Source organism: Brevibacterium yomogidense, assembly GCF_900163715.1.
GTDB lineage: Bacteria > Actinomycetota > Actinomycetes > Actinomycetales > Brevibacteriaceae > Brevibacterium > Brevibacterium yomogidense_A.
Genome location: NZ_FWFF01000017.1, coordinates 57672 through 288357, shown reverse-complemented (window position 1 = coordinate 288357; position 230686 = coordinate 57672). Strand labels below are relative to the sequence as shown.

Below are 230686 nucleotides of genomic sequence, written 5' to 3'. Positions count from 1 at the left end.
TGATCGCGGAGCCCTTACTCGCAGCGCACTGAACTCGCGTGAGCGCGAAGCCGCCCCGGTGGGTCCAGCATTCGCTGGATTCACCGGGGCGGTTCTGTGTCCGAGGGTCAGCTGCCGCGGTCGTGGGCGCGCGTCAGCTCGGGCGGCCCCAGAGCCCTCACCTCTCCTGGGGAGGAAACAGCTGTTGACAGCAAGGCTCGGTCGGGGCATGCTCGATGACAGAATCTGACATTGACGTCAAATTCAGTCAGGTGTGGGCTGACCCACTGCTCGTGACCTGACCTCGCATCTAGAACAGAGGCGGCTCTTCCGTGACCAGTGCAACCTCTCGACTCGAGAACTCCGCACAGCTTTCCACCCGTCCTGAGCTTTCATCGAAGGGGCAGCGGACACGCTCCCAGCTGGTGACCGCCGCACGCGAGGTATTCGCTGAACACGGCTACTTCAACAGCCGACTCACCGACATCACAGACCGGGTCGGCTGTTCGAGCGGCACCCTGTACACGTATTTCCGCAATCGCGAAGACATTCTCGCCGCCGTCATCGAACACGCCCAGCAGACCGTCCTCCGCACCTCACATTCGAGCGATACGGGCATCGATCCCGTCGAACGGATCCTCCACGCCAACAAGGAGTACATCGACTCCTACTGCGAGAACGCGGACCTCATGGCGGTCATGGAGCAAGTGGCCCACGTGGACCCGAGCATCAAGAAGGTCCGAAGGGAACGGTCCAACGCCTTCATCGCACGCAACACGCGGTCGATCGCCAAGCTCCAGGCCCGAGGGTTCGTCAACTCCACCCTGGACCCCCAGCTGGTGTCGAAGGCGCTGTCGTCGATGGTGAGCCGACTCTGCTTCAACATCTATGTCGACGAGAAGGACCCCACGTACGCGACCGAGGAAGGACGAGCGGAGCTCATCCGCACCGTCTCCGTCCTCTGGACCGAGGCACTGGGCCTCTCCGCACAGCACGACGCACAAGCATCTGTCTCCGACGACGAGGACATCCGTGAACAGCACTGACAGCCCCGACCTCAACGTCATCGACCCACTCCTCACACTCGCCGCAGAGGACCCTGACGCACCCGCTCTCCGCGGCCCCCGCAACGAGGAGCGGATCGAGCTCTCACGCAGAGACCTCATCGCCGGTGCGACAGCGGCCACCGCACGGTTCTCGGAGGCAGGACTGGTCCACGGCGACCGAATCGTGCTCGTCAGCCCCACATGCCCCGAGTTCCTCCTCGAGTTCTTCGGTGCACAGGCACACGGACTCACCGTGGTCGCGGCCAATCCTCTGTCGACCGCTCGTGAACTCGAGTACTTCATCAACGATTCCGGCGCCCGCCTCATCCTCAGCCACCCCGGCTGTGCAGACGCATCGGAGGCGGCAGCCGCCAGCACCGGCATCACATCCCGCACCATCGAGACGCTCACCCCCGGATCCGCAGCGGCTCTGCCGGACGGCGAACTGTCCCCCGTGCGACGGGCCGGTGACGAGACAGCGGCACTGCTGTACACCTCGGGCACCACCGGCACGCCCAAGGGAGCGATGCTCACCGTCGACAACCTGCTCACAGTCGGCCGGGTAGGCGGCCAGATCTCCGGCGCCACCAGCAGCGACCGCTTCGGCACTGCCCTGCCACTCTTCCACGTCTTCGGGTTGGCGTCCGTGTCGATCCTGGCGCTGTCCGCCGGCGCCAGCATCACGCTGCTCCCCCGCTTCCACGCGGAGACACTGTTCGACACCCTCATCGAGGACGAACTCACGGTTGTCGCCGGCGTCCCGACGATGTGGAACGCGCTGCTCCAGGTGGAATCCGACCGGAAGCCCACCTCCCTGCGCCTGGCGCTGTCCGGCGGGGCATCGATCGCGGTGCCGATCATGCGGAAGTTCAAGGAGCGCTTCGACGCCACCATCGCGGAAGGGTACGGGCTCACGGAAACCACCGCGTTCGGCACGTTCAACCCGTGGAACGGTCGGATCGTCCCCGGGTCCGTGGGGCTCGAAGTCCCGTCCCTGGACGTTCGGGTCAAATCGCTGGAAGGCGAGCCCGTCCCCGACAACGAGGTCGGCGAGATCTGCATCCGCGGGGATCTGGTGATGAAGGGGTACTGGAACAACACCTCGGCGACGGAGGCCGCATTCGATGCCGAAGGGTTCTTCCGCACCGGCGACCTCGGGTACCGCGACGACGACGGCTACGTGTACATCGTCGACCGGATGAAGGAGATGATCATCCACGGCGGCTACAACGTCTATCCCCGCGAGGTCGAAGAGGTCCTCTACGAGCACCCCGACGTCCTCGAAGCTGCCGTCATCGGCGCCCCCGACGATTACTACGGCCAGAACGTCACTGCCATCATCACGCCCATGCCGGGCACCACCCCCACCGCCGAGGCCGTCGAGGCCTTCTGCCGAGAATCCCTGGCCGCTTACAAGATCCCCCGCATCATCCGCTTCGTCGACGCCCTGCCCAAGGGACCGACCGGGAAGATCCGGAAGCTGGACATCGAGGTCCCAGCTGCTTCCGGGTCGTCGGACGGGTCGCCGACGAAGCGGACGCGAACTCATCCATGAAGAGGAGAGCAGAATGACAACGCCCCGCCGCAGGATCCCGATCGCGTTCACTGCAATCGGCGTCCTCGCCCTCACTGCTGGCTGCGCTGGAAGCATCGGTGCTTCCGCATCCGGCCCCGCGGGAGAAGGCTTCGCTTACGGTGCAGACCAGGACGAGGTCAACGAGGCCATCGCAGAGCTCGAGCCAGTGAAGCTCACGTACCAGCCTGCGTCGAGTTCACCGGATGACACTGGTGCGCCTTCTGCGCTCGCATATAAGGAAGCAATCGAAGAGCGTTCCAACGGTCAGATCGAGATCGAGATCGTTTACGGCCAGGCCATCGCGTCATATACCGAAGTTGTCGATGCGTTGGCGGACGGGCGGGTCGACATCGCCCACACCGTGCCGGCTTACCTCCCGTCGGAGTTCCCGGCCTACAACGACCTCATGAGCTTTTCGCAGCTGGCCCCTACGTCACCGCTCGTCGGAGAGATGGCCACGAATGCCATGCTCAACCAGCTGGCGTGGGAGAACGAAGCCGTGCTCCAGGAGTTCGAGGACAAGGGCCTTGTGCCCCTCACTCCGCAGGTGAACAGCGGTGAGTTCTTCTTCGTCTGCAACTCGCAGAACGCGGAGAACTCCACGGCGAGCGCCTGGGAAAGCCGGCAGATCCGGATCGGCACACAGGACAGCGAAGGTGCGGTGCGCGACATCGGTGCCAACCCGGTCTCGCTCGAATATGCCGAAGCCTTCGAAGCGTTGCAGCGGAACACAATCGATTGCACCATGACGCAGCTTGGCTCCGCCGCAATCTTCGGTGTCACCGCGGTGGCGCCAAACATCAGCTACCTCACGGAGGGATCGTTCGCGGGTCGCGGTGCCGCCTCCCACCTGGGAGGAACCGGGTTCTCCAACCTTCCGTTGGCCTACCAGCAGATCGTCTTCGACGCGCAGCCCGACTACTTCGCGCTGTGGAACCAGCACCTGGCGGATTCCAATGTAGACGCTGTGCAGCAGGCGACGGAGAACGGCGGGACCATCTCCGCGTTGCCGGACGAGGTGCAGGAAACGATCCGCGACTCACAGGCGGCAGCAATCGTTGACGACGGAGAGTCAGAGGCCACATCCCAGGCGATCGCGAGCGACCCTGCTGCGATCGGGGAATCGTGGGTGTCGGTCGCCGAGGAGCTGGGCTACTCCGACGGCGGGAACCTGCAGGAGATCGGCGACTGGTACTCGGCCGACGACTACGACTTCCTTCCGTACGCGACCCAGCTGTACGAAGACGTCTTCCTGCCGCACCGCCCTGAGTGAGCAGTCTCCCGGTGTGAGCAGTCACCCGTCTGACGCGTATCGTGTGGTCATCCACCCGGTGCGCGTCAGTCGTGTGCCATGCAAGGAGCACACCCCGTGATCGAGTTCTTCGTCATCGGATTCGTGGTGCTCTGCGCTTCCTGTCTGCAGGGGTCGATCGGGTTCGGCCTGGGAATGATCGCCGCTCCCCTGCTGGTCATACTGAAGCCAGACCTCATCCCGTCGACGATCATCCTGCTGGCGATCAACATCTCCATCTTCGCGTTCCTCAGGGAGCGCCGCAATGTCGACTGGTCAATCGTGCTCTGGGGATCGATCGGGCGGATCCCCGGGATCGTCGCGGGCACCTTCGCGGTCGCCACGTTCTCCCGCACAGGGCTGTCGCTGACACTGGCCGCCATCGTCCTCATCGGTGTGGCGTTCAGCCTCATCGGATGGAAGCCTGCGCCGCATCGCAGGAACGTGCTGGTAGCGGGCGGGCTCTCCGGCATGTTCGGTACCTCGACGGGGATCGGCGGCCCACCGATCGCGCTCATCATGCGATCAGTCGACACCTCCACGGCACGTGCCACGATCAGCGCCTACTTCGTCATCGGCAGCCTCATGTCGCTGACCGGCCTGGCGATCGGCCGCCAGCTGACCCTCACCCACCTCGCGTATGCCGCGGCATGGGCGCCGTTCATGATCGTAGGATTCGCGCTGTCGTCCGTCGTCATCAAGAAGGCGAACACCCGTATCCTGCACGCGATCGCCGCCGGGGTGGCAGTCCTGGGGTCCCTATTCGTCGTCGGTCAGGCGCTCTTGAGCTGAAGAGCCGGCGACAGGCCAGGCTGAGTGTCGATCAGGACGGTTGCGCTTCGGTCAGGCCAGATCGCTACGTCAGGCGGTGCCTCAATCGTTTCTACGCATCTCCACGACGAGCTCAGGAGTAGAAAAAGGCTTCTGACTGGGTGGCAGGACGTCGATGACCTGATCAACCATCGGCTGCAGGAAAAGCGTGCCCAGCTGCCGCACCATCGCGGCCACCACCTGATCGGTGCGGTCACGGCTCGACGATGCGAAGCCACGGGCCCGCATGTCATCCACACTGTCGGCGATGAGTTCGGTCAGCTGCTTCAGCAGGGTTCCGCCCGGATGGGGGTGGAGGAACTCCCTGCGCATGTAGTCCTTGATGAAAGGGTTCTGCTCCAGCATGGCGTTCACGTGTGCCTGACGCTCCTGCGCGTTCGCGCCCTGCTCCCCCGCTGCCGCATTGGCTTGCGCCAGCGCATCGGCGAACTGTGCGACGATCCAGCGCTCCAAGCCGTCTCGCAACCCGTTCTTGGACCCGAAGTGGTGAGGGATGAGGCCGACGGTGACTCGGGCCTCGGCGGCGATGGCCCGCAGGGGCGTCGACGAGACGCCCTGAGTCGCGAACAGGCGAAGTGCGGCCTGGCGGATCCTGGCCACGCTGGCCAGATCACCCTCGTGCGGCGCGTCCTCGTGCGAGTTCTCGACCACTGTGCGTCCCTTCGTCTGTCGCCCAATGCTCCGAGCGATTCTGCCACGAGCACCGGGGCTGACCGTCGAGTATTGCACGCGCGTTCAGTGATTGTGGTGAAGAACGCGGAATCGGGTAACGCACGACGTCGTGCTGAGGCGCCTCCCGCCGTATGCCTGAGGTACACGGCGGAAGGAGCCTCTGCGCATCACGTCAGCATGACGATGATCGCGACGATGATGATCAGTCCGACGATGCCGCCGGGGATCCAGATCTTCATATCGACCTCCTTCAGAAGTCCTGCGCGTCCACGAGAGTGGCCGCCTGCGGCCACGTTACCGAAAATCAAGCCGACTTGCGCAAACTCGCCGACGGCGGGCGCTCGGGGAGCAGCTCAGCGGTCGGAGGGCGATTCGTCGGTGGCGACCAGTTCTATGTTCGCCTTCTCGACAGTGCTGACCGGTTCGAGCAGGCGGATGACGAGGTGCACGACGAAGCCCACGCAGAGAGCCGCTGCGACGGTGCCCTCACGCACTCCTGCGAGGCCGCCGGTGAAGATCAGTGCGATGACGACGGACAGCAGGACGAGGGAGGTGTCGAACTGGATCTTCACCGAGCTGAAGAGGAACGGCCGCTTCACTCCGAACTTTCGGATCAGCTCGTTGCTGAGCGCGAGGATGAGCCCCTCGCCGGCAAGCGGGGTCGTCTGCGCCTTCACCTGGAACGCGACGCCGATCCCCACGAGCACGATGCCGATAGCGACGAGGATCCACTGCTGCCAGTAGGCGGAGTGGGAGACATCGCGCACCAGCCACAGCGCCACATCGTTGAGGAGACCGAACACCACGACGACGGGGATCTGCAGCAGCTGCACCGGCTTGAAGCGCTTGCGCAGGATGAGCGCCTGGAGCGCGACGAACACCAGGTTCATGAGGATCATGAGCGCGCCGAGCGTCAGTGGCATGAGTTCGCTGAGAACGTAGGGCAGGCTCGAGATCGGCGTCGTGCCCAGATCGCTGCGGATCGAGAAGGCGATGCCCAGTGACATGAGGCTGAGGCCGAACACCAGCATCACGTAGCGCAGAGCGATGTCGACCACTCGATTCCTGCAGAACAATGAACCCCCGAAGATCTTCAGACGTGCCAGCATGCAGCGGCAAAGAAAAATCGCCGACCGGAGTCGGCGAACACAAGAGTGAGGTTCAAACCTCAACTACGTCAGAATATCAGGAGGCTCCACGCGCGTATCGAGCGGGGCCCTTCGTACTCAGCCCCCTTCCGCCGCATGCCTGAGGCACGCGGCGGAAGGAGCCCGTGACTCACACCAGGATGGCGATGAGCGCCACGATGATGATCAGACCGACGACCCCGCCGGGAATCCAGAGCTTCATAGCTGTCTCCTTCGAAGGTCTTGCGCGCCCACGGGAGTGGCCGCCTCCGAACACTCTACGGAACATCAGGGCGGCTTGCTTGAAATCGGCGACGGTGGAATGTTGCGGATACCATCACACCACTTTCGAGCGGCCCTTCGACAGCCACACCAGCACCATGCACGCCAGTGCCGCGATAGCACCGAACGCGAAGGTGGTGAGGAAGCCTGCGAGGACCGGGACCTCGGCGCCGTCGACCGTGACGACCTGGGAGGCGAGCACCATCCCGGTGACCGTCGCACCGGAACTGGTGCCGACACTGCGCATGAGCGCGTTCACCCCCACGGCGGAACCGGTCGCGGTCCGTGGGACCTCCGCCATGATGAGCGTGGGGATCGCCGCGTACGCGATGGCCACACCGATGCTGGAGATCGTGCTGGCGAGGATGAAGTGCCAGACCTCGTCGTACCAGAGGAGGGTCACTCCGTAGCCCGCCGCGCCGATTAACGCGCCCAGGCAGGCGGAGATGCGCGCTCCGTACCGGTTGGTGATGCGTGCGCCCACGGGCGCGGCGGCCATCATCGCGAGCGACGCCGGCACCAGCGCCATGCTCGCATCGATCATGGAGAGCCCAAGACCCGCCTCCGTGTGCGCGGGCAGCTCGAGGATCTGGAGGTAGGCGACCTCCATGACGAAGAAGGAGAAGCCCAGTGCTGTGGCGCCCAGGTTCGTCAGCAGCACGGGACGCAGGGTGAACTGCCGCAGATCGACGATTGGCTCATCGACGCGCAGCTCGAAGAGTACCCACACCCCGAGGACGAGGACTCCTCCCAGCACCACGAGGAGTGTGGTCGGGGAGACCCACCCCCAGACGGGGCCCTGGGAGATCGCGATGAGGATGCCGGACAGACCGACGCCGAGGCCCAGGGCGCCGATGACGTCGACGTGCCTGCCTGTGCCCGGGGAGTGCGGGACGGTCACCCACACGACGACAAGGTTCACCACGCCGAGTGCCATAGTCGACCAGAACAGCGTCTTCCAGTCCCCCACCTGGACGATCCACGCCGCCAGCGGCAGCCCCAGCGCGCCGCCGAATCCCAGGCTGGCGCTGACGAACGCGATGCCGGTGACGCTGAGCTTCCGATCCGGCAGATCGCCGAGGATCGAGATCCCCACCGCGATCACACCCATGCTCACGCCCTGGAGTGCACGTCCGAGGAGCAGCCACCAGAGCCCTTGGGAGAGCGCGGCGATGAGCGAACCGAGGATGAGGAGGGTGACGAGAACGAGGAGGACTCGGCGCTTGCCCCAGAGGTCGGCGAGCCGGCCGGAGATCGGCGTGGTGACGGCGGCGGCGACGAGGGAGACGGTGAGCACCCAGGCGGTGGCGCTGCGGGTGGAGTCCAGCAGCTCCGGCAGGTGGTTCTGGATGGGGACGACCAGGGTCTGCATGAACGAGACACTGGTCGCGGCGACGCTGAGCGCGACGACGATGGCCCAGGGGCTGGGTGACCTGGGAGCGTCGGGGGCGGTTCGGGGTTCACGCACGAGGCATCGTCACCTGCACGTATATGACTCCCATACGAGGAGCCTATCGGGATTGCTCGCGGCTCCCGGACACAGGAGACCCTCCGCGCCGGTATGACACGGAGGGTTGGAGCTCTCGCGACCCATCGCGAGCGAGCAGCTGTCTCTTCTCAGCCCATGTACTTGCTGAGGTCGGGGTAGCCGGTGATCTCCCAGCCGCCGTCGACCACCAGCGAGGTGCCAGTGATGTACGAGGCGTCGTCGCTGGCCAGGAACAGCATCGGCTTGGCGATCTCCTCAGGAGCTGCCGGACGCGACAGGACGATCGACTCCTCGAACTCCTTCGACAGTGCCTCGTTCTCGCTGAAGGCACTGGTCAACGGGGTCGAGACGAGTCCCGGGAGGATCGCGTTGACGCGGATTCCCTTGCCGCCCAGCTCGAGGGCCGCATTCTTGGTGAAGCCCTCGGCGCCCGCCTTGCCGGCCACATAGGCCGCACCGAACCACATAGGCACGTGCGCGTTCAGGCTCGCGACGTTCACGATGGCACCGCCGCCGGTCATAGCACGCGCCTCGTGCTTGACGGACAGGAAGATCCCCTTGAGCACGAGGTCGACGGTGAAGTCCCAGTCTCCCTCGGACATCTCCTCGATGGGGGCTGACTTGGACGCGCCAGCGACATTGAAAGCCAGATCCAGTGATCCGAACCGGTCGACGGCAGTCTGCACCGCAGCCTGGACCTGATCTTCCTGGGTGACGTCTGTGATGACGGGGACGTAGTTCTCGGTGGCGTCGCCGGGGTTGAGGTCGGCGCCGATGACCTTCGCGCCCTCGGCGATGAGCTGGTCGACAGTCGCCTTGCCGATCCCGGATCCCGAACCGGTGACCAGGGCGATCTTGTCCGTAAAGCGTGGCATGTGAGCATCTCCGTTCTGTGGTGGAGGTGTTCACTCAGCACAACGGTTGAAGTTTGGACTAAATTCCGAGAGAGGCGGCACGGCAGGCTTCATGTGCTCAATCACCCAGGAAGATCGACTTGAGGCTGAAGTAGGCCTCCAGCCCTTCCGGTCCCAGCTCTCTACCCAGACCGCTGCTCTTCACACCGCCGAACGGCGCGCCCCAGTCGAGGTCGTAGCGGTTGACGCCGAACGATCCGGAGACCACTCGGCGTGCGACGCCCAGTCCACGGTCCTTATCGGCCGTCCACACCGTGCCGCCCAGTCCGTATTCGGAGTCGTTTGCCAATGCGACGGCCTCGTCTTCGTCGGAATAGGGGATCACCGACAGGACCGGGCCGAAGATCTCCTCCCGCGCGATCACGGAGTTGTTGTCGACATCGCTGAAGACGGTCGGTTCGACGTACCAGCCTTTGTCGATGCCCTTGGGCTTTCCGCCTCCGGTCGTCAGCGTCGCACCTTCAGCCTTGCCCATCTCGATATAGCCGAGCACCCGCTCCTGCTGCGTCTTGCTCACCACCGGGCCGACGAACGTGTTCGGATCGAGCGGATCGCCCACGGGCAGGGACGACGCCATTGCGGTAATCGCTTCGACGAACTCCGCGTACCGCGACTTCGGAGCAAGGATCCGGGTCGACATGTAGCAGGTCTGTCCGGTGTTGAGCAGCGAGGCGGTCGCCAGGCCCGCCACGGTCTCCTCCACAGAGGCGTCTTCGAGGATGATCCCCGCCGACTTCCCTCCGAGCTCCAGCGTCACCGGCCTCAGCAGCTCACCGCAGACCTTGCCGATCTGCCGTCCCGCCCGCGTCGAACCGGTGAACGCGACCTTGTCGACACCCGGGTGCGCGACGAGATATTTCCCCGTCTCGGCTCCACCTGGAACCACGTTGATGACGCCGGCAGGAATCCCCGCTTCCTGTGCCGCCTCAGCCAGCATGAACGAATCGAGCGTGGTCTCCGGTGACGGCTTGAAGACGACGGTCGACCCGGAGGCGAGGACCGGCGCGAGCTTGAACATCGACAGCACAGCGGGGAAGTTCCACGGCGCGATTGCGCCGACCACTCCGACCGGCGTCCGCTGGACGACGGTCGTGCCTGTTCCGTCCAAGCGTGGGCGCACTTCCTCGAGCTCCACCGTCTTCGCCAAGTCGGCGTAGTAGCGCAGCAGTGCGACGACGCCGTCACCTTCCGCGAAGTTCGCCACGGAGATCGGCATGCCGTTCTGCATGCTCACCGTGCGAGCGCGATCCGTCTTGTGGGAGTCGAGCACATCGGCGAAGCGGTGCATGAGTGCAGACCGCTCCGCCTGGCTGATCTCCGCCCATTCTGGTGAGGTGAGAGCCGCACGTGCGGCGTGCACGGCACTGTCGATATCCGCCGGTGAGGCTTCGGGGAAGGATCCGATCTGCTCCTCGGTCGCGGCGGAGTATGCGTTGATGGTTTCGGTCCCCTGCGGGGCGACCCAGTCGCCACCGATGAAGAGTTCAGAACGGCTATTCACGATCAGGCTCCTTTGCCATTGCTGCGAATCACTGCGATCGTCTGGCCTGCAGCGCTCGCGCGCTGCGTCACTGTCAGGGTTGGCCGACGAACGTGACGGCCTCGTCGACACTCGCACGTGTGGTGCGGAAGTCGTTCGCCGGATGCCCGGCATCGGCGTAGCCGAAGGACACCGCGCAGACGATCTGCCGGTCGTCCGGAATGTCGAAGTACGCGCGCACCGGATCCGGGTGCATGGCGATCGCCGCCTGCGGGATCGTCGCGACGCCCAGTGAGGTCGCCGCATTCAGCAGGTTCGTCACGTAGCCACCGCAGTCGATCGCACCGTAAGCCCCCTGCAGACGATCCGTCGTGATGATCGCGACGTGCGGTGCATTGAAGAACTCGAAGTTCTTCAGCATCTGCTGCGCTCGCCCCTCACGGTCCTCGCGTTCGATGCCGAGGCTCCGGTACAGAGCGAAGCCGGCCTCCCGACGCCGCTCGCGGTACACGCCCACGTATTTCTCCGGCGGTGCGATGTCGGGGTTTCCCGTGGAGGTCTGGGCACTGTCGACCAGCCGCGATGCGAGGTCCCGCACCGGACCGCCGGTGGCGACATAGACATGCCATGGCTGGGTGTTGCACCACGACGCCGTGCGCTGCGCCATGTCGAACATGCGACGGAGCACGTCTGTGGGGACGGGCTCCGGCAGGAACGCACGGCAGCTCCACCTATCAGCGAGCACCTCAGTGAACGCGTCAGCGCGCTCCTCAGACGCCACATCGTCAGTCCCCACAACCGCTGCAGTCATAACCGTCGGTCTCCCCTCACCACGTCACTGTGTGTCAGCTCACGACACAACATACCCCAAGGTATGGTCTACGGGAACGGATCCGGAGCCTCAAGGCCGGCGACGTGTCCCGAAACCCCACCGAGAGGAGGTCACGTGGCGTCGTTGAAGACGGATCAGTTCCTCAAGCAGGGTCTCCAGGTCTTGGCCGAGTCAGGCAGCGGCGACCTTTCCATCACCTCACTGTGCAGGGACCTCGGCGTGACGAAGGGGTCGTTCTACCACCACTTCCGCAGCCTCGCCGACTACACGGATGCTCTCCTCACCTACTGGGAGGAGGAGTGCAACTATCGACCGATCGAGCTGTCGCGGAAGGCTCCGAACGAATTCGACCGCGTCGAAGCGCTGTCGGACTGGGCAGCCTCACTGCCCCACGAGACCGAGGCGGCTCTGCGGGCATGGGGCTCCAGCAATGGACAGGTCGCCGCCGTGCAGGCGCGCGTCGATGCTGCCCGCGAATCGCGGATCCACGAGCTCGTGCGGTCACTCGGAGTGGAGGATGCGAGGGCCCGCGTCCTCGCACAGATGGGAGTGACCCTGCTGATCGGCTTCCAGCATCGCGAACGACCGCTGGAGCCGCGTCAGCTGCGCCGCATGTTCGCTGAGGTGAACACCATCATCTTCCGCGAATCTCAGAAGCCATCGGCCTGAACACCTACACGGAGGTATCGACATGTCTGAACCCACCGAAGAGGCGACCCTGGACCACCGGATCGTGGTTGAGCGGCACGACCACGTGCTCGTCATCCGCCTGGACCGCGAGGACAAGCGCAACGCCATCGACTCGCACATGACCAGTGCCCTGGACGAGGCACTCAATGAGGCAGACGACGACCCCGAGGTCCGGTGCATCGTCCTCGCAGGCGGCGAGCGCGCGTTCTCCGCCGGCACGGATCTGGCCGACGGCGCAGGAACCCCGACAGAACGGGGCGGCCCGTACGGTGTCATCCGTCGCACCCGCCGCACGCCTCTCATCGCCGCCGTCGAGGGCATCGCATACGGAGGCGGGTTCGAGATCGTACTGGCCTGCGACATGGTCGTCGCACACAAGGCGGCGCGCTTCGGTCTGCCCGAGGTCGCCCGCGGAGTGATCCCGACCTGCGGCGGCCTGTTCCGCGGATGGCACAGTCTCCCCGTCACCGTCGCGAAGCAGATGGTCCTGACCGGCAGGCCGCTCACCGCGCAGCGCGCGTACGAACTGGGCATCGTGAACGAACTCGCCGATGACGGCCAAGTGCTCGCCACCGCCCTGGACCTGGCCGCGCAGGTCAGCGAGAACTCGCCCCTGTCCGTGGCGGAGAGCCTCACCGTCATGAACGACGTGCTCGATATCCCTGAAGAACTCGGCTGGACACGCACGGACGAGGCGACCGCCACGGTGAAGTCCTCCGAGGACTACCGGGAAGGGGTCAGCGCGTTCCTGGAGAAGCGTTCCCCGCAGTGGCGAGGACGCTGATCCCACGGACCTGATCGCCACCGACCTGATCGCCCCCCACCCCAGGAGCACACCCACATGCGAAGAATCGTCTGCACGGAGTACGGCGCACCGGAGACGCTGCGAGTCGTCGAGGAGGCGACGCCGCACCCATCCGCTGGAGAAGTACTCATCGAGAATCACGCGGCGGGCGTGAGCTTCGTCGACAGCCTGATCGTCCAGGGCGGCTACCAGGTCAAGCCGCCGCTGCCGTTCACACCGGGGAACTGCTTCGTCGGCACGGTGAGCGCCGTGGGTGAAGGTGTGGACGACGCACTTGTGGGACAGCGGGTCGCCGGAGTGGTCGCCGGCATCGGCGGTGCCTACTCGACGCACGTCATCACGACAGCCGACGGCATCACACTCGTACCTGCGGCGGTCTCCTCTGAGCTCGCAGCGGCGAGCATCGAAAGCTACCTCACCGTCGTGTTCGGAGTGACCCACCGCGTCTCGATCGCAGAAGGAGACGACGTGGTCGTCCTCGGTGCGGGCGGCGGAATCGGCCTCGCCGTCGTCGATATGGCGCGCAGCCTGGGCGCGCGAGTCGTCGCAGTCGCCTCGACGGAGGAGAAGCGGGCCCTTGCTGTGCAGACCGGTGCCGCAGTCGCGATCGGCTATGAGGACCTCAAGGATCGGATCCGCGAGGAGACGGGCGATGGCGCAGACATCGTGTTCGACCCCGTCGGCGGGCCAGCGGCGGAGAGTGCCCTGCGCGCGCTGGCGACCGGCGGCCGCCACTGCGTCATCGGATTCGCATCCGGCGACATCCCCCGACTCCCGGCCAACATCGTCCTTCTGAGGAACAGATCCGTCATCGGCATCGACTGGGGCGACTGGTCACGCGAGGAAGGCGGACCGGCAGGGAACGCGGCACTGCTGAAGGACCTCTTCGCACGCATCGCCGCGGGAGACCTGCGCCCACCGGAGCCCACTGTCGCCGACCTCGACGATGCAGGCCGGATCCTCACGCAGATCTCTGAGCGACGAGCTGTGGGGAAGTACGTGCTCACGACCTCGTAGGCCGCCGCTGCGTCAGAGGTTCGTCCTGCGCCGCTTTCCCAGCCGCAGGACGAACCTCACCAACAGACCCGCCAGCAGTGCCCAGAATGCAGCGCTCACTCCCCCGATCGCGATGCCGGACGCCACCACCGCGAACGTGACGACCGCAGGGATGATGTCATCGACATCCTCCAGCGACGCCTTGAGTGACGACGCGAATGTCCCGAAGAGCGCCAGCCCCGCAACCGCCGCGATCACACCTTCTGGCGCGAGCGTCACCAGCGTGCCGAACGCTGCGGCCCCGATGCCGATGACGATCGCGACGAATCCGGACGTCACGCTCGCGATCCAGCGACGGTCCCGGTCGGGTCCTGCCTCCGGTCCGGCGGTGAGTGCGGCGCTGATCGCCGCAAGGTTGATTCCGTGGCCACCCGCAGGCGCGGCGATCACAGAGCCGACGCCGGTGACGACGATGGCTCGCCGCCACGGCACGTCGTAGCCGAGGCCCTTCATGACGGCCATGCCCGGCACGTTCTGCGAGGCCATCGTCACGAGGTAGAGGGGCAGTGAGATCCCGATGATCGCCTGCACGGTGAACTCGGGTGCGACGAACTCCAGACGCGGCACGATCGTCGCCGCGTCGACTTCCACGCCGGACGACACCACGTGCACGACCACGACGAGCGCGGCGACGAGGAATGCCGCCGGCACCGCCCAGCGCGGGAAGAACCGCATGCCCACCAGCCACACGAGCACGACGGGGATGACTCCGGCCGGGTTCGCGACCGCTCCCGTGATGGGCCCCAAACACAGCTGCAGCAGCACCCCGGCGAGCATCGCCTGCGCCACTGACGTCGGGATCCGCGCGATGAGGTCGCCCAACGGCGGCACCAAGCCGGTGACGACGATGAGCAGACCCGTCACGAAGAACGCACCCACCGCAGCGGGCCAACCACCCTCCACCGCACCCGTCGTCACGAGCAGAGCGGCGCCGGGCGTCGACCACGCGACCGTGATCGGCAGGCGCGACCACCACGCGAGCACCACAGTCCCCACTCCCATGAGGATCGTGACGGCCATGAGGCCGCTGGACGCCTGCGCAGGACTCGCGCCCACAGCAGACAGGCCCGCCAGGACGACGACGAATGAACTGGTGAACGCGACGAGTGCGGAGACGAATCCCGCGGAGATCGGCTGCGCAAGGGGCTGAGGTCCCGGAGACGACGAGGGCTCTGACGCATGCTGGCTCGACACGTGCTGAGTCTCCCACAGCGCAGGGTTCCCTTGAGAGTATGGACGCATTCGACGACCTGGAGGCCTCTCCCGTGAACACTGAACCATCCACGACCTCTGAAACTCAGTCCCGCCGCCACGTCGCCGTGATCGGCGGCGGCGTCATCGGCCTGTCCAGCGCCTACCGTCTGGCCCAGTCCGGCCTGGACGTGACGGTGCTGGAACGCGATGAGATCGGCCAGGGCGCCTCGTGGGGCAACGCCGGATGGATCGTGCCGACACTCATCCAGCCCTTCAACTCCCCCGGCGCGGCCACCGATGCGTTCAAGACGTTCGTCACCCGCGGCGGCTATGCCGCGCTGCGCCAGTTCCCCACCCCGCGCCTCGCAGCCTGGGGTCTGTCGTTCCTGCGCCACAGCGGTTCGAGCCGCAGCGCCGCGTCGATGCGCACCCTGGCGGCGATGGCCCACGACACCGCCGAGGCCACAGGACAGTTGGCAGACGAGCTCGACTTCGAGGTCCACCGGACGGGCCTGCTCATCCCGTTCCGGTCTGACGAGGCGCTCGAGGGATACACCCACACGCAAGCGCAGGTGCAGGAGCTGGGCTACGAGGGCCGCGTCGAGTGGCTGGACTCCCAGCAAGTCGCGCAGCGCGAACCCTCCCTGAGCGATGACCTTGCCGGCGGCGTCCACCTGCTCGATGAACTCACCGTCCGCCCGGACTCCATGACCAGCGCGCTGGCCCGCGGCTTCCGCGAGGCAGGCGGCGAGCTGCGCGAGCACACGTTCGTGACCGGGCTCGACGAAGAACCGGGCGGCCGCTGGACGGTGGCGACGACCTCGGGCGCGGATCTGCTGGTCGATGCCGTCGTGGTCGCCGCGGGCGAGCACTCCGCGAGCCTGCTGCGGAAGGGACGGGCACGCATCCTGCTGCAGTCCGGCCGCGGATGCAGCGTGACCCTGCCCCCGGTCCTCACGCTGAACCAGGCAGTGAAGATCGCGGAGGTCCAGGTCGCCTGCTCGCCGTTCGACAACGGCCAGGTGCGAGTCTCGGGCACGTTCGACCTGGTGGGTAAGGACGCGCCGACGAATCGCAGCCGCATGCAGCACGTGCTCGACGCGGCGACGCCGTACCTGCCCGGCCTCGCTGAGGTCGACTTGGACGAGCACGAGGTGTGGAGCGGCGCACGCCCCACCACGCCGGACAGCGTGCCGGTCGTGGGTCCGGTCGGACCGGCACCGGGACTCTACGCGGCGACCGGCCACGGCACCCTGGGCATGACGCTGGCCGCGGGCACCGCGAACACCATCCACACGCACGTCACACGACTCATGAGAAGCAGAGGGGTGGCCACAGCATGACACCCGTTCCAACGACTGCATCGCCAACTGGTTCGAGCTGTTCTCAGCGCACGGCTTCGCCGACGTGTCGGTCGACGATGTTGCGCGAGCGGCGGGAGTGACCCGCGGCGCCGTCTATCACCACTACCGCAACAAAGCGGGCCTGTTCGGCGCAGTCGCCAGCACCCTGCAGAGGCAGGTCGCCGGTGCAGTCGTCGCCACGGCAGAGTCAGCGGGAGAGAACCCCGGCGAGCAGCTGAAGGCCGGTTGCCACGCATTCATCGACGCGATCACCGCAGGTCCGGCGACGCGTATCCTGCTGATCGATGGGCCGACGGTTGTCGGGTGGGAGAAGTGGCGACAGCTCGACGCCGAGAATTCGGTGGTGCATCTTCGCGAAGCGCTGACCGCAGTCGGTGTCGAAGACGAGCTGCGTGATGCGATGACTGCGCAGCTGTCGGGAGCGATGGACGAAGCCGCCATATGGATCACGCAGCAGCCTGACGCATCGCACGCGCGAGACCTCGCGCACCGCTCCCTCGAGCGCCTGATCGCCGCACTGATCAGCTGGATACCCGCACCAGCAGCCGCCCACCTCAGATCTCCGCGAGCATCTTCCCGGGGTTGAGGATGTTCTTCGGATCCAGCGCGTCCTTCACCGCTCGCTGCGCCCAGCGGGACCCCTCATCGAGCTCCTTCGCAAGCCACCCCTTCTTCAGGTAGCCGACTCCGTGCTCGCCGGTGATCGTGCCGCCCAGGTCCAGACCGATCTGCATGATCTGCTCGAACGCAGCCTCTGCGGTCGCCGTCTGCTGCGCGTCGGCCGCATCGAAGAAGACGGACGGATGGGTATTGCCGTCGCCCGCGTGCGCGACCAGGGCGATCGTGAGCCCCGTCGACTCGCGCAGCTCGCCGAGCCGGTCACAGAATGCCGGCATCGCCGCCCGGGGGATGCACACGTCGTCCAGCAGCTGTCCCCCACCGTGAGCGTGCGCGAAGTGCTCGTACGCCGGCTGGATCGACCTGCGGGTGGCGACCAGCGCAGCGGAGTCCGCCGGATCGTCGGAGACGGCGACGTCCAAGGCGCCCGCGGCCTCGGCGACGGCACCGAAGGCCCCCAGCATGTCCGCAGCCTCCGCAGGCGACTGGTCGAACTGGACCAGCAGCATCGACCCGGCCTCCTCGTTCAGGCCGAAGTCGCCGTAGGAGTTGAGCATCGTGAGGCTCGCACGGTCGAGGAACTCGAACAGGCTGGGCTGGCCGCCTGCGGCCATGAAGTCCGCGACCGCCTGCAGGCCGGAGCGCTCGTCCGGGAACACGGCCACAGCTGTGACCGGGTCGGGCATGAGCGGGATGAGGCGCAGGGTGGCCTCGACGACGATGCCCAGCGTGCCTTCGGAGCCGATGAAGAGCCCGCGCATGTCCAGACCGGCAACACCCTTCGCCGTCTGGGGACCGAACGTGGTGAGCGTGCCGTCGGCCAGCACGACGTCGATGCTGCGGACGAAGTCACGGGTCACCCCGTACTTCACGCAGCACAGGCCGCCCGCGTTGGTCGCGATGTTCCCGCCGATCGAGGAGATCCCCACGGATCCCGGGTCCGGCGGGTAGGACAGGTTGAACGGACGCAGGTGGTCCTTGAGGTCCTGGTTGATGAGCCCCGGCTGGACGCGGACCGTGCGCTCCGAGGTGTTGACCTCCAGCACGTCCTGCATCGCCGCGACGCTCAGCAGGATGGAGCCCTCCGTCGCGTTCGCCCCGCCGGAGATGCCGCTGCGCGCCCCCTGCGGCACGACCGGGATGGTGTGCGCGTGGGCGAAGCGGACGGTGGCCTGCACGTCTTCGACGCTCTTCGCGCGGACCAGGGCGATCGCCCCGTCGTGCGGGCAGAAGAGCGCCTCGTCCTTCGAATGCGCGGCGACGACATCCGGGTCTGTCGTGAGCGCGCCGTCGGTCAGCTGGGCTGCGAGCGTCTGCAGGTCCATGGGTCTCCTTCGCGTGGGGCTCCCCCATTGTCCACTGTGTGCGGTGGCGGTGTGGCGCGGGAGGTGCCGGCTCGGTGGTGAGGTCGCTTCTACCTTGCGCTTTGTTCGCGTTGTGAGTGCGAGCATTCCCGTACATCGCGAGAATCGCTGCGGAGCCCACACGCGGCAGGCTCACTGGTGGTGGACGGACTCCCGGATCCACTGGAGGTAGTCCTCGCTGCCGTTGATGATGGGCTGGACGATGTACTCCGGCTCGTCGTACGGGTGGTGCTGGGAGATGTGGTCGCGCAGAGTACCGGCGGCGGCCTCGGCGGAGGTCTTGAAGGTGAGCAACCACTCCGGGTCGTCGTGCACCTCGCCCTTCCAGCGGTAGAAGCTGCGGATCTCAGAGACCTGCACGCACGCGGCCAGGCCCCGGTCGATCACGGCGGAGGCGAGCGCCTCTGCCGCCTCCACCGAGTCCACGGTCGTCTGAGCCGTCACGCAGTCGGGTGAGGGGGTCGTCATCGTCGCTCCGTTCGGTCATGGACGGGCATCAGTCGTCATGATGGATGATCTGCCGTGGCGCATCAACCAACGATGAGTTTCAGCCCTCGTCCTTCGGGAAGATGAGGCGCTCCGAGCCGTCCTCGTCGCCCCACTCGACCACCCGCGTCACCTGACCACCACGCACTTCCACGCCCGACCACGTGGGAAGCATGAGGGTCGGAATCACCGAGGGGTGCGTCTGGGTCACCTTCCACGCCGGCACGTACTCGACATCCTCCCGCGGGACCGTCTCCCCGAACTCCCAGTCGACCGGGACGATCATCCAGCCCGAGGCCTGCTCCGCGCTGATGTTCAGCCTCTGGAGCCGGTAGTCCTCGAAGTCCTCCCAGCCCGGCGCCGCCAGGATGTCCTGCCAGAACTCCACCGCCTCCGGCCGTTCCTCACAGATCCCGGCGAGCTGCATCTGCTGCGCGTACGTGTAGAGGGCGATGGTGAGGTCCTGCGTGCGCTCGTTCGCCGCATCCCCCTGGTAGTCGGGAGTGCGGAGTGTGAAGACGCCGTCGTTCTCCTCGCCCGGCAGGTCTTCGACGAAGATCGGCCCCCACCCGTACCGCATGGTGAAGCCGTCGAACAGGCGATCACTCTCCCTCTCGAGCTCGCGGAGGATCGATTCGAGCTGCCAGGCGAACACCTCCGCAGCACTCGCCCGCAGTCGGAACTCGCCCGCCTGCCTCTCAGTCCCGACGTACTCACCGAACTCCATGCGCCACCCTCCTCCGTCTGCTGATACCCGCCGCACACCAGACTACGGAGAGACCGGACCCCTGCGGGCAACAGCACGTGTCGATTCGGAAACATCACGGCGACGCTCCCTCACGGTCTCAGCCCCTCACGGCGTCAGCGTGAGCGTGTCCTCCGCCGCGGCATCGACCGCCTCCGGGCTGAAGCCCCACGCATTCTGCGTCCCGCTCGCCCAGTCCTCTGCCTGATCCCGGTAGTGCTCATGGAAGGCGTGGCCGCTCTGGCCGGTCAGGTTCTGCCACGTCGAGGCGTCCCAGTCCCCCACGTCGAGAACCATGCGGAACGACGGGACGGTCGTCGTCGCGAACCCGTCGTCCAGGTCCCAGCCGGTCGCGTTCACGACGCCCGATCCTCCACCGGTCTCATAGGGTCCGCGGTTGAAGAGTGCCTCGACGGGGGCGATCCCGCTGGTCCCGAACGACTGATGCGTCAGCGGCAGCGCGTGCAGCTCGCCCCAGTTCCAGTCATCCGGGTCGGATCCCTGCAGATCGACGAGCTCGGTGTGCGCATCGACCGCCGCCTGCTGCAGCAGCTCATCGCGACCACCGCCCCACCACGGACTGTCCGCATCCGCGGCCTGCTCCGCGAGGAACACCGCGAAGCGCGACTGGTCGTCTCGCGGGATCGTGGTCCGCGCCGGCGATTCGTCCGCCCCGGCGGGCGGTTCACCTGACTCGGCATCGGTATCGGCCGTCGCACCGTGCGTATTGACCATGCCCGCCGTCACGTGGTCCCACAGCACGTTCGCGTATGCGGCAGCCGCCGAATCCGCGGTGCTCTGCCCGTCCCAGTTCGCCAGCAGTCCGAGCGCCTCCCGCACGTCCTCGTCCTCGACGGAGACCTCCGCGTACAGATCCTGCAGCGTGTCCGCCGCCGGGAACTCGTTGTCCATCTGGATGTCGGCCATGTCCGCCGCCGTCACAGGCCCCGCCTCGATCGCGTTCTCCAGCAGCTCGACGATGCGTGCGCCGCGGTACCCGTAGTCCCAGTCGCGGCTGAGGAAGTATTCGTAGTCGTCATCCACGATCGCGTTGTTCGCCGTGACGATGTAGCCGGAGTCCGGGTTGTAGACGACCGGCTGCTCCTCGAAGGGGATGAAGCCCTGCCAGTCGAATGCACTGTCCCAGCCCGGCTGAGGCAGCCACCCGTCGCCCTCACCGCGGATCGGCAGCCGGCCCGGTGCCTGGTAGCCGATGTTCCCGTCCGTGTCCGCATAGATGAGGTTCTGCGCCGGCACGTCGAACTGCGAGGCCGCGTGCCGGAAGTCGGAGAAGTCCTCGGCCAGGTTGAGCGAGAAGATCGCCTGCGCGGTGGTGCCCGCGTCCAGCGCGGTCCACCGCAGGCTCAGGGCGTAGTCGTCGCCCGACAGCGAAGGATCGTCCGCCGGCTCGCCGTTCGGGATCGGGTCCGTTCCCGAGGCCGGATCCAGCGGCCGCTCCTCCGCACCTCGCGTGGCCCCCACCCGCGGGAAATCGGCGACCGCGGTGAACTCCGGGGTGAGGCCGGAGACGACCGGGCCGTGCGCCGTCGAGCGCACCTCGAGGGCGACGTCCTCTCCCCCGGCGACTTCGATGGTCTCCTGGCGGGTCTCGAATGGGATGGTCTCACCGTCGCGCAGGTGGCCCTCTCCGATGACGCGTTCGACGTAGAGATCCGCGACATCCGTCGTGAGGTTCGTGAAGCCCCACGCCACCTGCTGGTTGTGGCCGATCACGATGCCGGGCAGACCGGAGAAGCTGTACCCGGCCACGTCGAACGGGCATTCGTCCGTCACCTCGGCGCACCGCAGCTGCATCTGCGACCACACGGACGGCAGGGCGGCGCCCAGGTGGGGATCGTTCGCCAGCAGTGGATCGCCGGTGTCCGTGTGCTCACCGCTGACCACCCAGGAATTGGATCCGATCCCCTCGGTCTTCCCGCCGACCAGCGTGTCGACGCGCTCCAGCAAGTCGCTCAGCGCTGAGGTGTCGAAGTTCAGTGAGCCGAGCGCGCCCGCGCTGCCCGGCGCGGCCTCGGCCGCGTCAGGGGTGGCTTCGGCATCCGCGTCCGGCTCATCAGTGGACGCGGCTGCGGGACCGCCGGCAGCCTCGGCGTCGTCCGCAGTCGCAGGTGCGGGGATGCCCGCGTCGACGACGTCCGAACCGTCCGGGTCCTCCGCCATGATGACCGGGTGCTCGTCGAACGGGTAGTCCGGGTACAGGTCGTCCAGGCGCTCGGGTGCGAGGCCCTGACCCAGGATCGCGCGGTTCGTCTCGTCCTCGATGTTGGTGCGCAGGTCCCAGGCCATGGCCTTGAGCCAGGCGACGGAATCGGTGGGCGTCCAGGGTTCCGGCTCGTAGTCGCTGTTCTGCAGCCCGAGCACCGTGTACTCGAGCGCGAGCGCACCGCCCTGCCGCTCCTCGAGGTAGGCGTTCACCCCGTCGGCATAGGCCTCGTAGTAGCTGAGCGCATCCGGAGGCAGCGCCGCGACCTCCTCTTCCGCGATGCGGTGCCATCCCAGGGTGCGCAGGAACGAGTCCGTGCCCACCTGTGCCTCCCCGAACAGCTCGGAGAGGCGACCGCCGGTCATGTGGCGGCGGAAGTCCATCTCCCAGAAGCGGTCCTGGGCGTGGACGAAGCCCTGTGCGCGGAAGAGGTCGTCAGTGGTCTCCGCCGTCAGTGTGGGGATGCCGTGGCCGTCGCGCTGCACGGTCACCTCGCTCTGCAGGCCGGCGACCTCGATCTCGCCGTCAGTCTGCGGGAAGGCGCGCATGACCGACCACGTGAGGAAGGCTGTCACGAGCAGGACGAGGACCAGGAGCCCGGCGAGGATGCTCAGGAGGATCGTACGGAGGCGTGAGCGCGTGGGCTTCGCAGTGTCGCGTGTGGCCTGAGAGTCTGTGATCGACTCGTCCTGCGACGTGCCGCGCTGCGCCATTGACCGGTCCTTCACTCAGAGACGAAGCGCACGGGGAAACCCCGTGCGCTGGGAGGCGATGCCTGTGATCGACCGGCTGCGGCACCGTCACCGAGCGGTCCGAGTCATGGCACCCCACAGTCTCCCACCGTTCTCACAGGTAAGCGACGGATCAGCACAGCTTGTTACCGAGGCGTGACGGTCCGTCAGCCTGGTGACTGTCCGTCAGTCGTGGGTCACGCTCTCAGCGATCCACGCGAGGTAGGAGTCGCTGCCGCCGATGATCGGCAGGATGATGAGCTCCGGTTCGTCGTAGGGGTGCTCGCGATCGAGGAAGTCCTTCAGCGGGCCGTCCGCGGCCGCCGCGGTCGTCTTGAACGTCAGCAGGAACTCGGGGTCGTTCTGCACCTCGCCCTCCCACCGGTAGTAGCTGCGGATCGCGGAGATCTGCACACAGGCGGCGATTCCCCGTTCAACCGCGGCCGACGCAAGGTGCTCCGCGACCTCGCGGGAATCCGTCGTCGTCTCCGCTGTGAGGAGCGCGGGCTGGGTGCCCGGCTGGGAACCGGACTCCGTCGCGCGCTCCGCCTCGGACTCCGTGTCGGACTCAGCCTCGGACTCATTGTCGGGCTGCTGTGGGGTGCCGGTCATGACTCAGTCCTCTCCTCGACGGTCGTGTTCCCGACCTGCGTGCTCCACGTGCGGGTGCGGGGCTCCTGGCGGAAGACCTCGACCCCGCGGTGCAGGGACAGGAGGACGTCCGGATGCTCGCGGACGACCTCGCGATCGGTCTGCGCGTCCAGGACGAGCAGGTCCGCGTGCGCGCCTTCGCGGATCCCGTAGTCCTCGAGCCCGAGGTTGCGGGCCGGGCTCACGGTGATGAAGTCCAGTGCCGCATCGAGGTGGTCCGTCGTGAGCAGGTGGGCCACGTGGAGGCCCGCGTCGAGGTTGCGCACCGGGTCGCCCGCGCCCATCGGGTACCAGGGGTCCTCCATCGAGTCCTGGCAGAAGGCGACGGGCAGCCCCCATTCGACGAGGTCGCGCACGGGGGCGACCCCGCGCGGAGTCGGCGGGCCGAACCCCCGGCCCTGCAGCTGCAGGTTCTCATTCGGCGCGATCGCGAACCCCAGGTCCGCTTCGACGAGCTTGGGCAGCAGCCGGGCCAGGTAGCCCGGGGCGTAGTAGGCCATCGCGACGGCGTGGCTGACGGTCACCCGACCGTGGAGACCACGGGCCCGGGCCTCGGCGGCCATCACATCGACGAACCGCGACTGCGGATCGTCGATCTCATCGCAGTGGATGTCGACCAGCGCCTCGTGCTTCTCCGCGAGATCGAAGAGGAAGGCGACGGAGCGCTCCCCGTCGGACCAGCTGGGTTCCAGATGCGGGATGCCGCCCACGACGTCCGCGCCTTCGGACAGCGCGCGGTCCACCAGTGCGTCACCGCCGTCGAACGCATAGATCCCGTTCTGCGGGAACGCGACGATCTGGAGGCTGCACCACGCGGCGATCTCCTCCTTGAGCTCCCGCAGCGCGTAGAAGGCAGTCAGATCGGGATCCGTCACGTCGACGTGCGTCCGGACGTAACCGACGCCGTGGGAGGCGGCGCTCAGAGCCGCGGCCCGGGCGTTGTCCTTGATCCGGTCGTGGTGCTGGAGCCCCTGCGCCTTGCGGTCGCGCCAGATGTCGATCGCCTCGAAGAGGGTGCCGGACGCGTTGTCGCGTGGCACGCCCGCGGTCTTCGCGTAGTCGAGGTGGATGTGGTTCTCGACGAACTGAGGGCTGACCAGCCGGCCGGCAGCGTCGAAGTCCGCCGAGGCGGTGGTCCGGTCGGACTGGCCCCCGTCGGCAGGTGCGACCGCGGCTGGGCGGATCGACGTGATGCGCCCGTCCCCCACTGCGATGTCGACGAGGCCCTCCCTGCCGCGGAGGCGCGCGTTCCGGATCTGCACTGCGGTCCCCTTCCCTCGTGCGCCCGGGGATCGATCTGCCTGCACCAGGCTGCTCGTCCTCGGGCACCTCCAGTCTGTCAGGATCCGGCCAGGAACTCATCAGATGCAGCGCGATCCGACTTCGCTTGTCGCTCCGGACTCGGTAAGGTGGAGGTGCGGTTCTCGAGCCTCACGTCGCTCTGCGGCGGGCGGCATCCACACGTGTCTGGAAGGAGCGGCTCCATGGGCGACGCCGACATCAACACCATCATCTCCGTGCTCGGTCTTGCGGCACTGATGTTCTCCCCGCTGATCGCGCTCCTGGTGCTGCCGACCGCAGACAGGTCGCACCGCAAGAACCGCCTGACGCAGGCCACACGGGACTGACAGCAGCTCTCAGTCCGTACGGAGAGCGGCGAGCTCAGACGTACAGCTCGTCGATCTCCGGCGCATAGAGGTCCTCGATCACGCGCCGACGCAACTTCATCGTCGGCGTGAGCTCATGTCCGGGCCGCCACGCGTCCGGCAGCAGCGTGAACTTCTTGATCTGCTCGACCCGGGCGAGCGTGGCGTTCGCCTGATCGATCTGCTCCTGGATCCGACCCCGCAGATGCGGATCGTCAAGACCCTTCTCGCCCGCCTGCGCGGGATCCGCGACGACCAGCGCCACGTTGTAGGGGCGTCGGTCCCCGACCACGGCGACCTGCTCCACGAGGTTCCCGGCAGAGCGGATCGCCATCTCGATCGCGGTGGGCGACATGTTCTTGCCGGCCGCGTTGATGATCAGCTCCTTCTTCCGGTCGATGATCCAGAGGAATCCGTCCTCGTCGATCCGGCCGATGTCCCCCGTGCGCAGCCAGCCCGACGCGTCGACGGCGTCCGCGGTCTTCTCCGGAGCTCCGTGGTAGCCCTTCATCACCTGCGGCCCGCCCACCAGGACCTCACCGTCGTCGGCGAGCGCGACCTCCACGGTGTCCAGCGGCCGGCCGACGCTGCCGGCACGCAGCGCATCCGGTGCGTTGACGGCGACGCAGCACGACACCTCGGACATGCCCAGCACCTCGCACAACGGCAGGCCCAGCGCACCGAAGAACTCGACGACCGCGATCGGCGTGGGCGCAGCACCGGTGACCACCCAGGCGGCTTCGTCCAGGCCGAGCTTCACGCGCAGCGCCTCCCCGATCGCCGGGTCCTGGCGCGCATCGCCCAGCAGGTCGCCGGAGTACCCCGCTTCGAACGCGGCCTTGAACTTCTCCCACACCCGCGGAACAGCACCGAACAGGGTGGGCCTGGTGCGCGCCACGGCAGCGGGTACCGCGCTCATGTCCTCGACGCACATCAGCGTGTTCGCATAGGTCATGAAGGCGGAGTAGTGCGACGTCCAGCGGTCCGCGACGTGCGCGGCCGGGAGGAACGAGACCTGCCGCCCCTGCCCCGGCAGCGGAACCGCTGAGTGGACCCCCTGCAGCTGGACCAGCATGCCGCGATGGGTGAGCTCGACTCCCTTGGGCGCCCCGGTGGTGCCGGACGTGTAGATCAGCGTCAGCAGGTCGTCGGGTGCGATATCGGCGGCTGTGGAGAAGTCGAAGTCCGTCGAGGCGGCGGACAGCTCTGCCACCAGGTCGCCGTGGACGGAGGACTCCTGATCGATCAGCAGGATCCGGTCGATGGACGGCACCGCCGCCGTGGCGGCCTCCAGCGAGGCGAGGAAGCCCGATTCCGCGAGGACGACCTCGGCTCCGGAATCCTCGAGCACGAAGGCGATCTGCTCCGGGGAGGATGTGTTGTAGATGCTGAAGGGTACGGCGCCCAGCACCATGATCGCGGCATCGACGACGTGGAACTCCGGGCGGTTGCGCAGCATGAGGGCGACCGGCTGACCACGACGGATACCCTGCGCGCGCAGAGTCTGCGCGACGGCGCCGATCCGATTCAGCGTCTCCTCATACGTCCATTCCAGACCCGTCTCGTAGGAGCGGAGAGCGATCTGGTCAGGGCTGGCCTGCGCCGTCGTGACCAGCAGATCGGCCATGCTGGTCGCGGTGCGGAGTCGATCGGCGATCGCGTCGGCGGTGAAGACGCTCGAGTGCGGCACGTCGATGTGGGTCACTGGGGGAACTCGCTTCCTCGAGAGTGGTGTCTGCCTCCCATCCTGGGCCGCGGGAACGCTGTCGGACACCCCTGGACGTCGTCGGCGAGCACCCGAACGGGTGGTTCGATGCGATTCCCGACTAGATTGATGAGTGTGACCACCTCTGATCGTTCAGCGCTCGACTTCGAGGACCTGCTGGCCCGCTTGGCCGACGTCGTCTACGCCGTCGACGTCGACGGTCGCTTCACCTACGTGAACCCTGCGGGCACGCGTGTGTTCGGCCGTGCTGCGGACGAAGTCGTGGGGCACCACTTCTCACTCGTCATCGAACCGGGCGCGCTCGCTGACACGGCGGAGCACTTCCGCCGCGGGATCGAGGGACCGGAGACGAATCCCTTCTTCGAGACGCGGATCCTCCGCCCGAACGGGGAGGTGCGGGAGCTCGAGATCCACGCCGGCAGCCTGTATCGGCGCGGCCGTCTGGTCGGACGGCAGGGAGTGGGCCGCGACATCACGGAACTGCGCCGACTCCAGGAGGAGCTCGCAGAGAAGACCAGCCGTCTAGCGCTCCTCGAGGACCAGCAGCGTGCGGCCATGGACGTGTACCGCCGGCTCAACCTCGTGGCCGGGCAGGTCGTCAGCGACCCGGCCCGCGCCGGACGTGCGCTGGACGCGGTCGAGGACTCGTTCCAGCTGGAGACCGCGCGCTCACTGGGTCTGCAGGACGATCTGGGGATCATCCGACTGGTGTCCGATGGCTACTCGAACCAGGAGATCGCCGAACGCGTGCATCTGAGCGTGCACACGGTGAAGGACCGGGTGAGCCGCATCGTCACCGCACTGGGCGCGCGCAGCCGGGCCGGCGTCGCCTCCCGGGCGGCCGGCGCCGGCGTGCTCCGCTCGCATTCCCCGGAAACGTAACCCTGGCGGCCCGAGGGGCTAGCCGGGCGCGCTGCGCGAGGGGCACACTGAGGACATGGATTCACGAGAACTCCTCACCGACCTCGCCCGCCGCCCTCTGCAGGAACTCGACCACTTCTGGGACTCCGTCGACGCGGAGCAGCTCAACGGGCACCCGGCCGGTCACCCCAACTCGATCGCGTGGCTCGTGTGGCACACCGGCCGGGAGATCGACGTCCAGGTGGCCGACGCCTCGGGCCGCGAGCAGATCTGGGCGCAGGGCTGGTCCGCGCGGTTCGACCTCGACGTGGAGGACGACGACCTGGGCCTCGGACACACGGAGGACGAGGCGCGCGCGATCGTCGTCGAGAACAAGGACCTGCTGCGCGGGTACCTGTCCGCGGTGACCGACGAATCGCTCGACTACATCAGCACGCTACGCCCCGATGATCTCTCCGCAGTGATCGACGAGAGCTGGGATCCACCCGTCACGCGCGGTGTGCGACTGGTGAGCGTCTACGCGGACGCCCTGCAGCACGTGGGCCAGGCGGCCTACGCGGCGGGGACCCAGCGAACCTGACTCAGGCGCCCACCTCGTCAGGCCTCCACCTCGTTAGGCCTCCACCTCGTCGGGATCGTCCCAGCGCTCCCGCGCGAAGTCGTGGTGACGACGGCGGATCTTGAGCAGCAGCCGCGAATCCCTGGGCTTCGTGAAGAGGCTCACGGCCACGAACACGATGATGTTGAGCAGCAGCGCCAGCAGCTCGACGCCGCCCTCCGCGAACGGACCCGGTGCCCACTGCGGGATCGCGGTGAACACCACCAGGGTCGCGAGGCCGACGATCAGACCGGCGGTCGATCCCGCGACACTGGCGCGCTTCCAGAACAGCGCACCCACGGTGGGGACGATGATCTGGGCGAGCCCACCGAAAGCCACCAGACCGATGGTGACGAGCAGCCCCGGGATGTAGAGGGCCGCGATGTAGGCGAGCGCGGAGAACACCAGGATCGCCCAGCGGCCCACCCAGACCTTCTTCCGCTCTGGCAGGTCCTTCTGGAAGTAGCGGTCGTGGAAGTCGATCGTGTAGCTGGCGCCCATCGCATGGACCTGCGAGTTCGCCGTCGACATCGCCGCACCTGCGCCCGCCGCGACGACGACGAGTGCCAGCAGCATCGGCGCGTACTCGAGCAGCACGAGCGGCAGGACCTGATCGGGATTCTCGATGTCGGGCATGAGGAGCGTGCCGGCATTGCCCACCAGCATCGATCCCAGGTAGGCGATCGCCATGAGCCCCACGAGGAACGGCATCATGTCGAACAGCCGGGGGCTCTTCGTCGCGTACATGCGCGTCCACATCTGCGGCCCCATGAGCGCACCCAGCGGGGTGATGAGGAACATCGTGATCCACGTCATCCAGACGCCGTCTCCCAACAGCAGATGGTCCGGGTTCACCTGTTGGATCTCATCGAACATCGTGCCCATGCCACCGACGTGGCCCACGACGAAGACGCCGGAGAAGATCAGGCCCAGGAAGATCGCGACGCCGTAGAAGATGTCCGTCCACGCGATGGCGCGGACACCGCCGGCCCACACATAGATGATGATGACGACGTAGAAGAGCAGGCCGCCCAGCCAGAACGGGACCGTTCCGCCGGAGGCCACCTCCATGAGGTAGGCGCCGCCGGTCAGCTGGATCTGGAGGTGCGGGACGGTGAAGACCAGCAGGACGATCGCGATGAAGGTCGCGAGCTTGGACGAGCCGAAGAGGTCGGCGAAGAAGTCCCGCGCGGTGAGGTAGTCACCGCGCTTGCCGTGGAACCAGACGCGCTTGCCGATCCAGTAGTACATGACGCCGAAGAAGATGTTCCAGACCAGCGCGGTCCAGAAGAGGGGGCCGTCGAGGTAGAAGCTCGCGTTCGACCCGAGGAACGCGAACGCGCTCCACCACGTGGCGGTGACAGTGAAGAACACCGCCACGGATCCCATCGCCCGCCCTTGGACGAAGTAGTCGGCCGTCGTGGACTTCGAGAACCTCGACGCGATCGTTCCGAGGACGAGCGGGATGAGGAGGAAGAAGCAGATGACCGCGATCCCCAGGATCTCGTCAGTGCTCATGATGCGGCCTCCTCATCGAACTCATCGGCGAGTTCTTCAGGCCGCGGCCGGCCCCACCTCGTTCTGTAGGCGATGAACAGCACCACGCAGAGGATGAGCCAGATCAGTGCGTTGAAGCCGTAGATGAACGGCATCCCGAAGATCCGCGGCTCCGCCACATCGTGGTAGAAGAGGATTCCGGGGAACTGCAGTGCGGCAAGACCGGCGATGATGATCGTCCAGTACGTGATGGTCAGAGGCGTCGGCGTCTTTCTGGCCATGGCAGGAGGTCCTTCGCTGGCAGACAACGCAGTGACGCCTCTGAGAGCCGCAGCCGGATGAGCGCGGACCCGAAGAGCGGACACTGCGCTGTGTTCGTTGACGGGCTACTGCCAGCGTAGATGCTCCGTCAACGAGGGCCCGCGCCACCAGCGGCCCCGGCTCACCAGCGGCCGCGGGCCTCGTACTCATCGACAGCCTGCTTGGCCTCGATCAGTCCGGCTCCCGTGACCGTGCGGTACTCCTTGATCGCCTTGATCTTCTGGCCCTCTCCGACCAGTCGGCGGACCTCCGCTGTGAGCCCGTGATCCGACGCGTCGCGCAGCTCCTCGAGCTCTGAAGCGGGCAGGCCGGACGCTCCCGCGAGTCGCTCGACCAGCGCTTCGAGCGTCGCCACTCTGCGGGTGAGCGCGTCGATGCGTGCGTGGGCTTTCCAATCTCCGAACATGAGCGCGAGTCTACGCACGCATCGACGCTGGCCAGGAGCGTGTCTCAGCCCCGGCCTCGGTCTCGAGCGTCGGTCCCGAGGTCCCCTGGCCCGAGGTGCCGACCGGCGCCTCGGGCCTCGCCGTCAGCCCACCGCCATCGTCCGCAGCTCGTGCTTGAGCAGCTTGCCGGACGGGTTCCGCGGCAGCGCCTCTTCGATGACGACCTCCCGCGGCAGCTTGTAGCGCGCCAGCTTCGATTCGAGGAACTCGCGCAGGCCCTCCGTCGTGAGGCCTGCTCCCGCCTCACCCTCCGCCGGGGTCACGAACGCGACGACCTGCTGGCCCCACTCGGGATCCGGCTTCCCGACCACGGCTACGTCCGCCACGCCTGGATGCAGCGCGATCGCCTCCTCGACCTCGAGGGAGAACACGTTCTCACCGCCCACGATGATGACGTCCTTGAGCCGGTCGACGACGTAGTAGTAGCCGTCCTCATCCACACGCGCGATGTCGCCGGTCTTGTACCAGCGGCCTTCGAACGCGGCCTCGGTCGCGTCGGGGCTCCCCAGGTATCCCTTCATGACGGTGTCCGACAGGAACCAGATCTCTCCCGACTCCCCCGGCCCCGCGTCCGTCCCGTCCGCTGTGACGACGCGCATCTGCACACCGATCATCCCGGATCTCCCGATGCTTCCCGGCTTCTCCAGCTGCTCGTGCGGCCGCAGCACGCTGCCGCTGGGGCCCGTCTCCGACATCCCGAACAGCTGGTAGTGCGCTCCCGGCTGGTAGGCCTCGAGGATCTTGCCGGTCCCCGCGGCGTCGATCGGTGCACCGCCGAACGTCCAGCGCCGCACCGACGAGAAGTCGAAGTCCGCGAAGTCCTTCCCGGAGGCCGCGGCTGCACGAAGGGGCGCCAGGTACGCGACCGTCGGTCCGAAGAACGTCGTGATCCGCTCCGCTCCGATCAGTTCGAGCGTCTCGATCGGGTGGTACTCCCTCTGCAGCACGACCGTGCCGCCCATCAGCAGCACCGGCAGCATGCAGACGTTCAGCGGCGCGGAGTGCCAGATGGGCATCGCGATGAGGATCCGCTCGTCCGATTCGTACCCCAGGTTCAGGGAGAGCTGCGTCGCCAGCCGCACCAGGGAGTCGTGCGTGTGCACGCAGCCCTTGGGCGCGCTCGTCGTCCCGGATGTGTAGAGCACCTCCGCGGGCGCTCGGTCGTCGTCGTGGGTCTCCGTCCAGGGCTCGGCCTCTGCGTGGAGCTCCTCGAACGTTCCGCCCGCTCCGGTCGTCAGCCAGTCGACGTCCGGCGCACCGGCCCGAGCGGTCTCCGCGAGCTCCCCGCTCACCACGCCCACGGTCGCGCCGCTGTGGCCCACCGTGTAGGCGACCTCCGGGACCTGCAGCTTGTGGTTCACCGGCACGAACGTCGCGCCCAGCATCCATGCGCCGAAGGCCGTGAAGACGAAGGCGGGTTCGTTGAATGTCATCGCCGCGACGGTGTCGCCGGACCTCACGCCGCGGTCGGCCAGCAGCCCGGCGGCCTTCTCGGATTCGGCCACGAGCTCCGTGTACGTCCATGTCGTCTCGCCGCTGACCAGTGCCTGCGCCTGGGGAGCCCGCATAGCGGACCCGCGGAGCATCGTGCTGAGCTTCATTGCCCACTCCCTGTGATCGGTGTCATACTCGGCTCATTGAACCACGATTCAAACCTTGGCGGAAATCACGGGCCGACCTAACCGGAACAGGCAGTCAGAGGAGACCACGCAGACGATGTACCGGCAGACAGAGGCCACCCGGCGCAATGCCGCCCAGCGCGAACGCACCATCGCCGAGGCCGCCCGCGCCCTCGTGACCGCCTCCGGATTCGCTGCGGCCACCGTGAAGTCCGTCGCCGCCAGCGCGGGCTGCTCCCCCGGCCTCATCTACTCGTACTTCCCCCACCGGGACGCGCTGCTGTGCGGCACCTTCGCCCACGCCTCGGGCCACGAGCTCGCCGCCGTCACCCGCGCGCTCACGACCGCCCCCACCACCGCCGAGGCCGTCGCCGCCCTCGTCGACACCTTCCTGACCCGCGCGCTGGCCGGTGCGCGGCTGGCCGACGCCCTGCTCTTCGAAGCGCTCCCGCCTGCCGTCGAGGCGGAACGCCTGCGCTTCCGCGCGGACTACGCCGCCGCGATCGCGCAGCGTCTGGATGAGGGGATCGCCGCAGGCGAGGTCCCAGTACAGGACACCTCCGTCACCGCCCGCGCGCTCGTGGGGGCTCTGTCCGGCTGCCTCCAGCAGCCCATCCACGATGAGGGCCGCACGCACTTCACCGGCGCCGAGGCCGCCCGCCTCATCACATCCATGACCACCTTCTGCCTCGCCGCAGTCGGCGCACCCCCGCGAAAGGATCCGCCATGACCCACACCGTCCTCAATCAGTCCGCACCCCGCGTCGAGGTCGACGAGTACTCGTCGCACACCGCACTCGTCGAGGCCGTCGCCGCACTGGCACCGCAGGCGGACACCGATGAGCTGAGCCGCATCGGCCGCCTGGTGGGCAGCGAGTCCTTCCAGCGCGACGCTGCCGTCGCCCACCGGATCACACCGCAGCTGTCCACCCACGACCGGTGGGGCAACCGGGTCGACGACGTCGAGTTCCACCCCGGCTACCACCGCATCATCGACGACGCGCTGACTGCAGGCGCCCATTCCCATGCGTGGGCGCACCCCGGTGCGGGGGCGAACGTCGAGCGCGCCGCACGGTTCATCCTCTTCGGCCAGATCGAGCCCGGCCACGCATGCCCCGTCTCCATGACGCACTCCGCGGCCGCCGCACTCAAGGACACCCCGCACGCCGAGTTCTGGCTGCCGCGCCTGCTCGAGACCTCCTACGACCCGCGCCTCATCGACGCGCATGACAAGCGCGCGGTGACGTTCGGCATGGCGATGACGGAGAAGCAGGGCGGCTCCGACGTCCGCGCGAACACGACCCGGGCGGTGCCGGCGAGCGGTGGCTCCGATACCGAGGCGACGGGTGCCGAGCCGACCGGCACCTCGGCGACGAGAACTCCCCTGGGCTTCGGCGGGGTGACCGACGGCCACCACCTGCTGACGGGCCACAAGTGGTTCTGCTCCGCGCCGCAGTCCGACGCCTTCCTGGTGCTGGCGCAGCGGGAGGAAGGCGTGAGCTGCTTCCTGGTCCCGCGCATCCTGCCCGGCGGCGAGCGCAATCCGTTCCGCATCCAGCGGCTCAAGGACAAGCTGGGCAACAGGTCGAACGCCTCCAGCGAGATCGAGCTGGAGGACACGCACGGGTGGCTGGTCGGCGAACCGGGCCGCGGCGTGCGCACGATCATCGAGATGGTGAATCGGACGCGGCTGGACTGCATCCTCGGCTCTGCTGCCGGCATGCGGCAGGGCGTCGCCGAGGCCGTCTGGCACGCCCAGCACCGGTCCGCCTTCGGCGCCCGCCTGATCGACCAGCCGCTCATGCGTTCTGTGCTCGCGGACCTGCAGCTGGAAGTCGAGGCCGCCGTCTGGACCGCGATGCACCTGGCCCGTGCGCATGACGACGAGAGTGAGGACGACGCGGACTTCCGCCGGATCGCCACCGCGGTCGCGAAGTACTGGATCTGCAAGCGGGGACCGGAGCACGCCTACGAATCACTCGAGTGCCTGGGCGGCAACGGCTACACGGAGGACTTCCCGCTGGCCATGCGGTACCGCGAGCAGCCGGTCATGGCAGTGTGGGAGGGGTCCGGCAACGTCATCGTGCTCGACGTCCTCCGCGCGATGGCGAAGGACCCGGCCAGCGCGAAGGCGTTCCTCGCGTATCTGGAATCCGGGCGCGGGCGGATCGGTGCATACGACAGTGCGTTCGAGCGGCTGGCGGCCGAGCTGACCGAGGCGGAACAGGTGATGGCCACCGGTGAGGCCGGTGCGATGGCCCGCCTGCAGGCGAGTGGGCGTGTGCTCGTCGAGCGGATGGCGCTGCTGCTGCAGGCGGCGGTGCTGCTGGACCATGCGCCGGCCGACGTCGCGGAGTCGTTCGTGCTCGCACGCATCAGCGACGATCGCGGACGCGAGTACGGGGCGCTTCCGGACGGAGTGGCAGTGGATCTGCTGGTGGGACGGGCTGTCGGAGAGTCGGAGTGAGAATCCGGTCCGGTGGCAGGGGACCCTGCTAATGTGCTGACAACGGCGTGTGTGGCGTCACCAGTCGCTTCGAGTCCCCACATGATGGACGCAGGACTCAACGACCTCAAGGGAGGCTGACATGAACGGAACAATGATCGGGATCATCGTCGCGATCGTCGTGATCCTCATCATCGTCGTGGTGCTGTCCTTCGTCCTCCGGAACCGGAAGAAGAAGGCTGACCGCATCAAGGCCGAGGAGAAGCGGGTCGCCGCTCGGGAGCGCGAGCAGCAGCTGGCGCGCGAGGAGGCGCAGGCAGCGGAGAAGGAAGCGTCCGCACGGAAGGCACGCGCCGAGGCCGAGGAGAAGTCGGCCCGCGCCGAGCGACTCGAGATGGATGCCCAAGCCAGCGGCTCGACTGCCGAGCACCTGCGTCACGAGCACCAGGAGGAGCTGCGGGAAGCAGACCGGATCGACCCTGACGTCAAGACCGATCGCCACGGCGAGCGCGTCGCAGGGGCAGCGACACCGGGCGACGGCCACATCGACGATGATCGGCACGTCGCGGGCGACCGCCACGTCGCGGATGACCGTCGTGTCGCCGACGATCGTCACGTGCCGGGCGCTGGCCACACGGTGGACGGGCACCGTTCACCGGAAGGCCGACCGGAGCCTCGGGCGCAGGCGGCTCAGCCGGACCCGCGCACTGTTCCCCCGGCACAGCCCGTCCCGCACGAGCAGCCTGTCGGCCACCAGCCGGCGACGCATGACCCGTCGGTTCAGGGACAGCCCGCACCGTATGACCAGCCCGTCCAGGGACAGCAGCCGGTCCCCGGTCAGTCTGCTCAGGCTCAGCCCGGCGCATACGACCAGCCGGTCCAGGGTCAGCCGGTCCAGGGTCAGCCGGTCCAGGGCCAGCCGGTCCAGGCTCAGCCGGCCCAGCAGGCGCCGTACGGTGAGCCGGTGCCGCAGGATCAGAACGCCGCTCCGCAGGCCCTGCCTCCGGAGGACGTGGATCCCAACGTGCCGCCCTACGACGACACCCGACCGCCCCAGCACTGATTGAGGCGCTCTCCTGAGAAGGCCGGTGCCGCTGCTTCCGACGAAGCAGCGGCACCGGCCTTCTCGTCTGTCTCCACTGGTGACACCGCCGCACACCACCGTGTGAGCCGTGATAGGAAGAAAATGCCGCGCGTGGCGTCACAGGAGAGGCCACGGCTTCCCGGCCCCTCCGACTCACAAGTGAGCTGACCGTGGACCCCCACCACCTGACCAGGCTACGCCTCGGCACCCTGGCATTCGCCCTGTTCGTCGTCGGCACGAACGCCTTCGTCGTCGCGGGCGTCCTGCCGGCGATCGGCGAATCTCTCAGCGTGACGCCCACCCTCGTGGGCTATGCGATCAGCGCATACGCCATCCTCGTCGCGGTCCTCGCCCCCGTCTTCTCGACGCTGCTCGCCCATGTGCCGCCGGAGCGCGTCATGGCCGCCGGCATGATCGTATTCGCGGTGGGAACAGGCGCATCGGCCGTCGCACCGAACTACCCCGTCTTCTTCATCGCGCGAGCGGTCGCCGGCATCGGTGCCGCCGGCCTCGTCCCACTCGCCACGGCCATCGCGCCCCGCCTGGCCGAACCGGGCAAGCAGGGACGCGCGATGGCGGTCGTCGCGCTGGGCTTCACGATGGCGGTGGCTCTCGGATCACCCGTGGGCACCGGCCTTGCGGAGATCACGAGCTGGCGAGTCGCGATCGGCGGTCTGGCGGGCCTCGGCGCCGTTCTGGGTCTCGCGATCGCACCGCTCCTGCGGGACGTGCCGCGCAATCCGAAGGTCGCCCTCGCCGAGCGCATGAGGGTTCTCACCGATCCCCGCGTCATCATGGGCGTCATCGCGATCATGATGATGATCATGTCGTTCAACCTCATCTACGTCTTCAGCAGTGAGGTCACGCTCGGAGTGACGGGCGGCGACGGTGCGATCCTGGCAGTCCTGCTGCTGGTGTTCGGCCTCTCCGGTGCCGTGGGCAACCAGCTCGGCGGCTGGCTGATCGACACGTGGGGCGATGTCCTGACGATGCGGATCGCGCTCGTCATCGAGATCGGCGCGTTCCTTCTCATGCTCATCACCCTCGACTCGCTGGCGGGCACGGCGATGGTCTTCGCGCTCTGGGGCGCGTCCGGATTCTCCTCCGTCGTCGCCCTGCAGCACCGGCTCGCCTCGCTGAAGCCCCAGCATTCCGGGATCATCCTGTCCTGGTATTCGACCGGCATGTACGTCGGCATCTCGCTGGCACCCGTGATCGGTGCGGCGGTCCTGCTGGGACAGGGGCCGGCAGGACTGGCTGTGGCCGCCGCGATCGCCGCGGGCATCGCACTGCTCATGACGGTTCCGGTGCGCGGACGGGCGTAGGCCGGGAACACCGGCTTGACGTTCACTTAACGAACGTTCACACTCTTTTCTGGAAGTGATATCTGCAGGAACACTATTACCGTCACGACATAGATGTAGTGACGGGTTCCACGACCGCCAGGATCAGAGACGCGATGAAGCCCTCACGAATCTCACCTCGCACGACTCGCACGATCGCAGCAGCCGCGGTTCTCGCGGTCACGATGTCCGGATGCGCCGGCGGCGCAGGAGGCGGCACGGGCGGCGGCGACGGAGGCGGCGGTGGCACGGGCTACGAGTACGGGGCGTCGCCGGACGAGATCAAGGCCGCCTTCGCAGACGTCGATCCCCTCACGATCACGTACCAGCCCTCCGCTCAGTCCTCCGAGGGCATCGACGCATACCGCGCAGCGGCCTTCATCGAGAATCTCGAGACGCTGTCCGACGGGAAGATCACCGTCGACACGACGTACGGTCAGGGCATCGCAGGCTATGACGAGCTGCCAGATGCACTGGTCGACGGACGCGTCGACATCGCATACATGCTGCCCATCTACCAGCCGGACCAGTTCCCGGTCTTCCACGCGTGGGTCGGCGGGACGACTCTGACGGGGACCTCTCCCCTGGTTGACGAACTGGCCGCCAGTGCCGCGATCGGTCAGCTGACGTGGGAGGACGAGAACCTTCTGAGCGAGTTCCGGGACCAGGGCATCGAACCGCTCACCCCCTTCAACTCCGCCGGCGCCATCATGGGCTTCTGCGGTGAGCAGCACGTCGACGCGAGTGACTGGGCCGGCGGACAGGTGCGAGCCTCGTCGCAGGCCCAGATCACCCAGCTGAATGCACTGGACGCCTCTCCCGTCTCGCTCGAGTACACGGAGACGTTCGAAGCACTGCAGCGCGGCACGATCGACTGCACGATGTCGGCAGCGCTCGCGGCAGAGACCGCCGGGGTCCTCGAAGTGGCGCCGCACGCAACGTACACGACGGACGTGACGTTCGCCCGCGGCCCGGGCGGCGTCTACGCCGGCAGCGCGTGGGAATCCTGGCCGCTCGCCGTCCAGCAGCTGGTGTTCGACTCCATGGAGGACGAGTTCACGCAGGCACGCCGCGGTGACCTCGACGCGAACTACGTCGCGGCGGAGCAGATCCGCGAGCAGGGCGGGTCCTTCTCGGAGATGGATCCCGATGCGCAGTCGGCGCTGCTCGATGCATCACAGGGGATCGTGCAGGACGCGGCCGCTGAGGGCCACCTGCCCGAAGGCACTGTAGACGCGATCCCCGCAGCGGTCGAGGAATGGCGCGGGACCGTCGAGGAGCTCGGCTACGAGGACCAGGGCACCTTCGCGGACTACGACGAGTGGTACCCGATGGACGACGAGGAGTACCTGGCGCCCGTGGGTTCGACCTACTTCGAAGAGGTCATGCTCCCCCACCGCCCCAGCTGATCGACCTGCCTTCGAGCACCTCGGAGGGCGAGCACCTCAGTCTGCGGGTACCTGAGCACGGGGTGCGTGGGTAGCATCGGAGCATGCACTCACTGTGGAGCCTCCAGCACCCCACAGATCCGGCGATGACGTGCAATATCCATCGCCGGGTCACGGGCGGCGACCTCAACGAGGCCGCCGCCCTGCTGGCTCAGCTTGCGAGCGGTGACGACACCCTCTGGCCCACGTGGCGGTGGCCCGCGCTGATCCTGGACAACGGCCTCGAGGTCGACAGCCTGGGCGGCCACGGATCCGTCCGCTATCGGGTGGCCGACGTGGAATCCCACCGCGTGCGGTTCGTCTTCACCAGCGCGGGCCCCTTCGAGGGCGAGCACACCTTCCTCATCGCGCAGGCGGAGCCCGGGTACGTGGAGTGGATGCACCACCTGGACATCACGTCGTCGCTGCCCCCGCGCGTGATGGACCTGGTCGTCCGTCTGCATGACGGGCTGCTGGAGGATCTCTTCGACAACGCGCAGGCGCGCATGGCCGGGCGGGATGTCCGCCCGCGCCCCTTCACTCCCGGATACTCCGTGCTCCAGCGGGCCTACCGCCTGCTCGAGCGGGAGAGGTGAGTCGGCTCCTGTGTCCGGCGTCACTGCTAGCATCGGGAGCACGCGCTGTTCTGGCAGAGGCAACCATCTGATGTCGTCGAGAGGGCACTGTGGACACTGACGTCGCATATCTGGAGATTTCCGCACTCGCAGAGCTGATCCGCTCGCGTCAGGTCACGTCGACGGAGGTGACGACGGCACTCCTGGAGCGGATCGAGACGCTCGATCCCCGCCTGCAGTCGTATGCGACCGTGACATCCGAGCGCGCTCTGTCCGACGCCGCCGCCGCTGATGCGGAGATCGCCCGCGGTCACTACCGCGGCCCCCTCCACGGCGTGCCGATCGCGCTGAAGGACCTCGTCCACACAGAGGGCATCACCACGACGGCTGGCATGACGATCCACGGTGACTTCGTGCCGGACCAGGACGGCACGATCGCGACCCGGCTGCGCGCCGCCGGTTCGGTCCTGCTGGGCAAGGTCCGCATGACAGAGGGGGCGTTCTCCGCTCACCACCCGGATCTGCCCACTCCGGTGAACCCGTGGGAAGAGGGCACCTGGTCCGGGGTGTCCTCGAGCGGGTCCGGCGTCTCCGTCGCCGCAGGTATGGCCTTCGGCGCCATCGGTTCAGACACCGGCGGTTCCATCCGGCTGCCGTCCGGCGCGAACGGCGTGACCGGAATGAAGCCCACCTGGGGACGGGTGAGCCGCGCGGGGATCTTCGACCTCGCGCCCAGCCTGGACCACCTCGGGCCCATGACGCGCAGCGCGCGGGACGCGGCCATCATGCTGTCCGCCATCGCCGGGTGGGACCCGGCGGACCCCACCACCTCGCCGCAGCCCGTCCCGGACTATGCGGATCAGCTGCGCCTCGACCGGCCACCCGTCATCGGCGTCGACCGCGAGCTGAACTCGCGGTTCGACCCGGAGACGCAGTCGATGCTCGTGTCCGTCGAGTACGTGCTGCGCGACCTGGGCTGGCGGATCGTCGACGTCGACGCCCCGGACTTCCTCACCGTCGCCGCCGACTGGTCCGCGATGTGCGGTGCGGAGACCGCTCTCGTCCACGACGCGACGTACCCGTCGCGCAAGGACGAGTACGGCCCCGTCCTGGGCGGTCTCATCGAGCTGGGTCGCTCACTCAGCGCCGTCGATCTGGAGCGCATGTCGCAGCGCCGTCGGCACTTCACCGGCGCGATGAACCGTCTGATGGAGGACATCGACATCTTCCTGCTGCCGTCCATCGGCAAGGCGGCTCCGACCATCGCAGAGCTGGAGGGCCTATCCGCCGGAACGGAACTGTTCGAGCAGGTCACGGGCCCCACTGCGCCCATCGACATGTGCGGGCTGCCAGCACTGACTCTGCCCTCCGGCTTCACGGTCCGGGACACTCCGCTGGGCGTGCAGTTCGTGGGCCCCGCATTCGCCGAGGCCGCCCTCTTCGCCGCAGGAGACGCCTATCAGCGGGCCACCGACTTCCACCTCCGCCGCCCACCTGTGTGAGGGTCCGGCCTCCCTGTACGGCTCACTGCCGCCCGATGAAGTAGTCGAAGTCGGCTGATTCGACTTCCCCGGAGGCGAACCGCGAGGGTCGGAAATCGGCAAGCAGCTCCGACTCTGTGCCCTCCAGCTCCTCAGCGGTGAGCCTGCCGAACAGCGGGCCCAGCGTCATGCCGGAGTGCGTGACGACCGCATACACCTTCCGCGCGTCGTCCAGGAACCCGACGATCGAGTGCCCGTCCTCGGGGAAGCTGCGGCCGGAGTAGATGACGCGCTCCATCGGCACCTTCTGCCCGAACAGCCTCTCCAGCTCCTCCTCCATCACGGCGGAGACCTCCGCGAGCATCTGCGGGTCCTCCCCCTCGTCGACCCGCTGCTCGACGCGGGCGACCTGCACCCACATCCGGCCGTCGTGACGCGGGCGGACGTTCACCCGGTCGGAGATGATGATCCGCTGGAGCGGCACGTCGACCGGCTCGGTGAGGCCCAGCAGGCTGTGCGTGCGGGTGGACTGCTCGGCCAGGTCGGCGACGGGCACGAACATGCCCGAGGCCGCGGCCAGTTCCCGCGACCACGCACCGGTGGCGACGACCACGGAGTCGGCTACGACCTCGGCGCCGTCTGCCAGGACCACACGAGCACCGGAGTCATCGGAATCAATGCGGACGACCTCGGCGATCTGCGGCTCCACTCCGCGCTCCGCGAGCGCACGCAGCAGCTCCTGGCCCAGCACATCGTTGTCGAGCCAGGCCTCCTCCGGGTACAGCAGTGCCGACTCCAGCTCGTCCGGCCACTGCACAGCAGGCTCGATCTGCCGCAGCCGCGCCAGATCGACGGTCTCGACCGGGTACCCCATGCCGTCCGCGTCAGCGACGCGCTTGGCGTACGTCTCCGGCCGCGTCTCTCCGAAGTCGACCAGCAGATTGCCCGACGGATGGAACCAGGTCCGATCCGACGGCAGATCCGCCTGCAGGCGCTTGTGCTCCTCGATGCCCTCCCGGTTGATCCGGTAGTAGGACTCCGGGAATTTGTTGTTCGCGTTCAGCCACGCGAACGACCGGTGGCTGGCTCCGGCGAAGGGTGCCTCCTTCTCCAGCAGCACCACCTCATGGCCGCGCAGCGACAGGGAGTGCGCAGCGGTCAGCCCCAGGATGCCCGCTCCGATGACGATGGTCTTCATGCCTGCTCACCTTCCGGAGCGCCGACGCGCTCAGTAGATTCCTCTGCCGTGCCGTCGGGTTCCAGCCCGCCGGGGACACGGACCGGCTTCCAGATCGCCATCGCGATGACGTAGGCGACGGCGCTGGCCACGATGCCGAACACGGCGTACGGGATCGTCGTGCCCATGAGGTGGGCGACGCCGCAGCCCACGAGCCCCACGCCCATCGCGGCGAACGCGACCTGGACGGGGATGCGGAAGCGCTTCGCCATGATGATGCCCACCAGCATCGGCACCGCGAGGATCGAGGCGGAGTATGCATATGTAGCCACGAGCCACTCCAGTGCCTTGGGGTAGACGATCGCGAGGACGGCGGCGACTGCTGTGACTCCCACCGTGCACCAGCGCGACAGCGTGATGGTCTGCTTCCCGCTCGTCTTCTCCTTGATGAATGCACCGCGGAGGTCGTTGATGAGGTTCGCGACGACCGACTGCAGCGCCGAGCCCGTGGTGGACACGATCGTCGCCATGAGGAACGCGCCGTACAGCGCCAGCAGCCAGGTGGGCACCTGCGTGAGGAACCAGCCGGCGGCCAGCTCGCGGCCGTCCTCGCCCATCGTCGGGTTCATCGCGCGGATGGAGACGCCGATGAAGAACGCGTACACACCGGCGATCATGACCATGACGGCGCCGAGGTACAGGGAGGTGCGCGCGTCCTTCCCGGAGCGCGACGCGAACACGCGCTGGTAGTACAGCTGATTGGTCAGCGTGCCGGGGACGATCGCGAAGAACCACAGGACGATCGTGCCCGCTCCCGCGAGGGTGAGTCCCTGCGGCATCGTGAAGAAGTCATCAGGGACGCGCTCGACGACCTCACCCCAGCCACCGGCGCTCATGACCGCGTAGATCGCGATCACGATGGAGATGCCGACCATGAAGACGCCGAAGAAGAAGTCCGACCACGCCACGGATGTGAGGCCGCCGGGCAGGACGAACAGCAGGCTGATGATCGCCATCGCGACGATGAGCGGGGTGAACGGGATGCCGGTGACTTCGCTGAAGAGGCTGGCGAAGGCGACGAACTGGGTGGCGAGCCAGCCGAAGGGCACCAGGATGACGGCGATCGCGACGACGGAGAGCAGCGTCTTGTTCCGACCGTAGAGGCGCACGAAGATGTCCGGGATCGTGGAGAAGCGCCCCTTCCGCAGCCAGTTCGCGAACACGGCGATGATGAGCATGCCGGCCACGACGAACAGTTCGTACCAGAAGACGGAGAGTCCCCACGCGTAGCCGATGCCCACGTGGGCGACGAGGACACCGCCGCCTACGGCAGTGGCGTACTGCGTGAAGGCGACGACGTACATGGGCAGGCTGCGGCCGCCCACCAGCCAGTCCTCTTCCGTGTTGTTCTTCTTGCCGACGTAGAAGGAGATCCAGGCGCCGATGCCCAGGACGATGAATGCGGTGGCTGAGATGAGTGCGATGGTGCCTGGGTTCATGAGGAGGCTCCTGAGGTGAAGCGGGCCGGATCCATGATGTCGAGTGCATCGGAGGAGGAGCCCGTGGTGACGAGGTCGGCGACCACGGAGCCGACCATCGGTGAGAACTTGAAGCCCTGACCGGACATGCCGACGGCCAGCACGATGCGGTCGTCGACCGGGCTGGCACCCACGATGGGGGCGCCGTCAGGCGTGAAGCCCTCCGTCCAGGTCGAGACGCGGACGGCTGTCGGGTCGAGGTGGGGCATGAGGCGCTCGACTGCTGCCTCGGTCGAACGGACGAAGGCCGGATCGACGAAGCGGGCGAGGTCTCGCACACCGTCGATCGGCGGCCAGTCCAGGTGGTGGGTCAGGACCTTCACGCCCACCCCGTCCAGACACGGGAACGCGGAGAACGCGCCCTCCGGATGGCGGCGGATCGAGATCGGCATGCGGGCAGGCTCGTGGACTGCGAGGTCCCTGACCGGGAACCAGCTGCCCACCAGCTGCTTGTTGCGGATGACGCCGTCGCCGAGGCCGGACAGGGCGCCGGCCCATGGTCCCGTCGCGAGGACGACGGAGTCGAAGGCGTCCGAGCCCTCTGCCGTGTGCACCATGATGCGGTCGGGGAACGGCCGGATGTGGAGGACCTCGGTGTAGGGGCGGTACGTCGCGCCCTGGCGGATGCTCTCGTCACGGGCCGCGAGGACGGCGAGTTCCGGGCGGAAGACGCCGGCGTTCGGGTCGAGGACACCGATCTCGTCGTCATCGACGCCGTAGGCGGGGAACTCCTCGCGCATCGCGGACGCGTCGAGCACGCGGTGGTCGAGGTTCAGCTCATCGGCGCATTCGAGGACGGCGGTGACGTCGGGGTGGTCGGGTCGGCCGATCGTGAGTCCGCCGCACCATTCGAGCACCTGCGTGTCCTGGGCGGCCTCCAGCTCCTTCCACTTCTGCCCGGAGCGCTGGATGAACGCGACGTACTCCGGGCCCTCCTTGTAGAGGGTGCGGAAGATGCGGGACTCTCCGGCGGATGCGCCGCGGTCGTTGGGGGTGTTCCACTGGTCGAAGACGGTGACGGTGTGGCCGCGCTGCGCGAGCTGCCAGGCGGCCATCGTTCCGACGATGCCGCCGCCGACGACGGCGACGCGCTTCTGCGCGGCAGCCGTTGGTGAAGTCCCGGCTGCTGAGTCGGTTGATGTGCTGGTTGATGAGTGAGTGGCTGTGTCAGTGCTCAATCTGGGTGACCTCCAGGGTGAGTTTGGTGGGGTGGAAGAGCAGTTCGAGACGCTCGATCGGCAGGCCGTTGCCGGTGTGGAGCGTTCGCAGCTGACGCACGACGGGTGTCGTCGTGTCGAGCTCGAGCTGCTTCGCGTCGTCTGCCGCGAGGTGTGCGGCGGAGAGGACGCTTGAGGCATGGAGCTGATCGATCCCGTGGGATGAGTAGTAGGCGGCGGTGGTGAGCACCGCAAGGTCCTGGTTGAGGATGTCGGGAACGAGCGTGAGGTCCACGACGCACCGTTCGACGACGATTGCCGCACCGGTGCGGTCGAGCTTGATCCGCACCATTTCCGCTACGGGTGTGCCGGTGACGAACAGGTCGGCGGCGAGGGGGTGGGAGTCCGCCGCGACGACGCGGGTGCTGACGACGCGGTGGATGCCCTCGACCTCGGGACCGTCCGTGGACGCGTGGAGCAGTCGCAGCAGACTGCTGCGCAGGCCGGTCGAGGCGACGATGGTGCCGGAACCGCGGCGGCGCTGGACGAGACCGGCCTCGACGAGCTTGGACATCGCTGTCTGCACCGGATTCCGGCTCACGGCGAACCGCTCCATGAGTTCGCGCTCCGACGGCAGGCGGTCGCCGATCGAGAGCCGTCCGCTCTGGATCTGATGCTCGATCCATTCGCGGATCTCGACGTGCTTCGCCCGTGCCATGAGTGTGAGCGTAGACACACCTCGACCTCATGGCAACTGGAAAGTTGTCATGTCATTTGAGTGCAACAGTCGCCGGACTCGGCCCGCAGCGCCGATGACACGTTGTGACGTTCGATAACGGAAGATGACGTCGAGCTCTGGTGCCCTCAGCCGGCGCTCCTACCGTCGACGTCATGACTGCCACCGCGAACATCCAGTCCACCGTCCCTACGATCACCGGCGACGAGCGCGCCGCCCGCCTTACGGAAGCAGGAAGCGCGTGGGCCGAGCGCATCGAAGCCGATCGTTCGAACGCCCATCTGACCTACACAGTCGACGGCGCCGGCGCTGGTTCAGTGGCCACGACCGTGCGCGCCGGCAAGCACTCCTTCATCGTCGACGAGCCCGCGGCGCTTGCCGGCGATGACACCGGGACGAGCCCGGTCGAGTACGCGCTCGGCGCGCTGGCCGGATGCCAGGTCGTCGTCTACCGCCTCTACGCGCAGCAGCTCGGCATTCCCTTCGACGAGATCGTCATCAGGGCCGAGGCCGATCTGGATGCAGCGCGACTGTTCGGCGCCGACGAGTCCGTGCGCGCCGGCTTCTCCGAGGTGCGGCTCGACATCGAGCTCTCGGGAACGGAAACCGACGAGCGCTACGACGAGCTGCGCGAGGCCGTCGATGCCCATTGCCCGGTGCTCGACATCTTCCAGAATCCGACTCCGGTCACGACCACCGTCACCCGCGCCTGATCAGTCTCCTCTGTCACCATGGCCGCATGGACACGCCGTCAACCGATCAGCCATCGTCCGACGCAGCGCCGCGACGGCCGGTGAGGAGTGGGCTGTTCGGCCCTCCTCGCCGGAGCAGAGCGGCGCAGTTCAGCGTCGTCGGCTTCGGCCTGCTGCTGGTGGTCAGTCTTGTCATCACTGCGCTGTCGGACGCTGAGGTATCGCCCGGGCTTGCCCTGACGTTCACTGGGCTCATGTTCCTGTGCGGTGTCGCAGAGCTGCTCGATTCTGAGCAGGTCCGATTCGCGATTGTTCTGCGTCTCACCGGGGCAGCGATCGCCGCACTCGGGCTTGTTCTTCAGCTGATCTGACGATCACGACCGATCAGGGCATCACCTGGTAGATCTCGCGCAGGTACTGCTCGCTCCGTGCCGATCCGACGACCCCCGGCCCCATCTTGTTCATCATGTAGGAGATGGTCATCCGACGGTCGAGGTCCATGATGATGACCGACCCGCCCCAGCCGCCCCAGTAGCAGATGCGGCCTTCCGGCAAGGAGGGCATCGCCTCGGCATCGGCCAGCGCGAAGCCCATTCCACGACGGATCGGAACCCCGAGGACGAGGTCCGGGCCGGTGGCCTGCACGTCGAAGACCTGCTCAATCGTGTCCGGAGACAGCAGACGCACACCGTCGACCTCGCCACCCAGAGAGATCGCTGAGAGCATGCGGGCGACCGAGCGGGCATTGCCGTGGCCGTTGACTGCGCCCATGTCGGCTCGCCGCCACGCGGCGGTGTTCGCGGCGGAAGCATCTGCCACCGGCTGCGTGAACGTTCTGATCATCGGGTGGTCGGCAGGCATCGATTCGTCCATCGTCAGCCGAGGCGGGGGAATCACGTCGGATATCCGGCCCCAGTCCTCCTCGCGGGCCCCGATCTGGAAGTCCGCGCCCAGCTGTCCGGCGATCTCCTCATCGACGAACTGCTTGAGCCGCAGGCCAGTCGCTCGCCGTACGACCTCGCCGATGAGGTGCCCCTGGTTCTGGGCGTGGTACCCACCGGCACTGCCGGGCTTCCACCACGGTGCCTGCGCAGCCAGCGCCGCTGTCGACTTCTCCCAGTCGTACATGTCCTCCAGGGTGACGGGTGCGTCCCAGCCGGAGACTCCTGATGTGTGAGCCAGCAGGTGGCGCACCTCGATGTCAGCCTTCCCGTTGGTGGCGAACTCCGGCCAGTAGGTGGCGACTGGCGCGTGGAGATCGATGTCCCCCGAATCGGCGAGCATGAGTGCGGCGAGATAGGTGACGGTCTTCGTCGTCGACCACACATTGACGATGGTGTCGCTCGTCCACGGAGTCGTCTGGTCCTCGTCCCGATACCCGCCCCACAGATCGACGACGTTCTCGCCGTCCAGATTGACCACAAGAGAACCGCCGAGGTCCTCCCCTGTCTCGAGGTTCGCCTCGAACGCGGAGCGGAGCCCGTCGAACTGGTCCGTGCTCGTGCCGTGGAGTGTTGACTGCATGTCTGGGCCTCCTCTGCGCGAGGCCCCGTTGCCTCACATGAACGAGAGTCTAATCGGGTGGCCGGAAACGCGGACGCCATCAGATACCGACGAACACGATGACACTGCGGCGAGAGCTGCGAGCCATCCCGATCACAGCGACACGACTACGGTTGAGACGGACCGTCAGCGCTGTCGGACGAAGTTCCCGAACGAGCCCGGCCTTGAGCAGAGGAGCATGAATGGGACGAACGATGCAGGTGAGCGACCACGTGGACATCGCTCTCGACGGCGAATCGATCTGGAGGCAGGTCGCCGATCCGGCGCAGATGCCGCGGTGGAGTCCGGAGAACACCGGCGCGACCGTTCCAGAGGAGCACCGCCCGATGCGGGCTGGCGAGACCTTCGAGGGCACCAACCTCCGCGGTCGTGCCCGGTGGGTGACGGAATCCGTCGTCACATCGTCTGTCCCCGGGTGCCGCTTCGCCTTTCACGTGCGCAGGATCGGCGCGCGGAGGCCGCAGGTGGGCAGCAGCATCGCGACCTGGATCTACGACTTCGACGAGATCCCCGGCGGCACCCGTGTCACAGAGACGTGGATCGATGGTCGCGTCGCGTGGCCGAACTGGGTGGCAGCCCTCTTCGATCGTGTCGCCACCGGCGGGACGACCTTCGCGGACTTCCAGCGGGGGAACATCAGGCGCACGCTCAGCACGATGCAGTCGGAGCTGGAGGAGAACGGGAAGCCGTAGTCGCCACACCTCTCCCCCTCGCACAAGGTAGCTTGGTCTTCAGACACCCGTTGCAGAGTGGCACGGAGGAGTGGCATGGACACCATGCCCACCAGTCGCACGAAAGCGCGGCTTCACCGCCCGGATGCTCGACGTCATCGAGCGGGCGGGCAATCGCATCCCGCACCCGTTCTGGCTGTTCCTGATCCTCGGCCTGGTCGTCCTGGTGCTGAGTCTCGTGCTGTCGGCACTCGGGGTCAGCGTTCGCTCGCCCACCAGCGAGGGGACGATCGAGGTCGTCAATCTGCTGTCGGTGGAGGGCATCCGGCAGATCGTGTCCGAGGCGATCACCAACTTCACCGCGTTCCCACCGCTGGGCATCGTACTCGTGGTCATGATGGGCGTCGCCGTGGCCGAAGGCAGCGGGCTGATCTCCGCGGCGGTGCGCAGGGTCGTCTCCTCGGTCTCCGGCCGGTGGCTCACCTTCGCCGTCGCCCTCACCGGGATCGCCGGCTCCGTCGCCTCCGACGCCGTCATCATCGTCCTCCCGCCGCTGGCCGCGATGGCCTTCCTCGCCATCGGCCGCAGCCCGCTGCTCGGCATCGTCCTGGCCTTCGCGAGCGTCGACGCGGGCTTCAATGCGTCCCTCGTCATCACTGCGGCAGAACCCCTCTACGCCGGCATCAGCACGAGCGCCGCCCAGCTGGTGGATCCCGAGTACGTGGTCTCGCCGCTGTCGAACATCTACTTCACGGTGCCGTCGTCGATCTTCCTGGCCGCGCTCATCACGTGGGTCATGGAGAAGTGGGTGGCGCCGCGGGTCGAGGGGCTGGAGCTGGACGGGCCTCGGGCACCGGGGAACCGCAGGAAGTCCTCGGTCGGAACCGCCGGCCGCACGGCTGCCGCCGGTTCGGCAGAGCGCACGGACGACGCTGCAGACTCCGCCGAACGAGCGGACGAGGAATCCATGGACCTGAGCTCCGCAGAGAAGCGCGGAGTCCGCAATGCGCTCATCGCGCTGCTCGCCTTCCTGTCGCTGGTGGCCGGGGCGGTCGCCATCCCGGGCTCGCCCCTGCGCGGCGAGGACGGCGGGATCCTCACGGGCCCCGCACTCATGCACGTCTCCATACTCATCGCGATCATGTTCGTCGTGCTCGGCGTGGCATACGGGGCGACCGTCGGCACCGTCACGTGGGCGAAGCTGCCGGAGTTCATGGTGAACGGGATGAAGGACGTCGCCCCCGTCCTGGTCCTGTTCTTCGTCGCCGCCCAGTTCATCGCCTGGTTCGAATGGTCCAACATCGGTGCCGTCCTGGCCGTCACCGGAGCGGACCTCGTCGAAGCGCTGGGAGTCGCCACGCCGCTGCTCTTCATCGGCGTCATCCTCATGACGTTCCTGCTGAACCTGTTCATCACCAGCGGTTCAGCGCAGTGGACGCTCATGGCGCCGGTCATAGTGCCGGCGATGATGCTGCTGAATGTGAACCCAGAGGTGAGCCAGGTGCTCTTCCGCATCGGCGACTCGGGCTCGCACCTCATCACGCCGCTCAACGTGTACTTCGCTCTCATGCTGACCTACCTCCAGCGGTATCGCAGAGACGCCGGCATCGGCACGCTCGTGTCGATGACACTGCCGGTCTGCATCGCCGTGCTCATAGGGTGGACCGCGTTCTTCCTGCTCTGGTACGCGATCGGCATCCCACTGGGCCCCGGAGCCCCCGTCCGGTGACGGAAGCATGATCCGGTGACGGACGCATGCTCCGGTGACAGACGCAAACGGGTCACAGATCAGGTGCGGGAGGTGGCGACGGCTGCCCCGGTGAGCAGAACGGCCATGACGGCGGCCATCATCGGGTAGCCATCCAGCGCACCGGCGACTGCGGGTCCCGCCACGGGGGCGAAGGCTCCGACGAACGTCATCGGTGCAGTGAAGACGCCGTTGATCGTTCCGAAGTCCTGGGTACCCCACCGATCCGACACCGCTGTCGCCTGGAGCAGAGTGTGACATCCGCGCACTGCACCGGCCATCACGGCGACGGCGATCAGCAGCCAGGCGGGTCCGGGCAGCAGTGCCAGCGCCCAGAGCCCGGCCGCACCCGCGGCGAAGATCACGACCGTTCGCGCCCTTGCACTGGTCACCCGCGCGAACTGCGGGTATCCCACGCGTCCGACGACCTGGCCGGCACCGATCAGTCCCAGCGCCAGGGCGGCGGTGCTGTACGACATGCCGCGCTCCAGGAACATCGGGATGATGTTGATGGTGACGGCGAAGAGGGTGAAGGTCGCGATCGCCATCGTGATCTGCAGGGTGATGAACTGCCGCGACCTGGTCACCGTGCGGATGGTCGCAGTCGGATTCTCCTCCGAGCGCGATGTGGGGGTATCGGTCCACCGGCTGTTGAGGAAGAGCGCGTGCAGGGGCACCGTGGTGACAGCCAGGATGCCGGCGATCACGAGGTAGCTCGTCCGCCAGCCGAACTGGTCGACCAGATAGGCGACCAGTGGCGCGAACACCGTCGAAGCCAGTCCTCCGACCAGCGTCACCGTCGTCAGCGGGCCGACCCTGCGCGGCCCGTACCAGCGGGTGATGACCGCGAAGGCCGGCGGATAGAGCACCGCGGACTGGGCGAAGCCGGCCACGACCCACGCGACGAAGAACATCACCAGATTCGGTGACCACGCGACCAGCAGCATCGCGCCGACCCCCACGAGGGAGCCGGTCGTCATGACGGCGCGCGGGCTCTGGCTGTCCAGGAGCCGACCCACCCGGATCCCTGCCAGCGCGGACACGATCAGTCCTGCGGACAGCGCCGCGGTGATGACGGTGTGGCTCCAACCGGTCTCCTCCGAGATCGGAGCGACCGCGACCGGTAGGGAGTAGTAGAGCAGCCCCCAGCTGACGACCTGTGCGGCGCACAGCGCGGGGAGCCCACCGCGAGGACGATCAGTCATGACAGTGATCGCGCGCCGGGCCTGAAGGTGGTCTCATCGCTCCAGTATCTCTGTGCCGAATGTCTGTGCCGATCGCGCGCGGGCGGAAGGCCGAAGGATGGAGGGCCGAATGCTCAGCAGCACATGGACGATGACGGCCCAGGTCCGCCGACCGTCACCAGCTGGGGCACGTCAGACGCGTCACAGGAAGCTCCGAGGTCGGCGCTGCACACGCCGGTCTCCGGAAGGTCCAGGTGCACAGCGTCTGCAGCCGCGCGGTCGCCTGCCAGTGCCGCTGCGATGGAGCGGACCTGCTCGTACCCGGTGGCCAGGAGGAAGGTCGGCGCCCTGCCGTAGCTCTTCATCCCCACGATGTAGAAGCCCGGTTCGGGGTGGGACAGGACCTGCTCGCCGTGGGGTTCGACGCTGCCGCAGGAATGGAACTCCGGATCGATGAGCGGTCCGAGCTGTCGCGGGGCCTCGACTGCAGGATCCATCTCGAGGCGAAGCTCGCTCAGGATCGACAGGTCAGGGCGGAAGCCGGTGGCGGGCACGAGCACGTCCACGGTCAGGTCTTCGAGTCCGGCGGCTCCTGTCGCCAGGACACGGAGCCGGTCACCGGTGGCTTCGAAACCTGAGATCACGAAGGAGGTGTGGACGTCGACAGCGCCGGATTCGACGAGCGTTCGGAGGCGGGACCCGATCGCACCGCGTGCTGCGAGCTCGTCGTCGGCCTCGCCGCCGTACGTGCTGGAGACGTCAGCAGAGCGCACTGCCCAGCTGATCCGTGTCTCGGGATCGTCTTCAGCAAGCTCAGCCAGGTCGAGCAGTGTGTTCGCCGCCGAATGCCCGGCGCCGACCACCAGAACGTGACGGCCCGCGAACCGTTCGCGCTCGGTGCCGTTGATCGCGGGCAGGGGCTGAGTGATGAGTCCCTGCGCCGCGGCGCGGTCCTCTCCGAGGGCTGGCAGGCCCGACCGTCCCAGTGGGTTCGGCTGTGACCAGGTGCCGGACGCATCGATCACGCTGCGAGCGTGCACGTCCTCGTGCGAGCCATCGGGACGGGCGATGCGCACGAGGAACGGGGTGGCATCGCGGTTCGCGCTGCGAGTCTTGTCGATGCCGTCCCGGGAGACTGCAACGACGCGCGAGTCGGTGCGGATGACGTCGTGCAGTGCCGCTGCCAGCGGGACCAGGTAGCCATCGACCAGTTCGTGGCCGGTGGGCAGGACGTTCAGGTCTGGTTCCTGCCAGCCGCCCGCCTCCAGCAGGCGCCTGGCGGCCTCGTCGATGTTGTAGCGCCACGGCGAGAACAGCCGCGTGTGTCCCCACGTGCGGATCGCAGCCGCCGCGGATTCTCCGGCTTCGAGCACCATCGGGGTGAGCCCGCGTTCACGGACGTGGGCGGCCGCGGCGAGCCCGACGGGGCCGGCACCGATGATGACGACGGGCAGATCGTGGGTGTCGGCGGCGCTGTCCTGCATGTTTTGTCTCCTGGAGTCAGTCGTGTGGTGAAGTCGGTGGTGGAGGAATCAGCGGCTCGTCGGATGGGTGAGCCGGTCAGCTGGTCGCTGTCGGCTCCAACTCGCCGACAAGCTGTTGGATACGGGCCTTGATGTCGTCGCGGACCCGCCGGACGTCGTCGAGCCCCTTGCCTGCAGGATCGGCCAGTTCCCAGTCCTCGTAGCGCTTACCGGGGAAGATCGGGCAGGCGTCCCCGCAGCCCATCGTGATGACGACGTCGGAATCCTGCACCGCCTCGGTGGTGAGGACCTTCGGCGAGCTCGCCGTGATGTCGATGCCCTCCTCGGCCATCGCCTCGACCGCCACCGGATTGATCTGGTCGGCCGGTTCGGATCCCGCGGAGCGAACCTCGATCCGTCCTTCGGACAGGTGGCGCAGGTAGCCGGCTGCCATCTGCGAACGCCCCGCATTGTGGACACAGACGAAGAGGACGCTGGGCTTGGGTGCAGAAGTCATGGGGGTCTTCCAATCAGGGGTAGGTTCAACTGGTGCGGAGCTCCGCCTGCAGGGCACGGACGCGGGCGTCGATGTCGTCACGGACCAAGCGCATCCGTTCGAGTCCTTCGACACCGCGCTGGGATGGCTCATCAGTCGTCCAGGTCTCGACCGCGGCCGTCATTCCCGCGACCGGTTCAACGCGTGCGTCCTGCCCGATCACGATGACCCGGTCAACGCGACGCAAGAGCTCCGGGTCGATCGGTTTGGGCTGCTCACCCGCCATGTCGGCACCTGACTCTGCGACCGCTTCCGCGGAGAGACTGTTGAGAGAGCCGCCCGGCGCGGTGCCTGCCGAGTGGACCTCGATCGCACCCCCGGCGCGGTGGCGCAGCAGGGCAGCGGCCATCTGGGACTTGCCGCCGTTCTTGACGCAGACGAACAGCACACTCGGCCTGCCGGTCATGATCGCACCCCCGCGCCTGAACGGGTCGGGACAGTCGGGTCATCGCGGAAGAGCCTGGGCCCGAGCCAGAGGGCGACATAGACGAGGCCGACGAGCACGGGGACTTCGATCAACGGGCCGACGACTCCCGCCAGCGCCTGGCCCGAGGTGATTCCGAAGGTCCCGATCGACACCGCGATGGCCAGTTCGAAGTTGTTGCCCGAGGCGGTGAAGGCCACGCTGGTCGACTTCGCGTAGTTCAGCCCCACAGCTTTCGAGGCGAACAGGCTGATTGCGAACATGAGCACGAAGTACAGCAGCAGCGGCACCGCCATGCGGGCCACGTCCCAGGGCTGCGAGGTGATCGCCTCCCCCTGCATGGCGAACAGCAGAACGATCGTGAACAGCAGTCCGTACATCGCCCACGGGCCGATCGTCGGCAGGAACGACTCTTCGTACCACTGGCGGCCCTTGGCCTTCTCCCCCAGCGTTCGCGTGAGGAAGCCCGCCAGGAGGGGGATGCCGAGGAAGACGAGCACCGATGCCACGATCGCCCACACGGAGAACTGCGCCGAGGTCGTCTCCAGTCCCAGCCAGGACGGCAGCACCTGGAGATAGAACCAACCGAGCGCACCGAAGGCCACGACCTGGAAGACGGAATTGATGGCCACCAGCACCGCAGCGGCCTCACGGTCACCGCAGGCCAGGTCGTTCCAGATGAACACCATCGCGATGCAGCGGGCCAGGCCGACGATGATCAGTCCGGTGCGGAACTCCGGCAGATCGGGCAGGAACACCCAGGCCAGCGTGAACATGAAGGCCGGGCCGACGATCCAGTTGAGGAACAGCGACAGGACCAGCAGCTTCCGATTGCCCGTCACCCGGTGCATCTCGTCGTAGCGCACCTTCGCCAGCACGGGATACATCATGACCAGCAGGCCAACGGCGATCGGTACGGAGATTCCGCCGATCTTCACTGCGTCCAACGCCGTGTCGAGACCGGGCACGAACCGTCCCAGCAGCAGACCCACTGCCATTGCCGCCAGAATCCACACTGCCAGCCAACGGTCGAGGAACGACATCTCCTGCCCGACCGGGCGCGACGCTGTCTGCGCGACAGCCGATGCCGTAGTGCTCATCAGCACTCCACTCTCTAGATCGATGGACGTCTATGGGTGAGAGTATGCGCATGCATCGACGAACGTCAATGTATGGTGGAGCCATGAGTACTTCGGTGGAGAGCACAGAGCCGGGTGTCGACGTCGCATCCGAGTGCTGCACGCTGGACGCGGCGCCGCTCGGGGCGGACGATGCCGGTCGGGTCGCGCAGAAGCTCAAGGCCCTCGCGGATCCGACGCGCCTGCGGCTCCTGTCGCATGTCGCGGCCCAGGGGTGCGAAGCGGTGTGCGCCTGCGACCTGGTCGATGTGCTCGATATCAGTCAGCCCACGATCAGCCACCACATGAAGAAGCTGGTCGAGGCTGGACTGCTGACGCGAGAGCAGCGCGGCAAGTGGGCGCACTACACCGTGATCCGCGACGCCTTCGACGAGCTGCGCCGGTTCCTCGACCTGCGCTGAGGATCACCGCTCAGTCTCCGGCTATCGACCCAGTGATGACCCAGCACGATGCGGACCAGCTCAGTGGTCACCCCACGAAGAGGCGCTCGATGGCCGCTCTCGCCTACGGCCTGGGCTGGTTCGACCAGTCGCACTTCGTCCGCGACTTCCGCACCTTCACGGGCGAGACGCCCTGCGGTTACGCGAAGAGGGACCGTGACGGCAATGGCTGAGGGATCACCCCATGAGGATGCCCGCGACCACGTTCGCGACAATGTGGACCAGTGCGCCCGGCAGGAACGACCCCGTCACGTGGCGCAGGTGCCCCAGCACCCAGCCCACCGCGAACTGCACGGGCAGGATCGGCCACAGTCGGATGTCGATCGCCAGCAGCGCCGCGTGCGGCACGAGGAACGCGAGCGCCTGCATCAGGTTGCCCCAGGCGAATCCCAGCCGGCGGATGAGCACTCCGGCCAGGAGGCCGCGGAAGAAGACCTCCTCCCCCAGTGCCCGCAGGACGACGCCCACCACCGCGCCCACGGACGCGACCGAGGCGATGGACACTCCGGGCGCCTCACGCACATCCGCGGGGATCACCCAGGCGGCGATGATCGCTGCGATCAGCAGGGGGATGAAGAGGATGACACCGCGCCAGTGGTCGCGCCCGGTCCCGGTCGTCGCGCCCACACGGCCCAGGGCGTCGGCTGCCGTGCAGTCGCGCCTACCCGTCTGGACGAGGACGTAGATCGCGACAGGCAGGCTGAACAGCACGAGCTCGAGCATGGCCTCAGGCTACTCGGCGATCGGGCGAGCGCTGACCGCCCTCACACGTGTGGAGCCGCGTCCACATCTCCGTCTGCGCCGTCCTCCGCCGCACGCATGACGCGCAGGACGTTGCGGGTCGCGAGGGCCTCCAGGTCGGCTCGCGACCAGCCCCGGTCAGCGAGAGCGCGCAGCAGGTCCTGGTAGCGGGAGACGTCCTCGAGCCCGGTGGGAAGGATCGCTGTCCCGTCGTAGTCGCCGCCCACCGCGATCCGGGTGATGCCCACGGCCTCGCGCGCGGCCTCGAGGTGGGCGATGACGTCCTGCATCGTCGCCTGCGGCTCCGGGTGCGCGGCTTCCCACGCGGCCAGGCGAGCAGCGGCGGCTGGCGAGACCTCGACGTCGGTGTCGCCGTAGTCGAAGCCGGCGTGGTGTGCGGCATTGTGCGCCAGGACATCCTCGCAGCTCTGGCCCGGACGGGGTGCGGCGGCCATGCTGTACGGCCGGGTGAGGCTGTTCGCCCGGTGCGGATCGTCGATGCCGAGGTCGATCCGCGCCTGCGCCCGGTCCAGGATCCACTGCCGCACGTCGGAGGAGACGAATGCGGGGACGAAGGTGAGGCCGAGAACGGAATCGGTCGCAGCGATCCGCTCGAGGACACGGTCGGTGACGTTCCGCGGGTGCGGATTCACGGACTGGACCGATGAGTGGGTGAACAGAGTCGGCACGGTCGAGGCACCCAGCGCATCCAGCTGGGTGCGCTCGTTGGTGTGCGACAGGTCGATGATCATGCCCAATCGGTTCATCTCCCCGACCACCGCCAGACCCTCGACGGTGAGTCCGCGGGTCGAGCGGGCGCCAGGAGAACCGGGGGTGCCGTCGGCCTCGGCCTGCGCCTCCGCGGCTCCGGTCGCCGCCGTCGCCCAGGCGAGGTCGTCGTTGTGGGTGAGCGTCATATACCGGGCGCCCAGGTGGAACATCTGCCGCAGGACCGCGAGGGAATCCGCGATCGACTGGCCGCCCTCCAGACCGATGAGGCTGGCGATGCGACCAGCGGCGAGCGCGGAGTCGACGTCATCCGCCGTGCGTGCCGGCTGCAGGATCTCCGGGTACGCAGCGGTGAGGCGGTGGACCGCATCGATCTGCTGCAGCGTAGCGACGACCGCGTCCTCCTGGGGGATGGAGGACGGCACCCAGGCGGACCAGAACTGGGCGCCCACTCCGCCTCGGCGCATGCGCACCAGGTCGGTGTGCAGCTCCTCCCGGACCTGATCCAACCGCTGCACGTCGTAGCCGGCCTTCTCCCGCAGGGCGAAGGGCAGATCGTTGTGGCAGTCGAGGATGGGTATCTGCGGAGTCGGTTCAGCCATTCATCGAGTGTAGGACGGCACCGGCCGGAACGCGTGCGGCCTCGCTGCGCCCCGCGCCGCGCACCGGCGTGAGGAAGCCGATTCCCTCCCGGCGCGACACCCACGCCCAGAGCCCGAGCGTCGTGAGCACCGTGATGGGGATCGAGATGAGCAGCATGCGCGGATCCACTGCGCCCTGTGCGACGGTCGCCGGCGCGAACGGGGACATGAGGAACAGCGTGAGATTGTTCGCCGTGTGCACGACGATCGGCAGCTCGATCCCACCGGTCTTCCACGCGAGGAGGCCCATCGCCACCGCGAAGACGGCGATGTCGACCTGTCCCCAGACGTCGTACTCGTGGCCCAGGACGAACAGCGGCACCGGCAGGAGGATCCCCCACAGGGGCGAGCGCAGCCAGATGCCGCACACCTGCATCGGCAGGGCCCGGAAGACGTACTCCTCGGCCGCGCACTGCAGCGGCACGGCCACCACGACGATGAGCAGGATCGCGACGACCGCGCCGCGCTGCTGAGGCACGTCGAATGAGGCTCCGGAGAACACGACCGACGCGCCGTTCACCACAGCGAAGACCGGGATCACCACAGCGGCCGCCCGCAGCGCGAGCGACCACCGGAACCTGCCCGCCACAGAATGCAGCGAGCCTGCGGCAGCGCCTCGACGGCCACCCACGAACCGGTAGGCCCACAGCACCGCCGGCGTCATCACCGCGAGGGTCGCCAATCCCAGCGCCGTGTCCATCGGATTGCGGGGATCATCGAGCTCAGGGCTCGGGTCGGGCACCCCGGGGACCAGCGAGACGAGGAGTCCTCCTACCAGCACGATGGCGAACAGGACCAGAGCGATCACGGCTGCAACGATCACGACCAGGAGAGGGCGCCACCAGCGTGCGGCCTCGGGCCGGAGTCGTGCGAGTCGGTGGTACGGCAGGAACAGTGGTGATGCGGTTGATGTCATACCCCCAGGCTTCCGTTCGCGGCGGGCCAGAGGATCGTGCGGAAGACTGAACCTGAGCCCTCATACGAAAGCACGATCCTGCCTGCCCGGCGCTATCCCTAGACTGATCGCGTGCCCACCGGTCCTGCCTCTCCTCCCACTGCGTCCCACCGCCGAGGCCGCGCGCTGCTCACCTCGCTCGCCTGCCTGCTGCTGGGTGCCGGCTGCTGGTTCATCAGTGCGGGGATCGCACTCGACGAGGCCGGAACTCCGGTCCCGCAGCACGTCTCCGCGGTCCTCGTCCTCGATGCACTCACAGGTATCGCGGCGGCGGTGTCGATCGGCCCTCTGCGACGCGCGGGGGCGTGGAACCTCGTCCTCATCCCGCTGAGTGTGCCCAGCAGCTGGGCACTGCCGGCCTTCATCGTCGCCGCTGTCCGGATCGGCCGGCTCCGCGACCTGCGCACCGACACCGCCGCCGTCGCACTCACCCTTGCAGCCTGGCTGATCTATTCGCTCGTGATGGTGCAGTTCGACGGATCGTTCGCGGACACGCTCGGTGTCGAAGCGCCGATCCTCGTCGTGATCACCGTCTCGCTCCTGCTGTGGGGCCGTGTCCGGTCGACACGGGCGGCTCTCATCGACTCCCTGCGCGCGCAGGCAGATGCGTCCCACCGCGAGCAGGCGGCGGAGGTCCAGCGCGTCCTGGCAGAGGAGCGCGTCGCGCTCGCCCGGGACATGCACGACGGGCTCTCCCATCACCTGTCCCTCATCTCGATGCACGCGGGGGCGCTCGCATACCGCGACGACCTGCCGCCGGACCGGGTCCGGGAGGTCGGACAGACTCTGCGCGATTCCGCCGCGTCCGCTCACGCCGATCTGCGTCAGCTGCTCCTCTCACTCCGCGAGCAGCCGGACGATGCCGACCCGACTCCCGGCCTGGATGCCGCGCCTCTGGCAGACGCGGCCTCGCTCGACGCCCTCATCGCACGCGAACGGGATCGTGGGGCAGACGTCTGCATCGTCTGGGAGCGGATCACCCTGACCGAACTCGAGCAGGCCCCGCGACCCCTCACCGTCGCACTCGAGCGCATCCTCGCGGAGTCGCTGGTCAATGCGCGGAAGCACGCACCGGGCGCGCCCGTCACCGTGACTCTTGCCCGCGACACGGGCAGGCGGAAGGACACCGCCGCCGAGGTCGTCCTCCGCGTGACGAACCCGCTCACCGCCCGCAGTGGCGGGCACACCGCCCTCAGTGCCCCGCTCCCCTCCCACAGCGGCGACCGCGGCGTCCTCAGGGACCAGCGCACCGCCTCGGCCGCGGTGGCCGCATCGGTCCCGTTAGCCGCATCAGGCCCGGCCACTGCGCCGACCGGCACGCACCTCGGCCTCACCGGAGTCGAGGAGCGCGCCCGTCTACTGGGTGGATCCGCGCGGTGGGCGCACACCGCGGACGACTTCACGCTGGAGGTGAGACTCCCATGGCACCGCTGAACACAGCGCCTCCGACGGAATCGGTCCGCGTCCTCATCGTCGACGACGAGAGCCTCATGCGCTCGGGGCTGCGACTCATGGTCGACGGCACCGCCGGGATCACCGTCATCGGCGAGGCCGCCGACGGGCCCACGGCGCTCTCCCAGATCCGGGTGCTGGATCCCGATGTCGTCCTCATGGACATCCGCATGCCGGGGATGAGCGGCATCGAGGCGACCGTGGAACTCACCCGAGCGGGAGCGCGGGCGCGGGTGGTCGTGCTCACCGCCTTCGACGCCGACGGCTTCCTCGTCGAGGCTCTGCGCGCCGGAGCGGTGTCGTTCCTGCTCAAGGATTCGTCGCCGGAAGCCGTCGTCGACGCGATCCACGGTGCGGTGCAGGGCCACGCCCAGTTCTCTCCTGCTGTCCTGGACCGGCTGGTCCGCATCGCCTCGAGGGAGGAGGCCGGATCCTTCCCCGGCGGTTCACATCGGTCCGGGCCGGATGAGGCGGGCCGTGCTCATGACGGGACTACGACCCCTGCACGGGAATCAGAGGGGCCGTCCACCCTCACTCCGCGCGAATGGGACGTCGGCCGGCTCGTCGCGCAGGGACTGACGAATGCGGAGATCAGCGACGCCCTCGTCCTCAGCCTCCCGACGGTGAAGACCCACGTGAGCCATCTGTTCGACAAGCTGCTGGTGACGAACCGGGTGCAGCTCGCGATCAGGATCCTGGAGCACGACGGCTGACAGTGCGCCTCAGGCGTCGTCGGAGTGCTGCCTGCGCACGTCGACGCGCGTCGTCTCCCGCTCACCGTCGAGGAACGCGTCGATCCGGGTCGCCGGATCGGCCTCTGCCGGGAGCGCGGCAGGCTGGTCCTCGCCCCGGTCGCCGTTGACCCGCGCACCACCGGTCTGCGCAGCCTTCGCGATCTGCGAGTCCAGGTCGTCGAAGTCGTCTGCCGTCTCGTCCAGCTCCTCGAGGAGCTTCGCGATGGATTCCGCGTGGGACTCCGCTTCCATGTTGAGATCCCGGAACTGCGCACCGATCGACTCGTCGCCCGCCGTGCGCGACACGATATCGAGCACCCGCTCGCCGACCTCACGCGTGCGCTCCGAATGGTCGAGCGCGATGAGCTGGGCGTCGAGCGCACGCAGGTGCTCGAGGTACTCGTGCATCGAGAGGACCCGGTCCGCGATCGATTCGAACGCCTCCGCCAGCCGGCCCAGATACGCCGTGACCCGTACGGCCTCCGCGCCGTCGCTCATCGCGTCGAGCTCCGTGCGGACGGTGACCAGCTCGACGAGGCGCACACCCACGTTCGCGACCATCTCGTCCAGGTCCACCCGCGCCACATGGTCCGCGAGGATCGGGTGGGTCCACGCGCGGGTCGCCGCGATGCGGGTCGCAAGGGTGACCGCGAGGTGGAACAGCCGCTGCTCATCCGTGTCCTGCGCGTTCTTCACACCGGGGACGAAGCCCAGCGCGGTCGGGGTGATCCACCGAGCACTGCGGGCGACCTCGCGATCCTTGCGCGAGAGCCGCTTGGGATCGCGCAGGTACTTCGTGCCGGTCACCGCACCCGTGGCGCCGGTTCCCGCCGCGAGCAGGCCTGTGGCCGCGATCCCTCCGGCGAACGGATCACCGGCCAGCCACGAGATGCCGAAGGTGCCGAGGCCCACCACGCCGGTCGTCGCAGCGCCCGCCCCTGTCAGAGCACGGAAGAGGACGTTCGAGCGGATGAGGTTGCGGGTCTCCCCCGGAGTGCCGAGCACACGAGCGGGGTTCGTCTGCCGCGACGCCGGCAGCGCGTATCCACGCGCTTCCCACGCGCGGAGGACCGAATCCGTGACGGAATCAGGCACCAGGATGCGGTAGGCGGGCATGCGACCGGCGCACTGCTCTCGCCACAGCTTCTTCCACGGGTGACGTGCCATCGGTCCCTCCCTCGAACGCGGTGTCACCATGGTAATGAATCAGTCTGGATGATCGGTCGGAAGAGCCCCCGGTGGGTGCGCTCAACCTGAGCGACGACCCTGCCGGCTGGTCGGCTCAGCCGCTCAGTTGTTCAGTCGCTCAGGCCCGCGAGCGTGAGGGTGACCGCGACGCCCACGCGATTGGGCGAGTCGAGCTTCGCCATGACCCGGTTGAGGTGGGTCTTCACCGTCGCTTGGCTGGAATACGTCGCCTCTGCGATCTCACGGTTGCCCATGCCGCGGGTGACGAGCTCTGCGACCTCCCGCTCCTTCGCCGTGAGCCCGGCCAGGAGCTGACGGGCCTCGAAGCGGCGGGTGCTCTCCTGGCTGCTCTGGTGCATCGCCATGAGCCGAGTGGTCGCGCGGGGTGACGCGAAGCCTTCGCCGTCGTGCACCGTGCGGATTGCGTCGGGGAGGTCGCGCGGCGCGATGTCCTTGTGGATGAAGCCGGCGGCCCCCGCCTCCAGTGAGCGGAACAGGTTGTCGTCCGTGTCGAAGCTGGTGAGGGTGATGACCTTGGGAGCCCGCGGCATGTTCCGCATCCGTCCCGCCGCTTCGATCCCGTCCATCACCGGCATCTGGATGTCCATGAGGACGACATCCGGGAAGTGGCGCGTCACCTGGTCGAGCGCCTCCGCGCCCGTCCCCGCTTGAGCGACGACGTCGATGTCGTCCACGTAGGACAGGATGTGCTCGAGACCCGTGCGGACCATCTGGTCGTCATCGACGAGGAGGACACGGATCGGCTGCGCAGTCGACATGCCACAACAGTAGAACAGGGGGCGGACACGGCTCGGGCGGAGTCACCTCATGGACAGGTGCCGGACCCTGGCAGGGCGACGCCGGGGCAGCTCAGGTGACGCCGGGACCGATCAGGTCCCTGCAGACTGTGCCGCGCCTCGGTCCGCGAACGGTGGCATCTGGACATCGACGACGAAGGCGTCCCCGCGGGGACCCACCGCGGCCTGTCCCCCGAGCATCCGCGCCCGCTCCTCGATGCCCGGCACGCCCATTCCGCCTCCGGTCCCGGACAGGTCGACGCCGTCGTGCAGGGTTCGTGCGTCACCGCCGGACGGCTGCACTGAGAGCGGGTTCGACACGACGATCCGTGCCCCCTCCCGAGCGCTCACCCGCACATCGACGGAGACGGGCACCCCGGGCGCATGCTTCATCGCGTTCGTCAGCGCCTCCTGCACGATGCGATAGACCGCACGATCCAGCACCGTCGGCACACTTTCGAGGTCCTGCAGCAGGAGCACCGGGCGGAGGTCGACACCGGCAGCCGTGACCGAATCGACGAGGTCCGGCACGGTGCGCACGGAGGCGACCACCGGTGCGCTCGAGTCACCGGCAGCGGGCCGCTGCGCCCCCGGTGTTCCCTCACGCACACCGCTCACGAGGTCCCTCAGGTCATCGAGGGATGCCTTCGCCTCACGTCGCAGGGCGGCAGCCGCATCCACCGACCGCTGATCGTCACCGGCCACTTCGAGCGCCCCGCTGTGCAGCGAGATGACGGACAATCGGTGCGAGAGCGTATCGTGCAGCTCCTGTGCGAGCAGCTGGCGCTCCTTCTGCCGGGCGAGCTCATCGGACAGTGACTCGCTGCGCTCCGTCTGCCGGACCGCGACCGCCTCCACCGTCCGCATCCTCCGTGTTCGCCGGACGAGGAACCCGACGCCCACGGCGACCGCGAGCGCGACGACCCCCACTCCGATCGTCAGGAGATCGATCCCCAGCGCCGTGCCGGGCAGCGGCTCCGGCGTATCGACACCCATGAGGGACTGCGGCTCCGGCACGAAGAAGAAGGCGAACGGGTTGAGGGCGGGATGGCGCAGGCACGCCCAGACGATCGACCAGACCACCACGGCTGCGCCCACGGCGGTCGTGATGATCGCCGTACGACGGGGCAGGCGGATGACGCTGTGGAACATCCCGATGAGCAGGAGGAGGACGTCGCCACCTGCGAGTCCCGACAGAGCCCCGGCAGCCAGGGGTATCCACGGCCACCGCGTCCGGACGAAGACGGTCGCCCAGAGGATCCAGACGACCAGCACGATGAGCACGCCGATCGACGAGAGCTCGCCGTTCGCATCGAACGCACCGGGGACGCCGACGGTCGACAGCGAGCTCACGACGATGCCGACGACGAACAGCAGCAGCCCGACCGCGACGTATCCGGCTGTGCGCAGCACGCGCCGGCGGCGTTCGCCGCGCATCCGATGGGCGACGTCCATGGCCGGCGTCGCTGAAGTCTCCGTGTTCACACCCTCACGGTATCCGGGGGCACGGACGCGGGCGTCAGCCATTCGGAGCCGAACGGCTGGCCGAATCCAGCCGTTCGGCTGGTCCGATCCACCCGATCAGTCGACGCGCCGTCAGTCCTCTCCGACCGAAGCTTGTGGTGTCGCGGCGAGACCGCCGCAGCCACCACCGTCACACCTCAGGAGAATCATGACGAACCCCCAGCACCCCGCCCCTCAGCCCGGCTTCCCGTCGGGCCCCGGCCAGCCTGCCGGGCAGCATACGACCGGCCAGCAGCCGGCACCGCAGCCCGGCCAGTACCCGGGCCAGTACTCGGCCCAGCACCCCGGTCAGCAGTATGACCCCCAGCAAGCGCCGTTCGGCTACACCCAGCAGCCCGGCCCGCACGGCTACGCGCAGCAGCCGGGCGGACAGCCTCCCCACCCGGGGCCGCCGGCGCAGGCGAAGCGGAAGAAGCCGCTGTGGAAGCGCTGGTGGTTCTGGCTGCTCGCCGTCATCGTGCTGATCGTGATCATCTCCTCCGTCGGCGGGGGCGGCGACTCCGCCGAGGACGCGGAAGCCTCCGCAGACAGCGGGTCCTCGGACGAATCCGGCACCGGCACCTCGGGCGAGGAAGAGGCAGGAGGCGAAGCCGACGGCGAGGCACCCGCCGAGGCCGCATCCGAATACAGCATCGGCGACGCGGTCGCGACCGGTGACTGGGAGGTCACGGTGAACGACGTGGAATCCGGCGTCTCCGAACTGGGCGACGAGTACCTCGGCACGACCGCGCAGGGACAGTTCATCCTCGTGGAGATGTCCGTGGCCAACACGGGCAGCGAGCCGTCCTTCTTCTTCGAGAGCGACGTGAGCCTGCTGGACGCGGACGGCAACACGTACTCGCCGGACTCCGAGGCGGGGATCTACGCGGCCACCGACAACGACGTCATGCTGCTGGAGGAGATCAACCCCGGCAACACGGCCACCGGTGTGATCGTCTACGACGTGCCGGCAGACGTGAGCCCGAACGTGCTGGAGTTCCAGGGCGGGATCTTCGACGAAGCGGCCACCGTCGCGCTGGACTGAGCGGACGGCAGGGGCGCGGACAGGGGGCAAACGACCGTCCCCACGTCGAGAGCGCAACATCCGCACTTTTTCGGTACTCCGTTGGTGCGGATGTTGCGCTCTCGCGCCGCCGCAGAGCCTCCAGCCGCCTACCGTTCAGGCGAGTGAGAAAACGAGTGAGTGCAATGTGGTCCAGTTCCATATGGAACTGGACCACATTGCACTCACTCTGCGGCGGTAGAGGCGCCGGCGGCGGTGATGCGACAGCCTCAGCTGTTGATGCGCTCCAGGATCATCTCGCGCGCTGTGCCCGCGTCGGCCTGGCCGCGGGTGGCCTTCATGATCGGCCCCATGAGCGCGCCGATCGCCTGCATCTTCCCGCCCTTGATCTTCTCGACTACGTCCGGGTTCGCGGCGATCGCCTCGTCCACGGCGGCCTCGAGCGCACCGGTGTCCTCGACGATCTGCAGGCCGTCGGCCTCCATCACCTGCGCGGGTGTGCCCCGTCCCTCGACGACTCCCGCGAGCACCTTCCGGGCCAGCTTGTCGTTGAGCTTCCCATCGTCGATGAGCTTCTGGAGCTCCGCGACGTGCTCCGGTGTCGCGAGCTCCGTGGCCTCGACGTCCTTCTGCTTGGCGACGCGCGCGATCTCGCCCATCCACCACTTGCGCGCCGCATCCGGCTTCGCGCCTGCGACGACGGTCGCCTCGACCGGGTCCAGGAGGTCCGCGTTGATGATGTCGCGCATCTCCAGCTCGCTGATGCCCCACTCGTCAAGCAGACGACGACGGCGTGCGGCCGGCAGCTCCGGCAGACCCGCGCGGATCTCCTCGACCCAGTCGCGCGACGGCGCGACGGGCACCAGGTCCGGCTCCGGGAAGTAGCGGTAGTCGTCCGCATCGGACTTCGGGCGGCCCGACGACGTCGATCCGTCCGTCTCGTGGAAGTGGCGCGTCTCCTGCAGGATGGATCCCCCCGCATCGAGGATCTCCGCCTGACGGGCGATCTCGTAGCGCACCGTCCGGTCGATCGAGCGGAACGAGTTCACGTTCTTCGTCTCCGTGCGCGTGCCCAGCGGCGCATCCGCGTCCGCACGCAGCGACACGTTGATGTCCGCGCGGACGTTGCCCTGCTCCATCCGCGCCTCGGAGACCCCGATGGCCCGGAAGATGTCCCGCAGTGTGCGCACGTAGGCGGCCGCCACCTCGGGAGCGCGGTCCCCGACCCCGGTGATCGGGTGCGTGACGATCTCGACCAGCGGCACACCGGCGCGGTTGTAGTCGACCAGCGAGTGATCCGCGCCGTGGATGCGGCCGGACGCCCCGCCCACGTGCGTGTTCTTGCCGGCGTCCTCCTCCATGTGCGCCCGCTCGATGGCGACGGGCACGATCGTGCCGTCCTCCAGCTCGACGTCGATGCTGCCGTCGTAGGCGATCGGCTCATCCGCCTGCGAGGTCTGGAAGTTCTTCGCCAGGTCCGGGTAGAAGTAGTTCTTCCGTGCGAACCGGCACGATTCCGCGATCTCGCAGCCCAGTGCCAGGCCGATGCGGATGGCGTACTCGATCGCCGTCCGGTTCACGACCGGCAGCGCGCCGGGCAGACCCAGCGAGGTGGGTGTCGTGTTCTCGTTCGCACCCCCGCCGAACGTGTTGGGGGCGTCATCGAACATCTTCGTCGCGGTGCCCAGCTCCACGTGCACCTCGATGCCCAGAGCCGGATCGTACTTCGCGACTGCGTCCTCATACTTCATGTGCGTGTCCTCCCGGCCTCAGGCGCTCGTCGTTGCGGATTCGGCCGCATAGTCCGTCGGCACTCCGGCCCACACAGGTGCGCCTGCGGCGTCGGTGACCAGGGCCTCGATCGCGGAGCCCACCTCGTAGAGGCGCGCGTCCTCGCGAGCCGGTGCCAGCAGCTGGAAGCCCACGGGCATGCCGTTCGCCAGGCCCGCCGGCAGGCTCATGCCGGGGATGCCGGCCAGGTTCGCCGGGATCGTCGCCGCATCGCCCAGGTAGAGGGCCATCGGGTCGTCGTCGCTCTCCATCCCGAACGGCAGCGCCGTCGTGGGCGCGGTCGGCGACACGAGCACGTCCGCCTTCTCGAAGGCCGCGGCCAGGTCGCGCTGCACCAGGGTGCGCACCTTCTGCGCGGAGCCGTAGTAGGCGTCGTAGTAGCCGGCCGACAGGGCGTAGGTGCCCAGCAGGATGCGGCGCTTGACCTCGGCGCCGAATCCGGCCGCGCGGGTCGCACTCATGACGGTCTCCGCGGTGACGGGACCGGATTCCGGCTCCACCCGCAGGCCGAACCGCATCCCGTCGTAGCGGGCGAGGTTCGAGGACGCCTCCGACGGCATGATCAGGTAGTACGCGTCCAGGGCGTAGCGCAGGGACGGCATGTCGACCTCGACGATCTCCGCACCGGCCTGCTGGGCCAGCTCGAGCGCCTGCGTGAACGCCGCGCGCACGCCGTCGTCGTAGTCGTCAGCGGACAGCTGCCGGATCGTGCCCAGGCGCTTGCCCTTGAGCGATCCGTCGCGGGCCCCGGCCTGGACGGCGGCGAGGAAGTCCGGCACGGCGTCGCTCAGCGACGTGGAGTCGCGCGGATCATGACCGGCCAGCAGCTGGTGGAGGGCGGCGGCATCGGCCACGGTGCGACCCAGCGGGCCCACCTGGTCGAGGCTCGAGGCCATGGCCACGATGCCGTAGCGGGACACGGAGCCGTACGTGGGCTTCACACCCACCGTGCCCGTGAACGCGGCGGGCTGGCGGACAGAGCCGCCCGTGTCCGTGCCGACTGCCAGCGGTGCCTGGTAGGCCGCGGCCGAGGTCGCAGCACCTCCCGAGGACCCGCCCGGGACCGTGGTCGTGTCCCACGGGTTGCGCGTGGGCCCGAACGCGGAGTGCTCCGTCGTCGATCCCATCGCGAACTCGTCCATGTTGGTCTTGCCCAGGACGGGCAGTCCCGCATCCTTGATCTTCGCGTAGACGGTCGAGTCGTAGGGCGGCACCCAGTCCTCGAGCATCTTCGAGCCCGCGGTCGTGCGGATGCCGGCGGTGACGACGACGTCCTTGAGGCTCACGGGCACACCCGCGAACGGGTGGAGGTCTTCACCTGCTGCGCGCCGGCGGTCGACGTCCGCGGCGGTGGCGAGCGCGGCGTCCGGGGTGACGGAGATGAACGAGCCGATGACGTCGTCGGTCGCCTCGATGCGATCCAGGTGCGCACGGGTCACGTCGGTCGACGTGTACTCCCCTGCGCGCATGCCATCCGCCAGCTGTGCGGCGGTGAGTCGAGTGAGGTCCTGGCTCATGTCAGTCCTCCCCGAGGATCTGGGGGACGAGGAACTTGCCGTCCTCCGACGCAGGGGCGCCGGACAGCGCCTGCTCCGCGGTGAGGGGGCTTCCCACGACGTCGTCGCGGAGGACGTTCGTCAGCGGGATGGGGTGACTGGTCGCGGGGACGTCGTCCGTCGCCACCTCCGCCACGCGGGCGACGTTGGCGAGGATCTGGTCCAGGTCCCCTGCTGTCTTCTCAAGCTCTTCGCTGGACATGGCGATCCTGGCGAGTTCCGCCAGGTGCTCGACCTGTCCAGCGGTGATCGCGGCTGCGTCAGCCATCCCCACCCTCTCTCAAACGATGTTCTATCGCAGGCCAGTCTACGACGCGGGCGCAGGCGCGACGACAAGCGCAGGTGACGTGACGAGCGGCGGAGTTTAGTGCACGACAGCGATCTATGCACGAGAGCGAAAAACTATTCTGCAAAGACGCATGAATGCGAGGTGGATCACTTACGATGGGCCGAGCCGATGCACAGACGCATCGGGCCCGGGGCGTCCCGCAGCCCGGCCACCTGCAGGTATGCACACGGCACCGCACGGACGCGGAGTCGCTGCGGCAGGGGGCTCCGGGTGCATCCACCGACCTCACGGAGGCGACATGTCGTACGACGGCTCCGCGCAGAACAGCGCGCCGCATGAAGACGGTCCACCGGAATCGCAGGAACCCCACGATCAGCAGCAGTCGCAGGAAGCGCGGGAAGCGCGGGAAGCGCAGGAAGCGCACGATCAGCACGATCCGCACGTGCAGACGATGGATTACATCGCGGCCCAGGAGTCAGAGGAGTTCGTTGCTCTGAAGCGGTCGCATCGGAGCTTCGTCTTTCCCATGGCCGCGTTCTTCATCATCTGGTACGCGGTCTATGTCCTCCTGGGCGCCTACGCCCACGACTTCATGGCCCAGCCGGTGTTCGGCTCCGTCAACCTGGGCATCGTCCTGGGTCTGGGACAGTTCGTCACGACCTTCCTCATCACCAGCATCTACGTCATGTACGCGAACCGGAAGCTGGATCCGAAGGCCCAGGCGCTGCGCACCGAGTTCGAAGCACAGGAGGCCTCCTCATGAGCACTGCCCTCACGACCGTTCCCCTGCTCCTGGCCGCGGATTCGGCCTCCACACCGGAGAACAATCCGGTGCTCAACATCTCGATCTTCCTGGCGTTCGTCGCGGTGACGCTCGTCATCGTGTTCCGCGCCAGCAGGAACAACAAGTCCGCTGCGGACTACTACGCGGCCGGCCGGTCATTCACCGGCTCGCAGAACGGGTTCGCCATCTCCGGCGACTACCTCTCCGCCGCATCGTTCCTGGGCATCGTCGGCGCGATCGCCGTCACCGGCTATGACGGGTTCCTCTATTCGGTGGGATTCCTCGTCGCGTGGCTGGTCGCGCTGCTGCTCGTCGCGGAGCTCATGCGCAACACCGCGAAGTTCACGATGGCCGACGTGCTGGCGTTCCGCCTCAAGCAGCGCCCGGTCCGCATGGCGGCCGCACTCACGACGCTGGCCGTGTGCTTCTTCTACCTGCTCGCCCAGATGGCGGGCGCGGGCGGACTGGTGTCCCTGCTGCTGGGCGTCGATTCACGGGTGGGCCAGTCGCTCGTCATCGCGGTCGTCGGCGTCATCATGATCATCTACGTCCTGGTGGGCGGCATGAAGGGCACCACCTGGGTCCAGATCATCAAGGCGTTCCTGCTGATCGGCGGCGTCTTCATCATGACGGTGTGGGTGCTCTGGCTCAACGACTTCAACTTCTCGTCGCTGCTGGACGACGCGGTGGCGAACTCGATCTCCGATCCGAAGGGGGCCCTGCTCGCACCGGGCCTGAAGTACGGCGCGCTGCCGATCGACTTCGTCTCCCTCGCACTCGCCCTGGTCCTGGGCACAGCGGGTCTGCCCCACGTGCTCATGCGCTTCTACACGGTGCCCACTGCGAAGGAGGCCCGCCGATCCGTCGTGTGGGCGATCTGGCTGATCGGTGTCTTCTACATCTTCACCCTCGTGCTGGGCTTCGGCGCTGCCGCGATGGTCGGGCCGGAGAACATCGTGAACGCGCCGGGAGGCGTGAACTCCGCTGCTCCGCTGCTCGCCAACGCGCTGGGCGGCCCGGTGCTGCTGGGCATCATCTCCGCCGTGGCGTTCGCGACGATCCTTGCGGTCGTCGCCGGTCTGACGATAACGGCGGCCGCATCCTTCGCGCATGACATCTACTCGAACGTCATCCGCAAAGGCAAGACGGATTCGCAGGCAGAGGTCAAGGTCGCCCGTCGCACCGTGCTGGTCATCGGTGCGGTGTCGATCATCGGCGGCATCGGCGTGCAGGGGCAGAACATCGCATTCCTCGTCGCGCTGGCCTTCGCGGTCGCGGCGAGCGCGAATCTGCCGACCATCCTCTACTCGCTCTACTGGAGCCGATTCACCACGCGCGGAGCGGTGTGGAGCATGTACGGCGGGCTCATCTCCTGCATCCTGCTCATCGCCTTCTCCCCCGTCGTGTCCGGTTCGGAGGACGCGATGCTCGGCGCGAACATCGACTTCGCGATCTTCCCGCTGTCCAACCCGGGCATCGTCTCGATCCCGCTGGGCTTCCTGCTGGGCTGGATCGGCTCGCTCACCGACAAGGGAGTGGAGAGCAAGAAGCTCGCGGCGGAGATGGAGGTCCGCTCACTCACCGGTCACGGTGCGGAGAAGGAGGTCGAGCACTGATCCCCTGATCCGGGGCTGACCGGCCCGGCATCACACACGACGTCCTCGCACACGCGACGTCCCGACACGAACTTTCGTCGGTGGCCCTCACTCACACGTTGGGGCCACCGACGAAAGTTCGTGTGGATGAGGGAGGCGAGTGGGCCGCTCAGGCGATGTCGGAGACGCTGACGTCGCCGCGGATATAGCCGCCCAGTTCGTCGCTCACACGTTCGGCGGCATCCCAGGAGATCTCACCGGCAGCCGCGGCGGCTGTGAGCTCCGCGCGCACCCCGGCCACGCGGTCTTCGCGCTCGTCCGCCTCTGCATCCGCCTCGCCATCCGTTCCGGCGCCCTCCGTGGCGATCGACTGCGGTGCGGCCGCGCCGACCTCTGCTTGGGTGTCCCGGACGACGGTCTGACCCAGAGCGGCGGCACCGACGGTCGAGCCGACCGCGAGTGCCGCAGACAGGAGAAGACGGGTCCCGATGTTCATGACCCAAGCTTCCCACGCGAATCTGAAGCCCCGGCAGAATCCGGCTGTGCGACAGCTGAGGATGTGACGCGGAAAGTCACTCGGACGCTGTGGGACCGTCCTTCAGCAGCGCGACGAACTGCTCCTCGTCCAGCACTGCGACGCCCAGCGACTCGGCCTTCGTGAGCTTCGACCCGGCGTTCGCACCGGCCACCAGGTAGTCGGTCTTCTTCGACACGGACCCGGGTGACGTGCCGCCGGCCGCACGGATGGCCTCGGCGATCCCGTCGCGGGTGAAGAGCTCCAGCGATCCGGTCGCGACGATCGTGAGCCCGGCGAGGGTCTGCGCCTGCGCAGCCTCGCTGACCTCGTCCGCGACCTCGGGTTCGATTCCCTCCGCCGAGGCCCCCGCAGCTCCCGCTGCCGCCCCACCGGACGCAGCACCGGACGCCCCACCGGCCGCCGCACCCGTCACCGCGTCATCCATGACGACGCCCGCGGCCAGCCACCGATCGACGATCTCCACATGCCAGTCGACGTCGAACCACTCGTGCAGGCTCTGTGCGATCACCTCGCCCACGCCTTCGATCGCGGCGAGCTCGTCCACCGGTGCGGACCGGACCGCCTCCATCGATCCGAATGCCGCTGCGATCTCCCGCGCCGCCGCAGGACCCACGTGCCGGATCGACAGGGCGACGAGGATCCGCCACAGGGGTGACTGCTTCGCCCGCTCCAACTCCGCGAACAGCGTCTCCGTGTTCTTGCGCAGGCGTGAGGGGAACCTCACCTCACCCTTCTTCGCCTTCGTCTTGTACAGCTCCGGTCGAGTCCAGAAGTAGGGCACGAGCTCGATCCGCTTGTCCCCGTCCGCCCGCACCGTCTGCCACGTCTTCAGTCCCTCGAGGTCCTCCGGCGTCAGGTCGAAGAGGAACGCTTCGGAGGTGAGCGGTGCACGCATCTCGTCGCCCGTCCTCTGCGCGAGACCCGTGTCGGTGTCCCAGTCGAAGTTCCGCACGCCGTCGTACTCGCCGGGAGCCGTCAGGGCGTAGGCCGCCTTCTCCCCCAGCGCCTCGATGTCGAGTGCGGACCGCGACGCGAGGTAGATCACGCGGTTGACCAGCTGGTCGGGGCACGACCGCGCGTTGGGGCAGCGCCTGTCCTTGTCGCCGGCCTTCTGCTCATACAGCGTGGCGCCGCACGCCGGGCACTCCGTGGGCATGACGAAGGCGCGCTCGCTCCCGTCACGCTGGTCGACGACCGGCCCCAGCACCTCGGGGATCACATCTCCGGCCTTCCGGATGACGACCAGGTCTCCGATCAGCACGCCCTTGCGCTCGACCTCGTACCCGTTGTGGAGGGTAGCGCGCTCGACGGTGGAGCCCGCGACCAGCACCGGTTCCATCACCGCGAACGGGGTGACCCGCCCGGTGCGTCCCACCTGCACCTGGATGTCGAGCAGACGGGTTGTGACCTCTTCCGGCGGGTACTTGTATGCGATCGCCCAGCGCGGCGCCCGCGACGTGTACCCCAGCTGCTCCTGTGCGGCGATGTCGTCGACCTTGATGACGACGCCGTCGATCTCGTGCGAGACGGAGTGGCGGTTCTCCCCGTAGTACTCGATGAACTCCTCGACTTCTGCAGCGGACTCGCAGACCCGGTAGTACTCGCTGATCGGCAGGCCCCAGTCGCGCAGCGTCTCGTAGACCTCCGACTGGGCGGCCGGCTCCGGATGCGAATCGTCTGCGGGCGTCCACGCCGCGATGCCGTGGACCAGCATCCGCAGCGGTCTGCGCGCCGTCACGCGCGAGTCCTTCTGCCGCAGGGAGCCCGCCGCCGCGTTCCGCGGATTCGCGAACGGCTTCTGGCCGGATTCGACGAGTCCGGCGTTCAATTCCGCGAACCGCTCGATCGGGAAGAACACCTCGCCGCGGATCTCGACCTCCTGCGGCGGATGCTCCGTCGCGAGCTGCTGCGGCACATCCTCCAGGGTGCGCACGTTCGGGGTGATGTCCTCACCCGTCGTCCCGTCGCCGCGGGTCGCAGCGCGCACCAGGTGCCCATCGCGGTAGAGGAGGTTGACCGCCAGCCCGTCGATCTTGAGCTCCGTGAGCCAGCGCGTGCCTTCCGGCACAGCGTGCCTCTCCCGTGAGAACCACGTGCGCAGCTCGTCGATCGAGAACACGTTGTCCAGCGAGTACATCCGCACCAGGTGCTCGACCGCGTCAAATGTCGTCGTATCGACGGCCCCGCCCACGTGCTGCGTGGGCGAGTCCTCCTTCGCGAGCTCCGGATGGGCCTGCTCGATCTCCTCGAGCTCCGCCACCATCGCGTCGTAGTCCGCGTCCGGGACGGGAGAGGCGTTCTGCTGGTAGTACTGCTCCCGCAGCTCCTCGATGCGCGCAGTGAGCTCGTGGACGCGCTTCGCGAGGCCCGCGGTCTCCGTCACATCAGTCTCGGTGACCTGGTCCGCCACAGGGCCGGCCATCGCCGGCTCAGCCGCCGTGGCATCGGTGTTCGTCGACTCCGTGGTCATCGGTTCGTCTCCTCGCGCTGGGTCACTCCACCTGGTCCGCGAACGCCCGGGCGAGCGCTGCGGCCATCTGCACGTGCGTGCGGCTGCGCGCGGGACCGGCGATCTCCGGCAGCAGCGGGTAGGCGCCGATGGGCAGCTCCTCCCCCGTGAGGATACCGAAGCCGGCGAGCCCTGATCGGCCCATGCCGACCGCCGTCCACGGACGGGCGACAGTCTCGACCCAGCTGCTGACGGCCTCCGGCGCCGAGGCCGCAGTCTCCGGCACCCGCAGCCAGAGTCCCCTGCCCGCCTCGGTCCACTCGGCCAGCCGCTCCCAGCGATTCAGCTGTGCGGCTGCGGCCTCCGTCGCACGGGGCGACGGGATCGCGAGGTGGTCGATGCCGGCATCGACGGCGAGCTGCGTGTGCGCCACGTCCTTGCCGCTGATCGTCACGGTGTCGGCATCCGGCAGCGACAGGATGGTGCCGGGGCCGGTGCGGGCGACCACGGAGCGCAGAGCGGCGAGGACGTGGGTGTCCGGCACGGCCGGCAGGGTGCGGAACCCGGACACCGTCGGGACGGTGCCGGTGAGGATCGCGTCAAGGTCGTCCTCGACCAGCCGGATCCGGATCCGGTCGAGCGGAGCAGCGCCCGCGGCCTCGGTCTCAGCCGGGACCTCGGGTGCGGCTGCTCCTCCGACGATGCGGTGGATGCGCTCGCGCAGGTCCAGCAGGCCCTGCGCGTACGACTGCACGACGTCCCTGCGGGCGCCCGCATCGCGCAGGACCGGGGACTCGTCGGGCAGGCCCAGGCGGCGCACCAGCGTCCAGGGACCCGGCACGGACACGAGCACGGGCAGGGCGGAGGCCTCCGCGTACTCGCCCAGGGCGTCGAGCGCACGACCGATCCGCGACTGCTCCCGACGAGCGTCCAGGGTGCTGGCCGCGGTGGCCGCGCGACCACCCAGCAGCCGCCATCCCGCCGGTCCGATGTCGACCGGGAGCTCCGGCAGCAGCTGCGCGGCCAGTCCCAGCGCGTCGGCGGCCCAGCGGGTGCCGCCCGCCGCCGGAGCGCTCATGAGAGGGAACGGCAGCAGGCCGGGAGCCTCCGCCGCGAGCGTCGCTCCGCGCGAGACCGCCTCCCGCGGATCCACGTCCGCCCAGACCCCCGTCGTCGCTGCGCGGGGGATCGATGCGCCATCAGTCATGTCGTCCTCTTCATCGTCACTGGAACGTCGTCGGGCGGGTGCGTCAACGGCCGCGCCCCTGCAGACGTGTCGACGGCAGTCCGTGGGGCGTGAAGCCCATGATCTTCGCATAGAAGCCGAACTCCGTGACGAGGGTGTCCGCGATGACCTCGTGCGTCGTGAACCCGTGTCCCTCGTCCTCGTAGAACCGTGCCGCGTAGGGTGTGCCGTTCTCTTCGAGCGCGTCGATGACCCGCTGGGTCTGGGAGGGGAGGACGACCGTGTCGCACTGACCTTGGAAGAGGGCCAGCGGCACGGTCAGCCGGTCCGCTCGGCTGAGCGGCGAGCGCTGATGGTGGAGGTCCTCCGACCCGGGCAGCGGCCCGATGAGGCTCTGGCTGTAGTGCGCCTCGAACCGTGCGGTCCCGCGTGCGAAGTCCAGGGCGTCTGCCACGCCGTAGCGGCTCACGCCGCATGCGAACACGTCCGAGGCCGTCACCGCACCCAGCACGGTCCAGCCTCCCGCAGAGCTACCGCTCACCGCGATCCGGTCACGGTCGGCGAGGCCGGCAGCAGCGAGACCGCGGGCGACCGTCACGACATCGTCGACGTCGTCGATGCCCCACCGGCCGCGGAGCGCGGACCTGTGGTGGCGGCCGAAGCCGGTCGATCCGGTGTGGTTGACGAGTGCGACGCCGATCCCGCGGGAGGTGAAGAACGCCCCGAACGACTGGGCCGACGGCATCGCCTGATCCGTGGGCCCGCCGTGGACGAAGACGACGTACGGCGGACGCTCGTCGTCCGGACCTTCCGTCTGCGGGTTGAACGGCGGATAGACGACCGTGTGGACGGCGTCGAACGACCACAGCTGCGGAGTGGAGAACCAGGGGCTGGTGTCCGTGACGTCGGCCTCGAGTGCGACGGGATGCAGCTCACCGGACGCCACATGGAACGTGTAGAGGCCGGTGACGCGGTCACCGGCGCCTCCGACCAGCAGGGCCGTCGCCGAGTCGTCATCGAAGTCCTGGATGCGCAGCCAGTCCAGGGGGCAACCGAGCTCGTGCTCGGCACCGGTGCGCGGGTCGGCCCACAGCAGCGTCGTACCCGCCGAGCGGCTCTCCGCCAGGATCCGCGTGCCGCGGGAGACGGGCAGGTACCACTGCGACCCCAGCTTCCACAGCGGTCCGCCGATCTCCCCTGTCAGCGTCACGGACTCTCCCATGACCGATGCCGGCGGATCGCTCACGAACTGCTTCTCGCGGAACTCGCGGACGGCGGGCCGCACGCGCACGGTGGACTCTGCAGGTGGGACGCCGGGCTCACCGCACGCGCGCCGATAGGCGGACGGCGCATCGACCGTCACGACGGTCCAGTGCCCTGACGAGTCCTCGCTGAAGGCCAGGTCTTTCCCGGACAGCCATTCGGGCTGCAGCACGGAGACCTCCGGGCTGTGCCAGATCCGGTGGGCGTCGCCGACCGGCTCGAGGGTCCCCGGGTCCAGGGCGGTTGCGAAGAGGCCGGTCTCGCCCCAGGGCATGTGGGGGCTGTCCCAGCCCACCCAGGCGAGCAGGGTCCGATCCGGCGAGAGCCTCGGCCATGCGAGGAAGTCGGCCGGAGCCTCGGCGAGGATCTGTGGTGCTGGGAGCGTGTCTGAGAGCGGGGCGTCGTCTGCCGCACCGGATTCGTCGTCCTCATCGCGGGCGAGGACGACGAGCGCCTGGGTCACGCGATCGTGCTGGGTCACGCGATCGCCCGGGGTCTCTGGAGAGTGGGGCTCCGGCTTGTGGGGCTCCGTCGTCTGGGGCTCTTGAGTCTGGGGCACCGGAGTGTGGGTCTCCTGCACCGCGAGGACGACGCCCTGGGACACCGTGAGGTCTCCGTATCTGACAGCACCGTCGGTGTCGGGTGTCAGGTGGATGCGGTCGAAGATCGGCCCGCGGGCGCCGGCCGATCGCACAGCGTCGAGCCCTCGGCCGCCGGCGCGGACGATCTGTGCGATCTGGTCCGCCGACAGGGTGCAGATGCGCTGGCTGTCGTTCTCGACGAAGACGAGCCTGCCCGACGTCGGCAGGATCGCCCACGCCCCACCGCCGTATTCGTTCACCCGCGAGGTGACGCTGATATCCAGGCCGGTGATCTGCACGCGTGCAGCGGTGTCGTCCCGCGGAGCCCAGAAGAGCGCCGGTGCACCGCACTGTTCGGGCACGGCCTGGGTGAACCACACGCCGGGCCTGCCGTCGACGGCGCCGAACCGGCCCCGGCCGATCGGCCGCTCGTCCACCGCAGCGGCGACGTCGATCGGTGAGTCCCAGGTGCCGTAGGGGGCCAAGCGCTTCATGTCCCAGTCATACTCGCGATCCGACGTCCTCGTGGAGGTCCGCTCACGCCCGTGCCCGGCTGCGGGCGCGATCGATCGTCGCCTGCCCCAGCACTCGCGACCCTCGGTAGACCACCATCGTCTGGCCAGGAGCGACCCCTTGCAGCGGCTCCTTCACCAGCACCCGCAGCACCTGGCCGGCCGGACGCGGTCGGGGTACGACCGGACCCAGCGGGTCGGCTTCCGCGGCGGGAGCATCCGTGCGCAGCTCGCCCAGCCAGACGCGTGCGGGCACAGGGTCCGCGTGCGCGCGGATCTGCACCTCGCAGTCGATGCCCGAGTCCTCTGTAGCGCCCATGTCCGATGGAGCAGGCCCCGCCCAGGAGGTGCGGATGCCCTCCATCTCGTCGACGGCGAGTGCCTCCCGGGGTCCCACGGTCACGGTGTTGCGTGCGGCGTCGACGCCCAGGACGTAGCGCGGCTGGCCGTCCGCAGCGGGCCGTTCGATGCCCAGCCCCTTGCGCTGGCCGACCGTGTAGGTCGTCGCGCCGTCGTGGTCGCCCAGCACATCGCCGGATTCGTCCTCGATGAGCCCCGGGCGCATCGGGATCTTGTCCGTGAGCCACGCCTTCGTGTCCCCGTCGGGGATGAAGCAGATGTCGTAGGAGTCCGGCTTGTTCGCGACGGGGAACCCGCGCTGCTCGGCCTCCGCCCGCACATCGGCCTTGGACGCGGAGGCGCCGATCGGGAACAGGCAGTGCTCCAGCTGTTCGGGGGTCAGGACACCCAGGACGTAGCTCTGGTCCTTGTTGAGGTCCACGCCGCGGTGCAGCTCCGTGGTGCCGTCGTCTGCCCGGCGGATCTCCGCATAGTGTCCGGTGGCGACTGCGTCGAAGCCCAGGGCGAGCGCGCGGTCCAGCAGTGCGGCGAACTTGATCCGCTCGTTGCAGCGCATGCAGGGGTTCGGTGTGCGGCCGTTCGCGTACTCGGCGATGAAGTCGTCGACGACGTCTTCCTTGAAGCGCTCGGAGAAGTCCCACACGTAGTACGGGATGTCGAGCATGCCCGCGACGATGTGGGCGTCGCGGGAGTCCTCGATGGTGCAGCAGCCCCGCGAACCGGTCCTCAGCGTGCCCGGCATCCGCGACAGCGCGAGGTGGACGCCCACCACGTCGTGGCCGGCGTCGACGGCACGTGCGGCGGCGACCGCAGAGTCCACTCCTCCGGACATGGCAGCCAGAACCTTCACTGTGCACCTCCCGAATCAGCCCAGCGCGGCGATGCGGACACCATACCCGCCCGGCGTGAACGGTCCACAATCTCGGGCAGTGCGCGCAGGAGTGCGTCGACCTGTTCGCGGGTGGTGTCCGGTCCCAGCGAGAAGCGCTGGGTGGAGCGTGCCTGGTCCTCGTCGAAACCGCACGCCATGAGGACGTGGGACGGGCGTGAGACTCCCGCCTGGCAGGCGGACCCCGTCGAGGTCGCGAAGCCGGCGACGTCGAGCAGGAAGAGGAGCGAGTCTCCCTCGCACCCGGGGAAGACGACATGGAGGTTCGCCGGCAGGCGGCTGGGGCGGGGGTCCTCGTCGCCGGACCGGTCATCGTCGCCGGGGCGGTCATCGTCGCCGGGGCGGGAGTCGTCTCCCTCGAGTCCTGCGCCTGTGAGGATCGCATCGGGGATCTGCTCGCGGATGCCGTCGGCCAGTCTGTCCCTCAGGTCAGCGGTGCGGGAGACCGTGCCGTCCGTGACATGGGAGGCGGCGATCTCTGCGGCGGTCGCGAACGCCGTCGCACCGGCGACGTCGAGCGTGCCGGAGCGGACGCTGCGCTCCTGTCCGCCGCCGTGCAGGATCGGCACGGGCGAGATGCCGCGGGAGAGCACGAGCGCGCCCACCCCCACCGGACCCGCCACCTTGTGCGCGGAGAGGCTCATCGCGTCGACGCCCAATGCGGCGAAGTCCAGGGGGATCTGACCCAATGCCTGCACCGCGTCGGTGTGGACGGGTACCCCGTGCGGATGCGCGAGCGCGACGATCTCCTCGATCGGCTGCACCGTCCCGATCTCGTTGTTCGCGAGCATGACGGAGATCAGGCTCACCGATTCCGGGTCCTCGTCGATCGCCGCCCTCAGTGCCTCGAGATCCACGCGCCCCTGGCGGTCGACCGGCAGCCAGACCACGTCGACGCCGTGGGACTCGAGGTGCTCAGCGGGTTCGAGGATCGCGTGGTGCTCGATCGTGGAGACCAGCAGTCGAGGCCGGTGGGCCCCACCCGCGTTCCGTGCGGCGTGGATGCCCTTGAGCGCGAGGTTGTCCGCCTCCGTCCCCCCGGAGGTGAGGACCACCTCTGCGGGTTCTGCACCGACGGCTGCGGCGATGCGCGCCCGGGCGGACTCCATCCGCATGCGCGCAGACTGACCCTCCGCGTGCAGTGAGGACGGGTTTCCCACGGCACGCAGCTCCCGTGTGTATGCCGCGAGGACCTCCTCATCCAGTGGGGAGGTCGCGGCGAAATCGAAATAGGCTCGCACTGCACAGGAGTGTAACGAAAACGCCTGTGTGCCGGACCCAGTGCCGCCGGGCGGTGGTCGGGACCGGTGGCCGAGGGGCGAGGGCCGCGACCCCGGGCGGCCGCCGTAGAATGTTCGCGTGATTCCGGAACTCACGTACTTCCTCATCGGCTACTCGCTGCTGCTCGCAGTCGTGTCGCTGATCCTCGCCCTGCGCAATCGCGCCGCCGGGCGGTGGACCCTCGTCGGCACAGCACTGCTCCTGGCGATGCTCCTCATCCAGACCGTCGTATCGGTGCTGATGTGGGGACAGTCGCCCGGCACGGACGGGATCCTGTTCTTCGGCTATCTGCTCACGGCGCTGCTGCTCGTCCCACTCGCGGGGGCATGGGCGTACGCGGAGCTCACCCGCTGGGGCCCTGCGGTGCTCGCCGCTGCCGGAGGTACGGTCGCGGTCATGATCGAGCGGATGAACCAGATCTGGATGTGAGCCTCGGCGCACATCCGCACGAGGAAGGCCCACGCCATTCGGGCCGGGACACAGAGCGCACGACACAGAGTGCAGCGCCACGACACAGAGTGCAGGGCACAGGACGCGGAGGACTGACAGGATGCACATGACGGACGGGCGGGACGCGGAGCACGAGGCCCCGCGCTCAGCACGAGAGGCACGAGCCGCCGAACGTGCCGAGCGCCGTGCCGCCCGCGCCGCGCGATCGCCGTACTCCGCGATCCACACCGGCCCCGGCCGATTCCTCACCGCGGTCTACGGGATACTCGCCTTCGCCGCGATCGGCCGCGTCTCCTACCAGCTGCTGCTGAAGTTCGACGAGGCACCGTTCGCGTACACGCTGTCCGCGCTGTCCGCCGCCGTCTACATCCTCGCCACCGTCTGCCTGGTCATCGGCAGCCGCGCGTCGCACCACATCGCCGTCGCCGCCTGCGTCTTCGAGGGCATCGGCGTCCTGGTCATCGGAACGCTGAGCTTCACGCACCCCGAATACTTCGCACACGACAGCGTGTGGTCCGCATTCGGCGTGGGCTACGGGTTCGTTCCGCTCGTCCTGCCCTTCATCGGCCTGTGGTGGCTGCGACGGGTCCAGCGCAGCGTCGAGGCCCAGAGGGGCTGACGACGGGGCTGCTCACTCCGATGATTGCGCTGAGGTCGTTCCCATCCGTGAGTCACAGTCGATCCCGACCGTGAGCCACGGCCTGCCACGTCCAAGAGCCGCGCTCACTCCGCGGCGTCGTCCCCGCCTTCGTCGCTTCCTGCCTCGTCGTCTCCGCCACCGCCGGAAGTCTCCGACGAGAGCATGTACCAGCCGGGTGAGTAGACCGATGCGGTGTCGCCCTCAGTGGTGATGAGCATCGGCTGGGCGACATCGATCGTGATGACGTCGCCTTCCGAATCACTCGTCATGACGGCTTCGATCTCATCGCCCAGGTCGACGAAGTAGGACTCCGGAACGTTCACCGTGATCGTGCAGCGGGACTCCGCGAAGCTCACTCCGCCGCCCTCCGTCGCGAGTGCGTAGTCCTCCAGCGGCAGGTCCTCGTACGGCGCGCACTCGACGCCCACATCGGAGAAGCCGGTGTCCTCAGCGCCCAGCTCCCCCACGTAGTCGCGGAAGTCCTTGAAGCCGGCTTCCTCGAAGTTCGGTGCCCCCTCAGGGACATCGCCCGTCGTCAGGTACTCGCTCGCCTGGGTGACGACTGCCTCCGCCGCCTCCGTGTGCGCATCCGGTGCGAGCTCGACTGCTCCCTGCTGATCGGCGAGGATCGTCGGCTGCGCCTCTGCGGGGACGAACACCGACTCCGCGACCTTCCAGTCCGCGTCGGCCGAATCCCGCGTCGCGAGCATCGCCTCGACGTCATCGGACTCCTCGCCCTCAGGAGTCGCGAACGCCATGAACCACATGGGGTACTCACCGAACATGGGCCCACCCGCGACCACGTCCGTGTAGCTCGATGCGCCGAGCGTCGTGCCGGTCTGCTCGGCGATGAGCATCTCCGCCCGCGTCCTCTCGAGCAGCGGTCCTGTCTGCAGCGGCTCCAGCGCGCCCGGCTCCTCGCCCAGCGCCTGGTCCAGGCTCTCCGCATAGTTCGTGAGGAAGCTGCCGGCGTCGCCGGAGCGCACGGCGGGGCGCTCGTACGGGGTCAGCTCCGGACGTGAGGGCTGAGGGATGTCCGCGCAGGCGCTCAGTGCCAGACCGGTCACCAGGCCACCGGCGACGACGGTCGCCATCCGCCTCACTCCGCGCCGACGCAGGAATCGGCCCACGGAACGTGATCCGGCCATGTCGCGCTCAGTCACACCGCACCTCCAGTCGTACCGCGAGCCGCAGAGCCCGTACCGGGACCGGCGCTCGGAACCGCGGCAGTACCCGCGCGCTCGGCCTTCGTCCCAGCACGGCCCGGACGCTGTCCGGATCGTGCACCGGAACGCGGCCTGGGTCGCGGCCGGAAGCCGCCGAACCACCAGCGCAGCAGGTAGAACGCGCCGACTCCCAGGAGGGCGACCGCGCCGGCGAAGCCTGCGATCGAGAGTCCGAGTACCTCGTGCACATCCATCGACAATGTCACCTGGGCGTCCGCGAGGCTCCCGTCCTCTGCAGCGGGAGTGACGACGATCACCTGCGGTGCGGCCTCGAGATCGAAGGTGTGGCTCACGGTCGTGCCGGTGTCCGTGTGCGTCCACCAATCGCGGGAGTCCGGTGGATTGACGGGTGCCGGATCCCCGGCGACGGTCCGGTGGATCGCGGTCTCAGGGAATTCGACGTCCGTGATCTCCTCATGGGCGACGCCCGTGAGGTAGTCATCGGCGTCCACACCGTTCGCAGTGCCGATGAACAGCTCCTGGTCCGATTCGACCGTGAGCGTCGCGTCGGTCTTGTCGAACGGCACGATCGCCTGGTCGAGCACGAGTGCATACGCCTCGTCCCCCACTGCGAAGGGTTCCGTCTCAGTCACTTCGCCTGTGCCGACGACGGACAGCGCGGATGCGGACAGCGCCCCGAGGACGAGTCCGCCCGCAGTGCAGAGCAGGCCGATGGCCACACGGATCATCGCAGACGCCTCAGAACAGTGCCCGCATCAGCCGGCCACGGGCCTTGACGACCCGGGAGTCCTCAGCGCCCACCACCTCGAACAGATCGAGCAGGCGCAGGCGCAGGCGCTCCTTGTCATCGGGAGCGGCTGTCGGCAGCAGGCCCAGCAGACGGGAGAACGCCGCCTCCGGGTCACCCTGGGCCACTTCGACGTCGGCCGCCTGCAGCGCGGCATCGATGTCCTTGGGAGCGTCGGACGCCGCCGCGAGGACAGTGGCGGGGTCCAGGTCCTTCGTCCGCTTGAGCATCGCCACGCGCACCAGGCCGAGCTTGGCCTCCGCGTCCGCCGGTGCCTCTGCGAGCGCAGCGCGGTAGATCGCCTCCGCACCGTCGAAGTCGCCGGATTCGAGCGCGGAGAGTGCTTCGGGGTGTGCAGGGCCCGGTTCCGGCGCTTCAGCACCGTCGAGCGGGACAGCCGTCTTCGTCATGCCCTGCTGGCCCGCGACCTCGATGACCTGGTCGAACACCTGGCGGATCTGCTGCTCCGGCTGGGCGCCCTGGAACAGCGGCGCGGGCTGGCCCTTGAGGAGCGCGACGACCGTGGGGATCGACTGCACCTGGAAGGCCTGCTGGATGCGCGGGTTCTCATCGACGTCGATCTTCGCGAGCACCACCTGGCCGCCGTACGATTCGACGACGCGTTCGAGGATGGGGCTCAGCTGCTTGCACGGTTCGCACCATTCGGCCCAGAGGTCGATGATGACCGGCACCTCGTTCGACAGTGCGACGAGATCCTCGAACTGCGCTTCGTCGATGTCGAAGACGAGCCCCGGCACTCCCACTGCGTTCGGTGGAAGCGACCCGCCTGCAGGCGCTGCGCCTGCTCCGGCGGCGGGATCCCCGGAAGGTGCGTTCCGCGACCGGACAGCGGAGAGGTCGAGGCCCTGCTGGCCCGGCTGACTCTGCTGGCCCGAGTGTTCCGGGTGTCCTGCGTGTGCAGTGTTGTCGTGCGGTGACTGTGTCACGTGTGTCTCTCCTCTGAGCTGGTCGTGAGGTGGACGTGTCGTCGTGCGGCTGCTGGTCGTGCGGCTGCTGGTCTGGGGCGTTCCCGCCGTCAGTCGCTGCCCACCGTCGCACCGGTGAAGACCTCGTTCACGCCCACCAGTCGGATCGGATCCTCTTCGCCGGCGGGGACCACCCATGTCGCGACGACCATACTGGTCTGCGTGAGGTCCTCGGTCGTCTCCGTCGCACCGATCACGTCCGCGGCGGGCGAGGGGATGGTGAGCGTGCCGGTGGTCGATTCGGTGCTGTCCGGCGAGATCGTGGATTCGGCTTCGACCACTCCGGTGACCACGGCGCTGCCATCCGCCGCCTCCATCGCGGTGAGCTGCGAATCGTCACCGGCATAGGAGAAGGAGACGTCCGCGCCTCCGGACTCCAGCTCCTCCCTCTGCGACGCCTGATTCGAGCGCACCTGGCTTGAGAATGCGTCTTCCTCGAACGCCTCAGCGTTCTCCGCGTCCTCGCCCTGCGACAGGAGGTCGGCGTAGGCCGCCGGCACTTCGTTCGGGGGCAGTCGGTGGCCGCCCGCCTCCGGGTCGAGGAGTGCGGAGCCTTCACGGGGGTCCGCGATCTCCGGGATCTCCGCACCCGGCTGGAGCACCGTCTGCGACCACACCGTGTAATCGGCGCGGGCATCGGACTGGGTCAGGACCAGAAGCTGCGTCTGCTCGATCTCCGTGTCCTGGACGATCGCGGACGTGGCGCGGGGCCACGCATCGGTCGCCGCTGTGAAGTTGACGACCACTTCGCCATCCGCGATGCCCGGGGGCAGTTCGAAGTCCTCTGAGGCGTCCTTGACGTCGTACGCGGCGGTCCGCTGCTCGAGGAACGGCCCTGATGCGCGCTCTTCGAGTGCCTCCGCATCCAGCTCCTCATCCGCTCCGGACACTGTGGTCCGCGCATCGTCGAGGATGGAGGCGATCTGGTCGTCCGTCACCGCGGGTCCCGCTTCGGTGGGTGCCGGTTCCGGGTCCGGCTGCGGCAGTTCCGCGGGACCGCAGCCTGCCAGTGCGATGACGGGGACGATCGCGAAGGCGGAGCCCGTCTCCGCGAGCTTGCGGCGACGCTGCTGTCGCGCAGTCCGACGCTCCTTGTCGCGCTTGGCGCTGCGGAGTGACATGAAGCCCACCCCCAGGCCGATCAGCACGATCACGCCGCCGCCGATCATGAGGGGGACGGCCCACGGGGTCGCCGTGTCGTTCGGCCACGTGATCGAGACCTCTGCGGCAGCGGGCTGCTCTCCGTCCGTGCCGATGACGAATGCCGTGCGGCCGGCGTCCTCGTCGAAGTCCCAGGACACAGTGCCCTCGCCTGATTCCGTGGCCTCCCACAGGTCCGCACCGCCCGGGGCGGGGACCGTGGCGAGCTCTTCGGGGTCCGGTTCTGTGGCCTCGTCAGCGGCGGCCTCGTCAGCGGGAGCATCGGTCGGGCCGGCCTCGGGAGCGCCTTCGCCGCCGGTCAGGGTGCGCGCCTCGAGCGAGTTCTCCTCCGCCAGCCCCACGATCCGCGTGACGTCCGATGCGCCCACCCAGAAGTCCGCGTTCTCCTTCGTGGTCCGGGAGATCGTGATCTCCTGGTCCGGTTCGGTCGCGGTCGCGGTGAGCGTCGCGGGGGTGTCATAGAGGTTGAGCACGCCGGGTTCGACTACGGCGACGGGACCGGGCCCGTCGAGCTGCACGGAGGCAGTCCTCGTGTCGTCGGGTGCCCACACCGTCTTCTGCAGGACTCCGAATGTCCCCGTGATCAGCCCGATCACGATGATCACGGCAGGCAGCACGTAGCGCACGCTGGTCCCTTCGTCGGCGGCGGAAGCTCGGTCAGAGTCTTCCCTGAAACATACCGAGTCTAGCGAACCGCATGGACGCGGGATTCGAACCGTGCGGTCAGGAACCTTTCGCGGTCCGATCAGGACGTGGCGTCGACCACGGTCTCGCGCTGAGCACCTGCAGCAACGGCTTAGGATCAGAGCATGGCTGCAGAGAGAATCGTCTGGATCGACTGCGAGATGACCGGTCTGGACCTGGACGTCGACGAACTCGTCGAAGTCGCCGTGATCATCACGGACTTCGACCTCAACCCACTGGACGACGGCATCGACATCGTCATCCGCCCCTCCGAGCGGGCGCTTGAGAACATGGGCGACTTCGTCACGAAGATGCACACGACCTCGGGGCTCATCACGGAGCTGGACGGCGGCACGACGGTGGAGGACGCGCAGGCGCAGGTGCTCGCCTACATCCGCACGCACGTCCCGACTGCCGGGAAGGCGCCGCTGGGCGGCAACTCCGTCGGCACAGACAAGGCGTTCCTGGTCAAGCAGATGCCGGAGGTCGTCGACCACCTGCACTACCGGATCCTCGACGTCTCCTCCATCAAGGAGCTGGCCCGCCGGTGGCACCCCCGCGCGTACTTCCAGTCGCCGGAGAAGACGGGCGGCCACCGCGCGCTGGGCGACATCCAGGACTCGATCCGGGAGCTCGCCTACTACAGGCGAGCGGTCTTCCGGGAGAAGGAGCCGACGTCCGCCGAGGCCCGGGCCATCGCCGCCGAGGTCGTTGCCGCCTATGCGCCCGACACGGGTGACGCTGGCAATCCGGGCGACACCGGTGACGCGGCAGAGAAGGACTGACCCGCTCACGGAGGGCTGAGCCGCTCGAGCCGTCAGCTCTTCGCGTCGCTCCCGTGGCCGAACAGCTTGGACGGGAGGACGCCGGAGCCCAGCACGAGCTTCGCGACGACCTTCGCGTCATCCGCGAGCGCGGACAGCGCGTCGTCGGTGAGCACATCCCAGGCAGAGGCGACAGCAGCGTCCGTGCGCGTCTCGGCGTCCTCCTTGAGGGCTGCGCCGGCGTCCGTCAGGTGAGCATCGTCACCGGAGGAGGTGAGCAGTCCGCGCGTCTGCAGGGCTTCCGCCGTCTCGCGCCATTCCTCCTCCGACCACCCTCGGGTCTTCCGCATGGACCAGGGGTAGAAGGAGCGGCCTGTCGCGCTGTCGAGCACGATCGCCTCGAGGCCGCTGAGACCGACCGTCACGAGTGCCGCGATGTGCGCATCGCCCCGGTGCTCCCGCAGGAGGGTGATCGCCGCCCACAGGTCGACTGCGGACTGCAGGGTCGGATCCGCGGCACGGGCGCCTGTGAGTGCAGGGACGTGAGCCGCGAAGAGTGGCCGTCCGCTCAGCGACTGCGCGTCCAGGACGGGCCGCAGGCGCTCGAGGATCTTCGTCGCCAGCGAGTCGAAGCCCGCGCGGTCCATGCCAGAGGCGGTGGCGGCGTCGGATGCGAGGATCTGGGCGCTCATCGCCTCGACGCCGGCGATCCGAGCTGCGGTGATGTCCGCGGGCCGGAGGGATTCCCACACGGCGGGGACGTGGGTGCTGACGTAGGCCGGGGCGTAGTTGAAGAACGTCGCGACGACCAGTTCCGCTGAAGGAGTGCCGAGAGATGCGGATCTCTGTGCGAGGTAGTGTGCCTCGGCGGGGACGCCCGCACTCGTGAGCGCCTCCGTCATGGTGGGTGCGAAGTACGAGGCGGAGTGGAGCGTGTCCAGGCGCTTCGTGGCTGAACGGATGAGTGAGGTGCGTGTCATGATTCGACCCTAGCGGCACCGTGTGACCCACGTCATGCGCTGACCGCTTGCTGGACAGGTGCATCACCCGCCGGCCGCGCAGCAGGACAGCGGCCACGCAGCAGATCAGCAGGACAGAATCCACCCGACCCGGCGCGGACCACCCGCCCGAGCAGGAGCACCACAGCATGCAGAGAGCCACGATCTCCGTCTCCGAGGGACGCTTCCCCGAAGCTCGTTTCGGCAGCCGCCGCATCATGGAGCCGTCCATCGGTTACGCGATCGCCCGTCTCAGGGCACAGGCACGGGAGCTCGGCACCGGGATCCTCGTCGAGGTCGACGACAGGGGCACGCGCCTCTCCCTCACGATCGACGCGGAGGGGCGACTGCACACACCGTCCGAAGAGTGGGCGCAGGCAGGCGCACCGGCGGAGGAGCGGTCGGATGCGTCTGCCTCGATGCAGACCCTCCCTATCGTGCCGGACGGGCACGCCGCAGGCCGGCGGCCAGGTCCCTCGTCACGTCCCGTGTCAGGGCCCGCGTCACGTTCCGCGTCAGGGCCCGCGTCGGGCGTCGCATCAGATGTCGCGTCGGGGCCGGCCTCGGGTGTCGCGCGCGAAAGGATCGGCCACGGGGATGCACCCCAGGATCAGCGCCGGACGTTCACCCAGGACTGGCGCCCCGCACCGGCGATGACAGCCACGGAAGACCGAGGGCGCCCCGGCACCCGGGACCCGCACAGCGGCTCGCACGGAGCCGGCCGGCTCGAAAGCGCAACATCTGAACAGGATCCGCATGGATTCCGTTCGACTCTTGAGCACTCGAACCACGCACTCGCTCTCGCACCGCACCCCGCGCCGAATCCCACACAGACCACGAATCCCACACAGACCACGAATCCCACTCAGACACGGTCCGGCTCGGAGGCGCCCACACGGTCAAGCTCAGCGACATCGATGCAGCCCAACTCCGAGACCGTCGCTCAGCCCAGCTCGGAGACGCCGGCACAGCCCGGTGCGCAGACACCGGTGGAGCCCGGTGCGCAGCCGCGGCTCGCCCGCACAGGAATCATCGCGACGCTCGTCGTGGCGGCACTCGCACTCTGCGGCGCGGGCCTCTTCCTCTTCTGATCGCGTTCACCCGGCCTGCGCAGTCGCGAAGTCGGCCCCCTGCCCAGCTGCAGACCCAGCTCAACCGCAGGTCCAGCCCCGTCGCCGCCGCAGCATCGGCCCCTCCACTACTGCAGGGCCAGCCCAACCGCAGGTCCAGCTCCGCATCCCCCGCTGCATCAACCCCGTCAACGATGCAAAGCAGGCCACCCGCCCTTGCGCCTCACTCAGAGCGCCGAATGAGTGCAAACCGGCCCACGAAGTGCTCAGATTGGGCCGGTTTGCACTCATTCGAGGGGCGTGCGGACATGCGGGAGCGGGAAGAGGATGAAAAGCGGACATGCGGGAGCGGGGAGGGAGGGAAATGAAAGTACGGTCACGCGACCCCCAATAACCCGACACACGACCCTCCAGACAACAAAAATGTCGGGACATCGAATGAACGATGTCCCGACACTTCACAATGGGGTGGCTAACGGGACTTGAACCCGCGGCCCCCGCGACCACAACGCGGTGCTCTACCAACTGAGCTATAGCCACCATCACTGCCTGCACGCAGGCAACAGAGAAGAGTTTAGACCCTCTCCCGGCCGTTCGCCAATCGAGGATCGCCCGATCCCGCAGCACTTCGAGTTTCACCGCACACGGTCCACACAGCGGACCTGACGCGTGATCCGGGACACCAGCGGTCCGCACAGCGGTGCACCAGACGCCCGGATCATCTGCGCCTGTAACTATTCGGACTCAGTGCGCCCGCGAGTGCTGTGCCGAGTGATACACACTCCTAGACTGGACTGCGCTGCCGACGCGGGCGCTCAGAAGCATCCAGCGTTCTCAGTCCGCGTCACCGGAGAACGCACCACTACTGTTTTGGAGTCAGAGGGTCCCGACTGTCATGCATCATGCGAGCATCACCGTGGCGCCGGACCGCAGCGCCCAGGTGACGATCGCCGGCCAGAGCACGGAGCATCCGGATCTGGGGTCGGCGATGACGCAGCTGACCCTCTGGGCCCGTGAGACGTCTGCTGACGTCGCAGTGGCAATCTCCGACGGCACGACGCTTCGCTCGCTCACGATCGCCTCCACCGGGCAGGTGCTGGCAGGACCGCCAGGCTCCTCCTCCCCCACGGCCTCTCCCGACGATCGATCGGCACAGTCCGCAGAGTCCGCACAGCCGGCCAAACCGCAGACTGAACCCGCCGCCAAGCCCCGCAGCCACCCCCACATCCTGGAGGAGCCGGAGGCCGATGTCCCGACGCAGCCGCTCGCGGCACCGCAGTCGCCACCGGACACCGCACCTGCGGATGCGGGCGCGCCGGCTCCCGACTCGCAGGCGGATCCGGCACACCCGCCGGACGATGAAGGGCCTGCCTATCCCATCGGCACGCCGTTCTCGGGCCCTGCCGCTCCCCCGCCCACGTCAACGCCCCGACGCATCGATCGGGTCCCGTCAGGCGATTCCGCTCGCGCCCCCTCCCCGGCAGAGGCGGACAGGACTCCGGCTCGCAGCACGAACGGCACGGCCTCGGGCCCGACTAGCTCAGAGCGAGGTTCCGACCCTCACCGCGCCATGACGCGCCGGGCCGCCGCTCACCGCAGCGCATCGGCTCGCCGGAAGCGGAGCAGCGCCCGACTCACCGTCCCGAGCATCGTGCTGATCGCGCTCCTCGTCCTCGCCGCTGTCCTCTTCTTCCTGCCGAACTTCATCGGGACCCCCACGCCCGAGGATTCGGCTCCGGCGCAGAATTCGCAGGCCCCGACGCGCGCCCCCCTGACACAGGCGGAGGCGACCACGCCGGTGCCCGGGTTCACCTCCGACGCAGCGTGGGAGACCACCGTGCCGCAGAACGCGTCTGTGACTGCGACATCCCGCGGCGTCCTCGTGGTCGACGGCGACGAGGTCACGATCATCGACCCGTCCGACGGCTCAGAGCGATTCCAGGAGTCATACGACGGGGCCGTGACCTTCGCCGCAGACACCACCGTGGACGGTCAGCCGGCCCTCGTCTGGCAGCACGACAGCACGGTGCAGGCCCTCCTCGACGGAGAATCCCGCCCCATCGAATACGAGCTGACCCCTGAGGCCCGTCTTTCCTCAGCAGGCACCGCCGTGCTGATCCGCGACGGGAACGCACTCAGCACTCTGGGGGAAGACGGCCTCGTCACTGTTCCGACACCCGCACCGGGCTCCACCCCGATGGCGCTGGACGGGGAGGAGCTGATCAGCTCACCGTTCAACGGCCCCCTGTCCCGAACGGACATCGACACCGGTGAGGAGACGGAGGTCGAGCTGGAGCAGCCCGGCGAAGGGCTGGAGATCAAGGAGTGGAAGTCCGCCGGTCACGGCCTCGCCATCAGCGTGTGGGGTGACCCCGGCGCCAGCACGAACAGCGGTCATCGACTCCAGCTCGTCGTCCACAGCCTGGACGACGGAGCTGTCGCATCGATCAACGAAGTCTCCAGCGCTGACATCGGCGACGCGGCGTGGACTCGCGGACAGGGATACTCACTCGCGTCGATCGGCCCCTACCTCTACGACCTCGACACCGGCCTGCTCGTGCTCGACGGCACGGATTCCGGCATGCAGTTCGGAGAGCCCCGCGGAGACCTGGTGCCGGGAACGATGGAGGGTCAGCCGGTCATCGCGGCCGGGCTGCTGTCCGACGCGCCGACCGCGTACTCGACCAACGCCGACCTCCTCGCCGTGACGGACGACGCGCGGTTCGCCATCACCCGCACGGGTGCCGACCGGATCACCGCATATCCTGCAGGATGACGTGGAACCCGGGATGATGTGCAACCGATCACTGCGATCCGCGACACGATCTCTGCGATTTGTACGAATTGTCCACGTGCTGATCGCGCCGACGCGCGACCCCTGGATAGGATGACAGGGTCGCTCAGGCTCAGCCGCCACAGAAGGTATTCCCCTTGGTCACACCCATGTTCGCACGCACGGCACTCTCCGCCGCCGTGACGGTCGCGCTCGTCAGCGCGCCCGCGACCCTTGGTGCGCCCGCCTTCGGACAGGTGACGGCCAGCGGGTTCACTGCGCCGGTTGGGTCGGACTCGTCGCCGGCACCCACAGCGACTGAGACGCAGAGCCCATCGCCGCGGCCGACTACCGACCCGGACGCCAGTCCCTCGCCGACCGACCAGCCGGACGACGACGAGACGCACGAGGCCGATGACGACGACGGTGACGGTGACGACCCGACGCTTCCGGACGGCGCGTACACGGTCCAGAAGGCGGAGCGCATCGACACCTTCGCGCTCTACCAGGACGGAGTGGACGAGCCCTTCGTACTCGATGATTCTGACGACCGGCCCTTCGAAGCCGTGAGCAGAGATTCGGCCGACCAGAGTGACGATCGCATCATCATCCGCCTGCCAGACCCGGACAGGGATTTCGTCCTGCAGGAGGATACGGGCGCGCTCAACCTCGCCACCGAGGACGGTGACACCCCCTACAGGCCGGGCGAGAACGGCGAGGGCGATCGGACGTTCGAGTTCGACGTCGACGGCGGCACTGTCGGCGAGGTCACCGAAACGACGCCGGACGACGGCGAAGATGGCGGAGACGACGGAGGGGAAGGCTCACCGGAGCCGGAGGAAACCGAGGACCCCGAGCCCACACCGGACCCCACGGAGGACCCGACTCCCCCGCCGACCGAGGACCCCGAGCCCTCCCCGGCGCCGACTGAGCCCGATGACGGAGACGATTCCGGCGACCAGGGGAACGACGACGATTCCGGCGATGACGGCGGTACGGGCGACGACGGCTCGGATGAGAACGGCTCGGACGAGGACGGATCGGGGTCCGGCGAGCGTGACGACAGGGGCCTCACAGAGGACCCCTCGACAGGCAACGGCTCGGACAACGGCGATCGCCACGGTCCTCGTGAGTCCGCACCCGACGGGAACGCCGACTGGGTGCCGACCGGTCCGCAGCGCCCCGACTATTCCGATCCCGTCCCCCAGCCGCCCGGCACGGGCGAGGACGACGCGATCACCCCGGACGGCGAGGAGCCGACCCAGCCCGGTGACGGAGACAACGGCGATGACGGATCCTCGGACGACGTCGCATCCGAATCCGCTTCCGAAGACGGCGACGGCGCAGGCATGCCGTGGCAGATCGGCGTCGTCGTCGCGATCGGCGCGGCCGCGATCGCCTTCATCCTCTTCGTGGCAGGTCGACGCCGCAGGGACTGATGCCCGGATGTCCCGTACCGTGTGAGGTGTGGGAACCGGATCCGTGTTCCTGTCCACTCAGGCGCCGCACGCCCGGCGCCGCCGTCCGGAAGGGGACACTATGACCGCAAAGGGCACGTTCGTCTACGGCCTCGACAAGGAGAATTCGCTCGCACTGAGCTTTCCCGCACACGAGGCCAGGACACTCGAAGTCGCACTGTTCGACGAGTTCGATCACGGCCGTGGTGTGCGTGTGACGTTCCACGTGATCATCGGGGGCGCGTCGGGCTACCGGACCTTCTACCTCACGGCGTCGTCCCCGCTCCACTTCGCCTACGTCGACCAGGACGAGGTGGCACCTGACGCGCAGCTGCTCGAGCGCTTCCGCACTGCGATCGCGGAGAAGCGCGCGCTGCACTTCCCCGTCGAGCGGATGCCGGAAGAGGTCGAGGCGTGACGACGGGCGCAGCACTGCTCGTGGTCGACGTGCAGAACGACTTCACGGAGGGCGGTGCGCTCGGCGTGGACGGCGGCGATGCAGTCGCCGCCGGCGTCACCCGCCTGCTGCGGGACAGCGGATCCGACTACGACCTGATCATCGGCTCCCGTGACTGGCACGACGCCGATGGCGACAACGACGGCCACTTCGCCACCGGAGAACCGGACTTCGTCTCGACCTGGCCGGTGCACTGCGTCGCAGGGACCTCGGGAGCGGAGTACGACCCGGAACTCGACACCGCACCGCTCACCCACCACGTGAAGAAGGGGCAGGGCGCACACGGCTACTCCGCGTTCGACGGGGTGACCGACGACGGAACCCGGCTGGCCGACCTGCTGGCCGGCACGCAGCGGCTGGACATCGTCGGCATCGCGACCGACCACTGCGTCCGCGCCTCGGGCCTGGACGCACTCGACCACCTCGCAGAGGTGCGCATCCTCACGGACCTCGTCGCCGGGGTGGGCGAGGACTCCTCCCGCGCAGCACTGGACGAGCTCGCGGCGAAGGGCGCCACCCTCGTCTGATCTGCGCCGGATCTCCAGCCTCCGTAGCACATCCCACCACAGGAGGGCGGGGCGCCACAGATCTCTGCGGCGCCCCGCCCTCCTGTGCGGTCAGCCCGGGTCAGACGAGGTCGATCCCCTCGTCCCGCGCTTCCTTCCACTCCTGGACGAAGGCGCGGCCGATGACGATCATCACGATCGCCACCAGGACCGGCCACACGAGGGTGTACGCGGTGAGTGCGATGATTCCTGCGCTCATGTCAGTTGTCCTCCTTCTTCGGACCGGTCGCCGATCCTCCACGGCTCTGCGGGGCGTCGTCGATCGCCACTGCGGTGCGGCCTGCTGCTCCACGAGGTGCGACTGAGGCCTCTGCCACAGCCGTCTCCTCATCCTCGGCCTCGTCGAAGTCACCCGTGCGCTTGCGGATGAGCGAGAAGTCGAAGTCGTCCTTCTGGCGGAAGGACATGAAGTAGCAGACGAGCGTGCTCACCGCGTAGGCGACGAGCGATGCGCTCAGCGTCGCGTAGTCATGCAGGAACCCGATGACGAACGGGGCCGACAGCAGGAACGCCGCGGCCGCGACGATCTTCGCCACGCGCAGTCCGAAGAACCCGAACGACATGAGGCCCAGGATGACGGCGATGCCGACGGCCGACAGGATGTCGACGAGGATTCCGACGGGCCCGACGAGCGGGATCAGCTCGAACCGCACCGGGATGAAGATCACGAGCGCTGCGATCACAGCGGTGGTGAACGCCTTATTGGTGACCTTGCCCCAGTAGAAGCTGGCTAGCACGGGGAACACGAGTGCTCCCCAGAGCGCGCCGACGAACACGAGCAGGTCGAGGATGTTCAGCTGCAGGCTGGCGAATGCGACTGCGACCGCGGATGCCAGGACCATCGTCAGACGACCGATGAACAGCATCGTCTTGGGGTTCGCCTTCTCCTTGCCTGCGACGTTCTGGCCGTAGATGTCGGCCATCATGATCGAGGACAGGGCCGCGAGGTCCGAGTCCGCCGTCGACGACAGAGCGCCGATGATCATGACGAAGAACAGCGCGAGCAGGATGCCCGGGAGGTAGCTCGCGGCCATCTCCGGGATGATGTTGTTGACGTCGCCGTTGGTGGGTTCGAAGCCCAGGTAGAGCGCGAGCACACCGATCATGCCGACGCCGATCACCATGGCGCCGTACCCGACGGTCGCTGTGATGAACGTGGGCTTGATGAGGTCCTCGCGCACGGCGAAGAGGCGCTGCGCGATCGTCTGATTGCCGATCGCGTAGGCCAGCACGGCGGCGATGTAGGGAGCGCCCTGACCCAGGAAGGCCTCACTGGAGAAGAAGTTGCCCTGCGCGGGTGTGAGGTTCGCAGATCCCGTCTCGAACGCGGCGGGGAAGCCCGCGGCGAAGAAGATGAACGGCACGATGATCGCGACCGCCCCCAGCATCGCCATGACCTGGATGAAGTCCGTGAGCACGGAGGCGCGGAACCCCGACCACAGCGTGTAGAGCAGGACGCCCGCGGCGACCGCGAGGACACCCTGGATGAAGTTGAACGGCGACAGCATCGAGATGAGCACGCCGCCCGCGATGAAGTTCGACATGAGGCTGATGACGCTGCCCACCACGTTGGATCCCGCGAGCATGAGCTGGCTCGAGCGGCCGTGGCGCGCGTGCATGACCTCCGCGATGCTGTGCGCCTTGGGGGCGACACTGCGGATGCGCTTGCCGAAGGGGTAGATGAAGAGGATCATCAGGGCACCCCAGAGCCCGTAGTGGATGGGACCGGAGATCCCGTACTCGTAGCCGGATGCCGCGGATGCGTACATCGACGAGGCCCAGATCCAGGTCGCGGTCATACTCGCGGCAGAGATGCCGAAGCCGATCTTGTTGCCGGCGGTCATGTACTCGTCGGCGTTCTCGTTCTTCTTCCGGATGCCCCGCGAGATCGCGTAGGTGCCTCCGTAGAAGAGGACGAGCAGCAGTACGACGGTCACGGCGCCGAACTGCACAGCAGAGGAGTCATTCATGCGCCACCTCCCTTTCGACGTTGGGTGAGAAACTTGCGCACCCGGGGGTTCCCGGCTGCGGTCAGGTCCTGCACGTCCCGTCCCGCGGGGGCGTAGATCCGCGGAAGGTCATCTAGCGACGCGCAAATGCCCCTCGCTCGATCAATCACATCCCTTCGCATTCGTGTCGACCCACTCGTGTGGACGGCTTCCGGTTCGGACATGCCCGACGGCGCCAGGGCAGGGTGGAGCCACTGTGTGAAGACACACGACCGCCCTGGTCTCTGAGGTGCGGGGCCGGCGCCAAGGGCGTGGCTCTACAGCGCGTCACCGCCTGGAGCTCTCCGACTCAAGCTGTCGCGGGCGTATCCGCCGCGACGCAACCATCATCCGAACTGTGAACCGCCTGAGAGTCGGCTCACAAACGGATACAGTACCACGCTCCCGAACAGGCCCCGACAGGTGTCTGCAAGCTCCCTCCTCGTGACGCCCACCACTCTTCCGTGACAAGGCGGGATCCGAGTTGGAAGTGGCCCACCGGATATGTATAGTTATCTCTCGTTGCGCACCTCTAGCTCAATTGGTAGAGCAACTGACTCTTAATCAGTGGGTTCCGGGTTCGAGTCCCGGGGGGTGCACAGAAGAAGGCCCGTCACCAGGTTCCATACCTGGTGACGGGCCTTCGCCATGTGCGGGTGCGCAGCGCCATTGGTCTGCGCGACGACCACTGCCTAGAGATACATGCCGGTCGACTCGTCGTCGTCAGGCTCTGCGATCGCATGGACGTCGCGCTCACGCAGCAGCAGGTACGCGGTGGCGTCGATCTCCACCTCAGCGAGCTCCTCCGGGTCGAACAGGATCGAATCGCCGACCTCGACCTGTCGCACCAGCGGGCCCGCAGCTGCGACGACACCCCACGCCAGCCTCCGGCCGACGGCAGCCGTCGCAGGGATCACGATGCCCGCGGACGACTTCCGCTCCCCCGAATCCTTGTCCGGCTGGACCAGCAGACGGTCGTGGAGCATCCGTATCCGCACGACCGGTGCCGCGTCCGCCACCGGGGTGCTGCCCGGCGCAGCGTCCGTCGGATCAGCCACGCTTGCTGCGGGTGGCGAAGAATCCGATCGTCGCGACGGTGACGAGCAGGACTCCTCCGGCCAGTGCCAGACGGTCCACCTTGGGCTGGCCCTCTTCGTCGATGACCACGGACTTCGCGGAATCCGCGGCGCGTGCGGTCAGCGCCTTCGGGTGCAGTCGCCCGACGAGCTCGTCGATGCCGGCGGCAAGGCGCTGTTCGCGCAGCCGGATCGATTCGGAGAGCTGGTCGCGCGAGGCATTGTCGACGGTCACTTCAGAGGTGTACACGTTGCTGGACATGCGCTCACTTCCTCACAGGCGATGGTGTTCGCGGCGCGGCATGCGCCTTCGAGATCCGAGCCTACCGCGTCCGCGGCCCGCAGTAGGGTGGGAGGCACATCGACACACCCACTCTTCAGAGGAGAGCACACCCATGACGCGCTTCGAGCCCGGCGACACCGCACCTGATTTCACACTGCCGGACGCACAGGGGAACGACGTCAGCCTGTCCGACTTCCGCGGATCCCGCGTCGTCGTGTACTTCTACCCCGCCGCGATGACACCCGGCTGCACCACGCAGGCATGCGACTTCCGCGATTCCCTGGATGCGCTCACGGCGCAGGGCATCACAGTGCTGGGGATCTCCCCCGACAAGCCGGAGAAGCTCGCGCAGTTCGCCGAGCGCGACGGGCTCACCTTCCCCCTGCTGTCCGACGCGGACAAGTCCGTCATGACCGCGTGGGGCGCGTTCGGCGAGAAGAAGAACTACGGCAAGGTGGTCCAGGGCGTCATCCGCTCGACGGTCGTCGTCGACGGTGAGGGCACAGTCGAACTCGCGCAGTACAACGTCCGCGCGAAGGGCCACGTGGCCCGTCTCCGCACGCAGCTGGGCATCGACGACGACTGACCGTCCGCTCCGCTGTAGAATCACCGGAGCGCGCGTGTGGCGGAATAGGTAGACGCGCTGGATTTAGGTTCCAGTGTCTCAGGACGTGGGAGTTCGAGTCTCCCCACGCGCACTTCCGGGCTTCGTCCCGGATACGACGGTGAAGCGACGGTCCCGCGCCCACTGCTCCACATCGCTGAAGCGGTGCTGGAGGTGGGACCGGTACCGCAGGTGCGAGTTGTAGACCACGATCAGTCGTCCGCCGGGCCTCAGCAGAGCGGCCGCGGCATCGATCAGATCGTGTGCGATGTCCGTCGTCATGCTCGTCCCATCGTGGAACGGTGGGTTCAGCGTCACGAGATCGAATGAGCCCTCGGCGAAGGCCGCGGGATCCTCCGAATCCTCGCCGTCTGCGCTGGCCGTGCGGTCCCCGTCGTCGTCCGCCTGCCATGGCAGCCGGCCCGTGGCGTCCGCATGCAGGACCACCGCAGGCTCCTCTCCCGCCCGTACAGACGCGGCGGTGAGCACGGTGGACTCCACCGCCGCCCTCGAATCATCGACACCGAAGAGCGACGCGTGCGGCAGGAGCGAGCCGACCGCTGCGAGCAGCCAGCCGTTCCCGCTCCCGAGGTCCAGGACCCGCACGCGGGCAGACGGACCTGTCCGTCCGTCCCCGCTGGCGGGGGCCAGCCCGGGCAGTCGCCGTGCGAGGGCATCGACGAGGATCCGGGAACCGGGATCTGCGCTCGCACCTCCGAAGGCACCGGGGAAGGCGCTCACCAGGATCTCCGGCACGCCCGGCGCGGGCGATGGCGCCGCATTCTGGACCGGGACCCGTGGACGGCTGATCGCCGCCGGATGCGCGGCTGTCGACGCACTGGCGACGGACTGGGACTTCTTCGGACCGGTGGCGATGAGCAGTCGTGACTTCGCCCGACCCGGTGACACGTCGACGCGTTCGTACGATTCGGCGAGGAGCCGGTTCAGCGACGGGCTCATGTGCTTCTCCCGGCCGACGACCACGACCTCGGCCGCGAGGGTCTCCACCAGCCGCAGCTGCTCCCTCAGGACGGCGATGTGCTTGGAGGCATGCACCACGACGCGCAGCCGCGTCGGCTCATGTGCGAGCGCCGCTACGGCCTCGGCAGCGGTGTCATGGAAGCCGACCGTCGACCGCACAGCGTCCGGCAGGGCCTCCACGGCCCGGCGGCAGGCGTGCACGGCGGATGCGGAGTCCGTCGCGACGGCCGTGGCGTGCGAGCCTGCCGTGGCGTGCGCGCCCGTGAGTGCAGCGACGAGGGTGAGGCTCCCATCGGGATCGTCCAGGACCGCGGTGGACACGGCGGCATCGGTCGCCTGTGCGGTCCGGTCGTGGGCGACCTCGCGATCGAGGGCGGCGACCTCGCCTGCAGCGGCGCCGGCATCGCCCACCGGACGACCGGAGACGTCGAGGTCACCGGCGGCACGACCGACCAGGTACTCCTCGAGGATGCGGGCATCCGAATGGCCCTGCGGCCAGTCGGCCGACCAGCGGGCCAGCACCGCGTCGGCATCGGCCAGACGTCGGTGGGAGGCAGAATCGTCGTCCGACAGCAGAGACCGGGGCATGACCGAGAGTCTACGTGCTTATAGGCTGAACCCAGATCGACCGAAGAACGTACTCATAGGAGAGCAGCATGACTATCCTCGTCGGTTTCACCCCCACCCCGGCGGGCCGCGCAGCCGTCGACTTCGCCATCGAAGAGGCGCAGGTCCGCGCGACGAAGCTGCTGGTCGTCAACGCGGGGATCGGGGAGCAGCGCGAAGAGGCCGGAGTCGCAGCCGGGAAGCAGATGGACCAGGTGCGCTTCACCCTGGAGAACTCCGGCGTGGACTTCGAGCTCGTGCAGCATCTGCGCGGCAACGACGCGGCAGAGGAGCTGCTTGCGCTGGAGGACGAGCACCCGGAGATCAGCATGATCGTCATCGGCTCGCGGAAGCGCTCCCCCGTGGGCAAGCTCTTCATGGGATCGACCGGGCAGCGGGTCATCCTCGGCTCGTCGGTCCCCGTCGTCGCGGTCAAGGCCCCCTGAGGCCGACCGCGCACACGGCGAAGGCCGCGGAGCACCCTGGGGTGTTCCGCGGCCTTCGCCGTGTGCTGGGGCGGCACCGCTCACGCGGTGTTTCCCCAGCGGGAGGTCACGCTCCGATCAGCTCGCGGAGCAGCTGAGCGGTCTCCGTGGGGGTCTTGCCCACCTTGACGCCCGCGGCCTCGAGGGCCTCCTTCTTCGCTTCCGCGGTGCCGGACGAACCGGACACGATCGCGCCGGCGTGCCCCATCGTCTTGCCTTCCGGAGCGGTGAAGCCCGCGACGTAGCCCGCGACGGGCTTCGTGACGTTCGCCTTGATGAAATCGGCTGCGCGCTCCTCCGCGTCGCCGCCGATCTCACCGATCATGACGATCGCCTCGGTGTCCGGATCCGCCTCGAACGCCTCGAGTGCGTCGATGTGGGTGGTGCCGATGACCGGGTCCCCGCCGATGCCGATCGCGGTGGAGAAGCCGAGGTCCCGCAGCTCGTACATCATCTGGTACGTCAGCGTGCCCGACTTCGACACGAGGCCGATCTTGCCGGCCTTCGTGATGTTCGCCGGGATGATGCCCGCGAGCGCTTCGCCGGGGGTGATGACGCCGGGGCAGTTGGGGCCGATGATCCGGGTCTTGTTGCCCAGCTCGGTCGCATGCGCCCACAGCGCGGCGGAGTCCTGGACCGGGATGCCCTCGGTGATGATGACGAGCATGCCGATGCCCGCGTCGATCGCCTCGAACGCCGCATCCTTGGAGAATGCCGGCGGCACGAATGCGACGGACACGTCTGCGCCGGTCTTCTCCATCGCTTCTCCGACGGAGCCGAACACGGGGAGCTCGATGTCCGCGCCGTTCGCATCCTTGTGCGTGACGGTCGTGCCGGCCTTGCGCGCGTTCACACCGCCGACGACATCGGATCCGGCCGCGAGCATGCGGGCCGTGTGCTTCGTGCCCTCACCGCCCGTGATGCCCTGGACGATGATCTTGGATTCCTTCGTGAGGAAAATCGCCATAGTTCTGTTCAGTCCTTTCGAGGGCTCAGCGGCTCGCCGCGAGCTCGGCTGCCTTGTCGGCTCCGCCGTCCATGGTGTCGATCTGGGTGACGAGAGGGTTGTTCGCCTCGTCCAGGATGCGGCGTCCCTCCTCGACGTTGTTGCCGTCGAGGCGGACGACCAGCGGCTTCGTCGCGGAATCGCCCAGGATCTCGAGCGCCTTCACGATGCCGTCTGCCACTGCGTCGCACGCGGTGATGCCGCCGAACACGTTCACGAAGACGCTCTTGACCTGGTCATCGCCCAGGATGACGTCGAGGCCGTTGGCCATGACCTCTGCCGATGCGCCGCCGCCGATGTCCAGGAAGTTCGCCGGCTTCACGCCGCCGTGGTCCTCACCGGCGTACGCGACGACGTCGAGCGTCGACATGACGAGGCCCGCGCCGTTGCCGATGATGCCGACCTCGCCGTCGAGCTTCACGTAGTTGAGGTCGAGCTTCTTCGCCTTGAGCTCCAGCGGGTCCTCTGCGTCGAGATCGCGCAGCTCCGCGTGGTTCTCGTGGCGGAACTCAGCGTTCTCGTCGATCGAGACCTTGCCGTCGAGCGCGATGATGTCGCCGGCGCCGGTCTGGACGAGCGGGTTCACCTCGACGAGCGAGGCGTCCTCACCCTGGAAGACGTCCCAGAGCTTCTGGAAGACGGGGACGAGCTTGTCCGTCGTCTCCGCGTCGAAGCCCGCCGCCTGAGCGATCTCGCGGGCCTTCGCCTCGTCGATGCCGGTCAGCGGATTCACCGGAACCCGCGCCAGGTCGTCCGGGCGCTCGACGGCGAGCTGCTCGATGTCCATGCCGCCCTCCTTGGAGCACATGGCCAGGTACGTGCGGTTGGCACGGTCGAGCAGGATGGAGAAGTAGTACTCATCCGCGATGTCCGCGCCTTCGGCGATCATGACCCGCTTGGTGACGTGTCCCTTGATGTCGAGGCCCAGGATCTCCTCCGCACGCTGTGCGGCCTCATCCGGGTTGTGCGCGAGCTTGACTCCGCCTGCCTTGCCGCGACCGCCGATCTTCACCTGCGATTTGACGACGACGGTGCCGCCGCCCAGTGCCTCCGCACCCTTCTTCGCGTCCTCCGGGGTGTCTGCGACCTTCGCCTGGAGCACGGGGACTCCGTGCTCCTCGAAGAGGTCACGCGCCTGATACTCGAAAAGATCCACGTGTCATTCCTTCGTGTGTTGTGACACCGACGGGCACCGCATGCATGCGACCGCGCCGGGTTCCATCTGTGTGTCGACGTCAGAGGGTCTAACCCGGAACTCAGTCTAGACCTCTTGAGGGTCGCACGAGTGTGGGAATGGCTACAGCCGCGTGAGCGCTGCGGGGAGTCGGCGTCGCGGCAGGCGGAGCGGAAGCGCCCGACGGCGATCACTCTCGCACAAAGAATCTTGACCTCAAGGTATCCTTGCCGCATGCATGAGGAAATGGACGAGGTCGACCGGATCGTCGCCGCCTGGCGCGATGTGCGTCCGGACATCGACGTCGCGCCCATGGAGGTGCTCTCCCGCGTCACACGCCTCTCCCGTCAGCTGGACCGCAGGAGGAAGGCGGTCTTCGCCTCCCACGGGCTGGAGACGTGGGCGTTCGACGTCCTCTCCTCACTGCGACGAGCAGGCGATCCCTACCAGCTGTCGCCCTCCGCACTCACAGTCGAGCTCCTCGTCACCTCCGGCACGATGACCAACCGCATCGATCGGCTGGCGAGCGCCGGCTGGGTGTCGCGCCAGCGCGATCCTGCAGATCGCCGCGGAGTCCTCGTGAGGCTCACGGCCGCCGGTCGGCAGAAGGTCGACGACGCGCTCTCCGACTTCCTCGATCTCGAAGCGCAGATGCTCAAGGCGCTCGATGAGGACGAATGCTCATCCCTCGCCGACTCGCTGCGCCACCTCGTCGTGAGCGTCGAAGCGGTCGTGCCCGGCGCCGATTCCGCGGAACCGGAAGAATTCTCCGCGTAGACTGGCGGGGATCGTCCTCCTCTTCCCCGACCCGAGGATCCTTCTCATGTCACGTGCCATGCCGTTCCGCAGTCGCGCCGGGTCCCGTACAGCCCTTTCCATCGCCGGCATCAGTACCGCCGTCCTGGTCACCGGCTGCCAGGTGGTCGACGCCGAGCGCCCCGTCGAAACGCCCTCCGTGTCTGCCGAGGACGTGACATCGGTGCCCACGCCCTCCGACCTCGACGTCACGCCGGTCATCGATGTGAGCCCGGGCGGTCCGCAGGAGACGGACCCCGTCTGGCAGGGCCTCGCGCAGGCCGTCGAATCCGGTACTGACGCGTACGTGCACGCCTGGGTCCACACGTACCAGGAGGTGCCGGAGGACGGCGAGGCCACGCTCACCCCCGACACGCCGGACAGCGTGAGCATCACCGTCGACGACGCATCCGCCATCACGGAGGGCCAGTCGGGCTTCTACCTGCTCGATGCGACCGTGGAGGTCGAGCAGCTGGGAGGCTCCGCCTTCTCCCTCACCGTGGTGGATACGGAGACGCGGTCGGATCTGCTCCCCCAGGGCCCGGATGACGAGGCCCGCTGCACTGCAGACGACGCGAACGATCGGATCCAGGCCGCATCGCAGGTCCTCGCCGATGTCATCCGCGAGGACGACGCCGAGCAGCGCGAGCAGCTGCGCCTCCAGTGGGGCGCCTCGCCCGCAGTCTGGTGGGGCATCCAGCGCACGGGCTCCGCGCTGGCAGACACGGACGGCGAGTCAGCGGGCGACTTCCTGCTCGAGGCCTGCGAGCCGTACCTGAGCGACGAGGGCTGAGCGCCCCCGGTCAGCCACCGATGCGGCGCCTCCGAGCCGACCGGACGGGCGAACCAGCAGTCCGCCCCCGGTCACCAGCGCTTGGGCGGCGGTGCCGGCGCTGACGGATGCGCCATGTAGTACGCGATCGAGACGTCGAACGCGCGGATGACGGACGGCGTGAACAGCGCGATGACGCAGGCGACCGCGGGCACGATCGCCGCGGCGGCCAGCAGCGGGCCGCCGCCGAACGTCGAGATCCCGAAGAGCGCCTGCAGAAGCTGCCACGCGATGGTCGCCGGACGGGACCAGCGGTGCATGGACCACAGGGATCTGACGACCACGAGCAGCCCGATGCCCAGGATCGCGAACATCACGCACAGGGCGATCAGCGACGTGCCCAGTTCACCGCCGGTCCCCGACATGACGAGGAACGCGACGGCGGATCCCAGCAGGACCAGCGCCTCGAGCAGCACGACGCCCATCGCCACATAGAGCGGGCCGGGCCTGCGCGGGAGGGCGTCCGGCGCTCCCGCCGCCTGCGAGGACGAAGCGGATCCCGTCACAGGTGCGCCCGGGAGAAGCCGGGGACCAGCTGCTCGTCGATGATCGCCTCGCGGACTCCGTACGGCAGGAACGCGGACCCCAGCGCGGTGACCGTGACCCATTCCAGATCGTCGATGGTCCACCCCGCCTCATCGACGAGCAGCCGCATCTCACGGGTCACGCTCGTCGCCGACATGAGGCGGTTGTCCGGATTGACCGTGACGGCGAAGCCCAACTCCTTCAGCCGGGTGACCGGGTGGTCCGCGATCGAGGTCGCCGCGGCCGTCTGCAGGTTCGACGAAGGGCACAGCTCCAGCGGCACCTGCTGGTCGAGCAGCCACGCTGCGACGCGCCCCATCTCCGGGGCCGTCTCCACTCCGTCGCCGTCCACATCGCCCATGACGCCGTCGACGGCCGCGGCCGCCGCCCACTGCGCGAAGTCGTCTGTGATCCGCACGCCATGGCCGATCCGCTGTGCGTGGCACACGTGGATCGCCCCATGGATCGACTCGACTCCGTCGGCTTCGCCGGCGTGGATCGTCACGGGGAAGCCCGCACGGTGCAGCATGTCGAACGCTTCGAGATGGGCGGCCGGGGGGAAGCCCGCCTCCGGTCCGGCGATGTCGAAGCCCACCACCCCCGCGTCGCGGTGGCGCAGCGCCAGCTGGGCGATCTCCTGCGACCGGTCGGCCTGGCGCATGGCGGTCACGATCTGACCGGCGCGGATCGACTTGCCCGCCTGTGCCGCGAGGGCGGTGCCCTCGTCGATGCCGGCCTGCACGGCCTCGACCGCGCCGTCGAGCGTCAGCCCGCCGCGCAGGTGCTGCTCCGGGGCCCACCGCGCTTCCGCGACGACGACGCCGTCGGCCACCTGGTCGAGCACCCATTCGCGCGCGACCCGCGTGAGCGCCGGAGCCGTCTGCATGACGGCGAGCGTCTGGTCGAAGGTCTCGAGGTAGCGGGGCAGGTCGCCCGAATCAGCGGACTCGGAGAACCACGCACGCAGCGCCTCCGGGTCCGTCGTGGGCGGCTCATGGCCCGCCTCCGCCGCCAGCTCGACGATCGTCGCGGGTCTCAGACCGCCGTCCAGGTGGTCATGGAGTGACACCTTCGGCAGGTTCAGGATGGGGTCATCGGCGTCGACTCCTGCAGGAGTCGGAAAGAGTTCAGGATCCACGCCCTCAGACTACCGGAGGCGCGCATCTGCTCCATCCGTCTGCGTCACCCGTCTCCACCCGTCGGCGTCACCTTTCGGCCTCACTCCTCGTCGGCCTCGTCCTGCTCCTCGTCGAGCCGCTCCCTCTCATCCGCGAGCGCGCGTCCCAGACCCGTGATGGATCCGAGCATCCCATCGCTCGCGACGACGGCGACTCCGCCGTTGTCCAGGTCGCCGACCGCACGGCGGGCGCGCACCTCGAGCCCGCCCACGAGCTCCGGGACCGCCTCCCGGACGTCCTCGTCCGAATCGTCCGCCGGGCCCCCCGCTGTTCCCGCAGCGGAGTCCGCGCCGGGCTCCGCGCTGCGCACGAGGCCCTCCGGCTCCTCCCCCTCACCCGGCCAGCCGGTGAGCACGGCCCTCATCCCGAGTCCGACGTCCGGGATGATCGAGGCGACGACCTGGTTGCGCACGGGACGAGGGAGGGTCTTCGACCCGTCCGATCCGTACCAGATGAGGACGGGCAGATCTTCGTCCTCCGCCGAGGTCCCCACGGGATCCTCTCCGGACTCCCGGTCGCCCGTGCTCTGGTCGTCGGCATCCGCGGCGTCGTCTCCTGCTGCGGCGTCGGCCTCGTCGTCTTCGTCGTCCTGCGACTCGTCGGCTTCCGCCGCCTCCTCTGCGAGCTCGTCGATGTGCTCCGCGACGCCCTGGGGCGAGGCCGATCCGAAGGGCACGAGCACGTCCGCACCGTCCGCCGTCGCGGACTCGGCCCATTCGACTCCCGCGGAGGTCGTGTCGTCCAGGGTACGCACATCGATAGCGCCCTCATCCACGACCGTCACGTCGCCGTCGGCCTCGTCGGCGCGGGCGTCCACGCCTTCGTCGAACGCGGCGAGCAGCTCCGCGCCCTGGAACTGCCCCTTGGCCGTGGAGACGGCGACGGTGCCCGTGCGCGTGGCGCTCGCAGCCGCGTACCCGGCCAGGTACGCCGACTCACGCAGGTCGAAGTCGACGGTGAGGACGTTGTCGGGCTGGCCGGCATCCGTGCCGGGCCCCACCGCGAGGAACGCGCGGTCCGGATTGTCAGCGGCGACCTGCGACAGGGCTCCCGCACCACCGGGGCCCACGAGCACGCTGAGTGTGCAGCCGTCGGCCGCGAAGCGCTCGAGCGCCGCCTGCGTCTGCGCCGCCGTGCTCACGCGCTGCGAGCTGGTGGTGTCCACGACGCCCTCGTTCGCCGCGGTCCGCACCTCGTCCAGGACGGCCGCGCCCATGCCCGCATCGGCGAAGCCGGCAGGCGCTGACACCGCGCACGCGGATGTGCGCACGATCCCGGTGGGCTCGTCGACTGCGCCACCGCAGCCGGAGACCCCGAACCCCATGGCCAGGAGGCCGGCAGTCGCCCCGAGCCTCAGGCGCACGCTCCGCGGCATCGGTTCACACCCGTCCCGAGCTCGACGGGTCGGCGAACGGTTCCGCTGCTCCCGCATCGTCCGCGATCGCACGCAGCGCGATCGCGCACAGGACACGGGCACCGGCGGCGATCGCGCGTTCGTCGATCACCAGGTCGCCCTGATGGAGGTCGTAGGTCCGCCCGCCCGGAGTGCGGGTGCCCAGGCGGATGAGCGCGCCGGGAGTGTGCGCCAGGTACCACGCGAAGTCCTCGCCGCCCATCGACTGCGGGGTGAGCTGGACGGATTCCGGACCCAGGACCTCGCGCACGGCGGCCTCCGCGAGCGACACCTCGGGCTCCGTATTCACGACGGGAGGCACCCCGCGGCGGTGGTCCAGATCGACCTCGACCCCGTACGGCCCGGCGATCCGGTCGACCAGGTCGGGCAGGACCTCGGCGACCTGGTTCCAGCCGTCCACGTCCAGGCAGCGCAGCGTCCCGGTCAGCAGGCCCGTGCTGGGGATCGCGTTCGGGGCGTGCCCGGACTCGATGTGCCCCCAGACCAGCGAGATCGCATGCCGGGGATCGATGAGGCGCGACAGGGTCGCCGGCAGATCGGTGGCCAGCCGGCTCAGGGCGTAGACGAGGTCCTCCGTCAGGTGCGGGCGGGACGTGTGCCCTCCGTGCCCGTTCAGACGGATGATGACGGTGTCTCCCGCCGCGGTGATCGGGCCGATCCGGGAACCCACGCTCCCCACGTCGACGTTCGGATCGCAGTGCAGTGCATACGATCTCCGCACGCCCTCCAGGACGCCCTCTCCGATCATCGTGAGGGCACCGCCGGGCGTGACCTCCTCGGCCGGCTGGAACACCAGGCGGATCGTCGCACCCAGCCCGCCGGGCGTCTCCCGGTGCAGGCGGTCCAGCGCCAGCCCCGCGCCCAGCAGGGCCGCGAGGTGGACGTCGTGACCGCAGGCGTGTGCGACCTCGGGCACGGTCGATGCCCAGTCGAGGCCCGTGAGGTCGTCCAGGGGCAGCGCATCGATGTCCGCACGCAGCACCGCGGACACGGGCCCCTCCCCCACATCGCAGATCAGACCCGTGGGGGTGACGAACTCCGGAACGAGGCCCGCCGCACGGAGTCGGTCGGCGATCACACGGGTCGTGCGGTGCTCCTCGAACGACAGCTCCGGGTGCGCGTGGATGTCCCGACGGAAGGCGATCAGCTCGTCATCGAACTCCGCGAGGATGCTCTCCGCACTGTGTGCCTCCGACTTCTCGATCGTCACGTACGCCCTCTTCCCGCTCATTCCAGTCCCTTGCGCAGCGCGTGCACGGCGGGGCAGCCGCGATTCGCGCGGCTGGGCCCCGAGTCTACTTCCGCCGCTGCCCGCACCTGTCCGGGCCCGTTCCCCTTCGAGGAGCTCGTCTCAGAGGAACTCGTCTCAGAGGACTTCTCCTCAAAGGACTTCCCCTCAGAGGAGTTCGTCGCGGCCCGCCTCCCTGACGCGGGCGACGACCTCCTTCACCTGCTGCGCGTATGCGCGCGACGTCACGAGCACCGCATCGTCGGTGTCGACGACCACGAGGTCCTCGACGCCCACCAGCGCCACGAGCCGCCCGGTCTCGGAGATCACGACCCCGCGTGATTCGACATCGACCACATCCACGCCCTCCCCGATCGCGGAGACCCCGTGGACCTCGCCCGGGACCGGCTGGCGCAGCTTCGCGACGGAGTCGAAGTCGCCCACGTCGTCCCAGCCGAAGTCCCCGGGGACGACGATGACGCGGCCCGCAGCGGCGGCGGGCTCCGCGACCACGTAGTCGATCGCCTTCTTCCCCAGGGTCGGCCAGACCTCGGACTGGACCGCATCGCGGTCGGGCGTGTGCCAGGCGTCGACGATCCGCGTGAGCCCCGCATGGAGAGCGGGCGCCTGCTCCTCGAGCAGCTCCAGGAGCACCGCAGCGCGCATGATGAACATGCCAGCGTTCCACCGGTAGCCGCCCGAATAGGCGTACGTGCGCGCGGTGGCCGCATCGGGCTTCTCGACGAAAGCGGCCGCGCGCCGGGCCGTGGGTGCATCGGGGATCCGCAGCAGATCGCCGGTCTCGATGTATCCGTACGACGTCGCCGGATAGGTGGGAGTGATCCCGATCGTCACGATGTCCCCCGTTGCGGCCGCGGCAGCCGCCGCCTGCTCGACGACGGACAGGAACTCCCCCGTGTTCGTGATCGAGTGATCCGCGGAGAACGATCCGATGACCGCGTCGGGGTCCTCACGGTGGATGAGCATCGTCGCGAGCCCGATCGCGGCCGCGGAGTCCTTGGGGGACGGTTCCGCGACGACGCGGTCGCTGAGCAGATCGGGCAGCTGCTCCCTCACCGCATCCACATGTCCGCGCCCCGTGACGACCCAGGTGCGCTGAGGGGCGGCCAGCCCGACCGTCCGCTCCCACGTCGACTGGAGCAGCGTGCTGCCCGTGCCCAGGATGTCGTGGAGGAACTTGGGACGGGCAGTGCGCGACACCGGCCAGAGCCGCGTGCCGGATCCTCCCGCGGGGATCACGGCGTGGAAGTTCTCGATCATCCCGCCCATTCTTCTCCACGCGCCACTCCTCGCGCACCCCAACACACCGGGGTCGGGCGACTGGCCGCGATGGCCCCAGACGCGCAGAAGCGGTCAGAGACGACGCGATGCGACACGTATTGCGACATGGGAGTGTTCGCTAATAGTCAGCTGAAACGAATCCTCTCGAGGTGCGGGACGCGCGTACCACTCATTCACAGGAAAAATGAAGACTGTGAGAAGCTCGTGGGACCGGCGATTGGCGCAGTCCGTCGTCGCGGCGTACTTTTCAACGAGTACACAACCGTCCGCAATCCACACTGGAGGATGCCCCGTGGCCAAGGCCTCAACAGGCACTCTGTATCGCGGAAGAGAAGGCATGTGGTCATGGGTCCTGCACCGTGTGACCGGCGTCGGCATCTTCTTCTTCCTGCTGGTGCATGTGCTCGATACAGCACTCGTTCGCGTGTCCCCCGGGGCCTACAACGCAGTCATCGACACGTACAAGTCCCCGCTCATGGCGTTCGGTGAGGTCGTTCTCGTCGGAGCGATCGCCTTCCACGCATTCAACGGACTCCGCGTCGTCGCCGTCGACTTCTTCAAGGGCGGCACCAAGCACCACAAGACACTCTTCTGGGTCGCGATGGGCCTCTGGCTCGTCGTCATGGTCGGCTTCCTGTGGCGTCACATCCCGAACTCGCTGGGAGGAATCCTCTGATGAGTGCCCCCACCATCCCCGCACCGCGCGCCGGATACCAGCGGTCCAAGGCCAAGGGCTCCGGCTTCGAGCTGGGCGCCTGGCTGTTCATGCGCCTGTCCGGCGTCATCCTGGTCGTCCTGATCTTCGGCCACCTCATCGTCAATCTCTGGATGGGCGACGGCGTGCACCAGCTCGACTTCGGCTTCGTCGCCGGCAAGTGGGCCAGCCCGTTCTGGCAGATCTGGGACCTCACCATGCTGTGGCTCGCGATGGTCCACGGCACGAACGGCGTCCGCACGATCATCCTCGACTACGCGGAGCGCCCCGGCACGCGCCTGACGCTGCAGTTCGTCCTCTACGTGGCATCCGCCGTCGTCATCGTGCTCGGCACGCTGGTCATCTTCACGTTCGAGCCGTGCCCTGCCGGGGCGGACCCGAGCCTCCTCCCCAAGTTCTGCGAAGCCCTCTGAGGCTTCCAAAGGAGTTCTGACACCTATGCAGGTACATGAGTACGACGTCGTCATCGTCGGTGCCGGCGGCGCCGGCATGCGCGCGGCCATCGAATCGGGTCAGCGCGCGCGCACTGCGGTGCTGACGAAGATCTACCCGACCCGGTCCCACACCGGCGCAGCGCAGGGCGGCATGTGCGCGGCGCTCGCGAACGTCGAGGAGGACAACTGGGAGTGGCACACCTTCGACACCGTCAAGGGCGGCGACTACCTCGTCGACCAGGACGCTGCGGAGGTCATGGCGAAGGAAGCCATCGACGCGGTCCTCGACCTCGAGAAGATGGGTCTCCCCTTCAACCGCACGCCCGAGGGGAAGATCGACCAGCGTCGCTTCGGCGGCCACACCCGTGACCACGGCAAGGCACCGGTCCGCCGCGCCTGCTACGCCGCTGACCGCACGGGCCACATGATCCTCCAGACGCTCTACCAGAACTGCGTCAAGCACGGCGTCGAGTTCTACAACGAGTTCTACGTGCTCGACGTCCTCATGACCGAGGTCGACGGGGTCAAGAAGGCCGCCGGCGTCGTCTCCTACGAGCTCGCGACCGGTGAGATCCACGTCTTCCGCGCGAAGTCCGTCGTGTTCGCCACCGGCGGGTTCGGCAAGATCTTCAAGACGACGTCGAACGCACACACCCTCACGGGCGACGGAGTGGGTGTGGCCTACCGCCGCGGCATCCCGCTCGAGGACATGGAGTTCTTCCAGTTCCACCCCACGGGCCTCGCCGGCCTGGGCATCCTCCTGTCGGAGGCGGCCCGCGGTGAGGGCGGCGTGCTGCGCAACGTGGACGGCGAGCGCTTCATGGAGCGCTACGCCCCCACGATCAAGGACCTGGCTCCGCGTGACATCGTCGCCCGCTCGATGGCGAACGAGGTCCGCGAGGGCCGCGGCTGCGGACCCAACAAGGACTACGTCCTCCTGGACCTCACGCACCTCGAACCGGCGCACATCGACGAGAAGCTCCCGGACATCACGGAGTTCGCCCGCACGTACCTGGGCGTCGAGCCCTACACGGAGCCCGTCCCCGTGTTCCCCACCGCGCACTACGGCATGGGCGGCATCCCGACCAACATCGAGGCGGAGGTGCTCTCGAACAACACGAACGTCGTCCCCGGCCTCTACGCGGCGGGCGAGACGGCGTGCGTGTCCGTGCACGGGTCCAATCGACTGGGCACCAACTCGCTGCTGGACATCAACGTGTTCGGCAAGCGCGCCGGGATCGGTGCGGCGAAGTTCGCGGAGACCGCAGTGCTGCCGGAGCTGCCGGAGGATCCGGCGGCGTACGTCGTCGACATGATCGAGACGCTGCGCACGTCCGACGGACCGGAGCGCATCGCGGACATCCGTCGCGACCTGCAGGAGACGATGGACGCGAACGCCCAGGTGTTCCGCACGGACGAGACGCTCCGCAAGGCGCTGGACGACATCGGCGCCCTGCGCGAGCGCTACAAGAACATCGGCATCCAGGACCGTGGGAAGCGCTTCAACCTCGACCTCCTCGAAGCGGTCGAGCTGGGCTTCCTGCTCGAGATCGCCGAAGTCGTCGCGGTCGCCGCGATCCACCGCAAGGAATCCCGCGGCGGTCACTTCCGTGAGGACTTCCCGGACCGCGACGACGAGAACTTCATGCAGCACACGATGACCTACAAGGATCCGGAGACCGAGTCCGAGGGAATCCCCGGCATGCGGCTCGAATGGAAGCCCGTGGTCATCACCCGTTACCAGCCGATGGAGCGTAAGTACTGATGGCAGACACCACGCAGACCGCAGAGCCCGCATCCAAGGTCGACCTCCCCGCCCACCTGGGCGGCGGGGGCGGCGGCGAGATCCCGTCCTTCGACGTGACGTTCCGGATCGCGCGCTTCGACCCTGAGCAGGACCAGGCAGAGCACTGGGAGGACTACACCGTCACGATGTACGGCACGGATCGCGTGCTCGACGGCCTCCACAAGATCAAGTGGGACATCGACGGCTCGCTGTCCTTCCGCCGTTCGTGCGCGCACGGCGTGTGCGGCTCCGATGCCATGCGCATCAACGGCCGCAACCGCCTGGCCTGCAAGACGCTGCTGAAGGATCTCAACACGGACAAGCCGGTCACCGTCGAGGCGATCAAGGGACTTCCGCTGGAGAAGGACCTCATCGTCGACATGGAGCCGTTCTTCCAGTCGTACCGCGAGGTCATGCCGTTCCTCATCACGTCCGGCAACGAGCCCACGCGTGAGCGCCTCCAGTCGCAGCACGACCGGGCGATCTTCGACGACACGACCAAGTGCATCCTGTGCGCATCGTGCACCACGTCCTGCCCGGTCTACTGGACCGACGGCCAGTACTTCGGTCCCGCGTCGATCGTGAACGCCCACCGCTTCATCTTCGACAGCCGCGACGACGGCGGAGACATGCGCCTCGAGGTCCTCAACGACCGCGAGGGCGTGTGGCGCTGCCGCACGACGTTCAACTGCACCGACGCATGCCCCCGCGGCATCCAGGTGACGCAGGCGATCGCAGAGGTGAAGCAGGCGCTGCTCACACGCAGCCTCGCGTGAGCTGAGCTGTGAGCTGATCCGTGCTGATCCGAGGCACGGTGGTCGCAGACGCACAGAGCTGACCACAGCCACACAGCGCGGCGGGGGAGTCTCCACGGATTCGTGGAGACTCCCCCGCCGCGTTCGCGTTAGGCTGTCGCCGTGCTTCCTCTCCCCACCCGCTCCCCTGCGGCCGCTCTCGCCGCAGTCGTCGCGCTGGTTCCCGCCCTGGTCGTCGGCCCCTCGGTGCTCACCGCGCCGGCGATCGCCCAGCCGGCGCCGACCCCGACCGCCGTCTACGACCCCGGTCCGCTGACAGACGGATCGCCGGCGCCCAAACCGTCAGCGGAGGCATGGATCGTCGCGGACATCGACACGGGAGAGGTCTTCGCCTCGCACGAACCGGATCTGCAGCACGCGCCCGCCTCGACCATCAAGCTGCTGTCCGGGCTGGCGCTCGTCGACGAGCTCGACGACCCGGAGCACATGCACGAGGCGACGTACGAGGACATGCTGGTCGACGGGACCAAGGTCGGGCTCGTGCAGAAGAACGAGTACTCGATCGACGACCTCTTCCACGCGATGCTGATGTCGAGCGCCAACGACGCCGCGCACGCCCTCGCCGACGCCGCGGGAGGGCAGGACGAGGCCGTCGACCTCATGAACGCCAAGGCGGAGGAGCTCCAGCTCACCGGCACGCAGGCGTGGAACACGTCGGGGCTCGACGAGGACGACCAGGTCACGACCGTGGAGGATCTGCTGCGCATCGGCCGGGCGGTGCTCGAGGACGACTACCTCATGGACGTCATCTCGGAGACCGAGTACGACTTCCCCGGTGCCACGAACCCGGACACGGGCGAAGAGCTGTCCGGCTACCCGATCCAGAACCACACGCGGATCGTCGGTGAGGTGGAGGGCGGCCTCGGTCTCAAGAACGGCTACACGAGTGCTGCCGGCGGGTCGTTCGTCGCCGTGGTCGAGCGCGACGACCGTCGACTCGCATCCGCTGTGCTGGGCGGCGAGACGATGACGCGCGACGCGGCGATCGACCTCATCGACTGGACCTTCGCCCAGTCGTCACCGGAACCGGTCGGCACGATGTCGTTCGAGACCGCCGCCGAGGCCGCTGAGACGGCCGCTGCGCAGGCACCCGCCGCAGCGGAGTCGACCGACGACGCAGCCGTCGCTGCGGACGCGGCCGGTGCCGCGGAGGCCGAGGGCGGAGCACCCGGTCTGCCGCTCATCCTGCTGGCATGCGGGATCGGGCTGGGAGCCGTCACCGCCCTCGCGCTCGTGGTGCGCGTGCGCAGGGATCGCAGGCAGCGGGACTGACGCCTCAGAGGCCGCTGATGATCCCGCGCTCGGTCAGTTCCGATGCGAGGCCCGCGCCGTCCGAGGCGTAGATCCACGGCACTCCCTGACCCCGGCCGGTGCGGCGCGAGCGACCACCTGCCCACACGGCCTCGCCGGAGGTCAGCTGGCGGATCGCCACAGCGGCGGCGTTCTCCGGATGGTTGTCCACGAACTCCCCGTAGATGTCCTCGTCATGCTGGCCGTCGTCGCCGATCAGCAGCCACTTCATGTGCGGGAACTCCCGCGCCAATCGCTCGAGGGAGTTCCGCTTGTGCTCGACGCCGCTGCGGAACGCGCGGGTGGTCGTCGGCCCCCAGTCCGTGAGCAGCAGCGGGCCGTCCGGGTACATGTTCCGCGACAGGAAGCGCTTGAGAGTGGGAGCGACGTTCCACGCACCGGTCGACAGGTAGATGATCGGCTCGTTCGGCCGCAGGTATGTGAGCCGGTCGTAGAGGACGGCCATCCCGGACACGGGGCTGCGGGCGTGCTCGTCCAGCACGAAGGTGTTCCAGGCGGCGAGGAAGGGACGCGGCAGCGCCGTGACCATGACGGTGTCATCGATGTCGGAGATGATGCCGAACCGCTGGTCCTCACCGATGATCGTCACAGTCGCGCGGTCGACCAGCGAATCCGATGTCCACAGCTCGATCTCGACGGGGCCCGGCTCGTAGTCCCCCGGGATCACCATGTCGATGATGCCGCCGCGGTCGCATTCGACCATGTGCTCCTGGCCGCCGATCCGCACCCACGCCGTCTCGTTCGCCAGCGGCACCGCACCGAATGAGCGGAATCCGCGGATGCTCGCGTGCATGTCCGCCGCGAGCTTCCCCGTGCGCGTGAGGATCATCCGTCCCAGCACGCGCACGCTCTTCTCCGTGCCGTAGGAGTCGTAGCAGACGACGGTGCGGCGCCAGTCGCGCTTCGTCACCCGCTTCCTCGCCCACTCATGGACGCGGTCCTCCACCCGTGCGGCGGTGTGCTGCACCTCGGGAGAGAGATTGAACGGCTTCGGCCTGCGGTTCCTGGGAGAGAGGATCACCCGGGCACCACCTTCCTCCGGCGTGGCTCGAACCGCGGTTCGACGCTGTGCCGGTGATCAGCGAGTGAGGAATCCCACTCGGTCGTAGACGTCCGCGATCGTGCGCTCGGCGATCGCGCCGGCCGTGTCCGCACCGGCGTCGAGTACGCGCGTGAGCTCCGCCGGGTCGTCCAGGAGCTCGAGGGTGCGCTCGCGCAGCGGGCGCAGGGTCTCGACGACGACCTCGGCGAGGGCGACCTTGAGATGGCCGTACATCCTGCCCTCGAACTCCGCGACGATGTCCTCGATCGACCGTCCCGACAGGGCGGAGTGGATCGTGAGCAGGTTGGAGACTCCCGGCTTGCCCTCAGGATCGAAGGTGACCTCCGTGCCGGCGTCCGTGACGGCCGACTTGATCTTCTTCGTGATCGACTTCTCGTCGTCGAGGATCTCGATGAGGCCTGCCGGCGTCTGCGCGGACTTCGACATCTTCGCCGTGGGGTCCTGCAGGTCGTAGACCTTCGCCGTCGACTTGAGGATGTGCGGTTCCGGGACGGTGAAGGTGTCCCCGTACCGGTGGTTGAAGCGTTCGGCGAGGTTCCGCGTCAGCTCCAGGTGCTGGCGCTGATCCTCCCCGACCGGCACGACGTCCGCCTGGTAGAGCAGGATGTCCGCGGCCATCAGCGCAGGGTACGTGAGGAGGCCCAGCGAGACGTGCTCGTTCCTGGTCGACTTGTCCTTGAACTGGGTCATGCGCTGCGCTTCGCCCAGACCCGTCGTGCATTCGAGGATCCACCCCAACTGGGTGTGCGCCGGGATGTGCGACTGGACGAACAGGGTCGAGCGCTGCGGATCCAGGCCCGCGCCGATGAACTGGGCCGCGGTGCGCAGCGTCCGCTCGCGCAGCTGGGCCGGGTCCTGATCGACGGTGATGGCGTGGAGGTTCGCGATGAAGAAGAACGCGTCATGCGTCTCCTGCTGCTCGACGAACTGCTGCAGCGCTCCGATGTAGTTGCCCAGGTGGAGGGAATCCGATGTCGCCTGGATTCCGGACAGGGAGCGCGGACGGCCTGACGGGAGGCCAGAGGAATCGGTCATGTCCCTCATTCTGCCACCGGCCGGCCGGCTCCGTGCACTCGGAACCGCCTGCTCAGGCCTCCCGCAGTCCCGGGAGGTCGTAGTCGATGACAAGCGGGGCATGGTCGGACCAGCGCTCCCCCCAGCTCGCAGCGCGATCCACTCGTGCGGCGGTCGCCGTCTCCGCGAGGCCCGGAGTGGCGGCCTGGTAGTCGATCCGCCATCCCGCGTCGTTGTCGAAGGCCTTCCCGCGCATCGACCACCAGGTGTACGGGCCGGGGACCTCACCGGACAGCTGCCGGTGGACGTCGACGTAGCCGATGTCGGAGAAGAACCTGTCGAAGTAGGCCCGCTCCTCGGGCAGGAATCCCGCCTTCTTCCGGTTCGCCTTCCAGTTCTTCAGGTCGAGCTCCGTGTGGCACACGTTCAGATCGCCCGTGAGGACCGCGTGGTCCGCGTGCTCCGCGAGCTCAGGGAGGCGGACGAGCATCGCCTCGAGGAAGCGGTACTTGTCGTCCTGCTTGGGGGTGTCGACCTCGCCCGAATGGACGTAGGCGCTCACCACCGTCAGCAGGGAGCCGTCCTCCAGCCGGAAGTCCGATTCGATCCAGCGACCGGCTCTGTCGAAGTAGTCGTCGCCGTTGCCCGTCCGGGTGGCCTCCGGCTCCGTGCGGGACAGGATGGCCACGCCGGCGCGGCCCTTCGCCTCCGCATCGGCGCTCTGGATCCGGTACCCGGAATCAGCGAGGACGTCGAAGACGATGTCGTTCGCGGCACGCACCTCCTGCAGAGTGATGATCGGGGAATCGGCAGCGGCCATCCACTCCCCCATGCCCTTCCGCAGGGCGGCACGGATTCCGTTGACGTTGACTGTCGTGATGCGCAGCATGGCACCCATCCTGCCACGGTCGCGGCCGCCGCCCGCAGGGTTCCTCGCGACCGGCCGAGCGCGCGGGCTCCATGTCCCGTAACCTAGGGGTCCACGCCCGTAACCAGCCGGTTCACGTCGAACTGTGATCCGGCTGCGACAGACTCGACCGCGAGCTCCGCGTATGCTGGTTGCTCAGTCACACGTGAGGAGAGGCCATGACCGAGAACACGAACTTCGATCCGGACAAACTGATCATCAGTCCTCTCGACGAACTCGATCCCCTGGAGCTTCGCGTTGAGATCGTGAACGCACAGGAGCGCTTCTGGGGTGATCGTGACCTGAGCGGCGACCACGAACCGCACTGGTTCCGTCAGTTCGCCGCCGGCGGACTCGTGGCCCGCTACCAGAATGAGATCGTCGGATACCTGCTGGGCGCCTTCCCGAAGGAGGGCCCGTCCTACATCCACCTCGTCGCCGCGCGGCAGGACTTCCGCCACCTGGGCATCGGACGTCGCCTCTACGAGGCGTTCATCGCCCGGGCCAAGGCGAACCTCGAGGATGAGGTGCAGGCCACCGCGATCGCGGAGAACGCCAATGCCATCGCGTTCCACTCATCGCTGGGCTTCGAGGGCACCCGCATCGAGGACTATGCGGGACCCGGCGAGGACCGGGTGTTCTTCTCCCTCCGCCTCACCGAAGGCTGAGGAGTCTGACGTCCGGGCATCGGGCTGTGCGGCTCCCCTCTCCGGCCCCGCACGGCCCGGTGCCGCGTCGCGTCACGACGGCTGACGGCCGTGACGGCTGAAGCCGTCCGCGGTGAGGACCTCCTGCGCGAGGCCGCCGAAGTACTCGAGGCGCTCCGCCACCCGGGTCAGTGGACCTGCGATGGTGATCCCGGCCGTGAGCCGGTCGTCCTCATACACCCCGACTGCGACGGCACCCAGGTCTGACACGGTCTCGCCGCGGTTGAAGGCCATGCCGGACGCGCGGATCGAATCGATCTCCGTAAGGAACCGCCGCCGGTGATCTTCATCGGCGCGGGCGAGCACGCTGTCTCTGTCGTCGTCGTGTGCGAGGAAGAGCTTGCCCGCACTGGTCGGCAGGATCGGCCGTCTCTCGCGCAGACGCGGGCGATAGCAGACTTCGAATGCCGACGGCTCCGAGTGCACGTAGACGACCGATCGATCACCGACCCGGGTCGCCAGCGTCACCGTCTCTCCCGTGCGCACGGCGATCTCTGCGCAGGACTCTCCCAGCAGCAGCGGCAAGGACGAGCCCGCGGGTGCGAGCAGAGCATGCGCCCCCGCACCGAGCCTGTATCCGCCGTCGATCTCGCTCAGGTATCCGCGGTGCAGGAGTCCCCCCACGAGCCCGTGCAGGCTGCTCTTCGGCGCGTCCAGCTGCGCCGCGAGCACAGAGAGGGGAACGGGCCTGCGCGCACGCGCCACGACCTCGAGGATCCCCACGACGCGGGACACGGTCCTGTGCTCAGCCACCGGGTCCACCCGCTAGTCCGATGCACCGGGCTGCACCGGGCTGCCGTGTCATGGTGCCGGTTCCTCGGCATCGACTCCGATCAGGGACAGCACTGCTTCCCGGTCGCCGTCGAGGACTGCGCTGTCTTCCGGGAGCGGCCGCTCGTGACCGTGGAAGACCGCCGGCCCCGACACGTGGACGTAGTCTCCCTCCCGTGCGTGAGCGGTCCGGGACAGCACCGGCCTGGCAGCGAGGTACGGGTCGTCGGGGAGGTCATCGACTCGAGCCACCCGACTGACGGGGATCCCCGCGGCCGCGCATTCCTCCTCGATCTGTGCGCACGTGCGCTGCGACGCGTAGTCGGCGAGGATCTGCTCGTAGAGCGTCGGGTCGGCGCTGCGATCGCGATTCGTCGCGACCTGGGGATGGGTCAGGTAGTCGGGCCTCTCGATCAGAGTGCAGAAGCTGTGCCAGTTCGCGTCCGTGTACGGCATGACGCAGACCCACCCGTCGAGCGCCGGATGCGGCCGGTGCTGCGGTGCGAGCACCCTGGACCAGCCCACGTCACCCCGGGCAGGCGAGAACGTCGCCCCGCCCATGTGCTCCACGAGTGTGAACGCCGCCATCGTGTCGACCATCGGCACGTCGACCCAGCACCCCTCCCCGTCCACGGAGCGGCGGTGGAGCGCGGCGAGCGCGGACTGCGCCATCGTCATGCCGCACACCTTGTCAGCGACGACGTACGGCGAATAGCGGGGCTCGCCATCGCGCAGCCGGTAGGTGTCCGCCACACCTGACGCCGCCTGCACGATATCGTCGTACGCTGGCGAGTCCCGCCGTGCGGAATCGCTCGCGAAGCCCTGGCCGGTCACGAGGATCGCGCGCGGGTTCACCGCGCGGACGTGGTCCCACGAGAGGCCGAACTCCTCACGACGTGCGGGAAGGGTGTTCGTGAGGACGATGTCTGCCCAGGCGATCAGGCCGTCCATCACCCGCCGTCCCGTCCCCGTGCGCGCATCGACGACGATGCTGCGCTTGCCCGCATTGAGGTTCATCGCCAGGACACTCGTTCCGTTCGGCCCGAGCAGTCCTATCCGACGCCCGATGTCGCCTCCCGGCGGTTCCGCCTTGATGACCTCGGCGCCGAGGTCCTTGAGCACCTTGCCCGCATACGGCGCCATGATCACGGTGCCGACCTCGAGCACCCGGACGCCGTCGAGCGGAGCCGCTCCCAGCATGGAACCTCCTCCTTCCGTCATCCGTTCATCATCTCAGGAACGAACAGCGCGAGCTGGGGGAAGGAGAAGATCAGTGCGACGACGACGAGCATGCCGATGATGAAGGGCACTGCGCCCAGGAACACCGTCTCCAGCGGGATGCGGCTCGCACGGGCGGTCACGAACGCATTGAGGCCGAGCGGCGGGGTGACGAGTCCGACCTCTGCGACGAGGATGACGACGATGCCGAACCAGATCGGGTCGTAGCCCAGCGCTTCGACGAGTGGCAGGGTGACGGGGACGGTGAGTGCGATGATCGCCATCTGATCCATGAAGAATCCGAGGATCAGGTAGACGAAGACGACTCCCAGCATGATGAGGACGGAGGGGACCTGCCACTCGCCCACCGCCTCGACGACGGCGGGGGTCACGCGGCTCTCCGCGAGGAAGTGGCCGAACACGTGCGCCCCGACGATGATCACCATGATCATCGCGCTGCTCGTGACGGTGCCGACGAGGGACTCGCGGATGTTCTTCCACGTCGCCTTCCGGTACACGACCATGAGTCCCAGGGCTCCGAGCGCGCCCACGGCCGCGGCCTCGGTCGCAGTCGTGATGCCGAAGAACACCGCACCGACCACGAGGACGAACAGGACACCCACCGGCAGGAGCCCGGCGAGCGCGCGGGCCTTCTCCCGCATCGTGCTGCCGTCGGCCGCCGGTGCCTGGCCGCGCAGAGCCAGGATGTAGACGACGGCGCACAGTGTCGCCGCCATGAGCAGACCCGGCACCAGTCCGGCCAGCAGTGTCTGGCCGACACTCGTCTCCGCCGTGATCGCGTAGAAGATCAGGAGGATGGAGGGCGGGATCATCGCTGCCAGCGTCCCCGCGCTCGCGACCGCGCCGGTCGCCAGGCGGGGCGAGTAGCCCTGCCTGATCATCTCCCCCGTCGACGTGTGGGCGAGCGTCGCCGCTGACGCGGTCGACGACCCTGACACCGATGCGAAGCCGGCGCCCGCGAGCACCGCTGCGATCCCGGTGCCTCCCCGGACGCGGCCCACGAGCACCCGTGCGCTCTCGAACAGGGAGGTCAGCGCACCGCTCGCGAGCACGAAGTGCGCCATGAGGATGAAGAGCGGGATGGCGGAGAGCGAGAACTTGCCGGAGGCGCTCATCGGGATGACCTGCAGGACCGCGAACGCGGCAGAGAATCCGTCGATGGCGACCATGCCGACGAGCCCGGCGACGAGGATCGCGAACGCGACCGGCACACGCAGGAGGATCAGTGCGAGCAGAAGCAGCGTGATGACGAGCACGATCATGATTCGTGTCCTTCCGACTCGTCCTCGATCTCGCCGTCGCGCAGGAAGCGACGCGCATCGACGAGCGCAACGATGAGGAGACCCAGTGCACCGACGGGCTGGATGGCGAGCCAGGTCCAGGTCGGTATGGGGACCTCAGAGGAGGCGGGCGGTGGAGCGTCGCCCAGCGCCATCGACTGGAGCACTCCGTTGAGTCCCGACGCGAAGAGGAGCGCCGCGACGACGACGATGCACACGAACGCGACGACGCGCGCGGCCGACTGCAGTGCCGGGGACATCCGCGAGTACACCATCCCAGCGCTCACGTGACCGGCGCAGACGTACATCCACGGCAGCGCGAGGAAGACCATGCCGGGCATCATGACCCGCTCGACAGCACTCACGTTCCATCCCAGAGGTGCCGACAGCAGGTAGCGCGCGCCCGCCTCGACGAGCATGACCACGAACAGGCAGAAGACGGACAGGCCCGCCGCCGCAGCACTCGCTCGGCCCACCCCCCGCACCACCGGGTGCATGCTGACGGCGGCTGCGGGCATCGACGTGGCGCCCTCGTCCGCGATCGCACCCGGACCGTCGTCTCCGGGCGCCGGTGCAGGTGCCGGTACGGGCGCCGATTCGGGAGTCGGTTCGGGAGTCGGTTCGAGGCCCGGGTTCTTCGCTGATCCGTTCACCATGGTCTCAGCCCTCCTCTGCGGCGGCCGAATGACGGGCCACCGCCTCTTCGTACGCGTCAAGGACCTCGGTCCCGGGTCGGCCGACGGCATCGAACTCGTCGGCCCACTGCCGGCGCAGCGGCTCGAGGTACTCCGCGAACTCCTCCACCTGCGGATCCGTCAGCTCTGTGAACGTGATCCCCGCTTCACGCATGAGCTCCTCGGAGGCAGGGTTCTCCTCGGCGATGCCGTCGCACAGCCTCTGGCTGGCATCGTCCGCGGCCGTGGTGATCTGCTCCCGCTGCTTCGCGCTCAGGTCCTGCCACGCGTCTTCGGCGATGACGTACGGAATCGCGAAGGATCCGAGGTTGAGGCCCTTCGTGGAGTAGTTGAGCACCTCTTCCAGCTTGTACGGCGTGACGCTGGCATACGGGAACGAGATGCCGTCGACGGTGTTGCGGGACAGCGCCTCATAGGCGTCCGCCGCGGTCATGCTCACCGGCGCACCGCCCAAGGAGCCGATGTTCGTATCCATCGCGCCTCCGGACGAACGGATCGTGAGCCCCACCATGTCCTCCGGCGTCTCCACCTTCCGGGAGGCCGTCATGATCTCGTAGGAGGGGATCACCGCGACCCACAGCGGCCTGAGTCCGCGCGGCGCGTACTCCTCCTCATAGAGGACTCCGCCTTCATCGAGCAGGTCGCTGAAGGCGGCGGAGGCCACACACGAATCGTCAGCGAGGCCCGGCAGGTCCGTCACGCTCGACAGCGGCAGCTGGTCGGACAGGTATGCGGGTGCCGCAGGCGTGATCTCCAGGGATCCGGCCTGCGCGAGATTGACGATGTCCCGCGCGCTCCCCAGCTGCCCGGCCGGGTAGTACTCGATGCCCACCTCGCCCGGACCCTGTTCGGTGACGTCTTCGATGAAGCCCTCGACCCCGTACCGGGCGAACATGTGGGTCGTCGCGTAGCTGTCCGCGAGCTTGAGCACTGCGGTGTCATCGGTGTCTCCGGCACAGGAGCTCAGCAGCCCCACAGCAGAGACGAGCGCAGCCGCCGCGCACGCACGGACACCGCGGACGGCACGCCGTGGTCGCGGTGCTCTGCGGCGTGCGCGGTGGACGTCATCATCGACCATCGAGTCATACCTCCATTGGTATTTGCGAACTTCCGTTCGTAAGCGCGAACAACGCTATAGAGCTGACTCGGCACCGTCAGGCCGTCGACCTGCTCAACGACCGGCGGACAGAACGATCGCCCTACGCACCGCCGACCACGTCCGCATGCGCACTCAGGTGAGCCCGCATCGCAGCCTCCGCGGCGTCGGAGTCACCGTCGGACAACGCGGCGATGATGAGTTCGTGCACGCGGACCGTCGAGGCCATCTCCTGCTCACGGATGCGCACCGGGTCATCGGTCACGTCGCGGATCGGGACGACGAGGCCGCTGATGACCGCGGAGAGGACGGCGTTGCCGCTCGCCTCCGCGATGAGCACGTGGAAGCGCGCATTCGCCGCGAAGAACTCCGCCCTATCGCGCGTGCGCGCCATGATCGCCTGCAGATCTCGCAGGTCAGCGAGCTGCGCTGCGGAGATCCGCGCTGCCGCGAAGGCGGCGCACCGCGGCTCGATCTCTCGTCGCGCCTCCGCGAGGTCCACGGCGGGGAATCCCGACATCCCCACGGTCCGCTGGAGCGCAGAGGTCACCGCACGCGTCCCCGGCTCGGACACGAACGTCCCCCCGCCGCGCCCCACGCGCCTGACGACGAGCCCCTCGGCCTCCAGCAGCGTCAGCGCCGCGCGCACAGTCGTCCGACTCACGCCCTGCTCGTCCGCGAGCTCTCGCTCCGGCGGCAGCGCGCGACCCACCGGCAGCTCGCCGGACAGGATCCGCGCACGCACATCAGCGGCCACCGACTCCGATCCACTCATGATCCCCCTTCACGTCTACCGCTTTATGGTAGTACCTTTAAGGGAAAGCATGGCGAAGACACCAGGAGGACCCCATGGAGTTCGGACTGACCGACGAGCAGATCGACATCCGCGAAGCCGCTCGGGAGATCGTGGCCCCGTTCGATGACGAGTACTGGGCGCAGAAGGACGCGGATCGCGAATTCCCCCAGGAGTTCTACGACCACCTCGCATCCCACGGCTGGCTTGGGATCACCACCCCGGAGAAGTACGGCGGCGGAGGCATGGGGATCACGGAGGCCACCCTCCTGCTCGAGGCGATCGCCGCGGGCGGCGGTGCGATGAACGCCGCGAGCGCGGTGCACATGACCCTCTTCGGAATGCACCCCGTGATCGTCCACGGCTCCGACGCACTCAAGGATGAGAACCTCCCGCGCGTCGCCTCGGGAGACCTCCACGTGTGCTTCGGCGTGACCGAACCGGATGCCGGCCTGGACACCACCCGCATCACGACGACCGCGGCGCGCCGCGGTTCCGACTACGTCATCAACGGCCGCAAGGTCTGGATCTCCAAGGCCCTCGAGTCGGAGAAGATCCTCCTGCTGACCAGGACGACTCCGCGAAGCGAGGTCGAGAAGCCGACCGACGGACTCACCCTCTTCTTCACCGACCTCGACCGGGACCGCGTATCGATCCGGCCCATCCGCAAGATCGGCCGCAACGCCGTGTCGTCGAACGAACTGGTCATCGACGACCTCGTCGTACCCGAGGCCCACCGCGTCGGCGAAGAGGGCAAGGGCTTCACCTACATCCTCGACGGCCTCAACCCCGAGCGCATGCTCATCGCGTCAGAGGCTCTGGGGATCGGACGCGCCGCACTGGCGAAGGCCACGGAGTACGCGAAGGAGCGCGTCGTCTTCGACCGCCCGATCGGCATGAACCAGGGGCTCCAGTTCCCGCTCGCGGACTCGCTCGCGAAGCTCGATGCAGCGGAGCTGTCCCTCCGTCGCGCCACCTGGACCTACGACCGCGGCCTGCCCAGCGGCCGCGAGGCGAACACCGCGAAGTATCTCTGCGCAGAGGCGGGGCACGAAGCCGCCGACCGCGCGCTGCAGGTCCACGGCGGCATGGGGTACTCGGAGGAGTACCACGTGGGTCGCTACCTCAGGGAGGTCCGCCTCATGCGCATCGCCCCGGTCAGCCAGGAGATGGTGCTGAACTACCTCGGCACGAAGGTCCTGGGGCTCCCCCGCTCGTACTGAGCCCTCGTGAGGGCCAGTCCTCACGGGGCGTGCCCGCACGGAGCCTGTGCCCTTACGAAGCCAGAGCCCTCACGGGGTCTGTGCCAGACTCCGCTCCCGCTTCGCCCCGGCGGACATCCCGACGGCGACGCCGGCGAACGTGGCGCCTCCTGACACCAGGCAGAGCGTCACCACCCACTGCATGGTCTCCTGGATCCCCGATCCGAAGATCATGAAGCAGACGAAGCCGATGATCGCGGTGATGCCGACGGCTATGCCTGCCGAGATCGCTGACTGATAGAAGTTGTCCTGGATTCCGATGCCGGATGCCTGTGCCATGATTCCTCCTCCATCGACCGCTTTGCTGTGATGCTCCTCACGGTAGAGTCGGTTCTACACGACCGACCACTTCGTCCCGAAACGGAGTCACACCGTGGCAGAGCTGCCCCGCTACCGCTTGACCCGCGGATCCTTCGACATCGTGTCCGTCTTCGGCTCCCTGCGAGCGGCGTCGCTCCCCGGGCCCGTCATCACCGCAGTGCTGGGCATGCGCGGCATCAAGCCCTCCGCGGTCCGCAACCAGGTGACGCGCCTGACCCAGCGAGGGCTCATGCACCGGGAGAAGGCCGGCACCGCATCGGTGTACACATTGGACGAGTCCTTGCAGCGCGGGTTCTCCACCCTGTCGGGCGACGCAGACGCACCGGCCTTCACCGGCGCGTTCCACGGACTCATCGTGGCGGTGCCGGAGAGCAGACGGTCGCTGCGGGACCGGATCGTGTACGCCGCGCAGTTCTCGGGCTACCGACAGCTGCGGCCCGGCGTCCTCATCGGCTTCGAGGACGCTGCGGGGACTCTCGCAGCCACTCTGGTGACAGAGTTCGAGGAAGCGGGCGGCATCCGTGACGCCCACGGCGCCGAGGGCGTCCTCTGGGAGCGGTGCACCCTCGTCCCCGCTGACCGGGAGCAGGCGCGCAGATGGACTGAGATCGCCTTCGACGTGCGCGGCCTCCACGAGGAGGTGCGCGCACTCGAGCAGATCGCCGCACGCTCGACCGAGCAGTCAGTCGATCTGGCGACGTACTACGACGGCTTCTACGAGACGTCAAAGCGCGCGATGTTCCTGCCGTCGCTCCCCGACGAGCTGACTCCCGGACTCGACGCGGGCAGGCGGGTCGCCGCGGTGATGACCTCCCTGGTGGACCTCTACGCTCAGAAGTTCGCCGCCGAGGTCGTCGGCACCGCCCTGAGCCAGCCCACCTCCCGGCTCATCAGGTTCCTTCCCGATGCGCCGTGGGTCGAGGGCACCGCTGGAACCACGACTGCGGGCTCCCCACCCTGAGGTGGAGAGCCCGCAGTCGACGAAAGTCTCAGTTCGGTCGACCCTGTCAGCCCGGTCCGACCTGTCAGCTCAGCTGAACCCGTCAGCCCGTCAGGCCTCGGCCGCGTGCCGTTCCGCGATGCCGACGACGTTGACCAGCAGCATCGCCCGCGTCATCGGTCCGACCCCGCCGGGGTTCGGGGTGAAGGCGGACGCCCGCGCCCGGGCCTCCTTCGCGATGTCGCCGACGACCTTCGACTTCCCGGTCTCCGGATCCTCCTCGCGGGACACGCCCACGTCGATGAGGATGACGCCGTCCTTCACCATGTCGGCGCTCACCATCCCGGCCTGTCCCGCGGCCGCCACGATGACATCCGCCTGGGCGACCAGCGACGCGAGGTCCTGCGTGCCCGTATGGGTGAGCGTGACCGTCGCGTTCACATCCCTGCGCGTCAGGAGGAGCCCGATCGGGCGCCCCACCGTCACGCCGCGCCCCAGGACGACCACGTGCTTGCCGTTCAGGTCGATGTCGTGGCGCGTGAGGAGCTCGACGATGCCCGCGGGGGTGCAGGGCAGTGGCGTCTCGATCTCCTCCTTGACCCGCAGGACGAGGCTGCCGAGGTTCTGCGGGTGCAGTCCATCGGCGTCCTTCTCCGGATCGATGAGGCCGATCACCCGGTTCTCGTCGATGCCCTTGGGCAACGGCAGCTGCACGATGTAGCCGGTGCACTCAGGATTCTCGTTGAGGCGGCGGACCGCGTCCTCGATCTCCTGCTGCGTGGCGGTCTCCGGCAGATCCTCGCGGATCGACGCGATCCCGATCTCCTCGCAGTCGCGGTGCTTGCCCGCGACGTACCACTGCGAACCCGGGTCGTCGCCGACCAGCAGCGTGCCGAGCCCCGGTGTCGCCCCGCGCTCGTGCAGCGCGGAGACGCGCGCGGCCAGCTCCTGCTTGATCGTCGCCGCAGTCGCCTTGCCATCGAGCTTCAGCGGTTCGGCCGCGGCATCCGCAGCCGTGCCCGTGTCTGTCGTCATCAGTACTGCTCCAGCCCTTCGTAGAGGGGGAAGTCGTCGCCCAGCTTCTGCACGCGGGCGCGGAGCGCGTCAGCGTCAGCGCCCTGCTTGAGCGCCTGCGCGATGATGTCCGACACCTCTGTGAACTCCGCGTCGCCGAACCCGCGGGCCGCGAGCGCCGGGGTGCCGATGCGCAGACCCGACGTCACCATCGGCGGGCGGGGGTCGAACGGCACCGCGTTGCGGTTGACCGTGATGCCGACCTCGTGGAGGAGGTCCTCCGCCTGCTTGCCGTCCAGCTGGGAGTTGCGCAGGTCGACGAGCACCAGGTGCACGTCGGTGCCGCCGGTGAGCACCTGGACGCCGGTGTCTGCGACGTCGGCCTCCTGCAGGCGGTCGGCGAGGATCCGCGCTCCGCGCAGCGTCCGCTCCTGCTTCTCCTTGAACTCCGCCTGTGCCGCCAGCTTGAAGGCGACGGCCTTGGCCGCGATCACGTGCATGAGCGGACCGCCCTGCTGTCCCGGGAAGACGGCGGAGTTGAGCTTCTTCGCGTGCGCCTCGTCCTTCGACAGGATGAACCCGGAGCGGGGGCCGCCGATCGTCTTGTGGACCGTCGAGGACACGACGTCCGCGATCGGGACGGGGTTGGGGTGCAGACCCGCGGCCGCCAGACCCGCGAAGTGCGCCATGTCGACCCAGAGAGTCGCGCCCACTTCGTCCGCGATGGACCGGAAGGCCTCGAAGTCGAGCTGACGCGGGTACGCGGACCAGCCGGCGACGATGACCTTCGGACGGTGCTCGAGCGCGCGCTCACGGACGTTGTCCATGTCGACGCGGTAGGTGTCCGGGTCCACCTCGTAGGAGGCGATGTCGTAGAGACGACCGGAGAAGTTGATCTTCATCCCGTGAGTGAGGTGTCCGCCGTGGGCCAGGTCCATGCCCAGCAGCTTGTCGCCCGCACGCGCGAACGCGTGCATGACGGCTGCGTTCGCCTGCGCGCCCGAGTGCGGCTGCACGTTCGCGTACGCCGCGCCGAACAGTGACTTCGCCCGGTCGATCGCGAGCTCCTCCGCGACGTCCACGTACTCGCAGCCGCCGTAGTAGCGGCGACCCGGGTAGCCCTCCGCGTACTTGTTCGTCAGGACGGAGCCCTGCGCCTGCAGGACTGCGCGCGGGACGAAGTTCTCCGATGCGATCATCTCCAGCGTGCCGCGCTGACGCGACAGCTCCTGGTCCAGCACCTGTGCGATCTCCGGATCGACGTCGGCGAGGCCGGCGTTCAACGAGGACGGGACTTCAGTCATCTGGGGGGTACTCCTCACGGGACGGTAGGACAGCCGCGGGCGCGGTCCTCGATCAGCGTAACAGCGGGCATCGAGAGCCGAACCGCCGTCCCAGCATCCCACGCTCCCGGTGCTCCGGGAAACGAATCACCGCCGGATCCCGCGGTGCGCGCCCCCTCCTCCGTCCCCCTGCACCGGAGCGATCGCCATGGATGCGCTGAGGAACAGGGCTGCGCTGATCCCGGTCACCGTCCACACCCCTGCCGCATCGAGCGCCGGAGCATCGGTCGCGAGTGTCAGCGCGGAGAACGGGACGGCGTGGGCGATGACGGCCGGCCACACGTTCCCCCAGCGAGCCGCCGCCGCGCTGAGGAACAGGCTGAGCGGCAGCAGGCCGAGTGTCAGCGCGGTCGCGTGCGAGGCGGGCATATCGCCCTGGAGCACGTACGTGAGGTGCAGCGGCACGTGGAATGCCGTCCACGCCGCAGCGATCAGGCAGGCCGACGGCCAGAACCCGCCGTCCACCAGACGCGGCAGATGCGACCGCCACACCACCTCCTCCCCCAGGGTGGACACCGCGAAGACCAGGGTGAGCGGAAGCATCGCCAGCACCCCCATCACGAGCACCCCTGTGGCCTGGAGCTCGATCGCACCGACGGTGGCGGCGAGCGCAGCGGTGACGACCGCGATGACGATCACGCCCGCGGCCGCTCCCGCGCTCGCGACGACCGTCCCGATGAACCGCGGACGGTCCTCCGCACCCCGCCTCCGCCGCAGTCCCCACCAGGATGCGAGCGTCCCCCATCCCGTCCCGTGGAGCACCGGCATGCGCAGCAGGACCACGAGTGCGACGAACGCGGGGATCCACCGGCCGATGACGAGCGCCCAGGAAGGCACGGAGACGTCGAGGATCAGGAAGACCCCGCAGACGGCGGTCAGCACCGCGATCGACGCGCCCACGATGAGGGCGAACGCGCGGCCGGGCGTCGCCGCGGGCTGGGGCGGGACCGGTGGAACCGGCAGCACCGGTGGGACCTGTGGGACCTGTGGGACCTGTGGGACCTGTGGGACGACGGTCGGCTGCGGGTGTGATTCGACGGCGGAGGGGGCCGGACGGGATGCGGGGGCTGCGGTCATGCCCTCACACTAGGAACGGCCCCACAGGCTCCTCACTGGTGACGACCAGACGGCTCACGGGGGTTTTCCCCACCGGGCGCAGAGATCGAATGCTCACAATCCATGCGAATACCGTTGCCGGATCACACGGATTGTGAGCATTCGATATGGAGAAGCGGCTGGAAGCTCAGTCCCACGACCGCTCGTCGACGATGACCTCGTCGCCCTCGATCGCTGCGACGGCGCGGACCTCCGCGCGGAACCGCAGCTCCGAGCGGATCAGATCCGCGGCCTCGGCCTGCGCGACCTCAGCGTCAGCACCCGCGGCGACGACGACCTCGGCGACGATCGTGTCCTTGTGGTCCTCACGGCCGACCAGGAACCGCAGCGCCTCGGTGCCCGCGAGCTTCGCCGCGACCGCCTTCACCTGGGTGGGGTGCAGGAACATGCCGCGGACCTTGGTCGCCTGACCCGTCCGCCCCAGCACCCCGACCAGCCTGCGCCGCCCGTCGGTCAGGACGGGCTCCCCGCCGTCGATCACCCAGGCCGACAGGTCACCCGTGCCGAACCGGACCAGCGGCGCCGATTCCCGCAGGATCGAGACGACGACCTCGCCCGGGGCGTCCGTCGTCACCGGCGTGCCGTCGGCGATGTCGCAGACGTCCACGACGATGTCCGCCGCGGTGACCATGCCGGCGCCGCGTCCGTCCTCGTAGGAGATGAGGCCGGCCTCGGCGGATCCGTAGGCCATCCGCACGGCGGGGACCCAGGCCTCCAGCTCCGCCCGCAGACTGTCCGGGAGGGGCTCCGCGGTGACCACGGCGTACTGCAGCGGCATGTCCGCAGGCGTCCCGCCCTCTGCCGCGAAGAGGTCGATGAGCGCCTTGAGGTAGCTGGGCAGACCCACATACCCGCGGATGCCGAGGTCACGGATCGCCTGCACCTGCAGCTGTTGGTTCCCGATGCCGCCGGGCAGCACCGTGGCACCCGCCGCCACGACCGCCTCATCGAACATCGCTCCAGCCGGCGAGAGGTGGTAGCCGAAGCAGTTGAGGACGATGTCGCCCGGCACCAGTCCCGCGGATGCGAGGGCCTCGCGCCACCGCCACGGATCGTCGCCGTCCGGCTGGGCCTCGTAGATCGGGCCCGGTGACTGGAAGATCCGCCGGGGCACACCGCCGCCGAGGACGTGGTCCCGGCCAGCGACCCTCGCATCCTTGCTCTGGACCGGAACGGCCGCGAGGTCGTCGGGTCCGGAGACGGTCGCCGGATCGATGCCCGCCTCGGCGAGCCTCGTCGCCAGAGTCGGATCCGCCGCTGCGGCGGACTGGAGGAGCCGCGCCGCGTCGGCGCTGTTCGTCGTTGTCATGGTGGTCCTCCCTCACAACCAGCGCTTGCGGCGCCGGTAGTGCTTGACGTCCCGGTAGCTGCGCTTGCCCGCGTCCCCTCCGACGCCCAGGTAGAACTCCTTGACGTCGGGGTTGTCGGCGAGCGCATCCGCCTCGTCCTCGAGCATGATCCGGCCCTGCTCCATGATGTAGCCGTGGTGGGCCACGGAGAGCGCCGTCCGCGCATTCTGCTCGATGACGAGCACGGTGAGCCCGGTGTCCGCGTTGAGCTTCGCGATCGTTGCGAAGATCTCCTCCACCAGGAGCGGAGCGAGTCCCAGCGACGGCTCGTCGAGCATGAGCAGGGTCGGCTGACTCATGAGCGCCCGCCCGATCGCGAGCATCTGCTGCTCGCCGCCGGACAGGAAGCCCGCGGTCCGTGCCCGCATGTCCGCGAGCTTCGGGAAGAACTCGTAGACGAAGTCGAGCGTCTCGCCGGCTTCCTTCGCCTTCGTGTAGCCGCCCGCCAGCAGGTTGTCCGACACGGTGAGGTGGGGGAAGACGTGGCGTCCCTCCATGCAGAGGCTCAGGCCCCGCTTCACCCTCTCCGGTGCGTCCATCTTCGTGATGTCCTCACCAGCGAAGGAGATGGATCCGCTCGTCACCTCCCCCTGCTCGCTGGGCAGCAGCCCCGACGCCGCCTTGAGCGTGGTCGACTTGCCGGCGCCGTTGGATCCCAGCAGAGCGACGATCTGCCCCTTCGGAACCTCGAGCGACAGCCCGCGGAGGACGAGGATCACCTCGTCGTAGATGACTTCGATGTTGTTGATCGAGAGCAGCGAGGGCGCGGCGGCCGGGGGGCCCGCCCCCGGCGCCGCTTCCGGAGCGGCGGTCACGGCGACACCGCCTCCTCGATGACGGCCAGCTCGCCGTCCTTGACCTCGTAGAGTCCCGTGGTGGTGGAGCCGCGGTGCGAGTCCGCGCTGAACTCGACGGTTCCCTCACCGATCACTCCGCCGGTGTCGATCGGGCCCATCGTCTCGAGCGATTCGCGGATCGCCGGGCCGGTGAGGTCCTCGCCGGCGTCGAGCGTGTGGCGGATGCCCTCGGCCATGATGTGCATCGCGTACCAGCCCTGCACGAAGCTGACCTGGATGTCGGCCGGATCCATGCCGTTCTCGTCGGCGTACGCGAGGATGGCTTCGTGTCCGGGCCGCTCGGTGGTGATCGGCGCGATGGGCTGCACCATGACGTGGCCCTCCGCCGCATCACCGGCACCGGTCGCGAACAGCTCGTTGCCGCACCAGTTGAGGCAGACGATCGTCTGGTCGCCGCCCTGCGCCTTGAGGTCGCGGGCCAGCTGGGCCGCGGGGCTCGCCACGTTCTGGATGATGATGTACTCCGCACCCGCGGAATCCACCTGGCTCAGGATGCCTGCGAAGTTCGTCGTGCCCGCGGGCATCGCGTGGGAGGTGAAGTCGATGTCGAGGCCCTGCTCGTCGATCCACGCCTCACCGTCGCCCACGGGCGACGTGCCGAACGGGGAGTCGTGGTGCAGTGCTGCGACGCCCGCCTCTCCGCCGGACTCCTCCGCGATCCAGTTCAGCGCGGCGCGCATCTGGTCGGAGTACGTCGCGGCGACGAGGAAGTTGTACGGCGACTCCTCCACGTCCGTGAGCTCCTCGGAGAACGAACCGGACATGAACGGGAGCTCGTCGTTGGCCACGCGGGTGCGCAGTGCCTCCGTGTCGCCGGTGCCCCACCCCTGGATGGCGACGGCCTCGTCGCTCAGGTAGCGGCGGTAGAGCTCCTCCGCCTGGGGGACTTCGTAGGCGTAGTCATTGGACATCGCATCGATCTCGCGACCGTTGATGCCTCCGTCCGCGTTGAGCTGCTCCACGTACGCGAGCATCCCCTCGTTGTAGGGCGTCCCCACATCGCCGGTCGCACCGGAGAGGTCCGCGATGACACCGATCGGGATCGGCTCGTCGGAATCCGCGCTGGCGGCGCCTCCGCCGCCGCAGGCGCTGAGGGTCATCGCGGTGACAGCCGCGAAGGCTGCTGCTGAGAGGAAACGAGAGTGCTTCATTGCTTTCTCCTTGTGTGGGTCGCCGTGGGCCTTCGGCCCGCTGCTGAGGGGTGTGGTGCGTCTAGTAGCGGAACGGCCAGTAGCCGAACCAGTCCTTGATCCGTTCCCAGATCCGGTTGAGGCCGCGCGGCTCGAAGATGAGGAAGACGATGATCGTGAGGCCGAAGACCCCGTGCTCGACCGCGGGCAGCTGGTCCCTGATGATCGGCACCGCGCCGCCCACCACGTCCGCCACCTCGCGGACGAGGACCGGCAGGAGCGTGATGAACACGGCCCCGTACACGGCACCGGCGACCGATCCCATGCCCCCGACGATGATCATCGCGAGGTAGAGGATCGACACGTCGAGCGTGAACTTCTCCCACGACAGGATCTCCGTGTAGTGCGCCATGAGCGCTCCGGCGAGCCCCACGTAGCCGTTCGACACGGCGAACGCCGTGAGCTTGGCGCGGGTGAGGTTCACGCCCATCGCCGATGCGGCGATGTCCTGGTCGCGGACCGCCATGAAGGACCGGCCCACCCCCGTGCGGAACAGGTTCGTCGCCGTGAGCGCCGCGAGGATCGCGAGCACGAGGAGGATCATGTACCACTGCTGCTCGAAGTTCGCGCGGTCCAGGCGGAACCCGAACACCTCCAGCCGCGCGACGTCGAGGAAGCCCTGGCCCTCCGTGAGGAACTCCCACCGGCGGACGATGAAGAGGATGACCATCTGGGACGCGAGGGTGGCGATCGCGAGGTAGAGCCCCTTGAGCCTGAGCGCGGGCAGGCCCACGATCACGCCGATCGCGGCGGTGAGCATCACGGCCCCGATGATCGAGACCGGTGCGGGCATCCCGAGCCGGTCCGTGAGGATCGCGGAGGTGAACGCGCCGACTGCCAAGAAGCCGCCCTGGCCCAGGGAGATCTGTCCCGTGTAGCCCACGAGGATGTTGAGGCCGATCGCTCCGATCGCCGCGATCAGCGCGGTGTTCGCCAGTGCCAGCCAGTAGTCGTCCAGGATGAACGGGAGGATGATGACGATGACGGCGAGGACCGCCATCCGCACGATCTGCGGGCGGGTGTGCCACAGACGGAGCTCTGACCGGTAACTCGTATGATGCCGTCCGGTTTCGACTGCTGCCATGGTTCAGACCCTTTCGATGCGCTTCTCGCCGAACACGCCGTACGGGCGGACCAGCAGCACGAGGACGAGGACGAGGTAGGGGACGATCTCTGCGAGGCCCGGATCCATGTAGCCGGAGACGAACTGCGTGACGAGGCCGATCGTGAGGCCGCCGACGATGGTGCCGGGCACGGAGTCGAGACCGCCCATGATGACCACGGGGAACACGAGGAGCCCGAAGTTCACGATGTTCATCTCCACCGTCGTGATGTCCGCCAGCGTCACGCCGGCGATGAGTGCGGAGATCGCGGCGAGCGCCCACGACATGGCGAACACGCGGCGCACGGAGATGCCCACGGTCATCGCCGCCTGCTGGTCGTCCGCGACGGCCCGCATTGCGACGCCGTGGCGGGACTTCTGGAAGAACCAGGTCAGCAGGCCCAGCACGACGGCGCAGATGACGATCGCCCACAGGCGGTTGACCGGCACGGTGCCGCCCAGGATGGAGACGGAGCCGCGCGGCAGGATGGGCGGCATGGACCGCGGCTGCGTCCCGTAGAACATCTGGACGAGCGCACTCAGCACACTCGCCAGTCCGATCGTCACCATGATGATCGATATGTGGCTCTGTCCCACCATGGGTCTGAGGATGAACCGCTCGACGACCACGCCGACCACCACCGCGACCAGCACTCCGACGAGAAGCGCGAGCACGATCGGAAGCTGCATGACGACGAATGCCGTGTAGAAGGAGTAGGCGCCGATGAGCAGGAACTCGCCCTGCGCGAAGTTGATGACTCCGGTCGCCTTGTAGATGAGGACGAAGCCCAGGGCGGCGAGCGCGAGGATCGCACCCTCGGACAGTCCGATGACGAGAAGCGTGACGAAGGTGCTCACTTGCGACCACTCCAGACCTTGCGACGCACGCGGCCGGCGGGCAGCGAATATCCGGTGAGGTCGAAGATCCGCAGCGGCAGGGAGCGCTGTGCGACCGTGCCGTCCTGGTAGGTGACCGTCGATTCCATCGTGAGCTCTTCCTGTCCCTCCGCGAGTGCGGTGATGATCGGGGCGTAGCGCTCACCGATGACGTTGCGCCGCACCTTCCGCGTCCGAGTGATCTCGTCGTCGTCCGGGTCGAACTGCTTGTGGAGCAGCACGAACCGGTTGACGCGGATGCGCTCCATGAGCCCTTCGTTGGCGGTCGCGATCTCCTCTGCGACGAGGTCGTACACCTCGGGCTTCGAGGCGAGATCCGTGTAGGTGGTGAAGGAGATCCGGTTGTGCTCGGCCCATGCGCCCACAGTCGCGGGGTCGACCGTGATGATCGCGCACATGGCGGCGTCGGCATCCGCGGCCTCCGGCACGTCGAGTCCGGTGCCGGAGAACACGACCGCCTCCTCCACGTACGGGGAGAACTTCAGCTTGTTCTCGATGAACGCGTGGGAGTACATCGTGCCGTCGTCCGCGAAGACGACGTCCTTGAGCCGGTCGACGACGATCAGCTGTCCGTTGTCATCGAGGTAGCCCGCGTCACCGGTGTGCAGCCAGCCCTGACGGGTCACGGCCTCTCCGGTGGCGTCGTCGTTGCGGTGGTACCCGCGGAAGACCGCGGAGGACCGGAGCATGATCTCCTGCTTGTCACCGAACTGGATCTCCGTGCCGGGCAGCGGCTCACCCACCGATGCGAACGACACCGCATCGTCGCGGTGGAGCACCGCGATGCCGCAGATCTCCGTCTGACCGTAGATCTGCTTGAGGTTCACGCCGATCGAATGGAAGAACTGGAACACGTCGGGCCCCAGCGGGGCACCGCCGGTGTAGCAGCGCTTGATGCGCGTGAGGCCCAGCTGTTCACGGATGGGGCGGGTGGCGACGAGGTCCGCGATGCCGGCTGCGAGCTTCAGGCCCGCCCCCGGCTTCTTCCCCTCGGCCCGCACGGTGGCCGCCCTGTCCATGACGTCGTAGCCCCAGCCGAAGATCGCGCGCTTCAGCGGTCCCGACTCATCGATGCGCACCTGGACCTCGGAGAGGAGCGACTCCCAGATGCGGGGTGGGGCGAACATGACGTCCGGCCCGATCTCCCTGAGGTCCGCGCGCTGCGTCGAGGAGTCCTCCGGGAACGACACGGTGAACCCGGTGTGGAGGCTGCACGCCACGGCGAGCATCTGCTCACCGATCCAGGCGAACGGCAGCGTCGACACGTAGCGGAACGACGCGTCGATGGGATCCACCTCGGTGAGCCGGTCCGCCATCGACAGGAGGTTCGCGTGGGACAGCTCTGCGAGCTTGGGCTTCGAGGTCGTGCCGGACGTCGTGCAGATGACGGCGAGTGATTCTGGCTCGCTGCGCGCGATCTCGTCGTCGAGCCACCCGTCACGACCCTTCGCGTACTCCCGCCCTGCGTCCTCCACCGCGGTGAACTCGCGGAGCATCGGATGGTCGTACTGCTCCAGGCCGTGCGGGTCGTAGAAGACGATGTGCTCGACGAGCACCCCGTCCGCGGACTCCGCGTCCATCGCCAGCAGCTTGTCGACCTGCTCCTGGTCCTCTGCGACGACGACGCGCGCACGCGACACGGCGAGGACGTGCGTGAGCTCGGTGCCGATCGAGGTCGGGTAGATGCCCACGACCGCGGCGCCCAGTGACTGCGCCGCCAGCTCCGCGATGAGCCATTCGGGACGGTTGTCGCCCAGGACCGCGACGACGTCGCCCCGCTGGACGCCCAGTCCGGCCAGACCGTGGGCGAAGTCCCGCACGCGCTCGCGGTAGACCTTCCACGTCATGGGCATCCAGATGCCGTACCGCTTCTCCTGGAGGGCGATCTGGTCCGGACGCTGCGCGGCCAGCCGCTCGAGCAGCTGCGGCATCGTGTGCGTGATCCCGTGGGCCGGCCGGTCAGCGACGAAGCCGCCTGCCGACGGGGCCGTCTCGTTCGCCGCGCTCATGACGCCGCCCCCGCTCCCAGGTACGCCTCGATGACTCGGGGGTTGTCCATGACCTCCTGGGGCGTGCCGTCCCCGATCACCTTCCCGAAGTCCAGCACCGTGACGCGGTTGGAGATGTCCATGACCACGTTCATGTCGTGCTCGATGAGAACGATCGAGACGCCGGCGAGCTCGTGGACGTCCAGGATGTAGCGGGCCATGTCCTCCTTCTCCTCTGCGTTCATGCCGGCCATCGGCTCATCGAGCAGCAGCAGCGACGGCTGGAGGGCGAGTGCACGTCCCAGCTCGACCCGCTTCTGGATGCCGTAGGCCAGGGTCCCCACGGGCTTCTGGCGGTACGCCTGCAGCTTGAGCAGGTCGACGACCTCCTCGACGATCTCGCGGTGGGCGATCTCCTGCCGTCGGGCAGGACCGAACCACAGCATCGAGGTCAGGACGTTCTGCTTCATGTGGATGTGGCGGCCGAGCATCATGTTCTCGAGCACCGTGAGGTGATCGAACAGTTCGATGTTCTGGAAGCTGCGCGCGACCCCCAGGCGTGCCACCCTGTGGGGCGGCAGGCTGGTGAGCGCGCGTTCGCGGATGTCGAGGGAGTCGATGTCCGCCTCCGGCGACGCCGCAGGCTGATCGCGGCGTCCCCGGCCCACGTCATCTGCGACGTACCGCAGCGCGACGGAGCCTGAGGTGGGCCGGTAGAGACCGGACATGCAGTTCAGCAGGGATGACTTGCCCGCCCCGTTCGGCCCGATGATCGCGTGGATCGTGCCCGACTCCACGGACATGTCCACGTCTGCGAGCGCCGTGACGCCGCCGAACTTCAGGGTCAGGTCGGACACCCGCAGCAGAGGCTGCCCCGGGGGCATCGAGCTCCCGTTGAGTGAGTGTCTGTACGCGCGTGTTCGCAAAAGGATGCTCCTCGCAGATCCCAGCGAGGGGTCGTCCTTGGTGCGCCCTCGCTTCCGGAAGTGACTGGCGTCACCCGGTGGAATCACAATACGTTTCCACTATGCTGAATGCAATACCTGATTGAACGAATGCATATTTCATTGCGAGAGCAGATGCCGCGTCGTACAGTGACATCTGTGCTCCACGCCGGAGTACGGACGAGGAATGGACGGACACGCATGGTGGTCGACAACGGTGCACCCAAGGGCGGGCTGGGCACGATCCGCAATGCGACGCTGCTGATGGACCTGCTGGCCCGCAGCCCGTACTTCCACCAGCTCACGGATCTGGCCCAGCAGTCGGGGATGACCGTCCCCACGGTGCACAGGCTCCTCCGCTCGCTCGTGTACGCGGAGTATGCGGTGCAGGATCCCGCGACCTCGCGATACGGACTGGGACAGGCCGTGACCCGACTCGCGGTCCATCAGATGTCCAACAACCCGATCCTCACGGCGCTGAGCCCGTTCATGATCGGCCTGCGCGATCAGCTGGACGCGACGATCGCCGTGCACGTCCTCATCGGGGGCGAGGCCGTGTGCATCGACCAGGCCGAGGCCCGGGACCGCGGGCCGTTCCGCCGCCCGCTCCGGTCGGTGCCGGCGCTCGAATCCGCGGCCGGCCGCATCCTGGCCGCACACGCGGGCGATGAGGTGTGGGAGTCGATCCGCACCGGCCGCACCGCAGAGCCGGGCACCGGAGCCGAGGATGCCCCGGGAGGCCCAGCTGGCCCGGCCGGCCCGGTCGGTCCGGTCGGCCCGGGAGCCCCGGGCACCCCGGAAGCCTCGAGCACCTCGGGCACCTCCACCTCGGGCACCTCGGACGCCCCGCATGCTCCGACTCCTTCCGCCTCCACTGAGGCAGCGGACTCCGCTGCTGACATGGCATCCAGGCGGAGCGCCTGGCGCTCTGCGGAGCACGTGGTCTTCGAATCGGCGGACCCGACGGCCTCGAACGAGGTGGCAGTGCCCGTGCGCGCTGCCGACGGAGTCGTGGTCGCCGCGCTGTCGGCAGACCTCCAGCCGACGGCCGACCCCCACGCCGTCGCCGCATCGCTCCTGCGGACTGCGGCGTCGTGCGGAAGGAGCATCTCCCATGGCTGAGCACATCCCCCCGTGGCTGCGCACCCTGCAGTCCGACGTCCACGACGAATGGGCGGAATCCCTGGGACACCTCGAATGGTCGACCTCGCCCCGCGAGGTCTGGGAACCTCCGACGGCGCCCGGTACCGCAGGCGCCTGGTTCCCCGGCGGCAGGATCGACGTCGTCTGGAATCTCGTCCACCGCCATGCGGCGGAGCACGGCGACCGGATCGCCCTCCACTGGGAGGGAGAACCGGGCGACCGCCGCTCACTGACCTACGGACAGCTGTCGCAGCAGGTCGAGCAGGCTGCGCGCGCGCTGCGCGGGCTGGGGGTCGACGCCGATGCCGTCGTGGCGCTGCACACCGGATGGCTGCCGGAGACGGTCGTCACGATGCTGGCGTGCATGAGCATCGGCGCATCATGGTCGATGCTCCCCGTCTCCCTCCCGCCCGAGGCCCTGGGCACCCGCATCGACGAGCTCTCACCGACCGTCCTGCTCACCCAGGACGGCGCGTGGCGCCGCGGAGCGGTGCTGCCGCTGAAGAACCGGGCCGACGAGGCCCTCGCGAGCACCGCCGGGGTCGAGGCCACGATCGTCGTCCGCCGCACCGGCATGGACGTCCCCTGGTTCCACGGCGACCACTGGTTCAGCGACCTCATCGGCTCCGGCCCCTCCACGAGCGCGGCTGCGCCGGATCCTGCCGGCGACGGAGCACAGCTGCCCGCGGAGGGCATGCGGGCCGCGGGCCCCGTCCCGGGCATGTCCGCGGGCGTCCCGGCGGACCACGTGCTCTGCACCCGGCAGCAGGCCTCCGGAGCACCGACCACACGGCTGACCCAGCACTCCGCAGCAGGGGTGCTCATGACCGCGGCGGCCTTCCACGCGGCCGTTCGCACCGGTCCGGTCTTCTGGTGCGCAGCAGACGTGTCATGGGCGGTCTCCACCTGGCACGGCTTCATCGGTCCGCTGCTGTTCGGCGACACGGTCGTGGTCTACGAGGGCACGCTCGACGTCCCGGACCAGCTGCGCACGCTCGACGTGGTCGAGCGCTACGGAGTCTCGACGCTGGTCTCGTCCCCGTCCGTGATGCGCACCCTGCGCTCGTGGAACATCGACGCCGAACTCAGCGCCCGCGGCTCCACCCTGCGCCGACTCGTGACGGCGGGCGAACCCGTCGAACCCGGGCTGCGGGGCTGGATGGAGCAGACGTTCTCAGGGACCGGATGCGAGGTCGCGGACGGCTGGGGACAGGTGGAGCTCAATGGGATCGTCCATGTGAACGGACAGTCCACGCTGCTCGACACAGCGCACGTGGCCGCACTCGGGGAGGACGGGAAGCCGATCCGACCCGGCGAGTCCGGTCAGCTGGTCCTGCGCCTGCCCACCCCGGGGTCCCTGGTCCTCGCTGACGCTCTGGCGGACGGGTGGGAGCACCAGACGGCGGATGCCCTGGGCTTCACGGAGGACCTCGTCACGGCCGCGTCTGACGGCAGCCTGCACTTCCGCGGCCGGATGGATGCCGTGGTGTCCGTGTCCGGCCAGCTGATCTCGCTCGAGGCCGTCGCCCGCTCCCTGCTGGAGCATCCCTTCGTCAGTGCGGCCACGGCGCTGCGCGCGCACAGGGAGAACTCCGGCAGCACGATCATCGCGTGCGTGGTCGCCGACGGAGAGCCGGGTGCGGGAACGGCGCGCGAACTCATCGCCACCGTCAACGCGGAGCTCGGCGGACTGGCGCGACCGCGGATGATCGTCTTCGTCGATCGGATGACAGGCGCGATCGATCGCGGGGAGCTCGCGGACGCACTCGTCGCGCTCGTGCCCTCGCGCACCGCGTGGGCCGTCCGAACGTGGGACGAGGTGCTCGAGGCCGTCTGCACCACCGCCATCGGCCGCGAAGACGCCGCCCCGTCAGAGGACGACGAGTGAGACGCCCAGCACCACGAGGATCGCGCCCGCGACGCCGTCGACGATGAGGGGCCCGGAACCTCCGGTGAGGTACCGGCCCACACGACCTGCGATGACGGAGAGACCCGCCCCGTAGACGAGCATGCACCCGACGACGGTCGCCACGAGCAGGACATGGTCGACCGCGCTGGGCGACGCCGGCAGGAACGGCGGGAGCAGGGCCAGGAAGAACAGCCCCGTCTTGGGATTCGTGAGCGAACTGATCAGCCCGGTGCGGAACACCATCGGCAGCGAGCGGGCGGGCAGGCGCGGTTCGCCTGCGGGAGCATGCGCAGCGGAGCCCCGCCGAGCCCTGTTGACCTGGAAGAGCGCAGTCACGCCGAGGAAGACGAGGTAGCTCCCACCCACCCAGGTCAGCCCCGTGCGGACATCCGGGAACCGCTCCAGGAGCGCGGCGACTCCGGTGAGAGCGAGCACGGCCCACACCAGGACACCCAGGCCCGCCGCGGCGGTGTACACCAGCCCTGCACGCACACTGCGCGCCGCGAAGCGCAGGGTCAGGAACGTATCGGGGCCCGGCGTCACCGCCAGGATCACGCTCGCACCCAGGAACGCGATGAACTCCGCCCCGGTCACCCGGCGACCTCCCGCAGCGCCATCCGGCACCTCTTCCCTCTGACGATCACACGCCCCGCCGGACGGCGAGACCCCTCCAAGGATGAGCCATCCGACCGTCATGGAAAAGCAGATATCTCCGTACAACCATCAGTCTCTTCCTTACGATGGGGGCATGTGGGATCTCAACAGGCTGAGGATGTGGCGCGCGGTCGTGAGCACCGGATCGGTGACGGAGGCTGCGCGGAACCTCCAGTACTCCCCCGCGAGCGTCAGCCAGCAGATCATCGCACTGCAGCAGGCGGTCGGATTCCCCCTGTACCGGCGGGTGGGGCGCGGGATCGAGATCACCGAGGCGGGCCGCAGGTTCGCGGCGGAGACGAACGACCTGTTCGAGGAGTCCGCGCGGCTCACGGACGTCGTCGATGCACTGCGCTCCGGACCGCGCGGGCATGTCTCGATCGGGTGCTCGTCGTCCGTCGCACGGGAGTGGATCCCCGGCGTGCTGCGTGAGGCTGTGGCTCGATTCCCCCACCTCCGCTACGACGTGATGACGAACGAGCCCTTCACCGGCACCGACCGGCAGCGGGCGGACGTCGACGTCGTGAGCGAGCCGGGACACGCAGAGCCGGTGACCAGGGGCGGGCTGCGCAGCGACCACCTCGTGGACGACACCTACCTGCTCGTGCTGCCCGCCGATCACCCGCTCAGCGAGCACTCCGTCGTGTCCGTCGGTCAGCTCGCCGATGAGCCGCTGCTGGACCCCGACGTGCAGGGCAGCGCGACCGGCGATGTCATCGACCATGCCGCACGGGCCGCAGGCATCTCTCCCCGCTACGCTGCGCGGGCAGACGACCACTACGGCATCCTCGCCATGGTGTCCGCCGGCATCGGCCTGGCGGCACTCCCCCGCCTCGCGGTGGCGCAGCTGCCCGCCGACCTCACGTCACGACCGCTGACCGACCCGACGCCCTACCGGCGCATCATGCTCCACGTGGACCGCCGGGTCGCGCATCTGCCGCATGTCGAGTTCCTCCGTGAGGCGTTCATCCGGACCGCCACCGCATGACTGAGGGCACGTCCGCATGACCGAAGGTGCGGCCCCACGACCGAGGGCTCTGTCGCATGACCGAGGTCGCCGGTGAATGACGAAGGCCGCCGGCCTCCCGAAGGAGGACGGCGGCCTGCGTGCGAACACTCTCGCGGCGCGTGCCGCGACGGCTCGTGGAGCTCAGTCCCCGCAGAGCGTGCCTACGGGGACAGCGGGCTCACTTGGAGTCGTCTGCCGGTGCCTCAGCAGCGTCGTCGGCGGGTGCCGAGTCGGCGTCTGCTTCTGCTGCGGCCTGTGCCTCGTCGTCCTGTGCACCCGAGGTGACGTCCGGCTCAGCGGCCGGCGTCTCCTCGGTCTCGACGACCTCGGCGTCCGACGCAGCGGCTTCGGCAGCGGTGGCCTGCTCGGCCTCCTTCACCGTCGCCTGCTTGGGCGAGTAGGGCTCGAGGACGAGCTCGATGACGGCCATCGGGGCGTTGTCGCCCTTCCGGGGGCCGATCTTCGTGATGCGGGTGTAGCCGCCCGGGCGCTCAGCGACCGCAGGTGCGATCGAGGTGAACAGCTCGTGGACGATCCCCTTGTCGGAGATCGAGCCCAGCACGCGACGACGCGACGCGAGGTCGCCCTTCTTCGCGAACGTGACGAGGCGCTCCGCAACCGGACGCAGGCGCTTGGCCTTGTTCACGGTGGTGGTGATGGACTTGTGCTCGAAGAGCTGCGCAGCCAGGTTGTTGAGCATGATGCGCTCGTGCGCCGGCGAGCCTCCGAGGCGGTTTCCCTTGGTGGGAGTGGGCATTGTTCTGTCTCCTTGGAATTCTTACGTACCGCGGGCAACCGCTCAGTACTGCTCGTCCTCGACGTACGCGTCGTCGTCGGTCTCGCCGGCTTCGCCGAAGCCGACCGCGCTGTCCTTCAGGTTCAGGCCGAGCTCGCCGAGCTTCTGACGGACCTCATCGATGGACTTCTGACCGAAGTTCCGGATGTCCATCAGATCTGCCTCGCTGCGAGCGACGAGCTCACCCACGGTGTGGATGCCCTCGCGCTTGAGGCAGTTGTACGAGCGGACCGTCAGCTCCAGGTCCTCGATCGCCAGGGCGAGATCAGCGGCCATCGCGGCGTCCACCGGCGACGGACCGATCTCGATGCCCTCGGCCTCGACGTTCAGCTCACGGGCCAGGCCGAAGAGCTCGACGAGGGTCTTGCCCGCCGACGCCAGCGCATCGCGCGGGACGATCGAGGGCTTCGTCTCGACGTCGACGATGAGGCGGTCGAAGTCCGTGCGCTGCTCGACACGGGTGGCCTCCACCTTGTAGGACACCTTGAGCACGGGCGAGTAGATCGAGTCGACCGGGATCCGGCCGATCTCCGCGTCCGCGTTCTTGTTCTGCGCTGCGGACACGTAGCCGCGTCCACGCTCGACGGTCAGCTCGATGTCGAGTCGACCGGTGTCGTTGAGGGTGGCGATGTAGAGCTCTGGGTTGTGGATCTCGACGCCTGCAGGCGCGGAGATGTCCTCAGCGGTGACGGCTCCGGGGCCCTGCTTGCGCAGGTAGGCCACGACGGGCTCGTCGAACTCCGAGGACACGACCAGCGACTTCAGGTTGAGGAGGAACTCTGTGACGTCCTCCTTCACCCCCGGCACCGTCGAGAACTCGTGCAGGACTCCGTCGATCCGGACGCTCGTGACCGAGGCCCCGGGAATGGACGACAGGAGGGTGCGACGCAGCGAGTTGCCGAGGGTGTAGCCGAATCCGGGCTCGAGCGGTTCAATGGTGAACCGCGATCGACGATCGGAGACGACCTCTTCCGTGAGCGTGGGGCGCTGTGCAATGAGCACGTGGGCTTCCTTTCAGCGAACATCCGCTATATGACGTTCGCGGGCATTCAAGAGCACGCGGCGGGGACGTGCTCGAAACGCTGGCGGTTGAAGGTCCGGCTGCGACCCGCGGCACCCTGCTGCGATGTCCCGAAGGAGCATCGCCGGGGTGTCGGGCCGCGGCCGGTGCGGATCAGCCGCGCCGACGCTTGGGCGGACGGCAGCCGTTGTGCGGGGTGGGGGTGACGTCCTGGATCGTGCCCAGCTCGAGGCCGGCGGCCTGCAGCGAGCGGATCGCGGTCTCACGTCCCGAGCCCGGGCCCTTCACGAAGACGTCGACCTTCTTGAGGCCGTGCTCCTGTGCGCGACGGGCAGCGGACTCCGCGGCCATCTGAGCGGCGTAGGGCGTCGACTTGCGCGAGCCCTTGAAGCCGACCTCACCGGAGGACGCCCACGAGATGACGGCTCCCGACGGGTCCGTGATGGACACGATCGTGTTGTTGAACGTGGACTTGATGTGCGCCTGACCGGCGACGATGTTCTTCTTCAGGCTGCGGCGCGTCTTGCGCGCAGCTGTGCGTGTCTTGGGAGGCATATTCGTCGAAACTCCTGATCGATCCTGGAAGGATTACTTCTTCTTACCGGCCACGGTGCGCTTGGGACCCTTGCGGGTGCGCGCATTGGTCTTCGTGCGCTGTCCACGCACGGGCAGACCGCGGCGGTGGCGGAGGCCTTCGTAGGAGCCGATCTCGACCTTGCGGCGGATGTCGGCGGAGACCTCGCGGCGGAGGTCGCCCTCCACCTTGAAGGTGCCTTCGATGTAGTCGCGCAGCTGGATCAGCTCCGCATCGGTCAGGTCTTTCACACGGGTCGACGGGCTGACGCCGGTCTCCGTCAGGGTCTGGCGCGCACGCGTGCGGCCCACACCATAGATGTATGTCAGGGCGACCTCCACCCGCTTCTCACGGGGGATGTCGACTCCGGCAAGACGTGCCATCTGTTCTTCCTTCTCATTGATTCGGAGGTGCTGCTGCAGTCCTTCTCCCCCGGGATGTCCCGTGGGTCCCCGGCCTCCGACCGAGGGTGTCGTCCCGCCTGCAGCGGATCACTGGGATCCCTGCGGTGCGGGGGGCGAGGTCTGCGTGGGTGTGCGGCTCGCTCCCGATCAGTCGAGAGCGACGCCAGATCTGCCCGAAGTGGGTACGATCAGCCCTGACGCTGCTTATGGCGCGGGTTCTCGCAGATCACCATGACGCGGCTGTGGCGACGGATGACCTTGCACTTCTCACAGATCGGCTTGACGCTGGGCTTCACCTTCATAGCTGTTCCTTCTTCCACCGCGAATGCCCCGAGTACCCCCGGGGCAGCGCCTGCGAAATCGTCGAAGCGATCGTGTTTGCTTACTTGTACCGGTAGACGATGCGGCCGCGCGACAGGTCGTAGGGAGAAAGCTCCACGACGACCCGGTCCTCAGGCAGGATGCGGATGTAGTGCTGACGCATCTTGCCGGAGATGTGAGCGAGAACCTTGTGGCCATTGGTCAGCTCGACCTTGAACGAGGCGTTCGGAAGCGCTTCCAGCACGGTTCCCTCGATCTCGATGACCCCTTCTTTTTTGGCCATGTGTGTTCTCACCCTCAATTTCCCGCGGTATCACCGCGTGTCGTTCGTCTTGTCAGGGCTTCGCCCCTCGTCGACCGGCAGCCTGAGCGTCCGGGAGCCTGCTGCACCTCACTGGTGGACCATCGTGGATAGACTCTCCACACATCGATCACCCTGCAGCGTGCACAGACGTCCCGTGGTCACAGGCCAAGAGAACACTCTACAGCACCGCGGACTCATACGCCACATGGCCTGACCCGCGCAAGGTGGACACGCCGGAGGAGCGTCCCATGCCCCAGGCCACCGACCCGCCGGACAGGTCGCTCGCGCTCGACGGCCCCACGCGCAGGCTCGCGCACCGCGTGCTGCCGACTCTCCTGCACCCGGCCGCCGCGCCGGCGGATCGGATGGCCGCGGCACGGATCCTCGATCGCGCTCAGACCACGTCCCTCACGGCCGTCCCCGCTCCCGAGGCCCTCCTCCGGATGCTCATGCGCGGACTCCGCCCGTCTCCCGGTGCGCGCCTGTGGGAGCGGCTCTGGCCGACCCTGTCCAGTCGTCGGGCCCTCGAGGTCCTGCGCTGGGCGCCGGGTCTCGAGCCGGTCCCCCGCGGGCCCCAGCGCTTCGTGTCCGTGCCGAGGAGTGCGCTGACATCGCGCCGCCCCCGCGTGCGGCAGGGTCGGTTGGGCGACTGCTGGCTGGTGGCCGTGATGTCCGCCTGCGAGCAGGTCCGACCGGGCTTCCTGCAGGGGCTGATCTCCTCCGAAGGTTCGGCCACCCCCGCTGCTGGGCCCACCCGGGGCGAATCCGGGACCGCGGATCCATCGGTGCGGCTCACAGCGATCGATCTCCTCGAACCGGCCCTCGCCGTGCCCATCCTCCGGCGGATCCCGTTCCTCCCGGTGCGGCGTCGCCGGGTCGTCGTGAGCACGCGGGTCCCTGTCGCACATCGCGCCGGCGACCGCAGGCGGCGGCCGAACGCCGCGTCGCTCATCGAGAAGGCCGCCGCGGCGGTCTGGGCGAACGGGTCCTATCGTCGCCTCCAGAATGACTTCGCGGGGATCGGCCTCCTGCTGCTCACCGGACGGTGGTGTCCCGCGCGCCCCGTCCCGCGCACCGTCGAGCACATCGCGGAGTGGCTGGACGCGGGGCGGCCCGTAGTGCTGTCGACGCTCGCCCGCCCCCGGGGCTCCTTCACAGTCGCGCGCGAGGACGGCACCGGCCGCATCGCCTTCATGGATGCCCACGTGTACACCGCAGTGCGGGCACTCCGCTGCACAGAAGACGGCCGACCCGACTCCGGTGCGCCGGTGAGACTGCATGTCCGCAACCCGGTGGGCGGCGGCGAGAGCCCGGCCCTGCGCCGAACGGACCTCTACCTGTCCGAGCGACAGCTGCGGCGCGCGTTCATCAGCGTGAACGTGGGGCCGTCGCTGCGCTGATCCGGGTGTCTGATCAGGGTCCCCGATCAGGACTCCGCTCACGTCTCCGCGCGCGTCAGCACGCCGATCTCTTCGCCGGTCCCGTCGTAGACGTGGAGAACAGTTCCGTCTGCGCGCACAGAGGAGGCCTTCGACAGCCATGTGTCCACCCCGGGACATGCCTTGAGTGTGCTCAGGCCGCGCCGGATGGTCGCCGTCTCGCCGTCCGGTGCGTACCAGCCGCCGACGCCGTTGCATCCGTCTGAGCCGGACAGCACGCCTTCGCCCGGCTTCCCGCCGAGCAGGCCGCCGACGGGTGCGGGTCCGCGGAACTCGAGGAACGCTGTGGTGGGGACCTCCGCCTCCCACCGGCCCTGCAGGATGCTGCTGGTCTGCTCATCAGAGGCCATCGGTCGAACTCCTTCCGGTCGGTGCAGTGCGCCTGGAGGGGCACCGCACCGTACACGCTACCGGGCCGCGCGGGTGCTGCGGGCATGACGAAGGGGCGCAGGGTCTCCCCTGCGCCCCTTCGTGCGGATCAGCGGGTCACGCCCGCGTCACCGCCACATGAGTGCTGTGACTCAGGCCTGACGACGACGTGCGACGTAGACCAGAGCGCCACCGAGTGCGACCAGTCCGGCTGCGCCTGCAGCCAGCGGTGCGACGGTCGAACCCGTGCGGGGCAGGTCCTCGCCGCCCTCGCCCTCGTCGCCGCCTTCGCCCTGGTCGCCGTCACCGGCGACGACGGAGAAGGAGCCCTCGAGGGTCTCTTCCTCAGTCTGAGCGACCACGTCGTACTCACCGATGTAGGCCTCGGCCTCGGCAGTCGTCATGCCCCAGATGCGGGACTGCGCGACGCCGTCCTCATTGGCCGTGACGGTGATCGACTTGGCCGGCTCCTGGTCGGTCTCCTCAGCAGGAGCCTCTTCGGAACCTGCGTTGGCCGAAGCCGCGTCCGAACCGGTGAAGGTCTCGAAGAGGACCTCGGAGCCCGGCTCCACGCCCTCGACCGTGTACTTCACACCGCGGTCGTCGGACTCGGCCTGCTCCTCGTCCTCTGCGAGGAAGCGCTCAGCGGCGATCTCCTGCGGGTCGACGGACAGTTCCGCGTCCACATCCGCGTCATCCGTCTCCGTGGGAGTCGGCGCCGGTGTGGTCGGATCCTCGGTGGGCTCCTCCGTGGGGTCCTCGGACGGCGTCTCCGAGGGATCCTCGGTCGATTCGCCGGACGTCTTGATCTCGTAGTCGCCGGGGAGGTGCGTGAGGCCCTCGGCCAGCTCTGCGGTCCACAGCATGGCGGGCATGTCAGCGCTCGCCTCGATGCCGCCGGACACGACGCCCACAGCCTTGTCGCCCATCATGACGGCGCCGCCGGAGTCGCCGCCGGCGACGTTGGTCTCCGAGGCGAAGCCGTAGACCATGTATTCGTTGCCCGCGTCGTCTGTGACGGGCGCGTAGCCGTCGACGATGCCGATCGACACCTTGCCGTTGGACTCGTCCCAGCCGATGTCGCCTGCCGTCTTGCCGGTGGTCCGTCCGGAGTGGAAGACCTCCGAGCCGATGTCCTCGCTCGTCACGTCGTGCACACCGGTGATGTCGGTGGTGTCGGACGCGAGGTCGTCGGCCTGGCCGGACTCCTCGCTCCACGTCGCCGCCTCGCCGATGAGGTTGAAGCCGGCCGACTCGTCGACCGTGATGACGGCGAAGTCCTGCATCTGCTCAGGATCGAGGTCTGCGTCCGTCTCGACGTCGCCGAGCACCTTCGGGCCGTACTGCGAGTGCGTGAACTCACCGAGCTTGCGGGACTGGTCCCACTCCGCGGTGTCGTAGCTGTCGGTGAAGACGTTCGACGTCGAGGGGCGCTCGACGTACACGTCGCCCGTGGCCTCACCGCCGGAGCAGTGGCCCGCGGTGATGATCGCGTCCTCGCCCTCGGGACCGGTCGCCGGGAAGCCGACGGAGCACAGCCCCGCCCCGGCAGAGGTCTCCACGACGTAGCCGGCACCGGCGACGACATCGTCGGATGCCTCGTAGGCAGCGCCGTCGGTCGCCGTGCTCGACGGCTCCGGGCTCTGGGTGGAGTAGGTCGATGCGACTTCCTGGACGACGAGGTCCTCACCGGTCTGGTCCTGCGCGACCGCGTTGGCGGGCTCGAGGGCCTTCTCGACCTCGGCCTCATCGGAGCCCGCGACGACCTGCGCGACGAGCGAGCCGTCCTCGCCGTGGCCGATGGCCGCGATGCTCTCGCTGCTGGTGAATGCCTCTGCCGCAGCAGTCTTGAGGTCCGTGCTCGGAGCCGCGGACGCAGGGCCCGCGATCATCGCGCCGCCGAAGCCCAGCGCGACAGCCGCGCTCAGAGCGACGAAGCGCTTACCCGTGGTGGGGTGTGCCATTCGTTCATCCTTCGTTTCGATGTCTGTCCGCATCTGCACACGACATCGCGCGTGCATCGCTACGCCGACTCTGCCAGCCGACCCGCCATGACGGAACTTGTGTTCATTGTGGTCACGAAATGATCACGGCGGTCCGGATCTCGTGACTGTCGACCTCACCGTGGGCTGACCGGGTACCCGCAGCAGTGCCGGTTCAGTCCAGCGGTACCGGTTCAGTCCAGCGGCACGGGGGCGACGCCGTAGGGCCTGAGCCGCTCCGCTCCCCCGTCCGGGGAGGTGAGCACCCAGATGCCTCCGGCGTGCCGGGCCACGGAATGCTCCCAGTGGCTGGCACGGGCCCCGTCGACGGTCACGACCGTCCAGTCGTCAGCGAGGGTCTTCGTGTCGATGCCGCCGCCCACCAGCATCGGCTCGACGGCCAGGCACATCCCCGGCTTCAGCTTGGGGCCCATGCGCTTCGCGCGGTAGTTCAGGACCTCGGGCTCCATGTGCATCTGCGACCCGATCCCGTGCCCGGTGAAGTCCTCGATGAGGCCCAGGTCCGGAGCGAGCTGCTGCGCACGCTCCTCGATGGCCGCACCGATCTCACCGACCTTCCGGCCCGTCGCCATCGCGGCGATGCCCGCCCACATGATCTCCTCGGTGGTCCGAGAGATCCGCACATGGGCTGGATCGGCCGCTTCCTCACCGCCGACGAACACCGTGATCGCCGAATCGCCGTGCAGACCGTCGACGATCGCACCGCCGTCGATCGACACCATGTCGCCCTGCTCCAGGACGCGGTCGCCCGGGATCCCATGGACGACGACCTCGTTGACCGACACGCACAGCGTGCCGGGGAAACCGTGGTAGCCCTTGAAGTTCGACGTGGCGCCCATGTCCGCGATGACCTTCGCACCGGCCGCATCGATGTCCGACGTCGTAGCACCCGGCACACACGCCGCACGGGCGGCCTCCAGGGCCGCCCGTGTGACGAGTCCCGCACGACGCATCGTGCGGATCTGCTGGTCGCTCTTCAGCTCGACCGAATCAAACATCAGCGGCCGATCGCCTCGAGGATCCGGCCCGTGATCGCCTCGACCTCACCGAGGCCGTCGACCTGCTTGAGGAGTCCGCGCTGCGCATAGATCTCCGTGAGAGGCTGCGTCTGCTCCGCGTACACGTCGAGGCGGTGCCTGATGACGTCCTCGGTGTCGTCCGAACGACCCTGGAGGGACGCGCGGGCCAGCAGACGACCGACGACCTCGTCGACATCGGCGGTGAGTTCGACGACGTGGTCCAGCGAGTGCCCGGCAGCCTCGAGCATCCCGTCGAGCTCTTCCACCTGGGCCTGCGTGCGCGGGTAGCCGTCGAGCAGGAAGCCGCCCTTCGCGTCCTCCTGGGACAGTCGGTCCGCCACCATCGAGTTGGTCACCTCGTCGGGGACGTACTCCCCCGCGTCCATGTACCGCTTGGCGGTCTTGCCCAGCTCCGTCTCGCCTTTGACGTTGGCCCGGAAGATGTCGCCCGTGGAGATCGCGGGGACGTCCAGTGCCTCGCTGAGTCGGGCAGCCTGCGTGCCCTTCCCCGCCCCGGGGGGTCCGATCAGGATGATGCGAGTGCTCATGAGATTCCTTTTCTCTATGTGGCAGGGCCGAGGTCGCCGTCCGACACCGGCCGCGGCGCGGAGCATCCCGGGCTCTGGGCCCTGGATGCTCCGGTCACCGGGTGCCGGTTCGGATCAGCGCAGCAGGCCCTCGTAGTGGCGCTGCTGCATCTGGGAGTTGATCTGCTTGACCGTCTCCAGGCCGACGCCGACGATGATCAGCAGCGAGGTGCCGCCGAACGGGAAGTCCTGGTTCGCATTGATGAGGACCAGTGCGACGAGCGGGATGAGCGCGACGCAGCCCAGGTAGAGCGAGCCGGGAAGCGTGATGCGCGTCAGCACGTAGCTGAGGTACTGCTCCGTGGGCCGGCCCGCACGGATCCCGGGGATGAAGCCGCCGTAGCGCTTCATGTTGTCCGCGACCTCTTCGGGGTTGAACGTGATCGCCACGTAGAAGAACGTGAAGAAGATCGTGAGGATGAAGTAGGTGACCATGTAGATCGGGTGGTCGCCCTGCGTGAAGTAGGTGCCGATCCACTGGACCCACTGGTCCTCGGGGTCGCCGAACTGCGAGATCAGGCTGGGCAGGTACAGGACCGACGAGGAGAAGATGACCGGGATGACGCCGGCCTGGTTCACCTTGATCGGGATGTACGTGGATGTGCCGCCGAACATGCGACGGCCCACCATGCGCTTCGCGTACTGGACCGGGATGCGCCGCTGCGACTGCTCGACGAACACGACCAGGCACACGATCACGAGGCCCACGAGGATCACCAGCAGGAAGATGTCGATGCCCTGCGAGTTGAGGATGTTGCCGAACGAGGACGGGAAGCCCGCGGCGATCGAGGTGAAGATGAGCAGCGACATGCCGTTGCCGACGCCGCGCTCGGTGATCTGCTCACCCAGCCACATGATGAGGCCGGTGCCGGCGGTCATCGTCATGATGATGATGCCGATGCCCCACCAGGTGTCATTGATGATGAGGTCCTGGCAGCCCTCGACGTTCCCGAACAGGGCTCCGGTGCGCACCGTCGACACGAGCGTCGTCGCGTTGAGGACGGCGAGGCCCAGCGTCATGTAGCGGGTGTACTGCGTGAGCTTCGCCTGCCCGGAGGCACCCTCCTTGTGGAGCGCCTCGAACCGGGGGATGACGACGCGCAGCAGCTGGGTGATGATGCTCGCCGTGATGTACGGCATGATCCCCAGCGCGAAGATCGACAGCTGGAGCAGAGCTCCACCCGAGAAGAGGTTGATCATGCCGAACGCACCCTGCGTGAGCTGGGGCGAAGCGACGCATTCCTGCACCTGCGCATAATCGATCCCCGGCGACGGGATGAAAGAACCGAGCCGGAAGAGCACGATGATCCCGAGGGTGAAGAGCAGCTTGTTGCGAAGGTCAGGCGTCCTGAAAGCGCGCCCTACAGCTCCGAGCACTCGTCCTCCTGATGAGCGTGCGCCGGTCCGGGAGGAGGTCCGGCGGACGCACGGCGAGCACGGTCCGCGTTGAGGGGGACTCGGCAACTCGCGCTTGCGACCGGCAGGTCCAAGACAAGGATCGACGACGAAACGACAATATTCCTCGAGAAACTCTATCAGTGCGCTGGAACCCCACCGAATCGTCGGCGGCACCGCAGACGACTGTGGGGCACAGCCGAATCGGCTGTGCCCCACAGGGTGATGCGTCTTGCGAGCGTCAGGCGGTCGTGACCGACCCTCCGGCCGCAACGATCTTCTGCTCCGCGGAACCGGAGACCTTGTCCGCCGTGATGTTGATCGCAACGGTGATCTCGCCGGTCCCCAGCACCTTGACGGGCTGGTTGGCGCGGACGGCGCCCTTCTCGACGAGATCGGCGACAGTCACGTCGCCGCCCTTCGGGAAGAGCACGGACAGCTTGTCGAGGTTGACGACCTGGAAGGTCACCTTGCTCGGGTTCTTGAACCCGCGCAGCTTGGGCAGCCGCATGTGCAGCGGCGTCTGCCCACCCTCGAAGCCGTGCGGCACCTGGTAGCGGGCCTGTGTGCCCTTGGTGCCGCGGCCCGCGGTCTTTCCGCCCTTGCCGGCCTCACCGCGACCCACACGGGTCTTCGCGGTATTGGAGCCGGGAGCGGGACGCAGGTGATGCAGCTTGAGTGCGTTCTCTTCTGCCATATCAGTCCACCTCTTCCCAGGTGACGAGGTGGCTCACGACGTTCACCATGCCGCGGATCTCAGGACGGTCATCCTTCACCACGACATCGTCGATCCGCTTGAGACCGAGCGTGCGCAGGGTCTCGCGCTGGTTCTTCTTGCCACCGATATCAGACTTCAGCTGGGTGATCTTGAGCTTGGCCATCAGGACGTCGCCCCGCTTTCAGCTGCACGGAGGAGTGCTTCAGGAGCAACCTCGTCGACGGACAGGCCACGACGTGCTGCGACCTCTTCGGGACGCTCGAGGCCCTTGAGCGCGGCGATCGTGGCGTGCACGATGTTGATCGCGTTCGAGGAGCCCAGCGACTTCGAGAGGATGTCGTGGACACCCGCGGCATCCAGCACGGCGCGGACGGGTCCGCCCGCGATGACGCCGGTGCCCGGAGCCGCGGGACGCAGCAGGACGACGCCGGCTGCCTTCTCCGCGGTGATCGGGTGCGGGATCGTCTTCCGGATGCGGGGGACGCGGAAGAAGTTCTTCTTCGCCTCCTCGACACCCTTGGCGATGGCCGAGGGAACTTCCTTGGCCTTGCCGTAGCCCATGCCGACCATGCCGTCACCGTCACCCACCACGACGAGAGCGGTGAAGGCGAAGCGACGTCCGCCCTTCACCACCTTCGAGACGCGGTTGATGGTGATGACGTGCTCGATGAACTGGTTCTTGTCTTCGCGGTCCGAGCGGTTCCCGCGGCGGTTGCCGCCGTCCCCACGACCCCGGCCACGACCGCGACCGCGGTCACCGGCGTCGGAGGCCGGCGCCTGCTGCTGCGCATCGGGCTGGGCCTCAGCGGGCTGCGCCGCCTTGTTCTCTTCAGTGCTCACAGTGCGAGTCCTCCTTCACGTGCTCCGTCGGCGACTGCGGCCACACGGCCGTGGTAGGCGTTGCCACCACGGTCGAAGACCACTGTCTCGACTCCAGCTGCCTTGGCACGTTCAGCAACGAGCTCGCCGACGCGGTGCGCCTTGGCGGTCTTCTCGTCGCTCGCACCGCGGAGGTCCGCCTCCATCGAGGATGCCGAAGCCAGCGTGAGGCCGGCTGCATCGTCGATGACCTGGACGAACACGTGGCGCGATGAGCGAGTGACCGCGAGGCGCGGACGCTCGGCGGTGCCACTGATGTGCTTGCGGAGTCGGGCGTGGCGCCGGATACGTGCGGCGGTCTTGCCCTTGCCGTAGCTCTGCTTCTTTCCGAAGGCCATGGTCACTTACCAGCCTTTCCGACTTTGCGACGGACATTCTCGCCGGCGTAACGAACACCCTTGCCCTTGTAGGGCTCGGGCTTCCGGAGCTTCCGGATATTAGCGGCGACCTCTCCGACCTGCTGCTTGTCGGTGCCGGACACCGTCACCTTGTTCTGACCCTCGACTGCGAAGGAGATGCCCTCCGGAGCCTCGACCGTGATCGAGTGGCTGTAGCCCAGGGCGAACTCGAGGTTCGTTCCCTTGGCCTGCACGCGATAGCCGGTGCCGACGATCTCGAGGGACTTCGAATAGCCCTCCGAGACGCCGACGATCATGTTGTTGATCAGCGTGCGCGTCAGACCGTGGAGCGAACGTGATTCGCGCTCCTCGTCCGGACGCGACACGGTGATCGTGCCGTCCTCGAGGGACGCGGAGATCGGGGCCGGCACGGTGAACGAGTGCTCACCCTTGGGGCCCTTCACGCGAACGTCCTGGCCATCGACGGTGACGTCGACGCCGGAGGGAACGGAGATGGGATGCTTGCCAATGCGTGACATAAGTTTCTCCTCCTTCCCGTTACCAGACGTACGCGAGGACTTCGCCGCCCACGCCCTGCTTGCCTGCTTGCTTGTCCGTGAGGAGTCCCGACGAGGTCGAGAGGATCGCGATGCCGAGTCCGCCGAGCACCCTCGGAAGGCCGTTCGACTTGGCGTACACGCGGAGACCCGGCTTCGACACGCGGCGGATGCCGGCGATCGAACGCTCACGGTTGGGTCCGAACTTCAGATCGAGCTCCAGGGTCTTCCCCACTTCGGCGTCGGAGACGCGCCAGTCGGAGATGTAGCCCTCGCTCTTGAGGATCTCGGCGATACGAGACTTGAGCTTGCTGTAAGGCATGCTCACGTCCTCGTGGTACGCCGAGTTCGCGTTGCGCAGACGTGTCAGCATGTCTGCGACGGGATCGGTCATAGTCATGTGGGCTCGTGCCCTTCCTCGTCACGGTTTCCCCGCCGTGAGGCGGGGACCTTCAACGTAGAGGTTCAGTTTTTCTTGAACGGGAAGCCGAGGTGGCGCAGAAGAGCGCGTCCCTCGTCGTCCGTCTTGGCAGTCGTCACGATCGTGATGTCCATACCGCGGACCCGATCGATCTTGTCCTGATCGATCTCGTGGAACATCGACTGCTCCGTGAGGCCGAACGTGTAGTTGCCGTTTCCGTCGAACTGGCGGTCGGACAGACCGCGGAAGTCGCGGATACGGGGCAGCGCCAATGACACGACGCGGTCCACGAACTCCCACATGCGAGCGCCGCGCATCGTCACGTGAGCGCCGATGGGCTGCTCCTCGCGCAGCTTGAACTGCGCGATGGACTTCCGAGCTCGCGTGACGACGGGCTTCTGGCCCGTGATGAGGGTCAGATCCTGGATCGCACCCTCGATGAGCTTCGAATCGCGCGCGGCGTCACCGACACCCATGTTCACGACGGCCTTGACGAGGCCGGGCACCTGCATGGGGTTCGAGTAGCCGAACTCCTCCTGCAGCTTGCCGACGACATCGTCGCGGTAGACCTGCTTGAGGCGCGGGGCCGGGCGGGCGTGAGTTGTCTCAGTCATCAGATGTCCTCCCCGGTACGACGCGACACGCGCACGCGGACGGTCCGAGAGCGGCCGTCGCGCTCGACGGTCTCCTCGCGGTAGCCCACACGCGTCGGCTTGTTGTCCTTGGGATCCACCAGCATCACGTTCGAGATGTGAACGGGGGCTTCGTGGATCTCAATGCCGCCGGCAGTGGAGCCGGATGCGGTCTGCGTCGGCTTGCGGTGCTTCGAGACGCGGTTGACGCCTTCGACGAGCACGCGATTGCGCTCGGGGTAGACCTCGAGGACCTTGCCCTGCTTGCCGCGGTCGCCGCCGCGCTCCTGACGTGCGCCGGCGATCACCTGTACGAGATCGCCCTTCTTGATCTTGAACTTCGCCATGATCACAGCACCTCCGGAGCCAGCGAGATGATCTTCATGAACTTCTTGTCGCGCAGCTCACGGCCCACAGGGCCGAAGATGCGGGTGCCACGGGGTTCGCCGTCGGTCTTGAGGATGACGGCGGCGTTCTCGTCGAAGCGGATGTACGAGCCATCCGGACGACGACGCTCCTTGGCGGTGCGGACGACGACCGCTTTCACGATGTCGCCCTTCTTGACGTTTCCGCCGGGGATAGCATCCTTGACGGTGGCGACGATCGTGTCGCCGATGCCGGCATAGCGCCGGCCGGAGCCGCCGAGCACACGGATGGTGTGGATCACCTTCGCACCCGTGTTGTCGGCGACCTTGAGTCGCGACTCCTGCTGAATCACTTGTTCTCTCCTGTCGTCTCGCCGGTTCTCACGTGTTCGCGAGCCTGGCGGAACGGATATGGGGCAGCCGTCCGCTCACCCCCGGTTCCCGGTAGCCGCCGCGGAAGAGGCGGGACCGGGAGGGACGGGGGCAGCGTCTGGGTCACTTGGCGCGTTCGACGATTTCGACGAGTCGCCAGTGCTTGGACGCCGACAGCGGACGGGTCTCGGCCACGACGACGAGGTCGCCGATGCCGGCGCTGTTCTCCTCGTCATGGACACTGATCTTGCTGGTACTGCGCAGCACCTTGCCGTAGAGGCGGTGCATCTTGCGGTCCTCGACCTCGACGACGATGGTCTTGGCCATCTTGTCGGAGACGACGTACCCGCGGGCGGTCTTGCGCGAGCCGCGCTCGACCGGAGTCTGAGTCTGCTCGGCCATCACTTATCCTCTTCCTTCGCAGCGGACGGATCGGTCCGGATTGCAAGCTTGCGCTCGTTGAGCACCGTGTAGATCCGTGCGATGTCGCGACGGACGGCCTTGAGGCGGCCATGGCTCTCCAGCTGGCCGGTGGCCGTCTGGAAGCGGAGGTTGAAGAGTTCGGCCTTGGCCTTCTTCAGCTCCTCGGCGAGACGCTCGTTGTCGAAACCATCGAGCGCGTCCATGGAGAGATCCTTGGAACCGATAGCCATTCTCATTCACCACCTTCGCGCCGCACGATGCGGGCCTTGAGCGGAAGCTTGTGGATCGCGAGGCGCAGTGCCTCACGAGCGACTTCCTCGGACACACCGGCGAGCTCGAACATCACTCGACCCGGCTTCACATTCGCGACCCACCACTCAGGCGAGCCCTTGCCTGAACCCATGCGGGTCTCAGCAGGCTTCTTCGTCAGCGGACGGTCCGGGTAGATCGTGATCCAGACCTTTCCGCCGCGCTTGATGTGGCGCGTCATGGCGATACGAGCCGCTTCGATCTGACGGTTCGTCACGTACGCCGGTTCGATGGCCTGGATTCCCCAGTCACCGAACGTGACGGTGTTGCCGCCCTTGGACATTCCGCGGCGGCCCGGGTGGTGCTGCTTGCGGTACTTGACACGGCGTGGGATGAGCATGGTCAGCCCTCCGATCCGGCTTCGGCCGCAGGAGCGGCCTCAGCAGTGTTCTCTGTCGTCTTCTGCTGGGCGTCACCGCTGCGTCCGCGTCCGCGTCCGCCGCGCTGGCGTCCACGTGCCGCAGGTCCGCCGGCGCCACCGCCGCGGGGTCCACCGCGACCCGAAGGCTGCGAAGCCTCCTGCGCAGCGAGCTCCTTGTCGGTGAAGTCGCCCTTGTAGATCCAGACCTTCACGCCGATGCGGCCGAAGGTCGTCTGCGCCTCGTAGAAGCCGTAGTCGATGTTCGCGCGCAGGGTGTGCAGCGGCACACGACCTTCGCGGTAGAACTCCGACCGGCTCATCTCAGCACCGCCCAGTCGGCCCGAGCACTGCACGCGGATGCCCTTGGCACCAGCGCGCTGAGCGCTCTGGATGGCCTTGCGCATCGCGCGGCGGAATGCCACGCGGCTGGCGAGCTGCTCACCGACGCCCTGCGCAACGAGCTGCGCGTCGACCTCGGCGTTCTTCACCTCGAGGATGTTGAGCTGGATCTGCTTGCCCGTGAGCTTCTCGAGGTCTCCACGGATGCGATCGGCTTCCGCACCGCGGCGGCCGATCACGATGCCGGGACGAGCCGTGCGGATATCCACACGGACGCGATCACGGGTGCGCTCGATGTTGACGCGCGAGATGCCCGCGCGCTCAAGTCCGGTGCTCAGCAGCGTGCGGATCTTGATGTCCTCGCCGAGGTAGTCGGCGTAGCGCTGACCAGCCTTCGACGAGTCCGCGAACCACTTCGAGCGGTGGTCCGTGGTGATTCCGAGTCGGAATCCGTTGGGATTGATCTTCTGACCCATCAGCGGTTCCCCTTCCGGTCAGCCGGGATGTCGTCGCCGGATGCGAGAACCACTGTGATGTGGCTCGTGCGCTTGTTGATGCGGCCGGCCCGACCCTGCGCGCGGGGACGGAATCGACGCATGGTCGGTCCTTCGTCCACGAACGCCTGGGTGATGACGAGCTCGTCCTCATCGAACGCTTCGCCCAGCTTGTCGGCCGTCTGGCGTGCGTTGGCGACGCCCGAAGCGACCAGCTTGTACAGCGGATCGGACACAGACTGCTCTGCGAACTTGAGCACCGCGAGGGCTTCCGACGCCTGCTGACCACGAATGAGGTCGACGACGCGGCGAGCCTTCTGGGGCGTGACGCGCAGGTAGCGCACCTTCGCCTTGGCTTCCATCGTTTCCTACTTCCTTCAGTCTCAGAGACCGTGGGCGCACCGCGTCAGCGGCGACGGCCCTTCCGGTCGTCCTTGTCGTGGCCGCGGAACATCCGCGTCGGTGCGAACTCGCCGAGCTTGTGCCCGACCATCGCTTCGGTGACAAACACGGGAACGTGCTTGCGGCCGTCGTGCACGGCGATCGTGTGTCCCAGGAAATCCGGGATGATCATCGAGCGGCGGGACCAGGTCTTGATGACATTCTTCGTGCCCTTTTCGTTCTGAGCAGCAACCTTCTTGTAGAGGTGCTCGTCGACGAAGGGGCCCTTCTTCAGACTGCGAGGCATGTGTGAGGCTCCCTATCAGCGCTTCTTGCCGGTGCGACGGCGACGCACGATGTACTTGTCGCTTTCCTTGTTCGGACGACGGGTCCGGCCTTCGGCCTGACCCCACGGGCTGACCGGGTGGCGTCCACCCGAAGTCTTGCCCTCGCCACCACCGTGCGGGTGATCGATCGGGTTCATCACGACACCGCGGACGGAGGGGCGGTGGCCCTTCCAGCGCATGCGTCCTGCCTTGCCCCAACTGATGTTCGACTGCTCGGAGTTGCCCACCTCGCCGATCGTCGCGCGGCAGCGCGCATCGACGTTGCGGATCTCACCGGACGGCATGCGCAGCTGCGCATACGGGCCGTCCTTCGCCACGAGCTGCACCGACGATCCCGCGGAGCGCGCGATCTTCGCGCCGCCGCCGGGACGGAGCTCCACCGCGTGCACGACGGTGCCCACGGGCACGTTGCGCAGCTGCAGGCTGTTGCCGGGCTTGATGTCTGCGTCAGCACCAGCTTCGATGACGTCGCCCTGCTTGAGCTTGGTCGGAGCGATGATGTAGCGCTTGGTGCCATCCACGTAGTGCAGCAGCGCGATGCGCGCTGTGCGGTTCGGGTCGTATTCGATGTGCGCGACGCGCGCTTCGACGCCGTCCTTGTCATGGCGACGGAAGTCGATGACGCGGTACTGGCGCTTGTGACCGCCGCCCTGGTGGCGCGTGGTCACACGACCGTTGCTGTTGCGTCCGCCTTTTTTCGGGAGGGGACGAAGAAGCGACTTCTCCGGTGTCGACCGGGTCACTTCGACGAAGTCGGCGACGGAGCTGCCACGGCGGCCCGGGGTCGTCGGCTTGTGCTTACGGATTCCCATTGTCTTCTAATCCTTACCTGTCAGCCGGCGCTCAGAGCGCGCCGCCGAAGATGTCGATGTCGCCCTGCTTGAGGCTGACGATCGCACGCTTCGTGTCGTTGCGCTTGCCCGTGCCGGTACGCGTCCGGCGGACCTTGCCCTGGCGGTTGAGGGTGTTGACCCGGTCGACCTTGACGCCGAAGATCGCCTCGATGGCGTACTTGATCTCCGACTTGTTCGACCGCGGGTCGACGAGGAAGGTGTACTTCCCCTCGTCCATGAGCGCGTAGGTCTTCTCGGAAACGACGGGCGCGATGATGATGTCGCGCGGGTCCTTGATGGTCACGGAGCTCACTGTGCGTCCTCCTCTGTGCTCGCCGCTGCGGCCGTGCCGGCCGTGCGTGCGAGGAAGGCGTCGAGTGCGGCCTGGGTGAACACGACATCGTCGGACATCAGCACGTCGTACGTGTTGAGCTGATCGACGGGAAGCACGTGGACACGCGTCAGGTTGCGCACGCTCAGGTGGGTGAGATCGTCGCCGCGCTCGATGACGACGAGCTTGTTCCTGCGGTCGGAGATCTTCGCGAGCGCTGCCCGCGCGATCTTGGTCGACGGCACATCGCCGGTCACCAGTGAGGTGACGACGTGCACGCGATCGAGGCGCGCCCGGTCGGAGAGCGCACCGCGCAGTGCGGCCGCCTTCATCTTCTTGGGCGTCCGCTGCGAGTAGTCACGCGGAACCGGACCGTGCACGATACCGCCGCCCGCGTACTGCGGAGCGCGGATCGAGCCCTGACGGGCGTTGCCGGTGCCCTTCTGGCGGTACGGCTTGCGGCCGCCGCCACGGACCTCGGCGCGGGTCTTCGCCTTGTGCGTGCCCTGACGCGCAGCGGCGAGCTGAGCGATCACGACCTGGTGGATCAGCGGAACGTTCGTCGGAACGGCGAACACAGCGCTGGGGAGCTCAGCGGTGCCGGCCTTCGCGCCGTCCGCATCGATGACATCGATGGTCTTCGTGTCAGTCATCTCTTATGCCTCCTTCGCAGAGGTACGAACGAGAACGACTCCGCCCTTGGGGCCGGGGACGGCACCCTTGATGAGCAGCAGTCCGGCGTCCGCGTCGACCGAGTGGACGGTGAGGTTCTGAGTCGTGTGACGGACGGCGCCCATGCGACCGGCCATGCGCATGCCCTTGAATACGCGCCCGGGGGTCGCCGCGCCGCCGATCGAACCGGCCTTGCGGTGGTTGCGGTGCTGACCGTGCGACGCGCCCACACCGGCGAACCCGTGGCGCTTCATGACGCCTGCGGTGCCCTTGCCCTTGGTGGTCGCGGTGACGTCGATCTTCGCGCCGGACTCGAACACCTCAGCCGTGATCTCCTGACCGAGCTCGTAGTCGGCGGAGTCGGCCGTGCGCAGCTCGACGAGGTGACGACGCGGTGCGACGCCGGCCTTCTCGAAGTGGCCAGCGTCAGGCTTGTTGACCTTGCGCGGGTCCATGTCTCCGAAGCCGATCTGCACGGCGGAGTAGCCGTCGACCTCTTCGCTGCGGATCTGGGTCACGACGTTCGGCGACGCCTGCACGACGGTCACCGGCACGAAGTTGTTGTCCTCGTCCCACACCTGGGTCATGCCGAGCTTGGTGCCCAGGATGCCCTTGACGCTGCGGGTGGTGGGGAGAGCTTTGGAACGTGTGTTGGCCATGTCCTCCCCCTCAGAGCTTGATCTCGATGTTGACGTCATCGGCGAGGTCGAGGCGCATGAGCGAATCGACCGCCTTAGGCGTCGGGTCCACGATGTCGATGAGGCGCTTGTGCGTGCGCATCTCGAAGTGCTCGCGGCTGTCCTTGTACTTGTGCGGCGAACGGATGACGCAGTACACGTTCTTCTCCGTAGGCAGCGGCACCGGGCCGACGACCGTTGCGCCTGCGCGAGTGACTGTGTCCACGATCTTGCGTGCGGCACTGTCGATCACAGCGTGGTCGTACGACTTGAGCCGGATGCGGATCTTCTGTCCCGCCATGGCGAAAGTCTCTTCCTTTCGAACTTCCCGGCCATCAACGCCCTCCTTGCGGATGAGCGTCTGCGCCGGCTTGACGTGACCGACCCCCGAGGTCGGGCGTGTCGCATCTGCCTCGCGGCAGAGTGTCGACACTCGTTCAATGGCTGCCCGGCTCGAACCCGCACGAGTGCAGATTCAACAGCCGGATCCTCCAGGACCGTTCGCGACTCATCGTCGCAGTGCAGGGGTCAGTGGTCCCGGATCACAACCACACTATCTTGGCACGCCGGGCGTGTCCTCGCAAATCCACACCGGTCCCGGGGTACCGGCCGGCGTGCATGACGAAGGGCCCCGGGATTGCCCCCGAGGCCCTTCGCGGATTCCGCCGCAGGTCACAGACCTGCGAGAGAGTCGTTCAGATCACTTGGTGATAGACACGACACGACCGGCGCCCACCGTGCGTCCACCCTCACGGATGGCGAAGCGGAGGCCCTCCTCCATAGCGATCGGCTGGATCAGCTCGACCGACATGTCGGTGTTGTCGCCGGGCATGACCATCTCGGTGCCCTCGGGCAGCGTGATGACGCCGGTGACGTCCGTCGTACGGAAGTAGAACTGCGGACGGTAGTTCGAGTAGAACGGGTTGTGACGCCCGCCCTCATCCTTCGAGAGGATGTAGACCTGCGCCTCGAAGTTCGTGTGAGGCGTGATCGAGTTCGGCTTCACGATGACCTGGCCGCGCTCGACGTCCTCGCGCTTCGTGCCGCGGAGCAGGAGTCCCACGTTCTCGCCCGCACGGGCGTCCGGCAGGGTCTTGCGGAACATCTCGATCGCGGTGACCGTCGTCTTGGAGGAGTGCTCCTTGATGCCGACGATCTCGATCTCCTCGTTGGGGAGGAGCACGCCGCGCTCCACACGACCGGTGACGACCGTGCCGCGACCGGTGATCGTGAAGACATCCTCGACAGGCATGAGGAAGGGCTTGTCGACGTCGCGCTCCGGCTCCGGGACGTTCGCGTCCACGGCATCCATGAGGTCTTCGACGGACTTGACCCACTTCTCGTCGCCCTCGAGCGCCTTAAGAGCGGACACCGGCACGACCGGTGCGTTGTCTCCGTCGAAGTCCTGCGAGGAGAGGAGGTCGCGGACCTCGAACTCGACGAGCTCGATGAGCTCCTCGTCGTCGACCATGTCCGACTTGTTCAGCGCGGCGACGATGTACGGAACGCCGACCTGGCGTGCGAGCAGCACGTGCTCACGCGTCTGCGGCATCGGGCCGTCGGTCGCTGCGACCACGAGGATCGCGCCGTCCATCTGCGCTGCACCCGTGATCATGTTCTTCACGTAGTCAGCGTGGCCCGGAGCGTCGACGTGCGCGTAGTGGCGCGTCTCCGTCTGGTACTCGACGTGCGACACGTTGATCGTGATGCCGCGCTGCTTCTCTTCCGGCGCGTTGTCGACCTGGTCGAATGCCCGCGACTCGTTGAGGTCCGGGTACTTGTCTGCAAGGACCTTTGTGATCGCTGCGGTAAGAGTCGTCTTACCGTGGTCGACGTGCCCGATCGTCCCGATGTTGACGTGGGGCTTGGTCCTTTCGAATGAGGCCTTTGCCACTGGGTTCCTCCTGGTGTTTGGTGCAGGATATGCGGTTCATATCCTAGAACCGGATTGTGGGTAGATGAGTGAGACTATGCTGACAGCCGATCGGCTCCCGCACAATGTCACGGGTGGGTGAGGATCACTCCCCGCCGCGGACCTTCTGGATGATCTCGTCGGCGACGTTCTTCGGAACCTCTCCGTAGCTGTGGAAGAGCATCGTGTACACAGCACGACCCTGCGTCTTCGAACGCAGGTCGCCGATGTATCCGAACATCTCCGACAGCGGGACCAGAGCCTTGACGACCTTGACGCCGGTGGCGTCCTCCATCGACTGGATCTGACCACGACGCGAGTTCAGGTCACCGATGACGTCGCCCATGTACTCCTCGGGAGTACGGACCTCGACATCCATGACCGGCTCGAGCAGCACGGGATCGGCACGCGGAACGGCTTCCTTGAGCACCATCGAACCGGCGATCTTGAACGCCATCTCCGAGGAGTCGACGTCGTGGTACGCACCGTCGAGCAGCGTCGCCTTGATGCCGACGAGCGGGTAGCCCGCCAGCACGCCGAGCTGCATCGCGGACTCGATGCCCTGGCCCACGCTGGGGATGTACTCGCGGGGCACGCGGCCACCGGTGATCGCATCCACGAACTCGAAGACATTGTCGCCCTCGACCTCCATCGGCTCGATGGAGACCTGGACCTTGGCGAACTGTCCCGAACCGCCGGTCTGCTTCTTGTGCGTGTAGTCGATCTTCGGCACGGCGCGACGGATCGTCTCGCGGTAGGCGACCTGGGGCTTGCCGATGTTCGCCTCGACCTTGAACTCGCGCTTCATGCGGTCCACGAACACGTCGAGGTGCAGCTCGCCCATGCCGCCGATCTCCGTCTGGCCGGTCTCCTCGTTGAGGTTGACCGTGAAGGTGGGATCCTCCTTCACCAGCTTCTGGATCGCCGTGCCGAGCTTCTCCTGATCGCCCTTCGTCTTCGGCTCGATGGAGACGAAGATGACGGGATCCGGGAAGGACATCGACTCGAGCACGATCGGGTTGGCCGGCTCGCAGAGCGTGTCGCCGGTCGTCGTCTCCTTGAGGCCGATGAACGCGTAGATGTGGCCCGCGAAGGCCTGCTCCACCGGGTTCTCCTTGTTGGAGTGCATCTGGAAGAGCTTGCCGACGCGCTCCTTCTTCCCGTTGGTCGTGTTGACGACCTGGTCACCGGTCTTCACCGTGCCGGAATACACGCGCACGTAGGTGAGCGATCCGAAGAAGGGGTGAGTGGCGACCTTGAAGGCCAGCGCCGCGAACGGTCCGCCCTTCTCCGGCTCGCGCGTGATGACCTCGTCCTCGTTGTCGACCGGGTGGCCCTCGATGGCGGGCACGTCGAGCGGGGACGGCAGGTAGTCGGTCACTGCGTTGAGCACCAGCTGGATGCCCTTGTTCTTGAACGCCGAACCGCACATGACGGGGTACGCCTGCGAAGCGATGGTCAGCTGGCGGATGCCGGCCTTCATCTCCTCGATCGTCAGCTCGCCCTCTTCGAGGTACTTCTCCATGAGGTCGTCGTTCGCCTCAGCGGCATCCTCGACGAGCTGCGCGCGGTACTCCTCAGCACGCTCCTGGAGGTCGTCCGGAATGGCGACCTCCGTCATGTCCTGGCCCTTCTTCGACTCGTCCGGCCACTCGTAGGCCTTCATCTCGAGGAGATCGACGACACCGCGGAAGTCGGACTCAGCGCCGATCGGGAGCTGGATGACGAGCGGCTTGGCTCCCAGGCGATCCTTGATGGTGCTGATGGTGTAGTAGAAGTCCGCGCCGAGCTTGTCCATCTTGTTGACGAAGCAGACACGCGGCACGTTGTACTTGTCAGCCTGGCGCCACACGGTCTCCGACTGGGGCTCGACGCCTTCCTTGCCGTCGAACACGGCGACGGCACCATCGAGCACGCGGAGCGAGCGCTCCACCTCGACCGTGAAGTCGACGTGGCCGGGGGTGTCGATGATGTTGAACTGGTTGTCTTCCCAGTAGCAGGTCGTCGCAGCGGACGTGATGGTGATGCCGCGCTCCTGCTCCTGCTCCATCCAGTCCATCGTCGAGGCGCCGTCGTGCGTCTCGCCGATCTTGTAGTTCACGCCGGTGTAGTAGAGGATGCGTTCCGTCGTCGTCGTCTTGCCGGCATCGATGTGGGCCATGATGCCGATGTTGCGGACCTTGCTGAGGTCGCTGAGCACGTCAAGTGCCACGGTTTCTCTCTCTCGTGTCGATGACTCCCCCAGTCCGGGCCGGTGGGCCCGGACTGGGGATCGTCGCCTCTGTTACCAGCGGTAGTGGGCGAACGCCTTGTTGGACTCCGCCATCTTGTGCGTGTCCTCGCGGCGCTTCACAGCGGCGCCCAGACCGTTGGCCGCGTCCATGATCTCGTTCTGGAGGCGGTCGGTCATGCTCTTCTCGCGGCGCTGGCGGGAGTAGCCGACGAGCCAGCGCAGCGCCAGCGTCGTCGAGCGGCTCGCGCGGACCTCGACGGGGACCTGGTAGGTCGCACCGCCGACGCGGCGGGAACGGACTTCGAGTGAGGGACGGATGTTGTCGAGCGCCTTCTTGAGCGTCGTCACCGGATCCTGTCCGTTGAGCTTGTCACGGGTGCCCTCGAGGGCTCCGTAGACGATGCGCTCAGCAGTGGAGCGCTTTCCGTCGAGCAGCACCTTGTTGATGAGCTGGGTGACGACGGGTGAGCTGAAGACCGGATCGATGACGACCGGTCGCTTGGGTGCGGGGCCCTTGCGCGGCATTACTTCTTCTCCCTCTTGGCTCCGTAGCGGCTGCGGGCCTGCTGGCGACCCTTGACTCCCTGTGTGTCGAGAGCGCCGCGGACGATCTTGTAGCGAACACCCGGGAGGTCCTTCACACGGCCACCGCGGACGAGCACGATCGAGTGCTCCTGCAGGTTGTGGCCCTCACCGGGGATGTACGCGGAGATCTCGATCTGGCTCGAGAGCTTCACACGCGCAACCTTGCGGAGTGCGGAGTTCGGCTTCTTGGGAGTGGTCGTGTACACGCGGGTGCACACGCCGCGCCGCTGCGGACCGCCTTTGAGGCCAGGCGTGGCGTTCTTCACGGCCTTGTCCTGTCGCCCCTTGCGGACGAGCTGCTGAATAGTGGGCACTGAGTTGTTCTCCGATGCTTCTCGATGTTCCTAATCCCGGGTCCTCCACGGATGAAGGCCTGCGTCAACCCGAGCGTGTCCGACTGGCGACCAGGTGAAGCTGCCTGCCTGATCCCAGTATCCGCACGGGTCCTGTGCACCCGCAGTCGGGTGTGTCGGACCGGCGGACCAGTGCGATCCCGCTTCTCAGCGGACTGCACTGCCGTGAGCGGCGCGTCCTGGTGTCCACGTCCCTGCAGGTGGGTCGTGGCAGGCTCGCACAGCGCGCGGGCGTGACTGTCCTCAAGACAGCCACGTACCAGATTATCGCGGACGATCGCCAGCGGTCAAAGTCGAGGCGGAGAAGGAAGCAGGATCACATGCGCGAGTGGGCGGTGGAGCTCACTCGGTACTCTAGGACGCATGACGCCTCCGCACTCCTCCGAGCCCGATCGGCACGACGGCGACGACCCCGCGCCGCGGACGCCTCGCCTGCGCGCCGGCGACGAGGAGCGCGACGCAGTCCTCGACGTGCTCGCGCGTGCGCACGGCGCCGGCCGCCTCGACCCCTCCGAGGTCGACGAGCGACAGCGCGATACGCTCCGCGCCCGCTACGTCGACGAGCTCCCCGACCTCATCGACGACCTGCCCGAAGGCCGTGAGCTCGCCGCCCGCTTCTCATCGCACACCGGCCGCGCGGAGCACCCGCGCCCCTCCCCCGGCACCCTCGCGCACACCTCGGGCGGCGACATCGTGCCCGTCACCGCTGGGAGCGGCCCGCCGGAGACGACCGTCGCCGTCCTGAGCGGCAGGGAGCACGTCGTGGAGCCGGGGACGGACCTCGTCCGCAGCTATGCACTCATGGGCGGCGACGAGATCTACCTGGGCGACGTGATGGGGCCGGGGGTCGAAGTGACCCTCGAGTGCTACGCCATGTGGGCGGGCAATGACGTCTACGTCCCCGCCGGAGTCAAGGTGATCGACCGGACAGCCAACCTGATGGCCGGCAACACGATCGCGAAGAACGCACGGGGCGACGGGTCGAACGGCACGGTCATCCTCACCGGCTTCAGCCTCATGGCGGGCCACGACGTGAAGCTCGACCCCAACTGGACGCCGCGCCGGAGCCTCGAGGGCTGAGCGCCCCGGTCCGCGGTCGGCGTCCGGCCGATACCCTGACGGCATGCGCATCGGGATCATGACATCAGGCGGAGACGGACCGGGACTCAACGCTGTCATCCGCGGAGCAGTGCGGAAGGGCGCCCGCGCCCACCGGGTCGAGTTCGCAGGCATCCGCGACGGCTGGCGGGGACTGCTCGAGGACGACATCTCACCGCTCACCACCTATGACGTCCGCGGCCTGTCCGGTCGCGGCGGCACGATCCTCGGCACGTCGCGGACGCACCCGTACTCCGGCGGCGGACCGGACCGGATGCGCGAGGTGCTGGCCGCTCGCGGAATCGACGCGGTCATCGCGATCGGCGGTGAGGGCACGCTCGCAGGCGCCGCACGCCTGGCGGACGACGAGGGACTGCCCGTGGTCGGTGTGCCGAAGACGATCGACAACGACCTCGACGGCACCGATTACACTTTCGGGTTCGATACGGCATCGGCGATCGCGACCGAATCCATCGACCGCCTGCGCACCACTGCCGAATCCCACCACCGCTGCATGGTCGTCGAGGTGATGGGACGCCATGTCGGGTGGATCGCACTGCACGCCGGCATGGCCGCCGGTGCTCACGCAGTCCTCATCCCGGAGTTCCCCGTGCCGTACGACCGGATCTACCGGTGGGTGCGCTCCGCGCAGGACCGCGGTCGCGCCCCGATCGTCGTCGTGGCCGAGGGCTTCGTCCCGGAGGACCGGGGAGAGGCCGTCGCCGCCAAGGGAGACGCGCGCGACGGACGGCCGCGACTGGGCGGGATCGCCGAAGAGCTCGCCCCTCTCATCGAGGAGGCGACGGGCATCGAGACCCGCTCGACGGTCCTGGGGCACCTGCAGCGGGGCGGCTCCCCCACCGCGTACGACCGCGTCCTCTCCACCCGACTGGGCATGGCCGCCGCAGACATGGCCGTCGAGCGGGCGTGGGGTCAGATGGCGTCGCTCGATTCGACGGAGATCGTCCGCGTCCGCATGGCCGACGCGGTCGACAGGCTCAAGAGGGTCCCCCGGAGCCGGTGGGATGAGATGCAGATCCTCCTGGGATAGGCATCCGGTCTCCGGACCGCGGTGAAGGTCAGCTTCACGAACATCCAACTGACCTTCATCAACACGCGGTCCGTCAGAGCTGAATGGCGGAGGGCCCGCACACGCCGTAGCGTGTGCGGGCCCTCTCAATCGCGGAGGAACGACTCAGGCGAAGGAGCCGAAGTCGTAGTCCTCGAGCGGGATCGCTGCACCGGAGTCGCTGCCGAGCGGCGGGTAGAAGTCGCTGTAGGAGTTGGTGAACAGCTCCTGCTTCGCCTCTTCCGTCGGCTCGACGATCATGTCCCGGTACTTGTGCATACCCGTGCCGGCCGGGATGAGCTTACCGAGGATGACGTTCTCCTTGAGACCCAGCAGCGGGTCGGAGCGACCTTCCAGTGCCGCCTCGGTCAGGACGCGCGTCGTCTCCTGGAAGGAGGCTGCGGACAGCCACGATTCGGTCGCGAGCGACGCCTTCGTGATGCCCATCAGCTCGTCGCGCGCAGAGGCCGGCTGACCGCCCTCTGCCACGACGGCCTTGTTCGCCTCCTGGTAGCGACCACGGTCCACCAGCTCACCGGGCAGCAGCTTCGTGTCACCGGACTCGATGACCGTCACGCGACGGAGCATCTGCCGGACGATGACCTCGATGTGCTTGTCGTGGATGCCCACGCCCTGGGAGCGGTACACCTTCTGCACCTCGTCGACGAGGAACCTCTCCGCCTCGCGACGACCGCGGATGCGCAGGACCTGCTTGGGATCGATCGCGCCCTCGACGAGCTGTGCGCCCGCGTCGACGCGCTGACCGTCCTCCACCAGCAGGCGGCTGCGGCGACCGACAGCGTGCTCGATCTCCTCGCCTCCGTCGTCCGGGGTGACGATGACGAAGCGCGTCTTGCGCGAATCGTCGACCTTCACACGACCGGCGGCCTCCGCGATCGGCGCGAAGCCCTTGGGCGTCCGCGCTTCGAAGAGCTCGGTCACACGGGGCAGGCCCTGCGTGATGTCGCCACCGCCGGCGGCGACGCCACCGGTGTGGAACGTACGCATCGTCAGCTGCGTGCCGGGCTCACCGATCGACTGCGCCGCAACGGTGCCGATCGCCTCGCCGATGTCCACGAGCTGACCGGTCGCCATCGAGCGTCCGTAGTGCATCGCGGAGATCTGGACGTCGGAATCGGCCGTGAGGACGGAGTGGACCTTGAGATCCTCCACGCCGTTCGCCACGAGGAGGTCGATGACGTCCCCGTTCACGTCGGTCTTCGCCGGAACGATGACCTCGCCGTCGGAGTTCTTCACGTCCGACACCGTGAGGCGACCGTAGACGCTCGTCTCCGCGTACTCGTGCGGTTCGAGCGCTCCGTCGAGGCCCCGCTGGGCGATGGGCAGTGTGATGCCCTTCGCCGAATCGGTGTCCGCCGCCCGGACGATGACGTCCTGCGACACGTCGACGAGTCGACGGGTCAGGTAACCGGAGTCGGCCGTCCTCAGCGCGGTGTCCGCAAGGCCCTTGCGTGCACCGTGCGACGCGATGAAGTACTCGAGGACGGACAGGCCCTCGCGGTAGTTCGACTTGATGGGGCGCGGGATGATCTCACCCTTGGGGTTCGTCACCAGTCCGCGCATGCCCGCCAGCTGGCGGACCTGCATCCAGTTGCCCGACGCTCCGGAGTTCACGAGCCGCAGCACGGGGTTCTCCTCCGGGAAGTTCTGCTCCATGGAGGCGGACACCTTGTCCGTCGCCTCGGTCCAGATCTTCACGAGCTCGCCGCGGCGCTCCTCGTAGGTGAGCGCACCGATGCTGTACTGCTCCTCGACGCGATCGACGAGCTCCTCAGCACCGTCCAGCAGCTCCTTCTTGGCCTCCGGCGCGACGATGTCGGACATCGCCACGGTGATTCCGGAACGGGTGGCCCAGTAGAAGCCGTCCGACTTGAAGTTGTCGAGCGTCTGCGCGACCTCGACCTTCGGGTACTCGTCGGCCAGACGGTTGACGATCGTCGACAGCAGCTTCTTGTCCACCGTGCGGTTCACGTACTCGTAGGAATCCGGCAGCACGTCATTGAACAGTGCGCGGCCCAGCGTGGTCGAGAGGACGACCTGCTGTCCGGGCTCCCATCCTTCAGGCGCCGGGATGTCCTTGCCGGGCACCAGGGTGTCGACCCGGACCCGGATCGGAGCACCCAGGTCGAGCTCACCCAGGTCGAAGGCCATGATGGCCTCCGCGATGTCCTTGAACTCGCGGCCCTCACCCGCCGCGCCGGAGCGTTCGCTGGTGAGGTGGTAGATGCCGATGATCATGTCCTGCGAGGGCATGGTCACGGGCTTGCCGTCGGACGGCTTCAGGATGTTGTTCGCGGACAGCATCAGGACGCGTGCCTCTGCCTGGGCCTCCGTGGAGAGCGGCAGGTGCACGGCCATCTGGTCACCGTCGAAGTCCGCGTTGAACGCGGAGCAGACGAGCGGGTGGATCTGGATGGCCTTGCCCTCGACCAGCTGCGGTTCGAACGCCTGGATGCCCAGACGGTGCAGCGTGGGTGCGCGGTTCAGCAGCACCGGGTGCTCCGTGATGACCTCTTCCAGCACATCCCAGACCTGGCCGTGCTGACGCTCGACCATCCGCTTAGCGGACTTGATGTTCTGAGCGTGGTTGAGGTCGACCAGGCGCTTCATGACGAACGGCTTGAACAGCTCGAGCGCCATGGTCTTCGGCAGACCGCACTGGTGCAGCTGCAGGGTCGGGCCCACGACGATGACCGAACGGCCGGAGTAGTCGACGCGCTTGCCCAGCAGGTTCTGGCGGAACCGGCCCTGCTTGCCCTTCAGCATGTCCGACAGCGACTTCAACGGACGGTTGCCCGGTCCGGTGACCGGACGACCGCGCCGGCCGTTGTCGAACAGGGAGTCGACGGACTCCTGCAGCATCCGCTTCTCGTTGTTCACGATGATCTCGGGTGCACCGAGGTCGAGCAGGCGCTTCAGACGGTTGTTGCGGTTGATCACGCGACGGTACAGGTCATTGAGGTCGGAGGTCGCGAAGCGGCCGCCGTCCAGCTGCACCATCGGACGCAGGTCCGGCGGGATGACCGGGACGGCGTCCAGGACCATGCCGACGGGCGAGTTGTCCGTCGTGAGGAACGCGTTGACCACCTTGAGGCGCTTGAGCGCACGGGTCTTCCGCTGTCCCTTGCCCGTCTTGATCAGCTCGCGCAGCATGTCTGCTTCGGCTTCGAGGTCGAAGTCCTTGAGGCGCTGCTGGATGGCAGCGGCACCCATGGAACCCGAGAAGTAGAGGCCGAACCGTGCGACCATGTCGCGGTACAGCGATTCGTCGCCCTCGAGGTCGGAGACCTTGAGGCTCTTGAACCGGTCCCAGACCTTCTCGATCCGGTCGATCTCACGATCGGCGGACTTCCGGAGATTGGACATCTCCTTCTCCGCCTGCGTCTCGATCTTCCGCTTCGCGGCAGCGGTCGCGCCGTCCGCCTCGAGGGCCTTGAGGTCCTCTTCCATCTTCTTGGCACGGCGGTCGACGTCCGAATCGCGACGGTTCTCGACGCGCTTCTTCTCGATGTCGATCTGGTTCTGCAGAGTCGGCAGATCGCGGTGGCGCGACTCCTCGTCCACGGAAGTGATCATGTAGGCCGCGAAGTAGATGATCTTCTCGAGATCCTTCGGGGCCAGATCGAGCAGGTAGCCCAGGCGGGACGGGACACCCTTGAAGTACCAGATGTGGGTGACGGGTGCTGCGAGCTCGATGTGGCCCATCCGCTCACGGCGGACCTTCGCTCGCGTCACCTCGACGCCGCAGCGCTCGCAGATGATGCCCTTGAAGCGGACGCGCTTGTACTTCCCGCATGCGCACTCCCAGTCCCGGGTGGGACCGAAGATCCGCTCGCAGAAGAGTCCGTCCTTCTCAGGCTTCAGGGTGCGGTAGTTGATGGTCTCTGGCTTCTTGACCTCACCGTGCGACCATCGGCGGATGTCGTCGGCCGTGGCGAGGCCGATGCGCAGTTCATCAAAGAAATTGACGTCAGGCACGTGAATCCTTCTCTGTTGGCGGGACGACCGATCGGGCCGTCCCCAGTTCGTTCGGTGGGGTCAGACTTCTTCGACGGTGTTCGCCTCAGGGCGAGACAGGTTGATGCCGAGTTCCTCCGCGGCGCGGAAGACCTCCTCGTCGGAGTCGCGCATCTCCACCTCCATGCCGTCGGACGAGAGCACCTCGATGTCCAGGCAGAGTGACTGCATCTCCTTGATGAGGACCTTGAAGGACTCCGGGATGCCCGGGTCCGGCAGGTTCTCACCCTTGACGATCGCCTCGTACACCTTGACGCGACCGGGGATGTCATCCGACTTGATCGTGAGGAGCTCCTGGAGCGTGTAGGCCGCGCCGTACGCTTCGAGCGCCCACACCTCCATCTCACCGAAGCGCTGACCGCCGAACTGCGCCTTACCGCCCAGCGGCTGCTGGGTGATCATCGAGTACGGGCCGGTCGACCGTGCGTGGATCTTGTCGTCCACCAGGTGGTGCAGCTTGAGCATGTACATGTAGCCCACCGACACGGGGTACGGGAAGGGCTCGCCGGAGCGGCCGTCGAAGAGGCGCGCCTTGCCGGATGCGTCGACGAGTCGCTCGCCGTCCTGGTTGGGCTTGGTGGACTCGAGCAGTCCCCGCAGCTCCTCCCAGTGGGCACCGTCGAACACGGGGGTCGCGACATTCGTGCCCGGCTCCACGTCGTCCACGAAGCCGTGCATCTTCTCTGCCCACTCAGGCGTGCCTTCGAGCTTCCAGCCCTGCTTGGAGATCCAGCCCATGTGGATCTCCATGACCTGGCCGATGTTCATGCGGCGCGGCACACCGTGCGGGTTGAGGATGATGTCCACGGGGGTGCCGTCCTCCAGGAACGGCATGTCCTCGACGGGCAGGATCCGGGAGATGACGCCCTTGTTGCCGTGGCGGCCGGCCATCTTGTCGCCGATCGTGATCTTGCGGCGCATGGCCACGTAGACGCGGACCAGCTGGTTGACGCCGGGGGCCAGCTCGTCATCCTCGTCGCGGTCGAAGACCTTGACGGCGATGACGGTGCCGGACTCGCCGTGCGGGACCTTGAGCGAGGTGTCGCGGACTTCGCGCGACTTCTCACCGAAGATCGCGCGGAGCAGGCGCTCCTCCGGTGTCAGTTCGGTCTCGCCCTTGGGCGTGACCTTGCCGACGAGGATGTCTCCATCGGTGACTTCAGCACCGATGCGGATGATGCCGCGCTCGTCCAGGTCCGCGAGTGCGTCCGGGGCGATGTTCGGGATATCGCGGGTGATCTCCTCAGCGCCCAGCTTGGTGTCGCGGGCATCGACTTCGTGCTCCTCGATGTGGATCGAGGACAGCACGTCGTCCTGCACCATGCGCTGCGACAGGATGATCGCGTCCTCGAAGTTGTAGCCCTCCCAGGACATGAAGGCGACGAGCAGGTTCTTGCCCAGCGCCATCTCGCCGTTCTCCGTCGACGGGCCGTCACCCAGCACACTGCCGACCTCGACGCGATCGCCCTCGTCGACCAGGATGCGCTGGTTGTAGGACGTGCCGTGGTTCGACCGGCGGAACTTCTCCGCCCTGTAGATCTGCTGCGTGCCGTCGTCGTTCATGACGGTGACGTACTCGGCCGACACCTCGGTCACGACGCCGGGGTTCTCAGCGGTGATGACGTCACCCGCATCGACGGCTGCACGGTACTCCATACCGGTGCCCACGTAGGGCGCTTCGGAGCGGACCAGCGGGACGGCCTGGCGCTGCATGTTCGCACCCATGAGGGCGCGGTTCGCATCGTCGTGCTCGAGGAACGGGATCAGCGCGGTCGCGACGGAGACCATCTGGCGTGCGGACACGTCCATGAAGTCGATCTCTGCGACCGGGATGAGCTCTGCTTCGCCGGACCCGCCCTTCGGACGGGCCAGGACGAGGTCCTCGACGAACTTCGAGCTGTCATCGAGCGGGGCGTTGGCCTGCGCGATCGTGAACTCGAGCTCGTCATCGGCGGTGAGGTACACCGTCTCGTCGGAGACGTTGCCGTCCACGACCTTGCGGTACGGGGTCTCGATGAAGCCGAACGGGTTGATGCGTGCGTACGACGCGAGCGAACCGATCAGGCCGATGTTCGGGCCCTCCGGAGTCTCGATCGGGCACATGCGGCCGTAGTGCGACGGGTGGACGTCACGGACGTCCATGCCCGCGCGGTCGCGTGACAGTCCGCCGGGTCCCAGCGCGGACAGGCGACGCTTGTGCGTGAGGCCCGCGAGGGGGTTGTTCTGGTCCATGAACTGCGAGAGCTGGCTGGTGCCGAAGAACTCCTTGATCGCAGCGACGACCGGGCGGATGTTGATGAGCGACTGCGGGGTGATCGCTTCGACGTCCTGCGTGGTCATGCGCTCGCGGACGACGCGCTCCATGCGGGACAGGCCCGTGCGGACCTGGTTCTCGATCAGCTCGCCGACCGCACGGATGCGGCGGTTGCCGAAGTGGTCGATGTCGTCATCGGCGACACGGAGCTGCACCGGCTGCCCGTCGCGCATGCCCGACATGTGCTCGTCGCCCGCGTGCAGCGCGACGATGTAGCGGATCGTCGCGACGACGTCGTCGGTGCTGAGGACGGAGTCGGTCAGCGGCGCGTCGGTCCCGAGCTTGCGGTTGATCTTGTAGCGACCGACCTTGTCGAGGTTGTACCGCTTGGGGTTGAAGTAGAGGTTGTTGAGCAGCGTGCGCGCCGCTTCCGTCGTCGCGGGCTCCGCGGGACGGAGCTTGCGGTAGATGTCGAGCAGCGCCTCGTCCTGGGTCTGGACGGTGTCCTTCGCCAGGGTCTCGCGCATCGACTCGTACTGGCCGAACTCCTCGAGGATCTTCGACTCGCTCCAGCCCAGCGCCTTCAGCAGCACAGTCACGGACTGCTTGCGCTTGCGGTCGAGGCGGACACCCACCTGATCGCGCTTGTCGACCTCGAACTCCAGCCACGCACCGCGCGACGGGATGATCTTGGCGGTGAAGATGTCCTTGTCGGACGTGCGGTCGGGCGACGTCTCGAAGTACACGCCGGGCGAACGGACCAGCTGGGAGACGACGACGCGCTCCGTGCCGTTGATCACGAACGTGCCCTGCGGCGTCATGAGGGGGAAATCGCCCATGAACACCGTCTGCGACTTGATCTCGCCGGTGTTGTTGTTCATGAACTCCGAGGTGACGAACAGAGGAGCGGAGTACGTCATGTCCCGCTCCTTGCACTCGTCGACGGAGTACTTGGATGGCTCGAAGCGGTGCTCCCGGAACGAGAGCGACATCGCGCCGGCGAAGTCCTCGATCGGGGAGATCTCCTCGAAGATGTCTTCGAGGCCGGAGGTGGTGGCGACGGAGTCGTCACCGATCTCCGTCGCCTCGATGACGCGGTCCTGCCAGCGCTCGTTGCCGATCAGCCAGTCGAAGCTGTCGGTCTGGAGGCTGAGGAGGTCCGGCACTTCGAGGGGTTCGCGAATCTTCGCGAAGGAGATGCGCTGCGGGTGGGTAGCGGGCCTGGTGTGTTCGTCGGCAGCAGCCAATGGGATCCTTCCGGGTGAAACCTGATGTCTCCGGCTAGGCCTGCCCGCTCGTACGGGACGTCGCGATGCACCCATGGGGATGCAGGGAGACGCAGATACGAGCTCGATCGGGCCCACCGCTATATGAAGGCACCTCGAAGGCAGAGCAATGCAAAGAATCAGTCTACGCGCGTGTCGCGCTGTACGCAAACGGCCTGTGGTACGCTCACTGGTTTCCCAGATCCGCGGACCGTCCGCTCACGCCTCGTCCCCTCACGCCTCGAACCCTCACGCCGTGAGCCCTCACCCCTTCGAGCCCTCACCCCTCGAGACGCAGCTCCCACAGGACGGAGAAGGCCCGCGGACGGAATCCGGCCGCCGTGTTCACCGCGATCATCGCGGTATTCTCCACGGCGTTCCACGTGCAGACGGTCTCAGCATCGGGAGAGACGGCGCGCAGGTGCGCCGCGTTGGCCCTCTTCACCGCGACTGCGAGCCCCCGCCCCCTGGCCTCCGGGCGCACGACCGTGTGCTCCTGGAAGACGACCGGACTGCCGGGGGTCTGCTCGAACAGGGTGAAGGCGAGGAGTCGTCGCCCCTCTGCGATCGCACTGACGACCCGCACGACGTCGGAGGCACGGGCGGTCGCCTCCGCTTCCCGGAGCCTGGCCACGTCCCACGTCTCCGGCTCGAAGGACGCGCCCCCGGTGGGAACGGTCGCCTCGAAGACGGAGTAGAGGTCCGCAAGCTGCGCGGCCCACTCCTTCGGCGCACCGTCCACCCAGCTGACCACTCGCGAGCCCGGAGGGGCGGCACCGCCGCCTCCGGGCGACATGAGCGCGAGGACGGAGAACCTCTCGATCTGCACGGGGGCGAAGCCCGCGGCCGTCATCCGTCGCACACTGCGGTCCGACTGCGACACCGTTCCGCTGCGCGACCGCACTGGAATGGTCGACCCCGCCGGCGGATGGTCGACCACGGTGAAGTGCGCGCCCTCGTCGAGAGTCCGATCGCCGTCCTGACCCAGGACCAGCGGTGAGAGAGGATCTCCGACGACCTCCGTCAGGACTTCATGCGTGAACACCACGTGCCGACCGTGCCGTCGCACTGCCGCGAGCGCGTCCGCGAGCAGGGCCGCATGCAGGGCATCCGCCTCGGCGACTGCGACCAGCGGCGGATCGAGGACCTGCACGTAGGCGGTGTCGGTGTTTTCCCGGACCGGGACCTCGACCACCCACGCGCCCACAGCACGCCCGGTCGCATCCAGTGCGATCGCCGCCTCGCAGACACGGGTCGCGTCGTGCGTCCATTCGCTGCGCCGGCGCTCTGCGGTCGTCGCGAGCTCGGGGATCCCCAGACGATCGCTCATCGCAGCCAGCCCCACGGCTGCGAGCCGCTCGTGGAAGTCCACGTGTGCGGCTTCGTCGGCCGGGAGATCGATCGAGCGGATCATGGAGACGCTGTGGATCACACGCCCAGTCTACGGATCTGTGAGAATGGCGGGCATGTCCGCCACCGTGCACGTCCTCGTCTCCGATCCCGCCCGACTCACCTGCGTGCTGATCACCGGCTCCGACCGCGCGCTGCTGGTCGACACCGGTTCCGGCCCGGACCAGGCCGGGAGGATCCTCTCAGCGGTCCGCGACCTGACCGATCTGCCCCTCATCGTCGCGAACACCCACGACCACTGGGACCACTTCTTCGGCAACCCGACATTCGCCGAGGCCGGGGTCGCCGAATTCCTCGCGTCGCCCGCCTTCGTGCGCGACTCCCCCGGGTCCGCATGGCTGCAGCACGCGGAGGCGAGCGAGCACGTCCTCGATCTCCCCTCCCCCGACGCGCTGGTCGTCCCGACCCGCGCCGTCGCGGACGGCGAGATCCTCGACCTGGGCGCACGACGCGCCGATGAGGCATCCGGAGCGGAGTCGGCGCCTGGAGGCGGTACTGCCCACCGGGTCGAGGCTCACCGCATCGAGGCCCACCGAGTCGAGTTCCTGCACATGACCGGGCACACGGACACGGACCTCGTGGTCCGCGCCGGACCGATCGTCGTCTGCGGCGACCTCGTCGAGGAGGGGGCGCCGCCGCAGGTGGGCCTCGATGCGACCCCGCTCGCGTGGGCGCGCTCGCTCGAATCGCTCCTCGCGCTGCCCGACGTCGACGTGTTCGTGCCCGGCCACGGCAGCCCGGTCGGTCGCGCCTTCGTCGAGACCCAGCGCGATGACCTGTTGCACGCCGCCGAGGCCGACGACGCCTCGACGCTGCCGACCCGCGTCGTGGGAGCCCTCGCGGGCGATGCCGCCCCGGCACCGACCGCACGCGTCGACCCATCATCCGGAGTCGGCGTCACACGGATCCTCTGACGCGTCGTGCCTCGGACCGCATCGGGCCATCGGACCGCATCAAGGCACCACCGTCCCACCGCCTCGACGGATGCAGAACGGCCCCCGTCCCACTGAGTGGGTCGGGGGCCGTTCGATGCGAAGCTCCGTGTGAGCCGCCGCGCGCGGTGGCTCACACGGGCGACATCACTTGACGGTGACGGTCGCGCCTGCAGCCTCGAGTGTCTCCTTGGCCTTCTCGGCAGCGTCCTTGTCGACGCCCTCGAGGACAGCCTTCGGAGCGGAGTCGACGAGGTCCTTGGCTTCCTTCAGTCCGAGCGACGTGAGTCCACGGACCTCCTTGATGACCGGGACCTTCTTCTCGCCTGCGGCTTCGAGCACGACGTCGAATTCGGTCTGCTCTTCAGCAGCCTCGCCGCCGCCGGCGCCGCCGGCTGCCGGAGCTGCAGCAGCTGCGACCGGAGCCGCTGCCTCGACCTCGAAGGTCTCCTCGAACTGCTTGACGAAGTCCGACAGCTCGATGAGGGAGAGCTCCTTGAAGCCCTCGATGAGCTCTGCGGGTGTGAGCTTAGCCATGGTGGCTGTTCCTTCCATTCGCGACCGGGAGTGGTGCTCCGGCCAGTGGGGGTGTTCGGGGTGTCTGGCTCAGGCGTCTGCGGCCGGTGCCTCTTCGGCACCGCCGTTCTTCTCGCGCAGAGCGTCGACTGTTCGCACGGTCTTGACCAGCGGGGCGGTGAACAGGTAGGCGGCCTGGTACAGACCTGCCTTCATGGCACCGGCTGCCTTCGCAAGCAGCACCTCGCGGGATTCCAGATCGGCGAGCGTGGTGATGTCCTCAGCGGTCAGCGCGGAGCCCTCGAGGACTCCCGCCTTGATGACGAGCTGGGGATTCGCCTTGGCGAAGTCACGCAGCGCCTTCGCGGCCTCAGAGGGCTCGCCCTTGACGAACGCGATTGCCGTGGGTCCGGCAAGCTGTCCTTCGAAGGCGTCGATCCCTGCTTCTTTGGCAGCGATGGCGGTGAGAGTGTTCTTCACCACGGCGTAGGTGGCGTGCTCACCAAGCGACCTGCGCAGATCCTTCATCTGCGCAACGGTGAGCCCGCGGTACTCGGTCAGCAATGCGGCGTTCGAGGACTCAAGCTCCTGCTTGATCTCCGCGACCGCGGCTGCCTTGTCGGGCCTCGCCATGGCATTCCTTTCGTTGATGTCGGTGCATCCCGACCCACAGAAAAAGCGTCCCATGCGCAGGCATGAGACGCTCGGATTCCAGCGTGCACGCATGCTCGCTGTCGAAGTTCTCACCTGCGCGGGTCACTCACTGAAGAGTCTTCGTCCGCTGGCGCTCTCCCCGTGATGAGGACAGGCACCGCAGAGACCGACGGTCTTGGGCAATCGGTAACACTACAGACTTCCGGTGGTGACGTCAAAGCGTCGTCTGCGCCGGGGCCCTCATCCTACCGGCCCGCAGCGAACTCTGCTCTCCTACCGGCGCGCGGCGAGCTCGTCCTTCACGAGCTCCACGAGGTCGCCGCCTCCGGTGCCGAACCGGGTGCGGGCCCAGACCGTGTCCCGCTCCGAATAGGGCTTCCCCCGGTCGAGGAGCCAGCGGGGCCGCCGACCGGCGGCCAAGTCATCGTCGCAGCGAGCACACACCGGCGACCCTCGACCGGCGCTCCCGACAGCGCCCGCTCCAGTCCCAGACTCAGTCCCAGCCCCAGCGCCAATCACAATTCCAGCCTCGGACTCAGCCCCCGCGGCACCGTGCGCATCCCCCCGCTCGTGCACCCGCCTCGCACGTGCCTGACCATGCGTGGGGTCGACGGAGCACAGCGAGTCACGCTCCTGCGGATCCGCGCCCTGCACCTGCGCGAGGTCGTCCGCGACGATCGTCAGCAGGACCAGGACCCCTGCGAGGTCCGCCCGCGTCGCATCCTCCGCATCGACCAGCCGTCCGGCGTAGGTGTACGCGTCCATGCCGTGGCGCACGAGGCCGGCCTGCTCCTCGGTGAGGTCATCGGTGTCCAACGCGACCAGGTCGGCCGACAGGTGGAGGGTGTCCTCCGCGAGCGTGCGGCGGATGCTCTGCCGCTGCATGCGCGCCGCGCTCAGCAGCAGATCCGCCGGGATCCGGGAGAAGCGCTGCCGTCGCGCGAGCGTCCGCTTCCGCAGACCCGCGTTCAGCAGTCGTGTCCCGATGAATGCCGCCGCGATCCCGACGATCAGGAGCAGCAGGATCAGCACGTCCGGGCTCAGCCCTCCCAGCGGAGCCCCGCCCGCGCCGGGCTCCTCCTGGATCGAGGTGCCGGTGGAACCGGTCTCCCCCGGCGAGTCCGCGCCTGCGTCGGCTCCGGCTCCGAGGTCCGCATCTGTGTCAGCATCCGGCACCGCGCCCTCCGCACCCAGCTCATCGAGCGTCTCGACGAGCAGTCGCACCCCCTCGTAGCCCGTTCCCGGGCCCTGGTGGGCACTTATGACCTCGCGGACCCCGTCGAGTGCTTCCGATCCGTCATGCGCGATGTGCGCGTCGAGGGTTCCGCGAGGGGATGCGACCAGGTAGAGCCCGTCCTGCCCGGTGCGCTCGTGCACGAGCTCGCCCAGATCGCTGCGGTCGACGTCATCGCCCACGATGAGGACGTAGGTGTCATACGGCAGCGCCTCTGCCTTCGCGGTCACCTGCTCGAGCGTGACATCGGGGATCCGCGACGCGGCCGCGGGGTCGACGTAGACGGACGACTCTGAGAGGTGCTCAGCGATCGTCTCGGCGAGGACCCCTGCGCTCGCGCTCACTGCGTGCCGTCCCGCAGACGCAGGATGTTCTGCTGGACTGCGGGGTTCTTGAGTTCGCTGGGTCGATTCGGGTCGAATCCGCTGCTCCCGGCCGAACCCGTTCCGTCCGCGTCCGACCCGGTGCCGCTGCCGTCCCCGCTCGAACGGAACGCTGTGACGATGGCGGCTGCCAACCCGGCGAATAACAGGGCTCCGACGGCACCGATCCCTGCACCGCGTAGCGCGTTGAGGATCGGATAGCCCAGCACAGTGGGGCCGGCCTCCGCTGCCCGCTGGGCCAGCTCGGCCTCGGTGAAGAAGCGCTCCGGCTCCCATCCGGCCAGCAGTATCGACACGCTCGCGCCGATGATCGCGGCGAGCAGGAGGATGAGCACCGGCATGACGAGCAGCGACAGACAGCCGCGGACGACATCGCCCCTCCCGTCCCGTCTGCCGACCGGCTGGGAGTCGGGGAGTCCGGTCACGATCGGGCCCAGCGGCCGCACGGCTCCGAACATGCTCGTCGCATAGTCGTCGTGCACGTCGGTGTACCCGCGGACCCGTCCGTCGGACAGCACCCTGAGCGCATCGGGCGCCTCATCGCGCCCCAGAGCGTCGCGGCAGGCTGTGCATGCGGGCACGTCGACCGACGCCGAGGCCCCCTGCACGGAGGCGGTGAGCGTCGTCTGCCCGTGGAACGGGTTGAAGGCGCAGAAGCGCGGCAGGCGTGCGGGGTCGGGTTCCAGACCGTCCTGGAGGTGCCGCTCCCACATCCGCTCGCGCGACTCGACCTCTGCGCGGAGGACGACGAGCGCCGCGGCCTCGACCGGGGGCACCGCGTCATCGACCATCCGCGACGTCACGGTCCGCGTCTTCACTGAGCCGTCAGGCAGCCGGGCACGGATCCGCTCCGCGAGGATCGCGCAGTCGTCCCCCGCGTCGCGCAGCGCGAGCGCCCAGTCCAGTCCTGCCGATGACGTCGCGCGCTGCGGGTCCACTGCAGGGGTCGGCGCCTCCAGCAGCTCCGGAAGCCGCTCGACGATGCTCAGGGGAACACGCGTCGGGGCCATCTCTGCGCCGCGCTGAGCCTCCTGCTCGATGAGTCGTGTGCGGCGGGAGAGATACCAGTACACGCCGATGCCGCCGAAGCCCAGCACGCTGGCGGCGACGATCGCATCCGCACCCCCGGGCTCGTGAGTCTCCAGGTACTTCGTGATGTCACCGTTCTCGAAGCCTGATGCCTCGTAGTCCTGCGGGTTCGGACGAGCCCCTCGGCCCAGCCAGTCCGCACCCCAGCGAGACGCCAGATCGACCGCTGGCTCAGGGTTCACGCGGAAGTCGTCCCCGAAGTCCTCCGGCCAGCCGGAGCCGCCGCCGGGCCCCACACGGTTCCCCGGGAGCGTGTCGCTCACGCCGGACTCGCCCACTGCGTAGACGGACGGGGTCGGTGAGGAACCGTAGACGTCGAAGAACGAGATCACCAGCGGGAACATGTCGTCGCTGAGCCGCACGGCGATCTCCTGCTCGGCCTCGCGCACCGTCTGCGAGTAGAAGTACGGGTCCTCGTCGTCCTCAGGCACGACGGGCGGGCTGAAGACCGCCAGGCAGCGGACCCCGTCCGACTCCTCCCCCACCCGTTCCAGCGCCGCGACAGCGCGATCGATGAACCCGGCGGCGACGAGGTCCTGCGCCCCCGGGACAGACAGCACAGCACCCGTCTCCCGCAGCGCGTCGCCGTGCACCCGCACGAAGAGATCTGCGATCTCCGATGCCGACAGCGTGGGATCGCGCCAATCGCGGGCGCCGCCTGAACTCGTGGTCATGCCATGATCCTAGAAGACCGTCCACGCGCCCGGGCCCCGCTCGCGTGCCGATCCTGGCACGGGGAGTCTAGGCTGGGGCAGTGCAGGATATGCAGGACTACGTCATCGGCCTGGTCGGCTCCCCGTGGCTCTACCCGGTCTTCGGGTTCTTCATCGCGGTGTCCGCCGCCGTGCCGCCCATCCCCTCCAGCGCGCTCATCGTCGCTCTGGGCGCGGTGAACGCGCATTCCGGGGCACCCGACCTCGCACTGCTGCTCCTGGCCGGGTCGCTCGGGTCCATCGTGGGAGACCACGTCATGTACCTGCTGGGGATGCGCAGCGGATTCACCCAGTGGCCCCTGCTCCGGTCCCCGTCGAATCAGGATCGCATCGACCGCCTGTCGTCCAGGCTCGCAGAGCGGGGGCTCCTCTTCGCGGTGATCGCCCGGTTCATCCCGCTGGGGCGCACCCTCATCGCGCTGATCTCCGGTGGGGAACGCGTCGACGTCCGCCAGTGGCTGGGGCTCACGGCCGCGGCGGGGGCGATCTGGACCGCCTACTCGCTCGCCTTCGGGTGGCTCACATCCCGGTGGATTCCCCTGCCGATGTGGGCATCGGTCGCCATCGCAGTCGGAGGATCGCTCGTCATCGGTGCGATCATCTCGCGCATCGCCGACCGACTGGCGCTCGGCACAGCGGACTGACGCCAGCACCCAGCAGAAGAGACGGCGGCCCGCAATGAGCAGAAGAGACTGCGGCCAGCACCCAGCAGAGAAGGTGGAGACGACGAAGGGCGGAAGCCCCCGCAGGGGAGCTTCCGCCCTTCGTCAGGTCCGGTGATGCACCGGGACCGGCATCACATCAGACGCGCAGCGTGCCGGCATCGACGGGGACGCCGGGGCCGTTCGTCGTCGACACGGTCGCCTTCGAGATGTAGCGACCCTTCGAGGACGAGGGCTTGATGCGGTTGATCTCATCGACTGCAGCCTTGAAGTTCTCCTCCAGCTGCTCCTGCGAGAACGACGCCTTGCCGATGATGAAATGCAGGTTCGAGTGCTTGTCCACTCGGAACTCGATCTTTCCGCCCTTGATGTCCGTGACGGCCTTCGCGACATCCATCGTCACGGTGCCCGTCTTCGGGTTGGGCATGAGGCCACGGGGGCCCAGGACCTTGCCCAGACGTCCGACCTTGCCCATCATGTCCGGCGTCGCGACCGCCGCGTCGAAGTCGGTGAAGCCGTCGGCCACCTTCTCCAGCAGGTCATCGGAACCGACGAAGTCGGCACCTGCAGCGCGGGCTGCCTCAGCACGGTCACCCGCGGCGAAGACGAGGACCTTGGCCGTCTTGCCGGTGCCGTGGGGCAGGTTGACGGTGCCGCGCACCATCTGGTCGGCCTTGCGGGGATCGACGCTCAGGCGCAGGGCGACTTCGACGGTGCCGTCGAACTTCGACACCGAGGTCTCCTTGGCCAGGGCGATCGCCTGTGCCGGTTCGTACTGTGTATCCGCAGCGATCTTCTCTGCGGCGGCCACGTAGGCCTTTGAGCGCTTTGCCATCTGCTCTTCTTCTCCTAGCAGTCGTGGTGCGGACCGCGCGGGCCCTGCCACTGGGGTGGTGTGAGATCCGGAGATCTCAGGCGTCGGTGGTGATGCCCATCGACCGTGCCGTGCCGGCCACGATCTTCGCGGCGGCCTCAGCATCATTCGCGTTGAGGTCGGTCATCTTCAGCTCAGCGATCTCGCGCACCTGGTCGGCGGAGATGTGTCCCACCTTCTCCGTGTGCGGCGTCGCGGAGCCGGACTTCACGCCCGCGGCCTTCTTGATGAGCTCTGCGGCCGGCGGCGTCTTCGTGATGAACGTGAACGAACGGTCCTCGTAGACGGTGATCTCCACGGGGATGACGTTGCCACGCTGGGATTCCGTCGCGGCGTTGTACGCCTTGCAGAACTCCATGATGTTGACGCCGTGCTGACCAAGCGCGGGGCCGATCGGGGGTGCCGGGTTAGCGGCGCCCGCCTGAATCTGCAGCTTGATCAGACCGGCGACCTTCTTCTTGGGAGGCATGTTCGGTCCTTACTCTTCTCTTCCGTCACCCGCGCGACGCTCGCGCGGGTCGGGTTCCGGCGCGCCCCTCCGATGTGGGGACGGCCAAACTCCACTAGTATTCCACGACTGAACGCCCGGACGCGAATCCTTGTGGGGAATCGCGCACCGGACGCCGAGTCATGCTCTGTGTGCGGCGCATCGCCGCAGGTCTCGCGGCAGTCGCCGCGAAGCTTCTTGCCCCGTGGGGCTCTTCCCGTGCGGGAAGCTCAGATCTTCGACACCTGGTCGAAGCCCAGCTCCACCGGGACGTCGCGCTCGAAGATCGACAGGAGGACCGTGAGCTTCTGGTTCTCCGGACGGATCTCCTGGATAGTAGCGGGGTGGCCCTCGAAGGACCCCTCCTTGACGAGCACGGATTCGCCGACCTCGAACTCGACGACGTACTCGGAGTCGTCGCCGCGGTTGCCCGCAGGCGCCCGGCCGGTCTCCGCGGCCTCCTTCGCCTGCTGCTCGTCGAAGATCGGACGCAGCATCTCGAAGACCTCGTCCACCGTCAGCGGAACCGGGTCGTAGGCATTGCCCACGAAGCCGGTGACGCCGGGAGTGTGGCGCACTGCGCCCCAGCTCTCGTCGGTGAGCTCCATCCGGACCAGCACGTAGCCGGGGACGCGCACGCGGCGCACCTGCTTGCGCTGGCCGTTCTTGATCTCGACCACGTCCTCCATCGGGACCTGGACCTCGAAGATGAACTCCTCCATGTTGAGGCTCACCGTGCGCGACTCGATGTTCACCTTCACGCGGTTCTCGTAGCCCGCGTAGGAGTGGATGACGTACCAGTCGCCGTCCTGCATGCGCAGATCGGACTTGAAGTCCTCGATCGCGTCGTCCTCGGTGAGCTCCGCGGGCTCATCCTGGCCCGCAGCCTCGGAAGAGTCATCGTCGGAGACGTCCGCGGACTCGCCGGCGGCGGGTTCCGCCGGGGTCGAGCCCTCGTCGGTCGACTCCGCCTCTGTCGGGGTCGCGTCGACCTCACCGGCGGATGCGGCGTCTGCCGCGGGCTCAGTGGAGGCATCCGCCCCATCGAGCTCGGGGTTCAGCTCTTCCGGTGTTGTCTCCGACACGTGGTGTCTCCTCATTCGATGCGTAGTGAGAGTTCAGGGTGAAGCACTGGGCCGCGGGGCCTGCGACCGACCGGATCGGACCGGATCAGATGGGTGTCGTACCGGCGAAGACCCAGCCGGCGAGCTGCCCGAAGACGAAGTCGAGACCCGTGACGAGCAGCATCATGATCACGACGAACGCGAGCACGACCAGCGTGTAGTTGATGAGCTCTTTGCGGGTCGGCGTGACGACCTTCTTCAGCTCCGCGATGATCTCGCGGATGAAACGGAGGATCCGCCCGAAGAGTCCGGGCTTCTTCCCCTCTACGGCGCTGGGAGTATCAGCCACGCGACCTCACTCATTCCTCGGCTTCCGTCACCGGCCCCGTTGGGGTCGGCCTGACTGAGCAGGGGTGACAGGACTCGAACCTGCAACCTACGGTTTTGGAGACCGTTGCGCTACCGATTGCGCCACACCCCTTCGGCGATGAGTGACTCACCGCCGAGGATCGAGCATACATGGTCCCGAGTATCCGCGTCGAACCGCGCGGGGATCACGCGGCGTCGCCCTCGTCGACCGGTGCATCGTCGGCGTCCTCGTCCGTAGGGTCGACGACGATCGCCGGCGCCGGTCCGGGGAACGGCACCCAGTCGGAGAACTCCACGCTCGCGTCCATGCCGACGCTCACGTACTGCACGTCGACGGGCGCGCCCGTCGTCCGGTCGATTCGCATGATGCTCATCTCAGCGCCCATCTTGAGCGGACCCGGCGTCAGCGCATCCGCCAGGGCACCGCCGGTCGTCGAGCCCACCGTGCGCACGCCCTCCCCGTACCGCTCCGGTGGCACCCGGCGGTGCCAGTGCCCGTGCAGGCCGTAGTCGGCACAGCCGGACGCCAGTGCGGGCTCCGCGTGGCGGGGGTCGTGGATGAGGAGGAGTCCCGCGTCCGCACGGCAGGCATCGGCGGCCATCCGCGCGGTGAACTCCTCCGTCGTCTCGCCGGTCTCCAGGACGTCGCCGGAGGGGAAGACCGTGCGTCGAGGATCCCCCGCGCCGAACAGGGTGAGCCCCGCGACCTCCACGGGTTCGCCCTCCATGACGGTCCACCCCAGTTCGCGGGCTCGCCCCGCGGTGTCGAGGGAGTCGTGGTTGCCCGTGACGAACACACTGGGCACGTCGTTCGGCAGCGCCTGGTCGAGGGAGTCGACGCAGATGTTCTCCGCGTCCGTCCCCGTCATCGTGATGTCCCCGCCGTCGATGTGGAGGTCCGCGTCCGACCAGCGCACGACATCGCCGATGACCCGCGACATGCCCGTCTGGCAGTGGATGTCGCTGGTCCAGACGACGGTGGCGAGATCCGTGTCCCCCGCCGTGCCCAGTCCGCCCATGGGCCCGGGCCCCAGGCGCGTGCTGGCCGGGCGCAGCGGCCAGGCGCCGGCCAGATTCGTGCGGACGCCCGCATAGAACTCATCGTTCTCACGCAGCATGTCCGTGGCCGCCTGCACCGCTTCGTCCACCACCCCGGACAGTCGACCCGTCACCTCCGCCCCTGCCAGGGGCGTCCCGATGAAGACGGGGTCGGACTCGATGGCCCGGGGCGGCCCCAGCGGCACCGCCAGTGCTCCCGCGAGGACGGCGAGGCCCGTCGTCGCTGCTCCCGCCTGCAGCGCCTGGCGACGGCCCCGCACGCGGAGGGTCCTGCGCTGCGCCCCCGGCACTGCGCCCAGCAGCGCACGGACTCCGACGATGAGGGCGAACAGCGCGAGGGCGCCGACCGCCGCACGGACCGCGCTGTCCTGTGCGAGCGCGACGACGACGGTCCGCGCGTGGGCGGAGGGATCGGAGAAGAGAGCCGCATAGGCGGTGACGTCGCCGCCGAGCGCGTCGATGGTCGAGCCGCCCACGCCTGATTCGACGGGGATCTCCCCCACCGCGATGTGGACGCCCAGGCCGAAGGGGATGAGTCCGTCTGCGGGGACGACGACGCTCCCCAGGGGACCCAGGTCCGCATCGATCGCGGAGTCGCCGGTGACGGAGTACACCGCTTCGTGCGGTCCGAAGGTCGATTCGGCCTGCGCCCCGAGCACCGCCCAGGGGGCGACGATGACCAGGCAGCACAGGAGCACGACCGCCCCGCGCAGCGCCCCTGCCCATCGAGGACGCCGCGTGAGCACTCCACGCAGCCGTCGTCTCACAGGGTGAAGCCGACCAGGTTCGGTTCGGGGACCAGGGTGATGCCGAACCGCTCCGCCACTCCGGCGCGGATGCGGCGGGCGAGCGCCGCGACATCCGCAGCGGTGGCCTCACCCCGGTTCGTGAGAGCGAGGGTGTGCTTCGTCGACAGGGACGCGCGGCCCTCCCCCACGGAGAAACCGCGGCCGAACCCGGCGTGCTCGATGAGCCACGCGGCGGATGTCTTGACGACGTCCGGGTCCGCTGCGCCGGTCACGGGATCGGTCACGGGATATGCCGGAGCGTCCGCGGGGAGGACAGCCGTCGCGTCCACGCGGCCGGCGGGGCCGTCGACCAGCGACAGGATGGGATTCGTGAAGAAGCTGCCCGCTGACCACGTGTCGTGGTCGTCGGCGTCCAGCACCATGCCCTTCGACGCCCGGAGGTCGAGCACCGCGGCCCGCACTTCGTCGATCGGCACGCGGTCGCCCAGGTCCACGCCCAGCGCCCGGGCGAGCTGCGTGTAGCGCACCGGTGCGGTGGGGGCCTCGGCGCCGTCCGCCGCGGCGAGCGCGAACGTCACCGCCAGGACGACGTAGCGGACTGCACCCAGCTCGCCCGCGCTGCGCTTCAGCAGCGAGGTGCGGTAGCCGAAGCCCATGTCCGCGGGGAGCAGGACCGTCTCCTCGCCGGTGGCCCGGTCGAGCGCGCGGACCTCGACGAGACTGTCCGCGACCTCCGCGCCGTACGCTCCGACGTTCTGGACGGGTGTGGCGCCGACAGACCCGGGGATGCCGGACAGCGCCTCGAGACCGGACAGCCCACGGGCCACGGTCGCCGCGACGAAGCCGTCCCAGTCCTCCCCCGCCTCAGCGGTCACGCGGATGCGTCCCTCTGCGTCCGGTCCGCCCCATTCGATCCCCCGCGTGCGGATCAGGCACACCGGTCCGGCGAAGCCCTCGTCCGCGATCAGCAGGTTCGACCCGCCGGCGACGAACAGGACGTCCGGCGAGACCGGCGCCTCCCCCTCGTCCGGCACGTCGGCCGTGAGCGGGTGCTCGCGCACGAAGTCCGCGAGGTCCGCGCGCGAGCGGACCTCGCGGAGATCCGCGACCGGACCGCCCACGCGCAGCGTCGTGAGGTCGGAGAGCCTCACGCCAGGCGGACCTTCACCTGGGTCCGGCCCAGGACGGCCTCGTCCGCGGCATGCACCGTGAGGTCGAGGCGGACGATGCCCGACTCCGCATCGATCGCGCCGACGGTCGCGGTGAGCGCGAGCTCGGCTGTGGGTGTGCTGGGCACACCGGACTCCGCGTCGGGGACTGCGACCATCGAGGTGAAGCGCGTGCGGGCGTCGACGACCGCCCCGGGGTCGCCGGCCCAGTCCGTGACCCGCGCGACGACGGAGCCCATGGTGAGCATGCCGTGCGCGATGACGTTCGGCAGGCCCACCTCCCGGGCGTACCGCTCGTTCCAGTGGATGTGGTTGTGATCGCCGGACGCCGCCGCGTACGCGATGAGGTCCGCGCGGGACACGGGGATCGTCGTGTCGATGACGGTCTGGCCGGCCTCGAGCGAGGCGAGGGCGGGCCTGGTGGTGTTCGTCATGTCTGGTCTCCTCACTTCTCGCCGCGGACGACGATGGTCGACGTGACGGTGACGACGGCGTCGCCGGTGTCCGCATCCGTGAGCTCGGTGCGCGTGGTGATCATCGCGTTGCCGCCGGATTCGCGCAGACCGTCGACGTGCGTGGTCGCGGCGAGGCGGTCACCGGCGACGATCGGACGCGTGTAGGTGAACTGCTCCTGGCCGTGGACCACGCGGGAGTAGTCGATGCCCGCGTCCGGGCTGGAGATGAAGAGGGCCTCGCAGCGCTGCGAGGGGATGACCGCGAACGTGGTGGGGGCGATGACGTCCGCGTATCCCAGCTCCTTCGCCGCGGCCGGATCGACGTGCGCGGGATTCGTCGCGCCCACGGAGCGGGCGAACTCGGCGATCGCCTCGCGTCCCACTTCGAACGGAGCCTCGAGGGAGTACTGGGCTCCCTGCAGGTCTGTGTTGACTGACACGTGTGCCTCCTCGCTTCCGGCGCTGCGGCCTGGATCGACGCGCCTGGATGGTCAGGTCGGAGGCCAGTCTAGCGAGGGCTTCCGGTGTTCGGTCGCCAGCAGGTCGGGGCGGTGGCGGATGCGGTGCGCAGCCTCCTGCCGTCGCCAGTCCTCCCACCATGAGTCGTCGCCGTCGCGCGCGAGGATCCGGGCGCGGCGCACGGGTTCGGGGCCGTCCAGCCAGAGCACGCGGTCGGCCAGGCGCGCCGTCACCGCGGTGACGCTGCCGCAGCCCTCCACGACGAGCGCCGAGGTCCACGCCGTCGAGTCCTCCGCACCCCAGTCGGAGGTGTGCCAGTCCCAGCGCCGCCACCGCGGGCTGACGCCCCGCGCACGTTCCGTGAGGATCCGCTCGAGGGTCGCCGTCGCGTGGGCGAGTCCGTCCCAGCCCGCGTAGAGGTCGTCCATGTGGACGAGTCGCGCACCGTCCGTCTGCGCGAGAGACTCCGCCAGCGTCGTCTTCCCCGCGCCCGAGGTGCCGTCCACCAGGATCAGTCGGCCCACCGGAGCCTCCCGGGACGACGGCCCGTCCGCATCCGTCGGATGCTCCGGTCGCGCATCCGGTTCCGGTCGCGGCTCCGCCCCTGGACCCGCCCGCGTCATGCGCCCCCGCCGGAGCCGACGAGTCTGAACGTCCCGGTCGCCAGGGCGAGGCCCACCGCGGCCAGCGCGACGCCCAGCGCGGCCGCGACGACGACCGCGTCACGCCGGGTGAGCCGGGATTCCCTGGCCCACGTGCGCTCGCCGCTGCCGAAGGCGCGTGCCTCCATCGCGGTCGCGAGCATAGTCCCGCGCCGCATCGCCGTGACGAGCAGTGCGAAGGCCAGGGCGAGACCGCCTGCCGGCGAGCGGGTGTCCGACAGGCCTCGGGCGCGGCGTGCCTGTGCCAGCGACCGGTGGTCGGCGGCCAGCACCCCGGCCAGGCGGACGGCGGCGAGCGCGCCCAGGACGAACCGGGCCGGCAGGCGGGCGATCTGGGCGAGCGCATCTGCGAGGCGGGTGGGGTCGATGCCGACGAGCGCGACGAGAGTGGGCACCCCGATCGCCAGCACGCGCACGGTGATGGCGAGCGCGAGCTCGATCGAGTTGTCGCTCACCGTCACCAGCCACCACGTGAGGTGCACCGTCCCGCCCGGTTCCGCGTAGAGGAGCATGCTCAGCCCGCTGAGCGGTGCGGCCAGAAGCAGGGGCCACGTGCGCTTCACGATCGTCGCCGGGGTGATGCCCAGTGCGGTGAAGAGCACCAGCCAGATTCCCAGCGCGGCGCCTGCGCTCACGATGTCGACGCTGGTGAGCAGGGGCAGCGAGTACAGCACGGCGGCGACGCAGAGTGCCAGCGGGTTCACTCCCGTCATACTCGCACCTCCTGTGCGGCAGACTGCGACTCCAGCGGGGCCGCCTCCAGATGGAATCGCCGGTCGCCCAGGACGCGGACGTAGTCCTCGTCGTGGGTGACGGACACCGCTGCACCGCCCGCGTCGACATGGGCCGCGACGAGCCCCGCCAGCTCCGTCCAGGTCGTGCGGTCCTGCCCGAAGGTCGGCTCGTCGAGGACGAGGACGCGCGGCGCGGTGGCGAGCACGGTCGCGACCGACAGGCGACGCTGCTCGCCGCCGGAGAGCGTGTAGGGGTGGGCCTGTGCCAGGTGCGTGAGGCGCAGGCGCTCGAGGAGCTCATCGACGAGCGCGCTCTGCTCCCGGGCGCGGACCAGTCGGGGTCCGACGGCGAGTTCCTCGCGCACGCTGCGGGTGACGAACTGGTGCTCGGGTCGCTGGAAGACGGTGCCGATCCGCGTGAGGAGCTGCCTGGCCCTCCACCGGTGGGGGTGCGGAGAGCGGGTCCCGCGGGCGAGCTGCGCAGACGCTCTGACCTCTCCTGCCAGCGGTGCGGTGAGACCGGCGAGCGCGAAGGCGAAGGTCGTCTTCCCGACCCCGTTCGGGCCGGTGACGACGAGCGACTCCCCTGCCCGCACCTCGAGGTCGAGGTCCTCCCGCACAGCGCTGCCTCCGTGGCCCACGGCGACACCGGCCGCCGTGAGGAGCGGGGGATCCGCCGGGCTCGGCGAGGCGGGCGACAGCGGACCCGGCCCGACCGGAGACCGCGGGGGCGGCTGGTCGGGTGACGAGGGCCTCGGCAGCGGTGGCGTCCGCGGCACGTGCGGACGGGAGCCGGGCACCCACACGCCTGCGGCCTCGAGCGCGGAGCCTGCGCGGGCGAAGACCGCGTCCGGCGGACCGTCCGCGATGAGCCCGCCGGCCGGTTCGAGGACGACGACGCGGTCGACGAGGCCCAGCCATTCATCGACGCGGTGGTCGACGACGACGAGCGTCGTGGAGGTCTGCGCGACCGCCCGGCGGACCTCGGCCGCACCGTCGTGGTCGAGGTTCGCGGTCGGCTCGTCCAGCAGGAGGAGGCCCGGGCTCATCGCGAGCACGCCGGCGATCGCGAGTCGCTGGCGCTCTCCCCCGGACAGGTGCGCGGTCGGCCGGTCGAGGGGATGGCGGAGGCCCACGGCGTCCAGTGACCGGGTGACGCGTCGCCAGATCTCGTCCCGCGGCACGGCGAGGTTCTCGCAGCCGAAGGCGACGTCATCGCCCAGCACGGGGAGGATCGTGTTCGCCTCCGGGTCCTGGAGGACCAGTCCCGCGCGCCCCCGCTGGTGGGCGGCGGGGACTCCGTCGAGGGTGAGCGCGCCGGTCTCCACCCCGTCCTCGGTGTCGCCCAGGATCCCTGCGAGCCCCGCCAGCAGCGTGGACTTGCCGGCCCCGGACGGGCCCAGCAGCAGAACGCGCTCGCCCGGTTCGATGACCAGGTCCAGTCCGGCGACGGCGGGGTGACGACGGGATGCGTGCCGCCAGCCCCACCCGGAGGCGACGATGCGTGCGGGACGGGAGGTGCCGGGCGCGCTCACGCGAGCCCCCTCACCTCTCGTCCGGCGGCGAATCGATCCAGGGCGCCGGTGCGGGCGAGCGCCCGCGTGAGCGCCCACCCGGTCAGGCCCGCGAGCACCGCGCCGGACACGACGAGGCTCACCAGGTAGATGACGAGGAACTGGGTGCTCATCTCGATGTTGCCGGAGAGGAACAGCTCCAGCGTCCACGCGAAGAGTGCTGCGCCGATCCCGGCGAGGACGGCTGTGCCCACGCCGAACCGGCGGTAGCGGCCCAGGAGGAGGATCAGCTCAGCGCCCAGGCCCTGTGCGATGCCGGAGTACACGGTCTCCACGGCCCACTGGCTGCCCAGGAGCATCGAGACGACGGCGGCGAGCAGCTCGACGAAGAGTGCCGCTCCCGGCTTGCGGATGATCAGGCCGCCCAGGACGCCGCCCAGCAGCCAGACGCCGGCGACGAGGCCGCCGAAGCCCGGTGTGAGTGCGTCGAGCGCCATGAAACCGGCGTAGCCCGCGAAGTTCCAGAAGGTGAAGAGCAGTCCGATGACCACGCCCAGGACGGCCGCGATCACGATGTCGAGGGTCCTCCACCGGAAGCGGGTGGGTGCGTGGGCCGCCGCGCGGGCAGGGGCGGGCTCGGTCGAATGGGTGTGCGTCTGTGAATGCGTCATCGCGCAGTGCCTTTCGTACGACGAACGGCACGGGTGAAGAGTCTCCCTTGCGCCGGCATTATCCGGTTCAGGTTCGACGGTCGAGGGCTCGACGCCCTCCTCTCAGCCTGGATCCGCCAAGCTCCCGTGTGCGGCTCATCGTAGCCCAGATGTCATCGCACACCCGCACTGCGACGCACGGCGCCCCACATCCAGTGAGTGCGAACTGGACCAACGGCAGCCCGAACGGGGCCGGGTCGTACTCAGTCGAGCTTCGCGGCCTCGCGCTCCAGCAGGAGAAGCGCGGCCTTCTCGGTCTGGGCGAGCACGTCGATCGGGTCGCCTGAGAAGCGGTGGAGCTCCGTGTGGACCTCTCCGCGCACGGACACGGCGATCCACGTGGTGCCGGGCGCCTGTCCCTCCAGCGAGTCGGGTCCGCCGGCACCGGAGGCGGCGATGCTCGCGGACGTGCCGAGCAACGCGGCGACGTTGCGGGCCATCACCGTCACGGCGTCTTCGGAGACGACCGGGCCGGGAGCGACGTCGAGCACCAGATGCTTGACCTCTGACCAATAGCAGACGATCGCTCCCGCGAACCACTCCGAGGAGTTCGGTGCGGCCGCAAGCTGGTTCGCGATCTTCCCGCCGGTCAGCGATTCCGCGACCGCGACGGTGAGACCGCGCTCCGTGAGCTCGCGCGACAGCCGTGCTGCGATCTCCGCGGCTTCGTCTTCGCGCTCCTCGTAGTCCGCCATGGTCTCCCTTCTCCGCGCCTCGCTCGGATTGTCACGCGTCGCGCTGTCAGCCGCTGCGCTCTCGGCCCCCGCACATCCATTGAGTGCGAACTGGTCCACAACTGCGCCGAACGAGGCCGGATTGCACTCATTCGAAGCGGGCGTGCCCACAGTGCCCCGCAGACGAGAAGAACCCCTCACCGGATCCTGTCCGGTGAGGGGTTCTTCTGCTGTAGCGGGAGGGGGGCTCGATCCCCCGACCTCACGATTATGAGTCGTGCGCTCTAACCACCTGAGCTACCCCGCCACACGCAGACTGCGCGGAGCCCACGAGAGCCCCAAAAGGGAATCGAACCCTTGACCTTTTCCTTACCATGGAAACGCTCTGCCGACTGAGCTATTGGGGCAACGAGTGGTAACTCTACACAGGCGCCAGACCGTTTGCAAAGCCGGAATCCGCCAGTGTGACAGACCCCGCATTCACCCTTTCATCCGCGCTTCCACGACCGCGTCGACCAGGTCCTCCTGCGTCCCGCCGTACAGGGTGCTGGCCCACACGGTGTCCCTCAGGACATAGGGCTTCCCGGCGACGGAGAGCCACTGCAGCGGGTTGTCGTTCCCCGCATCGTGGACGCATTTCGCACACGCGGGAAGGGTGATCGTGCCCTCCCGCCCTGCGACGTCCGCATCGATCGTCTTCTTCGCCTGACCGTGCCGGGGGTCGATGCTGCACAGCTCCTGCGACGGGGCCCCGCCACCGGTCTTCCGCGCACCCAGGCGGAACCGCCCCCGGTCGCCCTTCCGGCCGGAGCCGATGGAGGCCTCCGCACGCGACACCGCGGACTCCGCGATCCCCATGAGCACCATCGCGCCGGCGAGGTCGTCCTCCTGCGAATCTGCGTCGTCTGCGATCCTGCGCGCCTGTCCGTAGGCGTCGAGGCCGTGCTCCACGAGATCGGCGGTCTCCCTGTCGATGCCGTCGGTCTGGAGCTTCTCCAGCCGCTCGACGACATCGAGCGCATCGTCGCCCAGCGCCCTGCGCATGGCTCCGCGATCCGCCGCGGCGGCTGCGCGCGCGACCGCCTTGGGGATCCGGTAGCGCTTCCTCTTCGCCCCACGCGGGATGAAGAACCACAGCGCGGCCGCCACGACGGCGATCAGCCCGACTGCGATCACGAAGGACCGCATCGGGTACACGGTGATCTGGTACTGGATCCAGCGCCACGTGCTGTTGTCGCCGGAGGACACATTCGTCACGGGCTCCGGGTCCTGCAGCCGCTCCAGTCCGGTCCGCAGCTGCACCAGCACCGAATCGGACCGCGCCCCTGACATCGACGTCGAATAGAACTGCGACTCCAGCAGGCGGGTGCGGTCCTCGTCAGGCGCGACCACCTCGACCGCCGGCATGTATCCGCCCTCGCCCACCACCATGACGACGAACTCCTCACCCGGCAGCACGTCCGCGAGCAGCTGCGCCACAGTCGTGTCCTGCTGGAAGTCCAGTGCCGAGTCGAAGACGATGTAGGTGGGCACCTCGGCCTCGTCCTGGAGCTCCCGCAGCTCCTCGAACCCACCGCCGTAGAGATCCACCGACCCCTCGTCCGCGATCAGCGACTCCTCCTCGAGCTGCGTCGCATACGTCTGGACCGTGCCCAGCAGGGATCCGGAGTCGTCCGTGCCACCGGCGGCGGAGAGGACGACCGCGGCCGAGGTCCCCAACACTGAGGTCGCCGTCACCGAAGCTCCCGTCACCGGCGTCGCCGAGGCGGCACCGGCGGCCAGACCGCCGCCGGCCACTCCGAGCACCACTGCCGTCCCCGCCACCCTCATCGCCAGCCGTGTCATCGTCTGCTCCTCTTCTGCTTCCCGGACGTCCGGCCGCTCCCGCCTGCGGCACGCTTCCGCGTGCCGGAGCCCGATCTCTTCTTCGCCTTCGCGGTCGGGTCCGTCCGGTCGACGACCAGGCCACGGCAGAGCACGCCGACGACGATCACCGCGAGCGCGGCGCCGATCGCGCCCATCAGTGTGCGCACCCAGGTGCGGTTCTCCCACTCTGCGGTGTCCGGAGCCGGCATGAACTCCGCCTCGTCCTCGTCGTCCGAGTCACTGAGCCCTCCGCTGACTCCATCGTCGGGGATCCACGAGACCTGGGACGCCCACCTCAGCTGTCCCAGCGCCTCGTCGGTCACCGTGGCATCCGCGTCGAACTGCGGACGCTCCGGCGAGCCTCCCCGATAGTCGTCCCGGATCCCCGCCGCCACGAGCTCCGCACTGCGGTAGTCGAGGACCACCGCCAGCGCGCCGTCCGGCAGGGCGTCCGCGATGAGATCCTCGGTGTCGACGGAATCGACCACGCCGGTCGTCGCGGAGTCCAGACCGATGACCCGGACCTCACGGCCCAGCTCGTCGGCCACGGAGTCCGCGGCGTCGCCGATGTCAGCGAGTCCCACCCCGACGAGGCCTGCGCGGGACAGCGGCGTGACCGCGGGACCGTCGGCAGAGTCCGCCACGAGCTCCGCGATCACCTGCTCCTGCGCCGCGGCCGGATCGGCGACCAGCGACCCGGGTGCGCCGAGCTCCGCCGTATACACCTTCTCCATCTGGTCTGCGTCGTGCAGCCCGCCCACGATGCCCGCGACGAGCGCGGCGATGGCCGCGATCCCCAGCAGTGCCGTCCGTGCCCACGGCGAGGCGCCCGCGCGCGACGACGGCGAGGCGGTGCGCGCGGACTCCACCGCGCGCTCCACACGGGCCGCACCTCGCGCCGGCTCCCAGTCCGCCGGCATCGCTGCGATGGCCTCGCTCAGTGAGCCGAAGGCGCCGTAGCCGCTCGCCGCCCACGGCGACGAGGCGCGCGTCCAGTACGGCTTCCCCCGATCGATGCCGGAGCGGCTCAGGTACGACGGAGCGCGGCCCTTCTCGATCCGCTCTGCGGAGAGGCCGGACACGGGGACGACGGTGAGGGCTCCGAGGATCTCCGTGCTCTCCTCGTCGTCCGCCGGGAGATCCGGGCGGAAGAAGCAGTGTCCCCTGCCGTCGCCCTCCAGTTCGTCCGCGAGTGCGTTCCAGCCTGCCCACACGAGCGGCGAGTACGTCTCGTCCGGGGCGGGGAGCCTGCCGAGAGCGGTCTCCTGCGACGAGGAGAGGCGCTTCGCCCGGGTCAGCTTCCGGCGGGAGTGCGTCGCCCGCTCCCGCAGCGACACGAGTGCCGAGGTCTCGTGCACCAGGTCGATCCGCGTGCCGAAGATCCGGGCGAGCGGTCCTGACCGGCGCGGCAGGAGGACGAGCAGGGCGAGGACCAGGAGCACCAGCCCCACCACGCCTCCAGCGAAGAAGGCCGCCGTCATGATGAGCGAACCGGTGTCGCCCTGCTCCATCGACAGCGCCCGATACCGGACCCCCGTCCAGCCGACGGCGGACGTCTCCTCCTCGAGCAGCTCCGGCTCGTGGGGGTCCGCGGCCACCGCACGCAGAGTGTAGGAGACCCCCGCAGCGGTGACCTCCGAGTTCACATACGGCGGACCCGTGGCGTGCGTCTGCGTGAGCTCGGACTCCAGCCGTCCGTCCGCGTAGACGCTGAAGTGCGCCGTCGAGCCCTGGGCCAGCACATAGACGGTCTGCGGGTGCGGGTCCTCTTCTGCGATCCGGCCGAGTCCCCGCTGGAGGCCCGCCATGGTCTCCCCCGTTCCGCTGTCCATCGCGTAGGGGAACATGATGGCCGGCAGAACGGCGATGCGCACGGTCCAGCCATCGTCCTCGAGCGCCGCGATCCGCGGATCGATCATGTCGCGCTGCCGGGCGTCCCACAGCTGGACCGCCTCCGGGGCGACGGCGACGGCGTCGTCCTGCCACGCCCCTGCGACTGTCTCGTGGAGGTAGTCCGCCACCGCCGCGCGGTACTCATCGCGGATCTCCGGGGACGGGGCAGCGGTGTCTTCGTCCGCGGCCGGCGCCGCGGCCTCGGGTGAGGTGACGGCGGCAGGTGCGACAGCCTCGGCAGCGGCTTCGGCGGAGGCTTCGGCGGAGGCTGCAGTGCCCGTGTCCGGCACGGCGGCGGCGGGGACGGCCACCGGTCCGAGCCCGAGGCCGCAGATGGCGACGAAAGCACCCGCCGCGACCAGCGAGGTCGGGCGGGTGCGTCGGAGAGTGCGCCGTCGGCCGCTCACACCGGTTCGTACTTCGCCGCGAGATAGCCCTGGAGCGTCGCCGGCAGGTTGGTGATGATGCCGTGGACGCCCGCGCCGAAGAGCTTCTCCCAGGAGCTGGGATCGTCGACGGTCCAGACGAACATCCCGAACCCGGCGTCCAGGAACTGGTCGGCGACCCCCCGCCGCATGAAGAAGCCGCGGACGGACGGGTTGTACGCGAGCGCCTGCAGGTCGTCGACAACGGCCAGGTCGTCCTCGCGCGGCACGGTGCGCAGGAGGCAGCGCTCCACGAGCGGGGCGATGTCGCGCAGGAACGCGAGCGTGGCCACGGAGAAGCTCTGGACCACGGTGCGGTCCGCCATGCCCTCGTCGATGATCGAGCCCGCAACGGATGCCACCGCGCCCGGCGACCACTCCCCCTTGAGCTCCAGCAGCAGCCGGCCGCCCTTCGTGGACACGTCCTTGAGGAGCGTGTCGAGCTTCGGCAGCCGCTGGCCGGCGAAGCCCGGACCCGCCCACGAACCCGCATCCAGCCGGGAGAGCGCGTCGTCGTCCAGCTTGCCGACGGCACCGGAGCCGTCCGTCGTCCGATCGACCGACTGGTCATGGATCACGGTCGGGGTGCCGTCGCCACTGACGTGCAGGTCGACCTCGATCCAGTCGGCGCCCACCATGCGCGCCGCGTCCACCGCGGCGAGCGTGTTCTCCGGCGCCGCGCCCGAATACCCCCGGTGGGCGATGACCCACGGTCTGTCCGTCACGAGGGGCACGCCGGATACGTCCTCGTGGGCGAACGCCGCGTTGCGCACGCGTTCGGCCCACGAGCTGAGGTGGGGCTCGGATCGGACCCTGTCGTTCGTCACTGCGTCTGCGCCTCTCCTCGGACTGCCTGAGCCAGTCGCGTGTACCCGTTGACGGTGATGCTGCGCCACAGGGCCGCTGCCGCTGCCGGATCCTCGATGCCGATCCGGTCGATCGCGTCTGCGGGCAGGAAGTCGAGGGTGGTCGCGCTCGTCGCGATCATATCGAACGGCTGGCCCCCGTCCGGGTTCAGCGCGAACTCGCCGAAGGTGGTGCCTGCCCGCAGCACAGCCAGCAGGTCACCGTCGGCACTGTACGTGCAGACCTCGCCGGCCCGCATGAAGCGGATCCCGTCGAAGTCGGCGCCGATGGCCCTGATCACCTCTCCCTTGCGATGCCTCTGCTTCACCAGGTGGTCGAGGATGACCGCCCGGTGCTGCGCCTCGAGGGAGTCCAGCATGGGCGCGTGGGTGTATTCGGGGTCGTAGAAGCAGGATTCGTCGCCGTACCGGCGCAGGACGATGTCCTCCGCCCAGGACAGCGCGGCATACCGGTACGCGAAGGACCTGATCCCCATCGCCTCGACGTGCTCCGCGAGCAGACCGTCGGCGTCGACGACGGCCAGGGCGATGCCCGCCTCGGACATCGCCCTGGCCAGCCGGTGGAGGCTGGCGATCGTGACGCGGGAGAGGTCGTCGACCTTCGTGAAGTCCAGGACGACGCACAGCGGGTCCTCGAGATCGCCGATCAGTCGTGCGACCGCCTCGAAGCCGCTGAACTGGAGGTCACCCACCAGCTCGATGAGGTGGGCATGGTCCCCGTGCTCCGCGAGCACGGCGTCCGCCCCTGCCGGGCGGCGCACGGTGGAGTTCGAGTAGTCGACGGTCACGTGGGAGCGGATGGAGGAGCGTCCGACGGTCGCCGCGCGCACGAAGTGGAGTCCCAGGTCCTCCGACATCTCCTCGTGCACGATGATGCCCTTCGCGCTGTTGCCGTGCTGGTCGAGCGGCGGGGAGAACGTCGCGATGCCCAGCTGACCGGGCAGGACGGAGATGATGCCGCCGCCCACTCCGCTCTTCGCGGGCAGTCCGACGGTGGCCACCCAGTCGCCGGAGTCGTCGTACATCCCGCACGTCGTCATGACGGACAGGACTCGCTCGACGACCTCCTCCGTGAAGACGCGCTCATCGGTGAGCGGGTTGACGCCCAGGTTGGCGAAGGTCGCGGCCATGACGGACAGGTCCACAGCGGTGACGGTCACGGCGCACTGCCGTGTGTAGTCCTCGAACGCCGTCGTCGGGTCACCGTCGATGATGCCCCAGGACGACAGGAACCAGGACAGGCCCCGATTGTGGGCGCCGTCGCGCAGATCGGCCGCGAGCACGTCCTCATCCAGGCGGAGCTCGCGGCCGGCGCAGGCCGACATCGTCGCGAGGACCCGGGAGAAGACCGTCTCCCCCGGTGCGGGCCGCACGAGCGATGCGGCTGCGATCGCACCGATGTTGATGAGCGGATTCTTGGGGCGGCCGCTGCCGGACTCCGACGAGATGTCGTTGTAGGCGCTGCCCGACGGCTCCACGTCGATCTTCGAATCGACGACGTCGAATCCGGAGTCCATGAGTGCGAGGGCGTAGACGAAGACCTTCGAGATCGACTGGATGGAGAACTCGACCTCCGAGTCGCCCACCCCATAGGTGTGGCCGTCCGCAGTCGTCATCGCTATCCCGATACGGGTGGGATCCGCGCCGTAGAGGACGTTGGGATCGGATTCGGGTTCCGGTGCGGCCGCCGTCCGCAGGCGGGAGAGGCGGTGGTCGGCGAAGGGATCGGCGCCGCTGACTGACTCGTGCAGACTGAGCAGGTAGGAGCGTACGGGAGAGCGCATGCGATCAGGCTACTGTCCGCACGCCCTGTCGGACGGACAGACATGTGTCCGTCCCGTCACGCTGTGCATGCCGATGGGAGATGCTCTGCCGTCCGGGGGAGGTGTTCTGCCGTCGGGGGTTCTGCCACAGGGAGTTCTGCCCCAGGTAGTTCTGCCCCAGGTAGTTCTGCCCCGAGCCAACCGGAGCCAACCGGCATCTCGTCGAGTGAGTGCAAAGCGGCCCCCTCACACGGGTGATGGGGCCGCTTTGCACTCACTCGATAGCTGGATCGAGACCTATAACCTCGACAGCTGGACCGTGGCATATAACCTCGCAAACTGGGTCGAGACCTCTAACCCTGGATCGCCGAGGGCCCGCAGACGAACGAAGACGGCCCGTCGTCAGCGTTTCCGCTGGTGACGGGCCGTCTTCGGTGGCAGATGAAGGATTCGAACCTTCGAAGGCTGTGCCGGCTGATTTACAGTCAGCTCCCTTTGGCCGCTCGGGCAATCTGCCGTCGCGCTCTCTCGAGCACCTGATAGAGAATACACATTCGGCCGCACCGGCGCTAATCGGGCGGGTGAGGTCCGCAGCACACTCGGGAGGCGCCTCTGCGCGGGCATCCGCGCGCAGGCAGAGGCATCCCCGGAGGCCCTCGACTAGCATGGGCGCCATACGCGGGGGCGCTCGTGCGCACCGTCGCGACGACAGACCACCCACCCCGACGGGAGATCGGCCAGGACGCCGGCCGCCCGTCGTCCAGCAGGAGGCACATCATGGCAGCGGATTCCAGTTTCGACATCGTCAGCAAGATCGACCGCCAGGAGGCGGACAACGCCCTGAACCAGGCGGCGAAGGAGATCGGGTCCCGCTACGACTTCAAGGGGTCGGGCGCCGCGATCGAATGGAAGGGCGAGGGCATCCAGCTGCGCGCCGACGGCGCCGACCGCGTCGCCGCGGTCCTCGATGTCTTCCAGTCGAAGCTCGTCCGTCGGGGCATCTCGCTCAAGTCGATCGACGCGGGAGAGCCGTACCCGTCCGGCAAGGAGCACCGAATCGACGCCACCCTCAAGGAGGGCATCGACAAGGAGAACGCCAAGGAGGTCTCCAAGATCATCCGCGAAGAGGGTCCCAAGGGCGTCAAGGCTCAGATCCAGGGCGACGAGCTGCGCGTGACCTCGAAGAAGCGCGACGACCTCCAGTCGGTCATCAGCCTACTCAAGGGCAAGGACCTCGACGTCGACCTCCAGTTCGTCAACTACCGCTGACCGCCGGTCGGACCACTCCGCATGCACGAGGCGGGTGCGGCACCTCCACGGAGAAGTCGCACCCGGAGGAGCCGCACCCGCCTCGTCGTGACGCAGCTCACACGAGAATCCCGCATGATGGTTTCTGGGTAACGAACCGGTAACGGTCCCGCAACGATGGGACTCCAGTTCCACAGCCGTCCGGATCCGGTCCGAGCGACCCCCCGCCAGCCCCCGGAACCACTGACGATGCGGGGGTCTCACCTGGGAACCCTCAGACCCCCTGAAGCCGCTCATCGCGGGCCCGCAGCACACTTTCCGGCGGTTGAGATCCTCCCTCAGATCGCTATGTTGGAACACGTGACTCCCGCAGACACAGAGACCACTTCCGCTTCTACCCCCGCTGAGGACTCCGGTTCCGAGCGGGTCGAGCTCCGCTCCCCCTCCATCGCGGACGGCAAGCACATGTGGACGCTGGCCCGTGATTCGAAGGTTCTGGATCTCAACACCTCGTACGCCTACCTCCTGTGGGCGCGCGACTTCTCCCGCACCTCCGTCCTGGCGGCGCTCGACGGAGAACCGGCCGGCTTCATCACCGGCTACATGCGTCCGGACGCTCCGGACACGCTCATGATCTGGCAGGTCGCCGTCGATGCCGCCAGCCGCGGACACGGGCTGGCAGGCCGGATGCTGGACGAGCTGGCTGATCGCACCGGGGCAGCCCGCCTCGAGACGACGATCACCGCGGACAACGAAGCGTCCCAGCGACTCTTCACGTCCTTCGCAGCCCGCCACGGCGCGGAATGCACCCACAGCCCCCTGTTCGTGCCGGAGGACTACCCGGACGGCCACGACACGGAGCACCTCTATGAGATCGCACCGCTCGGCTCACGCTGAGCATGGACGGCCGCGGCCATCGCGCCGCGACCCGGCACTGTCCTCACAGTGACACCGTCCCCACCCACGTCGGGCGCTTCGGACTGAACCTCCGCACGCGTCCGGACCGTTCGGTCCAGCAGCCGAGAAGCGGCTCCCGTCCGGTCGAATCCCAAGGGTCGAAGACCCCAGGAAGGTGAGAACCACCATGACCGACATCTTCTACTCCCTCGAATCCGAGGTCCGCAGCTACTCCCGCAGCTGGCCGGTGGAGTTCGTGCAGGCGTCCGGCGCGACGCAGACGGACGCATCCGGCACGGAGTACCTGGACTTCTTCTCCGGAGCCGGCGCTCTGAACTACGGCCACAACAATCCCGTGGTCATGGAGCCGCTCATCGAATACCTGCAGTCCGGCGCCGTCCTGCACTCGATGGACATGATGACGCCCGCCAAGCGCGAGTTCCTGCAGACGTTCAAGGACGTCATCCTGGAGCCCCGCGAGCTGCCCTACAAGGTCATGTTCCCCGGCCCCACGGGCACGAACACGGTCGAGGCGGCGCTCAAGCTGGCCCGCAAGTACACCGGGCGCCAGCACATCCTGTCGTTCACGAACGCGTTCCACGGCATGACGCTCGGCTCGCTGTCCGTGACCGGCAACTCGATGAAGCGCCAGGGTGCGGGCATCCCGCTCACCAACTCGTCGAAGATCCCCTACGACGACTACTTCGATGGCGAGACGGCGGACTTCCTCTGGCTCGAGCGCGTCCTCGAGGACTCGGGCTCCGGCGTCGACAAGCCGGCCGCCATCATCGTCGAGACGGTCCAGGGCGAGGGCGGCCTCCGCGCCGCGCGCTTCGACTGGCTGCGCCGCCTCTCCGACCTGTGCGCGGAGCACGAGATCCTGCTGATCGTCGACGACGTCCAGGCCGGCTGCGGCCGCACGGGCACGTTCTTCAGCTTCGAGGACGCAGGGATCGTCCCGGACATCGTCTGCCTGTCGAAGTCCATCGCGGGCTCCGGCCTGCCGATGGCGCTGACGCTGTTCCGTCCGGAACTCGACATCTGGTCGCCGGGCGAGCACAACGGCACGTTCCGCGGCAACAACGCAGCGTTCGTCACCGCCACCGCAGCGCTCAAGGAGTACTGGGCGGATCCCTCCTTCCAGAAGGAACTCGCGACCACCATCGACGCGATGCACGCACGCCTCGAGTCGATCGCTGTCACGACGAGCGGCGCCGGAGTCCGCGGACGCGGCCTGCTGTCCGGCCTGTTCTTCGAGGATCCCGAGGCCGCCGGCAAGATCGCGGCCGAGGCCTTCCGCAACGGGATGCTCCTCGAGACGTCCGGACCGAAGGACGAGGTCGTGAAGATCATGCCTCCGCTGACGGTGACCGCTGACGAGCTGGAGCGAGGACTCGACATCATCGAGGCCGCGGTCCGGACCGTCACCGGTCCCGCCGTCGAGCGCCCCTCCGCCGAGGCCACGTCTGCCTGATACGCACACTCGCCACCCCGGTCCGACGAACGGAGACCACCGCCCGTCAGTCCGGGGTGGCACACTGCCGGAACGGCTGCTCGTTCCCCGAGCACCGCTCACACCACGATCTTCAGGAGTGATCCCATGTACGTTGTGAACATCGATGACCTCAACGGCACCGAGCGCGACATCGTCAGCGACAACTGGCGCAGCCGCCGCATGGTGCTGGCGCGCGAGGGCGTCGGCTTCTCGTTCCACGAGACGACCCTCTACGCAGGAACCACCTCGACGTTCCACTACCAGAACCACATCGAGGCCGTGTACTGCGTCGGCGGCTCCGGGACCATCACGGATGAGGAGACCGGAGAGGTCCACGAGCTGCGCGACGGCACGCTGTACCTCCTCGACAAGCACGACAAGCACACGGTGCGGACCGAGCACGAGATGCGGATGATCTGCACCTTCAACCCGCCCGTCACGGGCCGTGAGGTCCACGACGAGAACGGTGTCTACCCCGCTCTCAACGAGGACGGCACGCCGATCTCCTGACGCCTCGCGTCACACGCACAGAAGCGGCGGTCGCACCCGATGGGTGCGGCCGCCGCTTCTGTGCTGTGCAGTGCTCCTGTGCTGTGCTCCAGTGCAGTGCTCCTACGGAGTGCTTCTACGCGGTGCTCCTGCGCGCTGGAGGGGAGGCTCAGGCCTGCCGGCGCGAGTGCTCGAGCATCCCGACACGCGTGGGGATCTTGACGCGCTCACGGCCCTGCGGCTCGCCCAGCGCCTTCTCAGCGGTCTCCAGGCGATGGAACCCGTCCCAGTCCGCATAGTCGACTCCGCGCGCGTCCAGGAGCGCTGTGATGGCGTCCTCCGACGGTTCCTCAGGCTGCGGCAGCCGGCCGGCCTCGCGATCCTCGATGAGGTGGGTGATCGTCTGGAGCGCATCGCCCTTCGTGTGGCCGATGAGTCCGACGGGCCCGCGCTTGATCCATCCGGTCGCGTAGAGGCCGTCGATCACGGGAGTCTCTGCTGCGGTCGCCTGCGAGGTGCCCTCGTGGACTCGCCCCTCGACGTTCGTGATGACGCCCTTGTCGGCGTCGAACGGGATGTCCGTCAGCGGCGAGCCGAAGTAGCCCACAGCACGGTAGACGGCATCGAGGTCCCAGTCGTGCAGCGTGCCGGTGCCGACGACCCCGCCGTTCCCGTCCAGCTGCTGGCGCTCCGTCCGCAGGCCCGTCACGCCTGTCTCCTCGTCGCCCAGGACCTCGACGGGCGCATGGAGGAAGTGGAGGTGCAGACGCCGAGGCGCGCCCGTCGGCTCGCGCAGGGTGAAGTCCGTGAGCGTCTTCGTGACCTGCTTCGTCTGGTTGTTGCTGTGGATCGCGGCCATCGAGGCCTCGTCGAACTCGTAGTCCTCCGGGTACACGACGATGTCCACGTCCTTGACGAGGCCCAGCTCCCGCAGCTCCAGCGGGGTGAACTTCGTCTGCGCGGGCCCGCGGCGACCGAACACATGCACGTCCGTGACCCTGGAGTCCTTCAGGCCCTGATAGACGTGATCCGGGATCTCAGTGCTCAGCATGTCGTCGGCCTGCTTCGCGAGCACGCGGGCGACGTCCAGGGCGACGTTCCCATTGCCGATGACTCCGACGCGCTCCGCGTCGAGCGGCCACTCCTGAGACACGTCCGGATGCGCGTCGTACCAGTTGACGAAGTCCGCGGCGCCGTACGAGCGCGGCAGATCCACACCGGGGAGGTCCAGCCGGGCGTCGTCGAACGAGCCGGTCGAGAAGATCACCGCGTCGTAGTGCCGGCGCAGGTCCTCGAGCGTGAGGTCGGTCCCGAAGTCGACGTTGCCGATGAGCCGCACGTCGCCGCGGTCCAGCACCTTGATGAGGGCCTTCTGGATGCCCTTGATCCGCGGGTGGTCCGGAGCCACGCCGTAGCGGACGAGGCCGAACGGGACGGGCAGCCGCTCGAAGAGATCGATGCTGAGCTCGAAGTCGCGTTCGGCCTTGGTGAGCAGGTCCGCCGCATAGATTCCGGCCGGTCCCGCTCCTACGATCGCAACACGAAGAGCTCGACTCACTGTTCACACACCTTTCGCGGGTGGAGGCGTCTGCGACCACCACGACTGACGAGTACCGACCGTCCATCTTAGTGCTACCTCACCTGCCCCCACCGCGACCCTGCTCACACATACGGCACTTGTTCGGGAACTCACAGGCATCACTAGAGTGGGGACGTGACGCAGACCCCCGAACCCTCCGGCCTGCCCGCAGATGAGACGGCCAGGCGCCGTGCAGGACTGGTCAACGGAACGACCGCCTACCTCCTCTGGGGCTTCCTCCCCCTCTACTTCGACTCGCTGGCCCCCGCGGGCAGCCTCGAGATCCTCTCCCACAGGATCGTCTGGTGCCTGCTCTTCTGCGCGCTCCTCCTCGCACTGACCCGGGGGTATCCGCTCGTGTGGCGGATCCTCCGGAGCCCGCGGACCACTGTCACGCTCCTCGCCGCGAGCGTGCTCATCGCGATCAACTGGCTGGGGTTCCTGCTGGGGGTGGAGCTGGGACGCGTCGTCGAGGTCTCGCTGGGCTACTACATCAACCCGCTCATCACGATCCTGCTGGGCGTCGTCTTCCTGCGGGAGAGGCTGCGTCCCCTGCAGTGGACGGCGGTCGGGGTCGCGGCCGTCGCGGTCCTGGTCATCTCGATCGGATACGGCTCCGTCCCCTGGCTGGGCCTGCTGGTCGCCTTCACCTTCGCGGGCTACGGGCTGCTGAAGAACAGGGTCGGCGCCACCGTCGGCGCGCTGGGCGGGCTGACGGTCGAGACGCTGATCCTGACGGTCCCGGCCGCAGCCTTCATCGGCTGGACCCTGGCGGCGGACACGGACACCTTCACGACCCAGGGCTCCTGGCACTTCGTCTTCATGCTGCTGCTGGGTCCGGCGACCGCCCTGCCCCTGCTGCTGTTCAGCGCCGCGGCGCGACGGATCCCGCTGAGCTGGGTGGGCATGCTGCAGTTCATCACCCCGTCGATGCAGTTCGTGACGGGCGTCTGGCTGCTGGGCGAAGAGATGTCACCGGCCCGCTGGGCGGGCTTCGCGATCATCTGGGTCGCGTGCGCACTCTTCATCACCGACATGGTGCGCACCTCACGCAGGCGCTGATCGACTCGACAGTGCTGGCGACAGTCCTGACGCCGGCCCGTCGTCAGGAGGTGCGTTCGACGACCTGCCGGGCGAACGCCTCGAAGCCATCGCGCACGTCGCCGGCAGGCAGCACCGCGAGCGCGGTGATCGCGTCCTCCGACCAGCGGCGGGCCTCGGCCCTCGCCTGGTCCGTGACCGGGTGTGCCGCGAGCGCGGAGCGCGCGGCCTCCAGAGCCTCGTCAGAGGTGAGATCCGCGTCCAGCAGGGCGACGACCTCGGCGGCGGATGCATCTCCAGCGGCAGCCGCACGGCGCGCATACAGGACGGGCAGGGTCGGAACGCCCTCGCGCAGGTCCGTCCCCGGAGTCTTGCCGGACGTCTCCGCATCGGAGGTGAGGTCGATGATGTCGTCGGCCAGCTGGAAGGCGACGCCGACCTTCTCGCCGTAGGCCCGGATCGGGTCGACGAGAGCGTCCGATGCGCCGGAGAAGCGGATGCCGAACTCACCGGCCGCCGCGATGAGCGAGCCGGTCTTGTCCGACAGCACGCGGATGTAGTGGTCGATGGGGTCGTCCTCCGGTCGCGGACCGGTGAACTCCGAGAGCTGTCCCAGGACCAGCCGCTCGAACGTCGTCGCCTGCAGGCGGACCGCGTCGGGACCCAGGCCGGCCGACAGCAGCGAGGCGCGGGCGAAGAGGAGGTCGCCGGTGAGGATGGCGACGGAGTTGCCCCACACCTCGTGGGCGCTGGGCGCTCCGCGGCGCACGGGGGCGTCGTCCATGACGTCGTCGTGGTAGAGCGTCGCCAAGTGGATGAGTTCGACGGCGGCGGCCGCATCGAGCACGTCGGACCGCGTCCCGTCGCCCAGTTCGGCGGCGAGGAGGACGAGCAGGGGGCGCACGCGCTTGCCGCCCGCGCGCATCAGATGGTGGGAGGCTTCGTGCGGCAGCCGGTCGGACTGCGCGGCGGCCTCCGTGAGCCGCGCCTCGACACGCTCGAGGCGGGTCGCCAGGTCCATCGCCAGCGCGGAATCGGCCGCGGCGAACGGCCCAGCCGGCGGACGGGACAGGGTGCCCGCAGTATCGGGAGTCATCGGCTCGTTCATCTTCCTCATGGTCTCAGACGTCGCAGTCAGTATCGCACTCACCGGGCTCGGTCGTCCTTCCCCTCAGCTGTTCGTCGTCGCGGGGACGGAGCGGGTGAGTGCGGTGATGACACGATCCATGGAGTCCGCGTCACTCCCCTCGCTGTGGATGTTGCCCATCAGCCTCACCGCGAAGGCCATGAGCGCGTCGACTCCCATACCGTACTTGATCCCGAGGCTCATGAGCCCGGGCCGGCCGATGAGGTCCGCGAAGACCCGTCCCAGGGTGAAGTACCCGCCGAACCGATCGCGGACGATCTCAGGGTACTCCTGCATCGCGACGCGCCTGCGGTGCTGAGGCATCCGGTGGTGGGTGACGATCACGTCCGCGGCGATCCGCGCGCTCTCCAGCGCGTAGTCGATCCCCTCCCCGTTGAAGGGGCTCACCATGCCGGCGGAGTCCCCCACGAGCATGAGGCCGTCGCGGAAGTGCGGCGTGCGGTTGAACGCCATGGGCAGCGCTGCGGAGCGGACCCGCTCCAGCTGCGTGGATTCGTCGATCGACCATTCGTGGCCCATCGCCGCGAGCCACTCATCGAGCACGGTGCGGTAGTTGACGGTGCCGAAGTGCGGGGAGGTGTCGAGGATCCCGAGTCCCACGTTCACGGTGCCGTCGCCCAGCGGGAACAGCCACCCGTACCCGGGCATGGGGTCGCCGCCGGATTCGCGCAGCTCCAACCAGCTCTCGAGGTAGCCGTCATCGTGGCGCGGCGAGGAGTGGTACGTGCGGACGGCCACCCCCATCGGGCGGTCATCGCGCTTCTCGACGCCGTGGGCGACGGAGACGCGTGAGGAGACGCCGTCGCAGGCGACGACGAGCGGTGCGCGGAAGTACGCCTCCGGACCGACCTTCCGACCGCGCTGATCCGTGCCGGTCGCGCGGACCCCGGTGAGCCAGCCGTCGGACCCGATGACCGGCTCCGTCGCCGCCACCTGCTCGTAGAGCCGTGCGCCCTGACGCTGCGCGTGGCGCGCCAGGGTCTCGTCGAGGCCCATGCGCGTCTTCGTGAGGCCGTAGTCGGGGAAGCCCCCGCCGCCGGGCCAGTCGATCTCCATGCGGTGCCCGCCGCCGATCAGCCGCAGACCGCGGTTGCGATGCCATCCGTCCTCCGGGCGCGTGTCCACGCCCAGGTGCCCCAGTTCACGGACGGCCCGCGGGGTGAGCGCGTCACCGCAGATCTTGTCGCGCGGGAACGACGACTTCTCGAGCACCGCGACGTCGAGGCCCGCGCGGGCGAGGTGCGCGGCGGTCGCCGCACCTGCGGGACCGGCGCCCACGACGACGACGTCCGCGTCGATCACCCGGGCATCGAGGGGATGGGAGTCGAGGGGATCGGGGTCCTGCGGCTGGGAGTCCTGCGGCTGGGGGTCCTGAGGCTGGGAGTCCTGAGGCTGGGAGTCGACGGGCCGAGTGTCCTGCATCGTCGTGCGGGGGTCCTGCGCTGCGCTCACGCGTCCGCCGGGCGGATGGCGCGATGGATGGCGACGATCCCCCCGGAGAGGTTGCGGTACTGGACGCGGTCGAACCCGGCATCCGCGATGACGCGGGCGAGACCGTCCTGGCCCGGCCACGCCCGGATCGATTCCGCGAGGTATTCGTACGATGCGGGGTTCGAGCTGATGAGCCGCGCGACCGGCGGGAACGCACGCATGAGGTATTCGCGGTAGACGGTGTCGAAGGGACCGAACACCGGCCGCGAGAACTCACAGATGACGAGGCGGCCGCCGGGCTTCAGCACGCGCTGCATCTGGGCGAGCGCACGCGTGGGATCGTTCACGTTCCGGAACCCGAAGCTGATGGTGACGACGTCGAACTCCCCGTCGGCGAAGGGCAGGTCCAGCGCATCCGCGTACATGAAGCGGATCCCGGGGTTCCGTGCGCGCCCCACGTCGAGCATCCCCTCGGAGATGTCGCCGGCGATGACGTCCGCGCCCGCCTGGGCGAAGGGGACGGAGCTCGTCCCGGTCCCGGCGGCCAGGTCGAGCACCTTCTCACCGGGCTGCGCATCGACGGCCTCGGCGACGATGCGGCGCCAGCGGCGGGTCTGCCCCAGCGAGAGCACGTCGTTCATGAGGTCGTACCGATCTGCAACGTCGTCGAACATCGACGCGACGTCGCCGGGATCCTTGTCGAGCTGGGCGCGATTCATGCACACCAGTCTCCCCCACCCGTGAGCCGGGTGCGAATCCGTCGAGCGCCCTGTCCCTGTGGAGCGCTGCTTCAGCCTCGTGCGGCTTCAGCCTCGCGACTCCGGTCCCTCGCAGCTCCGGTCCCTCCCAGCTCCGGTCCCTCCCAGCTCCGATCTCCCGCGGCTTCAGTATCGTGGGACCGTGCCCCATACCTCCGCTCCGTCCGCTTCCACGCCCCGGCTGACCGTCCGGTCATGGTTCGTCGACGGCCTCACGCCCGATGCGCCCCCGCCGTTCGCCGGGAACATCCCCACCAGCTCCCTGGACTTCCTGACGCAGCTGCCGACCTCCGGGTTCGCGTGCTGGGTGCGCGGACGATCCGGGCTCGTGGGGATCGGACGACGGCTGCGTCTGCGCGCCCGCGGGGAGGACCGGTTCCACGACCTCGCACGGCAGTGGGATGAGCTGGTCGCAGCCGCGGAGGTCGACGATCGCGTGGCCCTCATGGGATCCGGCCTCGTGGGCTTCTCCGCGATCGCGTTCGCCGCGGATTCCGGCGTGGACTCCGTGATCGACGTGCCGGAGTACATCCTCGGCAGACGCGACGGACGCGTCTGGCTCACGCACGTGGGCGGCGACGAGGACCCCACGCAGCCGGCCGCGCAGTCCGATGAGCTCATCGCCGGACTCCAGCTCACGCCCACTCCACTGCGCGACCAGCGGATCGTCTCGCGGGCGCCGGGGCATGTGAGCCCCGAACGCTTCGAGGAGATCGTCGCGCTGGCGGCATCGCGCCTGCGCAGCCCGGAGGCCGGCGAGCGCAAGATCGTCCTCGCCCGGGACGAAGTCATCACCGCCGAGGACGACATCGACGTCCGGACGGTCCTGGGTCGGCTCAACGCCGAGTTCCCGAGCACCTGGACGTTCCTCGTCGCGGGGCTGGTGGGCGCGACCCCGGAGCTGCTCATCGGAGTCGAGGACGGCGCGGTCCACTCGCGGGTGCTCGCCGGGACGTACCGGGTCCAGGACGATCCGGAGAAGGAGGTCGCCCGTGCGCGTGCGCACCTGGGAGGCCGCAAGGACTCCGTCGAGCACTCGTACGCGATCGATTCTCTCGCGAGCACGCTTGGGCCGGTGACGGAGGAGCTCCATGTGGATCCGGAGCCGCATCTCCTGCAGCTCGCGAACGTGATCCACCTGGCCTCCGACGCGCACGGCCGGCTGTCGACCCGCGCGGACGGATCACGGATCAGCCCGTTCGAGGTCGCCCACGCCGTGCACCCCACAGCCGCGGTGGGCGGCACCCCCCGTGCACGCGCGATGGACCTCATCAGCCAGTTCGAGGAGATGGACCGGGGCCGCTACGCCGGACCCGTCGGCTGGGTCGACGGCTACGGGAACGGGCAGTTCGGCATCGCTCTGCGGTGCGGTCAGCTCGAGGAGCGCAATCGGATCCGTCTGTTCGCCGGCGCCGGCATCATGCCGGATTCCGAGCCCGAATCCGAGCGCCGCGAGACGGACGCGAAGTTCGCACCCATGCGGAGCGCGCTGGGCGTCGACTGGAGCCCGGACACCTCGCACTGAGCTCCCCCGCAGTCCTGTGCCCGAGGCAGCTGTCCGGGGGCCGCGCTGTCCGTCCCGGGCCCGAGGTCGCTGTCCTGACTCGAGGGCACTGCCCCGAGCCCGAGGTCGCCGTCCCCCGTCCGAGGTCGGCCACCTTGAAACCGTTGGGGTACGAACGTTATGCTCGCCGAGACCACCACCACCCCGTCGTGATCCGCACCGCGGATCGTGATCCGCCCCGGAGCACACCGGCGGGAGAACGCAGGACCGAAGAAGCTCCGATGCAGTACTACCGCGATGGCTACCACTCCGGTGACCCCGCAGTCGCCCCCGCGGTGCAGGACCCCGACGACACGGTCGCCGGAGCGTCCGAGGACGTCGACGTCCTCATCGTGGGCACCGGCCCCGCCGGACTGGTCCTCGCGGCGCAGCTGGCGCGGCACCCCGGCATCCGCACGCGCGTCGTCGAACGGCGGGAAGGACCGCTCACCCTGGGCCAGGCCGACGGCGTGGCATGCCGCTCCGTCGAGATGTTCCAGGCCTTCGGGTTCGCCCATTCCCTCCTCGAGGAGGCCTACTGGGTCAACGAGACGACGTTCTGGCGCCCGGATGCCGAACGGCCCGGCACCATCATGCACACCAGCCGGACCCGCGATGTCGAGGACGGGCTGAGCGAGATGCCCCACCTCATCATGAATCAGGCGCGCATCCACGACCACCTCCTCACCGCCGCGCACAACGCACCCGCACGCCTCGAGCCGGACTACGGCACGGCCTTCACGGGCCTGGAGCACACGGATCATCCGACCCACCCGGTCAGCGTCACCCTCGAGGACATGGAGACCGGCGCGGAATCGATGGTGCGCGCACGGTTCGTCGTCGGCTGCGACGGCGCACGGTCCGGCGTGCGCGCAGCGATCGGCAGGACGCTCGCGGGTGATCGGGCGAACCACGCATGGGGCGTCATGGACATCCTCCTCGACACCGACTTCCCCGACATCCGCTTCAAGAGCGCCATCCAGTCGGAGACCGGCAGCATCCTCCTCATCCCCCGCGAGGGCGGCTACCTGGCCCGCCTCTACGTGGACCTCGGCACGGTGACCGACGAGAACCGCCCGGCGCTGCGCTCCATGAGCGCCGACGAGGTCGTCGAGGTCGCCCGCACGGTCCTCGCGCCCTACACCCTCGAGGTCAAGGAGACGGTGTGGTTCTCCGTCTACGAGGTCGCGCAGCGGATCGCGGACGGCTTCGACGACGTGGCCGACCGCGACGTGCGTGCCGGCGACGATGACGCGTCGCTGCCCCGCGTCTTCATCGCCGGGGATGCGTGCCACACGCACTCCGCGAAGGCGGGCCAGGGCATGAACGTGTCGATGCAGGACGCCTTCAACCTGGGGTGGAAGCTCGCGGCGGTGCTGGAGGGCCGGTCCGACCACGCGCTCCTGCACACGTACGACGCGGAGCGGCGCCCGGTCGCCCAGGAGCTCATCGACTTCGACAAGGAGTGGTCCGCGATGATGGCGGCGGCTCCTGCGGACCCGGATCATCCGGAGCGCGGGGGCGTCACGGCGGCGGAGCTCAGCGACTACTTCGTCCAGCACGGCCGGTACACCGCCGGCGTCGCGACCTCCTACCCCGCACGGTCCACGCATCTCACGGGCGGAGAGGAGCACCAGCACGTCGCCGCGGGCTTCCCGGTGGGCTTCCGGTTCCATTCCGCGCCCGTGCACCGGGCCGCAGATGCCAAGGAGATGCAGCTCGGCCATGCGGCGACCGCAGACGGACGCTGGCGCGTCTACGCGTTCGCCGACGCCGGCGAGCAGCGGTTCGACGCGTTCGTCGACTGGCTCGGCGAGGACCCCGGCTCCCCCGTCAACCGGCATCGCCTGCCCGGCGAGGACCTGGACGCGCGCATCGATGTGAGAGCCGTGCTCCAGCGACCCCACACGGAGATCGCACTGCCCGCACTGCCGGAGGTGCTCCGCCCCTCGAGCGGGGCACTGGGCCTCACCGACTTGGAGAAGGTCTTCTCCTCCTGCACGCATTCCGGCACGGACATCTATGCGGAGCGCGGGATCGACCCGCAGTCGGGCGCGGTCGTGGTCGTGCGTCCCGACCAGTACGTCGCGTCCGTCCTGCCGCTCGACGCGACCGCCGACCTCGCCGCGCTCTTCGACTCCGTCTTCGACGCCTCGGCGCTACCTGTGCCTGCCGGACGATGACGGCTCTCGTCCCGTCCCCGCAGCACTTCACGGGCCACCTGCTGCGACGCGCACAGCAGGCGCATGTGGCGGCGTGGACGCGGCACGTGTCGACCGGCGTGACGAGCGTCCAGTTCGCGACCCTCTCCGTGCTGGCGCGCGCGCCCGGCATGAGTCAGGCGGGGCTGGGCGGCGAACTGGGTCTGGATCGCGCGACCATCACAGACCTGGTCCGCCGGATGGAGGCACGAGGACACGTCGTCCGCACCGCCGATCCGGGCGATGCGCGCCGCAAGGTCGTCACCCTCACCCCGTCGGGCCAGGAGACGCTGCACGAGCTCCTGCCGCGAGTCGAGGCACTGGAGCCCATCCTCACGGGCGGGCTCTCTCCGGACGAACGCGCGCAGCTGCGGGTCCTGCTGGAGCGGGTCATCGACCAGGATCCGACGCCGTTGGGCTGAGCGGGCGGAGACGCCCGCACGCAGTTCAGGCCCGAACGCTCGGCAGCCGGATCTCGAAGAGCCCCGGAGCGCCGCTGTCGAGGAACTCGCGGAACCCCGCCGGGGCCGCCGTGCCGCGACCGGGCTCAGTCTGAACCGTCGCCCCTGCCTCGCCGGACTCGCTCTGACCCGTCCGCAGGTCCGCGGTGTACGCGCTCATGCCCAGGGCCCGGGCCGCCTCCGCGAGGCTCGTGCCGTGCGGCGTGCCGAAGAAGCGGTCGAAGCGGGACGCCACGTGCGGCTGCGAGTGCTCGAGGCCCGCGAAGATCGCACCTCCGTCGTCGTGGAGGACGACCGTCTGCAGACGCGGCCGGCGCTCGTGGGTCGGCACGACGAACCCGCCCAGATCGTGCAGGGCCGCGAGGTCGCCGATGAGCAGCCGCACGGGTTCCTCGTGGCCGCCCTGGTCCTCGATCGCGCCGTGGTCCTCAGTGGTGCGCTGGTCCTCAGGGGCACCCTGGTCCTCGAGTCCCAGTGCCACTCCCGAGGCCGTCGCCACCAGCCCGTCGATCCCGGCCAGTCCGCGCGAGGCCACGACGCGGGCAGGATGATGCGGCCGCTGGAGACGCGCGAGGTGCCGGATGGTGTTGGAGCTCGCCGCGACGAGGACGCCGGGCCGTTCCAGCAGTGCGAGCACCGCCGCATCGGTGGGATCCTTCGAGTCGTTCACCGGCCCGGAGGCGAGCGCCGCCCAGTCGGCCCACCACGAACCGGTCCCCGCACCGTCCGCAGCGCCGTCCTCAGCACCGTGCGCAGCAGCGTCCTCAGCAGCGCGCATGGGAGCGTGCTCAGCAGCGCGCGTGCCGAGTTCGGACACCGTGTCCGCGAGCCCATCGGCGTCGTACGGGACGGTGATCCTCTCCAGATCGTCGCGTCCGATCAGCTGTGCGACGGGGCGCGACAGGGTCGGACGGCCGGTCACGATGACGTGGGTGATGCGCGCGCGCACGTCTGCAGATGCCGAACCGCCCAGCAGCTGCGCGTGCGCCGGGAGGGTGCACGGATGCGAGGCGAGCGCCGACGACGGCTCCGCGAAGACGGGGACGCAGAACTCCGCGGCGAGGTCTGCGAGGGTGCGGGTGGCGAAGCCCAGGTCGTCTCCCGCGACGATCACCGGTCGTGACTGCGGGTCCGCGAGCACGTCGCGGATCGTGCTCCACGGTGCGGTACCGCCTGCGGGGCCGGCGTCTCCCGAGGCGACCTCCGCACGAGCACCGGAACCGTCGGCGCCCCCACTCTGGCCGGGTGCGGCTGCGCCCCCGCCCTGGCCGAGTGCAACTGCGCCCCCGCCCTGGCCGAGTGCAACTGCTCCCTCGCCCTGGTCGAATGCAGCAGCTCCGCGCTCCGCGGCCGGGGACACGAGCACCGGCTCGCCCGCCGCATCCGGGTCGGGGACGAGGGGCGCGTCGAACTGCGCATTGAGCTGGACCGGCCCGCCCGGCGACGTGCAGGCGCGGGTGACGGCGGCCTCGGCGGCGGTCGCCCAGGTGAAGTCGGCCCCATCAGCCTCCTCCCCGTCCGCGGGGACGGGGAGGTCCCATGCGGCGACGACCTCGGGCAGCGCCTCGTGCTGGGCGTCGAGCGTCTGATTGGCGCCCGTGCCGCGCAGTCGAGCGGGACGATCGGCGGTCACGAGCACGAGCGGCAGGTGCGCGTGCGCGGCTTCCATGACCGCGGGATGGAGGTTGCCCACGGCGGACCCGGACGTCGTCACGACCGCGACGGGCCGGTGCACCCCTGTGAGTCTGCCGGCCTTCGCTATGCCCAGCGCTGTGAACGCCGCGTCCCGCTCGTCGATGCGGACGTGGAGGCGCAGCGGGCGGGCTTCGCGCGGCGAGGACTCCGTCCACTCCGCAGACTCCGCGCACTCCGCCTCCGCGTCCGCGAACGCGTAGACCAGCGGCGCGGAGCGGGAGCCCGGGGACAGGACGACGTCGCGCACACCGGAGACCAGCAGTGCGCGCACCAGACGGCGGGCGGAGACGGTCGAGGCATTCACCCGGCGATTCTCCCACGACCGCTCACGGCCCTCCGCGCGCTGCCCGCTCCCCAATCCGCGCGCTGCCCGCTTCCCAACCTGACTTGCGCGTTCACCTTCCGGCCATATACTCGCCACCGAACCGCCACCCGCACCCCTGCTAAGGGAGCGGGCGCGCACCCGTGCGCACCACCCCTGCAAGGAGACCCGATGATCCCCGCCGCACTCAAGCTGTCCGTCGGCGCCCGCGCCGTACGGGCGCTCACCGTGCTGCGCCGCCGCACCGGCGCGTTCCCCGGCAGGGATCAGTCGACCGCGTTCCTGGGTCCGGAGCCCACGGGCGAGGCCGCACGGCACTTCCACGTCCGCGACAAGCGGAAGCTCACCTCACGGCTGCGCGAGTTCTTCGTGTTCTCCCCCGCGCTGGGCCGGACCGTCGGTGTGCGCGTGCTCCTGCCGGGACGCCCATCGGAGTCCGCACCGGTCCTGTGGCTGCTCCACGGATCCGGCGATGACTTCCGCAGCTGGACGGACTTCGGAGACGCGGAGGCGCTCACCGCGGACTCTCCCCACCTCGTCGTCATGCCCGACGCCGGCGCCGCCAGCTACAGCCGCCACGCGGTCCACGGCACGCGCGACACCGGTCGGGGCACCCGCGTCGACAGTGACGACGAGGTGCTCGACTGGCCTGCGTTCCACCTCGAGGAGCTCTCCTCCTTCATCGCGGACACGTTCTCCGTGCGACCCGACCGCATCGACTCCGCGATCGCCGGCCTGTCCATGGGCGGATACGGGGCGATGAAGTACGCGGCCCTGCACCCCGACCGGTTCGCGGCGGCCGCAGCCTTCTCCTCCCCACTGGACCCGGCCTCGGCCGTACCGCTGTTCGACATCATCGCCCTGCGCCAGGGCGGGGCGGCGCGATCGCTGTTCGGCGATCCCAAGCACGACCGCGCGGAGTGGGATGCGAACTCCCCCGTCGCGCTCGCCACGAACCTCCGCCACACGGATCTCTGGTTCTCCGCCGGATCGGGCACTCCGGACCCGGACACGGAGGACGCGGTCGACCTGCTGGAGACCGAGGTCGCGGCGCACGGCGCTCGCTTCCACTCCGCGCTGGAGCGCCTCGGCATCCCCCACGTCTGGTGCCCGCGCCCCACCGGAGTCCACAACTGGGCGCTGTGGCGGCGCGAGCTCGCCGAATGGCTCGCCCACATCGACGCGTCCCCGGACGCCGTGGACGATCCGTACGCGGACGGAGCCTCCTTCGACCACGTGACCGGCGAACCGGCCTTCTCCGTCCACGGCTGGACCGTGTCGCTCTCCCGGCGACGCGCTCAGCTCACGCAGTTCCGCGACGTGAGCGGTCAGGGATTCACCCTCACGGGATCCGGCACGTTCCGCGTGCGGACAGCAGACGTCTTCCACCCGGGCGAGAAGTATCGGGTCACTGTCTCCTCGCCGCTCACGGACACCTCCTACACGCTGCGCGCGGACGCGGACGGCCGTTTGGAGATCACCGGTCGGATGGCCGGCGCCATGCACGATCCGATCATCCCGGGCCGCCGCACGCGCCACTTCCGCGAGTTCGGCGCCGACGCGGTCACCCGCGTCGCCATCGCCGCACACGTCTCCGACGGGACGTCGACGGCGCAGATGGGTGGGGCGATGCAGGAGAACACCACCGCCGCCGAGGTCCCCACCAGTCCCGTGGTCCGGGAACAGAACAGAGCTCCCGCTGGTTCACCCCTCGAGAACTTGAAGTTTTAACCGTCGTCGGGTGCTGCACTCCGCCGACAGGAGGAGGACGCCATGACCAGCGCCGCGCATGACACGACACCGGGCACGACGCCCAGCACAGCGAGCCCGGAGCTCGGACTCGACACGTTCGGCGACGTCACCGTCGATGAGAACGGCACGTCCCTGCCGCACCACCAGGTGATCAGGAACATCGTCGACCAGGCAGTGCTCGCGGACTCCGTGGGCGTCGATTTCATCGGGGTGGGCGAGCACCACAGGGACGACTTCGCGGTGTCTGCGCCGGACATCGTCCTGGCCGCGATCGCAGCGCGGACGCAGCGGATCAGGATGGGCTCTGCGGTGACGGTCCTGAGCTCCGATGACCCCATCCGCGTCTTCCAGCGGTTCTCGACGATCGACGCGATCTCCTCCGGCCGCGCCGAGGTCATCCTGGGCCGCGGGTCCTTCACCGAGTCCTTCCCTCTCTTCGGCTTCGACCTGCGGCAGTACGAGGAGCTCTTCGAGGAGAAGCTGGACCTCTTCTCCCACCTGCTGACCGAGGAGCCGGTCACCTGGGAGGGCCGCCATCGGGCCCCGCTGCGCAATCAGCGGGTGTACCCGCCCACGCACGACGGTCTGAAGACGTGGATCGCGGTGGGCGGCAGCCCGGAGTCCGTCATCCGCGCGGCGACGTACCGCATCCCCCTCATGCTCGCCGTGATCGGCGGGCCGGTCGACCGCTTCGCCCCGTTCGCAGACCTCTACCGGCGGGCGAACGACCAGCTCGAGCAGCCGCAGGCCCCGATCGGCGTGCACTCCCCCGGACACATCGCGGAGACGGACGCCGAGGCGCGGGACCACCTGCGCGAGCACTGGATCGCGAACCGCAACCGGATCGGCCGCGAGCGGGGCTGGGGCCCCGCGGGCGAGCGCGAGTTCACCGAAGAGGTCGAGGAGGGCGCGCTCTACGTCGGCTCACCCGACACGGTCGCTGCGAAGATCGCGCACGCCGTGCGCACCCTGGGACTCGACCGCTTCGATCTCAAGTACGCGAACGGCCCGATGCCCCACGAGCAGCTCATGCGCTCGATCGAGCTCTACGGCACGGAGGTCATCCCCCGCGTGCGCGCACTGCTCGCAGACTGAGGCAGCGCCTGCGGCGCCGCTTCCTGCCCCGCCTCCGAACCCGCTCCCGGGCTCCGTGTGCCCGATCTGGCACACGGCCGTGCGTCGACCGTCCGCGTCGCCCCGTACATTTATCCCGTACGAACACAACGGGAAGCGAAGCGTCCCGGATTCCGAGGAGTGGGTATGAAGAAGTCGACAGTGCGTCTGGCAGTCGTGAGTGCGTGTGTGGGAGCGGGGCTCGTGCTCTCAGGCTGCGGCGGCGGATCGGACGAGGCCGCGGGCACCGACACCGCTGCCGAGGAGCAGGGCGGCGCGGAGGAATCGGCTGACGAGGCCGCAGCCGAAGAGGCTCCCGCCGAGGCCGAGCCGGCTAGCGAAGAGGACCTCATCGCCGCGGTCGAGGCCGGTGGGTTCACCGCCGAGGTCGCCGACGCCGAGGCGCTGAGCGGTGCCGCAGGGGCGATGGGCGATATCACGGTGGAGCCCGCGGAGTGCGAGGTCTTCATGAATGCCGCACTCACCGCCGCAGAAGAAGCGGATACGACGGTCGTCACCGGCCTCCCTGCGGAGTCGTCCGCCTCCAGCATCGGAGGCGCGCTCGGCTACCCGTCCGCAGATGACGCTCTGGCAGCAATGGAGACGAACTCCGACTCCCTGGGCACCTGCAGCGACATCACGGTGACGATGCAGGACATGGAGCTCGCGACCTCGACGACGGAGATCGACGCAGAGGTCGAGGGTGCGGACGCGGTCTTCGCGACCGAGGTGGAGATGGACGTCGCGGGACAGTCCATGACGACGACCTCGATCCAGGCACTCAAGGGATCGGCCGTCCTCACTGTCACCGGGACCTCGGGCGCGGGTGTCGACGGTGCCAGCATCGAAGACATGAGCACGACCGCGGCTGACATGGTGGCGGCGCTGCCCTGATCCGGCGCGGGTGATCAGCCCGCGCGCCCGGAGTCCTCTCCTCGCGTGACGTGCTTCCAGCAGGCCTCGAGCCGTTCGGTCCAGAACCGGGCGCGCTCGGGGCCCGCTGCGTGTGCGGCGAGCAGGTCCTCGTCGGGATCGACTCGTCCCAGCGGCAGGCTCCCGTCCTGGGGCAGCAGCGCAGGAGCTGCTACGTCTCCGGCGAACAGGGCCGCGGTGCCCAGCCCCGCGGCTGGCTCGGAGCCCAGGAGGCCTTCGGCCTCCCGGGACAGCGGAAGGTGTGCGGCGAGTGCGGCTCCCGCAGCGAGGCCCACGCTCGATTCCAGGGCGGACGACACCACGGCGGGCAGCCCCGCCGCCTCGATGATCGACGCCGCGGCACGGATCCCGCCCAGCGGCTGGGCCTTCACGACGATGACGTCCGCCGCGCCCCGCGCAGCGACGCTCAGCGGGTCGGACACCTTGCGTATCGATTCGTCGGCCGCGATCGGCACCGGCAGGCGGGCGATGGAGATCCACTCCCGCAGGCGGGCGAGGCCGTCGACGTCGGGCACCGGCTGCTCGACGTACTGGAGCGGCCCCGTCCGCGCCAGTGCCGTGAGTGCGGTCTTCGCCTCGTCGTGCGTGTAGGCGCCGTTCGCATCGCAGCGCACCGCGGCTTCGGGCAGCGCCCGCCGCACCGCCGCGACTCGGGCGATGTCATCCTCCAGTGACTCGATGCCTCTCTCCGCGATCTTGATCTTCACCGCGCGCACGCCCGGGTAGCGGGCCGCCACAGCCGGCACGCGATGCGCGGGGACGACGGGGATGGTCGCGTTGACGCGCACGCCGTCGCGCAGGGGCGAGGGGTACGGGAGTGCGGCCGATTCCACTGCGGCGAGCAGCCAGCGGGATGCCTCCGGCACGTCGTACTCCGTGAACGGGGCGAACTCCGCCCACCCCGCGGGTCCCTTCACGAGGCACGTCTCCCGCACCGTGATGCCCCGGAATCGCGTCACCATGGGCAGCGCGACCGGGACGACGCGTTCGAACAGGTCGTCCGGGCGTGCCGTGTGGTCGAGGACTGTGCGGACCTCCGGGCTGATGAGCATACGGGCCACGATACGGCCACGCCCCCGGGGCAGCGCCAACCGTGCCGCGCGTCCCCAACGACTCTGCGGGAGTGTGGCGGAGCGCCTGCGGGATCCTGCGCCGAGGGTGGGGCCCAACCGGCCGATATGCTGGCGGACATGAGCGATACACAGGTCTCCGACATCTTCGACCCGACAGCGTGGCGCGAAGTCGTCGGCTTCGACTTCACAGACATCACCTACCACCGCGCGATCGATGCGGACGGTGCGGACATCGGCTGCGTGCGCATCGCGTTCGACCGCCCTGAGATCCGCAACGCGTTCCGTCCCCATACGGTCGACGAGCTCTACCGCGCGCTCGACCACGCCCGCCAGACCCCGGACGTGGGTGCCGTGCTGCTGACCGGCAACGGTCCCAGCGCGAAGGACGGCGGCTGGGCGTTCTGCTCCGGCGGCGATCAGCGGATCCGCGGCCGGTCCGGCTACCAGTACGCAGACGGCGAGACCGCGGAGACGATCGATCCCGCTCGCGCCGGGCGACTCCACATCCTCGAAGTGCAGCGCCTCATCCGCACGATGCCCAAGGTCGTCGTCGCGGTCGTGCCCGGCTGGGCGGCGGGCGGCGGCCACTCGCTGCACGTGGTCTGCGACTTGACGATCGCGTCCCGCGAGCACGCGCGCTTCAAGCAGACGGACTCCGACGTCGGGTCGTACGACGCCGGCTACGGCTCCGCCTACCTCGCGAAGATGGTCGGGCAGAAGAAGGCGCGGGAGATCTTCTTCCTGGGCCGCGAGTACTCCGCAGAGGACATGGAGCGCATGGGTGCGGTGAACATCGTCGCCGACCACGCAGAGCTCGAGTCGACCGCACTGGACGTCGCCCGCGAGATCCTGAGCAAGTCCCCCAACGCGCAGCGCATGCTGAAGTTCGCCTTCAACCTGGTCGACGACGGGCTGGTGGGCCAGCAGGTGTTCGCGGGCGAGGCGACCCGGCTGGGATACATGACGGACGAAGCGGTCGAGGGCCGCGACGCCTTCCTCCAGAAGCGGGACCCCGACTGGTCGCCCTTCCCCTGGTACTACTGAGCCGATCGGTGCTGCTGAGCCGATGACCACGCACAGCACTGTCTCTGCAGTCGCGGAGATGCTGGCCGGCGGGCCCGGGATCCTGCTGCCCCGCGAACGCAGCGGAGCGCTCCGCACGTTCGGACCCGCGGCGTACGATCTGGCGGGCACGCCGCGTCCGGCGCCGTCGCTGGTCCTGTTCACCTCGGGATCCACCGGGACGCCCAAGGGCGTCGCACTGGGTCGCGACGCGCTCGTGGCATCGGCCCGTGCGACCGAGGACCTGCTGTCCGGGCCGGGCCGCTGGCACCTGTGCCTTCCCGTCAACCACATCGCGGGACTCCAGGTGGTGCTGCGCGCGCTGCTCGCGGGGGCGCCGCCCACCGTGGCATCGCCCGCGCCGGCGGGAGCCCCCGCGTTCGACCCGCAGCGGTTCGCCGACGACCTCGCGCAGACGCTGCGAGCCGCGGGAGACGCTCCCGTCTACACCTCGCTCGTCCCCACCCAGCTCACCCGGGTCCTGCAGTCGCCGAAATCCGCCCAGGTGCTCGCCCGCACCTCCGCCGTGCTGCTGGGCGGCGCGTCGATCTCACCGCGCCTGCTCGAGCGCGCGGCGGATGCCGGTGTGCCGATCGTGCGCACGTACGGCATGAGCGAGACGGCCGGCGGATGCGTCTACGACGGCCTCCCCTTCCCCGAGGTCGATGTCCGGATCGCCGGCGACGGCCGCATCGTGCTGGCGGGCCCCGTCCTCGCAGACGGCTACGTGCGAGTCGACGAGGATCCGATCTCCCTGACTGCGATCCCCCACCCGCCGGCCCCGCTGGAGGGTCAGGCTGACAGTCCGGCCGACGGTCGGACTGACTGCCGCACAGACTGTCGAGTCGACGGTCCAGCCGACCTGGACCGTGCCGCGGACCTTCCTCTCGCCGGCGGATTCCACGGCGAGGGTCCGCAGCGAGTGCTCGTGACGAGCGACCTCGGCCGGTGGGATGACAGTGCGACCGATGGGCGCCTCGGCGACGGTTCCCGGCAGCCCGCCGAAGGTGCGGGCGAGCGTCCCCGCATCGACGTGCTGGGACGCGCCGACGATGTGATCGTCACCGGTGGCGAGAACGTCTCGCCCCACGAGGTCGAGACCGCGCTGCTCCCCCTGGCGGAGCCGCTGGGGTATGCGGAGGTCCTCGTGACCGCCCGGGCAGACGAGGAATGGGGCGAGGTGCTCGTCGCGCTACTCGTGCCCGACATCGCGCGGGCGACGGGTTCGTCGGTTTCGACGGGCTCGGAGGGATCTGCTGGGTCTGGGGGTTCGGTCGGTTCGGTCGGTTCGGTCGGTTCGGACGGTTCAGGGGGATCGCACGGTTCGGACGCTGCAGGGGGCCGTGCTCAGCGTCCCGTTCCCGTACCGGATGCGGTGCTGGAGACTCTGAAGACGGGACTGCGCTCGCGGGGGATCGCCGGGCCGAGGGTCCCCCGATTCGCGGTCGAGGTGGATGCGCTGCCGGTCAAGTCGATCGGAAAACCGGATCGTGCGGCGGCACGGACCCTCGGCGAGGCCGCTCCGCCCGTGGATGGGTAGGATACGGAAGGTTCGAGAGGAAGGGGAGGTGCGGATGGCGACGTTCGGCGAGTGGGTCGAGGGCGCGCGAATGCGTACGCTCCCACTGGCGATCGCTCCCGTCCTCATCGGGGCCGGCGCCGGCCTGGGTGCGCTGGGAGGCTTCGCGACGATCATCCTCGGCTCGACGGGGCCGGGCGAGCAGCAGACCGTCAACATCACCGCCGTCCTCCTGCGCACCCTGCTGGCACTCATCGTGTCGCTCGGCCTGCAGATCGGGTCGAACTATGCGAACGACTACTCCGACGGCATCCGCGGCACCGACGACGTGCGCGTGGGCCCCATGCGGCTCACAGCGACCGGAGCGGCGGAACCGGAGACGGTGAAGCGCGCGGCATTCATCTGCTTCGGTGTGGCGGGGGTCGCGGGCCTTGTGCTCGTGCTCGTCTCCAGCCAGTGGTGGCTCATCCCTGTCGGAGCCGCGGCGGTCCTGGCTGCCTGGTACTACACCGGCGGCAAGCGCCCCTACGGCTACATGGCGATGGGCGAGCTCTTCGTCTTCACCTTCTTCGGCCTGGTCGCCACACTGGGCACTGCCGCATCGATCGCCGGCGGCGTGACCCTGTCGGCGGTGAGCGGTGCGATCGCGATCGGCCTCTTCGCGTGCGGCGTGCTCATGGCCAACAACATCAGGGACATCCCCACGGACCGCGAGGTCGGGAAGACGACGCTCGCCGTCCTCCTGGGCGATTCCATGTCGCGGGCGGTCTACACCGTGTTCGTGGCCGCGCCGTTCGTGATGCTCATGGGGCCCATCGTCGACGGGCATCCTGCGAGCGTCATCGCGGTGCTCTCGCTGGTGCTCGTGGTGCAGCCGGTGAAGCTGGTCCTGTCGGGAGCCACGGGTGCCGACCTGATCCCCACGATCAAGGCCACGTCGCTGACCGCTCTGGCCTTCTCATTCCTGCTTGCCCTGGGCATCGCCCTCTGAACCGGCGATCACGGACGCGCGGGCTGCACGAGCCTCACGCGTCGTCGATGCTGCGGTCCTCGTCCGTCTCGTCGCGGCCCTTCTTCTGAGCCTTCTCCTCGCGGCGGCGCTGCATGCCGTCGATGAGCTCCTCCGCGGACCTGTTGCGCAGCGGCGCCAGCACGAGGAAGCTCAGCAGCGCGGAGATCACGATCCCCACGACCGTGCCCACGAGGGTTCGACCCCAGATCGTCCAGACGACGAGGACGCAGCCCACGAGCATGGCGAGGCGGGCGAGGTTGTACACGAGGAAGGAACGCATGATGCTCCAGTGTAGTGATCGCGTCGTCCCCCTCCTCTCAGGTCGTCTCAGGCTCTCGAACAGCGGTGCCGCGCGGAGGCGGACGTTCGCCGGAACTGGGACAGAGGCGGCGATGGGTACTGCAGTGGGGATGGCACGGGGAATCGCACTGGGGATCGCACTGGGGATCGCAGTGCGGACTGCGCTGGGAAGTGTGCTCCGGATTGCGGATCGAACTGTGCGAACCCTCCGCACCAAGAGGTCCTGAGTCGACTAAGATTGACGCCATGGCAAGGGGAATCGTCGTCGGAATCGTGTTGGTCGTGGCCATCATGCTCTACAGCGTGTTCGACTGCGCTGCGCGCCCACGGGACAGGATCGCCGCGCTGCCGAAGTGGGGCTGGATCCTGGTGATCCTCCTGCTCCCGGTCATCGGAGCGGCGCTGTGGTTCCTCATCGGCCGCAAGCGCGCGGACGGCGGCTTCGGCGGACGCAAGACGGCCGGGCCCCCGGCACCGGACGACGATCCGGACTTCCTCCAGCGCATTGCAGACGACGTCGAGCAGCAGCAGCGTCGCGAACGCCGCGAACGCGGCGAGTTCGACTGACGAAGATCTGAAGACGAGCATCGCCGCCTGAGAAGCGCCGCGGGGCCGAATGCTCACAATCCGCACAGATTCGGGCGGCGAATCGTGCGGATGTTGCGCACTCGATCGCGAGTGGGGTCCGTATCTATCCCGAGTTGCGCCCAGCAGTCATCGAGGGCGAGGCCCACATCCGGCCCCGGCGATGCGGCCCGAACGATCTGGCCCGCACGATCTGGCCCCCGGCGATCCAGCCCGAACGATTCTGCCCACGCGGGATCGAGTGAGTGCAATCCGGCCCCCGGATCACGCTTCTGGGGCCGGATTGCACTCACTCGGCGGATGCTGGGCTGCTGGATGTGGGGCTGCTAGATGTGGGGCTGCTAGATGTGGGGCTGCTGTTCGGTGGTTGGGCGCCCACGGCTGTGGACGCCGTCGCTGTCGCCTCGGACTCAGACGCCCGAGTAGGCGTGCAGTCCGTTGAAGTAGAGGTTCACGATGGAGAAGTTGAAGATCACCGTCGCGATGCCGACCAGGTTGAGCACGGCCACGCGCGTGGGCGTCCAGCCGCGGGTGGCACGGGCGTGGAGGTACGCCGCGTAGACGACCCACACCACGAACGTCCAGATCTCCTTGGAGTCCCATCCCCAGTAGCGGCCCCAGGCGATCTCCGCCCAGAACGCACCTGCGACCAGCGTGAACGTCCACGTCACGAAGCCCACCGCCGCGAAGCGGTAGGACGTCTTCTCCAGGTCCTTCGACCCCGGCAGCGCGTTGATGAAGCGCAGCGGCCCCCGCCACGGCTTGGATTCGCTGCGGCTGCGCACGATCTGGACGAGGGCGAAGATCGCGGACAGGAAGAGCAGCACCGTCGACAGGATCGCGATCGGCACGTGGATCCAGATCCAGTAGTTGTCCAGCGCGGGGATGATCTGCGCGGCCGGCGTGTGGAACACCGTGATGCACAGGCCCAGCACCAGCAGGACGGAGAACGTCACGAACGTCCCCAGGTAGCGGAAGTCGCGGAACCGCAGCAGCACGAGGTATGCGACCGAGACGACCGCGGACGCGATGAGCGCGTACTCCATCATGTTCGACCACGGCACGCGCATGACGGCCAGCGTCCGGGTCACGATGGCCCCCACGTGGAAGGCCGCGGCCAGCACGGTCAGGGCCGTCCCCGCACGCGCCCAGCGACGGACGTCGAGCGTCTTCCCGGCGTCGCCGCCGTCGGCGGAATCCCCCGCGCCCGAGGTCCCGGTCGCCTCCGCGTCGTCCAGCACCGCGGTCGTCCCGCTCCCGGCCGCACCGCCGCGCTGCGCTGCGGTCGAGGCTGCCTTCCCGGTCTCAGGACGCGTGGACCGACCGGACCTGCGCCCGGCCTTCTCCTCGACCTTCTGCGTGTCCCCGGCGAAGGCAGGACCGAACAGGTCGAACGCGTAGATGATGAACGCGATCGCGTACACCGCCATCGCTGAATAGATCAGCAGGTTCGACCACTGTGCGAGAGCGACGTTGACGTCCATGACCTCTACTTCCCGGAACGATTCGGTGCGGAGTCCGCATCTGGGTCAGCGGATTCCGGCTCGAGCGATTCTAGTGACAGAACCTGTGTGAGTTCTTCGACGGCCTCATCGACGCGCGGATCCTCTCCGCGAGCCAGCCCTGCAATCTCCACCTGATCGCCGCTCACGCGCACCCACACGCGTCGCCGCGCCACGAACAGCGTCAGGGACAGCCCGCCGAACAGGAGGGCCATGAACGGCAGCATCCACACCTGCACGGGATCGTGGTGGACGTCGAGCGCCGCGTACTTGCGGATCTCCTCGAATGTCACGCTGCCGTGCCCGTCGGGCAGCTCTGCGGTGTCTCCGGGCTGCATGACCATCTGGAAGGGCTGTCCGTCGTCGCCGACCAGCTGCTCCATCGAGTCCGATTCCAGCTGGTAGACCGATTGGGGCGCGCCGGAGTCCAGCCCCAGGTCACCGCGGTAGGCGTCCATGACGAGCAGCGGGTTGCGCAGCTCCGCGAACGTCGAGATGAGCTCGCCTGAGTCATTGCGCCCCGTCGTCGGCAGGAGCACTCCCCCGAAGCCCAGCTGGTCCGGACTGGCATCGGGGACCTTCACGACGCCGGTCGAGGTGTACACGCCGTCCTGCGGCAGGAAGACGACGGGCCCCGAGTACGTGACATCCCCATTCGCGTTGCGGGCCGTGATGACCGGGGCGTAGCCGTTG

224 protein-coding genes and 7 tRNA genes (2 of these 231 only partly in view) are annotated in these 230686 nt (G+C 68.4%); 76 read left to right on the top strand and 155 right to left on the bottom strand.

Annotated features, from left to right (window positions below):
* The 5 genes from FM105_RS10325 to FM105_RS10305 all read left to right on the top strand — a co-directional run.
* A protein-coding gene (locus FM105_RS10325) for a 3-hydroxyacyl-CoA dehydrogenase (protein WP_087007909.1) crosses the window boundary here: on the top strand, positions 1–3 show its end. It extends 738 nt beyond the left edge of the window; 3 of the gene's 741 nt are visible here — the last part of the coding sequence; the start codon falls outside the window, past its left edge; its stop codon occupies positions 1–3.
* A 401-nt stretch (positions 4–404) separates the two neighbouring features.
* Complete coding sequence (locus FM105_RS14920) at positions 405–1025, top strand: TetR/AcrR family transcriptional regulator (RefSeq protein WP_256970335.1); 621 nt, start codon at positions 405–407, stop codon at positions 1023–1025.
* Positions 1012–2580, top strand: a complete 1569-nt coding sequence (locus FM105_RS10315) for an AMP-binding protein (protein WP_256970334.1) — start codon at positions 1012–1014, stop codon at positions 2578–2580. The genes FM105_RS14920 and FM105_RS10315 overlap by 14 nt, the downstream gene beginning before the upstream one ends.
* Before the next feature lie 13 nt (positions 2581–2593).
* Positions 2594–3874, top strand: a complete 1281-nt coding sequence (locus FM105_RS10310) for a hypothetical protein (RefSeq protein WP_087007903.1) — start codon at positions 2594–2596, stop codon at positions 3872–3874.
* Between the two features lie 96 nt (positions 3875–3970).
* Complete coding sequence (locus FM105_RS10305; protein WP_179207154.1) at positions 3971–4684, top strand: sulfite exporter TauE/SafE family protein; 714 nt, start codon at positions 3971–3973, stop codon at positions 4682–4684.
* A gap of 81 nt (positions 4685–4765) precedes the next feature.
* Here the strand turns inward: FM105_RS10305 and FM105_RS10300 are convergent, their stop codons facing one another.
* The 7 genes from FM105_RS10300 to FM105_RS10275 all read right to left on the bottom strand — a co-directional run bounded on the left by FM105_RS10300 (position 4766) and on the right by FM105_RS10275 (position 11498).
* Positions 4766–5374, bottom strand: coding sequence for a TetR/AcrR family transcriptional regulator (locus FM105_RS10300; RefSeq protein ID WP_087007899.1), 609 nt, complete (start codon positions 5372–5374; stop codon positions 4766–4768).
* Between the two features lie 188 nt (positions 5375–5562).
* A complete protein-coding gene (locus tag FM105_RS14705) occupies positions 5563–5703 on the bottom strand; it encodes a hypothetical protein (RefSeq protein ID WP_179207153.1) in 141 nt (46 codons plus the stop codon).
* 45 nt (positions 5704–5748) lie between these two features.
* Positions 5749–6453, bottom strand: coding sequence for a YczE/YyaS/YitT family protein (locus FM105_RS10295; RefSeq protein WP_218777938.1), 705 nt, complete (start codon positions 6451–6453; stop codon positions 5749–5751).
* A gap of 406 nt (positions 6454–6859) precedes the next feature.
* Positions 6860–8272: an MFS transporter gene (locus tag FM105_RS10290; RefSeq protein ID WP_087007898.1), complete on the bottom strand. Its 1413-nt coding sequence runs from the start codon at positions 8270–8272 to the stop codon at positions 6860–6862.
* Positions 8273–8421: 149 nt separating this feature from the next.
* Positions 8422–9168, bottom strand: coding sequence for an SDR family NAD(P)-dependent oxidoreductase (locus tag FM105_RS10285; protein ID WP_087007896.1), 747 nt, complete (start codon positions 9166–9168; stop codon positions 8422–8424).
* Positions 9169–9265: 97 nt separating this feature from the next.
* Entirely contained in the window at positions 9266–10708 is a 1443-nt protein-coding gene (locus FM105_RS10280) for an aldehyde dehydrogenase (RefSeq protein WP_218777937.1), read from the bottom strand.
* A gap of 73 nt (positions 10709–10781) precedes the next feature.
* Complete coding sequence (locus FM105_RS10275) at positions 10782–11498, bottom strand: nitroreductase (RefSeq protein WP_087007892.1); 717 nt, start codon at positions 11496–11498, stop codon at positions 10782–10784.
* 135 nt (positions 11499–11633) lie between these two features.
* Here FM105_RS10275 and FM105_RS10270 point away from each other — a divergent pair, with 135 nt between their 5' ends.
* The 3 genes from FM105_RS10270 to FM105_RS10260 are packed head-to-tail and all read left to right on the top strand — an operon-like array spanning position 11634 to position 14031.
* Positions 11634–12188: a TetR/AcrR family transcriptional regulator gene (locus FM105_RS10270; RefSeq protein WP_179207152.1), complete on the top strand. Its 555-nt coding sequence runs from the start codon at positions 11634–11636 to the stop codon at positions 12186–12188.
* A gap of 22 nt (positions 12189–12210) precedes the next feature.
* Complete coding sequence (locus FM105_RS10265; protein WP_087007888.1) at positions 12211–12993, top strand: enoyl-CoA hydratase-related protein; 783 nt, start codon at positions 12211–12213, stop codon at positions 12991–12993.
* Positions 12994–13050: 57 nt separating this feature from the next.
* A complete protein-coding gene (locus FM105_RS10260; protein ID WP_087007887.1) occupies positions 13051–14031 on the top strand; it encodes an NADPH:quinone oxidoreductase family protein in 981 nt (326 codons plus the stop codon).
* Positions 14032–14043: 12 nt separating this feature from the next.
* On the opposite strand, the gene FM105_RS10255 is transcribed toward FM105_RS10260, so the two are convergent.
* Positions 14044–15264 (bottom strand): benzoate/H(+) symporter BenE family transporter, encoded by a 1221-nt coding sequence (locus tag FM105_RS10255; RefSeq protein WP_256970333.1) that lies wholly within the window; start codon positions 15262–15264, stop codon positions 14044–14046.
* Positions 15265–15302: 38 nt separating this feature from the next.
* On the opposite strand from FM105_RS10255, the gene FM105_RS10250 reads away from it, so the two are divergent.
* Complete coding sequence (locus FM105_RS10250) at positions 15303–16607, top strand: NAD(P)/FAD-dependent oxidoreductase (RefSeq protein WP_087007883.1); 1305 nt, start codon at positions 15303–15305, stop codon at positions 16605–16607.
* A 19-nt stretch (positions 16608–16626) separates the two neighbouring features.
* Positions 16627–17214 carry a TetR/AcrR family transcriptional regulator gene (locus FM105_RS10245; RefSeq protein WP_087007881.1) on the top strand — a complete coding sequence of 196 codons (588 nt, stop codon included), beginning with the start codon at positions 16627–16629 and terminating at the stop codon, positions 17212–17214.
* Here FM105_RS10245 and FM105_RS10240 read toward each other — a convergent pair.
* The 6 genes from FM105_RS10240 to FM105_RS10215 all read right to left on the bottom strand — a co-directional run bounded on the left by FM105_RS10240 (position 17183) and on the right by FM105_RS10215 (position 24709).
* Positions 17183–18571, bottom strand: a complete 1389-nt coding sequence (locus FM105_RS10240) for an FAD-binding oxidoreductase (protein ID WP_087007880.1) — start codon at positions 18569–18571, stop codon at positions 17183–17185. The genes FM105_RS10245 and FM105_RS10240 overlap by 32 nt on opposite strands.
* A gap of 171 nt (positions 18572–18742) precedes the next feature.
* Positions 18743–19078: a divalent-cation tolerance protein CutA gene (cutA, locus tag FM105_RS10235; RefSeq protein WP_087007878.1), complete on the bottom strand. Its 336-nt coding sequence runs from the start codon at positions 19076–19078 to the stop codon at positions 18743–18745.
* 79 nt (positions 19079–19157) lie between these two features.
* The gene (locus FM105_RS10230) at positions 19158–19823 is read right to left on the bottom strand and encodes a hypothetical protein (RefSeq protein ID WP_087007876.1); all 666 of its coding nucleotides are present in this window, start codon (positions 19821–19823) and stop codon (positions 19158–19160) included.
* A 126-nt stretch (positions 19824–19949) separates the two neighbouring features.
* Positions 19950–22778 (bottom strand): penicillin acylase family protein, encoded by a 2829-nt coding sequence (locus FM105_RS10225; protein WP_087007875.1) that lies wholly within the window; start codon positions 22776–22778, stop codon positions 19950–19952.
* 204 nt (positions 22779–22982) lie between these two features.
* The gene (cutA, locus tag FM105_RS10220; RefSeq protein ID WP_087007873.1) at positions 22983–23408 is read right to left on the bottom strand and encodes a divalent-cation tolerance protein CutA; all 426 of its coding nucleotides are present in this window, start codon (positions 23406–23408) and stop codon (positions 22983–22985) included.
* Positions 23405–24709, bottom strand: coding sequence for an amidohydrolase family protein (locus tag FM105_RS10215; protein ID WP_087008395.1), 1305 nt, complete (start codon positions 24707–24709; stop codon positions 23405–23407). Before FM105_RS10215 ends, cutA (FM105_RS10220) begins: the two co-directional genes overlap by 4 nt.
* A 222-nt stretch (positions 24710–24931) precedes the next feature.
* Between FM105_RS10215 and FM105_RS14700 the strand changes: the two genes are divergently transcribed.
* Positions 24932–25075 (top strand): hypothetical protein, encoded by a 144-nt coding sequence (locus FM105_RS14700; RefSeq protein WP_179207151.1) that lies wholly within the window; start codon positions 24932–24934, stop codon positions 25073–25075.
* A 34-nt stretch (positions 25076–25109) separates the two neighbouring features.
* Here the strand turns inward: FM105_RS14700 and FM105_RS10210 are convergent, their stop codons facing one another.
* A complete protein-coding gene (locus FM105_RS10210) occupies positions 25110–26798 on the bottom strand; it encodes an AMP-dependent synthetase/ligase (RefSeq protein WP_218777935.1) in 1689 nt (562 codons plus the stop codon).
* A 135-nt stretch (positions 26799–26933) separates the two neighbouring features.
* On the opposite strand from FM105_RS10210, the gene FM105_RS10205 reads away from it, so the two are divergent.
* Both FM105_RS10205 and FM105_RS10200 read left to right on the top strand, forming a co-directional pair.
* Positions 26934–27701, top strand: coding sequence for a helix-turn-helix transcriptional regulator (locus FM105_RS10205; RefSeq protein ID WP_087007871.1), 768 nt, complete (start codon positions 26934–26936; stop codon positions 27699–27701).
* A 55-nt stretch (positions 27702–27756) separates the two neighbouring features.
* Entirely contained in the window at positions 27757–28260 is a 504-nt protein-coding gene (locus FM105_RS10200) for a mycothiol transferase (protein ID WP_087007869.1), read from the top strand.
* Positions 28261–28293: 33 nt separating this feature from the next.
* On the opposite strand, the gene FM105_RS10195 is transcribed toward FM105_RS10200, so the two are convergent.
* The 4 genes from FM105_RS10195 to FM105_RS10180 form a co-directional block, all read right to left on the bottom strand.
* Positions 28294–29796: a sodium:solute symporter family protein gene (locus FM105_RS10195; protein WP_087007868.1), complete on the bottom strand. Its 1503-nt coding sequence runs from the start codon at positions 29794–29796 to the stop codon at positions 28294–28296.
* Complete coding sequence (locus tag FM105_RS10190; protein WP_087007866.1) at positions 29793–30056, bottom strand: hypothetical protein; 264 nt, start codon at positions 30054–30056, stop codon at positions 29793–29795. The genes FM105_RS10195 and FM105_RS10190 overlap by 4 nt, the downstream gene beginning before the upstream one ends.
* A gap of 161 nt (positions 30057–30217) precedes the next feature.
* Positions 30218–30502 (bottom strand): ribosomal protein L7/L12, encoded by a 285-nt coding sequence (locus tag FM105_RS10185; RefSeq protein ID WP_087007864.1) that lies wholly within the window; start codon positions 30500–30502, stop codon positions 30218–30220.
* 123 nt (positions 30503–30625) lie between these two features.
* Positions 30626–32143: a class I adenylate-forming enzyme family protein gene (locus FM105_RS10180; RefSeq protein ID WP_087007862.1), complete on the bottom strand. Its 1518-nt coding sequence runs from the start codon at positions 32141–32143 to the stop codon at positions 30626–30628.
* A gap of 115 nt (positions 32144–32258) precedes the next feature.
* On the opposite strand from FM105_RS10180, the gene FM105_RS10175 reads away from it, so the two are divergent.
* From FM105_RS10175 to FM105_RS10145, 7 genes are all read left to right on the top strand, one after another.
* Positions 32259–32891 (top strand): TetR/AcrR family transcriptional regulator, encoded by a 633-nt coding sequence (locus tag FM105_RS10175; RefSeq protein ID WP_087007860.1) that lies wholly within the window; start codon positions 32259–32261, stop codon positions 32889–32891.
* Complete coding sequence (locus FM105_RS10170) at positions 32888–34627, top strand: acyl-CoA dehydrogenase family protein (protein WP_087007858.1); 1740 nt, start codon at positions 32888–32890, stop codon at positions 34625–34627. Before FM105_RS10175 ends, FM105_RS10170 begins: the two co-directional genes overlap by 4 nt.
* A 121-nt stretch (positions 34628–34748) precedes the next feature.
* Positions 34749–35669: a hypothetical protein gene (locus tag FM105_RS10165; RefSeq protein ID WP_087007856.1), complete on the top strand. Its 921-nt coding sequence runs from the start codon at positions 34749–34751 to the stop codon at positions 35667–35669.
* Between the two features lie 191 nt (positions 35670–35860).
* Entirely contained in the window at positions 35861–37015 is a 1155-nt protein-coding gene (locus tag FM105_RS10160; protein ID WP_179207150.1) for an MFS transporter, read from the top strand.
* 134 nt (positions 37016–37149) lie between these two features.
* Positions 37150–38442, top strand: coding sequence for a TRAP transporter substrate-binding protein DctP (gene dctP / locus FM105_RS10155; RefSeq protein WP_087007852.1), 1293 nt, complete (start codon positions 37150–37152; stop codon positions 38440–38442).
* Between the two features lie 83 nt (positions 38443–38525).
* Positions 38526–39056 carry a hypothetical protein gene (locus tag FM105_RS10150; protein WP_087007850.1) on the top strand — a complete coding sequence of 177 codons (531 nt, stop codon included), beginning with the start codon at positions 38526–38528 and terminating at the stop codon, positions 39054–39056.
* A gap of 89 nt (positions 39057–39145) precedes the next feature.
* Positions 39146–40537, top strand: a complete 1392-nt coding sequence (locus FM105_RS10145; RefSeq protein ID WP_087007848.1) for an amidase — start codon at positions 39146–39148, stop codon at positions 40535–40537.
* 22 nt (positions 40538–40559) lie between these two features.
* Here FM105_RS10145 and FM105_RS10140 read toward each other — a convergent pair whose 3' ends face one another.
* From FM105_RS10140 to FM105_RS10125, 4 genes are read right to left on the bottom strand one after another with little or no spacing between them, the layout of a single operon-like run.
* A complete protein-coding gene (locus FM105_RS10140) occupies positions 40560–41714 on the bottom strand; it encodes an NAD(P)/FAD-dependent oxidoreductase (protein ID WP_087007846.1) in 1155 nt (384 codons plus the stop codon).
* Positions 41711–43192, bottom strand: coding sequence for a sodium:solute symporter family protein (locus FM105_RS10135; RefSeq protein ID WP_087007844.1), 1482 nt, complete (start codon positions 43190–43192; stop codon positions 41711–41713). The genes FM105_RS10140 and FM105_RS10135 overlap by 4 nt, the downstream gene beginning before the upstream one ends.
* Positions 43189–44409 carry an FAD-dependent oxidoreductase gene (locus FM105_RS10130; RefSeq protein ID WP_256970332.1) on the bottom strand — a complete coding sequence of 407 codons (1221 nt, stop codon included), beginning with the start codon at positions 44407–44409 and terminating at the stop codon, positions 43189–43191. Before FM105_RS10130 ends, FM105_RS10135 begins: the two co-directional genes overlap by 4 nt.
* Complete coding sequence (locus tag FM105_RS10125; protein ID WP_087007840.1) at positions 44399–45106, bottom strand: GntR family transcriptional regulator; 708 nt, start codon at positions 45104–45106, stop codon at positions 44399–44401. Before FM105_RS10125 ends, FM105_RS10130 begins: the two co-directional genes overlap by 11 nt.
* Before the next feature lie 173 nt (positions 45107–45279).
* Here FM105_RS10125 and FM105_RS10120 point away from each other — a divergent pair, with 173 nt between their 5' ends.
* Entirely contained in the window at positions 45280–45837 is a 558-nt protein-coding gene (locus tag FM105_RS10120) for an OsmC family protein (protein WP_087008391.1), read from the top strand.
* 26 nt (positions 45838–45863) lie between these two features.
* Positions 45864–46187, top strand: a complete 324-nt coding sequence (locus tag FM105_RS10115; protein ID WP_087007838.1) for a hypothetical protein — start codon at positions 45864–45866, stop codon at positions 46185–46187.
* A 13-nt stretch (positions 46188–46200) separates the two neighbouring features.
* Here the strand turns inward: FM105_RS10115 and FM105_RS10110 are convergent, their stop codons facing one another.
* Positions 46201–47340: a serine hydrolase domain-containing protein gene (locus tag FM105_RS10110; RefSeq protein WP_087007836.1), complete on the bottom strand. Its 1140-nt coding sequence runs from the start codon at positions 47338–47340 to the stop codon at positions 46201–46203.
* A gap of 221 nt (positions 47341–47561) precedes the next feature.
* Here FM105_RS10110 and FM105_RS10105 point away from each other — a divergent pair, with 221 nt between their 5' ends.
* Positions 47562–48071, top strand: coding sequence for an SRPBCC family protein (locus FM105_RS10105; RefSeq protein ID WP_087007834.1), 510 nt, complete (start codon positions 47562–47564; stop codon positions 48069–48071).
* Between the two features lie 70 nt (positions 48072–48141).
* Positions 48142–49779 carry an AbgT family transporter gene (locus FM105_RS10100; protein ID WP_256970331.1) on the top strand — a complete coding sequence of 546 codons (1638 nt, stop codon included), beginning with the start codon at positions 48142–48144 and terminating at the stop codon, positions 49777–49779.
* A 59-nt stretch (positions 49780–49838) separates the two neighbouring features.
* Here FM105_RS10100 and FM105_RS10095 read toward each other — a convergent pair whose 3' ends face one another.
* The 5 genes from FM105_RS10095 to arsB form a co-directional block, all read right to left on the bottom strand.
* Positions 49839–51002 carry an MFS transporter gene (locus tag FM105_RS10095; protein WP_087007830.1) on the bottom strand — a complete coding sequence of 388 codons (1164 nt, stop codon included), beginning with the start codon at positions 51000–51002 and terminating at the stop codon, positions 49839–49841.
* A gap of 113 nt (positions 51003–51115) precedes the next feature.
* A complete protein-coding gene (locus FM105_RS10090; protein WP_087007827.1) occupies positions 51116–52465 on the bottom strand; it encodes an FAD-dependent oxidoreductase in 1350 nt (449 codons plus the stop codon).
* 76 nt (positions 52466–52541) lie between these two features.
* Positions 52542–52961 (bottom strand): arsenate reductase ArsC, encoded by a 420-nt coding sequence (locus FM105_RS10085; RefSeq protein WP_087007825.1) that lies wholly within the window; start codon positions 52959–52961, stop codon positions 52542–52544.
* A gap of 25 nt (positions 52962–52986) precedes the next feature.
* Positions 52987–53406 (bottom strand): arsenate-mycothiol transferase ArsC, encoded by a 420-nt coding sequence (locus FM105_RS10080; protein WP_087007824.1) that lies wholly within the window; start codon positions 53404–53406, stop codon positions 52987–52989.
* Positions 53403–54524: an ACR3 family arsenite efflux transporter gene (arsB, locus tag FM105_RS10075; protein ID WP_087007822.1), complete on the bottom strand. Its 1122-nt coding sequence runs from the start codon at positions 54522–54524 to the stop codon at positions 53403–53405. The genes FM105_RS10080 and arsB overlap by 4 nt, the downstream gene beginning before the upstream one ends.
* Before the next feature lie 83 nt (positions 54525–54607).
* On the opposite strand from arsB, the gene FM105_RS10070 reads away from it, so the two are divergent.
* Entirely contained in the window at positions 54608–54964 is a 357-nt protein-coding gene (locus FM105_RS10070) for an ArsR/SmtB family transcription factor (RefSeq protein ID WP_087007820.1), read from the top strand.
* Between the two features lie 35 nt (positions 54965–54999).
* Entirely contained in the window at positions 55000–55176 is a 177-nt protein-coding gene (locus FM105_RS14555) for a helix-turn-helix domain-containing protein (protein WP_143275868.1), read from the top strand.
* A 4-nt stretch (positions 55177–55180) separates the two neighbouring features.
* Here the strand turns inward: FM105_RS14555 and FM105_RS10065 are convergent, their stop codons facing one another.
* Genes FM105_RS10065 through FM105_RS10055 form a run of 3 tightly spaced genes read right to left on the bottom strand, consistent with a single transcriptional unit; the run spans position 55181 to position 58030 of the window.
* On the bottom strand, positions 55181–55726 hold the full coding sequence (locus FM105_RS10065) for a CPBP family intramembrane glutamic endopeptidase (RefSeq protein WP_087007818.1): 546 nt from the start codon (positions 55724–55726) through the stop codon (positions 55181–55183).
* A gap of 41 nt (positions 55727–55767) precedes the next feature.
* Positions 55768–57075, bottom strand: coding sequence for a dipeptidase (locus tag FM105_RS10060; RefSeq protein ID WP_087007816.1), 1308 nt, complete (start codon positions 57073–57075; stop codon positions 55768–55770).
* Positions 57068–58030 carry a CPBP family intramembrane glutamic endopeptidase gene (locus FM105_RS10055; RefSeq protein ID WP_087007814.1) on the bottom strand — a complete coding sequence of 321 codons (963 nt, stop codon included), beginning with the start codon at positions 58028–58030 and terminating at the stop codon, positions 57068–57070. The genes FM105_RS10060 and FM105_RS10055 overlap by 8 nt, the downstream gene beginning before the upstream one ends.
* A 111-nt stretch (positions 58031–58141) precedes the next feature.
* Here FM105_RS10055 and FM105_RS10050 point away from each other — a divergent pair, with 111 nt between their 5' ends.
* Both FM105_RS10050 and FM105_RS10045 read left to right on the top strand, forming a co-directional pair.
* Positions 58142–59503, top strand: coding sequence for a sensor histidine kinase (locus FM105_RS10050; RefSeq protein WP_087007813.1), 1362 nt, complete (start codon positions 58142–58144; stop codon positions 59501–59503).
* A complete protein-coding gene (locus tag FM105_RS10045) occupies positions 59491–60234 on the top strand; it encodes a response regulator (protein WP_087007811.1) in 744 nt (247 codons plus the stop codon). Before FM105_RS10050 ends, FM105_RS10045 begins: the two co-directional genes overlap by 13 nt.
* A 9-nt stretch (positions 60235–60243) precedes the next feature.
* Here the strand turns inward: FM105_RS10045 and FM105_RS10040 are convergent, their stop codons facing one another.
* The 3 genes from FM105_RS10040 to FM105_RS10030 form a co-directional block, all read right to left on the bottom strand.
* Entirely contained in the window at positions 60244–61422 is a 1179-nt protein-coding gene (locus FM105_RS10040) for a hypothetical protein (RefSeq protein ID WP_179207149.1), read from the bottom strand.
* A 131-nt stretch (positions 61423–61553) separates the two neighbouring features.
* Positions 61554–62222 carry a response regulator transcription factor gene (locus FM105_RS10035; RefSeq protein ID WP_087007809.1) on the bottom strand — a complete coding sequence of 223 codons (669 nt, stop codon included), beginning with the start codon at positions 62220–62222 and terminating at the stop codon, positions 61554–61556.
* Positions 62223–62333: 111 nt separating this feature from the next.
* Entirely contained in the window at positions 62334–63725 is a 1392-nt protein-coding gene (locus FM105_RS10030; RefSeq protein ID WP_256970330.1) for a sensor histidine kinase, read from the bottom strand.
* 187 nt (positions 63726–63912) lie between these two features.
* On the opposite strand from FM105_RS10030, the gene FM105_RS10025 reads away from it, so the two are divergent.
* Positions 63913–64788: a DUF4352 domain-containing protein gene (locus FM105_RS10025; RefSeq protein WP_087007807.1), complete on the top strand. Its 876-nt coding sequence runs from the start codon at positions 63913–63915 to the stop codon at positions 64786–64788.
* Positions 64789–65036: 248 nt separating this feature from the next.
* Here FM105_RS10025 and gatB read toward each other — a convergent pair whose 3' ends face one another.
* The 3 genes from gatB to gatC are packed head-to-tail and all read right to left on the bottom strand — an operon-like array spanning position 65037 to position 68382.
* A complete protein-coding gene (gene gatB, locus FM105_RS10020) occupies positions 65037–66518 on the bottom strand; it encodes an Asp-tRNA(Asn)/Glu-tRNA(Gln) amidotransferase subunit GatB (RefSeq protein ID WP_087007805.1) in 1482 nt (493 codons plus the stop codon).
* A gap of 18 nt (positions 66519–66536) precedes the next feature.
* Entirely contained in the window at positions 66537–68075 is a 1539-nt protein-coding gene (gene gatA, locus FM105_RS10015; protein ID WP_087007803.1) for an Asp-tRNA(Asn)/Glu-tRNA(Gln) amidotransferase subunit GatA, read from the bottom strand.
* Between the two features lies 1 nt (position 68076).
* A complete protein-coding gene (gatC, locus tag FM105_RS10010; RefSeq protein WP_087007800.1) occupies positions 68077–68382 on the bottom strand; it encodes an Asp-tRNA(Asn)/Glu-tRNA(Gln) amidotransferase subunit GatC in 306 nt (101 codons plus the stop codon).
* A gap of 472 nt (positions 68383–68854) precedes the next feature.
* On the opposite strand from gatC, the gene FM105_RS10005 reads away from it, so the two are divergent.
* Positions 68855–69166: a DUF485 domain-containing protein gene (locus FM105_RS10005; RefSeq protein ID WP_087008387.1), complete on the top strand. Its 312-nt coding sequence runs from the start codon at positions 68855–68857 to the stop codon at positions 69164–69166.
* Positions 69163–70803: a solute symporter family protein gene (locus FM105_RS10000; RefSeq protein ID WP_087007799.1), complete on the top strand. Its 1641-nt coding sequence runs from the start codon at positions 69163–69165 to the stop codon at positions 70801–70803. Before FM105_RS10005 ends, FM105_RS10000 begins: the two co-directional genes overlap by 4 nt.
* 148 nt (positions 70804–70951) lie before the next feature.
* Here the strand turns inward: FM105_RS10000 and FM105_RS09995 are convergent, their stop codons facing one another.
* The 6 genes from FM105_RS09995 to FM105_RS09970 all read right to left on the bottom strand — a co-directional run bounded on the left by FM105_RS09995 (position 70952) and on the right by FM105_RS09970 (position 79801).
* A complete protein-coding gene (locus tag FM105_RS09995; protein WP_087007797.1) occupies positions 70952–71278 on the bottom strand; it encodes a hypothetical protein in 327 nt (108 codons plus the stop codon).
* A gap of 76 nt (positions 71279–71354) precedes the next feature.
* On the bottom strand, positions 71355–73790 hold the full coding sequence (ligA, locus tag FM105_RS09990) for an NAD-dependent DNA ligase LigA (RefSeq protein WP_373404775.1): 2436 nt from the start codon (positions 73788–73790) through the stop codon (positions 71355–71357).
* Between the two features lie 22 nt (positions 73791–73812).
* Positions 73813–74976, bottom strand: a complete 1164-nt coding sequence (locus FM105_RS09985; protein ID WP_087007795.1) for a hypothetical protein — start codon at positions 74974–74976, stop codon at positions 73813–73815.
* Between the two features lie 43 nt (positions 74977–75019).
* On the bottom strand, positions 75020–77293 hold the full coding sequence (locus FM105_RS14695) for an alpha/beta hydrolase family protein (protein WP_087007793.1): 2274 nt from the start codon (positions 77291–77293) through the stop codon (positions 75020–75022).
* A gap of 43 nt (positions 77294–77336) precedes the next feature.
* Positions 77337–78521 carry a tRNA 2-thiouridine(34) synthase MnmA gene (mnmA, locus tag FM105_RS09975; RefSeq protein ID WP_087007791.1) on the bottom strand — a complete coding sequence of 395 codons (1185 nt, stop codon included), beginning with the start codon at positions 78519–78521 and terminating at the stop codon, positions 77337–77339.
* On the bottom strand, positions 78518–79801 hold the full coding sequence (locus FM105_RS09970; protein WP_087007789.1) for a cysteine desulfurase family protein: 1284 nt from the start codon (positions 79799–79801) through the stop codon (positions 78518–78520). The genes mnmA and FM105_RS09970 overlap by 4 nt, the downstream gene beginning before the upstream one ends.
* A gap of 118 nt (positions 79802–79919) precedes the next feature.
* Here FM105_RS09970 and FM105_RS09965 point away from each other — a divergent pair, with 118 nt between their 5' ends.
* Together FM105_RS09965 and FM105_RS09960 are read left to right on the top strand one after the other, a co-directional pair.
* The gene (locus FM105_RS09965; protein ID WP_087007787.1) at positions 79920–80270 is read left to right on the top strand and encodes a hypothetical protein; all 351 of its coding nucleotides are present in this window, start codon (positions 79920–79922) and stop codon (positions 80268–80270) included.
* 127 nt (positions 80271–80397) lie between these two features.
* On the top strand, positions 80398–80910 hold the full coding sequence (locus tag FM105_RS09960) for a hypothetical protein (protein WP_256970329.1): 513 nt from the start codon (positions 80398–80400) through the stop codon (positions 80908–80910).
* A gap of 104 nt (positions 80911–81014) precedes the next feature.
* On the opposite strand, the gene FM105_RS09955 is transcribed toward FM105_RS09960, so the two are convergent.
* The 4 genes from FM105_RS09955 to FM105_RS09940 form a co-directional block, all read right to left on the bottom strand.
* Positions 81015–82094 carry a hypothetical protein gene (locus FM105_RS09955; protein ID WP_143275867.1) on the bottom strand — a complete coding sequence of 360 codons (1080 nt, stop codon included), beginning with the start codon at positions 82092–82094 and terminating at the stop codon, positions 81015–81017.
* The gene (locus FM105_RS09950) at positions 82091–82846 is read right to left on the bottom strand and encodes a hypothetical protein (protein WP_087007783.1); all 756 of its coding nucleotides are present in this window, start codon (positions 82844–82846) and stop codon (positions 82091–82093) included. The genes FM105_RS09955 and FM105_RS09950 overlap by 4 nt, the downstream gene beginning before the upstream one ends.
* Before the next feature lie 10 nt (positions 82847–82856).
* The gene (locus tag FM105_RS09945; protein WP_087007781.1) at positions 82857–83852 is read right to left on the bottom strand and encodes a tetratricopeptide repeat protein; all 996 of its coding nucleotides are present in this window, start codon (positions 83850–83852) and stop codon (positions 82857–82859) included.
* Positions 83853–83941: 89 nt separating this feature from the next.
* Complete coding sequence (locus tag FM105_RS09940; protein WP_256970328.1) at positions 83942–85678, bottom strand: hypothetical protein; 1737 nt, start codon at positions 85676–85678, stop codon at positions 83942–83944.
* A gap of 219 nt (positions 85679–85897) precedes the next feature.
* Here FM105_RS09940 and orn point away from each other — a divergent pair, with 219 nt between their 5' ends.
* A complete protein-coding gene (orn, locus tag FM105_RS09935) occupies positions 85898–86521 on the top strand; it encodes an oligoribonuclease (protein ID WP_373404780.1) in 624 nt (207 codons plus the stop codon).
* A 32-nt stretch (positions 86522–86553) separates the two neighbouring features.
* On the opposite strand, the gene FM105_RS09930 is transcribed toward orn, so the two are convergent.
* Positions 86554–87480: an SCO6745 family protein gene (locus FM105_RS09930; protein WP_087007778.1), complete on the bottom strand. Its 927-nt coding sequence runs from the start codon at positions 87478–87480 to the stop codon at positions 86554–86556.
* Between the two features lie 167 nt (positions 87481–87647).
* Between FM105_RS09930 and FM105_RS09925 the strand changes: the two genes are divergently transcribed.
* Positions 87648–88589, top strand: a complete 942-nt coding sequence (locus FM105_RS09925) for a hypothetical protein (protein WP_087007776.1) — start codon at positions 87648–87650, stop codon at positions 88587–88589.
* 443 nt (positions 88590–89032) lie between these two features.
* Here the strand turns inward: FM105_RS09925 and FM105_RS09920 are convergent.
* Positions 89033–89108, bottom strand: a tRNA-His gene (locus FM105_RS09920).
* Between the two features lie 355 nt (positions 89109–89463).
* Between FM105_RS09920 and FM105_RS09915 the strand changes: the two genes are divergently transcribed.
* From FM105_RS09915 to FM105_RS09900, 4 genes are all read left to right on the top strand, one after another.
* The gene (locus FM105_RS09915) at positions 89464–91344 is read left to right on the top strand and encodes a hypothetical protein (protein ID WP_087007774.1); all 1881 of its coding nucleotides are present in this window, start codon (positions 89464–89466) and stop codon (positions 91342–91344) included.
* A gap of 167 nt (positions 91345–91511) precedes the next feature.
* Complete coding sequence (locus FM105_RS09910) at positions 91512–92780, top strand: hypothetical protein (protein ID WP_087007772.1); 1269 nt, start codon at positions 91512–91514, stop codon at positions 92778–92780.
* A gap of 100 nt (positions 92781–92880) precedes the next feature.
* Positions 92881–93216 carry a hypothetical protein gene (locus FM105_RS09905; RefSeq protein WP_087007770.1) on the top strand — a complete coding sequence of 112 codons (336 nt, stop codon included), beginning with the start codon at positions 92881–92883 and terminating at the stop codon, positions 93214–93216.
* A complete protein-coding gene (locus tag FM105_RS09900; RefSeq protein WP_087007768.1) occupies positions 93213–93782 on the top strand; it encodes an isochorismatase family protein in 570 nt (189 codons plus the stop codon). The genes FM105_RS09905 and FM105_RS09900 overlap by 4 nt, the downstream gene beginning before the upstream one ends.
* A gap of 100 nt (positions 93783–93882) precedes the next feature.
* On the opposite strand, the gene FM105_RS14690 is transcribed toward FM105_RS09900, so the two are convergent.
* Complete coding sequence (locus tag FM105_RS14690) at positions 93883–94020, bottom strand: putative transporter small subunit (protein WP_179207148.1); 138 nt, start codon at positions 94018–94020, stop codon at positions 93883–93885.
* 1 nt (position 94021) lies between these two features.
* Positions 94022–95791 carry a sodium:solute symporter family transporter gene (locus FM105_RS09895; protein WP_256970327.1) on the bottom strand — a complete coding sequence of 590 codons (1770 nt, stop codon included), beginning with the start codon at positions 95789–95791 and terminating at the stop codon, positions 94022–94024.
* Between the two features lie 544 nt (positions 95792–96335).
* Between FM105_RS09895 and FM105_RS09890 the strand changes: the two genes are divergently transcribed.
* Positions 96336–96408: transfer RNA gene (locus FM105_RS09890), tRNA-Lys, on the top strand.
* Positions 96409–96501: 93 nt separating this feature from the next.
* Here the strand turns inward: FM105_RS09890 and FM105_RS09885 are convergent.
* Together FM105_RS09885 and FM105_RS09880 are read right to left on the bottom strand one after the other, a co-directional pair.
* Positions 96502–96795 (bottom strand): GroES family chaperonin, encoded by a 294-nt coding sequence (locus FM105_RS09885; RefSeq protein WP_087008380.1) that lies wholly within the window; start codon positions 96793–96795, stop codon positions 96502–96504.
* A gap of 64 nt (positions 96796–96859) precedes the next feature.
* Positions 96860–97147, bottom strand: a complete 288-nt coding sequence (locus FM105_RS09880) for a DUF3618 domain-containing protein (protein WP_087008378.1) — start codon at positions 97145–97147, stop codon at positions 96860–96862.
* A 133-nt stretch (positions 97148–97280) separates the two neighbouring features.
* Here FM105_RS09880 and bcp point away from each other — a divergent pair, with 133 nt between their 5' ends.
* Positions 97281–97754 (top strand): thioredoxin-dependent thiol peroxidase, encoded by a 474-nt coding sequence (bcp, locus tag FM105_RS09875; protein WP_179207147.1) that lies wholly within the window; start codon positions 97281–97283, stop codon positions 97752–97754.
* Positions 97755–97784: 30 nt separating this feature from the next.
* A tRNA-Leu gene (locus FM105_RS09870) sits at positions 97785–97866 on the top strand.
* Here the strand turns inward: FM105_RS09870 and FM105_RS09865 are convergent.
* The gene (locus tag FM105_RS09865; protein WP_087007764.1) at positions 97833–99341 is read right to left on the bottom strand and encodes a class I SAM-dependent methyltransferase; all 1509 of its coding nucleotides are present in this window, start codon (positions 99339–99341) and stop codon (positions 97833–97835) included. The two genes, FM105_RS09870 and FM105_RS09865, sit on opposite strands and share 34 nt — an antisense overlap.
* 68 nt (positions 99342–99409) lie before the next feature.
* Here FM105_RS09865 and FM105_RS09860 point away from each other — a divergent pair, with 68 nt between their 5' ends.
* Complete coding sequence (locus FM105_RS09860; RefSeq protein ID WP_087007762.1) at positions 99410–99805, top strand: universal stress protein; 396 nt, start codon at positions 99410–99412, stop codon at positions 99803–99805.
* Positions 99806–99911: 106 nt separating this feature from the next.
* Here FM105_RS09860 and sucD read toward each other — a convergent pair whose 3' ends face one another.
* The gene (sucD, locus tag FM105_RS09855) at positions 99912–100811 is read right to left on the bottom strand and encodes a succinate--CoA ligase subunit alpha (protein ID WP_087007760.1); all 900 of its coding nucleotides are present in this window, start codon (positions 100809–100811) and stop codon (positions 99912–99914) included.
* Between the two features lie 25 nt (positions 100812–100836).
* Complete coding sequence (sucC, locus tag FM105_RS09850; protein ID WP_087007758.1) at positions 100837–102006, bottom strand: ADP-forming succinate--CoA ligase subunit beta; 1170 nt, start codon at positions 102004–102006, stop codon at positions 100837–100839.
* A 252-nt stretch (positions 102007–102258) separates the two neighbouring features.
* Between sucC and FM105_RS09845 the strand changes: the two genes are divergently transcribed.
* Together FM105_RS09845 and FM105_RS09840 are read left to right on the top strand one after the other, a co-directional pair.
* On the top strand, positions 102259–102801 hold the full coding sequence (locus FM105_RS09845) for a MarR family winged helix-turn-helix transcriptional regulator (RefSeq protein WP_373404774.1): 543 nt from the start codon (positions 102259–102261) through the stop codon (positions 102799–102801).
* A 46-nt stretch (positions 102802–102847) separates the two neighbouring features.
* Entirely contained in the window at positions 102848–103612 is a 765-nt protein-coding gene (locus tag FM105_RS09840) for a hypothetical protein (protein WP_087007754.1), read from the top strand.
* Between the two features lie 71 nt (positions 103613–103683).
* On the opposite strand, the gene FM105_RS09835 is transcribed toward FM105_RS09840, so the two are convergent.
* The 5 genes from FM105_RS09835 to FM105_RS09815 form a co-directional block, all read right to left on the bottom strand.
* Entirely contained in the window at positions 103684–104157 is a 474-nt protein-coding gene (locus FM105_RS09835) for a hypothetical protein (protein WP_087007752.1), read from the bottom strand.
* On the bottom strand, positions 104154–105314 hold the full coding sequence (locus FM105_RS09830) for an adenosine deaminase (RefSeq protein WP_087007750.1): 1161 nt from the start codon (positions 105312–105314) through the stop codon (positions 104154–104156). Before FM105_RS09830 ends, FM105_RS09835 begins: the two co-directional genes overlap by 4 nt.
* Before the next feature lie 80 nt (positions 105315–105394).
* Positions 105395–106717 carry a BMP family ABC transporter substrate-binding protein gene (locus FM105_RS09825; protein WP_179207146.1) on the bottom strand — a complete coding sequence of 441 codons (1323 nt, stop codon included), beginning with the start codon at positions 106715–106717 and terminating at the stop codon, positions 105395–105397.
* A gap of 16 nt (positions 106718–106733) precedes the next feature.
* Entirely contained in the window at positions 106734–107999 is a 1266-nt protein-coding gene (locus tag FM105_RS09820; protein ID WP_087007747.1) for an amidohydrolase, read from the bottom strand.
* A 165-nt stretch (positions 108000–108164) separates the two neighbouring features.
* Positions 108165–109277: a mannose-1-phosphate guanylyltransferase gene (locus tag FM105_RS09815; RefSeq protein WP_179207145.1), complete on the bottom strand. Its 1113-nt coding sequence runs from the start codon at positions 109275–109277 to the stop codon at positions 108165–108167.
* Between the two features lie 313 nt (positions 109278–109590).
* Between FM105_RS09815 and sdhC the strand changes: the two genes are divergently transcribed.
* The 5 genes from sdhC to FM105_RS09790 all read left to right on the top strand — a co-directional run bounded on the left by sdhC (position 109591) and on the right by FM105_RS09790 (position 114320).
* On the top strand, positions 109591–109974 hold the full coding sequence (sdhC, locus tag FM105_RS09810; RefSeq protein WP_087007744.1) for a succinate dehydrogenase, cytochrome b556 subunit: 384 nt from the start codon (positions 109591–109593) through the stop codon (positions 109972–109974).
* The gene (locus tag FM105_RS09805; protein WP_179207144.1) at positions 109974–110426 is read left to right on the top strand and encodes a succinate dehydrogenase hydrophobic membrane anchor subunit; all 453 of its coding nucleotides are present in this window, start codon (positions 109974–109976) and stop codon (positions 110424–110426) included. The genes sdhC and FM105_RS09805 overlap by 1 nt, the downstream gene beginning before the upstream one ends.
* 25 nt (positions 110427–110451) lie before the next feature.
* The gene (gene sdhA / locus FM105_RS09800; protein ID WP_087007740.1) at positions 110452–112212 is read left to right on the top strand and encodes a succinate dehydrogenase flavoprotein subunit; all 1761 of its coding nucleotides are present in this window, start codon (positions 110452–110454) and stop codon (positions 112210–112212) included.
* The gene (locus FM105_RS09795) at positions 112212–113009 is read left to right on the top strand and encodes a succinate dehydrogenase iron-sulfur subunit (protein ID WP_087007738.1); all 798 of its coding nucleotides are present in this window, start codon (positions 112212–112214) and stop codon (positions 113007–113009) included. The genes sdhA and FM105_RS09795 overlap by 1 nt, the downstream gene beginning before the upstream one ends.
* A 141-nt stretch (positions 113010–113150) precedes the next feature.
* Positions 113151–114320: a D-alanyl-D-alanine carboxypeptidase family protein gene (locus tag FM105_RS09790; protein ID WP_087007736.1), complete on the top strand. Its 1170-nt coding sequence runs from the start codon at positions 113151–113153 to the stop codon at positions 114318–114320.
* A 4-nt stretch (positions 114321–114324) separates the two neighbouring features.
* Here FM105_RS09790 and FM105_RS09785 read toward each other — a convergent pair whose 3' ends face one another.
* Genes FM105_RS09785 through FM105_RS09775 form a run of 3 tightly spaced genes read right to left on the bottom strand, consistent with a single transcriptional unit; the run spans position 114325 to position 117325 of the window.
* A complete protein-coding gene (locus FM105_RS09785) occupies positions 114325–115380 on the bottom strand; it encodes an App1 family protein (RefSeq protein WP_087007734.1) in 1056 nt (351 codons plus the stop codon).
* 57 nt (positions 115381–115437) lie between these two features.
* Positions 115438–116457, bottom strand: coding sequence for a tryptophan--tRNA ligase (gene trpS, locus FM105_RS09780; protein WP_179207143.1), 1020 nt, complete (start codon positions 116455–116457; stop codon positions 115438–115440).
* A gap of 52 nt (positions 116458–116509) precedes the next feature.
* Positions 116510–117325 (bottom strand): exodeoxyribonuclease III, encoded by an 816-nt coding sequence (locus FM105_RS09775; RefSeq protein WP_087007730.1) that lies wholly within the window; start codon positions 117323–117325, stop codon positions 116510–116512.
* A gap of 197 nt (positions 117326–117522) precedes the next feature.
* Between FM105_RS09775 and FM105_RS09770 the strand changes: the two genes are divergently transcribed.
* Positions 117523–118011, top strand: coding sequence for a GNAT family N-acetyltransferase (locus tag FM105_RS09770; RefSeq protein ID WP_087007728.1), 489 nt, complete (start codon positions 117523–117525; stop codon positions 118009–118011).
* A 72-nt stretch (positions 118012–118083) separates the two neighbouring features.
* Here FM105_RS09770 and FM105_RS09765 read toward each other — a convergent pair whose 3' ends face one another.
* The 6 genes from FM105_RS09765 to FM105_RS09740 all read right to left on the bottom strand — a co-directional run bounded on the left by FM105_RS09765 (position 118084) and on the right by FM105_RS09740 (position 123906).
* Positions 118084–118803: an IclR family transcriptional regulator gene (locus FM105_RS09765; RefSeq protein WP_179207142.1), complete on the bottom strand. Its 720-nt coding sequence runs from the start codon at positions 118801–118803 to the stop codon at positions 118084–118086.
* Between the two features lie 48 nt (positions 118804–118851).
* Positions 118852–120042, bottom strand: a complete 1191-nt coding sequence (locus FM105_RS09760) for a CaiB/BaiF CoA transferase family protein (protein ID WP_087007724.1) — start codon at positions 120040–120042, stop codon at positions 118852–118854.
* The gene (locus FM105_RS09755; RefSeq protein ID WP_087007722.1) at positions 120039–121322 is read right to left on the bottom strand and encodes a TRAP transporter large permease; all 1284 of its coding nucleotides are present in this window, start codon (positions 121320–121322) and stop codon (positions 120039–120041) included. The genes FM105_RS09760 and FM105_RS09755 overlap by 4 nt, the downstream gene beginning before the upstream one ends.
* Positions 121319–121996: a TRAP transporter small permease gene (locus tag FM105_RS09750; RefSeq protein WP_087007720.1), complete on the bottom strand. Its 678-nt coding sequence runs from the start codon at positions 121994–121996 to the stop codon at positions 121319–121321. Before FM105_RS09750 ends, FM105_RS09755 begins: the two co-directional genes overlap by 4 nt.
* Positions 121997–122000: 4 nt before the next feature.
* Positions 122001–123113: a TRAP transporter substrate-binding protein gene (locus FM105_RS09745; RefSeq protein WP_256970326.1), complete on the bottom strand. Its 1113-nt coding sequence runs from the start codon at positions 123111–123113 to the stop codon at positions 122001–122003.
* 121 nt (positions 123114–123234) lie between these two features.
* Entirely contained in the window at positions 123235–123906 is a 672-nt protein-coding gene (locus FM105_RS09740) for a FadR/GntR family transcriptional regulator (RefSeq protein WP_087007719.1), read from the bottom strand.
* A gap of 74 nt (positions 123907–123980) precedes the next feature.
* Here FM105_RS09740 and FM105_RS09735 point away from each other — a divergent pair, with 74 nt between their 5' ends.
* Positions 123981–125147 carry an acyl-CoA dehydrogenase family protein gene (locus FM105_RS09735; RefSeq protein ID WP_087007717.1) on the top strand — a complete coding sequence of 389 codons (1167 nt, stop codon included), beginning with the start codon at positions 123981–123983 and terminating at the stop codon, positions 125145–125147.
* 69 nt (positions 125148–125216) lie between these two features.
* On the opposite strand, the gene FM105_RS09730 is transcribed toward FM105_RS09735, so the two are convergent.
* A complete protein-coding gene (locus tag FM105_RS09730; RefSeq protein ID WP_087007715.1) occupies positions 125217–125465 on the bottom strand; it encodes a hypothetical protein in 249 nt (82 codons plus the stop codon).
* Between the two features lie 94 nt (positions 125466–125559).
* Between FM105_RS09730 and FM105_RS09725 the strand changes: the two genes are divergently transcribed.
* Positions 125560–126468 (top strand): hypothetical protein, encoded by a 909-nt coding sequence (locus FM105_RS09725; RefSeq protein ID WP_087007713.1) that lies wholly within the window; start codon positions 125560–125562, stop codon positions 126466–126468.
* 90 nt (positions 126469–126558) lie between these two features.
* Here the strand turns inward: FM105_RS09725 and FM105_RS09720 are convergent, their stop codons facing one another.
* The 10 genes from FM105_RS09720 to FM105_RS09670 form a co-directional block, all read right to left on the bottom strand.
* Positions 126559–127482 (bottom strand): bifunctional methylenetetrahydrofolate dehydrogenase/methenyltetrahydrofolate cyclohydrolase, encoded by a 924-nt coding sequence (locus tag FM105_RS09720; protein WP_087007710.1) that lies wholly within the window; start codon positions 127480–127482, stop codon positions 126559–126561.
* A complete protein-coding gene (glyA, locus tag FM105_RS09715) occupies positions 127482–128765 on the bottom strand; it encodes a serine hydroxymethyltransferase (RefSeq protein WP_087007708.1) in 1284 nt (427 codons plus the stop codon). Before glyA ends, FM105_RS09720 begins: the two co-directional genes overlap by 1 nt.
* Positions 128766–128891: 126 nt before the next feature.
* On the bottom strand, positions 128892–129881 hold the full coding sequence (locus tag FM105_RS09710; RefSeq protein WP_143275865.1) for a CPBP family glutamic-type intramembrane protease: 990 nt from the start codon (positions 129879–129881) through the stop codon (positions 128892–128894).
* A 166-nt stretch (positions 129882–130047) separates the two neighbouring features.
* Positions 130048–131229 carry a phenylacetate--CoA ligase family protein gene (locus tag FM105_RS09700; RefSeq protein ID WP_087007702.1) on the bottom strand — a complete coding sequence of 394 codons (1182 nt, stop codon included), beginning with the start codon at positions 131227–131229 and terminating at the stop codon, positions 130048–130050.
* Between the two features lie 12 nt (positions 131230–131241).
* On the bottom strand, positions 131242–132084 hold the full coding sequence (locus FM105_RS09695; RefSeq protein ID WP_087007700.1) for an ABC transporter ATP-binding protein: 843 nt from the start codon (positions 132082–132084) through the stop codon (positions 131242–131244).
* Positions 132081–133277, bottom strand: coding sequence for an ABC transporter substrate-binding protein (locus tag FM105_RS09690; RefSeq protein WP_087007698.1), 1197 nt, complete (start codon positions 133275–133277; stop codon positions 132081–132083). The genes FM105_RS09695 and FM105_RS09690 overlap by 4 nt, the downstream gene beginning before the upstream one ends.
* A gap of 61 nt (positions 133278–133338) precedes the next feature.
* Positions 133339–134400, bottom strand: a complete 1062-nt coding sequence (locus FM105_RS09685) for a branched-chain amino acid ABC transporter permease (protein ID WP_087007696.1) — start codon at positions 134398–134400, stop codon at positions 133339–133341.
* Between the two features lie 3 nt (positions 134401–134403).
* Entirely contained in the window at positions 134404–135276 is an 873-nt protein-coding gene (locus FM105_RS09680) for a branched-chain amino acid ABC transporter permease (protein WP_087007694.1), read from the bottom strand.
* The gene (locus FM105_RS09675) at positions 135273–137324 is read right to left on the bottom strand and encodes an AMP-binding protein (RefSeq protein WP_087007692.1); all 2052 of its coding nucleotides are present in this window, start codon (positions 137322–137324) and stop codon (positions 135273–135275) included. Before FM105_RS09675 ends, FM105_RS09680 begins: the two co-directional genes overlap by 4 nt.
* The gene (locus FM105_RS09670; RefSeq protein ID WP_087007690.1) at positions 137321–138187 is read right to left on the bottom strand and encodes an ABC transporter ATP-binding protein; all 867 of its coding nucleotides are present in this window, start codon (positions 138185–138187) and stop codon (positions 137321–137323) included. The genes FM105_RS09675 and FM105_RS09670 overlap by 4 nt, the downstream gene beginning before the upstream one ends.
* A 261-nt stretch (positions 138188–138448) precedes the next feature.
* Between FM105_RS09670 and FM105_RS09665 the strand changes: the two genes are divergently transcribed.
* Both FM105_RS09665 and FM105_RS09660 read left to right on the top strand, forming a co-directional pair.
* A complete protein-coding gene (locus FM105_RS09665) occupies positions 138449–139369 on the top strand; it encodes an IclR family transcriptional regulator (RefSeq protein ID WP_179207141.1) in 921 nt (306 codons plus the stop codon).
* Positions 139362–141278 (top strand): AMP-binding protein, encoded by a 1917-nt coding sequence (locus tag FM105_RS09660; protein WP_179207140.1) that lies wholly within the window; start codon positions 139362–139364, stop codon positions 141276–141278. Before FM105_RS09665 ends, FM105_RS09660 begins: the two co-directional genes overlap by 8 nt.
* Here FM105_RS09660 and FM105_RS09655 read toward each other — a convergent pair.
* A complete protein-coding gene (locus FM105_RS09655) occupies positions 141261–141893 on the bottom strand; it encodes a LysE family translocator (RefSeq protein WP_087007684.1) in 633 nt (210 codons plus the stop codon). The two genes, FM105_RS09660 and FM105_RS09655, sit on opposite strands and share 18 nt — an antisense overlap.
* Before the next feature lie 154 nt (positions 141894–142047).
* Between FM105_RS09655 and FM105_RS09650 the strand changes: the two genes are divergently transcribed.
* Positions 142048–142941: a LysR family transcriptional regulator gene (locus FM105_RS09650; protein ID WP_087007683.1), complete on the top strand. Its 894-nt coding sequence runs from the start codon at positions 142048–142050 to the stop codon at positions 142939–142941.
* Between the two features lie 199 nt (positions 142942–143140).
* Here the strand turns inward: FM105_RS09650 and rplQ are convergent, their stop codons facing one another.
* The 6 genes from rplQ to infA all read right to left on the bottom strand — a co-directional run bounded on the left by rplQ (position 143141) and on the right by infA (position 146361).
* Complete coding sequence (rplQ, locus tag FM105_RS09645; RefSeq protein ID WP_087007681.1) at positions 143141–143719, bottom strand: 50S ribosomal protein L17; 579 nt, start codon at positions 143717–143719, stop codon at positions 143141–143143.
* 42 nt (positions 143720–143761) lie between these two features.
* Positions 143762–144760, bottom strand: coding sequence for a DNA-directed RNA polymerase subunit alpha (locus FM105_RS09640; protein ID WP_087007679.1), 999 nt, complete (start codon positions 144758–144760; stop codon positions 143762–143764).
* A 172-nt stretch (positions 144761–144932) separates the two neighbouring features.
* Entirely contained in the window at positions 144933–145334 is a 402-nt protein-coding gene (rpsK, locus tag FM105_RS09635; RefSeq protein WP_087007677.1) for a 30S ribosomal protein S11, read from the bottom strand.
* A gap of 33 nt (positions 145335–145367) precedes the next feature.
* Positions 145368–145736 carry a 30S ribosomal protein S13 gene (gene rpsM / locus FM105_RS09630; protein WP_087007675.1) on the bottom strand — a complete coding sequence of 123 codons (369 nt, stop codon included), beginning with the start codon at positions 145734–145736 and terminating at the stop codon, positions 145368–145370.
* A gap of 209 nt (positions 145737–145945) precedes the next feature.
* The gene (gene rpmJ / locus FM105_RS09625) at positions 145946–146059 is read right to left on the bottom strand and encodes a 50S ribosomal protein L36 (protein ID WP_019159373.1); all 114 of its coding nucleotides are present in this window, start codon (positions 146057–146059) and stop codon (positions 145946–145948) included.
* 80 nt (positions 146060–146139) lie between these two features.
* On the bottom strand, positions 146140–146361 hold the full coding sequence (gene infA, locus FM105_RS09620) for a translation initiation factor IF-1 (RefSeq protein WP_087007673.1): 222 nt from the start codon (positions 146359–146361) through the stop codon (positions 146140–146142).
* Positions 146362–146630: 269 nt separating this feature from the next.
* On the opposite strand from infA, the gene FM105_RS09615 reads away from it, so the two are divergent.
* Positions 146631–147782, top strand: coding sequence for a hypothetical protein (locus FM105_RS09615; RefSeq protein WP_087007671.1), 1152 nt, complete (start codon positions 146631–146633; stop codon positions 147780–147782).
* 38 nt (positions 147783–147820) lie between these two features.
* Here FM105_RS09615 and FM105_RS09610 read toward each other — a convergent pair whose 3' ends face one another.
* The 29 genes from FM105_RS09610 to rpsL form a co-directional block, all read right to left on the bottom strand.
* On the bottom strand, positions 147821–148171 hold the full coding sequence (locus FM105_RS09610; RefSeq protein WP_087007669.1) for an META domain-containing protein: 351 nt from the start codon (positions 148169–148171) through the stop codon (positions 147821–147823).
* 171 nt (positions 148172–148342) lie between these two features.
* Positions 148343–150154 carry a trypsin-like serine protease gene (locus FM105_RS09605; protein WP_087007667.1) on the bottom strand — a complete coding sequence of 604 codons (1812 nt, stop codon included), beginning with the start codon at positions 150152–150154 and terminating at the stop codon, positions 148343–148345.
* Between the two features lie 212 nt (positions 150155–150366).
* Positions 150367–151191, bottom strand: a complete 825-nt coding sequence (map, locus tag FM105_RS09600) for a type I methionyl aminopeptidase (RefSeq protein ID WP_087007665.1) — start codon at positions 151189–151191, stop codon at positions 150367–150369.
* On the bottom strand, positions 151191–151760 hold the full coding sequence (locus tag FM105_RS09595; protein ID WP_087007663.1) for an adenylate kinase: 570 nt from the start codon (positions 151758–151760) through the stop codon (positions 151191–151193). Before FM105_RS09595 ends, map begins: the two co-directional genes overlap by 1 nt.
* A 114-nt stretch (positions 151761–151874) precedes the next feature.
* Positions 151875–153176 carry a preprotein translocase subunit SecY gene (secY, locus tag FM105_RS09590; protein WP_087007661.1) on the bottom strand — a complete coding sequence of 434 codons (1302 nt, stop codon included), beginning with the start codon at positions 153174–153176 and terminating at the stop codon, positions 151875–151877.
* A gap of 259 nt (positions 153177–153435) precedes the next feature.
* On the bottom strand, positions 153436–153891 hold the full coding sequence (rplO, locus tag FM105_RS09585; RefSeq protein ID WP_087007659.1) for a 50S ribosomal protein L15: 456 nt from the start codon (positions 153889–153891) through the stop codon (positions 153436–153438).
* Between the two features lies 1 nt (position 153892).
* The gene (rpmD, locus tag FM105_RS09580) at positions 153893–154075 is read right to left on the bottom strand and encodes a 50S ribosomal protein L30 (protein ID WP_087007657.1); all 183 of its coding nucleotides are present in this window, start codon (positions 154073–154075) and stop codon (positions 153893–153895) included.
* On the bottom strand, positions 154075–154752 hold the full coding sequence (gene rpsE, locus FM105_RS09575; RefSeq protein WP_087007655.1) for a 30S ribosomal protein S5: 678 nt from the start codon (positions 154750–154752) through the stop codon (positions 154075–154077). Before rpsE ends, rpmD begins: the two co-directional genes overlap by 1 nt.
* Complete coding sequence (gene rplR, locus FM105_RS09570; protein WP_087007653.1) at positions 154749–155129, bottom strand: 50S ribosomal protein L18; 381 nt, start codon at positions 155127–155129, stop codon at positions 154749–154751. Before rplR ends, rpsE begins: the two co-directional genes overlap by 4 nt.
* Before the next feature lie 2 nt (positions 155130–155131).
* Complete coding sequence (gene rplF, locus FM105_RS09565; RefSeq protein ID WP_087007651.1) at positions 155132–155668, bottom strand: 50S ribosomal protein L6; 537 nt, start codon at positions 155666–155668, stop codon at positions 155132–155134.
* A 19-nt stretch (positions 155669–155687) separates the two neighbouring features.
* Positions 155688–156086, bottom strand: a complete 399-nt coding sequence (rpsH, locus tag FM105_RS09560; RefSeq protein ID WP_087007649.1) for a 30S ribosomal protein S8 — start codon at positions 156084–156086, stop codon at positions 155688–155690.
* A 65-nt stretch (positions 156087–156151) separates the two neighbouring features.
* On the bottom strand, positions 156152–156721 hold the full coding sequence (gene rplE, locus FM105_RS09555; RefSeq protein WP_087007647.1) for a 50S ribosomal protein L5: 570 nt from the start codon (positions 156719–156721) through the stop codon (positions 156152–156154).
* The gene (gene rplX / locus FM105_RS09550) at positions 156721–157086 is read right to left on the bottom strand and encodes a 50S ribosomal protein L24 (protein WP_143275862.1); all 366 of its coding nucleotides are present in this window, start codon (positions 157084–157086) and stop codon (positions 156721–156723) included. Before rplX ends, rplE begins: the two co-directional genes overlap by 1 nt.
* Positions 157087–157088: 2 nt before the next feature.
* Positions 157089–157457 carry a 50S ribosomal protein L14 gene (gene rplN / locus FM105_RS09545; RefSeq protein ID WP_087007645.1) on the bottom strand — a complete coding sequence of 123 codons (369 nt, stop codon included), beginning with the start codon at positions 157455–157457 and terminating at the stop codon, positions 157089–157091.
* A gap of 142 nt (positions 157458–157599) precedes the next feature.
* Entirely contained in the window at positions 157600–157878 is a 279-nt protein-coding gene (gene rpsQ, locus FM105_RS09540; protein WP_087007643.1) for a 30S ribosomal protein S17, read from the bottom strand.
* Positions 157878–158129: a 50S ribosomal protein L29 gene (rpmC, locus tag FM105_RS09535; RefSeq protein WP_087007641.1), complete on the bottom strand. Its 252-nt coding sequence runs from the start codon at positions 158127–158129 to the stop codon at positions 157878–157880. The genes rpsQ and rpmC overlap by 1 nt, the downstream gene beginning before the upstream one ends.
* A gap of 2 nt (positions 158130–158131) precedes the next feature.
* Positions 158132–158548, bottom strand: a complete 417-nt coding sequence (gene rplP / locus FM105_RS09530; protein WP_087007638.1) for a 50S ribosomal protein L16 — start codon at positions 158546–158548, stop codon at positions 158132–158134.
* Between the two features lie 2 nt (positions 158549–158550).
* Positions 158551–159384, bottom strand: coding sequence for a 30S ribosomal protein S3 (rpsC, locus tag FM105_RS09525; protein WP_087007636.1), 834 nt, complete (start codon positions 159382–159384; stop codon positions 158551–158553).
* A complete protein-coding gene (gene rplV / locus FM105_RS09520) occupies positions 159384–159764 on the bottom strand; it encodes a 50S ribosomal protein L22 (protein WP_087007634.1) in 381 nt (126 codons plus the stop codon). The genes rpsC and rplV overlap by 1 nt, the downstream gene beginning before the upstream one ends.
* Positions 159765–159808: 44 nt before the next feature.
* Entirely contained in the window at positions 159809–160090 is a 282-nt protein-coding gene (rpsS, locus tag FM105_RS09515) for a 30S ribosomal protein S19 (protein WP_087007633.1), read from the bottom strand.
* A gap of 15 nt (positions 160091–160105) precedes the next feature.
* Positions 160106–160942, bottom strand: a complete 837-nt coding sequence (gene rplB / locus FM105_RS09510; RefSeq protein ID WP_087007631.1) for a 50S ribosomal protein L2 — start codon at positions 160940–160942, stop codon at positions 160106–160108.
* A gap of 31 nt (positions 160943–160973) precedes the next feature.
* Complete coding sequence (gene rplW, locus FM105_RS09505) at positions 160974–161276, bottom strand: 50S ribosomal protein L23 (RefSeq protein WP_179207138.1); 303 nt, start codon at positions 161274–161276, stop codon at positions 160974–160976.
* Positions 161273–161947 (bottom strand): 50S ribosomal protein L4, encoded by a 675-nt coding sequence (rplD, locus tag FM105_RS09500; protein WP_087007629.1) that lies wholly within the window; start codon positions 161945–161947, stop codon positions 161273–161275. The genes rplW and rplD overlap by 4 nt, the downstream gene beginning before the upstream one ends.
* Before the next feature lie 3 nt (positions 161948–161950).
* Positions 161951–162625, bottom strand: a complete 675-nt coding sequence (gene rplC, locus FM105_RS09495) for a 50S ribosomal protein L3 (RefSeq protein WP_087007627.1) — start codon at positions 162623–162625, stop codon at positions 161951–161953.
* A gap of 10 nt (positions 162626–162635) precedes the next feature.
* Positions 162636–162944, bottom strand: coding sequence for a 30S ribosomal protein S10 (gene rpsJ, locus FM105_RS09490; RefSeq protein ID WP_009379191.1), 309 nt, complete (start codon positions 162942–162944; stop codon positions 162636–162638).
* 399 nt (positions 162945–163343) lie between these two features.
* Positions 163344–164537: an elongation factor Tu gene (tuf, locus tag FM105_RS09485; RefSeq protein ID WP_087007625.1), complete on the bottom strand. Its 1194-nt coding sequence runs from the start codon at positions 164535–164537 to the stop codon at positions 163344–163346.
* 124 nt (positions 164538–164661) lie between these two features.
* On the bottom strand, positions 164662–166767 hold the full coding sequence (fusA, locus tag FM105_RS09480) for an elongation factor G (RefSeq protein WP_087007624.1): 2106 nt from the start codon (positions 166765–166767) through the stop codon (positions 164662–164664).
* 72 nt (positions 166768–166839) lie between these two features.
* Complete coding sequence (gene rpsG, locus FM105_RS09475; protein WP_087007622.1) at positions 166840–167313, bottom strand: 30S ribosomal protein S7; 474 nt, start codon at positions 167311–167313, stop codon at positions 166840–166842.
* A complete protein-coding gene (gene rpsL, locus FM105_RS09470; RefSeq protein WP_087007620.1) occupies positions 167313–167687 on the bottom strand; it encodes a 30S ribosomal protein S12 in 375 nt (124 codons plus the stop codon). Before rpsL ends, rpsG begins: the two co-directional genes overlap by 1 nt.
* A 402-nt stretch (positions 167688–168089) precedes the next feature.
* Here rpsL and FM105_RS09465 point away from each other — a divergent pair, with 402 nt between their 5' ends.
* Both FM105_RS09465 and FM105_RS09460 read left to right on the top strand, forming a co-directional pair.
* Entirely contained in the window at positions 168090–168806 is a 717-nt protein-coding gene (locus FM105_RS09465) for a DUF1707 SHOCT-like domain-containing protein (protein WP_087007618.1), read from the top strand.
* Positions 168807–168849: 43 nt separating this feature from the next.
* Positions 168850–169875 (top strand): 6-phosphofructokinase, encoded by a 1026-nt coding sequence (locus tag FM105_RS09460; protein ID WP_087007617.1) that lies wholly within the window; start codon positions 168850–168852, stop codon positions 169873–169875.
* A 144-nt stretch (positions 169876–170019) separates the two neighbouring features.
* Here the strand turns inward: FM105_RS09460 and FM105_RS09455 are convergent, their stop codons facing one another.
* The 3 genes from FM105_RS09455 to FM105_RS09445 form a co-directional block, all read right to left on the bottom strand.
* Positions 170020–173892, bottom strand: coding sequence for a DNA-directed RNA polymerase subunit beta' (locus FM105_RS09455; RefSeq protein WP_087007614.1), 3873 nt, complete (start codon positions 173890–173892; stop codon positions 170020–170022).
* A gap of 60 nt (positions 173893–173952) precedes the next feature.
* Entirely contained in the window at positions 173953–177438 is a 3486-nt protein-coding gene (rpoB, locus tag FM105_RS09450; RefSeq protein ID WP_373404779.1) for a DNA-directed RNA polymerase subunit beta, read from the bottom strand.
* 292 nt (positions 177439–177730) lie between these two features.
* A complete protein-coding gene (locus FM105_RS09445; RefSeq protein ID WP_143275861.1) occupies positions 177731–178882 on the bottom strand; it encodes a GNAT family N-acetyltransferase in 1152 nt (383 codons plus the stop codon).
* A gap of 34 nt (positions 178883–178916) precedes the next feature.
* On the opposite strand from FM105_RS09445, the gene FM105_RS09440 reads away from it, so the two are divergent.
* A complete protein-coding gene (locus tag FM105_RS09440; protein WP_179207137.1) occupies positions 178917–179774 on the top strand; it encodes an MBL fold metallo-hydrolase in 858 nt (285 codons plus the stop codon).
* 165 nt (positions 179775–179939) lie between these two features.
* Here the strand turns inward: FM105_RS09440 and rplL are convergent, their stop codons facing one another.
* The 4 genes from rplL to FM105_RS09420 all read right to left on the bottom strand — a co-directional run bounded on the left by rplL (position 179940) and on the right by FM105_RS09420 (position 184342).
* Positions 179940–180329, bottom strand: coding sequence for a 50S ribosomal protein L7/L12 (gene rplL, locus FM105_RS09435; RefSeq protein WP_087007606.1), 390 nt, complete (start codon positions 180327–180329; stop codon positions 179940–179942).
* A gap of 69 nt (positions 180330–180398) precedes the next feature.
* Positions 180399–180941 carry a 50S ribosomal protein L10 gene (gene rplJ / locus FM105_RS09430; RefSeq protein WP_087007605.1) on the bottom strand — a complete coding sequence of 181 codons (543 nt, stop codon included), beginning with the start codon at positions 180939–180941 and terminating at the stop codon, positions 180399–180401.
* A 294-nt stretch (positions 180942–181235) separates the two neighbouring features.
* On the bottom strand, positions 181236–182540 hold the full coding sequence (locus tag FM105_RS09425; RefSeq protein ID WP_087007603.1) for a hypothetical protein: 1305 nt from the start codon (positions 182538–182540) through the stop codon (positions 181236–181238).
* Positions 182537–184342: a hypothetical protein gene (locus FM105_RS09420; protein ID WP_087007601.1), complete on the bottom strand. Its 1806-nt coding sequence runs from the start codon at positions 184340–184342 to the stop codon at positions 182537–182539. The genes FM105_RS09425 and FM105_RS09420 overlap by 4 nt, the downstream gene beginning before the upstream one ends.
* A gap of 89 nt (positions 184343–184431) precedes the next feature.
* On the opposite strand from FM105_RS09420, the gene FM105_RS09415 reads away from it, so the two are divergent.
* Positions 184432–185025 carry a DedA family protein gene (locus tag FM105_RS09415; RefSeq protein ID WP_087007599.1) on the top strand — a complete coding sequence of 198 codons (594 nt, stop codon included), beginning with the start codon at positions 184432–184434 and terminating at the stop codon, positions 185023–185025.
* A 157-nt stretch (positions 185026–185182) separates the two neighbouring features.
* On the opposite strand, the gene rplA is transcribed toward FM105_RS09415, so the two are convergent.
* The 21 genes from rplA to FM105_RS09310 form a co-directional block, all read right to left on the bottom strand.
* Positions 185183–185878, bottom strand: a complete 696-nt coding sequence (gene rplA, locus FM105_RS09410) for a 50S ribosomal protein L1 (RefSeq protein WP_087007597.1) — start codon at positions 185876–185878, stop codon at positions 185183–185185.
* A 76-nt stretch (positions 185879–185954) separates the two neighbouring features.
* The gene (rplK, locus tag FM105_RS09405) at positions 185955–186386 is read right to left on the bottom strand and encodes a 50S ribosomal protein L11 (protein WP_087007595.1); all 432 of its coding nucleotides are present in this window, start codon (positions 186384–186386) and stop codon (positions 185955–185957) included.
* A 248-nt stretch (positions 186387–186634) separates the two neighbouring features.
* A complete protein-coding gene (nusG, locus tag FM105_RS09400; RefSeq protein WP_256970325.1) occupies positions 186635–187489 on the bottom strand; it encodes a transcription termination/antitermination protein NusG in 855 nt (284 codons plus the stop codon).
* Between the two features lie 85 nt (positions 187490–187574).
* Positions 187575–187817 (bottom strand): preprotein translocase subunit SecE, encoded by a 243-nt coding sequence (secE, locus tag FM105_RS09395; protein WP_087007591.1) that lies wholly within the window; start codon positions 187815–187817, stop codon positions 187575–187577.
* A 59-nt stretch (positions 187818–187876) separates the two neighbouring features.
* Positions 187877–187949: transfer RNA gene (locus FM105_RS09390), tRNA-Trp, on the bottom strand.
* Between the two features lie 73 nt (positions 187950–188022).
* A complete protein-coding gene (locus FM105_RS09385; RefSeq protein ID WP_256970324.1) occupies positions 188023–189663 on the bottom strand; it encodes a metallophosphoesterase family protein in 1641 nt (546 codons plus the stop codon).
* Positions 189660–190796, bottom strand: coding sequence for a UDP-N-acetylmuramate dehydrogenase (locus FM105_RS09380; protein ID WP_087007590.1), 1137 nt, complete (start codon positions 190794–190796; stop codon positions 189660–189662). Before FM105_RS09380 ends, FM105_RS09385 begins: the two co-directional genes overlap by 4 nt.
* Positions 190793–191248 carry a MaoC/PaaZ C-terminal domain-containing protein gene (locus FM105_RS09375; RefSeq protein ID WP_087007588.1) on the bottom strand — a complete coding sequence of 152 codons (456 nt, stop codon included), beginning with the start codon at positions 191246–191248 and terminating at the stop codon, positions 190793–190795. Before FM105_RS09375 ends, FM105_RS09380 begins: the two co-directional genes overlap by 4 nt.
* An 11-nt stretch (positions 191249–191259) precedes the next feature.
* Positions 191260–191709, bottom strand: a complete 450-nt coding sequence (locus FM105_RS09370) for an FAS1-like dehydratase domain-containing protein (RefSeq protein WP_087007586.1) — start codon at positions 191707–191709, stop codon at positions 191260–191262.
* A gap of 51 nt (positions 191710–191760) precedes the next feature.
* Entirely contained in the window at positions 191761–192351 is a 591-nt protein-coding gene (locus FM105_RS09365; protein ID WP_218777934.1) for a hypothetical protein, read from the bottom strand.
* A complete protein-coding gene (locus FM105_RS09360; protein WP_087007582.1) occupies positions 192348–193103 on the bottom strand; it encodes an energy-coupling factor transporter transmembrane component T family protein in 756 nt (251 codons plus the stop codon). The genes FM105_RS09365 and FM105_RS09360 overlap by 4 nt, the downstream gene beginning before the upstream one ends.
* Positions 193100–194659, bottom strand: coding sequence for an ABC transporter ATP-binding protein (locus FM105_RS09355; RefSeq protein ID WP_087007580.1), 1560 nt, complete (start codon positions 194657–194659; stop codon positions 193100–193102). The genes FM105_RS09360 and FM105_RS09355 overlap by 4 nt, the downstream gene beginning before the upstream one ends.
* Positions 194656–195309: an ECF transporter S component gene (locus FM105_RS09350; protein WP_087007578.1), complete on the bottom strand. Its 654-nt coding sequence runs from the start codon at positions 195307–195309 to the stop codon at positions 194656–194658. The genes FM105_RS09355 and FM105_RS09350 overlap by 4 nt, the downstream gene beginning before the upstream one ends.
* Before the next feature lie 242 nt (positions 195310–195551).
* A complete protein-coding gene (locus FM105_RS09345; RefSeq protein WP_087008370.1) occupies positions 195552–196043 on the bottom strand; it encodes a CinA family protein in 492 nt (163 codons plus the stop codon).
* 212 nt (positions 196044–196255) lie between these two features.
* A tRNA-Met gene (locus FM105_RS09340) sits at positions 196256–196329 on the bottom strand.
* Between the two features lie 27 nt (positions 196330–196356).
* Positions 196357–196429, bottom strand: a tRNA-Thr gene (locus FM105_RS09335).
* A 73-nt stretch (positions 196430–196502) separates the two neighbouring features.
* Positions 196503–197867: a hypothetical protein gene (locus FM105_RS09330; protein ID WP_087007576.1), complete on the bottom strand. Its 1365-nt coding sequence runs from the start codon at positions 197865–197867 to the stop codon at positions 196503–196505.
* Positions 197864–200092: a hypothetical protein gene (locus tag FM105_RS09325; protein WP_143275859.1), complete on the bottom strand. Its 2229-nt coding sequence runs from the start codon at positions 200090–200092 to the stop codon at positions 197864–197866. The genes FM105_RS09330 and FM105_RS09325 overlap by 4 nt, the downstream gene beginning before the upstream one ends.
* 92 nt (positions 200093–200184) lie before the next feature.
* Positions 200185–201033: a glycerophosphodiester phosphodiesterase gene (locus tag FM105_RS09320; protein WP_256970323.1), complete on the bottom strand. Its 849-nt coding sequence runs from the start codon at positions 201031–201033 to the stop codon at positions 200185–200187.
* Positions 201030–202856: a glutaminase A gene (gene glsA, locus FM105_RS09315; RefSeq protein ID WP_087007573.1), complete on the bottom strand. Its 1827-nt coding sequence runs from the start codon at positions 202854–202856 to the stop codon at positions 201030–201032. Before glsA ends, FM105_RS09320 begins: the two co-directional genes overlap by 4 nt.
* Before the next feature lie 414 nt (positions 202857–203270).
* Positions 203271–203352, bottom strand: a tRNA-Tyr gene (locus FM105_RS09310).
* A gap of 260 nt (positions 203353–203612) precedes the next feature.
* Here FM105_RS09310 and FM105_RS09305 point away from each other — a divergent pair.
* From FM105_RS09305 to FM105_RS09290, 4 genes are all read left to right on the top strand, one after another.
* On the top strand, positions 203613–204104 hold the full coding sequence (locus FM105_RS09305; RefSeq protein ID WP_087007572.1) for a YajQ family cyclic di-GMP-binding protein: 492 nt from the start codon (positions 203613–203615) through the stop codon (positions 204102–204104).
* A 339-nt stretch (positions 204105–204443) separates the two neighbouring features.
* The gene (gene ectA / locus FM105_RS09300) at positions 204444–204980 is read left to right on the top strand and encodes a diaminobutyrate acetyltransferase (RefSeq protein WP_256970322.1); all 537 of its coding nucleotides are present in this window, start codon (positions 204444–204446) and stop codon (positions 204978–204980) included.
* 187 nt (positions 204981–205167) lie between these two features.
* Positions 205168–206454, top strand: a complete 1287-nt coding sequence (gene ectB, locus FM105_RS09295; RefSeq protein WP_087007567.1) for a diaminobutyrate--2-oxoglutarate transaminase — start codon at positions 205168–205170, stop codon at positions 206452–206454.
* A 126-nt stretch (positions 206455–206580) separates the two neighbouring features.
* Entirely contained in the window at positions 206581–206985 is a 405-nt protein-coding gene (locus FM105_RS09290; RefSeq protein WP_087007566.1) for an ectoine synthase, read from the top strand.
* 148 nt (positions 206986–207133) lie between these two features.
* On the opposite strand, the gene FM105_RS09285 is transcribed toward FM105_RS09290, so the two are convergent.
* Positions 207134–208522 (bottom strand): FAD-dependent oxidoreductase, encoded by a 1389-nt coding sequence (locus FM105_RS09285; RefSeq protein ID WP_087007564.1) that lies wholly within the window; start codon positions 208520–208522, stop codon positions 207134–207136.
* 156 nt (positions 208523–208678) lie between these two features.
* Here FM105_RS09285 and rarD point away from each other — a divergent pair, with 156 nt between their 5' ends.
* Positions 208679–209605, top strand: a complete 927-nt coding sequence (rarD, locus tag FM105_RS09280; protein WP_087007562.1) for an EamA family transporter RarD — start codon at positions 208679–208681, stop codon at positions 209603–209605.
* Between the two features lie 43 nt (positions 209606–209648).
* Here rarD and FM105_RS09275 read toward each other — a convergent pair whose 3' ends face one another.
* From FM105_RS09275 to FM105_RS09265, 3 genes are all read right to left on the bottom strand, one after another.
* Positions 209649–210680 (bottom strand): polyprenyl synthetase family protein, encoded by a 1032-nt coding sequence (locus tag FM105_RS09275; protein ID WP_256970321.1) that lies wholly within the window; start codon positions 210678–210680, stop codon positions 209649–209651.
* A gap of 75 nt (positions 210681–210755) precedes the next feature.
* Positions 210756–212183 (bottom strand): geranylgeranyl reductase family protein, encoded by a 1428-nt coding sequence (locus tag FM105_RS09270; RefSeq protein ID WP_256970320.1) that lies wholly within the window; start codon positions 212181–212183, stop codon positions 210756–210758.
* Complete coding sequence (locus FM105_RS09265) at positions 212180–212881, bottom strand: demethylmenaquinone methyltransferase (RefSeq protein WP_087007557.1); 702 nt, start codon at positions 212879–212881, stop codon at positions 212180–212182. Before FM105_RS09265 ends, FM105_RS09270 begins: the two co-directional genes overlap by 4 nt.
* 181 nt (positions 212882–213062) lie before the next feature.
* Here FM105_RS09265 and FM105_RS09260 point away from each other — a divergent pair, with 181 nt between their 5' ends.
* From FM105_RS09260 to FM105_RS09250, 3 genes are all read left to right on the top strand, one after another.
* Positions 213063–214445 (top strand): isochorismate synthase, encoded by a 1383-nt coding sequence (locus FM105_RS09260; RefSeq protein ID WP_179207136.1) that lies wholly within the window; start codon positions 213063–213065, stop codon positions 214443–214445.
* Positions 214446–214705: 260 nt separating this feature from the next.
* On the top strand, positions 214706–216646 hold the full coding sequence (locus tag FM105_RS09255) for an FAD-dependent monooxygenase (RefSeq protein WP_087007555.1): 1941 nt from the start codon (positions 214706–214708) through the stop codon (positions 216644–216646).
* A complete protein-coding gene (locus FM105_RS09250) occupies positions 216643–217086 on the top strand; it encodes a MarR family winged helix-turn-helix transcriptional regulator (protein WP_087007553.1) in 444 nt (147 codons plus the stop codon). The genes FM105_RS09255 and FM105_RS09250 overlap by 4 nt, the downstream gene beginning before the upstream one ends.
* Before the next feature lie 25 nt (positions 217087–217111).
* Here FM105_RS09250 and FM105_RS09245 read toward each other — a convergent pair whose 3' ends face one another.
* On the bottom strand, positions 217112–219124 hold the full coding sequence (locus tag FM105_RS09245) for a thiamine pyrophosphate-binding protein (protein ID WP_256970319.1): 2013 nt from the start codon (positions 219122–219124) through the stop codon (positions 217112–217114).
* Between the two features lie 189 nt (positions 219125–219313).
* On the opposite strand from FM105_RS09245, the gene FM105_RS09240 reads away from it, so the two are divergent.
* From FM105_RS09240 to FM105_RS09230, 3 genes are all read left to right on the top strand, one after another.
* Positions 219314–220873, top strand: coding sequence for an alpha/beta hydrolase (locus tag FM105_RS09240; RefSeq protein WP_087007551.1), 1560 nt, complete (start codon positions 219314–219316; stop codon positions 220871–220873).
* 42 nt (positions 220874–220915) lie between these two features.
* Positions 220916–221989, top strand: coding sequence for an LLM class flavin-dependent oxidoreductase (locus FM105_RS09235; protein WP_087007550.1), 1074 nt, complete (start codon positions 220916–220918; stop codon positions 221987–221989).
* A gap of 165 nt (positions 221990–222154) precedes the next feature.
* Positions 222155–222901: a hypothetical protein gene (locus FM105_RS09230; protein ID WP_087007548.1), complete on the top strand. Its 747-nt coding sequence runs from the start codon at positions 222155–222157 to the stop codon at positions 222899–222901.
* 14 nt (positions 222902–222915) lie between these two features.
* Here the strand turns inward: FM105_RS09230 and FM105_RS09225 are convergent, their stop codons facing one another.
* On the bottom strand, positions 222916–223992 hold the full coding sequence (locus FM105_RS09225; protein ID WP_087007546.1) for an o-succinylbenzoate synthase: 1077 nt from the start codon (positions 223990–223992) through the stop codon (positions 222916–222918).
* A 138-nt stretch (positions 223993–224130) separates the two neighbouring features.
* On the opposite strand from FM105_RS09225, the gene FM105_RS09220 reads away from it, so the two are divergent.
* Genes FM105_RS09220 through FM105_RS09210 form a run of 3 tightly spaced genes read left to right on the top strand, consistent with a single transcriptional unit; the run spans position 224131 to position 227585 of the window.
* Positions 224131–225057, top strand: a complete 927-nt coding sequence (locus FM105_RS09220; protein WP_087008360.1) for a 1,4-dihydroxy-2-naphthoyl-CoA synthase — start codon at positions 224131–224133, stop codon at positions 225055–225057.
* A gap of 22 nt (positions 225058–225079) precedes the next feature.
* Positions 225080–226615, top strand: a complete 1536-nt coding sequence (locus FM105_RS09215) for an AMP-binding protein (RefSeq protein WP_087007543.1) — start codon at positions 225080–225082, stop codon at positions 226613–226615.
* 34 nt (positions 226616–226649) lie between these two features.
* A complete protein-coding gene (locus tag FM105_RS09210; protein WP_087007541.1) occupies positions 226650–227585 on the top strand; it encodes a 1,4-dihydroxy-2-naphthoate polyprenyltransferase in 936 nt (311 codons plus the stop codon).
* Between the two features lie 34 nt (positions 227586–227619).
* Here the strand turns inward: FM105_RS09210 and FM105_RS09205 are convergent, their stop codons facing one another.
* A complete protein-coding gene (locus FM105_RS09205; protein WP_087007539.1) occupies positions 227620–227886 on the bottom strand; it encodes a DUF4229 domain-containing protein in 267 nt (88 codons plus the stop codon).
* Between the two features lie 266 nt (positions 227887–228152).
* Between FM105_RS09205 and FM105_RS09200 the strand changes: the two genes are divergently transcribed.
* Positions 228153–228473: a PLD nuclease N-terminal domain-containing protein gene (locus FM105_RS09200; RefSeq protein WP_087007537.1), complete on the top strand. Its 321-nt coding sequence runs from the start codon at positions 228153–228155 to the stop codon at positions 228471–228473.
* A gap of 428 nt (positions 228474–228901) precedes the next feature.
* On the opposite strand, the gene ccsB is transcribed toward FM105_RS09200, so the two are convergent.
* Together ccsB and resB are read right to left on the bottom strand one after the other, a co-directional pair.
* Positions 228902–229975: a c-type cytochrome biogenesis protein CcsB gene (gene ccsB / locus FM105_RS09195; RefSeq protein WP_087007535.1), complete on the bottom strand. Its 1074-nt coding sequence runs from the start codon at positions 229973–229975 to the stop codon at positions 228902–228904.
* A gap of 5 nt (positions 229976–229980) precedes the next feature.
* Positions 229981–230686: the 3' portion of a cytochrome c biogenesis protein ResB gene (resB, locus tag FM105_RS09190; protein WP_256970318.1), read on the bottom strand. The gene runs 962 nt beyond the window's last position; only the last 706 of its 1668 coding nucleotides appear in the window; its start codon lies off the right edge, out of view; the stop codon is at positions 229981–229983.

Coding starts and splice junctions, on each gene's coding strand:
- FM105_RS10310 (WP_087007903.1), top strand. CDS start 2,594: ATGACAACGCCCCGCCGCAGGATCCCGATCGCGTTCACTGCAATCGGC.
- FM105_RS10285 (WP_087007896.1), bottom strand. CDS start 9,168: ATGCCACGCTTTACGGACAAGATCGCCCTGGTCACCGGTTCGGGATCC.
- FM105_RS10275 (WP_087007892.1), bottom strand. CDS start 11,498: ATGACTGCAGCGGTTGTGGGGACTGACGATGTGGCGTCTGAGGAGCGC.
- FM105_RS10265 (WP_087007888.1), top strand. CDS start 12,211: ATGTCTGAACCCACCGAAGAGGCGACCCTGGACCACCGGATCGTGGTT.
- FM105_RS10260 (WP_087007887.1), top strand. CDS start 13,051: ATGCGAAGAATCGTCTGCACGGAGTACGGCGCACCGGAGACGCTGCGA.
- FM105_RS10250 (WP_087007883.1), top strand. CDS start 15,303: ATGGACGCATTCGACGACCTGGAGGCCTCTCCCGTGAACACTGAACCA.
- FM105_RS10240 (WP_087007880.1), bottom strand. CDS start 18,571: ATGGACCTGCAGACGCTCGCAGCCCAGCTGACCGACGGCGCGCTCACG.
- cutA (WP_087007878.1), bottom strand. CDS start 19,078: ATGACGACCCCCTCACCCGACTGCGTGACGGCTCAGACGACCGTGGAC.
- FM105_RS10230 (WP_087007876.1), bottom strand. CDS start 19,823: ATGGAGTTCGGTGAGTACGTCGGGACTGAGAGGCAGGCGGGCGAGTTC.
- FM105_RS10225 (WP_087007875.1), bottom strand. CDS start 22,778: ATGGCGCAGCGCGGCACGTCGCAGGACGAGTCGATCACAGACTCTCAG.
- cutA (WP_087007873.1), bottom strand. CDS start 23,408: ATGACCGGCACCCCACAGCAGCCCGACAATGAGTCCGAGGCTGAGTCC.
- FM105_RS14700 (WP_179207151.1), top strand. CDS start 24,932: ATGGGCGACGCCGACATCAACACCATCATCTCCGTGCTCGGTCTTGCG.
- FM105_RS10200 (WP_087007869.1), top strand. CDS start 27,757: ATGGATTCACGAGAACTCCTCACCGACCTCGCCCGCCGCCCTCTGCAG.
- FM105_RS10195 (WP_087007868.1), bottom strand. CDS start 29,796: ATGAGCACTGACGAGATCCTGGGGATCGCGGTCATCTGCTTCTTCCTC.
- FM105_RS10190 (WP_087007866.1), bottom strand. CDS start 30,056: ATGGCCAGAAAGACGCCGACGCCTCTGACCATCACGTACTGGACGATC.
- FM105_RS10185 (WP_087007864.1), bottom strand. CDS start 30,502: ATGTTCGGAGATTGGAAAGCCCACGCACGCATCGACGCGCTCACCCGC.
- FM105_RS10180 (WP_087007862.1), bottom strand. CDS start 32,143: ATGAAGCTCAGCACGATGCTCCGCGGGTCCGCTATGCGGGCTCCCCAG.
- FM105_RS10175 (WP_087007860.1), top strand. CDS start 32,259: ATGTACCGGCAGACAGAGGCCACCCGGCGCAATGCCGCCCAGCGCGAA.
- FM105_RS10170 (WP_087007858.1), top strand. CDS start 32,888: ATGACCCACACCGTCCTCAATCAGTCCGCACCCCGCGTCGAGGTCGAC.
- FM105_RS10165 (WP_087007856.1), top strand. CDS start 34,749: ATGAACGGAACAATGATCGGGATCATCGTCGCGATCGTCGTGATCCTC.
- dctP (WP_087007852.1), top strand. CDS start 37,150: ATGAAGCCCTCACGAATCTCACCTCGCACGACTCGCACGATCGCAGCA.
- FM105_RS10150 (WP_087007850.1), top strand. CDS start 38,526: ATGCACTCACTGTGGAGCCTCCAGCACCCCACAGATCCGGCGATGACG.
- FM105_RS10140 (WP_087007846.1), bottom strand. CDS start 41,714: ATGAAGACCATCGTCATCGGAGCGGGCATCCTGGGGCTGACCGCTGCG.
- FM105_RS10135 (WP_087007844.1), bottom strand. CDS start 43,192: ATGAACCCAGGCACCATCGCACTCATCTCAGCCACCGCATTCATCGTC.
- FM105_RS10125 (WP_087007840.1), bottom strand. CDS start 45,106: ATGGCACGGGCGAAGCACGTCGAGATCCGCGAATGGATCGAGCATCAG.
- FM105_RS10120 (WP_087008391.1), top strand. CDS start 45,280: ATGACTGCCACCGCGAACATCCAGTCCACCGTCCCTACGATCACCGGC.
- FM105_RS10115 (WP_087007838.1), top strand. CDS start 45,864: ATGGACACGCCGTCAACCGATCAGCCATCGTCCGACGCAGCGCCGCGA.
- FM105_RS10110 (WP_087007836.1), bottom strand. CDS start 47,340: ATGCAGTCAACACTCCACGGCACGAGCACGGACCAGTTCGACGGGCTC.
- FM105_RS10105 (WP_087007834.1), top strand. CDS start 47,562: ATGGGACGAACGATGCAGGTGAGCGACCACGTGGACATCGCTCTCGAC.
- FM105_RS10095 (WP_087007830.1), bottom strand. CDS start 51,002: ATGACTGATCGTCCTCGCGGTGGGCTCCCCGCGCTGTGCGCCGCACAG.
- FM105_RS10090 (WP_087007827.1), bottom strand. CDS start 52,465: ATGCAGGACAGCGCCGCCGACACCCACGATCTGCCCGTCGTCATCATC.
- FM105_RS10085 (WP_087007825.1), bottom strand. CDS start 52,961: ATGACTTCTGCACCCAAGCCCAGCGTCCTCTTCGTCTGTGTCCACAAT.
- FM105_RS10080 (WP_087007824.1), bottom strand. CDS start 53,406: ATGACCGGCAGGCCGAGTGTGCTGTTCGTCTGCGTCAAGAACGGCGGC.
- arsB (WP_087007822.1), bottom strand. CDS start 54,524: ATGAGCACTACGGCATCGGCTGTCGCGCAGACAGCGTCGCGCCCGGTC.
- FM105_RS10070 (WP_087007820.1), top strand. CDS start 54,608: ATGAGTACTTCGGTGGAGAGCACAGAGCCGGGTGTCGACGTCGCATCC.
- FM105_RS14555 (WP_143275868.1), top strand. CDS start 55,000: ATGACCCAGCACGATGCGGACCAGCTCAGTGGTCACCCCACGAAGAGG.
- FM105_RS10065 (WP_087007818.1), bottom strand. CDS start 55,726: ATGCTCGAGCTCGTGCTGTTCAGCCTGCCTGTCGCGATCTACGTCCTC.
- FM105_RS10060 (WP_087007816.1), bottom strand. CDS start 57,075: ATGGCTGAACCGACTCCGCAGATACCCATCCTCGACTGCCACAACGAT.
- FM105_RS10055 (WP_087007814.1), bottom strand. CDS start 58,030: ATGACATCAACCGCATCACCACTGTTCCTGCCGTACCACCGACTCGCA.
- FM105_RS10045 (WP_087007811.1), top strand. CDS start 59,491: ATGGCACCGCTGAACACAGCGCCTCCGACGGAATCGGTCCGCGTCCTC.
- FM105_RS10040 (WP_179207149.1), bottom strand. CDS start 61,422: ATGGCACGTCACCCGTGGAAGAAGCTGTGGCGAGAGCAGTGCGCCGGT.
- FM105_RS10035 (WP_087007809.1), bottom strand. CDS start 62,222: ATGTCGACTGCGCAGCCGATCCGTGTCCTCCTCGTCGATGACGACCAG.
- FM105_RS10025 (WP_087007807.1), top strand. CDS start 63,913: ATGACGAACCCCCAGCACCCCGCCCCTCAGCCCGGCTTCCCGTCGGGC.
- gatB (WP_087007805.1), bottom strand. CDS start 66,518: ATGAAGTATGAGGACGCAGTCGCGAAGTACGATCCGGCTCTGGGCATC.
- gatA (WP_087007803.1), bottom strand. CDS start 68,075: ATGAGCCAGGACCTCACTCGACTCACCGCCGCACAGCTGGCGGATGGC.
- gatC (WP_087007800.1), bottom strand. CDS start 68,382: ATGGCTGACGCAGCCGCGATCACCGCTGGACAGGTCGAGCACCTGGCG.
- FM105_RS10005 (WP_087008387.1), top strand. CDS start 68,855: ATGGATTACATCGCGGCCCAGGAGTCAGAGGAGTTCGTTGCTCTGAAG.
- FM105_RS10000 (WP_087007799.1), top strand. CDS start 69,163: ATGAGCACTGCCCTCACGACCGTTCCCCTGCTCCTGGCCGCGGATTCG.
- FM105_RS09995 (WP_087007797.1), bottom strand. CDS start 71,278: ATGAACATCGGGACCCGTCTTCTCCTGTCTGCGGCACTCGCGGTCGGC.
- ligA (WP_373404775.1), bottom strand. CDS start 73,790: ATGACCACGGAGTCGACGAACACCGATGCCACGGCGGCTGAGCCGGCG.
- FM105_RS09985 (WP_087007795.1), bottom strand. CDS start 74,976: ATGACTGATGGCGCATCGATCCCCCGCGCAGCGACGACGGGGGTCTGG.
- FM105_RS14695 (WP_087007793.1), bottom strand. CDS start 77,293: ATGAAGCGCTTGGCCCCCTACGGCACCTGGGACTCACCGATCGACGTC.
- FM105_RS09960 (WP_256970329.1), top strand. CDS start 80,398: ATGACGGACGGGCGGGACGCGGAGCACGAGGCCCCGCGCTCAGCACGA.
- FM105_RS09950 (WP_087007783.1), bottom strand. CDS start 82,846: ATGATCCGTGTGGCCATCGGCCTGCTCTGCACTGCGGGCGGACTCGTC.
- orn (WP_373404780.1), top strand. CDS start 85,898: ATGACCGGTCTGGACCTGGACGTCGACGAACTCGTCGAAGTCGCCGTG.
- FM105_RS09930 (WP_087007778.1), bottom strand. CDS start 87,480: ATGACACGCACCTCACTCATCCGTTCAGCCACGAAGCGCCTGGACACG.
- FM105_RS09925 (WP_087007776.1), top strand. CDS start 87,648: ATGCAGAGAGCCACGATCTCCGTCTCCGAGGGACGCTTCCCCGAAGCT.
- FM105_RS09915 (WP_087007774.1), top strand. CDS start 89,464: ATGCATCATGCGAGCATCACCGTGGCGCCGGACCGCAGCGCCCAGGTG.
- FM105_RS09910 (WP_087007772.1), top strand. CDS start 91,512: ATGTTCGCACGCACGGCACTCTCCGCCGCCGTGACGGTCGCGCTCGTC.
- FM105_RS09905 (WP_087007770.1), top strand. CDS start 92,881: ATGACCGCAAAGGGCACGTTCGTCTACGGCCTCGACAAGGAGAATTCG.
- FM105_RS14690 (WP_179207148.1), bottom strand. CDS start 94,020: ATGAGCGCAGGAATCATCGCACTCACCGCGTACACCCTCGTGTGGCCG.
- FM105_RS09895 (WP_256970327.1), bottom strand. CDS start 95,791: ATGAATGACTCCTCTGCTGTGCAGTTCGGCGCCGTGACCGTCGTACTG.
- FM105_RS09885 (WP_087008380.1), bottom strand. CDS start 96,795: ATGCTCCACGACCGTCTGCTGGTCCAGCCGGACAAGGATTCGGGGGAG.
- FM105_RS09880 (WP_087008378.1), bottom strand. CDS start 97,147: ATGTCCAGCAACGTGTACACCTCTGAAGTGACCGTCGACAATGCCTCG.
- bcp (WP_179207147.1), top strand. CDS start 97,281: ATGACGCGCTTCGAGCCCGGCGACACCGCACCTGATTTCACACTGCCG.
- FM105_RS09865 (WP_087007764.1), bottom strand. CDS start 99,341: ATGCCCCGGTCTCTGCTGTCGGACGACGATTCTGCCTCCCACCGACGT.
- FM105_RS09860 (WP_087007762.1), top strand. CDS start 99,410: ATGACTATCCTCGTCGGTTTCACCCCCACCCCGGCGGGCCGCGCAGCC.
- sucD (WP_087007760.1), bottom strand. CDS start 100,811: ATGGCGATTTTCCTCACGAAGGAATCCAAGATCATCGTCCAGGGCATC.
- FM105_RS09845 (WP_373404774.1), top strand. CDS start 102,259: ATGCATGAGGAAATGGACGAGGTCGACCGGATCGTCGCCGCCTGGCGC.
- FM105_RS09840 (WP_087007754.1), top strand. CDS start 102,848: ATGTCACGTGCCATGCCGTTCCGCAGTCGCGCCGGGTCCCGTACAGCC.
- FM105_RS09820 (WP_087007747.1), bottom strand. CDS start 107,999: ATGAGCGGGAAGAGGGCGTACGTGACGATCGAGAAGTCGGAGGCACAC.
- FM105_RS09815 (WP_179207145.1), bottom strand. CDS start 109,277: ATGATCGAGAACTTCCACGCCGTGATCCCCGCGGGAGGATCCGGCACG.
- FM105_RS09805 (WP_179207144.1), top strand. CDS start 109,974: ATGAGTGCCCCCACCATCCCCGCACCGCGCGCCGGATACCAGCGGTCC.
- sdhA (WP_087007740.1), top strand. CDS start 110,452: ATGCAGGTACATGAGTACGACGTCGTCATCGTCGGTGCCGGCGGCGCC.
- FM105_RS09795 (WP_087007738.1), top strand. CDS start 112,212: ATGGCAGACACCACGCAGACCGCAGAGCCCGCATCCAAGGTCGACCTC.
- trpS (WP_179207143.1), bottom strand. CDS start 116,457: ATGACCGATTCCTCTGGCCTCCCGTCAGGCCGTCCGCGCTCCCTGTCC.
- FM105_RS09775 (WP_087007730.1), bottom strand. CDS start 117,325: ATGCTGCGCATCACGACAGTCAACGTCAACGGAATCCGTGCCGCCCTG.
- FM105_RS09770 (WP_087007728.1), top strand. CDS start 117,523: ATGACCGAGAACACGAACTTCGATCCGGACAAACTGATCATCAGTCCT.
- FM105_RS09760 (WP_087007724.1), bottom strand. CDS start 120,042: ATGACGGAAGGAGGAGGTTCCATGCTGGGAGCGGCTCCGCTCGACGGC.
- FM105_RS09755 (WP_087007722.1), bottom strand. CDS start 121,322: ATGATCGTGCTCGTCATCACGCTGCTTCTGCTCGCACTGATCCTCCTG.
- FM105_RS09750 (WP_087007720.1), bottom strand. CDS start 121,996: ATGGTGAACGGATCAGCGAAGAACCCGGGCCTCGAACCGACTCCCGAA.
- FM105_RS09745 (WP_256970326.1), bottom strand. CDS start 123,113: ATGGTCGATGATGACGTCCACCGCGCACGCCGCAGAGCACCGCGACCA.
- FM105_RS09740 (WP_087007719.1), bottom strand. CDS start 123,906: ATGAGTGGATCGGAGTCGGTGGCCGCTGATGTGCGTGCGCGGATCCTG.
- FM105_RS09735 (WP_087007717.1), top strand. CDS start 123,981: ATGGAGTTCGGACTGACCGACGAGCAGATCGACATCCGCGAAGCCGCT.
- FM105_RS09730 (WP_087007715.1), bottom strand. CDS start 125,465: ATGGCACAGGCATCCGGCATCGGAATCCAGGACAACTTCTATCAGTCA.
- FM105_RS09720 (WP_087007710.1), bottom strand. CDS start 127,482: ATGACGACAGACACGGGCACGGCTGCGGATGCCGCGGCCGAACCGCTG.
- glyA (WP_087007708.1), bottom strand. CDS start 128,765: ATGACTGAAGTCCCGTCCTCGTTGAACGCCGGCCTCGCCGACGTCGAT.
- FM105_RS09710 (WP_143275865.1), bottom strand. CDS start 129,881: ATGACCGCAGCCCCCGCATCCCGTCCGGCCCCCTCCGCCGTCGAATCA.
- FM105_RS09700 (WP_087007702.1), bottom strand. CDS start 131,229: ATGACAACGACGAACAGCGCCGACGCGGCGCGGCTCCTCCAGTCCGCC.
- FM105_RS09690 (WP_087007698.1), bottom strand. CDS start 133,277: ATGAAGCACTCTCGTTTCCTCTCAGCAGCAGCCTTCGCGGCTGTCACC.
- FM105_RS09685 (WP_087007696.1), bottom strand. CDS start 134,400: ATGGCAGCAGTCGAAACCGGACGGCATCATACGAGTTACCGGTCAGAG.
- FM105_RS09675 (WP_087007692.1), bottom strand. CDS start 137,324: ATGAGCGCGGCGAACGAGACGGCCCCGTCGGCAGGCGGCTTCGTCGCT.
- FM105_RS09670 (WP_087007690.1), bottom strand. CDS start 138,187: ATGCCCCCGGGGCAGCCTCTGCTGCGGGTGTCCGACCTGACCCTGAAG.
- FM105_RS09665 (WP_179207141.1), top strand. CDS start 138,449: ATGGTGGTCGACAACGGTGCACCCAAGGGCGGGCTGGGCACGATCCGC.
- FM105_RS09660 (WP_179207140.1), top strand. CDS start 139,362: ATGGCTGAGCACATCCCCCCGTGGCTGCGCACCCTGCAGTCCGACGTC.
- FM105_RS09650 (WP_087007683.1), top strand. CDS start 142,048: ATGTGGGATCTCAACAGGCTGAGGATGTGGCGCGCGGTCGTGAGCACC.
- rplQ (WP_087007681.1), bottom strand. CDS start 143,719: ATGCCCACTCCCACCAAGGGAAACCGCCTCGGAGGCTCGCCGGCGCAC.
- rpsK (WP_087007677.1), bottom strand. CDS start 145,334: ATGCCTCCCAAGACACGCACAGCTGCGCGCAAGACGCGCCGCAGCCTG.
- rpsM (WP_087007675.1), bottom strand. CDS start 145,736: ATGGCACGTCTTGCCGGAGTCGACATCCCCCGTGAGAAGCGGGTGGAG.
- rpmJ (WP_019159373.1), bottom strand. CDS start 146,059: ATGAAGGTGAAGCCCAGCGTCAAGCCGATCTGTGAGAAGTGCAAGGTC.
- infA (WP_087007673.1), bottom strand. CDS start 146,361: ATGGCCAAAAAAGAAGGGGTCATCGAGATCGAGGGAACCGTGCTGGAA.
- FM105_RS09615 (WP_087007671.1), top strand. CDS start 146,631: ATGCCCCAGGCCACCGACCCGCCGGACAGGTCGCTCGCGCTCGACGGC.
- FM105_RS09610 (WP_087007669.1), bottom strand. CDS start 148,171: ATGGCCTCTGATGAGCAGACCAGCAGCATCCTGCAGGGCCGGTGGGAG.
- FM105_RS09605 (WP_087007667.1), bottom strand. CDS start 150,154: ATGGCACACCCCACCACGGGTAAGCGCTTCGTCGCTCTGAGCGCGGCT.
- map (WP_087007665.1), bottom strand. CDS start 151,191: ATGTTTGATTCGGTCGAGCTGAAGAGCGACCAGCAGATCCGCACGATG.
- FM105_RS09595 (WP_087007663.1), bottom strand. CDS start 151,760: ATGAGCACTCGCATCATCCTGATCGGACCCCCCGGGGCGGGGAAGGGC.
- rplO (WP_087007659.1), bottom strand. CDS start 153,891: ATGGCAGAAGAGAACGCACTCAAGCTGCATCACCTGCGTCCCGCTCCC.
- rpmD (WP_087007657.1), bottom strand. CDS start 154,075: ATGGCCAAGCTCAAGATCACCCAGCTGAAGTCTGATATCGGTGGCAAG.
- rplR (WP_087007653.1), bottom strand. CDS start 155,129: ATGGCCTTCGGAAAGAAGCAGAGCTACGGCAAGGGCAAGACCGCCGCA.
- rplF (WP_087007651.1), bottom strand. CDS start 155,668: ATGTCACGCATTGGCAAGCATCCCATCTCCGTTCCCTCCGGCGTCGAC.
- rpsH (WP_087007649.1), bottom strand. CDS start 156,086: ATGACTATGACCGATCCCGTCGCAGACATGCTGACACGTCTGCGCAAC.
- rplE (WP_087007647.1), bottom strand. CDS start 156,721: ATGACTGAGACAACTCACGCCCGCCCGGCCCCGCGCCTCAAGCAGGTC.
- rplX (WP_143275862.1), bottom strand. CDS start 157,086: ATGGCGAAGTTCAAGATCAAGAAGGGCGATCTCGTACAGGTGATCGCC.
- rpsQ (WP_087007643.1), bottom strand. CDS start 157,878: ATGGCCGAGCAGACTCAGACTCCGGTCGAGCGCGGCTCGCGCAAGACC.
- rpmC (WP_087007641.1), bottom strand. CDS start 158,129: ATGGCTATCGGTTCCAAGGATCTCTCCATGGACGCGCTCGATGGTTTC.
- rplP (WP_087007638.1), bottom strand. CDS start 158,548: ATGCTCATCCCACGCCGTGTCAAGTACCGCAAGCAGCACCACCCGGGC.
- rpsC (WP_087007636.1), bottom strand. CDS start 159,384: ATGGGTCAGAAGATCAATCCCAACGGATTCCGACTCGGAATCACCACG.
- rplV (WP_087007634.1), bottom strand. CDS start 159,764: ATGGAAGCCAAGGCGAAGGTGCGCTACCTGCGCGTCACGCCCCAGAAG.
- rpsS (WP_087007633.1), bottom strand. CDS start 160,090: ATGCCTCGCAGTCTGAAGAAGGGCCCCTTCGTCGACGAGCACCTCTAC.
- rplB (WP_087007631.1), bottom strand. CDS start 160,942: ATGGGAATCCGTAAGCACAAGCCGACGACCCCGGGCCGCCGTGGCAGC.
- rplD (WP_087007629.1), bottom strand. CDS start 161,947: ATGACTGACACGAAGACCATCGATGTCATCGATGCGGACGGCGCGAAG.
- rplC (WP_087007627.1), bottom strand. CDS start 162,625: ATGGCCAACACACGTTCCAAAGCTCTCCCCACCACCCGCAGCGTCAAG.
- rpsJ (WP_009379191.1), bottom strand. CDS start 162,944: ATGGCGGGACAGAAGATCCGCATCCGGCTCAAGTCGTACGACCACGCT.
- rpsG (WP_087007622.1), bottom strand. CDS start 167,313: ATGCCGCGCAAGGGCCCCGCACCCAAGCGACCGGTCGTCATCGATCCG.
- FM105_RS09465 (WP_087007618.1), top strand. CDS start 168,090: ATGACGCCTCCGCACTCCTCCGAGCCCGATCGGCACGACGGCGACGAC.
- FM105_RS09460 (WP_087007617.1), top strand. CDS start 168,850: ATGCGCATCGGGATCATGACATCAGGCGGAGACGGACCGGGACTCAAC.
- FM105_RS09440 (WP_179207137.1), top strand. CDS start 178,917: ATGTCCGCCACCGTGCACGTCCTCGTCTCCGATCCCGCCCGACTCACC.
- rplL (WP_087007606.1), bottom strand. CDS start 180,329: ATGGCTAAGCTCACACCCGCAGAGCTCATCGAGGGCTTCAAGGAGCTC.
- rplJ (WP_087007605.1), bottom strand. CDS start 180,941: ATGGCGAGGCCCGACAAGGCAGCCGCGGTCGCGGAGATCAAGCAGGAG.
- FM105_RS09420 (WP_087007601.1), bottom strand. CDS start 184,342: ATGACCACGAGTTCAGGCGGCGCCCGCGATTGGCGCGATCCCACGCTG.
- FM105_RS09415 (WP_087007599.1), top strand. CDS start 184,432: ATGCAGGACTACGTCATCGGCCTGGTCGGCTCCCCGTGGCTCTACCCG.
- rplA (WP_087007597.1), bottom strand. CDS start 185,878: ATGGCAAAGCGCTCAAAGGCCTACGTGGCCGCCGCAGAGAAGATCGCT.
- rplK (WP_087007595.1), bottom strand. CDS start 186,386: ATGCCTCCCAAGAAGAAGGTCGCCGGTCTGATCAAGCTGCAGATTCAG.
- FM105_RS09375 (WP_087007588.1), bottom strand. CDS start 191,248: ATGACGAACACCACCAGGCCCGCCCTCGCCTCGCTCGAGGCCGGCCAG.
- FM105_RS09365 (WP_218777934.1), bottom strand. CDS start 192,351: ATGACGCGGGCGGGTCCAGGGGCGGAGCCGCGACCGGAACCGGATGCG.
- FM105_RS09360 (WP_087007582.1), bottom strand. CDS start 193,103: ATGACGGGAGTGAACCCGCTGGCACTCTGCGTCGCCGCCGTGCTGTAC.
- FM105_RS09350 (WP_087007578.1), bottom strand. CDS start 195,309: ATGACGCATTCACAGACGCACACCCATTCGACCGAGCCCGCCCCTGCC.
- FM105_RS09345 (WP_087008370.1), bottom strand. CDS start 196,043: ATGGCGGACTACGAGGAGCGCGAAGACGAAGCCGCGGAGATCGCAGCA.
- FM105_RS09330 (WP_087007576.1), bottom strand. CDS start 197,867: ATGACACGGCTGGCGATGAGGGTGGCGGGGACGGCAGTGGTGCTCGGA.
- glsA (WP_087007573.1), bottom strand. CDS start 202,856: ATGCGCTCTCCCGTACGCTCCTACCTGCTCAGTCTGCACGAGTCAGTC.
- FM105_RS09305 (WP_087007572.1), top strand. CDS start 203,613: ATGGCAGCGGATTCCAGTTTCGACATCGTCAGCAAGATCGACCGCCAG.
- ectB (WP_087007567.1), top strand. CDS start 205,168: ATGACCGACATCTTCTACTCCCTCGAATCCGAGGTCCGCAGCTACTCC.
- FM105_RS09290 (WP_087007566.1), top strand. CDS start 206,581: ATGTACGTTGTGAACATCGATGACCTCAACGGCACCGAGCGCGACATC.
- FM105_RS09275 (WP_256970321.1), bottom strand. CDS start 210,680: ATGACTCCCGATACTGCGGGCACCCTGTCCCGTCCGCCGGCTGGGCCG.
- FM105_RS09265 (WP_087007557.1), bottom strand. CDS start 212,881: ATGAATCGCGCCCAGCTCGACAAGGATCCCGGCGACGTCGCGTCGATG.
- FM105_RS09255 (WP_087007555.1), top strand. CDS start 214,706: ATGCAGTACTACCGCGATGGCTACCACTCCGGTGACCCCGCAGTCGCC.
- FM105_RS09250 (WP_087007553.1), top strand. CDS start 216,643: ATGACGGCTCTCGTCCCGTCCCCGCAGCACTTCACGGGCCACCTGCTG.
- FM105_RS09240 (WP_087007551.1), top strand. CDS start 219,314: ATGATCCCCGCCGCACTCAAGCTGTCCGTCGGCGCCCGCGCCGTACGG.
- FM105_RS09235 (WP_087007550.1), top strand. CDS start 220,916: ATGACCAGCGCCGCGCATGACACGACACCGGGCACGACGCCCAGCACA.
- FM105_RS09230 (WP_087007548.1), top strand. CDS start 222,155: ATGAAGAAGTCGACAGTGCGTCTGGCAGTCGTGAGTGCGTGTGTGGGA.
- FM105_RS09225 (WP_087007546.1), bottom strand. CDS start 223,992: ATGCTCATCAGCCCGGAGGTCCGCACAGTCCTCGACCACACGGCACGC.
- FM105_RS09220 (WP_087008360.1), top strand. CDS start 224,131: ATGAGCGATACACAGGTCTCCGACATCTTCGACCCGACAGCGTGGCGC.
- FM105_RS09215 (WP_087007543.1), top strand. CDS start 225,080: ATGACCACGCACAGCACTGTCTCTGCAGTCGCGGAGATGCTGGCCGGC.
- FM105_RS09210 (WP_087007541.1), top strand. CDS start 226,650: ATGGCGACGTTCGGCGAGTGGGTCGAGGGCGCGCGAATGCGTACGCTC.
- FM105_RS09205 (WP_087007539.1), bottom strand. CDS start 227,886: ATGCGTTCCTTCCTCGTGTACAACCTCGCCCGCCTCGCCATGCTCGTG.
- FM105_RS09200 (WP_087007537.1), top strand. CDS start 228,153: ATGGCAAGGGGAATCGTCGTCGGAATCGTGTTGGTCGTGGCCATCATG.
- ccsB (WP_087007535.1), bottom strand. CDS start 229,975: ATGGACGTCAACGTCGCTCTCGCACAGTGGTCGAACCTGCTGATCTAT.